The sequence below is a fragment of the Yersinia aleksiciae genome (genome assembly GCF_001047675.1).
Lineage (GTDB): Bacteria > Pseudomonadota > Gammaproteobacteria > Enterobacterales > Enterobacteriaceae > Yersinia > Yersinia aleksiciae.
This window is the reverse complement of record NZ_CP011975.1, coordinates 3,511,775-3,742,460: the sequence shown is the minus strand read 5'-3', so window position 1 is coordinate 3,742,460 and position 230,686 is coordinate 3,511,775. Positions and strand designations below refer to the sequence as shown.

Sequence of the window (230,686 nt, the reverse complement as noted above, 5' to 3'; positions counted from 1 at the left end):
CTGGTTTTTACCCCTAAATCGTTAAAGATTATGCACAAAATCGTTTTTTTCTCAGGACGTTTATTACATCACACTTGTAACTTTCTCGCCACGTTGTAGACTTTACATCGCTAAGGTTGCTCTAAAATGCCAAATCATACTGGCAGCGTGATTAACGGGAGCGTTAAAACCTTGACGAAGAATTTTAACCAAGGGCTTGGCTTTTTAAAGCTCATTGCCTATTTGGATGATAACGAGGCGTAAAATGAAAAAGACAGCTATCGCATTAGCAGTGGCACTGGCTGGTTTCGCTACAGTAGCGCAAGCCGCACCGAAAGATAACACCTGGTACACCGGTGGTAAACTGGGCTGGTCCCAGTTCCAAGATACTGGTTCCATCATTCAAAATGACGGTCCAACTCATAAAGACCAAATTGGTGCTGGTGCATTCTTGGGTTACCAAGCAAACCAGTACCTGGGCTTTGAAATGGGATACGACTGGCTTGGCCGTATGCCTTACAAAGGCGACACCAACAACGGCGCATTCAAAGCGCAAGGCGTTCAGTTAGCCGCTAAACTGAGCTACCCTGTTGCTCAGGATCTGGACGTTTACACTCGTCTGGGTGGTATGGTTTGGCGTGCAGACGCTGACGGTTCTATCGATGGCACTCGTTACAGTGCTCACGATACCGGTGTTTCTCCGTTAGTTGCTCTGGGTGCTGAATACGCTTGGACCAAAAACTGGGCAACCCGTATGGAATACCAGTGGGTTAACAACATCGGTGACCGTGCGACCGTTGGTGCTCGTCCAGACAACGGCTTGCTGAGCGTAGGTGTTTCTTACCGTTTCGGTCAAGAAGATGCAGTAGCACCAATTGCTCCAGCGCCAGCGCCAGCTCCAGTTGTTGACACTAAGCGTTTCACACTGAAATCTGACGTGCTGTTCGCTTTCAACAAGTCAACTCTGAAACCAGAAGGCCAGCAAGCTCTGGACCAACTGTACTCTCAGCTGAGCTCTATCGATCCTAAAGACGGTTCTGTAGTGGTTCTGGGCTTTGCTGACCGTATCGGTCAACCAGCACCTAACTTAGCTCTGTCTCAGCGTCGTGCTGACAGCGTGCGTGATTACCTGGTTTCTAAAGGTATCCCTGCTGACAAAATCACCGCTCGCGGTGAAGGCCAAGCTAACCCAGTTACAGGCAACACCTGTGACAACGTGAAACCACGTGCTGCTCTGATCGAGTGCCTGGCACCAGATCGTCGCGTAGAGATCGAAGTTAAAGGCTACAAAGAAGTTGTAACTCAGCCACAGGCTTAAGTTTACTTCTTTCATAAAAAACCCCGCATTGCGGGGTTTTTTTTATCATGGGGTTAGGCACCTTGAGTGTGACATGATGTTCTCTTATGGTATTTCCGTCATCATCCGAGATTATTTACGCCAAACAGGCTAACTTTCTTTACCCAGAATATCCTGCAAGTCCTGCTTCAAAGAGGACATCTGATTGGCATATTTCTCTTTGCGCTCAGCATCTTCAATCAACTGAACTACCGTTTCCGAAAGCGTATTACCGCGACGTCGGGCAAGACCGGCCAAACGTTGCCAGACCAAAAATTCCAAATCGATTGATTTTTTGCGGGTATGTTGATGCTCTGCGTTAAAATGCCGCTTACGTCTAGCGCGGATAGTCTGCTTCATCCGAGTCGCCAGTTGTGGGTTCATATGTGCATCAATCCACTCCAACACCTTCACTGGTTCACTTTCCAGTTTAATCAGTTGCTCTACGGCATCCGTAGCTGCACTGTTTTCGATATGTCGGGTAATGGTTTCACCTTCACGGTGTTTTTTTACCAAATACGCCCATTTCCAACCACTTTCCAAATTTTCCAGTTGTTGATATTTCATCGTGAGCTCTTTAGTGACCGCGTAACTTAAATCAAGCATAACAGCTTTACACAGAATTTCACCCTACTAAAAGCGCATGAATAGATTGTTTTTTGTACGGAATACTGCCGATGTCTTACTCCTTGTCACCAACTGCCACTCTACGTATATGCAGCCTGCTTTATTCTTGTATAATCGCCCTTTCCCTTTTTGACGATTGCATCTATTACTTTGACCAATAACCGACTTGAATGGCAGTCACTGCTGCCGAACACAACGCCATATGAAGCGTTATTCGCTACTGCCTCCCAATTGGAGCCTGTTCCTTTTGCCGTCATTCAGCCCCGGTTAGAAAATGGCATGACGCTATTCTGTCATCCACAATCTCAACCGCGTTTCATGCTGATCAAAGCCCAAGAGAGCACTGAGTATCTGGCATTACTTGCACAGGCGATTAAAGAGCTGCAACCTGAGGCTTCAGCCCTGTTTGGTGGCGATTATCTGATACAGGGCCACCAAGTTACCTGGCAGCCAGCACAGCGTGGTGACGAGCTGTTTGCGGCACAATCACGCTGCCTCTATCAGGAGTGGGTCGAGCCAGAGCAACTGTTTGGCTGTGTTAGATGGCATAAAGATCAAATTAGTCTGCAACCTGGCTTGATTCATCAGGCTAACGGCGGTGTATTGATCCTGTCAGTTCGGGCATTACAGGCTCAACCACTAATGTGGCTGCGCCTGAAACAGATGATTGCCCAACAGCGCTTCGATTGGCTGTCCCCTGATGAAACCCGCCCATTACCGGTACATATTCCTTCCATGCCGTTGGATCTGCGCCTAATTCTGGTTGGCGACCGTCTGGGTCTGGGCGATTTCCATGATATGGAACCTGAACTGGGTGATTTGGCTATTTACGGTGAGTTCGAAGTAGAACTGCCGCTGGTCGATATTGATGGCATGACCTTATGGTGCGGCTATATTAATGCGCTATTGCAGCAAAAACAGCTGCCCGCCTTATCTGCCGACGCCTGGCCCGTGCTTTTCCGCCAAGCTGTGCGCTACAGCGGTGACCAAGGCAGCCTGCCACTGTGTCCGCAATGGCTAACCCACCAGCTCGCTGAAGCTGCGCTGTATGCCGAAGGGAGCACTATTACTGCTAACGCACTGGAAGTTGCGCTGAATGCTCGCGATTGGCGACATAGCTACCTTGCCGAGCGGATGCAGGATGAGATAGAGCTAGGCCAAATTCTGGTGGATACCGAAGGACAAGTTGTCGGCCAGATCAACGGCCTATCGGTGTTAGAATACCCAGGCCATCCTTATGCCTTCGGTGAACCGGCGCGTATCAGCTGTGTTGTTCACTTAGGTGATGGCGAGTTTGTTGATGTTGAACGAAAAGCTGAACTGGGTGGCAATATTCATGCTAAAGGCATGATGATCATGCAGGCATTCTTGCATTCAGAACTGGATCTCGATCAGCCGCTACCTTTCTCCGCTTCCATTGTTTTTGAGCAATCTTACGGTGAAGTGGATGGCGACAGTGCATCACTCGCTGAACTTTGTGCGCTGATCAGTGCACTTTCGCAGCAGCCAATCAACCAACAAATTGCCGTGACAGGTTCTGTTGACCAATTTGGTAATGTGCAGCCTATTGGCGGCGTGAATGAAAAGATCGAAGGTTTCTTCGAAGCCTGCCAGCGCCGTGGGCTAACGGGCACTCAGGGGGTCATTTTACCCTCCACCAACGTCCGTCATTTATGCCTTAATCAGGCGGTGATTGAAGCTGTGCAAAATGGTCAATTCCATCTGTGGGCAGTTGATACGGTAGCTGAAGCATTACCGATATTAACGGGCGTGGTTTATGCCGATGAGCAACAACCGAGTCTGTTGGGTATAATTCAAGAGCGAATCTCGCAGGTAAATCCGCTGGACAGACGTCGTTGGCCGTGGCCGTTACGTTGGCTGAACTGGTTCAACCAGGGCTGATCGGACTTGCTCAGCGTACAGCTGTACGCTATTCTGCGCACTTCACTAAAATAAGGCTTACTGAGAACATGGTAGATAAACGCGAATCCTATACAAAAGAAGACCTTGAAGCATCAGGCCGTGGCGAACTGTTTGGCGCTGGCGGGCCACCATTGCCAGCAGGCAATATGTTAATGATGGACCGTGTCGTCAAAATGACAGAAGACGGCGGCACCTATGGCAAAGGTTATGTGGAAGCGGAACTGGATATCAATCCGGACCTATGGTTCTTCGGTTGCCACTTTATCGGTGACCCAGTAATGCCTGGTTGCCTGGGCCTTGATGCCATGTGGCAGCTGGTTGGTTTCTATCTTGGCTGGTTAGGCGGCGAAGGGAAAGGTCGTGCTCTGGGTGTGGGTGAAGTTAAATTCACCGGCCAGGTGCTGCCTGATGCCAAAAAAGTGACGTATCGCATTAATTTTAAACGTATTATTATGCGTAAATTAATCATGGGCGTTGCGGATGGTGAAGTATTAGTTGATGGCAAAGTGATTTATACCGCCACCGACTTGAAAGTGGGTTTGTTTAAAGATACCAACGCTTTCTAGTATTTTACTCGCAGTCCGAGTGTGGGGGACCGTAAAATCCCCCGCACGGTTATGATGATGACTCACTATTTTGATGCCCAAAGGCATTTTTTTTACCTCAGTGACTACAATAAATGTAGTTACTGAATGGCCTCTTGATTTTCAGCTCATGGCCAGCCCAATCCACCCTAGCCAAGTGAGCGTGGTATGCAAAGAACCCGTTTTGAAGACATGCCCTGTCCAGTGGCCCGCTCTCTTGAGCGAGTAGGTGAGTGGTGGAGCATATTAATCATTCGTGATGCCTTTCAAGGACTAACGCGATTTGATGAATTTCAGCAAAGTTTACAGCTCTCACCGACCATCCTCACTCGACGCTTAAAATATCTGGTGGAGAGCGGCATCTTTGAGAAGCGGCTCTATAACCCTCGCCCTGCTCGCTATGAGTATTTACTGACCGAGCGTGGCAACGATTTTTTTCCCGTCATTGCGGCCCTGTTTCACTGGGGTAATCAGCATTTTGCGCCAGAAGGCCCCGCAGTGGTCCTTGTGGATCGCCGCACTGGCACACCTGTAGAGCCCATATTACTCAACAAACACACCGGGCAACCTATCCGTACGCAAGATGTCACTCTTACGGCAGGCTCCGTCAGGAGCGATATAATTAATCAACGGTTGGCACTTATGCATGGTAAGCAGACTAGTGATACCAGGCAGCTCCCCCACTCAATTGAGCTTCAAAAGGAAAAATGATGAATACGCGCCGTGTAGTAATTACAGGAATGGGTGTGGTTTCCCCATTAGGCTGTGGTATCGAAACTGTTTGGCAACGTCTGCTGGCTGGGCAATCGGGCATTCGAGTGCTGCCTGATGAGATTGTCGGCGATTTGCCGGCCAAAATTGGTGGACAAGTCCCCACTCTCGCGGCTGACCCTGAAGCAGGTTTCGATCCTGATAAAGCTGTCGCACCCAAAGATCAAAAGAAAATGGATCGCTTCATTGAGTTTGCCATGGCCGCTGCGGATGAAGCTATTGCCCATGCGAATTGGCAAGCAGATGACGCAGAGAAACAGGACCGTACCGCCACTGTCATTGGCTCAGGTATTGGCGGCTTTCCAGCCATCGCCCATGCCGTGCGCACAACCGACAGTCGTGGACCAAAGCGGCTATCCCCTTTCACTGTACCTTCATTTTTGGTGAATCTGGCCGCAGGTCACGTCTCGATTAAGCATCACTTCAAAGGTCCGATTGGCGCACCTGTCACTGCCTGTGCTGCAGGTGTGCAAGCTATCGGTGATGCTGTACGGATGATTCGCAATGATGAAGCTGATGTTGCTCTGTGTGGTGGCGCGGAAGCCGCGATTGATAAAGTCAGTCTGGCTGGCTTTGCCGCAGCACGCGCATTATCAACCGGCTCAAATGATGCCCCTGAAAAAGCCTCCCGTCCTTTTGATAGTGCACGCGATGGTTTTGTGATGGGCGAAGGGGCTGGTTTGTTGGTTATCGAGGAGTTGGAGCATGCATTGGCTCGTGGTGCGCAACCTTTGGCTGAGATTGTCGGCTATGGTACCAGTGCCGATGCTTACCACATGACTTCTGGCGCTGAAGATGGTGACGGCGCTTACCGAGCGATGAAGATTGCTTTGCGTCAGGCAGGGATCTTACCCGCGCAGGTTCAGCATCTGAATGCGCACGCAACCTCAACACCGGTAGGCGATCTTGGCGAAATCAACGCCATTAAGCACCTGTTTGGTGAGGGCGATACGCTAGCGGTAACATCCACCAAATCGGCTACAGGCCATTTGCTGGGGGCCGCTGGCGGGCTAGAAACCATTTTCACCGTGCTGGCATTACGTGATCAAATCGTGCCTGCGACCCTGAACCTGGAAAATCTGGACCCTGCAGCCAAAGGACTGAATATCGTGGCGGGTAAAGCGCTGCCACATGAGATGACCTATGCGCTTTCAAATGGTTTTGGTTTTGGCGGAGTTAACGCCAGTATCTTACTGAAACGCTGGGTGGGATAACCGAGTTACGAAGCAGCCAACAACGCTGCATCGTCAAATACGAAGGGTAATTAACAACCTCCGCAATATGCGCATAAAGCGGAGGTTATTCCTTAGTCTGACAGAGAGCCGCTTAAGCGGTCACAGCCCTGTCCTCCATGGCTTGTCGCCAACCTCCTAACCAATGTGATCTAGCGTCTAAAGCTTGATAGGGACAAATTTCCCTCGAACGCCCTGAAATACCTGCCTGATACCCACGTGACAACGCCCTTTCCAGGCGATCTCTTTTCTGTCTCTTCATGCCTCGTTTCCCTCATCTTTCGGTCTGGTGGAAAGAAAACAGTGACCACTTTATGTGCAATCACAGTTAAGTGATAGTCCTTAAGAAACAGAAAAGCAATGCGCAAAATTCACGCCAATGTCACATTTGTGAGCTATGCACGCAGAATACGCTAAGTGCTTGATTTAGGGTGGCTGGAGGTAATGGATTGATATTTAATGAAAATCCTCTTTCATGGCAATTTTATTATTATCAATGAAAGAGGATTAGATTATGTTAGAACAAAATATTACTTAACTCGCTGCAACTGAGCGGCAATCGCCCCAGCTTCTTGCTGCCAGCCCGCAGCCAAGGTGCGGACCAGGGCATCATAACCATCTTCGCTCTGTTTCAGCTCCAAATCGAATGGCTGCTTAATCAGTTGCCCCTGATGTTTCAGTATCCAGACGCCACGGATAATGGCTCGGCCATCATAGCGCCCGTGGAAGCCAGTGACGGTCACATTGAGGACATCCTGATCACTATCCAGCGGCTGGGAGGAAACCAACCAACCCGGCAACGCATTACTCAGATTGGTGACCAAGGTTTGCTGCAACTGCTGATCCAGCGGACTGGCCCAGAGGTTGTTGGTCGCAATCACATATTGCACATCGTTGGTTTGATAGACCACTCCCGTCGCAGCGAGATAATCAGCGACCCCAACATGTTCAATCCACAGTTGCCTTGATGCCACGCTACTACTGGCTGTAGCAGGTGCACTCATTGCCGGTAACTGATAGTAAGTTTTGCTGGGTTCGCTGCTGCAAGCGCTGAGTAACAGCGCGGCGATAACTGCCATCCATTTCATCATTTTTTGGCCTTCTTAGGCTGAGGATCCTGACTTCCTGCCGCTTCAAATACCAGCGCGTTGCTCTTCTCGTTCAACGTCCGTAATACTGGCTGCAATTCACGTAACACCTGATCTAACCGCTGCATATCGCCAACCATTTTATTGTAGGCTGGTGAACCTGGTTGGAAACCTTTCATGCTGCGATTCAACTCGTTCAAGGTTTTTTGCAGATCTTTTGGCAGATCCTTCATCGCTGGACTGGCCGTAATTGCTGTCAGCGACTCTAGCGTTTTCTGCGTCTCACGCATGGTTTTCTGACTCTCAACCAGCGTTTTCGTGACTTCATTCACCATAGGGTCCAGCGGCAGATTGTTGATCTTATCCAGCGTTTGCATCACTTTTTGCTGCATTTGTGCTAAACCGCCACTGACCGTAGGCAGCAATGGATAACCCGCCACTTCCAGCGGCCCTTTCCAGGGTTTGGCGTCCGGGTAGAAGTCCAGATCAATAAACAGTGCGCCGGTCAATAAGTTGCCTGACTTCAATGATGCCCGCAGACCGCGCTCTTTGGCGGTTTTCAGTATCTGTTCAAAGTTAGCATCTGGGCCTAAATCATTGCGGAAACGACCTGGCTCAATGCGAATAAGCACCGGAATGCGGAAATCATTATCCACACGCTGCTTCATCCCATCAGCGAAGAACGGGACATCCGCCACAGTACCCACACGGATACCTCGGAACTCTACTGGTGCGCCCGATTGTAAACCACGGACTGAATCGGAGAAGAACAACAAGAAGTCTTCATGCTCCGTGTACAGTGAGTTTTGGATGCTGCTGCGGTTATCAAACAACTTGAACTCAGGCTTATCTGCCGTAATAGGCTTGCCCAGCTCTACACCATCAGGCACATCGAAGCTCACGCCGCCGCTGAACAAGGTTGCCAGCGATGCCATTTCGACTCGCATCCCCTGTGAGGAGAGATCTACAGCTACGCCACTATCTTTCCAGAAGCGGACATTGGTGGTGACTAGGCTGTCATAAGGCGCGCCAATAAATAACTGATAACGCATCAAGCGTGATTTAGTGTCGAAAGTACTGGTTTCTACCGAGCCAACTCGATAACCACGGAACAGCACGGGATCGCCAGCATTCAACTGCCCGGCTTGTTCGCTGTCCAGTGTGATGCGCAGACCTTTGGCATCAGGTGAGGCCAGCGGCGGGGAGTCAAGTAATGTGAATGGGTTTAATGACTTACCTTTGCTGCCGGGTTGCAGCTCAATGTAGGCACCGGAAAGCAGCGTTCCGAGGCCAGACACACCCTCACGGCCAATCTGCGGCTTGACCACCCAAAACACGGTATCGCCGTGCAACAAGGTGTTCATACCTGAATTCAACCGCGCCTGCACAATAACATGGTTGAGATCTTCACTTAGCGTGACCTGCTCAACGATGCCGACGTCCACACTGCGGCTCTTTATTTTTGTTTTACCCGCTTCGATACCCTCAGCATTCAGTGTGGTCATGACCACCTGTGGCCCCTGATGGCTAAAATGATAAAACAGTATCCATGCGCCAATCAGCGCAGTGACAATCGGGATGATCCACACAGGGGACCACCGCTTGATTTTTTCAATTTCCGCCACATTCTGGCTGGGATTATTGTCCGTCACCTTGCGGCTCCTTTTGGGTTGTGTCACTTATCCGATCCCAGGTCAAACGCGGATCGAACGTTAATGCAGCAAACATGGTTAGGACCACTACCATTGCGAACAGTAGCGCCCCAATCGCCGGGTAGATACTCATCAGTTGTCCGATACGGACTAATGACGAGAGTACTGCAATAACAAAGACGTCGATCATTGACCAGCGGCCAACAAACTCAACGATTTCATAAATAAAATGCATCCGTTCGGTATCCGTCTTGCCCTTACCTTTCGCATCCCAGCACAACCAACCGATCGCCAACATTTTTAATGATGGCACCATAATACTGGCAATAAAAATCACTAACGCCACAGGATACGAACCTTCACTCCACAGAAAAATCACCCCGGACATGATGGTGGAACCCATCTGGTTCCCCAAACTTTCAGTGATCATGATCGGCAGCAGATTGGCAGGGATATAGAGCAGGATCGAAGTGATGAGCAGTGCCATGGTCCACTGCAAACTGTTGCGACGGCGGACGTAACCGTGCGTATGGCAACGGGGGCATTGCACCTGAGATTGCGGCAAAATGGCCGTACAACAGGAGCAGGAGCGAAGCCCTTGGCGCAAACCGGTACGGCCCGCAATCAATGGATGGGGTAACGCAGGTGCTGGCGCAATATCCTGCCACATCCAATGGCGGTCAATGCATTGGAAAGCGCGCACTTGTAACAAGCAGAATAGGCAATAGGGAATAAAACTGCTGCCGATGCCGATTTCGCCATAGGCCATCAGTTTGACAAAACTCACCAGTACACCGGCGAGGAAAATCTCCACCATGCACCAGGTTTTAAATTGGAATAGCGCTTTTGCTATCAATGCCTTCCAGCGACTGGGCATGCGAACTCGCAAGCAAAGCAGAATAATCGCCACCATACAGAAAGCAGGGATCAACTGCACCAGCACCATAAATAGCGTTGCCATGCTGGCATAGTTATCCGCCAACATCACTTTGGGTATTTGGATCAGAGTGATTTCGCTGGTAATCCCCGCGACGCGCATTTTAACGAAGGGGAACATGTTTGCCAGCAACAGCATAAATAATGCGCTGATGGCATAGCCAACCGGGCGTTTACGTGGCTCATCCCACCGCGCGGTCAGTGTAGTCTTACAGCGCGGACATACCGCTTTGGTGCCATAAGGCAGGGAGGGTAAGGCCACTGACATGTCGCACTGCCGGCACAGGATCACATTCCCTGACTGCCCGGAGTGCTCGCCGTGCTCAGGCTGAATAATAGAACACAATATCTCATTCCTTACGGCTATATATGCCCTTCATCGTTGAAGGGCATAGCTGAACACCGATCTATCAAAAGGCGTAATATAACAATAGACACAATATCATTATAAAGTGGGCTATTGCGTTACCTGATAGAACAGTGATTATGCGTTTTTAGCCATTTTTCTGAGCTTCCAGCTCTTCCCAACGACTAAACGCGACTTCTAACGCCTGTTCGGTATCGGCTAATGCTTTCAAGACCTGTTGGGTCTCTTCATGCGGACGGGAGAAGAAATCTGCATGACTGACCTGAGCCTGTAAGCCACTGATCTCATTTTCCAGTTTTTCTAGCTGCTGCGGTAACTGATCCAGCTCGCGCTGCAAATTATAGCTCAGCTTACCTGGGCGCTTGGCCGCCGGTGCATTGCTTTTTACCGGTGCAACAGCTTTGGTTTCTTCCACCTTACTGGCCACCTGACGGATAGGTTTTGCCTCAGCACGCTGCTGGTGAGCATCATAATAACCGCCCACAAAGCTGCTTATTTGACCATTCCCTTCAAAAATCCAGCATTCCGTCACTGAGTTATCAACGAATTGACGGTCATGGCTCACCAGTAACACTGTGCCCTGATAGCTATCAACCATCTCTTCCAACAGCTCCAGTGTTTCCACATCCAAGTCGTTGGTCGGTTCATCGAGGATCAGCAAGTTACTTGGCTTAAGGAATAATTTAGCCAATAACAGGCGGTTACGCTCACCACCAGACAGGGCTTTCACCGGTGTCATGGCGCGTTTCGGGTGGAACAGGAAGTCTTGTAGATAACCCAACACATGACGTGAACGGCCATTGACCATCACTTCTTGCTTACCTTCAGCCAGGTTATCCATCACCGTGCGCTCTGGATCAAGCTCTGCACGGTGCTGATCAAAATAGGCCACTTCCAGTTTGGTTCCACAATGCACTTTGCCGCTGTCCGCTTTAAGCTGACCGAGCATCAGTTTCAGCAAGGTGGTTTTACCGCAACCGTTCGGGCCGACCAGTGCAATTTTGTCGCCACGCTGTACTTGCGCGGTGAAATCTTTCACCAATACTTTGCCATCAACTTGATAATTGACGTTTTCCAGATCAAAGACGATTTTGCCTGAGCGCACCGTCTCTTCCACTTGCATCTTGGCGGTACCCATCACTTCACGGCGCGCTGAGCGCTCCATCCGCAATGCTTTCAAGGCGCGAACACGGCCCTCATTACGGGTGCGTCGCGCTTTGATACCTTGGCGAATCCACACCTCTTCTTGCGCCAGTTTGCGGTCAAACTCAGCATTTTGCAGCTCTTCAACCCGCAGTGCTTCTTCTTTGCTAGCAAGATACAGCTCATAGTTACCCGGCCATGACACCAATTTACCGCGATCAAGATCGACAATGCGCGTTGCCATTGCACGGATAAAGGAGCGGTCATGGGAGATAAATACGATGCTGCCCTGAAAATCTTTCAGGAAACCTTCCAGCCAGTTGATGGTTTCAATGTCTAAATGGTTGGTCGGTTCATCCAGCAGCAGCACTTTTGGTGAGCTCACCAGTGCGCGACCTAATGCTGCTTTACGCAACCAACCACCCGACAGTGAAGACAATTCAGCATCGGCCGAAAGCCCCAACTGGACCAGCACTTCCTGAATGCGGCTATCTAACTGCCACAAGCCCTGATGGTCAAGGATTTCCTGTAAGGCGGCTAAACGATTCAGATTCTTCTCGCTTGGGTCAAGCTCTACGTCATGCAGCGTGGCATGATAAGCCTTCAGGTGTTCTGCTTGCTCTTGCACACCTTCCGCCACAAAATCAAACACAGTACCCGCCACATTGCGCGGAGGATCTTGTTGCAGACGCGCCACAATCAAATCCTGCTCATAAATGATACGGCCATCATCCAACGGAACTTCTTTGCTCAGAATTTTCAATAAGGTGGATTTACCCGCGCCATTGCGGCCCACCAGACAAACGCGCTCGTTTGCCTCAATATGCAATTCAGTATTATCTAATAAAGGCGCATCGCTGAACGACAGCCAGGCACCGGACATGCTAATTAACGACATAGTTTTTACTTTTCCTCGCGGCGGTGAGTCACCAGCCAGCAGTTGTGAATTTGACGATTACGGGCAAAATCTTCGGATTGCGTCTGCGCGGTTATCTCTTTCGCTTCCAACCCCAAGGCTTCGATCCCGGCCAAATCCATCTGGAAACCGCGCTTATTGTTAGAGAACATGATTGTCCCCTGACGGCGCAGTAATCGTTTAAGTTCTTTCATCAGCACCAAATGATCGCGCTGAACATCAAAGGTGGTCTCCATACGCTTGGAGTTGGAGAACGTCGGTGGATCGATGAAGATCACATCGAATTGCTCATCGGTATTACTCAGCCAAGAGAGACAATCGGCTTGAATCAAACGGTGCTGCTGGCCGGTTAAGCCATTCGCCCGCAGATTCTTCTCGGCCCACTCCAGATAGGTACGCGACATATCTACCGTGGTGGTACTACGCGCGCCACCCAGACCCGCATGGACGCTTGCCGTGCCGGTATAGGCAAACAGGTTCAGGAAATCTTTGCCCTGACTCATTTTGCCCAGCATCTGGCGAGCGATGCGGTGATCAAGGAACAGACCCGTATCGAGGTAATCGGTCAGGTTAACCCATAGCTTGGCGTTATACTCACTTACCAGCAGGAACTCACCTTTTTGTGCCAATTTCTCGTATTGATTTTTGCCCTTCTGCCGTTCACGGGTTTTTAGCACCAGCTGATTTGATGGCAAATCCAACACAGCGAGCGTGGCATTAATCACATCAAACAGGCGCTGGCGAGCTTTTTGGGCATCAATGGTTTTCGGCGGCGCATACTCCTGCACCACAACTTTGCTGCCATAGCGATCGACAGCCACGTTGTAATCGGGCAAATCGGCATCATACAGACGGTAGCATTCGATACCTTGCTGTTTGGCCCACTTGTCCAGTTTTTTCACGTTCTTACGCAGGCGGTTGGCATAATCTTCCGCTACCTGTAAACCACCAGCACCCTGCGGGTTAGCCGCTAATTGGTAGTTTTTCTGCACGCAATCGAGCGGGCCATTTTTGGCTTTAAATTCGCGATCTGCGCGTAATTGCAAACAGCTCAGCAGTTCTGGCGAAGCACTGAACAGTGACAAGCGCCAACCACCGAATGCGGTTTTCATGATGCGACCGAGCATATTATGCAGCGCAATCAATGCCGGCTCGCTTTCCAGACGCTCACCGTAAGGCGGGTTACTGATAACCGTGCCCACAGGCCCTTCTGGCAATGGATTCACCAGCTTACTGACGTCGTTGGCATTAAAAGTAATCAGCTCTGATACCCCAGCACGGCGGGCGTTGGCCCGTGCCATCTCAATCACCCGACGATCAATATCGGAACCGAAGAAGCGGGAGGTCGTCTCTTGCAAACCGGTGCGCGCACGAACTTGCGCTTCGGTGGTCAATTCACGCCAGAGATCTTCGTTAAACGCGCTCCAGCCGGTGAACCCCCAATGTGACCGATGCAGACCCGGTGCACGATCAGAGGCCATCATCGCGGCTTCAATCAGCAACGTACCTGAACCACACATTGGGTCGACCATCGGTGTGCCCGGCTGCCAGCCAGAACGCTGAATAATTGCTGCGGCCAGATTCTCTTTCAGCGGAGCCTGACCGGTTAGATCACGATAGCCACGTTGATGCAGACCTTCACCACTGAGATCAAGTGCCACACTCGCCATATCACGTTGCAGGAAAACATTGACGCGGATATCCGGTTGTTGCTTGGCCACTGTCGGGCGCTGATCCAGCTTGCGGGTAAAGCTATCCACAATGGCATCTTTGACTTTGAGCGCACCGTACTGACTGTTGCGGATTTCGTCATTCACGCCGCTAAAGTGCACGGCAAAGGTCTTATCCACACCAAAAATTGACGGCCAATCAATCGCCTGCACGCCAAGGTACAGGTCTAAATCACTGTAAACTTTAAATTCGTTGAGCGGTAATAGGATGCGCGAAGCCAGTCGGCTCCACAGCAAGCTTTGGTACATGAGTCGATCGTCGCCCTGAAAATGTACCCCACCCTGTACTATTTTACAGTCGTGAGCGCCCAACGCTTCGAGTTCGCTTTTTAACAGTTCTTCCAGTCCACGCGCCGTGCTGGCAAACAGAGAGTTCATATCGCACTATCACCAAAAAGAAAATTGTTGCGCATTATAGCTAATCCCAGCAGCTTGTCATAAAGTTGCTCCTTCTAAATTTTATACTCGCACGGAGGCAATGGTGATTACCCTCTCTCGACTCTACGTTCATCCGGTGAAATCCATGCGCGGCTTGCAGCTTTCTCATGCACAAGTCAGCAGCAGTGGATTGGCCTTTGACCGCGTATTCATGATTACTGAGCCGGATGGCACTTTTATTACTGCGCGTCAGAATCCAAAGATGGTGATGTTTACACCGGCATTAATGTCGGACGGTTTATATCTCACTGCCCCCGATGGCGAGAGTGCCAGTATCCGCTTTAATGATTTTTTAGCCAATGCCGAACCAACCGAAGTTTGGGGAAATCATTTTACTGCGCTGATTGCCCCAGCCGATATCAATAACTGGCTCAGTGGTTATTTTCAACGCGAAGTGCAATTGCGCTGGCTGGGGACGGAATTAACCCGCCGGGTAAAACCCATGCCAGAAGTTCCACTCTCTTTTGCCGATGGCTTCCCTTATCTGCTGATTAACGAGGCATCTTTTAAAGAGTTGCAGCAACGCTGCCCTGGCAGTATTAAGCTAGAACAGTTTCGGCCGAATTTAGTGGTGACCGGTGCCAGTGCATTTGCCGAAGACAGTTGGAAAGTTATCCGTGTCGGCGATATTACCTTTGATTTGGTTAAGCCATGCAGCCGCTGCGTATTAACCACTGTTAGCGTTGAGCGTGGACGGAAACATCCAACTGGCGAACCATTGCGGACACTACAGACATTCCGAACAGCAGAAAATGGCGATATCGATTTTGGGCAGAATATGGTGGCCAGAAATAGCGGCATTATTCGGGTCGGTGATGAGGTCGAAATTCTGTCCACCAAACCACCACGGCCCTACACCGCAGGTACAGTGATTGAAAGCGTTAATGCGCCACAAGATCAATCCAAAGCGGTATCCATTGAATATAATGGCATCCGCTTTAATGGCAATAATCAGCAGGTATTACTGGAACAATTAGAACAGCAGAATATCCGTATTCCTTATTCATGCCGAGCTGGGATATGTGGCAGTTGCAGAATTACCTTAGTGAATGGTGAAGTTGCACCGTTAAAACAGAGTGCCATTGGCAATGACGGGACGATTCTTTGTTGCAGCTGTATACCTAAGGGCGATATTACGCTCAGTGGTAAATGAACCTCTTAATCTTAATATACCCAATAGATTTAAAATGCAGGAAGGCGGCGAATAAGAGACAGAGCTGTCGGGAGCTGATTTGAACGCTGCTTGCGGCGGCCTCACAGAGGCGAGGCCCATGGATGGGCCGAATAATGATAGCAGCCAACCGATCTGCAGTTTGAAAGATGAAGGGTATTAGACCGCCCGGTCAAGGTTGAAAGCTGGTGCGGTATAAATATCCTCAATTACCAGTGGCAACAAGCGGTCGTTCATTATCTTTATTGCATCGCCCAGCACTAGCTGACGCCCGGCTAATACCACTTGAGGCTGTGCTAATAAACATAAGCTGGCAGTGTCGCCTGACTCAACCACTAACAAACGGACATCCTCTCCGCTATCTAATACATTTACCGCGGCCAGCTCAGCATTTTGCGGCGTAAATGATTTAGCCTGTTGAGCAAAATACCAACTTTTAGGCATTAACGGTTTTAAGTAACGAAATGCAACCAGTGCATTTAACACCAATTCTGAACGTTGTTCATGGCTCAGCTTAATTTGGCGACATTGATCTTCAAATTCAAAATAGAGCGCAGCATCGTCAACACAGAATGCAGATTCATCAAAGGCATCTGGGGTGAGCATTTTAGACGGGAAACGCGAGCGAAATATCATACCATTGGCTAAATCCAACATGAGTCGGTCGTGTTCGGTATCAAAATACCAACGCCATTTATCGTCTGGTTTAATCCGCATATTTTTTCTTCCCGCCATGCTGCTAACATCATTGACTCAATAACTGAGTGTTCATCCATCGAGGGGGATTAAATTCATATAGGGCTTTCGCTGTATATTTAATCTACCGGAGTAAAATATAGACGAGCCAGAGGAATAAATAAACCCCCCCGGCATGTAATGAAGATAAATAATTAGATATGAGTAACGATATTCTTAATCAAACCGGGTCCACGGAAGATAAATCCGGAATAAATTTGAATCAATGACGCACCCGCTGCCATTTTTTCTCGGGCCGCCGTGACCGAATCAATTCCGCCGACACCAATAATTGGCAGTCGCCCTTGAAGCTCTTGCGATAAACGACGGATGACTTCAGTGCTGCGTAATTGTAATGGGCGTCCACTTAAACCACCAGCTTGTTCGCAATAATCTAATCCTTGAATTAGAGAGCGATCGAGTGTTGTATTAGTGGCAATAACACCATCTATATTATGACGAACTAAACTGTCGGCTATTTGGATCAATTCTTCTTCCGTAAGATCCGGGGCGATCTTTACTGCAACCGGAACGTACTTATTATGTCGTGCATGTAATTCTGTTTGCTTATTTTTAATTGCTGCTAACAAGTCATCTAATGCTTCCCCATACTGTAAGGATCGTAATCCTGGAGTATTAGGTGAGGAGATATTAATCGCAATATATCCTGCATATGGATATATTTTATCCATGCAAATCAAGTAATCGTCTTTACCTTGTTCTACTGGCGTATCTTTATTCTTGCCGATATTAATGCCTAAAATACCGCCAAAATGTGATTTTTTGACGTTTTCAATTAAGTTATCAACCCCGTGATTATTAAATCCCATCCGGTTGATCAAACCTTCGGCTTCAACGATCCTGAATAATCTTGGTTTATCATTACCTGACTGTGGTCGTGGTGTCACCGTCCCTACTTCGATAAACCCAAATCCCATCGCGCCTAGTGCATCAATACACTCACCGTCTTTATCCAGACCCGCGGCCAAGCCTAATGGGTTTTTGAATGACAGCCCCATGCAGCTTACCGGTTTGGTTGGCACCGACTGGCGCACCAAAAACTCAAGCGGTGTACCGGTAACTCGTTTTAACTGGCGGAACGTAAATTCATGGGCACGTTCTGGATCAAGCTGAAAGAGTGCTTTTTTGACGATGGGATAGTACATGTGATCTCCTGAGCGACCGATGACAAATCGTTGGCGGGTATTAATTCTGTCGTTCTACAGCCAGTGGCGTTCAATTTATGTGGCGACACAAATTCACCGCAATTAGCTGACCGACTTCCAACATGTGGATAGATGCGGGAATGGTAAATTCATCTTTCGGGAAAGTAAACGTTTGCTAAGTAAAGCCGCGCAAAGAATAGCAAGCGTCGCTAGCTTGATAACAAAGTGTTAATTATTTGCAGGTAAGAAGAGATAAAGAGACAAAATGGGCATTACTGCCCTCTCGATGACAACGATAATGTGACTGATCAGTGATTCATTATGATCAGTCACTTATTTACCCTACGTCTTTTATATAGTCTGGGACATACCGTCAGTGCTATGCAGCCAGCGCTTTGGTTATCTTCTCGAACAAATCACCGGATAAGTTTTCCAGCGTTTTCAATTGCTCCAGCGCCTGTCGCATCAGAGTCTGACGCCCTGCGTCATAGCGTTTCAGACGGATCAGGGGCTCAATCAATCGCGCAGCAACTTGCGGGTTACGGGTATTCAAATCACTGAGAATTTCCACCAGGAATTGATAGCCGCTACCATCGCTGGCATGGAATGCTGCTGGATTACCAGAAGCAAAACTGCCAACTAACGAGCGAGTACGATTTGGATTGCTCAAACTAAATGCCGGATGCTTAAGCAAAGCACGCACCTGAGTCAGAACATCTTCTGCCGGACTGGTCGCTTGCAACGCAAACCACTTATCCATGACCAGACCATCATGGTTCCAGCGCACATCAAAGGCGGCTAATAACTCATCACGGCAAGGTAACTGTGCTGCAACCGCTGCTGCCATTGCTGCCAGCGAGTCGGTCATATTATCGGCTTGGTGATATTGTGAAGAGACCAGCTTGTTAGCAAACTCTTTATCACCAAACGCCAGATAATTCAGGCAGGTATTGCGCAATGCCCGCTTGGCGATATCACCATGCTCAATGCGATAAACCGGCGTTAAATTCGCGACATAAACAGCTAACAGCTCATCGGACAGTGTTTGAGCCAAACAACCTGTAATCGCTTCATGGACTGCGCTGATAGCCTGCGGATCAATAGTGGTAAACAGTTCTGCAATTTCATTCTCTGATGGCAGCGTCAGGATCTGTGCGGCTAGCGCAGGATCAAGATTTTCATCAAGTAATATCGCACGGAAAGCATCAGCCACGTGAGCAGGTAGGCTCAACGGCTGTTTCTGCTGGTATTTGGCTACGTTAAGCTTGATATAAGTTGCCAACAGACTTTGCGCCGCATCCCAACGAGAGAACTCATTGCGCGCATGCTGCATCAGGAAAGTGAGCTGCTGATCGCTGTAGGTGTAATCCAATTTGACTGGTGCGGAGAATTCACGCAACAGCGATGGGATTGGTGTGTGTTCGACATTATCAAAGGTAAAGGTCTGCTCAGCTTCGGTCACATTCAGCACATGATGAACCGGCAAGCCATTTCTCTGCAACGCAATTACATTGCCTTTACTGTCATATAATTCGATATCCAGTGGGATATGTAATGGTAGCTTTTCAGGCTGATCAGCGGTTGGTAAGGTTTTCTGGCTAACGTGCAAATGATACTGCTGCTTTTCAGCATCATAATCATCACGCACTGTCAGTATTGGTGTGCCAGATTGGCTATACCAGCGGCGAAACAAAGAGAGATCAACATTAGATGCATCTTCCATTGCCTGAACGAAATCATCACAAGTTGCTGCGCTGCCATCATGGCGCTCAAAATAGAGCTGCATACCAGCCTGAAATTGCTGTTCCCCCAGTAAGGTGTGCATCATGCGGATCACTTCTGAACCTTTTTCATATACTGTTAGGGTATAGAAGTTGTTCATCTCGATGACTTTATCTGGGCGAATCGCATGGGCCATTGGGCTGGCATCTTCCGCGAACTGTGCCGCGCGCATGACTCGTACATTTTCAATGCGGTTAACTGAACGTGAGCCTAAATCAGAGCTGAACTCCTGATCACGGAATACGGTTAACCCTTCTTTCAAACTTAACTGGAACCAATCACGGCAAGTGACTCGGTTGCCGGTCCAGTTATGGAAATATTCATGACCAATAACCGCTTCAATATTCAGATAATCTTTATCTGTCGCGGTTTCTGCTTTTGCCAGAACATATTTTGAGTTGAATACATTCAACCCTTTATTCTCCATGGCCCCCATATTGAAGAAATCGACCGCAACGATCATATAGATGTCGAGGTCATATTCCAGACCAAAGCGGGTCTCATCCCATTTCATGGAGTTCTTCAGCGAGGTCATCGCCCAGTCAGCACGGTCTAAATTGCCCCGATCAACAAAAAGCTCTAGCGCCACTTCGCGGCCAGAACGGGTAATGAACTTATCGCGCAAGACATCAAAATCACCGGCAACCAATGCAAACAGATAACAAGGTTTCGGGAATGGGTCTTCCCATTTTACCCAATGACGCCCCTCTTCCAGGTCCCCTTGCCCTACGCGGTTACCGTTGGAAAGCAAATAAGGGTAACGCGATTTGTCAGCGACAATACGAGTAGTAAAACGGGCCAGCACATCAGGGCGGTCTAAATAGTAGGTAATATGACGGAAACCTTCAGCCTCACACTGGGTACACAGCGCTTCACCAGAAAGATATAGTCCCTCAAGCGCACTGTTTGTCGCAGGGTGGATATCATTGACGATTGTCAGTGTGAAATGTGCGGGTAATTGCTCAATAACCAGCGCATTATCCTGTAGATGATAATGAGGCCATGCTTGCCCATCAACGCTGAGACTGATGAGCGTGAGATCTTCACCATTTAAGACCAACGGTGTCACTTCGGTTGCCTGACGTTTTACTTTACTGACCGCCGTTACCGTCGTTTTTTGCGCATCCAGTGCGAAGTCCAGATCGATATCGGTGATGGTGTAATCCGGCGCACGATAATCGTGACGGTATTTAGCTTGCGGCTGTTGTGTCATAGAAACCCTTTTGACGTCATCTGTGAATATGATTATCAGGTCTGTATTGATGGTTGATTGGGCTTAAGAACATGGCTGCCATTGACTTCGCCCCAGACCCAGATAGCGTTTCAATGTATCACAATTGTTAGAAAAACCTAGTTGAGAACCCGTGCTATTCGGGCATATTTGCCATTGATTGTGGGTTTTTCGAGTCAGTTCGCAAGTCAATGATAGGTTTGCAATTGGTGAACAGTCACGCCGCTGTTACCCGCCGATCATGACGTTTTTCTCCGCATGGGATATCAGAGTCGTGGACTTGGGTAGTATCAGTGAGTGGAGATGCCAAAGGCTAGGGTTGTCTGCCATTTCTAATTCAGAGCTAATGGCACGTTTAAACCTAGACCTCGGATTAGCATTTATGGTGTGATGAAGCTTCAATAACAGGATAATCTCGGTATACTCCCGTGACTTTATCGTTTATGCCGATTACGGAAATGCTGCTACGAGGATGCTGTATAGCGCCATGACTCAAGACGCCTCACCGATTTTGACCTCATTGCTTGATACCGATGCATATAAGCTTCATATGCAGCAAGCCGTGTTCCATCGCTATCGCTATATTACCGTTGCCGCTGAGTTTCGCTGCCGTGGTGATGAGCTGTTGGGCGAATATGCTGACGAAATCCGCCACCAGATAGCATTGATGAGCCAATTGGCGTTGACCGATGATGAGTATCTCTACCTCTCCGGTTTACCCTTTTTTCAAGCTGACTATCTGAATTGGCTACGCACCTTTCGCTTTAATCCTGAGCAAGTCACCGTATCAGACAACCAAGGTAAGTTAGAGATTCGGATTGTCGGTTTATGGTCTGAAACCATTTTATGGGAAGTGCCACTGCTCGCCGTGATCAGTGAAATCGTCCATCGCCGTCGCTCTGTGCATGTCTCTAGCGCTCAGGCTGTTCAGCAACTACGCAGTAAGCTGCAACAATTTAAGTCGCTCAGTGCTGATATAGATATTTCTCATTTTAAGTTAATGGATTTTGGCACTCGCCGCCGTTTCTCGCGCGACATACAACATGCCATCGTCAGCAGCTTAAAAGATGAATTTCCTTATCTGGTCGGGACCAGTAACTATGATTTAGCCCGCAAATTGGCATTAACGCCAGTAGGTACTCAGGCCCATGAATGGTTCCAGGCCCATCAGCAGATAAGCCCAGTTCTGGCCAACAGCCAACGCGTGGCGTTACAAGTCTGGTTGGATGAGTATCCCGATCAACTCGGGGTTGCATTGACCGACTGTATTACCATGGATGCTTTCTTACGCGATTTCGATAAAACATTCGCCAATCGCTATCAGGGATTGCGCCATGACTCGGGTGATCCGTTCGAATGGGGTGAAAAAGCGATCGCCCATTATGAAAAGTTAGGTATTGACCCAATGAGTAAAACATTGGTGTTTTCAGATAATCTGGATCTGAAAAAAGCGCTATCGTTGTACCGTCATTTCTACCAACGGGTTCAATTGGTGTTCGGTATTGGGACGCGTTTAACCTGCGATATTCCCGGAATTAAGCCGCTCAATATTGTTATCAAGCTAATTGAGTGCAACGGCAAACCCGTGGCTAAACTTTCTGATAGCCCGGGTAAAACCATTTGTCATGACCCCGCTTTTGTTGATGAATTACGTGAAGCCTTTGCCCTGCCTTTGGTCAAAAAAGCCAGTTAGGTTATACCCGTTTTTTGCCTTTATTGATTGATAGCTGAGTAGCAAATACTGCTCAGCTAATGGCCTTACTTGCACGTTTTCCCACCATCCCCTTCTCTCAATTAAAGTTAGCCTCGATTTGTCCCGCCTTTATTCAGAAATAAGCACAGAAATGTTGTACTAAACTGATGATTTCTACTTGTGTCCTGCACTGTCGCAAGTAACATAGCTACATCCCCATTTTCTTGGGTTGTTAACTATTTCTATATCAAAACTATTAAAGAGAGAAATCTATGAGCGTAGTGCCTGTAGTCGACGTACTGCAAGGCCGTGCTGCGGTTGACAGTGAAGTCACCGTACGCGGTTGGGTGCGTACCCGGAGAGATTCTAAAGCGGGTATCTCCTTCGTTGCCGTTTATGACGGTTCCTGCTTTGATCCGTTACAGGCCGTCGTGAATAATACTTTGCCTAATTATCAGGATGAAGTGCTGCATTTGACTACCGGCTGTTCGGTCGAAGTGACCGGGACTGTAGTTGCATCACCGGGTGAAGGCCAAAGTTTTGAGATCCAAGCCACGGCAATCAAAGTGGTGGGCTGGGTTGATGACCCCGATACCTACCCGATGGCAGCAAAACGTCACAGCATCGAATATTTACGTGAAGTTGCTCACTTGCGCCCACGAACTAACCTGATTGGCGCAGTTGCCCGTGTTCGCCATACCTTGGCACAAGCAATTCACCGTTTCTTCGATGAGAACGGCTATTTCTGGGTTTCTACGCCGCTGATCACCGCTTCAGATACTGAAGGTGCTGGTGAAATGTTCCGTGTATCCACCTTAGATCTGGAAAATCTGCCACGCACTGATACCGGTGCTGTCGATTTCAGCGAGGACTTCTTCGGTAAAGAAGCTTTCCTGACTGTATCAGGTCAGCTAAACGGTGAAACCTACGCCAGTGCGTTATCTAAAGTTTACACTTTCGGCCCAACTTTTCGTGCTGAAAACTCCAATACCAGCCGTCATTTGGCTGAATTCTGGATGGTAGAACCAGAAGTTGCCTTCGCATCGCTGGATGATGTCGCCGGTTTGGCGGAGAAAATGTTGAAATACGTTTTCCAAGCTGTACTGAACGAACGTGCCGATGATATGAAATTCTTCGCTGAGCGCGTAGATAAAGATGCATTAGATCGCTTGCAACGCTTCGTTACCTCTGACTTCGCACAAGTTAACTACACCGATGCTATCGAGATTTTGAAAGCATCAGGTCAGAAATTTGAGAATGATGTGTCTTGGGGCATCGATTTGTCTTCTGAACATGAGCGCTATTTGGCTGAGAAACACTTTAAAGCACCGGTAGTAGTCAAAAATTATCCAAAAGACATCAAAGCTTTCTATATGCGTATGAACGAAGATGGCAAAACTGTGGCGGCGATGGATGTATTGGCGCCTGGAATCGGTGAAATCATCGGGGGTTCACAACGTGAAGAGCGTTTAGATGTGTTGGATGCGCGTCTGGAAGAGATGGGCCTCAATAAAGAAGATTATTGGTGGTATCGTGATCTGCGTCGCTACGGCACTGTACCGCATTCAGGATTTGGTCTTGGATTTGAGCGTTTGATCTCCTATGTAACAGGGGTTCAAAACGTTCGGGATGTTATTCCATTCCCACGTACGCCGAGAAATGCCAGCTTCTAAGTTCGTCATTTCGAAAAAAAATGTTTAATTGTATAAATAAAAGCCAGCTCAGCTGGCTTTTGTCATTTTTTAAAGTTAGATCTGAGTCACAAAGTTCCCTCATATTTACATTTAGTAACACATGGTATCCCACTGAAACACATTCAGGTAATTGGTAGCATTTTCGGTGTGGATTATAACCCCTGTGAATGGAACACTGCGTTCAGACACAGACGACACCAAACTCTCAACAATAGTTCCAAAAAAATTATTGGCGGCAGTGGCAGGTGTCCGAATAAAACCAATGAGGGTAATAATAATGATGAAGCGCAATATTCTTGCAGTAGTAATCCCAGCATTGTTAGCAGCTGGCGCAGCTAATGCAGCAGAAATCTACAACAAAGACGGCAACAAACTTGACCTGTACGGTAAAGTTGACGCGCGTCACCAGTTCTCTGATGCCAAAAGTCAAGACGGTGACGAAACTTATGTTCGTTTTGGCTTCAAAGGTGAAACCCAAATTACTAGCCAACTGACCGGTTACGGCCAGTGGGAATACAACGTTCAGGCTAACAACGCTGAATCCCAAGGTTCTGAAGGCAACAAAACCCGTCTGGGCTTTGCTGGTCTGAAATTTGCTGAATTCGGTTCATTCGACTACGGCCGTAACTACGGCGTAATCTATGACGTCAACGCATGGACCGACATGCTGCCAGTGTTCGGTGGCGACTCCATCTCTAACTCTGATAACTTTATGACTGGCCGTTCTACTGGTCTGGCAACTTACCGTAACACCAACTTCTTCGGTCTGGTTGATGGCCTGAACTTTGCTCTGCAATACCAAGGCAAAAACGAACGTTCTGGTGATACTGCCGGTATTAAAGAGTCTAACGGTGACGGCTTCGGTATCTCTTCTACTTATGATATCGGTTACGGCGTAAGCTTCGGTGCTGGTTTCTCTTCTGCAAACCGTACCACTGCTCAGAAAGATGCTCACCTGAATCCAGTGAATGGTCTGCATGTTGCTGAAGGCGACAAAGCTCAGGCTTGGAACGTTGGTGCCAAATACGATGCAAACAACGTATACTTGGCTGCAATGTATGCTGAAACTCAAAACATGACTCCATTTGGCACTGACGGTATTGCTAACAAGACTCGTGACATTGAAATCACTGCACAGTATCAGTTCGACTTCGGTCTGCGTCCATCACTGGGCTATGTTCAGTCCAAAGGCAAGGATCTGAACAACAACACTGATGACAACCATGATCTGTTGAAATATGTTTCTGTTGGTACCTACTACGCATTCAACAAAAACATGACCACCTATGTTGATTACAAAATCAACTTGTTGGACGAAGACGACTTCTCTCGTGCTAACGGTCTGATGACTGACGACGTTGTTGGTGTTGGCTTGGTTTACCAGTTCTAAGTCAAACTTAACTCGGCAGTTTATCTGCTGACGTAAGTTGAAAAAAAGACAGAGCTTCGGCTCTGTCTTTTTGTTTCTATCCTTAACCAATATAGGGATATTACGCTGTCAATGGCTCTATTCCGCCGATTTTTCACCCTGAATCCCCTCGCCTCACAACATTCATTTCTTTTTATCGCAAACGGTTGGCAAAGGCTGCAACTGGCGTTACCCTGATAGTTCTGTTTGCTTAACGCTAAGCCATGGAAGCCTCTGACATGTTTGAAAAAATCACTGCTGCACCTGCGGACCCTATTCTGGGCCTGACCGATATTTTCCGCGCGGATGACCGCCCTAATAAAATCAACTTGGGGATCGGTGTCTACAAAGACGAAACCGGTAAAACGCCGGTGCTCACCAGCGTGAAGAAAGCTGAGCAGTATTTGCTGGAAAATGAAGTTACCAAAAACTATCTGGATATTGGCGGCCTACCGGCTTTCGCCAGTTGCACTCAGGAACTGTTGTTCGGTACCCAGAGCGCCATTATCGCAGATAAACGTGCGCGTACAGCGCAAACCCCTGGTGGGACTGGCGGGTTACGTATCGCCGCTGATTTTATCGCCCATCAAACCAGCGCCAAACGTGTCTGGGTCAGTAATCCTAGCTGGCCAAACCATAAAAACATCTTCGCTGCCGCCGGGCTGGAAGTGGTTGAGTATGCCTATTATGATGCTGCGAACCATGCACTAGACTTCGATGGGCTATTAAATAGTCTGTCAGAAGCTCAGGCTGGCGACGTAGTGCTGTTCCATGGCTGCTGCCATAACCCAACCGGTATCGACCCAACTGAAGCCCAGTGGAGCCAACTGGCTGAACTGTCAGTGGCTAAAGGTTGGTTGCCACTGTTTGACTTCGCTTATCAGGGCTTTGCCAAAGGGCTGGAAGAAGATGCTCAGGGCCTGCGAATTTTCGCCGCGACACATCAAGAATTGATTGTTTGCAGCTCTTATTCGAAAAACTTCGGCCTGTACAACGAACGTGTTGGGGCTTGCACTGTCGTTGCGGCAAGCAGCGAAGTCGCTGATATCGCCTTCAGCCAGATTAAAGCGGTTATTCGTGCTAACTATTCTAACCCACCCGCTCATGGTGCCTCTGTGGTTGCCACTATTCTTGGCAACCCAGCACTGCGTGCAATTTGGGAACAAGAGCTGACCGATATGCGCCAGCGTATCCACCGTATGCGTCAGCTGTTTGTTAATACGTTGCAGGAAAAAGGCGCGAAACAAGATTTCAGCTTTATCATTAACCAGAACGGCATGTTCTCGTTCAGCGGCTTGACCAAAGAGCAAGTTCTACGTCTGCGTAATGAGTTCGCTGTTTACGCGGTTAACTCTGGCCGTGTGAACGTTGCCGGTATGACACCGGACAACATGGCTCCGTTGTGTGAAGCTATCGTCGCTGTGCTCTAATTAGTGCTCTGTGACTGAATGTAAAAAGGGTACCTTTGCGGGTACCCTTTTATTTTGCTCAATATGTCAGATCAAACAAATCTTAATGGAACATATATTTGGCAAATTCGTTCATTGGCATGGGTCGCCCATACATATAGCCTTGCAGATAATCAACATTGTGAGCCTGCAAATAGCGCATTTGCGTGTCGTTTTCGACGCCCTCAGCAATCGTTTGTAACCCCAATCGCGTCGCCAAATCAATAACGTTCCCCACAATGTGGCTCGATAGCGCATCAGAACCAATCATGCCGACAAAACTTTGGTCTATTTTCAAGAAATCGACTTTAAACTGCTGTAAGTAACTCAGACTTGAATGTCCGGTGCCAAAGTCGTCAATAGCAATAAAGACACCAAGAGCATGAAGCTCCGCGAATAATCTGTCGGTTATCTCATCTGCAACAATCAATTTGCGTTCGGTTAATTCCAAGGTGATATTAATTTTATTACCGCCAAAAGCCTGAATGAAATTACGGCAGTCATCCAACAAACTCAAATCACGGCAATGGTTGGCGCTAATATTAAAGCCAAAATGGAAACCTTCCGGTAATTGATTCACATAAGGCGCAAATTTTGCACTTACCTGCTGCATAAGAGAACGCGTCATTGGCACAATCAGTTCGCTGTCCTCGGCCATCGGAATAAAATGATTCGGTTGAATCATCCCCTGCCCAGGATGTTGCCAGCGCATTAATACTTCACAGCCAATCCAATACTTCTCTTTACCTGAAACAATGGGCTGCATGTAAGGAATAAACTCATTATTTTCTAATGCCTGTTTTAATACCTGTGTGGGTGATGCCGCTCTGCCTGATAACCAGAAAACAAGCGCGGCTGACCCGATACTCATTAAGATGAAGAATATAAGGCTGCCTTGAGTATATTGCCAAACGTAGGCCAAATATTGCTGATTAGAAAGTGTGGTGCTTAATGAATAAGCAAATTTATCTGACACCAAATATAGTAGTTCTCCCTCTTTCTGAGGGTGGCCTGCATGTACCATACCTGCGGCGTCCATCCACTTATCACCGACTCTCAGTTGTACTTGAATATCGCCACTCAGCAGGTTAAGAATACTACGCAGGTAATAGCCATCAACGGCAACCAAAATACTGTAATCACCTCGCTCCTGCCGGTACACCATTAGAGCGCGATCAGGCGTGACATCATTACCCGACATTAACTCGAGTTGCCCATCAACAAATACCCCTAGATCAAAGGGTGTAGAGAGTGGGCCGTATATTGAGGAGCAATAAATATTGGAGCCTTTAGCAAAAGTCACTGAACGAACATCTGGAACCATGACCACTTGATCCCGTAAGTTCTGCACAACTTGTAAGCAAGGTTTCCCCAATCCGGTTTCTACCTGGATCGCTGCATGTTGCAAGTTATTAAATATCTGATCGAAGCGCGCTCTACCCTGTAATAGTTTGCCCTCTGCATCCTGATGCATATTGGCTTTGGTTTGCCCATAAATCACAACAGCACCCAGCAGCAGAAAGAGTAAGAATACCATGCAAGAAAACCCCACCCGGGACAGGAACTTATTCAGTCTGAAACGACGAAATGGCATAGTGGATTCCATTGAAAGGCGCTCGTAATATTACGAACTTAAAACGGCAGTAAAACCGTGCCGCATCAATATCAATTACTGCTGGTGAGTGGTTTAGAGCTGTCAATTATGCCCCGTCAATATCGCAGAGATAGTGATCATCCAATGGATATCATCATTATGATAACAGTACAAATAAATAGCTGATTATTGCTTCACGAAACTCATTGGTCGCTCATTAAATATAACGCAAAAAGGCACCTGATAGTGCCTTCCTTGTGGTCCTCTGCTGTCTATAGCGCGACTAAAAGATTGTCATCACCAAATAGCAGGCTCTTCACGTATAAACGGATTACTCTGGCGTTCATGTCCTAGTGTCGACATCGGGCCATGACCGGGGATAAAAGTCATATCATCGCCTAAAGGCAACAATTTGGTCCGAATGGAGTTAATCAGTTGCTGGTGATCACCACGCGGGAAGTCACTGCGCCCAACCCCACCATTAAAGATAACATCACCCACTAATGCCAGGCGGCCTTGCTGATCAATGAAGACAATATGGCCCGGTGTATGGCCAGGACAATGCAAGACTGACAACTCTATTTCGCCGACGGTGACTTTATCACCCTCTTCCAGCCAACGAGTCGGGGTAAAAGCCTCACATTCATCTAACCCAAACATTCGGCTCTGGGCAGGTAACCCTTCTAACCAAAAAGTGTCTTCCTTCTCAGGGCCATAGATAGGGATATCAAAATGTGTAGCTAACTCAGCAGCGGCCCCTACATGATCCAGATGGCCGTGAGTCAGTAAAATTTGGCTCACGTTGACCCCTTGGCGTGCCACTTCAGCAATGATCTTGTCCGCATCACCGCCGGGATCAACCAATGCCGCCTGCCCCGTTGCTTCGCACCATATTAAGGTGCAGTTCTGGCTAAAGGCCGTCACTGGAATAATTTGATATTTCATAGAGCTCCACCCCCAATGCAGTCAAACAATGCATTGGCATAAAAATTCGCGTTACCAGGTTCTAGTCGGCCCAGTATCAATATGCACAAAGTTACTGCGAGGGTAATATCCTACACCACCCGCACGCATTTTTAATGCCGCTTTGCGGATATTGCTCAATTGAATACCTTCAATATGGAAATCCATCGCTTTCCCTTGTGTGTGGAAGCTGTGCTTAGCCACACCCCGGCTGCGTTCACGCAGTTCATTATTGGTATCAAGTGAGCGGTAACCGGAAATAAGCTGTACCGGTTTAGTTGTACCGAGAAGACCTTGTAGGCGATATAGCTGATCAAACAGGCGTGGATCGATGTTTTTTACTTTATTGGCCCGATAATCGCGAAATAGATGATTTAAGCGGGAAAGTTCGTCTTTATTATAGCTTCGACCATCAAAAAACTCTGCTTTTATGGACTCGCCTGTATTCAAATTATTCAGGGTCAAGATACGTGGGCGAGGAGTCGAAAGGGTAGCGAATGCTTGCCCTGGTAGCAGCGACATACCCAGCGCTACCCCGCCTAACGTTAGCCATTTACGGCGAAAATTATCGATTTTATCCATGATCTCTGTTAATACCCGGCAAGAATGTCAAAAGAAAGCACTAAATGTGCCGCTCCGAACCATAACCGCCTACGGAAAACCAGTCAACCCGCATTCGGCCCGCATTCACTGTGCGTTGATGTCCGGTTAAAGGGAGCCTTGGTTTAGGCCCCCCGACGACAACCCGATATTAAGACCATTAGTTATTGAGTTTTACTGCATTTATTGCAGCAAAAGTTCAGCCTGAGGTGAAATTTGTGCACCGGATCTCACCGTTTTATCATAATTGTAAATATCTGTTCTAAATTGCGGTTTGCCGTCATCAGCAACCCATGCAGTTAGGTAATACAATTGCACCGGAATACGCTGGCGAATGTTGACATAAGTGGTATCGCCCTGCTTCAGCGTTGACGAAACCCGCGCATCGTTCCAACCCGCATCCTGCAACAACATGTTGGCTAAATCAGATGCTTTATTCACTCGCACACAACCGGAACTCAGCGCACGGATATCCTTCTGGAACAGCCCATGGTTCGGCGTATCATGCAAATAGATAGCATCAGAGCTTGGCATATTGAATTTGAATCGCCCTAATGAATTACTGGCACCTGGGGCCTGACGCAAGCGGTAAGGGAAGTTATTGGCTGAAATCATGCTCCAGTCGATCATTGATGGGTCAACAACTTCGGCCTCATTGCTCCAACCAGATAACACGGTATAACCGTGACGCTGGAAGTAACCTGCATCATAGCGCGCTTTTGGCACGATATCTTGGCGCACCAGAGAGGTCGGTACGTTCCACGGCGGGTTGACGACCACATTATTCAGCGCGCTACTCATTAAGGGCGTTTTACGGCTCGGGCGGCCTACAATCACCCGGGATGAGAGCACTTCTGTACCATTTTTATAATAATTCAGCGAATAGTTTGGAATGTTAACCATGATGCCGTTATCAACCCGCCCCGGCAAAATACGCAAACGCTGAATATTCAATGCCAGCAAGGTAGCCCGTGTTTGTGGTGAGACATTTAGCCACTCGCGAGTACGTGCACCAATAACGCCATCATCACTCAATCCATGCCACAGCTGAAAACGTTTAACGGCCTCCACCAACTCTGGTGTATAGACATTGTCGGTGAGTGTGGCGGTACTCGTTAAAGGCGCAGGTGAAGAGGTAACAACGCCTCCCGTAACCGGAATATCGGCGACAGGTGCCGCTGACGGGCTGACCACCAAGCTGTGCGCTTGAGCACGACTTTTCTCTTCATCAACAGAGAGATCGTCATTGACTGCGGCAACCGCCGGATTATCAACGGGGATAACTTCCGGGGCTTTTACCGGCGTCGCAGCTACAGGGGACAACATGCCAGTTCGGTCGAGAATTTGACGCAGAGCTGGAATATCGTCACTGAGCTGTCCAGGACGCAAACTCGGGCCATTGGACAACTGTGGCCATGGTCGCCGATCTGCCAGCATCTGTTTCAACGCTTTGTGCATTTTGTCGTATTGAGGGTGCTGGGGAGCCAAAGACGCCAAATAAGCCGCGGTAGAACCCTCTTGCACCGCTTGCTTCCAGCGATTTAACACCGTGGTCGGTGGCATTGCCATCTTGTACGGCACGTTGCTGTACAACCAGACGCTGCCGTTGGCATTCACACCTGAGGTAAAGTGCAAATACCCCAGCATGGCATCAGATAAAATAACATCGCGGGCCATGCCGGTAATTTCGGGATCACTCAGCCATTTTACCCACTGCATAAATTGCGGTTGAATACCGGAGAGCGCCACTTCGGCTAGTTGTTGCTGAAAACGCTGGGTGGCAACTTTATCCTGCCACATCGGTTGCATTGCGTTTCCGGCATATAACAGTGCCAGATCAGTCGCATAAAAAGGTGTGACCGTTTTAGGCAGTATCGCCAATAATTGTGAACGGCTTTGTGCCACCGACATGTTTGATGTCGCAGGTATCGCCTGAGCACTCGTGGACAACACTGAAGATGAATCTGCCACGGTGATCGGTGCTGCCGCCGATGCGGTAAACGCTGGCATCAAGCTACACATCAAAGCGCAATATACCGCTAATGCGCCTTGCGGATTTCGTTTCCTTATCGACATTCTATGCCCCCGGTCTGCTGCCTATCTAAGTACGTCATAGTTTGTCGTTACCCTTCTTCCTTGACATCGCAGCGGCGTTAGCTGCAACGCCAATGACTTTGGGTAATACCCTTCTTCCTTGACATCACGGCGGCGTTAGCTGCGGTATTAACCACTTTCTCATACTTTTGGGCATCAATATGAGTATACAAACTGAAATACCCGTACGAGTTGCCAACGCTATAATTTTAACCATTACATTACGCTAACAGATTTTCTGCACTTATAAAATATAACCCGAAGATGTGGCGGAAATAAAAATAGCCGCTTTTACACGGCTATTAGTAGGATTAATTATTATTGCGCTTTACTTGAACAACTATTAACCACCATGCAGTTGTTCAACCGGCAATGTCGGTATTTCATTCGCAAAGCCTCGTAAACCAACCACATGTACATGCTCATGATTTTGGAAGACTTTTCGTACCAATTTATAGGTTGTCCCTTTTTCTGGACTGATATTCTCTGGTGCCGCAATAATTAATTGCATTTCCAATCGCTCACATAGCTCAAATAATGTCGCGATGGATTTCGCATCCAGACGCGCCGCTTCATCAAGGAATAGTAAACGACAAGGAGAAATATCTTTGCCACGTAAACGGCGCGACTCTTCTTCCCAGCTCTGCACCACCATCACCAGAATCGACATCCCGGTACCGATAGCTTCACCGGTTGATAATGCGCCACTCTCCGCGCGCAACCAGCCATCTGCGCCACGGTAAACCTCGACTTCCAGCTCCAGATAGTTGCGGTAATCCAGCAACTCCTCACCAATGGTTTGTGGCAGTCGTTGCCCCATATCCATTTGTGGGTTCAAGCGCTGATACAATTTTGCCAGCGCTTCCGAGAAGGTCAGACGGTTGCTGTTAAACAGATCCTGATGCTGCTCTTGCTGCTCGGACAACACATCGAGCAAGGTAGAGTGAGCTTCACGCACATTCACATTCAGCCGTACACTCTTCACCTGACCAAATGAGACCGCTTGCAAACCTTGGTTCAACATGCGAATACGGTTCTGTTCGCGCTGAATAGTTTTACGGATGATATTTGCCACACTTTTGGAACTGATGGCTAATTTCTGCTCACGTGCCGTCAGCTCTTCCGTCAAGCGGCCTAGCTCAATCTCCATTTGTTCAATGGCTTCAACGGGATCATCAGTACGGATGATATCTTGACGAATACGCTCACGCAGATGTTGATACACTGCAATATAGAACTGGATTTTACGTTCAGGCCGTTTCGGATCTTCTGACAGACGCAGCACGTCGCGCAGATGTTCATTATCAGCAACCGCCAGACGCAATGCCCCCAGTGCTTTATCCGACATCGAACGCAGTTCGTCACCATCCATATACGCCAGTTCACGACGATGTAAGCGGCGCTCAACGCCGTTATCTTTCACCATCCGCATCACCGCACACCAGCCCGCTTTGGCATTAACCACCTGCTCGCGAATCTGATGATAATCACGCTCCAACTTGCGCAGTTTCTTCTGCAAGCTGTCCATCTCGGCTTCACAGAAGGTAATCTGTTTTTCCAACTGATTACGTCGCGAACGGTTAGTGCTCAGTGCCGCATGTAACTCATCTCGACGTGTGCGGGCGCGAGCTTCTGCATCAGCATCGGCCTGAACACCAATATCCACCAGCTCCTGACTCAGCTCTTTCAGCATTTCGCGCTTGGCATCGTAAGAACTTTTTAGCGAGGCCAAAACTTGGTTGTACTGGGTAAACTGCGCCTGATATTGGCGTAACTGCTCACGAGCACGGGTACGTTCCGCTTCGGCCTGTTCTAAGCGCTGACGTAGCTTATCGTTAAGATCCGAGTTTTCCGTCAGCATACCGGCAGAGTCGGTATAGCTGAAGTGCGCACGGCGCTGCACCACTTCGGTCAGAGCGAACGCTTGCTGTTTTGCCTGGCGTTGGCTGCTTTGTGCCAAAGCATAGTTTTCCTGCAACTGTTCGTGCTGCTGCGGGTCACTTTGCAACACCGCCAACAGCGGTTCAAGTTTGGTCAGAGCAGCGCCGTGTTTCTGGATATGACGGGCGGCGTCTTGTGCTTCCGCCAGCTCTTCGGTGATCTCTTCGACCCTATCGGTCAAAGTATCATCGAGTAGCAGCGAAACCAATGGGATCAAACGGTTAAGGGCGGAAATCCCCTCTTTGGCTTGGGCAAACTGCTGGCGCTGCTGCTGGTTTTGATCTTCATGTGCATTGAGTGCGCGTTCGATTTCACCACGACGGGTATTCAGCAAGCGAATTTCAGCTTCCGGATCTGTATCAAATGCCACCGCCAGATGAGAACCGATAAAGCGGCTGAATGCCTGATGTAAACGCTGCGTTTTTTGTACATCAAATGACAAGGTGGCGTAGCGTTCAGCCAAAGTGTCGCGCTCTTGATACAGCGCTTCCAACCGATTTTCACGGGCCGCGCGGCCAAACAGCGGCACTTCTGGGTAGCGAGAGTAGCGCCACTGACGATCGGCGATTTTCACCACGACCGCTTTGTCATGCTCTTCGACGGCAAATACGCTGTCATCAAATGACTGGGGATCCCCTTCGATGAGATAGAGATCTTCCGGGCAGTCCTCCAGGCCAATCAGTTGATCGCGCACCAATGACAAATCCGGCACCACAATACCGTGACGTGACGGGCCATACAGCGCGGAGAAGTAAGGGGCATCGTCGAGAGTGACATCGTCATAAATCTCAGATAACAGCACACCACCAAAACGCTCGGCCAGCGCAATCATACGCGCATCTTCAGCGCCACTCGGCTGGCTCAGTCGCTCGATTTGAGCATCGATAGCGCGTTTAGTTGCTGCCACTTCATCACGCTCAACCGTGGTTTCACGCTCACGCTCCAACAACTGTTGCATGTGCTCAGTGACTTGACGACTGTCTTCCAGCGCCTCACCACTCTGCTCGCTGAGTTGACTCAGGGCATCTTGTGCCGCCAGCCAAATCGGCGCGCGCGCGGTCAACTCCTGAATTTTTAGCTTCAGTTGCTCCAGTTCCTGACGCATTTCCATGCGCCGTTCGCCCGCATCACTAACACTAAGAGAGAGCTCTTCAACCTGAGATTCCAACTCGCGCTGCAACTCTTCCAGCTCTTCCGGTTGATAAGCTTGACCTTGACGTTTGCAGAACTCCTGCAATAAGCGCTCGGCGTCTTGCTGGGCGCGTAAACGCTGCTCCAGTTCGGACAAGCGCATGCGCAATGGCTGCACTCGCTCTGCCAAATGCTGCTGAGATGGCCAGTCACGGAGTAATTCACGAGCGGTCTGCCAAGCTTCGCTGCGGCTGACCTGACCGGCAATGTTCACCACCAGTTGATACGCCTGCTCAAATTGGCTGTGCGCAGCATCGGCAACGCTCAATTTTTGCTCAATCCGCAATAGGGATTCGGTCGCTTCCTGCTCTTTAGCCTGGAAGGTTTCCAGCCACTCCTCGGCATTATCCGCTGTTAATTCAGGCAATTGACACAGTGCACGCGCGCGTTCCAGCGCTTGTAGCGCTTGCTGGTATTGGATGGCACGGGTCTGCTGCACGTCCAGCGCTTGCTGGTAATCGGCCAACTGACTTTTCAGCTCATCCACTTCCAGCTCGGCGGCTTCAGCGCGGGCTTCGTTATCAGCCTGCTGCTCGCCAGCCTCGCCAACGACCTCACTTTGCTCTTCCAACCGGTAGGTTAGCTCTTCCAAATCGCCCTGATAACGTTCGATTTTTTCCTGCTGACGCATCGCGGTCTGCACCAAACTCAGGTGGTCACTGGCTGCCTGATAGTCCGTCTCGAGATCTGATTCAGCACCACTTTGCTCCGCCAATTCGCGGGACATCTCCACATGGCGATACTGCTCAGTCACCAGCTGTTTGCGGCTAGCGAGCAGGTCACGGCGCAGGACCAGCGCACCATCAAGGTGAATGCGCCGCTCATTAGCATGGCGCATATAGTCGGCAGCAACGTAGGAGGTCGCCTCTGAGATCAGATGCTTAAACAGGTCGCGGTCAGACTGAGTCACGCGAATCGCTTCCAGCGTCATACGGTTCTCACGCAGCGCCGCTTCCATATCTTGGAAGGCTTTACGCACCCCGCTGTTTTCTGGCAATAAGTAATCGCGCAGTGAGCGGGTGATGGCGCTGGAGATACCGCCGTACAAGGAGGCTTCAATCAAACGATAGAATTTGCTGCGATCAGCAGAAGAGCGCAAGCGCTTCGGAATCACACCCAAATCGAACATCAAGGAGTGGTAATCAGTGATGGAGTTAAATTGCTTAAACTGCACCCCCTCCATCTCTTCGACGCGCTCTTTCAGCTCTTGCAGTGACAGCACCCGTGCCTGACGCTCGCCCACCACTTCAGTGAGGATCTGCGTCGGCTGGATGGCAGTCGGCAGCCCCTGAATGGTGAAAGGCTTGATATCAACCTTGCGGTCGCGCCCTGCCACTTGTTGCAAGCGCACACCCACCACTATCCGTTGATGGCGGGAGTTGACGACGTCCAAGGTGGAATAACAGACCCCGGCGCGCAATTTGCCGTGCAAGCCTTTATCGCGGGAACCACTGGTGGCACCGGCTTCGGTGGTGTTACGAAAGTGCAGCAACGTCAGATCAGGAATCAATGCTGTAACGAAAGCGGCCATGGCAGTAGATTTACCTGCCCCATTACCGCCGGATAAGGTGGTAACCAGTTCGTCGAGATCGAATGTTCGGGCAAAGAAACCGTTCCAGTTAACCAAGGTCAGTGAGCGAAATTTACCGCGTTCAATCATTCCTGTTCATCCTCTGCACTGTCCGTTGTATTGCCCATGGTGATATCAGTTTCATCGCTTTCATCATGGAGTGACAGACTATTTTCCACCGCCATAGCCTCGCCATCACGGATCATACGTAACTGAGCTTCACGTGGGTCATCACCGCTACGCACATCTGCGCCAAAGCGGAATACCGCCTCAGTGATACGAAACTTGCTGCTGTCATTGCCCATAAAGTAGATCATACCCAACCGACGCAGCCGGTTAAGTGACGTTCGTACTTTTTCCTGCAACTTCTGCTTATCCAAATCCGAACCGGTTGAGCGCTGGTTAACAAACTTCAGCAATTTGCTCTCATCAGCCAGACTCAGCAATTCTTCATATAACTCCTGCTGCGCGAAGATCCCCTCATGGGCCAAACGTTCTGGACTGAGATACAGATAACAGAGGATCTTGCCCACCATCATATCCAGCTCAGATAACACCGAGCGCGGGATGAGCGTGGTAGAACGAGGGCGCAGATAGAAGAAACCTTCTGGCGCGCGGATTAACTCCACGTTATAGCGGGTATAGAACTCTTCCAATTGCTCCTGAAAGTCCATCAGGAAAGCATGGTTATCCAGTTCATCGATGCCAACATGACGACCGGAACGCAGCTGGCTGTCCAGCGCGGGGAACAGGGAATTGGCTAATGCCTGAGCCAGTTTAACTGGCATAACGACTTCAATATTTGTTGATGACATGTGCCTGCACCTTGGCTCCGTAATCATTGATTGCCAGCCATTCGGCAGGTAACCCTGAGAAATCGGCTTCGGCCACACCAAGGCGAACTGCCTGGTCGACCAGGATACGAGCCACGTCGAAATGACGAGCACGCGGATATTGCGCGAGGTAGTCGCGCATCACTTCCCCCAAATTAAGCGGCATTTTCTGCTGCTGATATACCAGCAACGCCTGCTCAATCATGGCGGTTAACTGCTCACGGATCTCATTGAACTCTTCAAATTCCAGATCCGGCGGCAGCTCCCCTGTCACCTCTTCGCTACGTAACGTCAGCTCTTCATCGCGCATATCCAGCAAGCGATCCGCGTTGGCGTAGGTGAGGGCCCAAGGGCTATCAAAATAGTTCTGTACCGATTGGCGCAGTCGCTGGGCGAAGACCCGATTTTTATCCATATCAATCGCAGTACGGATAAACTTATGCACGTGGCGGTCATAACCGATCCACAGATCAATCGCCTGCTGACCCCAACTGATAATACGGTCAAGTTTACTTTGCAGATCAAAGACTAACTTATCGACCAAATCCAGCCCGGCATTACCGATGGTCGCTTCCTGAATACGCAATAAATTCGCCTGAAGCTTATCACCTGCCGCTTCCAGCGTATCTTGCAGCTCACGGAGTGTACCTGAGGTTTCTGACAGCAACATTTCGCAGCTGGCAATGGCTGCACGCCAATCCTGATTTAACAGCGCAGCGATATCTTCTTTCACGCTATGCTGTTGTTCGTCCATCAAGCGCTGCGTCATATCAATGCTGTCGAAAATTTCAGCCACAGAATATTTTAGCGGCGCAAAGACATTGCGATGCCAGTGGAATTCATCGCCGCCCTCTTCTGCCGCTTCAGCTGCCCGCTGTAGCTCTTGTGCCACAATCGACAACTGCATTGACAGGCGCAGGGTGGAGAATTCGCGCTGACGAATATAATAATCGGTGATACCAATGCCCAATGGCGTCAGACGGTAAATAGCATTTCCGTCAGCCATTTCACTGGTAAATCGGTTCAATAACCGCTGGCGCACCATGTCATTGATGGCGTTATTAGCCCGCACCGCCACGGTTTCGGAGGTCTGCTCAAAACCTTTGCTGACGTGACGAAATGCATCGATCAACTCCCCTTCGCTCATTTCGCCGTCCAGCCGCTCACCGTTTAAAGTGGCGATAGCCATCAGAAAGGCCAGACGCTCCGTTGGCAGAGTAATCGAAAAATCATTTTTTCGCGCCCAGGCGACCAGCTCAGGTACTGTCTGGGAAAATTCACTCATAATGGGTCCTTCAGATTCGGCTTAAACGCCATGACATGCACGTAGCGCCCCAAGCTGATAAAGGGCTCCTGCCGGCAATAGCGCTGTTCCAACGCCAATAATTCAGCAAACTCATCGACTTGTTGCTGTTTATTTTTCATGTAATCGTGAAACACCCGTACTCCCGTCTTGCCGCTAATGGATAAACCCATTTGCTCAAGCCAACCATATACCGTTGGCGGATCTAATGGGTATTGCGGTGACAGCGAGCGCTGCCGACGCCTTTTTAAACCCGGGATCGCCAACTGAAAGTTACCTAAAACCGCATTGCGCATCACCAACCCATTGGCATTGAAAAACATCAATGAGAGTGCGCCGCCTGGGTTTAGCGCATTAAAAAGTATTTGCAGAACTTCTTGTGGCTCTGCAATCCATTCTAAAACCGCATGGAACAATATCAGATCAACCGGCTGTTCTAAATGTTGGGTGATGTCCTGTGCTGCACTTTGTACAAATTGCATGTTGTGGCTCACACCTTTTTCCTGAGCCGCTGCTTTTGCGCGCTGGATCATCTCAGCAGACAGGTCACATAATAGAACTTGATGGCCTAATGCTGCCAGTTGGCAAGCCATATGCCCTTCGCCACCTCCGGCATCTAAAATCCGTAGCGGTCGTTGCGGCAACTGCGCTAACAACTCGGTAATATCTTGCCAAACTACCGCCTGACGAATCATTCCCTTCGTCGTACCGTAGATATTGCGGGAGAACTTTTCGGCAATATCATCGAAATTACGATCCTGCATGGACAACTGCTCCGCCAATGACTTTGGGTATATCTATAACTATTGATTTATCGGCGTTGATAGAGACGAGTAAATCGATAGTCACAGTAAAAAGAATGCCTTCCAACCTGCTATTTTGGCACAGCCTGACTTAGAATAAATCTTCTTGGCCAGTTATCCTTACCAAATGCCGCTTTTTCAGCCAAAAGGTCCCCATTTTTATGCTTTTTACCTTAAAAAAATTTGTTGGCGGCTTATTAATGCCACTGCCTTTTCTACTTATGGTTATGGGACTGGCATTAATCTTATTGTGGTTTACTCGCTGGCAGAAAAGTGGCAAAACACTTTTTACATTGAGTTGGCTGGTATTATTGCTTATTAGCCTACAACCTGTCGCCGATCGCCTGCTATTGCCACTGGAAAAACAATACGCCACTTATCAGGGAAACGACCCGATAGATTACATTGTTGTCCTTGGTGGCGGCTACACGTTTAATCCGAATTGGCCGCCAAGTGCAAATTTATTCGCGAATAGTTTGGCAAGAGTCACTGAGGGCGTCAGGCTTTATCGCGCCCACCCTCATGCGAAAATGGTGTTTACTGGCGGCAGCACGCCCAACAATCAAAGCAGCGCGAAAACCGCAGCACAGGTAGCAGAAAGTTTAGGTGTTCCGGCGGCAGATATTGTGGTGCTAGAGCAACCGAAAGATACTGTCGAGGAGGCGGCGGCGGTGGCTACCTTAGTGGGGGATAAACCGTTTTTACTGGTGACCTCAGCCAGCCATCTGCCACGTGCGATTAACTTCTTTACCGCCATCGGGTTGCACCCTATTCCTGCACCGGCTAATCAGCTGGCCATTACCACGCCATTGCACAGTTGGGAACGCAGCATTCCGGCGGCAGTCTATTTGGGTCATACCGAGCGCGCTTGGTATGAGACTCTGGGGCTGATGTGGCAAAAATTAAGCGGACACAAGAGTGATGAAAATAGCAGTGACGCTAAAGCGGATTGATCAAGCGCGCTAATTTAACCAAGGCATAAGTTGTCGCGCGGCGTTATCAAACAAAGCGCGATCCAAACTGCCGGTATGAATAAAGCGCGAGACGAGTTCCCAAAGCGTATAGAGCCAACGGCGGGCAACGAAGGATTCCGAGACGGGTGCTTTATTGAGGTAGCGATAAAGAAGTTGGCTCGGCATACCCTCTTCGCTAAGACGGAATAAGTCATACTCACGCGGCGCCCACAGCATCGGGCCGGGATTAAGCATCGCCAGTAGCTGGTCGCTGCGCGCATCTTTTAGCATACTGCGCAGAGTGAGATTGCCGTGAACCAGCACCGAACTATCGTCAAAGTCGGCAAAAAGTGACTTTAATGAGGCTCTGGCACGATAAAGTACCGCGCGGTCCTCCAAAGTCATTAGCGGCGAATTCATATTCGACAAACTGGCCCACAGCACTTCAACTCGCTGCTCATACCAACTGTACCAATCATTTTCCTGCGTGCTATCTACATTGCCGACACAGCCGTGACTATCAATCCGATGCCACGCCAACACGCCTTCAACGATTTGATCCATCAGGGCATTCCAGCGATCGCCCGTCCGCGTCGGTGCCTCTACTGAAACGCCACGTAAACGTTCCATCAGCAGAATTTCTTTATAGGGAGATTGATGGGTCATGACTAAGCCATACACCGTCGGCAAACGGATATCACCCTCCCGCGCCAACATTGATAACTTATAGGCCTCTTGCTGGGCAATCCCCTGACAAACATAGCTTTTCGCCAATAATGGGATAGCCTGCCCCTGCTGATTATACATTGCATACAGGTGGGCATAGGGCTGCTCGCTAATGCGTTCAAGGCGGGTAACTGACTCCCCAAGCACGACACTTAATTCAGCTTTCAGCTGTTCCATAAGGCTCTATCCAATTATCTGGCAAAATTGATTATTCATAATGGGATGGCAGGCAGGAGATTTCCAGAATGCAGATCAAATAATATCCACAATAAAAATAAAACCCATTAAAAGAGCAGAGGTTAATAACACAGTGCCAGCGGCGGTGAGAATAAGCAGACCGTAAATACGCCGTAAATCCATCCCTAGAGGCTCGAGCCGCGCCATCCCTAGCGCGGACGCTTTACTCTTCCGCCTGTCCTCACCATTCCAGATCGAGGCAAGGGGTTTGTCAGCAAGCTTTCGTCATTGCTACTGATTAACCATGATCGCCCGAACTCTGTCTAAATCTTCTTGAGTATCAACCCCAACCGTCGGTACGGCTTTGGCGACTGCCACGTGGATTTTCTCGCCATACCACAGCACACGAAGTTGCTCTAACAGTTCGATTTGCTCGAGTTTGCTTGGTGCCCAGTTCACATAACGGCGGATAAAACCGGCACGATAGGCGTAGATACCAATATGGCGTAAGAAACAGTCGCCAATGGTCTCTTTTGATTGAGCAAAACGTTCTCTTTCCCACGGAATAGCGGCACGAGAGAAATAGAGCGCGTAGCCCTGAGCATCCATTACCACTTTGACGGCATTAGGGTTAAATGCCTCTTCGCTGCTTTCAATTGGCACCGCCAGTGTTGCCATACCAGCACTGCATGCCGCCAAATTATCAGCAACTTGGCGAATAATGATCGGGGGTATCAGGGGTTCATCCCCCTGCACATTGACGATAATGTCATCATCCGCAAAGCCATAATGTTCAATGACTTCCGCTAACCGCTCGGTACCCGATTGATGATCAGCACGGGTCAGGCACACTTCCCCTCCTGCTGCTTCGACGGCTTTCACCACTTCCGGATGGTCTGTTGCCACAATCACCCGAGAAGCGCCAGAGGCCAGCGCGCGTTCCATCACATGAACGACCATCGGTTTGCCAGCAATCACCGCCAATGGCTTACCAGGTAAGCGAGTTGAAGCATAACGGGCAGGAATTATAGCAATGAAACTCATGCGTGCTTCTCATCAATTGACAGTGGGCGGGCTTCGTTCTCCAGCAATACCGGAATACCATCGCGCACCGGGTAAGCCAGATTGTCAGCTTTACAGACCAGCTCAAGATTTTCTTTATTGAAGTACAACTTGCCGTTACAGACCGGACAGGCAACGATTTCGAGTAAACGATGATCCATACATCCCCCAAAGTGGAGTTTAGCCAGCAGGAAAGTGGTCGAGGATACCATATCCGCGGATGCAGGTTAACTGCGTCGGCACCGCCATTCATATCAATGATTAATAACAAGCAGTTATGTTAATTGGTATCAATATAAGTAAATACCCCCTCTAATTCGAGGTGATAAATGTTGGGTTTGTTATTGATATGTTGAATGACGAGGAGTAGAATTTGTGACCCATATCACACAATCATGTATATCGAGTAAGAAATGAAAGTATTCCATAAAATCATTGCGCTGTTTGCTAACTTCAGCAACTAAACCGCAAAAATACAAATAGAAGCACCTGCAAAATCGCCCGGCAATCACTTTGTTGGTTGAATAGAGGCAAGAACTACTCAAAGTCATTGGCGTCGCAACTAACAACGCGGTGGCGTAAGGTAAGAAGAGTAGAAACGGCTACCCTTGGGTAGCCGTTAACTTAAAAAGCAATCACATCTGCTGCTGACGGCCCATGAATACTACGATAAGTAGAGAATTCAACATCCTGCCCTTCACTCAGTGATTTATTTTTGGTGTTGGCAATGGCTGTCTTGCTGACATACACATCCAAACTGCCGTCGTGTGGTGAAATAAAGCCGTAGCCTTCAGATTGATTGAACCATTTCACGCGACCCATTTTTAACGTCATAATAAATTTCCTTTTACTGGGCATCCTAACAACTCATTTTTATTTATTGTTTAGATGCAGTTGCCCATCCTAAAGTTTTCTGATTAAACCTCTATGAGCTTGATTGTATGAAAAACCCGCATTAAGTTCGGGCTTTAGAATTTTGCTATCCAGATAAATAATAAGCACATCGACATTATCATTTTCCTAGATAATCCAAACATTATTTTTCCGAATGACAGAGCAACAATATTTGTTAACATCACCCGCGCTGTTTTATCTGCCATAAGGCACTCAACGCTATTGGGAATAATAGTAGGGCTGTTCAGCAACATTACTTATGGGAGTGACTATCGGAGATACTAGAAGATTCGCCTTTGAAGCGGTATCGAAAGATAACGTCTTGGGAGGAACTACTTTGCTTTACTCTCACACAGATTTACACATAAATAGGTCTGTATCACAGGCCAGCAGGCATTAACTCATAAAACGCCACACTGCGCAACTATTTTATCTGGGGGCACACATTAAATAGCAGCATGAATGAGATGTTACGCATAGAAAATCAATATTCTCCGCTGCTTACCAGCCAATTTATCGATATCAACCTAAAATGAAAACTGAACATACCTGCGCCGCAGACACCATTATCTGGCAAGTTACGGCCCCGATTGGCAAGAAGGAGCGACCTGATTATGAGCCACACGCCATTTATCCATCCCGATGAGATCCGCGCTAGATTCTCCCGCGCCATGTCAGATATGTATCAGGCCGAAGTCCCGCTTTATGGCACCTTATTACAGTTGGTTGCCGACACCAATAAACAGACAATAGATCAGCAACCTGCGCTGGCGCGTCATTTATGTCAAACAGGAGAAATTGAGCGGCTTAGCATGGAGCGACACGGCGCTATTCGCGTGGGAACCGCTGCCGAGCTTGCGATGCTGCGGCGCCTTTTTGCGGTGATGGGCATGAAAGCTGTCGGCTATTATGACCTGGCCCCTGCGGGTGTGCCGGTGCACTCGACGGCCTTCCGCGCAGTGCATGAAGCCTCGCTACAAGCCTGTCCGTTCAGAATTTTCACCTCATTACTCCGCTTGGAGTTGATTGAACAACCTGAGTTGCGGCAACAGGCTGCTGATATTTTGGCAAAAAGATCAATTTTCACCTCGCGAGCTATCGAGCTGATTGTTCAGTCAGAAACCGCTGGCGGGTTGACCCATAACGAGGCTGATGATTTTATCACTCAGTCACTAGAGACATTCCGTTGGCATAATCAGGCAACGGTCAGTGCTGAAGTCTATCAACAGCTACATGATCAGCATCGGCTGATTGCTGATGTGGTGGCTTTCAAGGGGCCGCATATTAACCATTTGACCCCACGCACGTTGAACATTGATGCCGTACAATTGGCGATGCCTCAACATAACATTACCCCTAAAGCTGTGATTGAAGGGCCACCACCACGTCACTGCCCGATACTGCTACGGCAAACCAGTTTTAAAGCGCTCGAGGAGAAAGTTGCCTTTGTATCCACCGATGGGCAAGTCATTCAGGGGCATCACACCGCTCGTTTCGGAGAAATAGAGCAGCGCGGGGCCGCATTGACCGCCAAGGGCCGCAGCTTATATGACCGTTTGCTTCAAGCAGCACAGGATCAATTACAGGTTCCCGCAAATGAAAAAAATGCCGCTCAGTACATGGCTATTCTCAGCGAGCAATTTAGTCAGTTTCCTGATAATTATCAGGCGATGCGCGCAGAGAAGCTCGCTTTCTTTCGTTATTTCCCCACAGAGAAAAGCCGTAACGTCCCGACAGAATCAATACAGTCATTGACGCTAGATGAGTTGATTGACGCGGAGCTCATCAAATATGAACCTTTGGTCTATGAGGATTTCCTGCCAGTCAGTGCTGCCGGTATTTTCCAGTCTAATTTAGGGGATAAGGGGCAGAGTCATTTTACCGAGCGCTCCAGCCAGCAAGATTTTCAGCGCGATCTGGGTATAGCGGTCATGGATGAATTACAACTGTACGAAGAGACTCAGCAGCGCTCGCTTAGGGCATGTGCAGCAGCCCTGAAACTCACGCAGCTGAATATATAACGTTGGGTTATTTTGAATGTTGAGATAATGCCTGTATTTTCAGCAACAATGATTCGGCCTGACTGGGTGGCAACTGCGCATCTACTGGCAAGTACCACCAATTAGGCTGAGCGAAAGCCCGACATTTGACCGCATCTTTTTCGGTCATCAGTAAAATTTGCGGGCCAGTGGTCAGTAGGCTAAGTTGCGCCAATGAATAATCCTGATGGTCGGCAAAGGCATATTCAGTTTTAGGCTCAATCCCCAACATACTCAATGTGGCGAAAAAACGCGGTGGATGACCAATTCCAGCCATAGCAACGACATGCTGTAGCTGCCGTGCTGGTTGACACTCACCCGTCATCAGGTTGACCGCCTCCTGTGCGACCAGTTGCATTGGGATCTCTCCCGCTGCGGCGACACCACCATTAGTGATTATCGCGTCCACTGAGTGTAATCGCCCTGCCCGTTCGCGCATTGGGCCTGCGGGTAACCACCAGCCGTTGCCAAAACGGCGCACGCCATCAATGACTACCAGCTCAAAATCACGCTGTAATGCATAATGCTGTAAACCATCATCGGTGATGATGAAATCCAGAGTATGAGATTGCAGTAGCGCCTTGATTGCGTCAGCACGTTTTGGCGAAACCGCCACTGGTGCACCCGTGCGTTGAAAAATTAACACCGGTTCATCACCCGCCTGTACCGTGGTGGTTTCATTAGTGAGCAGTAATGGATATATGGCGGACTTGCCACCGTAACCCCGGGAGACAACACCAACACGGTAGCCCCGCTGTTGTAATTGCTCCACCAGCCAGATGACGACAGGTGTCTTGCCATTACCCCCCGCAGTCAGGTTGCCCACAATGATAACCGGAACTGGTGAGCGCCATGACGCTCGTAGCCCCAAGCGGTAACTGGCCCGGATAAACCAGGTGATTGCGCCGTATAACCATGATAGTGGCAACAGCAGCAAATACAGCCAAGACTGTCCAGACCAGATACGCTCTATCATTGGCCAAACTGCATACGGTTAAGTTGGGCATAAGCGCCTTGCTTCGCCAACAATTCTGCATGCACACCACGTTCTACGATACGCCCATCTTCAATGACCAATATTTCATCCGCTTTTTCAATCGTGGATAAGCGATGAGCAATGATCAGTGACGTGCGGTTTTTCTGTAGTTCATCCAAGGCGGCTTGGATCGCCCGCTCAGACTCAGTATCCAGTGCCGAAGTCGCTTCATCCAGAATCAATATTGGACAATCGCGCAATAACGCACGGGCAATGGCAATACGCTGACGCTGACCACCGGAAAGCATCACGCCGTTTTCACCAATAACGGTATCGAGGCCATGCTCCATTTTATTGATAAAGTCCATGGCATACGCCATGCGAGCGGCCTCTTCGATTTCAGCACGGCTGTACTGATCATCACGGGCGTAAGCGATATTATTCGCCACTGTGTCATTGAACAGATGAACGTTTTGCGACACTAACGCGACTTGGTTACGCAAAGCACCGAGCCGGTAATCGCGCAGATCGTGCCCATCCAACAAGATACTGCCGTCACTGACATCATAAAAGCGGGTGAGCAAATTGGCGATGGTTGACTTGCCTGAGCCTGAACGCCCGACCAATGCCACAGTTTTACCCGCTTCAATATGCATACTAATATCATTCAGTGCCGGAATGTCTTTGCCTGGATAGTAGAAAGTCACATGCTGGAATTCGATTTCGCCTTTTGCCCGTTCAACTTCCAGTTTACCCTCGTCTTTTTCCTGCTCCATATCCAGAATGGTGAATAGCGTTTGGCAAGCCGCCATACCGCGCTGGAACTGCGCATTGACATTGGTAAGGGATTTCAATGGGCGCATCAGAGCAATCATTGCAGAGAATACGACAGTGATAGTACCGGCAGTCAGTGTTTCCATCACGCTTGGGAAACTTGCGGCATACAGCACAAACGCCAGGGCAAATGAGGCAATCAGCTGAATGATCGGATCAGAAATGGAAGAGGCAGAAACCAATTTCATTCCCTGCTGACGCATACGGTTGCTGACGGTATCGAAACGTTCGGTTTCAACTTTCTGTCCACCAAAGATCAACACTTCTTTGTGCCCTTTCAGCATTTGCTCAGCACTGGTGGTCACTTCACCCATGGTACTTTGCATGTTTTTACTAATATTACGAAAACGCTTAGAAACCAATCGGATAGAGATCGAAACAATCGGCGCAATGACGATTAAAATAACTGATAACTGCCAGCTATAATAAAACATCATAATAAACAAACCGATGATAGAAGCCCCTTCCCGTACCACTGTCACCAGTGCGCTGGAAGATGATGCCGCTACCTGCTCGGAGTCATAAGTAATACGCGATAACAGCGTACCGGTCGATTGTTGGTCAAAAAAGGATACCGGCATCCCCATCATATGGCTGAACAACCGGCGGCGAATATGCATCACCACTTTGCCCGAGACCCATGAAATACAATAGCTAGAAATAAAACCGGTTACCCCACGGACAACCATCAAACCGATAACGGCCAGCGGCATCCATTTTAAAATTGAGCTATCCGCATGACCGAATCCATCGTCCAGCAATGGTTTCAGCAACGACAGCATAAATGTATCACTGGCGGCATTAAGGATTAATGCTATCGCCGCAACAACAAGACCGGTCTTATAAGGAGTGATCGTTGGCCAAAGGCGACGAAACGTCTGCCAAGTGGATAGATCTTTATCATTCATCATGCAAATACCAGCACCAGAAGAAATAGCGGCCTATTCTACTCATTATGGCCTCCAACACCAAACCGCTGGTGATACCAACGTGGTGTTAATTGTTCGCGATAACCTTTAGCTTGCCAATTATCACTGTGAAAATAAATACTTATCTGTCCTGAAACTGATGTATCTCGCCAAAGAATGTTATTTTTTTGATAGCGCTTAATCACTTTTTTCGTTGGTAGGCGCCATTGGTTATAGCGCGCGGCAGAAGCAAATGCCAATTCGGGTTTCACTGCCCGCAGAAAAGGCGCTGTCGAAGATGTATTACTACCGTGGTGAGGGACTTGCAGTACTGTTGAGGCCAATCTAGCACGGGAATGTCTAACTAATTGCAGCTCCCCCTGAGTTTCAAGGTCACCGGTTAATAACAAGCTGTATTTACCATCATCAATCCTAATAACACATGAATCATCATTTTGAGCATGAGTCACCTGTGTTTTAGGCCACAAAACCTCAAAATCTAAACCTTGCCACTGCCAATCAACCCCTTGTTTACAGGGCAAACTGTTTACAGTACCGGCTACAGGAAATGGCGCGCGAAGACTCGCCTGTGGAAACATAGCCTGAATCTCTGCAAGCCCTCCAGTATGATCCTGATGGTCGTGGCTTAGAATAATCTGCTCAACAGTAATGCCGCGCCATCGCAAATAAGGAAGAATCACTGTGGCAGCCATACTGCCCGTGCTCCAGCGATTACCGGTATCAAAGATAATCGCTTTCCCCTCGCGCTCAATGACCACTGCCAGACCATGTCCAATATCCAGCATATCAACGCGCCAGAGATATTCATCACGCCTATGACTGAATAAAGCCAAATTGACACAAAGTACCATGACTCCAATCGGATAGCTCCGCCACCATTGGAAACGCCAGATGAGTATGGCTAACCAGCCACTATAGCCCAGCGCAACTGATGTGGTCCCCGTATGCAACCAACCCGCTCTCAGTTGATTGAGCGGCAAGAGAACGACGGTAAGTGACATATCGGCCATAACCCAAAATACGCCAGCCATGGTTGGCAGCAGCATGAATGCCAGTGCCAGCAACACGCAAGGTACCGTAAGCAAAGAAATTAGTGGCACTGACCATAAATTTGCAGGTATCGAAAATAAGCTGACACCATGAAACAAACTAATTTGCAGTGGCATCAACAATAGCATCATGCCAAATTGCAAATGAAACCACCGGATAACCACCCCAGCCCACCCCACTCGAAAGCGCGCGGAAATGGGCACCCAGTGATACCAACATATCAAGCTGAATACCGCCAGACAGGAGAGCCAGAAACTGTCTGAGAGTACGGCCAGTGGCTCACTCAGTAAGATGAGCGTCAGCCCCCATAACCATACTTGCCATGTGCTGCACGAGATACCAAACAGCCGGAGCAGCAACCACAGGGTTAATGCTATAGCAGCCCTGACTGCCGGTGGATTTGCACCCGCTAACCAAACATATATCATCGCCGCTAGCCAACCCATTAGCAGCGGAAACAGTGACCCAATACATCTGACAGGTAATAAGAGTTGTATCACACGCGCCAGTATTCCTCCGAATAAAGCCGCCAGAGCAATATGCAGCCCTGAAATCGCCATCAGGTGTGCGGTCCCAGTATCACGTAATAGCGCCCACTGTGATGTATCCAGCTGTTTCCTTTCACCAAAAGCCAGCGCCAGCAATATCTGCCGTTGATCATAGGGCGCTAGTTGCTGTTCAATGATGCTAATGGCTTGCTGGCGCAGATTGCAACGTCCATCAAGTAACTCAGCCTTAATGACTCGCCCTTGCAATGGACGGCGGTTTGCTATCGCCCAGCGTTGGCTGTCAAAGCCACCTTCATTTAATAAGCTGTGCACAGCCCGCATTCGCAAGTTCAACGACCACCGTTGCCCAGCGCAGTGATGCCCAAACGTATCTGGCCACGGGACAGTTACTGCTATAGGAGGAAATACTCGCTGCCCATTCACTTGTTGAATACCCAATAGGGCTTTATTCTCTTCGACCCATGCCAGACGCGAACTATTTACTGTTGCGACTATTTGCTGCTCGCTCTGGGTTAATGCTTCAATTTGTGCCAACACTTTATTTCCATGCCAGCTCCCCCAGACAAAACTGATCACAACTAATGCCAAACAGTGACAATAGATATTACGGATTAACCCGAGTAGCCCGGCTAACACCAACAACGCGCCAATAATATTGGCCCCAGGCAACTGGGGTAGAAATATTAGGGGTAATAATCCAACAACAATAGCTGCTGCCACCTGGTCGATTGATAAAGTGATAAGAGACCGTCCATTGTCAACTATCGAATAGCCTCATGCCATCCGTCCATTTCACAGGGAATAGGTAGATTTTCTATGCAGAAAAGCAATGCTGCCAGTACAAAATGTGGGAGTTCAGAGTCAGTTCGCTAACAGTTTTATCCTGTTGCAAAAACAACGAAGGAAATGCGGGATGTATCTAAAGAATGAAAGATAGATGTATGGGGAAACGTTTGGAAGACGGGTAAAAGCAGTTGAGGCATCAAAAGATAGAAAAGAAAAACGGTGCCGTTAGAGGCACCGTTTCTTATCAGCGTGTATACCCTTACAACTTGAAGTCACAGCTTGTTAGCGACGACTCCATGTTCTTTAGGCACACATAATAACGCGGTAAGTCGTAAACAACTTAACCGTAGATATTAGCGCGATCACGCAATTCTTTACCTGGCTTAAAGTGTGGAACGTACTTACCTTCCAACTCAACTTTAGCACCAGTCTTTGGATTACGGCCAACACGCGGAGCACGGTAGTGAAGAGAAAAACTGCCAAATCCTCGGATCTCAATGCGCTCACCTTCAGCTAGTGTTCCAGCCATATGTTCAAGCATTTCTTTCACTGCATCCTCAACGGCCTTAGCCGGTACATGAGATTGCTGGCCAGCAAGTCTTTCAATAAGTTCAGACTTGGTCATATTACCTCCAAGCTTTGCAGCTAAACTACCGTATAGGGGCGGAGAAACCGCCCCCCGTTATTACTCGCCTTTTGCAGCTTTGAACGCTTCTGCCATTGCGCTAGAGAAGTTGCCTTCTTCTGGCTTGTTGTTAACTGTAGCAATAGCATCTTTCTCATCAGCTTCGTCTTTAGCACGAACAGACAGGCTGATTACGCGGTTTTTGCGGTCAACGCCAGTATATTTGGCTTCAACTTCATCACCTACGTTCAGAACCAACGTTGCATCTTCAACGCGGTCGCGAGTTGCTTCGGAAGCACGCAAATAACCTTCTACGCCGCCAGCCAATTCAACTGTAGCACCTTTAGCGTCAACTGCAGTTACTTTACCAGTAACAATAGCACCTTTCTTGTTAACAGACAGGTAGTTATTGAACGGGTCTTCTGCCAGTTGTTTCACGCCCAGGGAGATACGCTCGCGTTCTGCGTCAACTTGCAGAACAACAGCTGCGATTTCGTCGCCTTTCTTGTATTCACGAACTGCTTCTTCGCCTGCAACGTTCCAGGAGATGTCAGACAGGTGAACCAGGCCGTCGATGCCGCCGTCCAGGCCGATGAAGATACCGAAGTCAGTGATAGACTTGATTTTACCTTCAACACGGTCGTTTTTGTTGTGGGTTTCTGCAAACAGCTGCCATGGGTTAGATTTGCACTGTTTCAGGCCCAGAGAAATACGACGACGTTCTTCATCGATGTCCAGAACCATAACTTCCACTACGTCGCCAACGTTAACAACTTTAGACGGGTGAATGTTTTTGTTGGTCCAATCCATTTCTGAAACGTGTACCAGACCTTCAACGCCTTCTTCGATTTCTACGAAGCAGCCGTAATCAGTCAGGTTAGTTACACGACCAGTCAGCTTAGTGCTTTCTGGGTAACGTTTAGCGATAGCAACCCATGGATCTTCGCCCAGCTGTTTCAAGCCAAGGGATACACGAGTACGTTCGCGGTCGAATTTCAGAACTTTAACAGTGATTTCGTCGCCCACATTGACGATTTCGCTTGGGTGTTTAACACGTTTCCAAGCCATGTCAGTAATGTGCAGCAAGCCATCAACGCCACCTAGATCAACGAATGCGCCGTAGTCAGTCAGGTTCTTAACGATACCCTTGACTTCCATGCCTTCTTGCAGGTTTTCCAGCAATTGATCGCGCTCAGCGCTGTTCTCGGATTCGATAACTGCACGACGAGAAACAACGACGTTGTTGCGTTTCTGATCCAGCTTGATGACTTTGAACTCAAGCTCTTTGCCTTCCAGATGCAGAGTATCGCGAACTGGACGCACATCAACCAGTGAACCAGGCAGGAACGCACGGATACCGTTCAGTTCGACTGTAAAGCCGCCCTTCACTTTGCCGTTGATCACACCAGTAACGGTTGCAGCTTCTTCGTAAGCCTTTTCCAGCATCAGCCATGCTTCGTGACGCTTAGCTTTCTCACGGGACAGCAGAGTTTCACCGAAGCCGTCTTCAACAGCGTCCAGTGCAACGTCAACTTCGTCGCCGACTTGAATTTCCAGTTCACCTTGCGCGTTCTTGAACTGTTCTGCTGGAATTGCTGACTCAGATTTCAGACCGGCGTCAACCAGTACGATATCTTTATCGATAGAAACAACAACACCACGGACGATAGAGCCCGGACGTGTTTCAATTGTTTTCAGGGATTCTTCAAAGAGTTGAGCAAAAGATTCTGTCATGTTTATAATCTTCAGGATTCTTAAGTTTAACGTCCATCTAGCATCCCGCCGGATGGGGTTGTTTCACATGCCTCGCCACATATCCTTGCAGTAAGGTTAAAGTGCTCATCAAAAATAATTTTAATTAAAAAATAAATCGTTGAGAGCTCAGAACTGACCGCATTGACGTTATTTTTTTAACGGCAATGCTAGAATTCGTTGGGCATAAGCCAGCGCCTGTTCGATCACCTGCTCGATTGACATACTGGTTGAATCCAGTACCAACGCATCCGCCGCAGGGACTAAAGGTGCAATAGACCGATTACGATCGCGATCATCTCGCTCCTGTATCTCGGCTAAAAGACGTTCAAAGTTAACATTAAACCCCTTTTCCTGCAACTGTAGCATACGTCGGTGCGCACGTTCTTGCGAACTTGCATCAAGAAATATTTTTACCGGCGCATCAGGAAAGACCACGGTACCCATATCTCGGCCATCGGCAATCAGACCAGGCGCTTCACGAAATGCCCGTTGGCGGCGCAATAATGCCTCACGGACGCGTGGAAAAGCAGCCGCTTGAGAAGCGGTATTACCCACAGTTTCGGTGCGGATCTCGTTACTGACATCCTCACCTTCCAAAATCACTTTTAACTGCCCATTCTGTGAGACAAAACGAACATCGAGATGTGCGGCAAGTGGAACCAATGCCTCTTCGGTGCTGATATCGACCTGATGGTGCAGTGCCGCTAAAGCTAAAACTCGGTAGATCGCACCAGAATCCAGCAAACGCCAGTCCAACGATTCAGCCAATGCTTTGCAAAGCGTACCTTTACCTGCACCACTGGGTCCATCAACGGTTATCACCGGGGCTGTCGCCGTCATTTCTCTCTCCTTTCGGTAGGCAAAACCTCTTGTCTACCCAATCGGGCAAACACAGGAGCAACATTATACGCCGCATCGATGTGAACTGTTACCCCACCGAGGTTCAGTTGCTGAAAATAAGACCATGGCAGTGGCAGGAGTGTAGAAGAGATGGGAAAGATAACCAGAAAAAATATTTATTATTTATAAATTCGCAGAAGAGATAAGTCATGGCAGGTAATAAAACTGTCTGTTTCCGCTTAAAGAATGGGTACCTGTGGTACCCATTTTATGCGAATAGTTCACGCAAACAGCCATCATAAGTCAATGATCATAAAAATAATGATCGCGAAAGTAACGATCAGGCTAGCTGACTCAGTCGGGCTAACTGCTCGAAGTAGTCGGGGAAAGTCTTCGCCGTACATTTAGGGTCAAGGATGGTTATTGGGATATCAGATAGCGCCACCAGCGAGAAACACATCGCCATACGGTGGTCATTATAGGTCCCGATCTCTGCGGTGATGAGCTGCGCAGGGGGGACGACGCGAATATAGTCTTCGCCCTCTTCAACCTGCGCCCCCACTTTTCTCAGCTCAGTTGCCATAGCCGATAAGCGGTCTGTCTCTTTTACTCGCCAGTTATAGATATTGCGAATGACAGTCGGACCGTCAGCAAATAGTGCCGTGGTCGCGATAGTCATTGCCGCATCAGGAATGTGGTTCATATCCATATCAATGCCGCGTAATTCACCGCGACTGCACTCAATGTAGTCGTCGCCCCAAGTGACTTTTGCGCCCATTTTTTCCAGCACATCGGCAAACTTGGTGTCGCCCTGCACACTTTTCTTGCCGATACCAGTGACACGCACAGTGCCGCCTTTAATCGCCGCTGCGGCTAAGAAATAGGAGGCCGAAGAGGCATCGCCTTCCACCAAATACGTCCCTGGAGTGCGATAAGTCTGGCCACCTTTGATATGGAAGATCTGGTAGTTTTCATGTTTGACATCAACACCAAAGGCTTTCATCAGGTGCAGGGTGATGTCGATATAAGGCTTAGAAACCAGCTCACCTTGAATCTGAATCTCAGTGTCCTGTTCAGCCAGCGGGGCCGCCATCAGTAATGCCGTCAGGAATTGGCTAGACACACTGCCATCAACTGTCAGCTTGCCACCGCGGAAGCCGCCACGTAAGCGCAATGGTGGGTAGTTCTCTTGCTCCAGATAATCAATCTGCGCGCCGCCCTGACGCAATGCATCCACCAGATGACCAATTGGCCGCTCTTTCATGCGCGGTTCGCCGGTTAACACAATATCGCTATTGCCCAAGCACAGTGCGGCTGCCAAAGGTCGCATTGCGGTTCCTGCATTGCCCAAAAACAGTTCCAATGGCTGAGCTGCCGCCAACTTGCCGCCAACACCATCAACTTCACAGCGTGTACGATCAGCAGAGAGACGGACATTCACCCCCAACGCCTGTAGGGCATTGAGCATGTGGCGAATGTCGTCACTGTCTAACAGGTTACTCAGTTGGGTAGTCCCTTCGGCCAGCGCGGCCAGAAGAAGTGCACGGTTAGAAACACTTTTAGAACCGGGTAAGTTAACGGTGCCATTAATCAGGGCTATGGGTTGTAACGTCAGGGATTCCAGCATGGGAAAAGTACTCTCCAGTCTTTAATGAGCAACAGCCCCGCATCGGACGGGGCTGTCGTTATGGCAGATTAAATTGTTATAAATTAAGTCGTTATTAGCTAATGTATGATATATCAGCTCAGGTTGATATTGACCCTGAACAATCAACCATGGCGGCGTTCAAAGTCAGCCATAAAATCTGTTAATGCTTTAACGCCTTCGATTGGCATCGCGTTATAGATTGAAGCTCGCATCCCGCCAGCAACACGGTGGCCTTTCAAGGCTTGTAAGCCTTGTGCTTCGGCTTCACTCAAGAACACTTTGTCCAATGACGCATCCGCCATTTGGAACGGCACATTCATCCAGGAGCGGTTAGCTTTCGCCACTTGATTGCGGTAGAAACCGGTGCTGTCGATAGCGCTATAGAGTAATTCAGCTTTGGCCTGATTACGTTTTTCCATTGCGCCTAAACCGCCCTGCTCTTTCAGCCACTTAAAGACCAGACCGGAGAGATACCAGGCGAAGGTTGGCGGGGTATTGAACATCGAGTCGTTTTCAGCCAGCACTTTATAATCCAGGATCGACGGCAATTCAGTACGCGCTTTACCTAACAAATCGTCGCGGACAATAACCACTGTCAGGCCCGCTGGACCAATATTTTTCTGTGCACCCGCGTATATCACCCCATAGCGGCTGACATCGATCGGGCGAGAGAGAATGGATGAGGAGTAGTCGGCAACGACCACTTTATTACCGAAGTCAGGCTCTTCGTTGATCGCCAAGCCATCAATGGTTTCATTCGGGCAGTAATGCACATAGGCAGCATTATCACTCAGCTTCCACTGTTTCATCGGCTGAATGCCTGTCAGGCCATTATCGTGGGTCGTTACATCAATAACATTGGGGGTGCAGTATTTTTGTGCTTCTTTAACTGCACTGTGCGCCCAGTAACCGCCGTCGATATAATCAGCGTTTTTGCTGTCGCCGAGCAAGTTCAATGGCACTGCAGCGAACTGCGCCCGCGCGCCACCGTGGCAGAATAACACTTTATAATTAGCTGGGATTTGCATCAGATCACGCAGATCTTTTTCTGCTTCTTCAGCTACCTGCATAAATTCTTTGCTGCGGTGACTGATCTCCATCACCGACGTCCCAAGACCGTGCCAGTTACGTAACTCTTGTTCCGCACGACGTAAAACTTCAACCGGTAGCATCGCTGGACCAGCGCTAAAATTATGAACCTGTGTCATTTCCCCTCACCACACTCAACTGAGATTGCCATCGTTATAACCCATCACTCGGTTTTATCATTCGAGTCCGCCTGCTGCAATGGTTATTCGCCTGAGAAGGAGAAACTGTTGACGCTTTCATGATACGGAGGCCGGAGCCTCCGTCGTAGATTGACGCAATTAATAGGCGTGGAATAGCTTTTGAATCTCTTGCGGTTTTTGCGTTTGAGTTAATGCCAATTGCAGCAACACACGGGCTTTTTGTGGATTCAGAGAGCCAGAGGCGACAAAACCATATTTGGTATCATCAACTTCTGCATCTTCGGTGGTCGAACCCGTCGGCACACGGGATGAGCGCACAACAGCAACACCATTATGGGCCGCCGTTGCCAGTGTATCGAACACACTGTGGTAAAGATTACCGTTGCCAACACCGGCACTGACAATGCCTTGGTAGCCATCAGCAATCAGTGCTTTGGCCGGAACATCAGACGCATTGGCGTAGTTATAAATAATGCCCACTTTCGGTAATGTCTCCAGCTTGCTGATATCGAAAGCCGGTTGTCTTGGCGCAGGTTGATGCAGATAATTCACCTTGCCATCATAGACGTAACCCAGCGATCCGGTATTCGGTGACTGGAAGGTTTGTACCGAGGTGGTATTGGTTTTCATCACATCACGGCCTGCGAGTACCTGGTCATTCATTGCGACCAGAACACCGCGTTTAGCTGAATTGGCGTCACTGGCAACAACGACGGCATTGTACAGATTCAGCGGGCCATCTGCGCCCAGTGCGGTGGCTGGCCGCATCGCCCCAACCATGACCACGGGTTTATCACATTTTACTGTCAAATCAAGGAAGTATGCGGTTTCTTCCAGTGTATCGGTGCCATGGGTAATCACGAATCCATCTGTTTTGGCGCAATCGGCATTAATTTTTTTCGCCAACTTTAGCCAGACTTCGTCATTCATATCCTGAGAACCGATATTCACCACTTGCTCGCCCTGAATATTGGCGAGTTTTTTCATTTCAGGAACCGCGTTCACCAAGGCGTCGACCCCCAGTTTTCCCGCGGTATAGTTAGATTTGGTGGCTGAATCACCGCCACCCGCGATAGTTCCCCCGGTTGCCAATAACGTGATATTGGGTAAAGCAAAGGCCGAACCGCTGATCCCTGCTAAAATTCCGGCTAATACCGTTAGCTTTATAGATTCCACAATTATTACTCCATTATTTATAAGCTAGCGAATTATCCGGAATATCCATACTAAAACTGTGACAATAGCTGTACTTTAGGAATACGTGGAGCTATTAACTAAAACCCCGTATGATCGCGCGTTTTTAGTACCGCCAAAAAGTGACGACAATGACCCAAACCTTTATTCCCGGCAAAGATGCCGCGCTGGAAGACTCCATCTCCCGTTTCCAGCAAAAGCTGAGTGACCTCGGCTTTAATATCGAAGAAGCCTCTTGGCTCAACCCGGTTCCTCACGTTTGGTCGGTACATATCCGCGACCGCGACTGCCCGCTGTGCTTTACCAATGGCAAAGGTGCCAGTAAGAAAGCGGCACTGGCTTCGGCTTTAGGTGAGTATTTCGAGCGTTTATCCACCAACTATTTCTTCGCGGATTTCTATCTGGGCAAAGCCATTGCTGAGGGCGATTTCGTTCATTATCCGAATGAAAAATGGTTCCCGATCCCTGAAGATGATCTGCTGCCGGAAGGTATTCTGGATGAGCGTCTGCTGGCGTTTTACGATCCAGAACAGGAGTTGGTCGCCAGTGATCTGGTGGATTTGCAGTCAGGTAATGCCAAGCGCGGTATCTGCTCGCTGCCATTCACCCGTCAATCAGATTTAGAAACCGTCTATATACCGATGAATATCATCGGTAATCTGTATGTTTCAAACGGCATGTCTGCGGGCAATACCGCGAATGAAGCCCGCGTACAGGCGCTGTCGGAAGTCTTTGAGCGTTATGTAAAAAACCGTATTATTGCGGAGTCCATCAGCTTGCCAGAGATCCCGCCAGAGGTGCTAAATCGTTATCCAGGCGTGGTTGAAGCTATCGCCAAACTGGAAGAGGAAGGTTTCCCGATCCTCTCTTACGATGCTTCTTTAGGCGGCACATACCCCGTTATCTGTGTGGTGCTGTTTAACCCATCAAACGGCACTTGTTTTGCTTCGTTCGGCGCGCACCCAGACTTTGGTGTCGCACTGGAACGTACCGTGACTGAGTTACTGCAAGGCCGTAGCCTGAAAGATCTGGATGTCTTCACGGCACCGACCTTTGATGACGAAGAAGTGGCTGAGCATACCAATCTAGAAACTCACTTTATCGATTCAAGCGGCTTAATCAGCTGGGATATGTTTAAAGAAGATGCCGACTATCCGTTTGTCGACTGGAGCTTTAAAGGCACCACAGAAGAAGAGTTCGCCACCTTGATGGCTATATTTAATCAAGAAGATGCTGAAGTATATATTGCTGACTACGAGCATTTAGGTGTTTACGCCTGCCGCATTCTGGTACCAGGGATGTCTGATATCTACCCTGCCGAAGACCTGCTGATGGCGAACAACACCATGGGTGTGCATCTGCGTGACACCTTACTGGCCCTGCCAGACAGTGATTGGCAACCAGCACAGTATCTGGAACTCATCCAGCAACTTGATGATGAAGGACTGGACGATTTCGCCCGTGTGCGCGAACTGCTGGGCATCGCCACCGGTAAAGATAACGGCTGGTATACCCTGCGTGTGGGTGAACTGAAATCTATGCTGGCATTAGCTGGCGGCGATCTGGAGCAAGGACTGATTTGGCTGGAATGGACGCAAGACTTTAACTCTTCGGTCTTTACCGCAAAACAGGCGAACTATTACCGTTGCCTGCAAACCTTGTTGCTGCTGACTCAAGAGCCAGATCGTGAACCGATGCAGTACCACAGCGCATTTGTGAAGATGTATGGTCAGGAAGCGGTAGAGGCTGCTTCAGCTGCATTAGCCGGTGAAGAGCGCTTCAACGGCCTGTTCAGTGTTGATGAAGATCTGAAAGCGTTACCGGCACATCAGGCGTTACTTGGCGCCTATGCCAAGTTACAAGCCGCCAAACGTCGCTACTGGGCTAAAGACGAGTAAAGCCGTCACCTCTCCCGCTGATCAATTAGCCGCCAGCGGGAGAGGCACTCTCGATATTCTCACCTCTATTGCTGCAATTATTCCTAGCTAAAATAAATACCCATCATTACTGACCCCTGTAATTGTTTTTGTCATAAAAAAACGTTATTTTCTGACGCCGTTTATGCAGAAAAACAGCACTATTAAACAAACATTATTTGCCAGTGAGATAAAGTAGACAGAGAGGTGAATAAATAGTTAATTTTTCATGATCGAAAATAATAAAAATAACTACAAATAGCGCTTTTGGTTAACCTTCTCAACGGCTTCAAAACAGTCTAATCAAAATTATTTGTAAATCTTAAAATATTTTTTCACATTAAAAATCATAATGTTATCCTCATTACACGTACAATTTGTAATGATTTATCCCTAACTAAACTCGCGCAATATGATCCATATCAATTTTCACGCTATACTGCTTTGCTAGTATCTCGTTGTGCTTTATTAACCCTAAAAAGAGAGTTAGTGTGAAAGCTGACAACCCCTTCGATGCATTATTACCTGCGGCAATGGCTAAAGTAGCTGAAGATGCCGGTGTCTATAAAGCCACCAAGCATCCGCTAAAAACATTTTATTTAGCGATTACTGCTGGTGTATTTATTTCAATTGCGTTTGTTTTCTATATTACAGCAACCACCGGTACCGCAGGCGTGCCTTTCGGCTTTGCCAAATTGGTTGGTGGTATTTGTTTCTCCTTGGGGCTAATGTTAGTTGTAGTGTGTGGCGGTGATCTTTTCACCTCTACCGTATTGACGACTGTCGCCAAAGCCAGTGGCCGTATTACCTGGCGTCAACTGGGTTGTAACTGGGTTAATGTCTATATTGGGAACCTGTGCGGGGCTTTATTCTTCGTCGCGCTTATCTGGTTCGCCGGCCAATATACGGTGGCAAATGGTCAATGGGGGCTGAATGTCCTGCAAACAGCTGACCACAAATTACACCATACTTTTATTGAAGCAGTCTGTTTGGGTATTTTGGCTAACTTGATGGTTTGCCTGGCGGTTTGGATGAGCTACTCCGGCCGTACCATAATGGACAAAATGTTCGCGATGATCTTACCGGTGGGCATGTTCGTTGCCAGCGGCTTTGAGCATAGCATCGCCAATATGTTTATGATTCCTATGGGTATCGTGATTAAAAACTTCGCGACGCCTGAGTTTTGGCAATCCATAGGAGCAGCACCAGAGCAATTTGCTAACCTAACTGTAAGTCACTTTGTTATTGATAACCTGATTCCAGTCACCATCGGCAACATCATTGGCGGCGGGTTATTGGTGGGTTTGACTTACTGGGTAATTTATCTGCGCGGTGACCAGCAACACTAAGTGTGGCCGCACACGGTTTTCGAAGAAATTCACATTAAAAGGTAGATGCATTATGACCGAACTTAATGAAAAATTGGCCAAAGCATGGCAAGGCTTTACCCAGGGTGACTGGCAGAACGAAGTAAACGTTCGTGACTTCATCCAGAAGAACTACACCCCTTATGAAGGCGACGAATCCTTCCTTGCCGGCTCTACCGAAGCGACCGACAAGCTGTGGGCGCAAGTCATGGAAGGCATCAAACTGGAAAACCGCACTCATGCGCCAGTTGATTTCGATACCGACGTTGTTGCGACCATCACTTCCCATGATGCTGGCTATATCAACAAAGATCTGGAAACCATCGTTGGTTTGCAGACTGAAAAACCATTAAAACGTGCACTGATCCCATTCGGCGGCATCAAAATGGTAGAAGGCTCTTGCAAAGTTTACGGTCGTGAACTTGACCCGCAACTGAAAAAAGTCTTCACCGATTACCGTAAAACGCACAACCAAGGTGTGTTTGACGTTTACACCAAAGACATCCTGAATTGCCGTAAATCAGGTGTGCTGACTGGTTTGCCAGATGCTTATGGCCGTGGCCGTATCATCGGTGACTACCGTCGTGTAGCCGTTTACGGTATCGACTACCTGATGAAAGATAAACTGGCTCAGTTCAACTCATTGCAGGATGATCTGGAAAACGGTAAAGACCTGGAAATGACTATCCAGCTGCGCGAAGAGATTGCTGAACAGCATCGTGCTCTGGCTCAGATCAAAGAAATGGCAGCCAAATATGGTTGCGATATCTCTGGTCCAGCAACCAATGCCCGTGAAGCAGTACAGTGGACTTACTTCGGCTACCTGGCTGCGGTTAAATCGCAAAACGGTGCGGCAATGTCCTTCGGTCGTGTTTCTACTTTCCTTGACGTTTATATCGAACGTGACATGAAAGCTGGCAAACTGACTGAAATCGAAGCGCAAGAACTGATTGACCATTTGGTTATGAAACTGCGTATGGTTCGCTTCCTGCGTACCCCTGAATATGATGAGCTGTTCTCTGGTGACCCAATCTGGGCAACTGAATCACTGGCAGGTATGGGCGTTGATGGCCGTACTCTGGTGACCAAAACCAGCTTCCGCTTCTTGAACACCCTGTACACCATGGGGCCGTCTCCAGAGCCGAACATGACCATTCTGTGGTCTGAAAAGCTGCCACTGAACTTCAAAAAATACGCAGCTAAAGTGTCTATCGATACTTCATCTGTACAGTATGAAAACGATGATCTGATGCGCCCTGACTTCAACAACGATGACTATGCTATCGCTTGTTGTGTGAGCCCAATGATTGTCGGTAAGCAAATGCAGTTCTTCGGTGCCCGTGCTAACTTGGCGAAAACCATGTTGTACGCAATCAACGGCGGCGTTGACGAAAAAATGAAGATCCAGGTTGGCCCGAAAGAAGCGCCAATGATGGATGAAGTGCTGGACTATGACAAAGTCATGGAACGCATGGATCACTTCATGGACTGGCTGGCTAAACAATACGTGACTTCGCTGAACATCATTCACTATATGCACGACAAATACAGCTATGAAGCTGCATTGATGGCGCTGCATGACCGTGATGTTTATCGCACTATGGCGTGTGGTATTGCAGGTCTGTCTGTTGCGGCTGACTCCCTGTCTGCTATCAAATATGCCAAAGTAAGCACCATTCGTGATGCTGATGGCCTGGCTATCGACTTCAATATCGAAGGCGAATATCCACAGTTTGGTAACAACGACTCACGTGTTGATGACATCGCTTGTGACTTGGTCGAACGCTTCATGAAGAAAATTCAGAAGCTGCGGACTTACCGTGGTGCGGTTGCAACTCAATCCGTGCTGACCATTACCTCTAACGTGGTTTATGGTAAGAAAACCGGTAACACTCCAGATGGTCGCCGTGCTGGTGCTCCATTCGGTCCAGGTGCTAACCCAATGCATGGCCGTGATCAGAAAGGTGCTGTTGCATCCCTGACCTCTGTTGCCAAACTGCCGTTTGCTTACGCTAAAGATGGTATTTCTTACACCTTCTCTATCGTGCCAAACGCACTGGGTAAAGACGACGAAGTCCGTAAGGCTAACTTGGCGGGTCTGATGGATGGTTACTTCCATCACGAAGCGTCCATCGAAGGTGGTCAACACCTGAACGTGAACGTCATGAACCGTGAAATGCTGTTAGATGCGATGGAAAACCCGGAAAAATATCCGCAGTTGACTATCCGTGTATCAGGTTACGCTGTTCGTTTTAACTCGCTGACTAAAGAACAGCAGCAAGATGTGATTACACGTACGTTCACTCAGTCAATATAAGTTCTATACCCGCAATAGTTTGAGTTGCAGAAAGCCAACACACATGCAATTTGAAATATGACGGGGATAACTAAAATAGATTAGACTAAAAGGCTCCACCTTAGTGGGGCCTTTATTTATCCAGTATTGGAGTAACCTGCAATGTCCGTACTTGGCCGCATTCACTCATTCGAATCCTGTGGCACCGTTGACGGCCCTGGGATCCGATTTATCGTATTCTTCCAAGGCTGCTTGATGCGTTGCCTGTATTGCCATAACCGTGATACTTGGGACACCCACGGCGGTAAAGAAGTTACCGTTGAAGAATTGGTCAAAGAGGCCGTGACCTATCGTCACTTTATGAATGCTTCTGGCGGTGGCGTGACTGCCTCCGGCGGCGAAGCCATCTTACAGGCTGAATTTGTGCGCGATTGGTTCCGCGCCTGCCACGAAGAGGGTATTCACACCTGTTTGGACACCAACGGTTTTGTGCGCCGTTATGATCCCGTCATTGATGAGTTACTTGATGCCACTGATCTCGTGATGCTGGATCTGAAGCAGATGGATGACAGCGTGCATCAGAATCTGGTCGGTGTCTCCAATCATCGTACTCTGGAGTTTGCCCGTTATCTGGCAAAACGTAACCAGAAAACCTGGATCCGCTATGTGGTGGTACCGGGCTGGTCAGATGATGATAAATCAGCGCATATGTTGGGTGAGTTTACCCAGAACATGACCAATATCGAGAAGATAGAGTTGCTGCCTTACCATGAGTTAGGTAAGCATAAATGGATTGCTATGGGCGAAGAATACAAATTAGATGGGGTCAAACCCCCTACTGCGGAGATTATGGACCGCGTGAAAGGTATTCTGGAAAGTTATGGTCACAAAGTGATCTACTGATCATCGCTAACCAATAAAGGCTCAATCAATGCCGCCATGTTGGCTATCCAACTGGCGGCATTTTTATGGTGATTAGACCGCCGCGTAAGGTGTTTGCTGCTGATCGGGTTTGCGCAGTAGCATCATCAGATACACCAATGCCACGCCGGCAATCATGATAAATAATAAATTGTCTGAATAACGCTGCATCAGTAATGACGTCATGGTCGGGCCGGTCAAACTGCCAATAGTGTAACTCATCAGCAATGCCTGATTCATCGCCACCAACTCATCGGCACTGGCTTTTTCGCACGCCCATGCCATCGCCACTGGATAAAGGGTGAAACCAGCGCAGCCCAAAATAAAGAGTGCGGGAGCCAAGGCATAATTACCCAGAATCGCCACGCTGCCGAGAATTACCACGAACACCTGAATGCGCAGCACCAGTAAGCGACCATAGCGATCGGCCATTTTGCCAATCGGCCACTGACCGATAATCCCTGAACTGACCAATAATGCCATCCACCATCCCACACTGGCATCACTCATCCCTTGATGGGATAAATACAACGGCAGCAACCCATAGAGCGAGCCTAAGAGTACACCTGAGATAATGCAGCCATTAATACCCAGACGCGCACTACGGCGCTTGAGCATCGACCAAACCGCAACATGTGAGAACTCACTGCCCTGCTGATACGAGAAGTGGGCAAACAGCAGCGGCAACATCGCGGTAATCACCAATGCACTGACCCAAGGGATAACATTCAGCAGTTGCGTCGATACCACGCCTAACAGCAGTTGCCCGGTGACGGTCCCCAGATAGTAAACCATCATGTAAGCCGCCAGCAGTTGCCCACGGTTGATTAATGTTCCACTGCGCAGTAACGCACTCTCGACGATGACCCAAATGAGCGCGCAGGCCACGCCAGCAAAGAAACGCCAGCCCAGCCAGCTCCAAAAGTCGACCGAAAGCATTAACCCGCAGGTCGCCAGAGCAAATAAAATACAGGAGTAGTGATAGCTACGGTTAAAACCGAGCCGTTGGATCAATCGCCCGGCAATCAACGTCCCGACCAAATTCCCGGTAAAATAGGATGAGCTCACCATCCCCACTTGCCAGGTCGGCAACTGTTGATGGGATAACCATAAGGGAACCAATGTATTTAAAACCGCGATAGAAATCGTAAACAACAAAAGCCCACAGAGCAGAAGCAGCACCGGGCGAGAATATGCGGACATAATAAGAGAGAAACCGTCGGAACGATGAAAGTGAGCGCATCATGCCACTGGCGATAAAAAAGTCAATTCCCTCTCAGGCGGGGATAGCACGATATGTTGGTTCATTTTTATCGGCAATGAGCTGAAGGTACTCGGTTGGTATGCCTAAAAAGAAAAAGCGCCCGTAGGCGCTTGATAAACAACTGATTAAAAATATCAGATGTTTTATTAACCGATGAACTCCAGTCCACCCATATATGGGAGTAATACTTCAGGCACCTGGATGCGACCATCAGCTTGCTGATAGTTCTCCAGCACCGCAACGAGTGTACGGCCAACTGCCAAACCAGAACCATTCAGGGTATGAACCAAACGGGTCTTTCTATCGGTTTTATTGCGGCAGCGCGCCTGCATACGGCGGGCCTGGAAATCCCACATATTTGAGCATGAAGAGATTTCGCGATAAGTATCCTGCGCTGGCAGCCACACTTCCAAATCGTAAGTCTTGCTGGAGCCAAAGCCCATATCGCCAGTACACAGCAGCACTTTACGGTATGGCAGTTCCAGTAATTGCAGCACTTTCTCTGCATGACCGGTCAACTCTTCCAGTGCCGCCATTGAATCTTCAGGACGAGTTATCTGCACCATCTCAACTTTGTCGAACTGATGCATACGGATCAAACCACGGGTATCACGACCATAAGAGCCCGCCTCTGAACGGAAGCACGGAGTATGGGCGGTCATTTTCAATGGCAGAGACTCTTCTTCCAGAATCTCATCGCGTACCAAGTTAGTTAGCGGGACTTCAGCTGTAGGGATCAGCGCATAGTTGCTGCTATCTGACTCCTCTTCCAATGGTTTGGTGTGGAACAAGTCCTCGCCAAACTTAGGTAACTGGCCAGTACCGTACAAAGTGGCATGGTTAACCAGATAAGGAACGTAAGCTTCTTGGTAGCCGTGCTTCTCGGTATGCAGATCCAGCATAAACTGGGATAATGCGCGGTGCATGCGAGCAACTTGCCCTTTCATCACCACAAAACGCGCACCAGTCAGTTTTACTGCCGCAGCGAAATCAAGGCCACCGGCCATTTCGCCCAAGGAGACGTGATCTCTCACCTCAAAGTCATACTTGCGTGGTTCGCCCCAACGGCTCACTTCGAGGTTATCATTTTCATCTTTGCCCACTGGCACAGAATCATCCGGCAGGTTAGGAATAGACAGTGCCAGATCGCGGATTTCGTTTTGCAACTTATCCAGTTCGACCTTGGCTGCATCCAGTTTTTCACCCAGCACATTGACTTCCAAACGCAATGGTTCGATATCTTCGCCACGGGCCTTGGCCGCGCCAATCAATTTCGATCGGGCATTACGTTCTGCTTGCAGACTTTCTGTTTCAACCTGTAATACTTTGCGGCGCTCTTCTTGTTGGCGCAACATCTCAACATCAAGTTTAAAACCTCTGCGAGCCAGTTTTTCGGCGACTGCGTCTAGCTCATTGCGCAGCATATTGGGATCAAGCATGCTAGTCCTGTGCTTTTAGTTATGGATATACCCGCATATATTTACTTTGGGTATACGTGGTTAGTGAAGACGAATTTAACGCTGTAAGCGGCGTAAACAGCCACTTACCAAGTGGTTATAGCGCTAACCTTACCGCAACGGCAAGGCTAGCGGTAGCGTTTTATCGGGCTATTTTGATCCTGCTCAGCCAGCCATGCCAGCTTTTCACCTATTTTCCCTTCCAGACCTCTGGATGATGGAGAATAGTAGCGTGTCGTGGCCATTTCTGGCGGGAAATAGTTCTCACCCGCGGCATAAGCATGTTGCTCATCATGGGCATATCGGTATTCAGCCCCCAACCCCATCTCTTTCATCAGTTTGGTCGGCGCATTGCGCAGATGCTCTGGCACATCAAAATCAGGTTTATCGCGAGCATCCTGCATCGCTGCTTTAAACGCGGTATAAACAGCATTACTTTTCGGCGCACAGGCCAGATAAACAATCGCCTGAGCAATCGCCCGCTCACCTTCTGCTGGCCCGACTCGGGTAAAACAATCCCAAGCTGAGATTGCCACCTGCATAGCCCGTGGGTCTGCGTTACCCACATCTTCTGACGCAATCGCCAGCAGACGCCGGGCAACGTAGAGCGGATCACCGCCAGCGGTGATAATGCGCGCATACCAGTACAGCGCCGCATCGGGGGCTGAGCCACGAATAGATTTATGCACTGCCGAAATCAGATCGTAATAACGGTCGCCTTTATTATCAAAGCGGGCGCTTCGTTCACCAGAGACCTCTTTTAGCAAATCAGGGGTGAGCACACGTACCCCTTTGGCATCTATTTCTGCCATATCTGCCATCATTTCAAGGCTATTCAAGGCACGACGCGCATCACCACCCACTAACTCAGACATCATGCGGCGGGTTTCATCTGGCAGTTTGATATTCTGCCCACCATAGCCACGCTGGGAATCAGACATCGCTTGGTCAATCACTTTTTCGATATCTGCGGCAGTTAACGCCTTCAGTAAGTAGACCCTAGCGCGGGAGAGCAATGCTGAATTCAGTTCAAACGAGGGATTCTCCGTGGTGGCACCGATAAAGGTGATCGTACCATCTTCAATATGCGGTAAAAATGCATCCTGCTGACTTTTATTGAAGCGGTGGACTTCATCAACAAACAATATCGTGCGCCGCCCAGCATCACGGTTTTGCCGTGCTCGCTCGATAGCTTCGCGGATCTCTTTAATACCGGAGGTCACCGCAGAGATACGTTCGACATCCGCCTGACCGTAGCGGCCAATAATTTCTGCTAACGTGGTTTTTCCCGTCCCCGGCGGCCCCCAGAGGATCATGGAGTGTAATTGCCCCGCGACGATTGCCCGCGGTAGCGGTTTACCCGGAGCCAGCAGATGCTGCTGACCAATATATTGATCCAACGTCAAAGGCCGCATCCGCGCGGCCAGTGGCTGGAACTCATTTTGGGAAAAATCGAGGGACATATTACTCACTCAGACCTCACTGGCGCTGGTCGTCCAGCGTCACACCTTTTGGTAGGGTAAATTTAAACTTGTTGGCATCCGCTGAGCTATTTTGTTGCCCTTTCAGCGTATAAGCGCTGCGCTGCCCGTCTTGCTCAACCGCCGCAAAGCTTTTAATGGTGCCGGTTGGCGTCACCGTTATCGTAAATTGCTTCAGATTGCCGCTGGTATTTTTTGGCGTCAACTCAAAATCATCGCCTTTTTGCTTCACATTGTACTGCTTCCAGTCATCTGGGTTATTGCGAGTAATCAGCATGAAAGGTGTATTGCCGGTGGCATTTTTCAGCCAGGTCGCCGTGGCTTGCTCAACAAAGGGGTTGTAGAACCACAATGTCTCACCATCGGAAATCAGCACGCTCTCATCCGGCGAAGTCATATGCCAGTTAAACAGATTGGGCCGTTTTACCCATAGCTCACCCTCGCCTTCCTGCACCGCAGCCCCTTCAGAACTAGTGACTTTCTGCGAGAAATTAGCATGGAAACTGTTCACCTTGCTCAGGCGACCTTGCAAATCAGTGCTGGCATCCGCCAAGACTGACGTTGAAATTAAGCCAGATAACAGACAGCAAGCAACAAGCAGTTTTTTCATTATTCTAAATACCTTATAAAATTCTTTGAGAAATACGGGGTTACGCTTCTTGGCATAAGGGCCGCAAAGCGGCCCTATCTAGGTTAACTGCCTCAGAACAAAAGATTACTCATGAGGTGGTGGAGCCAAAACTTCACGGTTGCCATTATGACCCGGCGTACTCACAATTTGCTGGGCTTCCATCTGCTCAATGATACGTGCAGCACGATTATAACCGATTCGGAATTGGCGCTGAACACCAGAGATCGACGCACGGCGCTTCTCCAACACAAAGCTCACCGCCTGATCGAACAGTGGATCTAACTCTTCGTCACTGTCCAAGCCAAGGCTACCACCCTCGCCCTCGTCACCACCACTGATAATACTCTCAATATATTGAGGGCGACCACGAGCTTTCCAGTCATTAACAACGGCATGTACTTCCTGATCACGGACAAAGGCGCCGTGCACACGCACTGGAATCGATGAGTTAGGTGCCATATACAGCATATCACCCATACCCAGCAGTGATTCAGCCCCGCCCTGATCAAGAATGGTACGGGAGTCAATTTTGCTGGAGACCGTAAAGGCGATACGCGTAGGAATGTTAGCTTTAATTAAGCCAGTTATCACATCCACTGACGGACGCTGTGTCGCCAGAACCAGATGAATACCGGCAGCACGTGCTTTCTGTGCTAAACGGGCAATCAGCTCTTCAACTTTTTTGCCCACGGTCATCATTAGGTCAGCAAATTCATCCACCATCACCACGATATAAGGCAGTTTCACCAACATTGGCGGGGAGATGTCCATGCTGTCGGATGGCTTCCAGAATGGATCGGGAATTGGCCGCCCCATTTCTTCAGCTTGCGCCACGCGCTCGTTATAACCGGCCAGATTACGCACACCCAATGCAGACATTAGTTTATAGCGCCGTTCCATCTCACCGACACACCAACGTAATGCATTCGCGGCATCCTTCATATCGGTAACCACGCCGGTTAACAGATGCGGAATACCTTCATAGACCGATAATTCCAGCATTTTCGGGTCAATCATGATAAAGCGCACCTCATCTGGCGTGGCTTTATACAAGATGCTGAGGATCATCGCATTCACCCCAACCGATTTACCCGAGCCGGTTGTACCTGCGACCAGCAAGTGGGGCATTTTAGCTAAATCAGCCACCACCGGCTGCCCGGCGATATCTTTACCCAACACAATAGCTAATGGTGATGGGTTATCGCGGAATTTGGCACAATCGAGCACTTCTCGCAGATAGACTGTCTGACGGTGTTTATTTGGCAGCTCAAGCCCGACATAAGGTTTACCGGGAATCACTTCCACAACACGCACGGCAATAGCAGAGAGTGAGCGGGCCAAATCACGGGAAAGATTGGAAATGCGCGAAGCTTTGACGCCCGGTGCCAGATCCAGCTCAAAACGGGTAATAACCGGCCCCGGAGAGATACCGACCACTTCAGCTTTCACCCGATAATCACCAAGGCGTGCTTCAACCAAACGCGCTGTTTGCTCCAAAGCAAACATGTCGACTGGCTCCTCTTCCGCTGGCGGCGAGGAAAGCAGATCCAGTGTCGGCAATGGTGTGGTTGGTTTAACCAACGGCTGGTCATTACGCATCAGGAATGGATGAATCAGACTGTCCATCGCCGGGATAGGTTGTACGGGTTGTGCTGGTTGCACCGGTGTAGTGGGCTGAACAGTGGACTGCGGCGCTGACTGAGCATAAGACGGCGCCACAATCGGCTGAGTGTATGCAGACTGCGTACTTGCCGACGAAGTATAAGCAGGTGGTATCGACGGCGCTGATTGTTCTGAATGTGTTTGCTGCACGGTTGGCTGCTGATGTGGTGACAGCTGTTCAGGATAATCTGGCGCAAAAGTCTCTTCTTCGGTTGCTATTTCAGCATACGGAGAAAGTGTGAACAGGGGTTCACGTGGGGTCTCATCCACTAAATCTGCGACCGGCGAGAATGTGTAGGCGCGGCTGGTATCAACCGGCTGCACTCTCTCAACCCTATTTTCTTTATCCAACACACTGTTTTCACTATAAAGACTATCTTTACGATGAACAGCATCTTCGTGCTGAGTCGCACCATAACGGTGCTGCTGTTGCGCAGCAAACTCCTGTCGTAATGCGGCCTCTTGTAAAGCCTGTTCATCTTCAGGTTCTGGCGCGGAGAAGATATTTGCGCCCGCGTCAGTTGGTTGCCCATAACGCGCAGACTGTTGGTCAACAAAAGCTTTACGCAAAATAGCCTGCTGCAATGCCGCCTCATCTTCAGACTCGACCTCTGAACCAAATGAAGCTGGGTTTTGAGAACTTTGTGTTTCGTCCTCGCGCTGCTCACGTTGTTCCTGCTCAGCTATTCGCTGAGAAGGCAGTTTGATACCGAAGGATGCAAGCTCACGCCGTGTCGGAATGCGAACAGGATTCGGCCTTGGTAATTCTGGACCAATCCCCTGCTTAATCTGGGAACTACTATCGCTGGTCGCCGTAAACGCAGGCATAAATGTCGCTGCACTTGCTGCAACAATTCCGGCGGTAGATGTTGGTCCAACTGTTGATGCAGCGTTGGCGGCCATGCCTGCTGCGGTCAATCCATCAAGACCTGAACCCAGCCCAGGGTTCATATGAGGTGTGCTTTCCACCTGATCGCTATGCCGCTGTGCCGTTGAAAAATCAAATGGCGAATGGCTAGCAGGTACTGCTGGTGTATCCCATGACCCCATCTGAGGCTCAGGACGCTCAGCCGGGTACACAACGCGAGTCTGCACTGGAGCTGGTGTTTCTTCTGGAGTTTCAAAAGAATAGAGCGGCGGGGTCGCGTCCACATTAGGGGCCGTACTATCCTTGACAAAATTGGTGTGAGTATGGCTATGGTCAACAGCACCATGACTCGTCACAGAATCAGCGCTACTCTCAGTAGAAGTTCCTGATAACGGTGATTGTTCATCATTATCCGTTGCTCGCAGCGTACTTAATAATGGATCATATTTATTGCTAGTTTCAGTCAGCGGTAATGGCGTATCAGTCACAGATGGCGCGGAGAAGAGTACATCGTCATCGTCTGCATAGGCAGAGCTCGCCACCAGCCCCGTTGCTGCTGCAACGCCTGCTATTGCTGCCTTGCTCGCCACAGTTTCTTTTTCTTGCTCGGCAATATCTGCATCATCGACATGATAATCGTCATCTTCATCGTCATAACGCTCTTCACGACGAGAGCGATTAGTCATAAATGTCAGTGAACCTAAGACCACACCACCAATTTTCTCTGCAATGACCAACCATGACCAACCGGTAAAGAGCGTCAAACCAACCGCCCAGATGCAGAGCAATGTTAGTGTTGCACCTACACCGTTGAACCACGGCAACATAGCATTACTGAATAAGCTCCCAATCACCCCGCCAGAAGCGAAGTAATAAAGATCGTCAACGTTGAGAGCTGCCAAGCCGCATGAGGTTAAAATCAGGGCTAATGTGCCAATCAAGCGTAATGACAATGCAAAGTAATCAACATGTTCGCTGGCATCGCGCTGACGGAATGCCGCCCAGCACAGCATCACCATAATGGCAGGGATTGCGTATGCTAAAACACCGAAAGTGAAGAATAGCGTGTCTGCCATCCAGGCACCAATACCCCCACCAAGATTGTGGATAGGTTCATGCCAAGCAGTTTGGGACCAACTTGGGTCCGAAGGATTGAAACTCAGCAGCGCCGCCATCAGGTAGGCTGCCAGAATAGTTACCACAATCAAAATAGCCTCAAGCACACGTCGACCGCTGCTGAGTTTTTTCAGAGTAACTTCTTTGTCTTCTGTATATTCCTGGCTCAAGAAAGGCTCTCCAGGTTCCTGTTAACTGGTATGAGAAACAACGCCGAGAACCCTCCCGGCGTTGAAACTGTATGAATAAACAGGAGTGTAACCAAATTACTCAGGTTTTGCACCTGCCTGTTTACCGCGTTTTAATGACGAGTCGGTTACTCTGCTTCACTTCTTCCATGACCACATAGGTACGGGTGTCGTTGACGCCCGGTAGGCGAAGCAAGGTCTCACCGAGTAATGTACGGTAAGCAGACATATCAGGTACTCGGGTTTTCAACAAATAGTCGAAATCGCCTGATACCAGGTGACACTCTTGAATTTCCTCAAGATTTTTGACAGCAGCATTAAATTGCTCAAATACATCCGGAGCGCCACGATTCAGAGTAATCTCAACGATAACCAGCAGTGATGCATCCAAATACTGTGGATTAAGCAGTGCGGTGTAGCCATGAATGAAGCCCTGACGCTCTAAGCGGCGAACCCGTTCCAAACATGGTGTTGGTGACAATCCTACTCGTTTTGAAAGCTCAACGTTAGAGATGCGCCCATCCTTTTGTAATTCATTCAGGATGTTACGATCAATACGATCAAGCTCTTTCCCCGGGCGCTTTTTATTATCTATCATCTTATAGTCTCTCTTAATTTCCTTGAGTCTGAGACATGCCCTAAGTGTAACTAAATTTAGAGCCTGCTACAGACAACGACCCGCAGCCTGTTTTATGCAAATATATCAACACGTTGTTATCTCACACCCTGTCTGTCCAACTGTATGCGAGGTACTCGATGATTATTAGCGTTGAGGAAGAGATAGCGCATCACGAACAACCGCAGAAACATCCCCCCTGCAGTTGTTCGAGAACTTACTCCACATGCCATCCAGCATTAATCGAAAACATTCCAGGGTTTTCGCTTGGCATCACTGATGCCAAATCTGAAATTATGGCGCGCAGATAATTTCTTCTTCCTATGATGTTTTCGCAAATGCGCAGCCGATTGTCAAAGTAAAAGAAGTTAAATCAGTACAACGTGCCAGAATTAAAATCTCAGCGCCCTTCTCTTAGCTATTTTTTCATCGTTTATTTGCTATAAAATGGTGCAAACTGTCCTCCAGAATTTATGGTTTTTTTTGTTCTATCGGCTTGCAAGCCACATTCTTTATGGGGTCAAAGCTTTTTGGGGGTATTCACCTCATAATGCAGAAATGATTTTTGGTCCAATTTGTCGCCAACCTTATTTTTCTTATCGATTAACTGTCGATTATCAATGCATTTAGTTTATTAAATAGGCATGACCTATCAAACAAATCGCTAACAACATTTTTGTCTGCTTTTTTTAATGCACGATTTTCCCTACAATCGATAACATTGTCCGCCATTGTGGGAAAGAGGTATTCATGAGCACGGCTAAACATAGCAAATTGATTATTTTGGGTTCTGGCCCTGCGGGTTATACCGCGGCAGTTTATGCTGCACGCGCCAACCTGAAACCTGTATTGATTACCGGAATGGAAAAAGGCGGTCAGTTGACCACCACGACCGACGTCGAAAACTGGCCAGGTGACCCTGAGGGTCTGACTGGCCCAGCGCTGATGGAACGGATGCATGAGCATGCAGAAAAATTCCAGACAGAAATTCTGTTCGACCATATCAACCGTGTTGATTTGCAAAACCGCCCATTCCGCTTGTTTGGTGATGGCGCAGAGTACACCTGTGATGCGTTGATTATCGCAACGGGGGCATCTGCCCGCTATCTGGGGATGGCGTCAGAAGAGGCATTCAAGGGTAAAGGGGTTTCTGCCTGTGCAACCTGCGACGGTTTCTTCTACCGTAATCAAAAAGTCGCGGTTGTGGGTGGCGGCAATACCGCCGTTGAAGAAGCACTCTATCTGGCTAATATCGCCGCTGAAGTGCATTTGATTCACCGCCGCGACAGCTTCCGGTCAGAAAAAATACTGATCGACCGCCTGATGGAAAAAGTGAAGAACGGCAACATCGTACTGCACACCGATCGTACCTTGGATGAAGTGCTGGGCGATGATATGGGTGTGACTGGTGTTCGCCTGAAATCAACCCATAGCGACGAGACCGAAGAGCTGGCGGTCGCGGGTGTCTTCATTGCGATCGGCCATAGCCCTAACACCGCTATCTTTGGTGATCAACTGGCACTGGAAAATGGCTACATCAAAGTTCAGTCCGGTACTCAGGGCAATGCGACACAAACCTCAATTCCAGGCGTGTTCGCTGCGGGTGATGTTATGGACCACATCTACCGTCAGGCCATCACCTCGGCCGGTACTGGTTGTATGGCTGCACTGGATGCAGAGCGTTATCTTGATGGGTTGATGAACGATAAATAACACCCACTGATTTTACTGAATACATACGGGCAGCTGACAATACGTGAGCCGCCCGTTTTTATTTCTGTTTGCTCTGTATTTTTTGTCGATTGAACATACCAATGAAAAACAGCAAATTATAGAAATCCACTAATGCGGTGACTATCACAAGCATTATGGTTTCACCTCATAGCATCACGAGGTAAGATTGCCCCTCGCCAGTTTGCCGCCTCTAGATGGTGACAAACCTTTTGATCTTGTTATACCCAAAGTAATCGGCGTTGTAGATAGGCCAAGCTTAAACAACCATTTTGTTTATATGGTTTAACGTTGCTGATCTTCCTGCATATCTGAGTACCATGGGTATATTTGCGCAGACAAATTGCCTGATGAATAAAACACGACAGTATGAGTTGATTCGTTGGCTGAAAAAACAGAGCGCTCCGGCGCAACGTTGGCTCCGCCTGTCCATGTTACTTGGCCTCCTCAGCGGGTTACTGATTATCGCTCAGGCATGGTTGCTCGCCACCTTGCTGCAATCTCTGATTATCGACAAGCTCCCCCGCTCTGCATTAACCGCCAATTTTGGGTTACTGGCAGCGACTTTTGCTTTGCGTGCCGTGATCAGTTGGCTACGTGAGCGGGTAGGATTTATCTGCGGAATGAAAGTCCGCCAGCAGATTCGCAAAGTCGTGTTAGACAGATTGGAACAACTGGGCCCTGCGTGGGTAAAAGGCAAGCCTGCCGGAAGTTGGGCGACCATTATTCTAGAACAAATTGAGGATATGCAGGATTACTATTCCCGCTATCTACCGCAAATGTATCTGGCGGTATTTATTCCGGTGCTGATTCTAATTGCCGTCTTCCCAATCAACTGGGCAGCAGGCTTGATCTTATTTGTCACCGCGCCGCTGATTCCGTTATTCATGGCATTAGTTGGGATGGGGGCTGCTGACGCCAATCGGCGTAACTTTGTTGCGTTGGCCCGTTTAAGCGGCAATTTCCTCGATCGTTTGCGTGGGCTCGACACCCTACGATTATTTAACCGCGCTAAAGCAGAAACAGACCAAATTCGCGACTCCTCGGAAGACTTCCGCAGCCGCACCATGGAAGTACTGCGGATGGCCTTCCTCTCCTCAGCAGTATTGGAGTTTTTCGCGGCCATATCTATTGCCGTGGTGGCGGTTTACTTTGGTTTTTCCTATTTAGGCGAACTGAATTTTGGCAGCTACGGTTTAGGCGTAACACTGTTTGCTGGTTTTCTGGTCTTAATTTTGGCACCTGAATTTTTCCAACCACTGAGGGATTTAGGGACGTTCTACCATGCCAAAGCACAGGCCGTAGGTGCAGCTGAATCACTGGTTACATTCTTAAGCAGTGAAAGTGAGTCTATCGGTCAGGGTGATAAAGTACTGAGTGGTTCAGATGCCCTCACCCTTGAAGCAGATGAACTGGAAATTCTGGCCCCCAATGGTACCCGCTTAGCTGGGCCGCTAACGTTCTTCCTGCCCGCAGGTAAACGTGTTGCCATCGTTGGCCTGAGCGGTGCAGGCAAGAGTTCATTACTCAATCTGCTACTGGGTTTTTTACCTTATCGCGGCTCGTTAAAAGTCAACGGCATTGAATTACATGAGTTAGCACCGCAAGTCTGGCGAAGCCAGTTAAGCTGGGTTGGGCAAAATCCACATTTGCCGGAGCAGACACTGGTTGCCAATATTCTGCTGGGCCAACCCGATGCTGACGAAAGCCAATTACAGCAAGCGGTTGAGCGTGCATATATCAACGAATTTCTCCCAGATTTACCGCAAGGACTGAATACAGAAGTCGGCGACCACTCGGCCCGTCTCTCTGTTGGGCAAGCCCAGCGTGTGGCTGTCGCTCGCGCATTACTCAACCCATGCCGTTTGCTGCTGCTGGATGAACCGACAGCCAGTCTTGACGCCCACAGTGAACAGTTGGTGATGAAAGCCTTGGAGGAAGCCTCTCGCAGGCAGACAACCTTGCTGGTCACTCATCAGTTGGAAGATACATTGGGGTATGACCAAATCTGGGTAATGGATAATGGCCTTTTGATTCAACAAGGTGATTACTCTAGCTTGAGTCAGGTTACCGGTTCATTTGCCAATCTGCTGTCCCACCGCAGTGAGGAGCTTTAATCATGCGCGTACTTCTCCCCTTTCTGGCGCTATATCGCCGCCATTGGTTCCTGATCTCTCTGGGTATTGTGCTGGCAATTGTTACTCTGTTGGCCAGTATCGGTTTGCTCACATTATCAGGCTGGTTCCTGGCAGGCACCGCCATCGCTGGCCCTGCTGGACTCTACACATTTAACTATTTGCTGCCAGCAGCTGGTGTCCGTGGTGCGGCGATTACCCGCACCGCTGGCCGCTATGCTGAACGCGTTGTCAGCCATGACGCCACATTCCGTGTGCTGGCACATCTGCGGGTATTCGCTTTTCAGAAAATCCTGCCTCTCTCACCTGCCGGTATCGCCCGTTTTCGCCAAAGTGAGCTGCTCAACCGTCTGGTCGCAGATGTCGATACGCTTGATCATCTCTATCTGCGAGTGATCTCACCGCTGGTAGCCGCCATCGTCATTATCGCTGTAGTGACTTTTGGCCTAAGTTATCTGGATGTCACTTTAGCGCTGACTCTCGGTGCGATTCTGCTTGGATTGTTACTGCTGGTCCCGTTGATTTTCTACCGTGCGGGTCAACCTATTGGTCGTGATCTAACCAATCTGCGTGGTCTGTACCGTTCACAACTGACCTCTTGGTTACAAGGGCAGGCGGAATTATTAGTATTTGGTGCGTTGGGTCGTTTCCGCGCGTCACTGGAGGATATTGAGCAACGCTGGATGAGCCGCCAGAAGCAACAAGCCTCGTTGGCGGGTTTGGCGCAAGCACTCATGATTTTGGCCTCCGGTTTGACTGTGACCGTTATTTTATGGCTTGCCGCGGGCGGTATTGGCGAGGATAGCCAACCCGGCGCATTGCTGGCGCTGTTTGTCTTCACCTCTTTGGCCGCGTTTGAAGCCCTGCTGCCGGTAGCAGGTGCCTTCCAACATTTAGGGCAAGTTATCGCATCAGCAACGCGAGTCGCTCAGTTGATGGAACAAAAGCCTGAAGTGACATTCCCAGCGAGTGGCCCGTCAGTAACCTCACAGGTGGAGCTGAAAGTGACAGGGTTGAGTTTTACCTACCCACAGCAGCCTTTGCCCGTTTTACAGAATATATCGCTGTCACTGGCCGCAGGAGAGCATATTGCGCTATTGGGTCGCACTGGCTGTGGTAAATCCACGCTTTTACAATTATTAACCCGTGCCTGGGATGCCAATCAGGGCACTATCACGCTGAATAGCATCCCATTAGCCCAATATGACGAAACCACGTTGCGTCAAATGATGGCTGTGGTCAGCCAGCGGGTACATATTTTCAGCAGTACCTTACGTGAAAACCTGTTACTTGCCTGCCCTTCAGCGTCAGATGAACAGTTGAAAATGGTTCTAGAACAAGTGGGGTTAGCTAACTTACTGGATAACGACGAAGGACTGAATGCGTGGATGGGTGATGGTGGGCGGCCATTGTCCGGTGGTGAACAGCGACGTTTGGGGATTGCCCGCGCTTTGTTACATCCAGCCCCACTGTTGCTGCTTGATGAGCCAACAGAAGGGCTAGACGCGGAAACTGAGCAGCAAATTCTGGCGCTGCTACGCCGACATTGTCGCCAGAAAAGCCTGATTATCGTCACTCATCGCTTATATGGGTTGGAATATATGGACCGTATCTGCGTAATGGATGGTGGGATGATAGTCGAAGAAGGCAACCACCAAAGCTTATTGCAAAATAAGGGCCGCTATTACCAATTCCATCAACGTCATTGAGGCCGTGATATTGAAACAACGGTGTGCTTTTACCGTCTCCAAATTGACCGTGCGCAGGCAGGTAATCAGCTAGTTTTCAGCTAATATTATTAAAAGCTGCTGAAACCAAAGCAGTATTATTTATGATTGCCCAAATGGGTTTGTTAGCGTCACCAAGGAGATTTATGCGCCTCACACAGCTCTCTTCTCAATCATTTGCCTTTCCGTCACCTGAGCTGGCTCTGCGCGAACCAAACGGATTGCTGGCGCTGGGGGGCGATTTATCTGCGCCTCGCTTACTGGCCGCTTACCAGCGAGGGATTTTCCCTTGGTTCAGCCCTGGGGAGATGATTTTATGGTGGTCACCTGACCCTCGGGCGGTATTGTTCCCGGAAGATTTGCATATCAGTCGAAGTATGCGGCGTTTTCTGCGCCGTTGCCCTTATCGATTTACACTCAACCATGCTTTTGAGGATGTTGTCCGTGCCTGTGCTTCTCAACGTGATGAGGGGACGTGGATTGGTGATGATGTGCAGCAAGCTTATTGCGAGCTGCATACTTTGGGACACGCGCACTCAGTGGAGGTTTGGTTGGAAAATGAGCTAGTTGGTGGTTTGTATGGAATTGCAGTCGGTGCATTATTTTGCGGCGAATCCATGTTTAGCCGTGCTGACAATGCATCAAAAAGCGCATTAATGGTTTTTTGTCATCATTTTACCCGTCAGGGTGGAGAACTGATTGACTGTCAGGTCCTCAACGCTCACACTGCGTCGCTGGGTGCGATTGAGATCCCACGCAACTTTTTTTTGCAGCAGTTGAGTCAACTCCAGTTTAGTCCACTACCGGCTGAATGCTGGTTACCGCAATCGTTGAGTTTTTCATCCACGATGCAGTAAAGCTCAACCGTTGAAAAGAACCCCACATTAGGCTTTATCCCCCTCTTGCCGGCAGACTAATTTTGCTGAAATGGTGCGATGACCGCCAACACTTCTTTACATAATGTGGGTTTTTCGGCATTATCTTGCCGGTTAAAAACTAAGGTAGTTACACCTAGAGGATTCGATGGCCAAAGAAGACAATATTGAAATGCAGGGCACCGTTCTTGATACGCTGCCGAACACCATGTTCCGCGTTGAATTGGAAAACGGGCACGTGGTAACCGCTCATATCTCCGGTAAAATGCGTAAAAACTATATCCGCATCCTGACGGGTGACAAAGTCACTGTAGAGCTGACCCCGTACGACCTGAGCAAAGGCCGCATTGTCTTCCGTAGCCGTTAATCGGCTAATCTGTCGCAAGTCGACGACTCGCGAGCTCTGAGGATGTAGTCCCCCCTCCGGCGCCCTTCCCATTTATGGCAAGGGCGTTTTGCGTTTTCTTTTATTTCCCTGTTCATCCGGCTTATCAGCCATGAAAACACGAAATACCCAAAAACAAAAAGGGCGATAAGCTGTTAACTTATTGCCCTTTTTTATTTATTAACGCATTAACACACTGAGTTAGTGAACTGCACCTTCAGTTTTACGCTTTTGCGCACTCTGAAACTCATAAGCCAGTTGTTGTTTTTCTTTATCTAGCCCAACAGTGACTGAGCCACCATCAACCAGAGAACCAAACAACAGCTCGTTGGCCAGCGGTTTCTTCAGATTTTCCTGAATCACTCGCGCCATCGGCCGTGCACCCATCGCTTTGTCGTAACCTTTATCCGATAGCCAATGACGTGCTTCTTCACTGACTTCCAGTGACACGCCTTTGGCATCTAATTGCGCCTGCAACTCAACGATGAATTTGTCCACCACCTGCTGGATCACCGTCGGCGACAAGTGATTGAACCAAATGATATTATCCAACCGGTTACGGAATTCCGGTGTAAACACTTTTTTGATCTCTTCTAAGGCGTCGGTGCTGTTGTCCTGCTGTTTAAAGCCAATGGAGGTACGCTGCGTTTCGCGAACACCGGCATTGGTGGTCATCACCAGAATGACGTTGCGGAAATCAGCTTTGCGGCCATTGTTATCCGTCAGTGTGCCGTTATCCATTACCTGCAATAGCAGGTTAAACACATCTGGATGGGCTTTTTCAATTTCATCCAGCAGCAAAACTGCATGAGGATGCTTGATAACCGCATCGGTCAACAGGCCACCTTGATCGTAGCCAACATAGCCCGGAGGCGCACCAATCAGGCGGCTGACAGTATGACGCTCCATATACTCGGACATATCAAAGCGCAGCAGCTCGATATCCAGCGCCTTAGCCAATTGCACTGTCACTTCGGTCTTACCCACGCCAGTTGGGCCTGCAAACAGGAATGACCCGACAGGTTTGTGTTCATGCCCCAAACCTGCACGACTCATTTTGATGGCTTCGGACAGTGCATCGATAGCCTTATCTTGGCCAAATACCAGCATATTCAGCCGGTCGCTCAGATTTTTCAGCACATCGCGATCACTGGCAGAGACTGTTTTCTCCGGAATACGGGCGATGCGAGCAACCACCGATTCGATGTCCGACACATTGACGGTTTTCTTACGTTTATTAACCGGCATCAAACGACTACGAGCACCCGCTTCATCAATCACATCAATGGCTTTATCCGGCAAGTGACGGTCATTGATATATTTAACCGATAACTCGACCGCTGCGCGTATCGCTTTCGCGGTATAACGCACGTCATGATGCGCTTCATATTTCGGTTTCAAGCCGTTGATAATCTGAACAGTCTCTTCTGGCGTCGGTTCAGTGATATCGATTTTCTGGAAACGTCGCGCCAAGGCACGATCTTTTTCAAAAATATTGCTGAACTCCTGATAGGTGGTAGAGCCAATCACCCGAATTTTGCCACTAGAGAGCAACGGTTTAATCAGGTTAGCGGCATCGACCTGCCCACCAGAGGCAGCTCCGGCCCCGATGATGGTATGAATTTCATCGATAAACAGAATGCTGTCTTTATCGTTTTCCAGCTGTTTCAGCAGCGCTTTGAAGCGTTTTTCAAAGTCACCACGGTATTTGGTTCCAGCCAACAGCGAGCCAATATCCAGCGAGTACAAGGTGCATTCAGACATCACTTCTGGTACATCGCCCTGCACGATACGCCAAGCCAGACCTTCGGCGATGGCGGTTTTACCGACACCTGACTCCCCCACCAGCAGCGGGTTGTTTTTGCGGCGACGGCACAATACCTGAATGGCGCGTTCCAGCTCTTTATCGCGGCCAATAAGTGGGTCTATGCCGCCAACGCGGGCCAGTTGATTCAGATTGGTGGTGAAGTTCTCCATACGGTCTTCCCCTCCTGCCTGCTCTTCATTCACCGGATTTTCTGCATTCGGTGCCTGACCCGGCTCGTCCTTACGGGCGCCGTGGGAAATAAAGTTCACGACATCCAGACGGCTGACATCATGCTTACGCAGCAAATAAGCCGCCTGAGACTCTTGTTCACTAAAGATGGCCACCAGCACGTTGGCACCAGAGACTTCATTGCGCCCTGATGACTGAACGTGGAAGACCGCGCGTTGTAACACCCGCTGGAAACTGAGCGTAGGCTGAGTGTCACGCTCTTCTTCAGTGACAGGTAATGTAGGTGTGGTTTGTTCGATAAACGCTTCCAGCTCCTGGCGTAACGCCACCAGATCAACCGTACACGCCTCCAGCGCTTCCCGCGCAGCTGGATTGCTTAGCAATGCCAGCAATAGGTGCTCCACGGTCATAAACTCGTGTCTGTGCTCACGCGCTCTGGCGAAAGCCATATTGAGACTGAGTTCAAGTTCTTGATTGAGCATAGGCACCTCCCAATAATTGCCTTAATCAGGCTTTTTCCAGCGTACAAAGCAATGGATGCTCGTTCTCCCTGGCGTATTGATTTACATGTGCGACTTTTGTCTCTGCCACTTCAGCAGTAAAAACACCACAAATCGCCTTTCCTTGATAATGCACATTGAGCATCAATTGTGTTGCACGTTCAATATCATAAGAAAAGAACTTTTGCAGAACGTCAATCACAAATTCCATCGGTGTGTAATCGTCGTTGTTAAGTATAACTTTATACATTGACGGCGGTTTGAGCGCCTCTTTCTGTTTATCTTTGACTAAATGTTCAAAATTCAGCCAGTCGTTATTCTTACCCATTGCCTGCCCATCGTTTCACTGAACCACACAGGAGCAATACCTCACTCCGGTTATAAGACCATTTGATGCAGATATCTATTATTATTTTAACATCACTTATGCCATAACGCCGCCAGAGAAAAAAGTCGATTCTTTCGCCTTAAAAGCGGTTAAATTGTAACCAAACAAACACAATAGCGTTAGCTGCATCAAACTTTGAAGAACTGTTCCTGCCAGACAAAAGCCCTCCCCTTGACGTTGGGACCATTTCCACTAGAGTGTATTTTCGTGAGCTGCTGTAGTTTTAACCAATATTGGGAGTTGTAACCCAAATATGGGTTAATCAAAAATTACAGTTTTAACCACTTTGCGCTCACTTTAACCAGCGATTACCTCATCTCAAACTAGAATAGCCTTGCGAGGGACGTAGAAGTATGGAGACGGGTACTGTTAAATGGTTCAATAACGCCAAAGGTTTTGGCTTCATTTGCCCTGAGGGCGGTGGCGAAGATATATTCGCTCACTATTCAACTATCCAGATGGATGGTTACCGAACGTTAAAAGCCGGTCAGATGGTTAACTTTGATGTCCACCAAGGGCCAAAAGGGAACCACGCCAGTCTGATAGTGCCACTCGGGTTAGATGTGGTCTTGCAAGAAGACATACCACAGGAACTTGCTGCATTGGCCTGACACCACGCACTCATTCGCTTAAATATCATGGTAATACCTCATCTCAAACACGCGGGTGATCAAGGTATTTCCTGAGCGGTCTGTTGCTACCAGCATCGAATACGTTTCAAAATGCCAGCCAATCATGACTGGCATTTTTATTGCTCTATTATGCTACCAGAGCCGCTAGGGTCAACCTCCAATTCAGACTTAAAACCGCGACGCTAAAGCCACTTCGGCGACACAATGTTCACCCGCCAATCATTCGCGCGCTAACGCATCAATCGGGTTGAGTCTGGCAGCACTGCGGGCTGGTAGATAGCCAAATACCACCCCAATCACGGTTGAGCACAAGAACGCGCTGAACAACGCCGCTGGTGGGAAAGCAATCTGCCAGTTAGGTAAAAACATCTCCACAATCAGACCAATGGCGAAGGATAGCGTGATACCCAACGCCCCTCCGACCAGGCAAACCAGAATCGCCTCAATTAAGAATTGCTGCATGACATCACTGGATCTCGCGCCCACCGCCATACGGATGCCAATTTCGCGGGTTCGCTCCGTCACTGAAACCAGCATAATATTCATCACGCCAATCCCCCCTACCACCAGTGAGATCACCGCCACCAAGGTCAGGAATAATTGCATTGTACGGGTGGTTTTTTCCGCTGTTTGCAGCAAGCTATCCATGTTGTAGGTGAATATATCTTTCTTGCCGTGACGCATGGTCAGCAAGCGAACCAACTGCTGCTCGGCTTCTTTGCTGCTGTAACCCTCTTTAATCCGAATGGTGATCGAATCAAAGTAGGAACGCCCCATCAGCCGATTCGCCATGGTGCTGTACGGTACCCATATTCGCAGCGCTTTGCTGCTACCGAACATGGATTGCTTCTCTTCCACCACGCCCACCACGGTAGCGGGCATATTGCCGACCAAGATCACTTGCCCGACCACATCTTTGATATGCGGAAATAGCCTGCGCTGGGTATTGCGGTCAATCACGACCACTTGCGACTGGCGTTCAACCTGTTCACGGGTGATCGGCGTCCCCTGTTCAAGCTTCATGCCGAACACGCGGAAATACTGCTCACTGACCCCCGAGACACTGGCCGCAACATCCACATTGCCGTATCGCAGCCGCATACTGCCAGAAATGGTGGGCGACACGGCGCTGACATAGGATTGCTCTTTTAGCGCCACCATATCGTCATAGACCAACGCCTGCCGAGTACTGGGGTCATCGTCGCCAAAATCTTTACCAGGATAGACATCAATGGTATTGGTGCCAATCGCGCGGATATCCGCCAGTACCATCTGCTTGGCTGCATCCCCCACTACCAATATGGAGACCACCGAGGCGATCCCAATAATGATCCCGAGCATGGTCAATGCGGTGCGCATTTTATTGGCCGACATCGCGCGCCAGGCCATGAGTAGCGCCTCACGGAAACGACCTGTCAGTTGCTGCCACGAAGGTGCGGGCGCTGTCAGACTCATGACCTCTGAAGCCGCGACAGTGGGCACTGTTTTCGAGCCAGAGTCCGCCATAATGCGGCCATCTTTGATTTCGATGATCCGCTCTGCCTGAGCCGCAACAGTTGGGTCATGGGTGACAATAATCACCGTGTGCCCCTGCTGCTGTAGCTGCTTTAGGATAGCCATCACCTCAACGCTGGAATGGCTATCCAGCGCTCCGGTCGGTTCATCGGCCAGAATGACCTGTCCACCGTTCATCAAGGCGCGGGCAATACTGACACGTTGCTGCTGCCCGCCAGAGAGCTGATTGGGCTGGTAGTTAACACGCTCCTCCAGCCCCAATCGGGTTAACAACATATTCGCCCGCTCACGCCGTTCATGCTTACCTAAACCGGCATAGACTGCGGGAACCTCAACGTTATGGGCCGCGCTGAGATGAGGTAGCAGATGATAACGCTGGAAAATAAAGCCAAAATGCTCGCGGCGCAGTGCCGCCAGTGCGTCATTATCCAATGTGGCGACGTCTTGACCTGCGACACGGTAGACGCCCGCACTTGGCTTATCCAGGCAGCCCAGAATGTTCATCAGCGTCGACTTACCCGAGCCAGAGGCACCGATAATCGCTACCAACTCACCGGCATTGATGGTCAGTGAGACATCCTGCAATACGTCAACGGTTTCTCCGCCGGACTGATAACTACGACGAATGCCTTTTAATTCAAGCAATGCCGTCATTATGCCTCCTCCGCGCCACCACGACTGACGATGACCTCCTCACCGACCTTCAAACCTGAAACCACCTGCGCATCGACGTTATTGCGAATGCCGATCGTCACTTCACGTTTCTCTTCTTTGCCGCCATTTAGCACTGCGACTTGATAGCGATTGGTGCCCAGTTCCTCGCCTAATGCCGATAAGGGAATCACCACCGCCTGCTGAACATTTGCCAACTGGATTGAAACCTGCGCAGTCATTTGCAAACGTAATAGACGATCAGGATTCGGCACCTCAAAACGCGCAGAGTAGAAAATGGCATCATTCACTTTTTCCGGTGTGGGCTGAATGTCTTTTAGCACACCATCAAAACGCTTTCCGGGATCACCCAGTACCGTAAACGAGGCTTTCATCCCCGGTTTAAGGTGGATCACGTCCGCCTCAGAGACCTGCGCATTAACCAGCATGGTGCTCATATCGGCCAACGTCAGAATATTGGGTGCCTGTTGCGCCGCAATCACCGTCTGACCTTGCAAAGTAGTGATTTGCACCACATCGCCAGCCATCGGGGCAGAGATCTTGGTGTAATCCAGATTAATGTTCGCCGTATCGAGACTGGCTTTAGTTTTATTGATTTGCGCGTTAATGGTTTCAACTTGCGCTTTTTTCACTGCCAGCGTGGTGCTCGCCTGATCCAGATCCTGACGTGATACCGCCTGTAACTTTGCCAGATCCTGCTGACGACGCAGCGTCACCGCTGCCAGTTGCATTTCAGCCTTCGCCTGCGCCAACTGGGCATTCAAATCCTGTAGTGTCGCCTCCACTTCTTTGATTTGGTTCTGCGCCTGTTGCGGGTCGATCATCGCCAGTAACTGGCCTTGCTCAACCTGATCACCAATCTGCACATACAGTTTTTCCAACTGACCACTGACCTGTGCACCCACATCAACTTTGCGCACGGCATCGAGTTTGCCAGTGGCCAGGACATTCTGTTGCAGGTCACGGTTGGCAACTTTCACCGTCTGATATTGAACCGGTGCGGGAGCCATCAGGTGTCTGGTGATGAAAAAGCCACCAATAATCAATGCGGCAAGTACGATGAGCCATCGGCGCTGACTTCTACTGAACTGCATCAAATCAAGTACCTTCCTTTATTTTATCTTCTTTAAATTGCCGAAATTACCATCGGGAATTCTCATTTAACTAAACGAAATCTTAATACCACCGTGCTATCGGTGAATCCTAAGATGCATTGACACACTGTTTAGTTCCCTTTTGTTCCAATAGCGCGAAAATTCAGTGAGAAAATGGTTTTAATCATGCAAAGCACCGAAAACATCAAATCAAATCCTAATAATCTTAACTGTTGGGGATTAATTGCGTTGCTATTCAAAGGTAACCAGGCATTGGGTGGTTCATGGCATAAATTGCAGTTTCGGCTTAAATTTATCGCCAGAACCATAATTCATCCCAAACTGACCCTAAACCTGTTAGCTATACTGGTGAAGCAGCCCTTTCTAAATAGAATGTTACGCGACCAGCCTGATTTACCTTGTAAATTACAGCGTCCTTATTTGGCTAATACATTCAATAACCGTCAAAAGCTGGCGGCACTGCAGGACCATTTTCAGTTAATAAATCAATGTATGCCAGCATCATTGCTGCACAACTATTTACACCATTCGCCTTATAAATTGACTGAGTTAGCAGGCAAGAATGAGAAAAAGTATTTTCTTTATTTGGCCGCGATTCCAAAATTCAATAAGGAGGGCGAAATTACGCTGATGCTGACCAATGAGCAACAACAAACGTTGGCGGTGCTGACTTTCAGCCTATTTTATTATCAGCAGCAACAAACACTGTTTATTGGCGGCTTACAAGGAGCGGATAATGAAACCCCCCATAGCGAAATTCACCTTAGTACCAAAGCATGTCATGGGCTATTTCCTAAACGTCTGGTATTAGAAGCCGCCTGCTCCTTGGCAAAACTGATGGGGATAACACAAATTATTGCCGTCGGGAATGGCACACACATTTACCAAAACTGGCGTTATCGAGCGAAGAAAAAAGATAAATTACATGCGGATTACGATAGTTTCTGGCACTCACTGGGGGGAGAAAAGTGCGAAAAAGGTTATTTCAGCTTACCCGTACAGATTGCACGTAAGTCGATTGAAGATATTGCTAGCAAAAAACGCGCGGAATATCGCCGTCGCTATCAACTTCTGGAGCAACTCGAAGATGGGTTAGCCGCACATTTTATAATCGAGTGACTCTAGCCTCCTACTGCTAATCAGCCCGACCTCGCGCCAACCAAACGACACGAGAAAACATCTTTTTCAGTAATGGGGGAATAGATTCGCCCCCCCACTCTCTGGCCTGATTGGTGACTTCAATGGCCAGATCCGGTTTGGAGGTGCGATGGATGGCCTTTTCAATCACCCTGCGCGGCTGCATCTTGGCATTCATCGGAATACCCGATACTCGGTGATAAACCGCATCAAACCCCGCGCGATATAAAAAGTGCTCCATATCCGGAGCGGGTAAGATGGTCAGACGATCCCGTTCGTGGTCACGCCCAGTGTCCGCCATATTACGTACGGTGTCGGCATACTTTTTACCCGCATCATCACCATCTGTCAGAACATGCCACTGGATACCCATGCGGTTGGCATACTTCAGCAGGGGTCGTAAGCCACTCTGAGCAAACTCAATCACCTTGACACCTTCCGCTTCAAAGTGATGACCACACTGGCGAGCCAGCTCATTGAGCAACCAGATCTCAGTTTCACCTTCTACCAATAGCCAGCAGCGGGCAAATAAAGCCGAGGGGCGGTTGAAGCGAATATGAAACGCGATGCGACGGCTATCTTCCGCGCTCATGCCGCGCGGGCCAATGCGGTAAGTCGCCACTCTAGAGGATTCACGCACCAGCCGACAAATACTCTCTATCGGCACCAAAGAGACTAACTCACCGGAGTTTGTGGTGGTGATACGTTGCAATGGTAACTGGCTGAGCAGACCCCACGCGACCGACAGCATAATGGGGTGCAAGCGGGTTTCTGGGTCTTCGACCAGCAGCAATGGCCGCGCATGAGGATCCAGGCTGAGTGAGCCTTTGGCTTGCAGTAACGTTGAGAACATCCCTAAGAGTATCAACCGCATACTGCGACTATTAGGTTCAGCCACCATGCGATTGATGCTGTCGAGGGCCTGCCAGGCTTCTCGCTCTGGTTGTGGGCTATAGCGGTGATTACGCAAAGTAACAGATTGCGTTCCTTGCTCGGCAAAATAGTGTTCCAGCAGTTGGCGCATCGCCACCAACCCTTGGCGCAGTTCAGTATTGGTCAGTTTTTGCGGATTACGCACTAACTCGCGGCTTAATTGATCCAACTGCTGATTCAGTGCCACTTTATCTGGCTGATGACTGTTTTCGTCGGCGGTACTGCGGAGTCGACGCATAAAGCGCGCATCCCGTAAGCGCAATACCGGATGGATACGAATAACGCCTCGTGCCAGCTTTTCAATATCATGCAAAGCCAGAGGCTGCCCTTCTAAATCGAGGAATGTACGCCAAGTGCAGACGGTCCCATCGTCAGCCAACTCCCCCTCAACCCGATAATAAATACGATGTAAACCATCGTCATGATTTATCCAAAGTGGGGCTAATTGGCGATAACGAGGCGCACGCCAATGGCCAATATCTTTTTCACAAAAAGTGAAAATAACCTGCAAATGGCGCTCTTTAGCGCTCTCATCCCCTGCCGGATAATAAAAATCTTGCACGGTGAAATGGTAAAGTTGCGGTTCGGGGGATAAAAGTAATGTAAGGGCATCTAATAGGCTGGATTTACCCCAGGCGTTCTCACCGACCAGCACAGTATTATCATCAAGGTTCAATGAAATACGATTGATACCGCGAAAACCGACTATATCTACGCGTTCAAGATACATGCTGCGCCTCCGATGCGAATTTATTCATACTGATACTACTAGATAACACTGTTAACTCGGCAAGCATAGCGGATTATCTTGCCGACAGATGCAAAAAAACCTTACGCGTCAAGTGCCGCGCTACAATGCATGCTGCTTTACTCTGCGGGTAATTTTAGATAGCTTATTGCGCCACAGCCCATTATTCATCAGCTCATAATACCCAAAGTCATTAACGTTACAGTCAGGCAGCAAACGAATGAATCCCAATGAGCTTACCTAGGTAAGTGATTCGGGTGAGTGAATGCAGCTAACAGCGCAATAACGTCAATGAAGAAGGGTATAGGACGGTACAACTCGTGTATTCCGGATTACTGATCATTCTTTTGCCATTAATTATTGGTTATCTGATCCCACTTAGCCGCAAGTCATTAATTCAATTGATCAACCGCTTATTAAGCTGGATGGTCTACGTGATTTTATTCTTTATGGGGATCAGTCTGGCATTTCTGGAAAACCTCAGCGCTAACTTGCTGCTTATTTTCCAGTACACCGCAGTCTTTTTTCTCTGTATTTTTTGTGCCAATTTACTCGGGCTATTTTTACTCGAACGCAAATTGCCGTGGAAAAATACTCACCGTCAGGAAGCATTGCCCTCACGGCTACATATGGCACTGGAATCCCTGAAATTATGTGGCGTAGTCATTATCGGTTTCCTGCTGGGTTTAAGCCAATGGGCGTGGTTGCAATTTGCAGCCAAAGGTAGCGAGCTAGCACTGATTTTCCTGCTATTTTTAGTGGGTATTCAATTACGTAACAGTGGCATGACACTGCGCCAGATCGTGCTAAATCGCCGTGGAACTATCGTGGCATTTGTCGTCGGTATCAGTGCCTTGCTCGGTGGCTTGCTCGCCGCGCTGCTGATGGGTTTGCCGATTAAGACGGGGCTGGCGATGGCTTCTGGCTTTGGCTGGTATTCGCTGTCAGGTATTTTGCTGACTGATGCATTTGGCCCCGTGATTGGTAGCGCCGCGTTCTTCAATGATCTGGCGCGAGAATTAGTGGCCATCATGCTGATCCCAACACTGGTACGCAGCAGTCGCTCCACCGCACTGGGCTTGTGCGGTGCAACCTCAATGGACTTTACGCTGCCGGTATTGCAGCGCAGTGGCGGGCTGGAAATGGTCCCTGCCGCGATCGTCCACGGCTTCTTACTGAGTCTGCTGGCCCCAATATTGATCGCCTTCTTTTCGTCATAAGCCTCTTCTGCGCAGTGGATTATCCGATTCACTGCGCATGACTCCTGCCTAAAACTGAATAAGTTCTCATTCGCAGCAAAAGTTGCGCCAAATCAAAACAAGTTAAAGTTGCATTAGAAAAGCCTTTTTAAACCCGCTTTGCCCCTCTATGCTTTTAAACATGCATTATAAATGCACTTTTAAAAGGAAAAATAATTATGTTCTGTGTGCAATGTGAACAAACCATCCGAACACCTGCGGGTAACGGCTGCTCCTACGCGCAGGGGATGTGCGGAAAAACCGCTGAGACCTCTGATTTACAAGACTTATTAGTTGCCGTCCTGCAAGGGCTTTCCGCTTGGGCATTGACAGCACGCGAAGTTGGCATCGTTGATCATCAGATTGACAGCTTTGCACCCAGAGCCTTCTTCTCGACCCTCACCAATGTGAATTTCGATTCAGACAGAATTATCGGTTACGCCAAAGAAGCCATCTTGCTACGCCAATCACTGGCTATCCGTTGCCGCTTGCTCGACAGCACTATCACCGTTGATCACCCATTAGCTGAGCTGCAACTGTTGTCAGATGACATCCCGACCCTGCAACAGCAATCGCAACAATTCGCCCTGAACAGCGACAAAGCGGAGATCGGTGACGATATCCATGGTCTGCGGATGCTCTGTTTGTATGGCCTGAAAGGGGCGGCAGCCTATATGGAACACGCCCATGTGCTGGGTCAGCACGATGAGCAGATTTACGCTGAATATCATGCCTATATGGCGTGGTTAGGTACACAGCCACGCGACGTCGACACCCTGCTGAATAACGCCATGGGCATTGGCAAGATGAACTTCAACGTTATGGCGATTTTGGACGCTGGCGAAACCCAAGCTTACGGCGACCCACAACCCACAGCCGTTAACGTGCGTCCGGTGGCGGGTAAAGCCATTTTGATCTCCGGCCATGATCTCAAAGACTTACAAATGCTGCTGGAGCAGACCGAGGGAACCGGGGTTAACATTTATACCCACGGTGAAATGCTGCCCGCTCACGGCTACCCAGAGTTAAAACGCTACTCACATCTGGTGGGTAACTACGGCAGTGGCTGGCAGAATCAGCAGACAGAATTCGCCAAATTCCCTGGCCCGATTCTGATGACGTCCAACTGTATCATTGACCCCAATGTGGGCAATTACGGCGACCGTATCTGGACCCGCAGCATTGTTGGCTGGCCGGGTGTGAACCATCTGGAAGGCGACGATTTCGCGCAGGTCATCGATCAGGCATTGGGTATGGCGGGCTTCCCGTACAATGAGCTGGAGCATCTGATTACCGTCGGTTTTGGCCGTCAAACCCTGCTGAACGCGGCGGATACCGTGATTGATCTGGTCGCCACTAAAAAACTGCGCCATGTCTTTTTGGTCGGGGGCTGTGATGGTAGCCGCACAGAACGCAGCTATTTCACCGATTTTGCCCGCAGTGTGCCGCAAGATTGCATCATTATGACCCTGGCCTGCGGTAAATATCGCTTCAATAAGCTGGATTTCGGCACGCTGGAGGGATTACCGCGCCTGCTGGATGTCGGTCAATGTAATGATGCTTACTCAGCCATCATGCTAGCGGTAAAATTATCAGAAAAATTGGGCTGTACCGTCAATGACCTGCCGCTCAGTCTGGTGCTGTCATGGTTCGAACAAAAAGCCATTGTTATCCTCCTGACCTTGCTGTCACTGGGTGTCAAAAATATCTATACCGGCCCGACCGCGCCTGGCTTCCTGACGGACAACCTGATGGGGATTCTGTACGAGAAATTTGGTATGCGGCCTATTACCACCGTAGAACAGGATATGAACGAGATTTTGGGCAGTTAAAACCTGAGGCAAGTAAGCCCTAAATAATGAAGCAATAACAGCTTGCCCAGCCAGTGCGGTTTAACGCCATTGGCTGGGCATGATGAGTGGTTTTTGCTCGAGAATGACCTGATTCGCTGTGAGGCCCCAATGACCGATTTGACCCCAAGCACCCCTGTTATCTCAAGTGCTGATTTTATCCCAAGTGACTGCCCAACCGCCCTCTGCCCTAACCGCATGCAAATCCACTCCATCGTGCAAGAGACGCCCGACGTCTGGAGTCTGCGGTTGATTAACCACGATTTTTACCCTTATCTGCCGGGGCAATATGCTCTGGTTAGTATTCGTAACAGTGATGAAACCCTGCGCGCGTATACACTTTCCTCCACACCCGGACTCAGCCCCTTTATCCAACTCACGGTGCGTTGTTTAGCCGATGGTGAGGGTTCCAACTGGCTGACTCAGCAGGTGAGCGTGGGCGATTATCTGTGGCTTTCTGCGGCTCAAGGGGAGTTTACCTGCGCCCATGCTGATGATGACCACTACCTGATGTTGGCTGCCGGTTGCGGTGTCACCCCAGTGATGTCGATGTGTCGTGACCTGCTGGCACGACGTGCGCACGCGGATATTCGGGTAATTTTTAATGTACGCTCACCGGCCGATGTGATCTTTGCCGATGAGTGGCAAGGCTTATTGCAGCGCTATCCGCAGCAATTACAGCTCAGCTTGGTGGCGGAATCCGCAGCAACGGCGGGTTTTATCACCGGCAGGATCACGACTCAAATCATGCAGCAGGTTGCGCCAGATATCAGCCGCCGCCGCGTGATGACCTGCGGCCCTGCCCCCTATATGGATTGGGTTGAGCAATATTGCCGTGAGCAATCCGTTCCAGCCGAACATTTCCAAAAAGAGCAGTTCCGCACTGCCGATGACGCTATCGATACCAGCAATGAATTGATAATGACCATTAGCCATCCGCTGCGCAGTGTGAAAGTCCCGGTCGGCACATCACTGCTGTTTGCACTGGAACAACATAAAGTTCCGGTGATGGCGGCCTGCCGCGCAGGGGTCTGTGGTTCGTGTAAGACACGCATTCTGCACGGTGAATACACCACCACCAGCACTATGACGCTAACCCCCGACGAGATTGCCCAAGGCTATGTGCTGGCTTGCAGTTGCCAGCTACAGGGCGATCTCCAACTGGCGTAACCGCCCTGCTTGCTGCTCCATTAATACTATTTGCTCCATTAATACTATCCGCGCTATTAGTGCTATCCGCGCTATTAATGGGGCAATTCACACCGTTAATGGGGCAATAATTGTTAAACGCGCCATACTTTGACCTCATAGAATAATGACTCGCCATTAATCCTTGAGGGAACAACTATGAAGCAAACCGTGGCAACACTGGTCGCAAAAACGTTGGAACAAGCAGGTGTTAAGCGAATTTGGGGCGTTACAGGGGATTCACTCAACGGTCTGAGTGATAGCCTGCACCGCATGGGTACCATCGAGTGGATGGGGACGCGCCACGAAGAGGTGGCGGCTTTCGCCGCAGGTGCCGAAGCGCAACTGACCGGGCAACTGGCGGTCTGCGCTGGCTCCTGCGGCCCCGGTAACCTCCATCTGATCAACGGCTTATTTGATTGTCATCGCAACCATGTTCCGGTGCTGGCGATTGCCGCGCACATCCCCTCCAGCGAAATTGGCAGTGGTTATTTTCAGGAGACCCACCCGCAAGAGCTGTTCCGCGAATGCAGTCACTATTGTGAATTGGTTTCCAACCCAGAACAGTTGCCTCGGGTGCTGGAGATCGCCATGCGCCAGGCCATTCTTAACCGTGGCGTGTCAGTGATTGTGTTACCGGGCGATGTGGCGCTACAGCCCGCGCCGGAAGATGCGGCTGTGGTGTGGAAAACACCGAAACTGCCGCTGGTTCAGCCGCCAATGAGTGAGTTGGCGATTTTGGCGCAAACACTGAATAAGGCAAAAAATATCACCCTGATGTGTGGTAGCGGTTGTGCTGATGCTCACGATGAAGTGGTAAAACTGGCGGAAATGCTGCAAGCCCCGGTGGTACATGCGCTGCGTGGCAAAGAACATATTGAGTGGGATAATCCTTACAGCGTAGGTATGACTGGGCTTATTGGGTTTTCCTCCGGTTATCACGCCATGATGAATGCCGATACTCTGCTGTTGCTCGGCACCCAATTCCCCTATCGCGCCTTTTATCCTACCAATGCAAACATCATCCAGATTGATATCAACCCCGGCAGCATTGGTGCTCACTGCCCAGTGAATATGGCACTGGTGGGTGATATCCAAACCACGTTGCGTGCGCTGTTACCGCAGTTAGCAGCCAAAAGTGATAACAAATTTTTAGAAAAAGCACTGGAGCACTATCGTACCACCCGCAAGGAACTGGACGGGCTGGCGACCGCCAATGATAACCAGCCCATCCATCCGCAATATCTGGCGCAGCAAATCAGCCGCCACGCCACGGATGATGCCATTTTCACCTGCGATGTAGGCACCCCAACGGTGTGGGCGGCCCGCTATCTTGCAATGAACGGTAAGCGGCGTTTGCTAGGTTCGTTCAACCACGGTTCGATGGCCAATGCCATGCCACAAGCCATTGGCGCGCAAGCCACCGCCCCCGAACGGCAAGTGGTTGCCCTGTGCGGTGATGGCGGTTTCACTATGCTCATGGGCGATTTCCTCACGCTGGCGCAACTTAAATTGCCGGTGAAAATTGTGGTGTTCAACAACAGTGTGCTGGGATTTGTGGCGATGGAGATGAAAGCGGGCGGCTATCTGACTGACGGCACTGACTTGCATAATCCAGACTTTGCCGCCATTGCCAATGCAGCGGGCATTAAGGGCATTCGGGTGGAGAAAGCCTCTGAGCTGGATGCCGCACTGGAGAGTGCATTTGCCCATCCGGGGCCGGTATTGGTGGATGTGGTCACCGCTAAGCAGGAGCTATCGATGCCACCACAAATCAAATTTGAGCAGGCCAAAGGATTCAGCCTGTATATGCTCAGGGCGATTATCAATGGCCGTGGTGATGAAGTCGTCGAGCTGGCAAAAACCAATTGGTTACGTTGATATGATTGGTTACGTCAAGACTATCCTCGCCAATGTAACGCAATAATTAGCACTAAAAGCGGTGACTCAACCGCTTTCAGTGCTTTCCCGCCCTTTGCCCGATTCACTACAGCAATAACCCCCAAGTATTATGTGGCATAAACGACACTTTCTACTCATCACTCTGCTAAATAGCCCATAGAGGCGTAGAGTCATTTATTGACCCGCTGCCATCATAAGCAGGGTATAAACAGCACATTGACTCCATTGATGGGGGGTATTGCTATGCCAAAGAAAGCTAAGTCAGGATTTTCCGCTACGGCTGAATTAACCTGTTTGCTCCGCGCTAAGTCATACGGTGAGAAGAGACCCCATCTTAAAAGTGATGATTATGTCGCCGTTATTCTGAGTCAGACCTTCCATTCACTCTTCTCTATGGTGCAGAAGACCTTTCTGCTAGGCGATGATGTATTCAATCTCGCCACCCCCGCCGGTATTTACCCCTACATCGTCGCCCGTACCTTATATATCGATGATATTTTCAAAAAAACGGCGGGGCGCTTTAGCAAAATATTTATTCTGGGGGCCGGATATGACTCAAGGGCGATCCGTTTTTATCACGCGCTGCAACATAGCCATATTTTTGAAATTGATCATCCCACCATGCAGCAGCATAAAATAGAAAAACTGAACGAAGTCCACATCTCGCCACCGTCCAATCTGACATTTTTACCCATTGATTTTAATCAGCAAAATTTGACTGATACCCTCGCCACCCTTCCCTTGCAACCCGGCGAAAAGTGCCTGTTTTTGTTGGAAGGTTTGCTGATGTATCTGGACCCCGCGCAGGTAAAAACGCTATTGAGCTCAATCAGTCACTACAGCAGCGATGGCAGCCAGATTATTTTCGATTTTGTTTATGATCACCTGTTGGTGGATGACGGTGGATTAACAGACAACTCGCCATTCAACGGCGAATATGGCGTAAAAGAGAGTGTTGAGGGGGTGCGCAGTATTGGCGAAGCCTGGACCTTTGGCATTGCAGCCAATGACATCGAAGCCCTGCTACAGCAGTACGGTTTTACCTTATTAGATAAAGCCGATGCCCACGAACTGGAGAAGCGCTTCTTTACCGATAAACAAGGCAAATGCCTGGAGAGAATGAATACAGCCTCGTGTTTGGTCTACGCCAATCGAGAAAAGTCCTAATAAATCAGCGAATAATCACAATTTCATTAATTATCAATCGTCCCGACAGATATTATTCGCAATATCAATAAATAATCCCTGCCACTCCTTTCTTGTTTTATCAATCTGGCTATGATGAAACCTATGCCCTTATTCTGACCGCGAGAAAATTATGCTGATCGATTTACGCAGTGACACAGTCACGCAACCTAACGCCGCGATGCGCCATGCCATGGCTAATGCCGAAGTCGGCGATGATGTGTATGGCGATGACCCGACGGTAAATGCGTTGGAAGCAGAAGCTGCCAGACTGTCGGGTAAAGAAGCCGCCCTGTTCTTGCCGACAGGTACACAGGCCAATTTGGTCGCGCTATTGACCCACTGCCAACGGGGTGAAGAGTATATTGTCGGTCAGAAAGCGCACAACTACCTGTACGAAGCCGGTGGTGCAGCCGTACTTGGCAGTATTCAGCCACAACCCATTGACGCCAATGATGACGGCACCCTACCGCTGGATAAAGTGTTAGCCGCCATCAAACCTGACGATATTCATTTTGCCCAAACTCGGCTGTTAAGTTTGGAAAATACCCATAGCGGCAAAGTATTACCTCTGAGCTATTTGCAGCAAGCTTGGGCCTTGACCCGCGAGAAAAAACTGGCGCTCCATATTGATGGCGCACGTATTTTTAATGCTGCCGTCGCGCTGAATGTCCCCTTGAGCGACATTAGCCAATATTGCGATACCCTGACTATTTGCCTCTCCAAAGGGTTGGGCACGCCCGTGGGTTCACTGCTGTGTGGCAGTGCGGAATACATTCATCGCGCCCGCCGCTGGCGTAAAATGACCGGCGGCGGTATGCGTCAAGCCGGTATTCTGGCGGCAGCGGGGTTATACGCCTTAGAGCACAATGTCGCCCGCTTAAAAGATGACCACGACAATGCTGCATGGCTCGAGCAGCAACTGCGCTCACTGGATGTCGAGATTGTGGCACCGGGTGCACAAACTAACGTGCTGTATATTAAGCAATCAGCCGAGTCAGCCGCTAAATTCGGCCCTTGGATGCGCGAACGTGGCGTATTAATCAGCGCTGGCCCCCTCACCCGAATGATTACCCATATCAATGTTAGCCGCCAAGATCTGGAAAAAGTGGTGGCACTGTGGCGTGAATTTTTGGCCGAGCAGCGCGCATGACGCCGCAACGGATATTGGTGCTGGGGGCCAGCGGTTATATCGGCCAGCACCTGATCCCTCGACTCAGCCAACAGGGGCACCAGGTCACTGCCGCCGCCCGCCGTGTCGAGTGGCTGAAAGAGCAGCCGTGGCCTGGCGTCAACTGCCGCTTTGTCGATCTCTATCAACCCGCCACTCTCAATGCTGCCTTGCAAGATATTGATGTCGTTTATTATCTGGTGCATGGCATGGGCGATGGGCAGGATTTGATTGAGCAGGAGCGACTAGCAGCCAATAATATGAAGGCCGCACTACAGGCGCAGTCCGGCTCAGTGAAACAGATCATCTATCTGGGCGCATTACAACCGGGGAACAACAGCTCACCCCATCTGATTGCTCGCAAACTGACCGGTGATTTGCTGCGCCAAAGTGGCATTCCAGTGACGGAACTGCGCGCCAGCATCATCGTCGGCCCCGGTTCTGCCGCCTTTGAAGTGATGCGCGACATGGTTTATAACCTACCGATCCTAACGCCACCGCGCTGGGTGCGCTCGAAATCGTCCCCGGTCGCACTGGATAACCTGCTGGTTTACTTAACAGAATTACTCAATCATCCGGCGCAAGAGAATCGCATTTTTGATGTCGCGGGGCCGGAATACATCAGCTATCAAACCCTGTTCGAGCGTTTTATTGCTATCAGTGGCAAACGGCGCTGGCTGATCCCGATCCCACTGCCAACCCGATTTATCTCGGTCTATTTCATCAGCATGATCACCTCAGTGCCGACTCCGATTGCCAGTGCATTAATTGAGGGGCTGAACCACGATTTGCCCGCCGATGGCGAGGCATTACAGGCGCTAATTCCACAGCAACTGGTGAATTTTGACGATGCCGTCAGAGAGACGCTACGTCGCGAAGATGAAGTGGTGGACTCCGCTGACTGGGGCTATGACCCCGAAGCTCGCGCCCGTTGGCGACCCGGTTACGGATTCTATCCCAAGCAGGCTGGTTGCCAGCTCTACACCACTGCCTCCAGTGAAGCACTGTGGCATGTGGTGCAACAAATCGGCGGCAAAGAGGGCTATTTCTACGGCAACCCGCTGTGGAAAACCCGCGCCTGGATGGATGATATTGCGGGCGGCGGTGTAGTCTATGGCCGTCCCGACCGCGAAACGCTGGAGTTGGGCGACCTGATTGATGGCTGGAAAGTCATTACTGTCAAACCGTTACGCCAGTTAGCGATGATGTTCGGCATGAAAGCCCCCGGTTTGGGCCGCCTGACATTTACCATCAAGGATTTAGGCGGGCGGCGCAGTTTTGATGTGCGGGCATGGTGGCATCCAGCCGGTTTTAGTGGTTTGCTTTACTGGTTTGTAATGATGCCAGCCCATCTGTTTATCTTCCGTGGCATGGCAAAACGTATTGCGACACTGGCGGAGCAATATGATCGCGAACGTCATACATCAACGAAAAGCGAATCAGGTGACCCGCTAACACCTTAAATTCAGCAGAATAACGCATGCCCCAGCGTGCCCACAAAGTCGATTGAAGGGGAGATGTTCCGTTGGGGTCGTAGTCGCATAAGCGACCGAAGCGCCACGAGGCACTGTCGCCCCTTCCCGCACCGGCCTTGATGTTGGGTTTGCCATAAACCTCCGGCATAACTAATGCCCCTTTTTCTTCTCATTCGCAGTCAACAACGCTGCAAATTCAAGGAAAAAGGGGATAGTCGGTGCTTTCTGATTGCATAGCGCATCATTTCACGGAAGAATGGCATCTTATTTGCTGAGCGAATGATTCCAAGCGCTAGCATTCTGATTTTTGGTGGGAACCGAATTCGCTATGAAGGTATTGGTCACCGGTGCAACCTGTGGTTTAGGCCGAAATGCCGTTGAATATCTCCGTCGTCAGAACATCAAAGTCATCGCCGCGGGCAACAATCCGGCGATGGGTGCATTACTGACAAAAATGGGCGCTGAATTTATTCATGCGGATCTGACGAATCTGGTTTCCTCGCAGGCAAAAGCCATGCTGGCTGATGTCGATACCCTGTGGCACTGCTCCAGTTTTACCTCGCCATGGGGCACCGAGCAGGCTTTTGAGTTAGCGAACGTGCGCGCCACACGCCGCTTGGGCGAATGGGCTGCCGCCTATGGCGTGGAGAATTTCATTCATATCTCCTCGCCTGCTATCTATTTCGATTATCATCATCACCGTAACATTCAGGAAGATTTTCGCCCGGCCCGTTTCGCCAATGAATTTGCCCGCAGTAAAGCGGCCGGTGAACAGGTTATCCAGCAATTGGCGCTCTCCAACCCGCAAACGCATTTTACCATCCTGCGCCCGCAAGGCTTATTCGGCCCGCACGACAAAGTGATGTTGCCACGCCTACTCCAGATGATTAAACACTATGGCACCCTGCTGCTGCCCCGTGGCGGCAATGCACTGGTGGACATGACTTATCTGGAAAATGCCGTCCATGCTATGTGGCTGGCGACCCAGAGCCAAAATACCCTGTCAGGCCGCGCCTATAACATTACCAACCAGCAACCCCGCCCCTTGCGCACCATCGTGCAACATCTGCTCGACGAGCTGGATATGCCGTGCCGTATTCGCTCAGTGCCGTATCCAATGATGGATATCATGGCCAGAGCCATGGAGAAGCTGGGGAACAAAGCGGAAAAGGAGCCGGTGCTGACACATTATGGTGTCGCTAAACTCAACTTTGATCTGACGCTGGATACCCACCGTGCTGAACAAGAGCTGGGCTATCGTCCTCTAGTGTCACTGGATGAAGGCATTAATCGCACCGCCCGCTGGCTAAAAGATCATGGCAAACTGCGCGGTTTATAGTCATCCGTGGAGCATAGAACTGCTGAATAAAGTGATTTCCGGCCAGTATAAGACAGTCTGGAAAATTGGTCTTATACTCATATAAAGTTAATAACTACCATCACTTTCATAACAGATTCTTTCACCTAAGGTCATCATATGAAAAAGAAAAATATTGCTCTGATTCTTCCTCTCGCCATTCTGCTCAGCGCCTGTACCAACACCGTCGATCCGGCGTTTAAGGATATCAGCAGCCGCACAGCACCTTGTGTTGCGGGTGGCCCGGATCAGGTGGCGCAACAATTCTATGATCTGCGGGTTCAGCAAATTGGCAATCACACTGGCTTGCCTGATGATAATCTCTCGGCCCAATTCCGCCCTTATCTGAGTCAGGCGCTTTACGACATGATTCAGACCGCCAGAAAACAGGCGGGTACCCGTAACGCAACTCAGGTCAATAAGACCCAAACCATTAACGGCGATATCTTTACTAGTCTGCGCGAAGGCACGACCAGCGCAGATGTTGCCAGCGCCTCAACCATTCCCAATACCGACGCCCGAAACATTCCGCTGCGTGTTAATTTGACTCATCAGAGCGCGGGCGGCAAATCAGTGACCTGGCAAGATGAAGTCCTGATGATCCGCGAAGGAACCTGCTGGGTGGTCGATGATATCCGTTTTATGGGCGTCTCTGCCCCCGCCAGCAGCTTGCGTCAGTTACTGGGTGATCACTGATCCCACAGGCTTCACTTCCGGCGGATAGCCAACCTCTCCGCCGGATAAGCGGGTTTGCCAACAGCCCCGTTAAACATTAACTTCAACAAGGAAGAAGTTGCCATGTACCCCGTTCATTCACTCATCAAGCTCCTCGCCATTAGTGGATTTTTTGTCGCCATCAGCGCCCAAGCAGCCCCCGAATGTGGGCAAACCGCCCAACTCATCAATGCGCGCTTAAGCTATATGAAAGATGTCGCGGGCTATAAAGCGGCCAATCATTTGCCGGTGGAAGATTTAACCCAAGAAGAGAAAGTGCTCGATAAATCCCTCGCGGAAGCGGCGTCATTAGGTCTCGACGCGGCGTCAATCAAGCCCTTTATGGTGGCACAAATCAATGCGGCAAAAGCGATTCAATACCGCTATCGCGCTGAGTGGTTATCACAGCCAGAAACCCATTGGCAGCCAAAATCACTGGAGACTGTGCGCACTGATATTGGCGAGCTAAGTAGCAAGACCCTCAAACAGATAGCGGAAGAGTTGAAAACCTGCGAAAAAACAGCCGTGGCCAATAAAGATGTATTCACCAAAACAATACGCCAGCATAATCTGCAAGCCGCTGATGTGGATGCCATCTTCTCAACTTTCACACAGATAAAATTGAAGTAACAACTAGATTATTCTCGCCATCAATGTGTACCGGTTTTCTTCCAGAAAATCGGTATGCTTTGATTTACAAGTAAATTCCCTTTTTGATTATTTTTTAATCTGCCGCTGCGGATGCTCTGTCAGATTTATGCATCGCACGACAAATTCCCTCTGAGCACAGTCAAATCCAAATGTTATGCTGTTTTTCCTACTGAACTCTGGTTATTAATAAATTTTAACGCACAAAGATTGCATAAGTATGCCGCGGAAGTTACCATTCACCGCATCATTGGCTATTCAGATTTGGCGCATGAGTATTCAACTTAGCGGAATTAACTGTTACTACGGCGTACATCAAGCGCTGTTCGACATTACATTAGACTGTCCGGCAGGTGAAACCTTAGTATTACTAGGGCCAAGCGGTGCCGGTAAAAGCTCACTACTGCGCGTGCTCAACCTGCTGGAGATGCCACGTTCCGGCACCTTGCAGATCGCCGGTAATCACTTCGACTTTACCCAAGCTCCGGGTGCAAAAGCGATTCGCGAATTGCGCCAGAATGTGGGTATGGTCTTCCAGCAATACAATCTTTGGCCGCATCTGTCAGTGGTACAGAATCTGATTGAAGCCCCTTGCCGTGTGCTGGGTCTGTCAAAAGATGAAGCCATGGCGCGGGCACAGAAATTACTGACGCGACTGCGTTTGACTGATTTCGCTGATCGCTTCCCGCTGCACCTCTCCGGTGGTCAGCAACAGCGCGTGGCCATTGCCCGGGCGCTGATGATGGAGCCTCAGGTTTTGCTGTTTGACGAACCCACTGCGGCACTCGACCCAGAAATTACTGCACAAATCGTCAGCATCATCCGTGAATTGGCCGGAACCGGCATCACTCAAGTGATCGTCACCCATGAAGTTGAAGTGGCCCGCAAAACCGCCAGCCGTGTGGTTTACATGGAAAACGGCCACGTGGTGGAACAAGGCGATGCCAGCCACTTTACTCAACCAACAACCGAAGCTTTTGCCAGCTATCTGTCACATTGATATCTATTTGGGAATTTGCGATGAAAAAATTAATAGTTGCTGCACTCCTCGCCAGTATCAGTTTGTCTGCCTCTGCCGCTGAAACTATCCGTTTTGCTGCTGAAGCCACTTACCCGCCATTCGAATTTATTGATGCCAATAATAAAATGCAGGGCTTTGATATCGATCTGGCGAATGCGCTGTGTAAAGAGATGCAGGCCGACTGTACTTTTACCAATCAGGCGTTTGACAGCTTGATCCCAAGCCTGAAATTCAAACGTTTTGATGCGGTTATCTCAGGTATGGACATCACCCCTGAGCGCCAAAAACAAGTTGCTTTCACTAAGCCTTATTATGATAACTCCGCACTGTTTATCGCCGAGAAAGGCAAAGTGGCTGATTTAGCTGCCCTGAAAGGCAAGCGCGTGGGTATGCAAAATGGTTCCACTCATCAAAAATACCTGATGGAAAAGCACCCTGAAATCACTGCCGTCCCTTATGACAGCTATCAGAATGCCATTCTTGATCTGAAAAATGGCCGTCTGGACGCGGTATTTGGTGATACTGCGGTGGTGAATGAGTGGCTGAAGCAGAATAACCAACTGGCAGCGGTCGGTGACAAGGTGACTGATGCTGACTATTTCGGTACCGGTCTAGGTATCGCGGTTCGTCAAACCAACACCGAATTACTGGGTAAGTTAGATGCTGCGCTGGCGAAAGTTAAAGCCGATGGCACCTATCAGACAATCTATAAAAAATGGTTCCAGCAGTAATTTAAGCCCCCATGAATGAATTTCAACCTTTAGCAAGCGCCGCCGGTATGACCGTCGGCCTTGCCGTTTGTGCACTGGCCCTCGGTCTGGTTCTGGCGATGCTGTTTGCCGTCTGTGAATCGTCGCGCTTGAAAGTTGTCAGTTATCTGACGACTGGCTGGGTCACCATTTTACGCGGACTACCCGAGATTCTGGTGGTCCTGTTTATCTATTTTGGCTCCTCTCAGCTGCTGATGATGCTGTCGGACGGATTTACCCTGAATCTCTATCTGTTTGAGCTGCCAATTAAGCTCAATATTGATGATTTCGAGGTTAGCCCGTTCCTGTGTGGCGTGATCGCCCTCGCCCTACTCTATTCGGCTTACGCTTCGCAAACCTTACGTGGCGCGCTAAAAGCCGTGCCGATTGGGCAGTGGGAATCGGGGCAAGCATTGGGTTTGAGCCAGGCGGCCATCTTCTTCCGCCTGATTATGCCGCAGATGTGGCGTCATGCCTTACCCGGCTTGGGTAACCAATGGCTGGTGCTGCTGAAGGATACCGCCTTGGTGTCGTTGATCAGTGTGAATGACCTGATGCTGCAAACCAAAAGTATTGCCACCCGCACTCAGGAGCCTTTCACTTGGTATGTGATTGCTGCGGCAATCTATCTGGTAGTGACCCTGCTGAGTCAGTATGTGCTCAAATGGATTGAACTCCGTACCACGCGTTTTGAACGGAGCCCATCCTGATGTTGGAATACCTACCTGAGATTCTCAAAGGGCTGCATACCAGCCTGACGTTGACCATCGCGTCCTTATTAGTGGCATTAGTGTTATCACTGCTGTTTACCATTGTATTAACGCTGAAAACACCGATTATCACGCCGCTGGTCAAAATCTATATCACGCTGTTCACTGGCACCCCGCTGCTGGTACAGATATTTTTGATCTATTACGGCCCAGGGCAGTTCCCGGCTATTCGTGAATATCCGTGGTTATGGAGCTTGCTATCACAGCCATGGTTGTGCGCAATGATTGCATTGGCATTGAACAGTGCAGCCTATACCACTCAACTGTTCTACGGTGCGGTTCGAGCGATTCCATCCGGTCAGTGGCAATCCTGCGAAGCGCTGGGGATGTCCAAAGCCCAGTCGTTACGCATTCTGTTGCCGTTTGCCTTTAAACGCGCACTCTCATCCTATTCCAACGAAGTGGTGTTGGTGTTCAAAAGCACCTCATTGGCCTACACCATTACCTTGATGGAAGTGATGGGTTACAGCCAACTGATGTATGGCCGTACTTATGATGTGATGGTGTTTGGTGCTGCTGGGATTGTGTATCTGTGCGTGAATGGCTTGCTGACGTTGCTGATGCGGTTGGTGGAGCGCAGAGCGTTGGCGTTTGAGCGGCGGAATTAAGGGGGATAAATCCCCTATCCCGGTGATCGAAGCAGGTTTTGGGTGCTAGATATCGGATCAGATTTCGGTTGATATTCGGTCTCGTGATCGGTTCGGTTGACATCAGATCGGCGTTCACTTGGCCTCCAGCGCCTCAGCCGCCAATGGGGTTACAAGCGCGTAACCCCATTGGAACCCCTGCGCTAGCGCACGTATCGCTTGCCCACTTCGTGGGTACCCTCGGCTCATCATTTCGCTGGCGGGACGGCTTTATTATTGCCTCTTCGAGGCTACCCTTCGGGCCAATACAAGCGTTGTTCAAAACGGCTTCGCAGTGTTGTCGCGCCCCTTCTCTTAAAAAATAAAAAAAACTAAATTTTTAATCACATTACTTGCATATAAATTCATAAACTGGCAATGTAAACCTCATCAGTTATCCAAATAAGTCGCGATAACAAATCACTAGTAATAATAAAATCAATAACTAACAACACATTTTATTTAAAAAATTCTGACAGGAGTTTAAGCATGAAAAAGTTACTATTGGCAACAATCTTAAGTGGTATGGTCTTCAGTGCTACTGCAGCGGATACCATCCGTTTTGCCGCCTCAGCCACCTACCCGCCATTTGAATCCATTGGTGCCAATAACGAAATCGTCGGCTTTGATATGGATCTGGCAAAAGCATTGTGTAAGCAAATGGAAGCTAACTGCACATTCACCAATCAAGCCTTTGATAGCCTGATCCCAGCGCTTAAATTCAAACGTTATGACGCCGTTATCTCCGGCATGGACATCACGCCAGAACGTAGCAAGCAAGTAGCTTTCACCCAGCCTTACTATGCCAACTCAGCCATTGTGATTGCCCCAAAAGGTAAGTTCAGCTCTTTTGCTGATCTGAAAGGCAAGAAAATTGGGATGGAAAACGGGACAACGCATCAGAAATATTTGCAGGATAAGCACCCAGAAATCCAGACCGTCGCTTATGACAGCTACCAGAATGCCATTATTGACCTGAAAAATGGCCGTATTGATGGGGTGTTTGGCGATACTGCGGTGGTGAATGAGTGGCTGAAAACCAACCCAAATTTGGCGTCTGTGGGTGAGCATGTGACTGATCCGCAATACTTCGGTACGGGCCTGGGGATTGCCGTACGTCCGGATAACACCGCGTTGCTGGAAAAATTGAATAAAGCTATTGAAGCAGTGAAAGCCGACGGCACATATAAAACCATCAATGATAAGTGGTTCCCGCAGTAATATTTTTCGTCTTTGGAGTTGCAGGTAAGCGGCAAATGAACTCATCCCGATGAGTTTACATCAGTAAGTGATTCGGGTGAGTGAATGCAGCCAACAACCCTGCAGCTTCAAGTCCCAAAGGGATACCCAAAGGGATACCCAAAGAGATATCCAAAGAGATACCCAAAGAGATATCCAAAGAGATATCCAAAGAGATACCCAAAGAGATACCCAAAGTCATTGGAGTTGCAGGTAGGCGGCAAATGAACTCATCCCGATGAGCTTACATTAGTAAGTGATTCGGGTGAGCGAATGCAGCCAACAACCCTGCAGCTTCAAGGACGAAGGGTAAGCAGGGTCAACACCTCATAATGGGCAGTATGCGGAAACATATCAAACAGCTGCACCCGCTCAATACGGTAGTCAGCTAACCTGCTAATATCTTTCGCCATTGTTTCTGCATTACAGCTTGAATAGAGAATGAATTCAGGCGCCATCTGAGTAAGATAATCACAGAGTTCGGCACCAATTCCGCGCCGTGGCGGGTTAACCAAGACCAATTGGGGCACCTGTGCTTCTGCGGTGGCGAAACGGGTGGAGTCCAACGCGGCAAAACTGACATTTTTTAGCCCTAGCTGATCCGCTGACTGGCGCGCACAGGTAATGGCTTCGGCGCTAATTTCAATCCCGGTGAGCTGAGTCTCAGACCCCGCACAATGCAAACCAAAGCCGCCAACACCGCAGAACAGATCCCACATACTACTGATGCCTAAATCGCGCACCCATTGCCGTGCCGTGGCATAGAGTGAGGCGGCAACCTGTGGATTGGTCTGGAAAAAGCTTTGAGGGCGGATAAACAGTGGCACCTGATTAAACTGCTCAGGCAGCGCCTGCTGCTCGGTGAGCGGGATCTCTTGCTCCCCCTCCAAAATCGCCATATGCACCGGCTGAATATTGGCCGAGATAACCGCCAGTTGAGGCAATTGTTGTTGTAACCACGGTAACGCCGCCTGCAATTGCGCTAGCTTGGTTTCAGAGCGTAGGACAAAACGCAGCATCAGCTCGCCGCTATACGTACTTTCAGTCAGTAACAGGAATTTAAGCTCACCGCGCTTGCGGGCAACGTTATAGGGTGTCAGCCCCGCACGAGCGATAAAGGTTTTGAGCACCGCCAAAACGGGTGCAAAACTGGCGGGATAGAGTGGGCAATCACATAAATCAACGGCGGTGCCGTCACGATGCAACATCCCCAATAACGGGCGCTCGACACTGCCGCTGACCACCATTTTCGCTTTATTGCGAAAAGCGCTCTCACGGCCGAAAATCGGCGTTAGCCATTGAGCCACAGTATGACCCGCCAACAGATCTTCCAAATGGTGTTGTTTGTCAGCCAGTTGCTGCGGATAAGGTTTATCCAGCCACTGGCAGGAACGGCAGCGATCCGCCGTATACTGAGCGCAATGCATTAATAATTGACCGTTATAATCTGAGACGTTAAATAATTCGCAGCCGAAGCTGTTGGTGGGAACGAATTGTAGCACTGTGTTACGTTAAACACTCATTTTGCGTGCTGGAAATAGCGATGCCAGGGGAAAAATAGCAAGCCGATAATCACCACATCAGGAATTTTTTGTAGCAGTAGACTATGCAGAATTTCCGCGCCACTATCGCCCTCGACGCGAAAAACATCCAGTACCAGCCAATCGAGTGACACTATCAGCAGGTAGGCCATGACGAGTAACTGGCAAAGCAGATAACACCAACGCGCCCAGTTCTGCCGATGGCATACCGCAACACCACAGACAATTTCCAGGAGCAGTAATAGGATACTGGCGACTAAAATCAGGCCGGAATCCCAGCTTTGCAGGTTTTCACCCAGAAATTCACCCGTACCACTCCACCCCAATTCAGCCACCAATAAGAGCACGCCGAGAAATTGGGTCGCAATGATAGCCGTGCCAGCAATTAAAACCGGTACGGGCGTGGTAGCTGAAGATGAAAATGATAATCGCATATTGCCCTGTCTGTATCCCTGTTCAGTTTTCTACAACCTGATGTTATCCCTCACAATAACGCCGCTCGAAAGCGGCGTCAAAGTAAGAGAAAGACTAACAGTTTTAAGCACAATCAGCCATTTTTTAACAGTCAGCTGCGAGCAGCTTTACGTAACTCACGCAATCGCTGTTTTTCTGAACGGGACATAAACCACCAGGCAATTAAGCCAATGATACCTACCACCAGCAGAATCAAGGTCGCCAGTGCATTTATTTCCGGATTAACCCCCATTCTCACGCTGGAGAACACCAGCATCGGTAAGGTGGTCGCACCCGGCCCGGCAACAAAACTGGCAATCACCAAGTCGTCCAGCGATAGGGTAAAGGCCAGCAACCAACCAGAAATTAGTGCCGGGGCAATCATGGGTACTGTGATGACAAAGAACACTTTCAGTGGTGTGGCACCCAGATCCATGGCCGCTTCTTCGATAGAGCGGTCCAACTCACGTAAGCGCGAACTTATCACGACCGTCACATAGGCGGTACAGAAGGTGACATGGGCGAGCCAGATGGTGAACATGCCACGCTCTGCGGGCCAGCCGATGGCGTGTCCCATGGCGACAAACAGCAACAGCAGGGATAAACCGGTAATCACATCGGGCATGACCAGTGGCGCGGTCAGCATAAAGGCGAAACCGGTCGAGCCGCGAAAGCGCCCAAAGCGCACCATCACGACAGCGGCAATCGTCCCCAACACTACGGCCATGGTGGCGGAGGCGGCCGCGATAGTCAGGCTCAATCCAACAGCAGATATCATCGCCGAATCGTTAAACAGTTCGATATACCAGCGGATAGACCAACCTGCCCAAACAGTGACCAGCTTTGAGCTGTTAAATGAGTAAATCACCAGCATCAACATCGGCGCATACAGGAAGGTATAACCGATAATCAGGATCACCCGTCGCCAAACCGACCGCACTTCCGGTAGGTTGTTCATAGCGAGCCTCCTGGTTCTTTATGCTGGTGCTTGTGGAACCAGAGTATTGGCACAATCAGCAACACTAGCATCACCGTCGCTACCGCTGAAGCCACTGGCCAGTCGCGGTTATTGAAGAATTCTTGCCACAAAATACGGCCAATCATGATGCTGTCCGGCCCGCCGAGCAGTTCAGGGATAACAAATTCCCCCACTGCCGGAATGAACACCAACATGGAACCAGCCACAATCCCGCCTTTGGTGAGCGGCATGATGACGCTGACGAAGGTTTTAAAGGGCTTAGCACCGAGATCTGACGCCGCTTCCACCAGTGAGTAATCCAGCCGAGTCAGTGCGGTGTAGATAGGTAGCACCATGAAAGGTAGGTAGGAATAAACCACGCCAATATATACCGCCAGATTGGTGTGCAGAATAATCAGCGGCTGATCGATAATCCCAGTCCACATTAGGAAGTTATTCAAAATGCCATTGTTCTTCAGGATACCCATCCAGGCATAAACCCGAATCAGGAATGAGGTCCATGACGGCAAGATAACCAGCAGCAATAAGATATTGCGCGTGGATGATTTACTGTGGGCAATAGCCCAAGCCAATGGATAGCCGATAATCAGACAGCAAAACGTGGATACCGCAGCCACTTGCAGTGATTGCAAATAGGCATCGATATAGAGTGGATCATCAAGCAGTTGCAGGTAATTGCCAAGATTTAGCGAGATATCCAGCTTGCCGTCCAACCAAGTCATCAGATCGGTGTAGGGCGGTACCGCTCGAGCCATCTCAGCCAAACTGATTTTGAACACAATCAGGAATGGCAGCATAAACAGCAAAAATAGCCACAGATAGGGCATGGCAATGACCAGTTTGCGGCCATGTGCCATCTGGAAACGTTGTATCAGCGCCTTAATTGGCCCGACCGCAGGGGTCGGTGGCTCTGCGGCGCCATGAGTGGATTCTGGTATCACAATATTTAGCTCCCCAAGGCTATATGTTTTCTAAGAGCGTTAGGTTTTCTAAGAGCATTAGTTTTCTAAGAGCGTTAGCTTTTTTAAAAACATTAGCTGCTCAAAACCACGCAGCTGTCAGCATCCCAGCACAGTTGCACTTCATCGCCCCAAGTGGGCATCCCTTTGCGGTAGCGATGGCCATTTTGTAACTGTGCACTCAGCATCTGACCACTGTGGAGTTTTACGTGATAAATGGAGAGATCGCCCAGATAGGCAATGTGTACCACTTCGCCTACGGCAAAGTTGCAGCCATCTTCCGGCACCTGTTCGCACAGCATCACTTTTTCTGGCCGTAGAGCAACAAATACGGGTACGCCGTCAACCACCGAGGCATCGGAATCCACTTTTAATGGATGGCGCAAGCCGGGGCTATCGATGACCAGCGCATCGTCCAGACGCTCTTTTAATACGCCCTCAAACACATTCACTGATCCGATAAATTCAGCGCTGAATCTGCTGTTTGGGTGCTCATAAATCTCCTCAGGCTCGCCAATCTGCACAAATTTGCCACGGTTCATAATGGCAATGCGCCCCGCCATGGTCATGGCCTCTTCTTGATCGTGAGTCACCATCACACAGGTGGCCCCGACTCGCTCCAGAATATCCACCACTTCCAGTTGCATGCGGTCGCGCAACTTTTTATCCAGCGCGCCCATTGGCTCATCCAGCAACAGCAGTTTTGGCCGTTTCGCCAGGCTACGCGCCAATGCAACACGTTGGCGCTGACCGCCCGATAACTGGTGTGGTTTGCGTTTGGCAAACTCTTGCATATGTACCAGCGTCAACATCTCAGCAACCCGACTTTTGATTTCAGCCGACGGCAGCTTGTCTTGCTTCAAACCAAACGCAATGTTCTGCTCAACAGTCATATGCGGGAACAGGGCATAGGACTGAAACATCATGTTGATCGGACGCTGATAAGGCGGCACATGGGACAAATCCTGCCCATCAAGCACTATCTGCCCCTGAGTCGGCTGTTCAAAACCGGCCAGCATACGCAGCAGGGTGGATTTACCACAGCCTGAAGCCCCCAACAGCGCAAAGATCTCACCTTTGTAGATGGTCAAATTGACATCATCTACTGCGGCCTGACCATCAAATGATTTAGTTAAGTTGCGAATCTCCAGCAAGGGCGTAAACACCTTCTGGGATTTGGGCTGCGGGCGGGGAATTACATCATTCACTCAGCGTGCTCTCCGTAAAAGCAGAACAGGCCGCATTCTAGCTGCGGCACAATAAAAAACAGGAACAGAGAGATAACCCCCCTGTCCCTACCATGGTCTATTTTACTTGCCCATTAACGGGTTATTTACCACTTTTCACTTTTGTCCAAGCCCGCGTGATCACACGATCAATTTTCGGATCTTGTACTTTCAGTGTGAACATTTTAGCGCGCACCTCTGCCGGTGGATAAATACCCGGGTTATCGCGGACCTCGGCATTCACCAACGGGGTCGCCGCTTTGTTGGCATTAGCATAGAACACGTGGTTGCTGATATTCGCAATCACATCAGGCCGCATCAGGTAATTAAGGAACTGATAGGCTTCATCCTGATTTTTAGCATCAGATGGCATGGCAAACACATCAAAGAAAGCCAGTGCTCCCTCTTTTGGAATGCTGTAAGCCACATTCACCCCATTCTTCGCTTCTTTAGCACGATTAGAGGCCTGCATGATGTCACCAGCCCAACCAACCGCCACGCAGATGTCACCGTTTGCCAGATCATTAATATATTGTGATGAGTGGAAATAACGGATATTCGGCCGTAATTTCAATAACAATTCCGTTGCTGGCCCCGTGTAATCAGTCGCCTGAATACTGTTTGGATCTTTGCCCAGGTAATTCAGCACAGTGGCAAAAATCTCACTTGGCGCATCCAAGAAAGAGACGCCGCAACTTTTCAGCTTCTCAAGGTTTTCAGGCTTCAGCACCAGATCCCAACTGTTTACCGGTGCATCTTTTCCTAACGCGGCTTTCACTTTTTCGACGTTATAGCCGATACCGGTCGTCGCCCACAGATAAGGGATCGCGAATTTATTATCTGGGTCGTGTTTGCTGACGAGCGCCAGTAATTCAGGATCAAGATTTTTGTAATTAGGTAATTTACTTTTATCTAACGGCTTAAATACACCAGCAGATAATTGGCGTTCAAGGAAACTGGCTGACGGCACCACTAAATCAAACCCAGTGCTCCCTGCCATCAACTTACCTTCCAACACCTCGTTGGAGTCAAACACATCATAGACAACCTTAATGCCGGTTTCTTTTTGGAAATTAGCCAGCGTATCCGGCGCGATATAATCGGACCAGTTGTAAACGTGCAGTGTTTTTTCCTCAGCAGATACTGAGACGGACGCGGCCATTAATAGGCCAGCAGCAACACCCGATAACCACTTTTTACGTTGGGTGAACATCCGTTAACTCCTCCAAATAGGGGGTGAAATAGCGCGCTAAATTTGTATCCGAGCGGATACAACACCGTTACCCTGCCAAGTGCTATTGCCACAAACTCCGAATGCATGACTATGCACACTGAGTGATTATTAACCTAACAAGAATAATCACTGGTTTTGTGAGGAAATATTATGCCCCTTGCAGAAACAGCAGCATAACCGCAGTTCGCAATCTGCACCAGACTCTAGGGTAAAAAACGCCTTTTATCGATTTTTTATGCACACTTTATCTATGTAATGCGCCACTAATGGTATAAACGGCGATAAATATCTGGCAAAAGAGGGTAAAAAGCAGAAGATCTTATGGTTTGCAGGGGTAATAGCCGTGTGCCGCCAGAATCAGCGGCACATTGAATGACGGGATATTAGTGGATAACCGGATAAGCAGTGGCAGTTTGCGGTGATTCGTCGTCTTCACTCGTACCAATAAAGAGTAAATCATTGGCGCGCGCTTCCAGAATAATCATCGAAATCTGCTCTTCACACTGCTGCATAAAGTAGCCAAATTGGGCCAATGTCACCCCGACTTCTATTGTCAGTGATTGGCAGACAATCAGTTTTGGCAGATTATCATCCTGAATATCAATAAAGGCTTTCACTGTCAGTGAACTGGCATTGATTTGGCTGAGATCTGCCACTAATGGGATCAGTGCCGTCGGTCTGACTTCAGCCAACGCCGAGAACAGGATGACGTTATCCACCAAATCGATTTTGGAATCAAACACACCCTCAAAATTTTGCATATGCGGCAAATGTAGCGCCTGGCAGGAATCGCATTCAAAAAATGAGATACCGAGTTGATCCAGCCAACGCCGTAATAAGGTTAAATCCGGGACGATGAGTGAATCCATAACCACCTACCTCACGATTCTCATAATACGAAAAGTGGCATAGCTTACGGAATATTGGCCAACAGCGCCATGATCAATCCCGACTAATTTAATGCCCATATTAAGACTCAGTATTTATCCTACTCAGATTTATTCTCTTTTTCGGATTCTGCTTTATCTAGCTCTTTCTTGGTTTGTGGCCTGGATATTCTATCGGCACTGCCTAATAGTGGACCAAATCCACTGGCGACCCGCCAAACAATACATGCTGCCGCAGGGATCATCAGGCCAATTCCGACAAAAATCATAATAATCGCAACAGCCGGTGTGCCCATCGTACCCGGCAATGACAAAAAGTCATTAATACTGAGATAGGCAACAACCAGTAACAGCATCCCCAACACTTCTGAAATAATCACAATGCGGGGCATATCTCCTAACGAGCGCATCTTTACCTCCGATAGGCTCTGTACCCGCCGAATTTGAAACCACAACAGTGTTAGCTGCAACACCAAATTCATTAGGTCTATATAAGCTTTTACCTAGTGTATTGAATCCCCACAATTTGTAACAGTACCGAGAAGCAAATAGGTAGGATTTATCATATCAACAGGCAAATCCTGCTTTTTTTTCATGTCGCCAAAGGGCATAGTAGACCCCAGTGAGAGTAAGTAATGCGCTAGTAGTCATTTAACAGTCGAATATATCAGTAATTATTGGCGAAGTGATTACCTCAGATTAATCAAGGAGTTCTAAATGTTTGCTGTGATTTTCGGGCGTCCTGGATGTCCTTACTGTGTTCGTGCTAAAGAACTGGCAGAAAAACTGGAAACTGAACGTGACGATTTTAAGTTCCGTTACATCGATATTCATGCGGAAGGTATCACCAAAGCTGATCTGGAAAAAACAGTCGGCAAACCGGTAGAAACCGTGCCACAGATCTTTATTGATGAAAAGCATATTGGCGGTTGTACTGATTTTGAAGCCTACGCTAAAGAAAATCTGAGCCTGTTCCAGTAATTAGCTGGCAAAGAGCCGATGAGTGCTCGTTCAATCTCAATGGGTTGATTCGAAAAAGGGTGTCTAACACCCTTTTTTATTTGAGCTCAGATAAAATCAGCAGTAAAAATAGTGCCATAAAGTCACATCTCGCCCCAGTTAATAGCACATAAATCCATCTTTAATGAGCAATTAAGCATTTCCCTCTGGCTACACCAAACTTCCCGCTTACTACTGGCTGTCTCGCAACAGACCGATTAGAATAAGCCCCGCTATCGCTTATCTTTATGTCCTGTCTGGCGATAAGTTTTTAGAATTTAATGAATTGTGTCGCTCTGCCTCTAAACCAAGAGCGTGTGCATCGTGAATCATCTGGGCTAATAGAAAGTCATACCTGTGAATATAAACGTCGCAAATTTGTTAAACGGCAACTATATCTTGCTGTTATTCGTGGTTTTAGCGCTGGGATTATGCCTGGGTAAACTGCGACTGGGACCTATCCAATTAGGCAACGCTATTGGTGTGTTAGTGGTATCACTGTTGCTGGGGCAACAGCACTTTACCATCAACACAGAAGCGCTGAATCTGGGCTTTATGCTCTTTATTTTTTGTGTCGGCGTTGAAGCTGGCCCAAACTTCTTTTCAATTTTCTTCCGCGATGGCAAAAACTACCTGATGCTCGCCTTAGTCATGGTAGGCAGCGCAATGATTCTGGCGCTGGGGCTGGGTAAGTTATTTGGCTGGGATATTGGCCTAACCGCCGGGATGCTCGCCGGATCAATGACTTCCACCCCCGTGTTGGTGGGTGCAGGCGATACATTACGCAATACCATTGCCAATAATCCAGCACTACAACACGCCCAAGACAACCTGAGTCTCGGTTATGCCCTGACCTATCTTATCGGGTTAGTCAGTCTGATCTTGGGTGCGCGTTACCTGCCAAAACTTCAACATCAGGATTTGCCCACCAGTGCTCAGCAAATTGCCCGCGAGCGTGGCTTAGATACCGATAGCCAGCGGAAAGTCTATTTACCGGTCATTCGCGCCTATCGTGTAGGCCCAGAATTAGTGGCGTGGGCAGATGGTAAAAATCTACGTGAATTAGGCATTTACCGGCAAACCGGTTGCTATATCGAGCGTATCCGCCGCAATGGTATTTTGGCGAATCCAGACGGTGATGCGGTGCTGCAAGTGGGCGATGAGATCTCATTAGTGGGCTATCCCGATGCCCATTCTCGCCTTGACCCGAGTTTTCGTAACGGTAAAGAAGTGTTCGACCGCGATCTGCTGGATATGCGTATCGTCACCGAAGAGATTGTGGTCAAAAACAGCAATGCTGTCGGTAAGCGGCTCAGCCACTTAAAACTGACCGACCACGGTTGCTTCCTTAACCGTGTGATCCGCAGCCAGATCGAAATGCCGATTGACGACAATGTAGTATTGAATAAAGGCGATGTGCTGCAAGTTAGCGGCGATGCCCGGCGCGTCAAAAGCGTGGCAGAAAAAATCGGCTTTATCTCCATCCACAGTCAGGTCACCGACCTGCTGGCTTTCTGCGCCTTCTTTATTTTAGGGCTGATGATTGGCCTGATTACCTTCCAGTTCAGTAACTTTAGTTTCGGAATTGGTAACGCCGCTGGCCTGTTAATGGCGGGGATCATGCTCGGATTTCTTCGTGCCAACCACCCTACTTTTGGCTATATCCCGCAAGGCGCGTTGAATATGGTGAAAGAGTTTGGATTGATGGTATTTATGGCTGGCGTCGGATTAAGTGCAGGTGGTGGTATCAATAGCAGTCTGGGCGCGGTCGGCGGCCAAATGTTAATTTCCGGTTTGATTGTCAGTCTGGTTCCTGTCGTCATCTGCTTCCTCTTTGGCGCTTATGTATTGCGCATGAACCGCGCCCTACTTTTCGGGGCCATTATGGGAGCACGTACCTGCGCACCTGCCATGGATATCATCAGCGACACCGCGCGCAGTAACATCCCTGCGCTAGGCTATGCGGGGACTTATGCCATTGCGAACGTATTATTGACATTGGCGGGCTCGTTGATCGTCATTGTCTGGCCAGGAATATTAGGTTAACGCACCAAAAGAGGTATTTAAGATAAAGCTAAACATTCTTTTAACCTTTTTTCATTTCGCCAGAACTTTCTTACTGGACTGGGGTCTGAATTAGTGCCACTGCTTTTCTTTGATGTCCCCATATTGAGGAGCCCGATAGTCCCGCCTTCTTAGGTTCAAGACTAGTCGGGTTTTTTCTTGCCTGAAATTTGAGCTCTGCCAATTACTGCCCTCACATCCCCCCTTAAGGCTTTCTTAAGGCAAAATTATTACAGTAAAAACACTCCCTACTTCTGCTCAGGTTATTTCGTGAAGACCAGCAAACATGCGCTTCAATCTGAAGTCGCCACACCGAGACTAAATAACGTCTCAACGACACCAACAATTAAGACAAACTCCCTTTACTCATTGCCGCTAACATTCTATTTTTGGCAGGTTTTTGGCCTGGTGATCAGTGGATTGTTGTTTCTCTGGTTATCACGCAACGAGCAGTTGGATTGGCTTATCAGTAATTATTGGTTTGATCCCGTTGGGCAGAATTTTCCGCTGGAACATAATTACTGGCTGGATTTACTGAACCATCGGTTATTGAAAATAGCCATTATCAGCGCTGCCGTGGTCACCTTGTTATGGGGCATCTATCGCCGCAATGGGCGAATAGTGATCAGCATGTTGCTGTTTGGTATTGGCCCGTTGGTGATCGGTATTCTAAAAGCCACCAGCGCACACTCCTGCCCTTGGGATCTGGTGGAATATGGCGGGAAATCCCTCAGTTATGTGCTGATGGGGACTGCACCTGTCGGAGTCGGTCCCGGTCACTGCTTTCCTGGCGGTCATGCATCTAGTGGTTTTGCTGTCATGGCACTGTTTTTCTTGTTTTACCCAGAACGGCCACGGTTGGCGACCCTGTGTTGGTTCGTCGGTGTCACTCTTGGCATGTTGATGGGATTTGGTCAAATTATGCGCGGAGCACATTTTCTGACGCACAATTTGTGGGCCGGTTGGTGGGTCTGGCTTAGCCAGTTGACTCTGTTTTGGATGATTAGCGGCTATTACAACCGCAATAAAGGTACAGAATGATGGAACAAATGAATTACTTTTTCTTTTCCATGATAAATGCGACTCCCGCATCATCGCCATGGATGATTTTTTTTGCGACCTTTATCGCGCGCGACTTGATCATGATTATTCCTGTGTTATTGGTAGGTTTGTGGCTTTGGGGGCCGAAAAACACCATGAATTTACAGCGCACACTGGTCACCAAGGCCGCCATTGCTCTCGCTTTTTCCATGCTTTCGGCCGCCTGTATCGGCATGCTTTTCCCTCATGACCGGCCTTTTGTGGTGGGTTTTGGCTATAACTTTTTGAGCCATGCACCAGATAGCTCTTTCCCAAGTGACCATGGCACCGCTATTTTTACTGTCGCCTTAGCCTTTGTTTTCTGGCACAAAGTTTGGTCCGCGATCACCATGATGCTCGTTGCCATCGCCATTGCTTGGTCTCGGGTCTATCTGGGTGTTCACTGGCCTTTAGATATGGTAGGTGCCTTCTTGCTGGGGATTATCGGTTGCCTGTTCGCTCAGTTGGTGTGGAATCTGTTCGGAGATGCTATCTCGGGTGGCATGAAGCGCCTTTATCACATGAGCTTTGCCTTACCGATCAGTCGAGGGTGGGTCAGAAGCTAAACACGCCACGTTATTGATCTCACATTGCCGATTGAGCCAAAAGATCGGCATTATTCTCTCCCTTTCTCCAAAGCTAAATAAAACACTTTTAAATCAATAAATAACAAATAAATCAGTCTACCACCCTCACTATGGATGTTATTAAAATAACAAACAATGTGGGATTTAGTGAATAATATCTTTGTTTTATCCAATAAATGTTATTATTATAACAATAGAGCCAACTTATAGATAAACAACAGGATAATAATCATGACAATCAATTATGCCAATTACATCGATCATACCCTATTGGCAATGGATGCCACCGAAGCACAAATTATTAAGCTGTGTCAAGAAGCCAAACAACACCATTTCTATGCCGTCTGTGTGAACTCAGGTTATGTTCCATTAGCGGCCCAACAGCTCTCTGGCAGCCCGGTTAAAGTGTGTTCAGTTATTGGCTTCCCATTGGGTGCAGGTCTGACTGAAGCAAAAGCATTTGAAGCTCAAGCAGCTATCAATGCCGGCGCACAAGAGATTGATATGGTTATTAATGTTGGCTGGCTGAAAAGCAACAAAATTGCTGAAGTCAAAGCTGACATCAAGGCCGTGCGCGATAATTGCGCCTCTACACCGTTGAAGGTAATATTAGAAACTTGCCTGCTCAGCGATGCACAAATCGTCCAAGTTTGTGAAATGTGTCGTGAGTTAGACGTTGCTTTTGTGAAAACTTCAACAGGTTTCAGCACCGGTGGCGCTAAAGAGGAACATGTAAAATTGATGCGTGCCACGGTAGGCCCGGTGATGGGTGTTAAGGCATCCGGGGCCGTTCGTGACCGAGCCACTGCAGAAAAAATGATTCTGGCAGGAGCGACTCGAATTGGTACGAGCTCTGGGGTCGCTATTGTTTCAGGTCAGCAAGCGGCCGCGTCAAGCTACTAAGACATTTTAAGCCCGGTTAATAGCGGGCTTGAGGTTGCTGACAAACCTCATTGATAGTGCGGTGACTGGCGGGGCGACTGCACCGATGGACGCTTCGACGGCTTACGCCGTGACGACCCATTCGGCACATTTCCCCGCTAATCAACTTTGTCAACGGTCTGAAGCTCGGTTAATTCCGGGCTTATTTATTGCCCGCTACTGTTTTGCAGTACTGGGTGTTGAGCCTTGTTTGCCAGGAATCGCTTATGGAAACCCGCCGTGCAGAACGAATCAATAAACTTACTCAGGTCCTAAAGCGTTCCGATAAAATCCATCTAAAAGAGGCCGCTAACCTGTTACGGGTTTCAGAAATGACCATTCGGCGGGATCTGAGCGCCGAACCGACAGCGGTTATTTTGCTGGGCGGTTATGTGGTGATGGACCCCAAAAGCAACAATCCCAATAGCTATTTTGTCTCTGATCAGCAAGCTAAACAGGTGGAGGAGAAGCGCCGCATCGGTCAGTTGGCAGCACGTCTTGTCGCGGAAAATGATACGGTCTTTTTTGACTGTGGCACCACTATTCCCTCAATCATTGACGAGATTGATGAAGAGCTAACATTTACCGCAATTTGTTACTCCCTTAACACCTTTCTCTCCTTGCAAGACAAGCCCAATTGCAAAGTCATTCTGTGTGGCGGTGAGTTTAAGCCCAATAACTATATTTTCACCCCTATCAGTCAACACAATGAACTGGATAATGCCTGCCCAAATAAGGCTTTTATCTCAGCAGCAGGTGTTTCGCTTGAATATGGCGCAACCTGTTTCACCTTCGATGAGATCTTGTTGAAGCATCGTGCCATTGCCAAATCTCAGCATAAAATTCTGGTCGCCGACCACAGTAAATTTGGCAAGGTAAAACCGGCCAGTATCGGTGCGCTGACACTCTTTGATACGGTCGTCACCGACCGTCAGCCGGATGCCGAATTCAGTCAGTTCTTTTTAGCGCAGGGTATCAAGACCTACTGTTAGGCTTGAATTATATAGTAAAAGTATTATTTTTATCCGCATCGGGTGGATTGCTCTACCCGTGTATTATCAGGCAAAAAATCTGGCTATATTTAAGCCATATCAACCCATACTTTATAACCACACTTTACCTATGGTTAAACATTATTCCTAATATGCATTTTTAAAACGTAATTCCATTACCTAATTAATACCAAGAATGACGAATCTTAACGTAAATTAATTTAACAATTGGCACTCTTTTAACGCGCTTAATTAATAGAATGATGTAAGTTTATTGCTTAATAAATTACTGGCGGGGTATATTTATATGACAAATAAAGTGCATCTTACCAAAAAACCTACACGAACTTATTCTTGGTTACGATAATTCCCATCACTGGATTCTTATTTACCTGACTATATTTTCATCAAATACACAAAACACCAAAATACGACAAAAAACCATATTATCAATGAGTTAAATTAATTAGGCTCTTTTGGAGTAATGATATTCATCAATAAATTAGCGAAAAATCTGAATTCCGCTAGATCCATCAGTATGGTTAAAATATATTTCACGCCAAGAAATGAGTAACAAAGAATAATCTGTTTGTTTATTGACCACAAAGAGAAATGCACTTTTAATTATCTTTAGTGATTAATCATATACATTTCCATAACAATCAGTTGTAAATTTGCAACAAATGATGAAAAACAAGTTTATTAAGCATTTGAGAGCATGATCACGGTAGTTTTCACTACAAATAGCTATCTTGCCGCCAGCAAAAACTACCGCACCGACGGAAGCGACAATAATATCCGATAGCGTTAATTAACGCGCTTATGAACGGTTGAATTTTGTACTTTTCATTCTTGATATAAAGCACCACTACGGCACTAAAGTAATAACCAGGGCACCCGTTTTAACCGAATCGTTTTGACTGAATTTTTCACCTGATAATGTCACTCAATAATGCATTACAGGTAACTAACTTTCGGCTCTTAATTTTAAATTAACGTGTTCACTATGGAGATTTTTCATGGACACTACTCAAGCAGGCACCCTTGCCTCCACGGGAAAAGTTTCAACATCCACTTGGCGTAAAAGCGATACCATGTGGATGCTGGGTCTATACGGTACCGCAATTGGTGCAGGTGTATTATTCCTGCCAATCAACGCCGGTATCGGCGGCTTGTTGCCGCTGATTGTGATGGCCATCATTGCTTTCCCGATGACCTTCTTTGCTCACCGTGGTCTGTGCCGCTTTGTGCTTTCAGGTAAAAATCCGGGTGAAGACATTACTGAAGTGGTTGAAGAGCACTTCGGCATCGGTGCCGGTAAGCTGATTACCCTCCTTTACTTCTTCGCTATCTACCCTATTTTGTTGGTTTACAGCGTCGCGATTACCAACACTGTTGATAGCTTCATTACCCACCAGATGCATCTGCCATCACCACCGCGCGCCATCCTGTCACTGATTCTGATCATTGGCCTGATGACTATCGTGCGTTTTGGTGAGCACGCCATTGTCAAAGCAATGAGCATCTTGGTATTCCCGTTTGTTGCGGCATTGATGTTGTTAGCGGTGTACCTGATCCCGAACTGGTCAGGTGCCATCTTTGAACACGTATCAATGGACGGCAACGGTACCGGTAGCGGTCTGTGGATGACCATGTGGTTAGTGATCCCGGTCATGGTGTTCTCGTTCAACCACTCCCCAATCATCTCTGCGTTTGCGGTCTCAAAACGTGAAGAGTACGGCGTAGATGCTGAGAAAAAATGTTCTCGCATTTTAGCGTTTGCTCACATCATGATGGTTGTCACGGTTATGTTCTTCGTCTTCAGCTGCGTTCTGAGCCTGTCACCGGCGGATCTGGCAGAAGCGAAAAGCCAAAACATCTCTATTTTGTCTTATCTGGCCAACCACTTTAATACCCCAATCATTGCCTACATGGCACCGGTTATTGCCTTTATTGCTATCACCAAATCGTTCCTGGGCCACTATCTGGGCGCACGTGAAGGCTTTAACGGCATGATGATTAAGTCTCTGCGTAGCAAAGGCAAAACCATCAATCATAACAAACTGAACCGCATTACTGCGCTGTTCATGCTGGTCACAACTTGGATCGTCGCCACCTTGAACCCAAGCATTCTGGGCATGATTGAGACTCTGGGTGGTCCAATTATCGCCATGCTGCTGTTCCTGATGCCAATGTATGCCATCCACAAAGTGCCAGCGATGCGCAAATATAGCGGTCATATCAGTAACGTATTCGTGGTTATCATGGGCCTGATTGCTATCTCTGCAATCTTGTTCAGCCTGTTCGGCAAATAATGCTGAGGCTGGCCATCTTCCACGGCCAGCCTATCTAACGCAGTAATCGTTTCAAAAGCCGGTGCGTCCGCGCCGGCTTCTTATTCCACGGCTTTGTAAGCGAATTAATAATTAGAACCTTTAAGAGGCTAATATATGGTCAGCGTTTTTGACATTTTCAAGATTGGTATTGGTCCTTCCAGCTCCCATACCGTCGGCCCGATGAAGGCTGGCAAGCTGTTTACCGATGATTTAATCGAACTGGGGCATCTTTCTGCCGTCACGCGCATTACTGTTGATGTTTACGGCTCACTCTCTCTGACCGGTAAAGGTCACCATACAGATATCGCCATTATTATGGGTTTAGCGGGTAATCTGCCCGATACCGTTGATATTGATGCCATCGCTGGTTTTATCCGCGATGTTGAACTGCGTGAGCGCCTACTGCTGGCCAATGGTAGCCACGAAGTTGATTTCCCCGTTCAAGGCGGGATGAACTTCCATGAAACCAATTTACCACTGCATGAAAATGGTATGTCCATCACGGCATATGCCGGTGATGAAATGCTTTTCAGTAAAACCTATTACTCCATCGGCGGTGGATTTATTGTCGATGAAGCCCATTTTGGTCAGCAAGATAGCCACGCGGTTTCGGTACCCTACCCGTTCAATTCGGCCCGTGACTTGCAAAAACATTGTAAAGATACCGGTTTATCACTCTCCGGCTTAGTGATGCAAAATGAGCTCGCGGTGCACAGTAAAGCCGAAATAAGCGCGCACTTTGCCGCTATTTGGGAGGTCATGCGCGCTGGTATTGAGCGTGGGATCAACACTGAAGGTTTATTGCCTGGCCCGATGAGAGTGCCACGTCGTGCCGCCGCATTACGCCGTATGCTGGTCACCACCGACAAACATAATGCCGACCCGATGATGGTTGTCGATTGGATCAATATGTATGCGCTGGCCGTCAACGAAGAGAATGCGGCCGGTGGACGGGTTGTCACTGCACCGACCAACGGCGCATGTGGCATCATTCCTGCGGTATTGGCTTACTACGATAAGTTTATTCGCCCTGTAAATGAGAACTCCTATAGCCGCTATTTTCTGGTGTCAGGTGTGATTGGTGCACTGTATAAAATGAACGCCTCCATTTCTGGCGCTGAAGTGGGTTGTCAGGGGGAGGTGGGGGTTGCCTGCTCAATGGCCGCCGCCGGTCTGGCTGAATTGATGGGCGGCAGCCCTGCTCAGGTCTGTATCGCCGCTGAAATCGCCATGGAGCATAATCTGGGGCTGACCTGTGATCCGGTTGCCGGGCAAGTTCAAGTGCCTTGCATTGAGCGCAACGCGATCTCCGCGGTACAAGCCGTCAATTCTGCCCGTATGGCGCTGCGCCGGACCAGCGAGCCGAGTGTTTGTCTGGATAAAGTCATCGAAACAATGTACGAAACCGGCAAGGATATGAACTCGAAATACCGCGAAACCTCCCGTGGTGGGCTAGCAATCAAGGTTGTGGCCTGTAACTGATTGAGTGCCGCATCGAGAAAGTAAAATGGCGACTTTTCAGTCGCCATTTGTATTATTAATGCGTAATCAATAAATTAGCCCAACACCCCGCCAAACCACTGGCTGAATTTCATCATCACAAAGTCCCACATGCGGCTAAAGAATCCGCCCTCTTTGACTTCGTTTAGCACCACCAGCGGGCGCTGTTCAATAGTTTTGCCATTAAGCTGAAAATCGATGGTGCCGACCACCTGATGCTTCGCCAGTGGCGCGCGCAGTTCAGTCTGATCCAGCTTATAACTGGCTTTGAGGTTCTTCATCTGCCCTTTCGGGATAGTGATAGCGGCATCCTCCGCAACCCCAAGCTCTGCTTGCCCGGTATCACCAAACCAGACTTTCTGCGTCACGAAAGCCTTAGTCGCTTTAATGGGCACCACGGTTTCATAGAAACGGAACCCCCAAGTCAGCAGTTTTTCGCTTTCACTGAATCGCACCCGATCGCTGGGCGCACCCAGCACCACAGAGATCAACCGCATCGGCCCGTCGGTAGCAGAAGCCACCAGGTTATGCCCCGCACCGGTGGTAAAACCGGTTTTCATGCCATCGACGTTGAGATTGGTATTCCATAACAGACGGTTACGGTTAATCTGCCGAATCTTATTAAACGTGAACTCCTTCTCTTTATGCAGCGCATATTCTTCTGGCACGTCGCGGATCAATGCCTGCCCTAACACCGCCATATCACGGGCGGTACTGTACTGCCCCGGTGCATCAAGGCCATGCACGGTCATAAAGTTCGTATTCGTCAGGCCCAATGCTTTGGCGTAATTATTCATTAAACCAACAAAACTGTCCTGACTGCCCGCCACATAATCCGCCAGCGCGATACTGGCGTCGTTGCCGGACTGAATCACAATGCCTTTATTCAAATCGGACAATTTCACCTGATCGCCCGGTTTTAAAAACATCAGCGAAGAGCCACGCAGCGCCGGATTACCGGTAGCCCAAGCATCTTTTCCCACTGTCACTAAATCATCGGGATGCACTTTACCGGCTTTAATCGCCTGTCCAATCACATAGCTGGACATAATTTTTGTCAAACTGGCCGGATCAAGGCGCTGGTCACTGTTCGCTTCAGCCAGCACTTTTCCACTGTTGTAATCCATCAATACATAGGCTTTGGCGTCGATCGGAGGAACCGCCGGATCATCAGCCGCGTGTGCTGCGGGCAGTGCCAAGAGCAATAAACCGGCACTGAATGTCAATTTTTTTATCTTGAAAGGGAGGATAAATTTCATCATGGGGTCGCCAGAGTATCCTTGCAAATAATTGGAGATAAGTGGTGTTTCTGAAATGTGTCACTGTCCAATTAGCGAAAAAATAACGTCTTTCTACTGATACTGAATCATGAGTTTAGTCATACTTCACTACCTTTTCTAAATTTATCCCATTGCCGTGTCAATTGGGCATAGTTTTACGTTTTGTTTTGTAAAGACCCCGGCTTTACTGCTTTTTGATGGCTATACGGCTAAACATCTCCCTATCTGAACGTCCTGACACCTAAGCACCTAAACGTCTAAAAATCAATAAATATATTCCAAAAAGGAATATGGGCGGGTTATTTGTTCTTTTTAGTGCCTAAGCCGCTGGCGCTATGATTCAGTCAATAGGTTGCTAACCGAACTCACTCAGTTAACTCACTTTTTATTGCAGCACCTTTTTATTGGAGAAAGAAATGGCTATCCCACGCTCGGTGCTTGATCTGATCGGCCACACCCCACTTCTGGAGCTGACCCGCTTTGATACCGGCCCGTGCCAGTTGTTTGTGAAGTTGGAAAATCAGAACCCCGGTGGCTCGATTAAAGATCGCGTCGCACTCTCCATGATTGAGCAGGCGGAAAAAGAGGGTTTGTTGCAGCCCGGCGGCACCATTATTGAGGCAACCGCGGGCAATACTGGCCTCGGGCTGGCACTGGTTGCCGCGCTAAAGGGCTACAAGCTGGTTTTGGTGGTACCGGATAAAATGAGTCAGGAGAAGATTTTCCACCTGCGGGCCTTGGGCGCACAAGTGTTACTGACCCGTTCAGATGTGGGTAAAGGCCATCCGGCTTATTATCAGGATTATGCCCTGCGACTGGCGCAGGAGACCCCCGGTGCTTTCTATATCGACCAATTCAATAATCCGGCCAACCCCGCTGCACACCGAACATCCACTGGCCCAGAGCTGTGGCAGCAGATGGGCGAACAGATTGATGCCATCGTCGTGGGCGTCGGCTCCAGTGGCACACTCAGTGGCCTAAGCCAATATTTCGCCGATGTTTCACCGGCGACGGAATTTGTTTTGGCTGACCCCGCGGGATCTATTTTGGCCGACTATGTCGACAGCTCGCAGATTGGCGATGCGGGAAGCTGGTTGGTCGAGGGCATTGGGGAGGATTTTATCCCGCCGCTGAGCAACTTTTCTCAGGTGAAAAAATCCTATCGAATTGATGATGCTGAAGCCTTCAGCACCGCCCGTACCCTATTGCGGGAAGAGGGGGTGCTGGCAGGCTCCTCCACCGGCACCTTGCTGGCAGCGGCATTGCGCTATTGCCGCGAGCAAACCACCCCCAAACGGGTGGTCACTTTTGTCTGTGACAGCGGTAATAAATATCTGTCCAAAATGTTCAACGATTACTGGTTGCTGGAGCAGGGTTTACTGAGCAAGCCGCAGCATGGCGATTTACGGGATTTCATCACCTATAGCCATCAGGATGGCGCGACCATTTCTGTCTCGCCACAAGATACGCTGGCGGTCGCCCATGCCCGGATGCGCTTGTATGACATCTCGCAGTTGCCGGTGTTAGAGGGTGAAAAAGTGGTGGGGTTAATCGACGAGTGGGATCTGTTGAATGCAGTGCAAGCCGATGCCAGCCATTTCAAATTACCCGCCAGTACCGCGATGACTCGTCAGGTCAACACGTTACAAAAAGAGGCGGATTACCGCTCTCTGTTGGCCACTTTTAATGATGGTCATGTCGCGGTGGTACTGGATGGCGAGCGCTTCCTCGGCCTGATTACCCGTACCGATGTTTTGAATACCTGGCGTCAAAAGCTGGCTTAATCTTCTCTTACTAAGGATTTTTATCATGGCAAAGTTCGATACCCTAACCGTCCACGCGGGTTACACCCCCGACAGCACCGGCGCAGTGATGCCCGCCATTTACGCAACGTCCACTTTTGCGCAACCAGCCCCCGGCGAACATACCGGTTATGAATACTCCCGCAGTGGTAACCCGACTCGTAGCGCGCTAGAGCAGGCCATTGCCGAGCTGGAAGGCGGCATTCGTGGTTATGCTTTCGCTTCTGGCTTGGCGGCCTGCTCAACAGTGCTTGAACTGCTGGATCAAGGCAGCCACATCATTGCGGTTGATGATCTTTATGGCGGTACCTATCGCCTGTTGGAGAAGGTTCGCAGCCGCACCGCCGGTTTGCGGGTGACTTATGTCTCCCCTGCCGATACCGTCGCACTGGAGCAAGCGATTCAGCCCGATACCAAAATGATCTGGGTGGAGACGCCAACCAATCCGCTGTTAAAACTGGCGGATCTGGCTGCTATTGCGGCTATTGCCAAAAAGCACCGACTCATCAGTGTGGCCGATAACACCTTTGCCTCACCTTATATTCAACGCCCGCTGGATCTGGGTTTTGATATTGTGGTGCATTCAGCAACCAAATACCTTAACGGTCACTCTGATGTGGTCGCCGGCGTCGCGGCAGTGGGTAACAATCCAGAACTGGCGGAGCAATTGGGCTTTTTGCATAACGCAGTCGGCGGAATTCTGGATCCCTTCAGCAGCTTCCTGACACTACGGGGCTTACGCACCTTGGCGCTGCGGATGGCGCGACATAACCACAGTGCACAGCGTATCGCCGAATGGCTTGAACAGCAGCCGCAAGTGGAGAATGTCTACTATCCGGGGCTGAAAAGTCACCCACAACACGGGCTGGCAGCTAAACAGATGGCCGGTTTTGGTGGCATGATTTCGGTGCGGCTGAAGGGGGATGACACCTACGCCCGTGCGGTGATTAAGCGCTCACACCTGTTTACTCTGGCCGAAAGTCTCGGTGGCGTCGAAAGCTTGATCAGCCAGCCATACAGCATGACCCATGCCTCAATCCCGCTGGAAACCCGCTTAAAACACGGCATCACACCGCAATTGCTGCGCTTGTCCGTGGGCATTGAGGATACCGAAGATTTGATTGCGGATTTAGCACAGGCGCTAAACGGCGAGCTTTAAAGAGATAAATGCGTTAGGCGTGGATATCACGCCTAACGTCACAGCAATAGAAACAAAGACTAAACCGCTCTTTGCCAGACATGGCCTTCTCTCCCTGACTTAATCATGACCGTGATAACAAACAGGGTAGGATCGTCTTCATGCCGCTTCAGTAACGATCTCGTTCACATCCCCGGCAGCGATACCTTGCAAGTTAAACTTCCAATCGCCAGCCGCAGTTTGGTGCGGAGCTTCGGTAAGCCGGCGGTGCTGGCTGGCAAAAACAGAGAGAGAAAAGAGAGCGTGTGGGTCATACGGATAAGCGAAAAAAAAGGCAGAAAACGTTACCGCCGGTGCGCCAATGACCTGACCCACTTATCACCCAGGCTTTGTACACCTTGTACCAAAATCACCAGAATGATTAATGTCGCGACCATCACTTCATTATTAAAGCGTTGATAACCATAACGAATGGCCAAATCACCCAAGCCGCCACCACCAATAACACCCGCCATGGAGGAGAACCCTACCAGCATCACAACCGTTAAGGTCACTCCAGCCAATAAGGCAGGGAGTGCTTCCGGTAATAACACTTTTTGAATCACATGCCTGGCCGAACCGCCCATCGATAAAATGGCTTCGATCCGCCCTTTGTCGACTTCATCCAAGGCCGCTTCCACCACTCGGGCAAAGAATGGGATGGCCCCCAAGGTGATGGGGACAATCGCCGCCGTGCTGCCCAAGGTGGTGCCGATAATCCAGCGCGTAATCGGAATTAGTGCAATCAACAGCACCACAAAGGGCATCGAGCGCCCCAGATTCACAATGGCACCAATAAGCGTATTCAGTCGAGGGGCGGGTAAGACGCCATTCGGGCGCGAAACAAATAACAAAACCCCTAATGGCAGGCCAATCAAAACAGTGAAAAAGGTGGCGATCACCACCATGTAAATGGTTTCGCCGGTGGCATTCGTCACCAATGCCAGCAGATCCTGCCAACTCATGCCGCTGTTCATATCAGTTCAGCCCTCACGCCACGCTCATTGAGAAATTGTAATATTTCAGCCAAATTTAGCCCGCCGTCTGGGTGGCTGAAATTAACCTGTAAGCGCCCAACCCGTTGACCACCAATGGATTCTACGCCACCACCCAGCAGGGTGACACCCACCGCATGTTGCTGCGCCAACTCACTGAGCACCGGTGAAGCTGATAAAGTATCAAAGAAGGTCAGCTCCGCAACAGGCGTGCCGGATAGCGAGGTCGGGCCGCAGGTCGGTAACAATGACCGACCCAAACGCGATTGAGGGGACGCCAGTAAATCCGCGATGACCCCGGTCTCCACCACCCGTCCGCGCTCAAGCAAGGCGGCGTTATCACAGATAGATTTCACCACATCCAGCTCATGGGTAATCAGCACGATGGTTAACCCCAACTGGCGGTTAATATCGCGCAGCAGCGCTAATATTGAGGCGGTGGTTTCGGGGTCCAGCGCACTGGTGGCCTCATCCGATAACAGGTAGGCCGGTTTGGCCGCCAGCGCCCTGGCAATGCCGACGCGCTGTTTTTGCCCCCCCGATAGCTGCGAGGGGAAAGCATAAGCTTTGTCACTCAATCCAACTAAGTCCAATAATTCGGCGACCCGTTGCTGGCGTTGCGGCTTGGGCATACCAATAATTTCCAAGCCAACTGCAATGTTGTCCCAAACATTACGTGAATGGAGTAGATGGAAATTCTGAAAAATCATGCCGATATTCTGCCGTTGCAGACGTAATTCTCGGTCAGAAAGGGTGGTTAACTCACGACCATCTACCTGAATACGGCCCGAAGTGGGCCGTTCCAGTAGGTTCAAACAGCGGATTAAGGTGCTTTTACCCGCACCACTGCGGCCAATAATACCGAACACCGAGCCGGTAGGGATCGCTAGCGAGACCTCCGTCAGGGCCACCATCGGCAGCCCTCCTTGCGGATAGGTTTTACTCAGGCGTTCGATGCTGATCATGATTTATTGCCTGCCACCGGGATGACTGAACCGGCGTATTTTTCAGTGATAAATTTCGCCACTTCCGGTGACTGCAAATCTTTCGCCAACTGTAAGATGCGTGGGTCATTTGCCAGCGATGGCGTGGTGACCAGAATATTGGCATACGGGTTACCGGCAGCTTTCTCCAGACCCAGTGCGTCTTTTGCTGGGTTCAGTCCGGCTTCCAGTGCATAGTTGCCATTAATGACCGCCAAATCAACATCATCCAGTGACCGTGGGATCTGCGGTGATTCGATTTCCAAAATTTTCAGGTGCTTGGGATTACTGGCGATATCTTTCGGGGTGGCCTGATTTTTAGCCGGATCAGTAAAGCCCAGTTTTAAGGTAATCAGCCCCTGATCTTGCAATAAATAGAGCGCACGGCTGAGGTTGGTGACGTTATTGGGTACTGCTACGCTGCCTTTATCCGGCACATCAGCAAAGGTTTTATGTTTGTGGGAGTAGACCCCCAACGGCTCAATATGCACGGTCGCGGCGACGGCAAACTTCTGCCCTAACGCCTGCTCTTGGGAACGCAAATAGGGCACATGCTGGAAGTAGTTGGCATCAACATCACCATGGGCCAACAACTCATTGGAGTTCACGCCATTGGGGATCTCAATGACTTTCAGATTCAGTGATGGGTCCAGTTTTTGTACAAATTGCAGGATTTCTGCATGAGGAACCGGATCTGCCGCGACGCGCAGTGCCTCGGCCGCTTGTGCCGATAGAGTGAAAGTCGATGCCAGCGCCGTCAGTAGTGCCGCACGGACCAAGCCAGAAACGCGTGTTTTTGTCATCATTGTTTTTTTCATTATCATCATCCCAAAATTATTTTTTTATAATTTAATATCAATAAGTTGCACTGGTAGTTTCTGATGGTGCGATCACGCCAGGGTAGTGTTTTTTAGCGACATCTGGGTGAGACCGCAGCCGCCCTTTGAGATAATTAAGCCCCACATCCCTAAACAGTGGATTCTGCGGATCACTGGCTGGCCCGCGAGCTTCAGCCGCCAGAGTTGCTGGTAATTGGTACAGTGGCACCACGGCATCCAGACGCGCGCCGAGGAAGAAGGCAATAGAGAGGCGATCAGCACCGGCTGGCGGTGTTTCGACCCGATGTACGGTAGCGCGCAGATAACCGTTACTGGCCAGCTCTAATAGCTCACCGATATTGACCACAAAGGTACCTTGCTGTGGAACGGCATCAATCCAGCGCCCCTCCTCCACTTCAACCTGCAAACCGCGTTGTTGATCTTGCAGTAAGAAACTGAGGAAACCGGAGTCTTTATGGGCACCTACGCCCTGCCCGCTTTGGGTGGTTTCACGCCCCGGATAGCGGATCAGTTTGATATGTTCGTTGGGCTTATCGCCATACAGTTCATCAAACGCATTTTCATCCAGATCTAATGACAGTGCGAAAGCCCGCAGCAAGCGCAGCGCCATGCCGGTCATTTCCCGCTGCCATTGCAGTAACGCGGGTTTTAGTTCAGGTAAGTTGGCGGGCCACTGGTTGGGGCCTTGCAGTTGAGCCCAACTTGGCGTGCCCGATGTTTGTGGCAATGGGGTTCTTTCGGCACCAATATCAAATTGTTCGCGCCAATCTGGCTGACCACGGGTGAGCTCAGCGGCAGCACGGTTATAGCCGCGAAAATGGGGGGAGTGCACCATGGCAACCGCCAGTTTCTCTTCATCGGGCAGCGCGAAGAATTCACGTGATAGGATTTGGATTTGTTGTAATAACGCGGGGTCAATACCATGTCCGGTGAGATAGAAGAAGCCAATATCTCGTGCCGCATGGCGTAAGGCGACTAAGAATGCCTGACGCTCAGTTTCACTGCCATTCAGCAATGAAAGGTCTAATAGAGGCAGTGTGTTTGTCGCTGCCCCATTCGCGGCTGATGGGTTAACGGATAGTGGATTGCTTAAGTTTTGGTGGCTCATTTTTCACTCCAGAATGTTCAATTGGCTGTTTTTTTTGCTCAGAACCAATGAAAACTGGACAACCATATAAACGAAGAATCAGCATAATCAGCTCCTGAGCTGTGGGGTGAAAGCAGACAGACGACAACACTCTTTCTTTGGCCCTAAGGCGTTTAGCAGCAAACCGCATTCATCACATTTTGTGTTCAATGTAAGACGCTGTTTTAAGAGCGTTCTCGACTAGATACTTAACAATCTATATCTAAACGATATAAACAATTAACACCGAAATTCAGCAGCGCACCAATATCAATCCGTTCTATGTTATTTCTTTCATTACTGATGAGGCGGAGTCATTGCTCTGTCTTAATGCCCAGAGACTCTGGTATCCGAAGCTATTGATAAAGCGCCAGTGGCGGAGAGAACAGGTAGATCGTAAAGACGCCGTCAATCCTTCCCTGGAGGCTCGAGCCGCGCCCTCCCTGGCGCGGACGCTTTACTCTTCCGTCTATCCTCACCGTTCTCGATCGAGTCGTCGGGGTTTGCCAGTAGCCTGAGATACGTTGGTGTCCATAATAAGTGCCGCTAACACCCCTGCAACGCCAAGGACGAAGGTCATACCCAAAGTCATTGCCGTTGCAGGTAGGCAGCAAATGAGAGCATCCCGATGAGCTTACATTAGTCAGTGATTCGGGTGCGCGAGTGCCGCTAACACCCCTGCAACGCCAAGGACGAAGGGTATTTTCTTTCATGTTTGGGTAGAAAGTATTAGCTTAGCTATGAATACCCCTTATTCCGGTTGGGAGTTTCTGATGTCCAGCACATGCACGATTAAGTTTTACTTCAACCTTTCTGTCTGCCTGGAGGAGACTTAATGGACTTAGCCCTGTTTGATCTCGACGAAACCTTGATCAGCGATGACAGTTCTGGCCTATGGCTGCGCTGGTTAGTTGATAAGGGACTTGCGCCCGTCGCGCTGGCAGAACAAGAGCAGTATTTAATGAAGCAGTATTATCAAGGGGAGTTGTCGATGTCCTGCTACATGGAGTCTACCCTCTCCCCCTTGGTCGGGCGGCATACTACGGAAGTTGCCGGTTGGGTTGAGCGTTTTATTGAGCGTGATATTCTGCCGCGCATCTACCCGCAAGCACGGAAAATGCTGGCCTGGCACCGTAATCGCGGTGATTACATCGTGATTATTTCAGCCACCGGCGAGCATTTGGTGACGCCTATCGCACAGCATTTCTCCGCCAATGCCGCCTTATCCATCGGGGTTACGGTAGAAGATGACCGTTATACCGGCAAAACCTATGGCACCCTGACTTATCGCGAAGGTAAAGTCGAACGGCTAAAACAGTGGCTCTCGGCATCGCCGCAGTTAGATTTTGAACATACCTATGGTTACAGTGATTCGATCAATGACAAACCACTGTTGGAGTATGTTGACCGCGCCACAGTGATCAATCCCGGCACTGAATTGGTGGATTTAGCGATTTTGCATGACTGGGATATCCATCATTGGCAACACGAAAGATAGACAATATTTCAAATAAATAGAGGGACTTACATGTTAACTGTCTGGGGTCGGAATAACTCGACCAATGTCAAGAAAGTGCTTTGGTGTTTGGAAGAATTGACTCTTGGTTATGAGCGAATTGATGTCGGCGGTCAATTTGGCAAGTTGAATGAGCCACTTTATCGCGCCATGAACCCCAATGGCTTGATTCCTTGCCTGCAAGATGAGGATTTCATTCTGTGGGAATCGAATACTATCGTGCGATATTTAGCAGCTCAATACGGTGAGAACACACTGTATCTGGCTGATGCCCGGCTGCGGGCAAGCGCTGAGAAATGGATGGATTGGGTCACTTCCAGTGTCGCGGAGCCATTTAAAGTGGTGTTTATCGGGTTGGTACGTACCCCAGAGGAACAGCAGGATAAAGAGAAAATCGCTCAGGGCATTGAACGACTGAATACATTAATGGCGGTTGCCGATAGCGCCCTTGCTGAGCACGCTTATCTTTCCGGAGATAAGTTTGGTATAGGCGATATCCCGCTCGGCTGTCTGGCCTATGCCTGGTTTAATTTGTCGATAACCCGTCCAGCTTTACCAAATCTGGAGCGTTGGTATCACAGCCTGACGCAACGTGCGACATTCCAAAAAGTGATTGATATCGGCATCAGTTGATTGAACAGGGGTGTTAGCCAGCGAACGCATCCCGATGAGCTGACTCAAGTCGGGGTCTGAAGCCCAATCGTACGGAAATGTACGCTAAGTATGTTTTTTTGAGCTGGTCGGAGAGAGTTTTCTGAAAACAAGAGATGAAAATCCTCTGAGCAAAATTGCTAATATTTAAACATGCAGATGCACCGAACTATTGCAAATTAACAGTACCTCTATATATATCCAATAGATTTCAGGTGCAGGAAATGGTAAGAGAATCAACTTTTATTTTCATTACAGAGACAATCCATTCACGAAGGTTCGTGTGATATTTTGTGGCCTCGTTATAGCTCCACCGACAACGATGCTGTGAGCACCATAGCGCAATGCACGGGCCGCCTGTTCCGGCGTATTTATCCCCCCTTCAGCCAATACAGGTAAAGTAACAGCATGACATAATGTTTTCAGATGTGCACAATCATCATCAATGAGATGCTTTCCTTTACTTTCTGGGGTGTGACCATACATCGCGGTAGTGATGCCGTCATAACCTAGGTCTTGTGCCAGAAGAGCTTCCTCAAGAGTAGCCACTGCCGCCAAGAGTAATATGTTGGGGTAACAGGTACGGATTTCCTGAAGCACTTCCTCCTGTCGTTCACCGCCAGGTCGAGGACGAAAGCAGGTTTCGATGGAGATAAAATCTGGTTCTGCAACCATTAATCCGTGAATATCCGCAATAGTTGGCGTCAGGCACACCGTCGAGTCGTTATAATGGCGATTCAGCACACCAATTACAGGTAAATCAACTTGTGCTTTGATTGCTGTGATGTCTTGCGCACCGTTGGAAACTATCCCACCCGCTCCGCCAAGGTATGCTGCCATCGCCATTTTCGCCATCACCGAAGCGCCATGGAGAGGTTCATCGGGTAATGCCTGACAGGAAACGATCAGCTTGCCATTCAATGAATTTAATAGACTCATTATATCTCCTGTTTAGGTACAACCAATTGGTCCAGAGGGACGGGGACGCGTTTGTCTTCTTTAGTTTGCAGCCAACCGTCTATATCCAGTAGCCACCAGTCCTTAATGAGGAGGTCGTAAAAACGCCGCAGGCCATCATCATAAAACTCATGTAATGGTAACTGCCAGCGAGCACGCTCCAGCACATCAGGAAAATTAAGTCGATAATAATCCTGATGGATACCTTTACATTCACACTGTGATATTTCCCGCACGCTGCCGGTAAATTGCGCACCATCCAGCCCTAAAGGCGACGTTTCTTGCATGTCATAGCGAAACAGTGACCCGCTGACTTCAGCACGCTGGCGAATATTCTCGGAATGTCTGGCAGTCCTCATCGAATACCACACCAGCCGCAAAGGATCGAACAACGGGACATAATTGATAGTAGAAGCCCAGGGAGTGCAGTCAGAGTTCTGGCTCGCCAGGGTGAAAAAGCGTGCGCTATTGAGTAAATAAAGACTGCGTTGTGTCAGGCTCATGTTAGCTACCTGGGTTGATGACAAAAGGTGCATCGTTCAGCAAACTTGAATCGAGGATGTCCCACCACAGATCTTGTTCGATGCGGATCTTTTCCCATTCAGGGTCCTTGCTGAGTTTTGACACTGCTCTGCGATATTGCCCCCAGGCTGCTTCATCGACGAATGCAACGTAATGTTCCAGACAATGAACGTTATCGCCGATAGTACGGACATACCAACGGCGTTCTCCCGCCATTTCCAGTGAACGGTAGAACCATTCGTCACGTTTTTCCACCCAATGCCAAAATGCGGCCATATCCAGATGAGCTTTATGTGTCGGTTTCAATAAATACATCAGATGCAGCATAAGATTTTCCTTTAGTTTAGCAGTATCCAGTCGGTGGTTAGATGTATACCGTACTGTTGTTGGTAATGCTGATAAAAAAGGCGGTTATAGTCTTCACACTCACTCATTGACAGAGGGGGGGCATTTTCAAACAGCAATAGTGCTACCAGTGGCTCTATTTTTGCACCACGTTGCGCCTTAGCTCTGAGAGCAGAAATAGAAAACCGACATTCACTAATACCACTTTTCGCTGCGTAATCTAAAGAGTGGTAATAACTCAGAACGAAATAACGGTAGTCTTTATCTTCTGTCTGATAATCTGAACCGTAATAGCGGGCATGAAGACTGTAACCCAAACGGTAGAAGATGGTTATACCTACTATTTGATTATCGTGCCTGGCGATGGCAGCGACAGCTGTGCTGATAATCGAAGATTTTTTTTGTCCATCAAATATACGCCTCATCCAGTCAGCCCCTTGATGGCTCCCGTATTTTTTTCGATTGTTGGCAATCAATTCTGCTGCTTGATTTAGTAGGGGCTCAACCAGATCACACCATTCAACTGTGTTACCTGCGCGAGAAAAAGCAGCCATTTCTGCACGGATTTTAGCCCGAGCACGACATCGTAGTTGCCGTAATTGAGAATCAAGTCCACCTGCGGGTACAGTTAGAGAGGCTTCTGCTGAATGCATCAATACGCGGGCATGAGGATATAATTGAGCAACTTCCAAAGCCTGGCGAAGTGGCATATAAGGGATAACTGTTGCGTAATATCCCCGACGCTTAGCCAATTGGGCCAGACTTTTAGCAATGGCAGGCAATGCTTCAGCACGTCGAGGTCCTCGAACGCAAGGGATTTCATTGTGTGTGGAACGGCGAGCACCACCCCACAAGAATGGCTGCTGCCAGGGACCTTCTAAACCGGGAAAGTAGTCTGGTAGATAGAACAACCCGGGTTGTTCTTCGCCATCCCAAAGTGCGCAGCCACCTAACAACCCAGCGCTGCCGTACAAAGTAAAAACTTCCCTTTCACCCAGAGCGTAATCCAGAGCAGCTAACCAGCCGTGGCTATTAAAAAAATCATGGTCAGTGACCAGTGAATCCCATTGATGCAGGTCAACATGTTCAATGCTGGGAGATAAAGTTGGGCCAGCGGGGTAACCACAGTTGTTTAACATGTTTTGCTCTTAATACATTCGATAATCGCTGCGTGCGGACATTGAACATAGAGGGAAAGGTCTGCCAGTTGAGTGTTGGTCAGTATATTTAATGATTTCCAGCTCACAGTCTGAAACCCCGCCTGATATAACGTACTTTCCAATGTCTGACGTGACCAATAGTTGGCCTGTATATTGACATTGTAAGGTGGCTGACAGATATGAAGCTGAACTGGACTGCCGTCAGCACGGGGCTGATTTTCAATCAGACGCAGGCCAAATGGGCGATAATATTCTGGATCTGAATTGAAATCCGGGTGAATAGGTAATGTGAGTAATCGCCCCTCTGGTTTTAACACCCTAGCCATGCTTTGACTCATTTCTAGTAAGTCTTCGCGGTGAGTTGCATAGGGCATAACATAAATAGCAAGGACTATATCAAAATACTCATTATATATTTCATCAATATTTGAAATGTAATTAATTCCAATCTGTTCTTTTTCCTCACGTCGGCGGGCATAATTAATCATGCCTTCAGAAATATCATAGCCAACAATACATTTAGCTCCCTGTTCATTTAACCAACCTGTAATTATGCCTGGCCCACAGCCAAAATCCAAAATACGCAAACCTGAAACATCACCAATTAATTTTTCTAGTGTTGGAAGCTCTAATTCCTTACGGTAAGGCCAGGAAAGCATATTCTCATAGAGTTTTGTATATTCATCAAAGGTTGCGGGATCAAATTTAGATATATTAGTTTGGTTCCCATTTATCGAAGAAGTGTCTGAAATTTGAGTAGGACGCATAACGAATGCCCGCTTATTATTAATAATATAATTAACAGATTTGTTTTTACTGTTCGCCTCTATTTTTACGTAAAGCAGAGGCGGACAGTAAAATAACAAACTGTCACCATTTTCCACGAAAAAAATAAGATAGAAACCAAATTACTTCTCAGGGTAAGCAAAAAATAATATTAGACGTCATATAATAATTTAGTAGATGAGGTGATTATTTTCAATACATCAGTCAAAAAAATGTAAGTCGCTTTGACCAGAACCCAGAACGGCAACTGGGTCAGACTCAGGTGGATAATTGGCCTTTATGACGGCCTAGTTATCAAGGCAACAAAACGCCGAACTGGTTAAAAAACACACTTAGTGTACGTTTTCGTACGGTTGGGCTTCAGACCCCAAGTCAGTGATTCGGGTAAGCGAGCGCAGCTAACACCCCTGTGGTTTCAAGGACAAAAAATAATCCCCAAAGTCATTGGAGCCACAGGTAGGCAGCCAGCGAACGCATCCCGATGAGCTGACTCAAGTCAGTGATTCGGGTAAGCGAGCGCAGTTAACCCCCTGTGGTTCCAAGGACAAAAAATAATCCTCAAAGTCATTGGAGCCACAGGTAGGCAGCCAGCGAACGCATCCCGATGAGCTGACTCAAGTCAGTGATTCGGGTAAGCGAGCGCAGCTAACACCCCTGTGGTTTCAAGGACAAAAAAAATCCTCAAAGTCATTGGAGCCACAGGTAGGCAGCCAGCGAACGCATCCCGTTGAGCTGACTCAAGTCAGTGATTCGGGTAAGCGATCGCAGCTAACACCCCTGTGGTTCCAAGGACAAAAAAATAATCCTCAACGTCATTGGAGCCACAGGTAGGCAGCCAGCGAACGCATCCCGTTGAGCTGACTCAAGTCAGTGATTCGGGTAAGCGAGCGCAGCTAACACCCCTGTGGTTTCAAGGACAAAAAAAATCCTCAAAGTCATTGGAGCCACAGGTAGGCAGCCAGCGAACGCATCCCGATGAGCTGACTCAAGTCAGTGATTCGGGTAAGCGAGCGCAGTTAACACCCCTGTGGTTCCAAGGACAAAAAAAATCCTCAAAGTCATTGGAGCCACAGGTAGGCAGCCAGCGAACGCATCCCGTTGAGCTGACTCAAGTCAGTGATTCGGGTAAGCGAGCGCAGCTAACACCCCTGTGGTTTCAAGGACGAAGAGGAATTAGAAATCGTAGCTGGCCCCTACCATATACCGACGACCATCCAACACCTTATCATTCACTTCAATATCAACACGCTTATCCAGCACGTTATAGACCCCTCCCATTAGGCGGAACTCTTTCGTAAGCTGATAGTTAGCCCCCAAATCGACAAAGGTATAGGATGGTGTGCTGCCGCCGATACTGGTGCGATTGAGGTACTCAGAGGTTTTACCTCGGTAGTTGGCGCGCACCCAAGTTGCTAGCTCTTCACTTGCCTGCCAGTTCAGAGTGCCATTCAGCATGTGTTTAGGCATCTGATTCAGCGGTTGACCGGAGAACTGACCACTCTTCTGCTCAGATTGGGTAAAGGTGTAGTTGGAGGTCAGTGACCAGGCTTTGTTGATCTCCCAACCGAAAGTGGCTTCCACACCACGGGTAATGGCTTTATCGACGTTGGTGCGGTCACTGATAAATTTATAGCTAGTGCCATTGATCATACATTGGCCGGACGCATTACCGGTGGTGTCAGTGCATCGGCGCACTTCGGTAATTTTGTCTTTAAAGTCAGTATTAAACAACGTCACACCCGCGTTCATACCCTCTTGATCATCCCAGAGAATGCCAATTTCCTGGCTGAGACTTCTTTCCGGTTTCAGGTTGGCATTACCGATAATGATGGCGGGATCACCACGGCCACCACCGGTGATTTGCCCCCAGTTTTCGGTGGCCTGACGTAGGTCAGGTGAACGATAACCTCCCGATACCCCGCCCTTTAATGTCCATTGCTCTGCCAAATGCCAAACGCCGTATAACCGTGGCGTCCAGTGGGTGCCATAGTTCTCATCTTGATCCATGCGCACGCCGCCGGTCAGGGCGAAATCGTTGGTCATCTGCCACTCATCTTCAGCAAACAGTGCCCAACTCCAGCGGGTTAATTTGGTTAAATCTTTGGCTGAGGCTAATTGGTTACCGGTGTCATGTAGCTCTTCATAGCGATATTGACCGCCCAGAATAAGGGTGTGATTATCCAGCAAAAATGAGGTCTGGGTATTAAAGATATTATCGACAATTTTCATTTCCCGTGATGGATTACGGGTTTCATCGCGCTGAACATAACTGGTTGAATTACCAAAATCATAATAGCCGTGATGGGTAATCGCATAATTATTGCGGTCATATTGCACATCACTGCTTTTACCGCTTAATACCACTGAGCGTCCTGCCGTTGAATTACGGTCTTGCACATAGTGGCCAATATCAAAATCAAATTCATTTTTATCATCGGGTGTCAGGGTAAATGTCGCTGCACCATTTCTTAGGCGTTGCTCATTATAACCATCGACGATTTTATCTTCGCTACGATGAGAAAGCAGGCCGCTGACTTTTAATCCCAGTAAGCCATCAATTAATGGGCCGGAGGCGTAGGCATTAGTCTGGAATATATCACCGGATTTAGAATCTTCCTGCAAAGTGGCATCAGCGCGCACTGTCCCGTGCCACTCTTTACCCACCTTGCGGGTAATCACGTTAATCACGCCGCCCATGGCATCTGAGCCATACAGTGAGGACATCGGACCACGAACCACCTCGATACGCTCAATGGCAGCCAGTGGTGGCAACCAGCCCTGCTCGATACCTGAACCATCACTGTTTGGCCGTGTACCACGGGTATCCACACGTTTACCGTCCACCAGAATCAAGGTGTATTTCGCCGACATCCCACGAATGCTGATATCACTGTGGCTGCCGCCACCAGTCACCACTACGCCGGGAACATCTTTCAGCGCATCGGTAATATCGGTATAGGCTTTATTTTCGATTTGCTCGCGGGTCACCACAGAAATAGACGCCGCAGAGTCTTGAATACGCTGTTGGAAGCCTGATGCGGTGACAACCATGGTGTCGATAGGGGTATTACTTTGTTTAGAAAGATTAGTTTCAGAGATATTTGCTTCAGCAGCATGTGCCTGAGATGAAAGAATGACAGCGATAACTAATGCCGCAGATTTTGTTTTCCTAAAAGTCTGATTTACCTTATCCATTACACGTTCTCCATGAGGTATAAATTTACTCAGAGCCTTTCCGTCAGGTTCTTTTTGCATATAACGATGCCGCCTGTCGGGCAGGTGAAAGTTATTTGTTATCAATTTCGGCAATAGCTCACTACAGCAGAAATAGTGCTTCCCGCTATTTCTGCTTAATGCTTGATTATTATTATGTAAAACCTGTTACTGGCGGAATATACCCAAAGTTATTGGGGTTCCGTTATTAAACCATCAATTAATACTTGCGGAGTGCCTTGCGAGCAGCGTTCAATACGCCCTTTCACCCCGTACACTTTGGCCAGACTCTGCGGGGTAATCACCGCTTCCGGCAATCCATCCGCAATCAGCGCGCCATTTTGTAACATCAGAACATGGTCGCCATGGCGCAAGGCAATATTGATGTCATGCACCACAACCACGGTAATAATATTGCGTTTGCGCGTCTCCTTGCTGACCAAATCCATCACATGGAACTGATAATTCAGATCCAGCGCACTCAGTGGTTCATCGAGCAATAACAGTGACGGTTGGCGGATCAGTGATTGCGCTAAACCCACCAACTGCTTCTGGCCGCCGGAGAGTTGATCCAGATAACTGAGCGCCAGATGGGCAATCCCCAGTTGCTCAAGCAGCGCCATCACTTCGGCTTCACTGCTGGCATTGCTGCGACCACCCGAGGCCCGTTGCGCCACAATAATGGATTCCAGCACGTGGAGATGCACGCCAGCGGGCAATGATTGCGGTAAATAGACCACTTTTTCCGCCCGCTGAGCAAAGGGCATCTGCATTAGATCCTTGCCATCAAGCCACAGCTGCCCTGCTGCGCGGTTCAAGCCCGCCAGTGAGCGCAACAGTGTTGATTTCCCGCTACCGTTTGGCCCGAGCAGTACCGTGATTTTGCCTCGTGGCAACAGCGGCACCGTCAAATCCTGAATCACTGGCCGCTTGGGGTAGCCCGCATTAAAGCGCTCAATACGTAAGCCCGAAGTCATACATTTCCCCTATGGCGCAAAATAATACTCAGGAAGAAAGGTACGCCCACCAGCGAGGTGACAATCCCGACCGGAATAATGACGCCCGGCACCAGGTTTTTCGAGGCAATCGAGGCCATGGAGAGCACCAACGCGCCAATCAGGGCGCTGGCGGGCAGGTAGAAGCGGTGGTCTTCACCAAACATCATGCGCGCAATGTGTGGTGCCACCAGCCCGATAAAGCCAATCGGCCCGACAAAAGCCACCGCCAGTGCCGATAACATGCTGATACGTAACAATGTTCCCAGCCGTAAACGGCGAACATCAATACCAAAACTGATCGCCCGATCTTCACCTAAACGCAATGCCGTCAGCTTCCACGAACTCATCATCGACAGGGGCAACATCAGGGCAAACACCGCCAGCATGACACCCAGTTTGGTCCATGATGCCCGCGCCAAACTGCCCATCGTCCAGAACACCAAACCTTGCAGCGTATCTTCGCTGGCGATGAACTGCATCATCGACACCAACGCATTAAAGGTGAAGACCAGTGCGATACCGAATAGCACCACGCCCGAGGTCGCGACGCGCGTCCAGCGGGTAATGCCGTCCAGCATCAATGCGGCAAACACCGCAAAAATAAAGGCGTTAACCGAGATAAACCACTGATCCGGCACCCCCGGAATACCAATGCCCGAGACAATCGCCAGTGCCGCACCAAATGCGGCTGCCGATGAGACACCCAGAGTAAAGGGGCTGGCCAGCGGGTTATTCAGGATAGTCTGCATCTCTGCCCCGGCGAGCCCGAGCGACAAGCCGATCACCACGGCCATCAATGCATAAGGTAAACGGATATCCCAAACAATAACGCGCGTACCGGCATCGGCGCTGGCGGGATCAATTAATGTCTGCCAGAGCGACGACAGGGCTAAACCCGAAGGCCCCATGGTGAAATCCAGTAGCAAACAGCCAAGGATGGCGAGCACTAGCCCCGCCATGATTAATAGACGGTGACGCACAATATTCTTATAGCGCCCCATCACATTAACATCAGCTTCGCTGGATGTTTTTGTCATGGGTTCAGTGGTTATACTCATTCTTCCGTTACCTGTTACGAGCCATTATTGCTGCTTAAAACTCATGTTTTCGTTGCTAGCACCCAACGTCCAATAAGTATCCGTTTGGCTCGGCAGAGGGAGAAACGACGAATTCAATATGGCGCTAACAATAAAGCAAACGATAATAATTATCAATAAGGTTGATATAATTGATTGGGTATAATTTTGTGTAACCCTATATTTTATAATGTAATTTACGCGGCGCTGCCCAATAGGCCAGAATTTGGTAGGAAGAGTGGCGGTGTATCAGCGAAATTTTTTGCCTATTTAGGGCCTGATAGAGTGACATATCGCTTAAATAACAAGCAGATTGCTGCTATAGAAAAGGGCGATACAAATATCGCCCTTCCATAACTACGACACTATGTTGACCACAAGGTCATGTTAGTCAGAGATCAGCACCGTTTTTTTCGGCTCCAGATGGTCTTCGCTGTCATCACGCCATTTCGGGAATTCCATCTCTTTATATTTGATAACCTTAGTGCCACGGGTCAGTTTGTAGCCGAACCAAATCACCAGGAACAATGGAATACCGATATAGGTTGCGGTCACGCCATACCAGTCAATACGGTCTTGCAGGAATGCCTGGTAGTTCTGCCCCAAGGTAATGATCAAACAGAGCACAAAGGCAAAAATCGGCCCCAGCGGGAAGAAACCAGACTGATACGGCAAGTCGTTCAAATCGCGGCCCTGCATCATATAGCCACGGCGGAAACGATAGTGGCTGATAGCAATGCCCAACCAAGCGATAAAGCCAGTCATACCTGAGGTATTCAGCAACCACAGATACACGGTTTGGTTACCAAACATCGAGCTAAGGAAGCATAAACCCGCGACCACTGTAGTGGCATACAAAGCATTACGCGGCACGCCGCCCTTAGAGAGTTTGGCAAAAATCCGTGGCGCTTTGCCTTCGGAGGCCAGCGTAAACAGCATCCGGGTTGAGGCATACATGCCAGAGTTACCAGCAGAGAGTACTGCCGTCAGGATAACCGCATTCATCACTGCCGCCGCTGACAACAGGCCTGCATTTTGGAACACCAAGGTGAATGGGCTGACACTGATATCTTTAACGTCATTACGTAACAGACTTGGGTCGGTATACGGAATAATCAGGCTGATAATCAAGATGGCGAAGATATAGAACAGCAGAATACGCCAGAATACTTTACGCACAGCACGAGGAATGTTTTTGCCCGGATCTTTTGATTCACCAGCGGCAATGCCAATCAGTTCCGTCCCCTGGAAGGAGAAGCCGACAATCATCGCCACCCCAATCATGGCGGAGAATCCACCTGCAAACGGCGCATCACCAATGGTCCAGTTGTGCCAACCTGCACTTTCGCCCCCTTTCATGATGCCGCTAATCATCATCACACCAATAATGATGAAGACAACAACCGTGACCACTTTAATCAGGGAGAACCAATACTCCGCCTCACCAAAACCTTTGACTGAGATGTAGTTCAGCAAGAACATCAGGGCGAGGAATAGCGCACTCCAGATCCAACCTGGCGCGTCGGGGAACCAGTAATTCATCACCAATTGTGCGGCGACCAAGTCCACGGCGATAGTCACCGCCCAGTTGTACCAGTAGTTCCAGCCGAGGGCGAAGCCGAAGCCCTCCTCAACATATTTAGAGCCGTAAGTTGAAAATGAGCCTGATACGGGCATGAAAGCCGCCAGTTCACCGAGGCTGGTCATCAGGAAGTAAACCATCAGACCAATCAACGCATAGGAGAGCAGTGCGCCCCCTGGGCCTGCTTGTGATACGGTTGCCCCAGAGGCAACAAATAAACCGGTACCAATAGATCCGCCGATAGCAATCATGGCTAAATGCCGTGATTTCAGCTCTCGTCGCAAACGCTGCGCGCCCTGCGGCACTGGGGTTTTAGTATTTTGCTGAGTCATTATTACCCTAATCCACCCTTAAAAAATAAGGCGGGATTGTAACAAATCCCACCGACTCGGATAGTAACAATGCACTGATATAAGATACCTTCATGATCCCAGCGCAATTATTAGCAAAAGCTCAAGTGCCAGTAAAAACACTTTGCCGCAGGCTGTTTTTGCCGCAATAAGCCACAGCGTTGGTGTAAAACACTAAAAATCTGCAGCCCTACGCGAGTGATTCGCTTTCGGCTGACCCACGTCATTCAGTTCTCTTCCTGGCAATAACTCAGGAAACGCTGCAAGGCGTTAGAGATGTGTTTTTGCCGATGGTGAATCAAATATAAGGTACGAACCAGTGCGGGTAGCGGGATATTCAGCTCAATTAATTCGCCACTGGCAAGTTGATCGGCGATCACCCTTCGCGATAGGCAACTGATGCCCATGCCATAGCGCACTGCCCGCTTAATAGCCTCCGAATTGCCCAACTCCATCACCAGTTTAAAGTGCGGCAATTTCGCTAACAGCAGATGATCCAACACTTCACGCGTGCCTGAGCCGCGCTCACGCAAGATCCAGTCGGCACTCGCCAGCTCATCCAGAGTCAACATTTTGTGGCATAGGGGATTATCCGGCGCGGCAAAGACCACCAGCTCATCTTGCAGCCAAGCCTGTGTCATCAACTCCGGCATATGACACGGCCCCTCAATCAGCCCCAGATCACAGCGAAAATCAGCCACTGCCTCAATCACATCCTGACTGTTACCGATATTCAGCTCCAGAGGTGTGCCGGGGAAGTCACGGCGATATTTAGCAATCATGCCCGGTAACATATAATTGCCAATGGTACTGCTGGCGGCGATACGTAATGCCGCCAAACCTTGCAAAAAAAGCTGTTCTATTTCCATTGTTTGGTCAAGTAATGCCAAGGCTTTAGGGTAAAGCAACCGCCCATGTTCATTGGTGACCAAACGCTTACCAACCCGATCAAACAGTTGCACCCCTAATTGCCCTTCCAAATCCGCCAACGCCGCGCTGACTGCCGATTGTGAAAGCGCGAGCACAACCGAGGCTTGGGTCGTAGAGCCGCTTTTCAGCACCTCGGTAAAGACTTCAAGTTGACGTAAGGTTATGTGCATAACGGTCTCTGTAGTAAAAAATGGAGGACGCTATCATCACTTTGCTCGTCAGTTACTGGATGAACCGAGCTAACTTATTAGTTGTAAATACCATCACTGACGAGAAAGCATATAGCCTCAATTACCGTATAAGACTAACACCTTTGAGCAAAATCGGGAGGTTATCGGCGGAGGAAATTAAGCGACGAAAGGGCTATTCATTATCATCTGATTGAAAGAATACATAATAAACAAGTGCGACAACAGAACTGATAACTATGTTTAAAATCAACCAGATAATCAATAGATAACTGAAAGTATGGAAGAGTGGGATACCGCGATCAGCTTTGAACGGATTAAAATGCGGCAGAGGGGTAATATGAAAAGGGTTCAAGTTATATAACTTGAAAAAATAAGCGAGCAAATAGGGAGGGATCAACAAATAAGTAAGTGAAGCAATTATCATAACCGCCCACAACGATTTTTCATGTCTACCTTTTTTCATATTAAAAGAAGCCTGTACCAGATTCTGTGTAATTACCATTGATGCCAGCGAGTATACCCTGCAAGAGAACCACCTTTACTACGCTGAAGCTTGAGTATATACAAACACAATTTAAAAGGATTTTTCATATGAGAATAGCTATAGGCTCAGGAGCGCTATTAATACTTGCAGGATGCACAAGCAACCCCCAACATTTAGCGCTATCACACCGAGAAGAAGCCGTCATTCAGTCAACTCACACCATTATAGATCAGACAAAAACGGTTTTTCCGCTTAATGATTACCCGCAAAATGTGGATAAATGGATACCTCCTACAGCACCTAATTATCACAGCCCATTTATCAACTCAGCTCAACAGAAGATCTATTTTAACGCACTAATGCGCCATTACTTTGGGCAGAATAGCGATGATAAATCGCCTTGGAACCCGCGTTACATTAATCCATTGTTGGGGGATGGCGGCGCAGTAAAAGACAGTATATCTAGACAGGTTAATCGGTACACCCATCCAGAAACCCGCTATTATGGCGAGAATTTCATGCTGTTGGACGCCACGTGGAAAGAAAAGATGCGCGCTCTGGCTTCAGTGTCAGTCGCCCATAACTATATGCCTTCATCACGAGGGATAACCCTAGAAGAAACCGCTGTCAGGTTACTGCCTACCGCCTACCCCGCGTTTAACGACCCGAGTCAGGCTGGAGAAGGATATCCTTTTGATACATTACAGAGTTCAGCTGTTCACCCTGGCACCCCTATTTATATTGCTGATACCACTGAGGATAGATCATGGAGTTACATTATTACTCCTACGGTGATGGGCTGGGTAGATAGCTCAAACATCGCCAAAGTTGATGGCGTATTTATCCAAAAATGGACAGCAATGGCCGAAAAAAATCTTGGCGCGGTGATTAATGATAATGCCAACTTTGTCGATAATGGCGGGGTATTTAGATTTACTGCGCGGACGGGAACATTGCTCCCGTTAAAAACAGTCAATGGTAAAAAGGTCGCCGCCATACCCATCAGTAATAATAAGGGAAAGGCCGTGATTCATTATGCATCATTAGCAGATAATACGATGCACCAGGTCCCTATTCCTCCTACGCCGGAGAATATCGCTCATTTAATGAAAAACATGCAGGGTAAGAACTATGGATGGGGGAATATTTACGGCTTCAATGACTGCTCAGCCGAAATAAGAAATCTGCTGCTGCCTTTCGGTATTTTCCTGCCCAGAAACTCACTGGCACAATCCCTTAGTGGGGAGAGAGTCGATCTGAGCGATTTATCTACCGAGGAGAGAATCGAGTATCTGACGCAGCAGGGTAAACCATTCACCACCCTGATTTATATCGGCGGGCATGTGATGCTCTATATTGGCAATACAAACTGGGCGGGCCACACCGTGCCGATGACCTATCAAAACCTGTGGGGGTTAAGACCCACCAATGCATCAAGCCGCAGCATCATCGGGAAGTCAATTTTCTTCCCTTTACTGCCTCAATATCCAGAGGCCCCTGAGCTTAGATCTCTTGCCGGGAAAGCTGAATTTATCCTCACATGGCTTAACTGATATAGAGCATCAATGGTGTCTTAAAGGGCACCATTGATTGATATCGTCGGGTTGCTGGCTGTATTGGCCCCTCCACTGCAATACTCTGGATTTGGTGCAATCCATATTATTTGTATATACAGAAAATGCCAGAAAACTAATAATATAACTAATTATTATCCAGAAATTCAATGATGGCCTCATTACACATGGCATCCATTGTTTATTCCGATTGTTTAAGCTAATTAATACTCTTATTAACTCATTGTGCTGCTTATTTTATAGACTTATCCTTCTCCATGATGTAATAAGCTATCGTATATTCACTGTTTGGATATCATTAATTATCTTATGTATCAGTATATTACCAATAGCTATCCACATCTGAAATCTATGGATGAATTTCAATTAGCGAGGTATTACTTATGAATAACACGATTAAGTATTTGCTGCTTTTTTTAGCGACTTCAACCATTTCTACCTATGCCAGTGCATGTGAACTCGCAGGCGGAACTGCGGAGGAGTGTGAGGCGGGGTGTATGATGGCAGAAGATTTTGATGCTTGTGTTTTTGGCTCTACTCAGAACCCAAATAATCCCACTGACCCGAATGTAACGATGCAAACTAATCAGCCAACATCCCACTAAATTTATTTTCAGGCATACCTATTTGGGGTATGCCTGCTTCACTGATAGCAGAAGTGCCACTGACTTTGACCCACCTTTTTCCCTAAAAATCACATACCAGTTATATCGATTGATTATAAATATATAATGAATTTATCTATTATCGCCAAAGTCGTTAAACTATCCGCAATCTTTACAGGTAATAGGATATAAAACATGGCGACTTCTCATACGAAAGAACTCCCTCGACCACAGCAGTTTACCCTGCCCCGCTATATTCCGGGCTTGGTGTTAAGCGGTGTGATTACTGGGTTGGCGCTTACCGTGGGTGATATGCCGTGGTTTATCAATATGGGGCTAGGTGCCCTGACGTTGGCGATTATATTCGGTATCGTCGTCGGCAATACACTCTACCCGTGGGTGCAACCGGTTTGCGCTGACGGTGTGATGCTCGCTAAACAACACTTGCTGCGATTGGGGATCATTTTGTACGGCTTCCGTTTGACCTTCCAGCAAGTGGCGGATGTCGGTGCAACCGGGATGCTCATTGACTTGTTAACCCTCAGCTCCACCTTTATCTTGGCGTGCTGGCTGGGTAAACGTGTTTTCGGATTGGATCAGCAGACCGTGATGTTGATTGGTGCTGGTAGCAGCATTTGTGGTGCCGCCGCCATTATGGCGACCGAGCCAGTATTGAAAGCGGATGCCAGCAAGGTGGCGGTCGCCGTTGCCACTGTGGTGATTTTCGGTACGCTGGCGATTTTTGTCTATCCGTGGCTGTATCAGCTAAATCTGCATTACCAATGGCTGCCGTTTAGCCAGGAAACCTTTGGTATCTTTGCTGGCTCAACAATTCATGAAGTGGCACAGGTGGTGGCCGCCGGACATACCATTGGTCCTGATGCTGAAAATGCGGCGGTTATCACCAAAATGATCCGGGTGATGATGTTAGCGCCGTTCTTGCTGTTACTTTCCGCCTATCTTGGCCGTAGCAGCCAGAAAACCAGCGGAGCACAACGGGAGAAAAGTGCCATCACCATCCCTTGGTTTGCAGTGATATTTATTCTGATGGCCGGTTTTAACTCCCTCAATCTGCTGCCAGCAGCATGGGTCAGCCATCTGATTACACTGGATACTATTTTGTTGGCAATGGCGATGGCAGCATTGGGGCTAACCACCCATATTGGCTCCATTCGTCAGGCGGGGGTTAAACCGCTATTACTGGCACTGCTGCTGTTTGTCTGGCTGCTGGTTGGCGGGACAGGCATCAACTTACTGGTTCAGCATATTGCCGCATAAAATAGTATTACCAAGGTTCGCCGACAAACCTCGACGACGCGATCTCAAGAGGTGAGGACAGGTAGAGGAGTAAAGCGTCCGCGCCAAGGATGGCACGGCTCAAGCCTCCAGGGATGCTTATTTTTACAAAGGGAATACGGCGTCTTTACGATCTGCCTGTTCTCTCCGCCACCGCCACTTTGTCAGTAATATCCCCTTTTCTTTTATCCACCTTTTCCACCATTCAATCATTCCGCTATCAATGCCATAATGGTGCGGTTACCAAAGGAGAGTGGAATGAAATTTGTCGGAGCACACGTTAGTGCCGCAGGGGGAGTCGATCAGGCGGTCATTCGGGCGCATGAACTTGAGGCCACTGCCTTCGCCCTGTTTACCAAAAATCAGCGCCAATGGCGCGCAGCCCCGCTCGCGGAAGAGGTGATTGAGAAGTTTAAGCAGGCCTGTGAGCAATATGGCTACACTTCGGCTCAAATTTTGCCTCACGACAGCTATCTGATTAACCTTGGCCATCCGGTCACTGAGGCGCTGGAGAAATCACGCGAAGCCTTTATTGACGAAATGGCCCGCTGCCAACAACTGGGGTTGTCATTACTGAATTTCCACCCCGGCAGCCATTTATTGCAAATTGATGAAGATAAGTGTCTGGCGCGCATTGCCGAATCAATCAATATCGCACTGGATGCCAGTGAAGGCGTCACGGCGGTGATCGAGAATACCGCCGGACAAGGCAGTAATCTGGGCTTTAAGTTTGAACATCTGGCCGCCATCATTGACGGCGTAGAAGATAAAAGCCGTGTTGGCGTCTGTATTGATACCTGCCATGCTTTCGCCGCGGGTTATGATTTGCGTACCGAAACCGATTGCGAGCACACCTTCAAGCAGCTCGGTGATATCGTCGGCTTCCAGTATCTGCGCGGTATGCATCTTAATGATGCGAAAAGCGAATTTAACAGCCGTGTCGACCGCCATCACAGCCTCGGTGAAGGTAATATCGGCAAAACCGTGTTCAGCTATATTATGCGCGATCCGCGTTTCGATAATATTCCGCTGATTCTGGAGACGGTAAATATGGATATCTGGGCCGAAGAGATAGCCTGGTTGAAGTCGCAAGCTGAAGTTTAGCTGAATGGCGTTTAGCCGAATAAGATTGAGTGAGTATGTTTGAGGCAATATGAAAAAACCGGCACTTGAGGCCGGTTTTTTTATGTGTACGCAGACTGCACTAACTGAAAAGCGTTACGCGACTTTCGCGACCACTTCATCAGGACGTTTCAGCATGGCGTATGCACCACCCGCCAACACAGTACCGGCGATAATTGCCACCAGATATAACAGCACTGGATGGATAGCCCCTGGGATCAGCAGCACGAACAAGCCACCGTGTGGTGCCATCAGTTGTGCGCCGAATGCCATAGAGAGTGCGCCCGTCAGTGCGCCACCGGCGATACAGCACGGCAAGACACGCATTGGGTCACGGGCAGCAAAGGGAATCGCCCCTTCAGAGATAAAGCACAAGCCCAGAACCAACGCCGCTTTGCCCCCTTCTTGCTCGCCTTTGTCGAACTTATGACGTGCCAACAGTGTTGCCAGACCCATTGCCAGCGGTGGAACCATCCCCGCCGCCATGATGGCTGCCATAGGGGCATAAACTGAAGAGCTCAGCAGTGCCACACCAAAGGCGTAGGCCGCTTTATTCACTGGCCCGCCCATGTCGGTACACATCATCGCACCGAGGATAGCCCCCAGCAGTACCGCATTCGCTGTACCCATGGATTGCAGCCAATCAGTCAGGCCAGTCATGATTTTTGCTACCGGCGTACCGACCACATAAATCATCACCAAACCAACAATCAAGCTCGCCACTAGCGGGATAATCAATATCGGCTTGAGCGCCTCCATACTTTGCGGCAAGTGCAGCTTGGTGCTGATGGCTTTCGCGACGTAACCGGCGAGGAAACCGGCAATGATACCGCCAAGGAAGCCCGCACCGGTGCTCACCGCTAACATACCGCCAATCAAACCCGGAGTCAGACCAGGGCGGTCAGCAATGGAGAAGGCAATAAAACCGGCCAAAACCGGTACCATCAGGGCAAAGGCCGAACCGCCACCGATTTGCATCAAGGCCGCAGCCAGAGTGCCTTTCACTTCAAAGGCTTTGATACCGAACACGAAGGAGAGCGCGATACACAAGCCCCCCGCTACCACCATCGGCAGCATGTAAGAGACACCGGTCAACAGGTGACGGTACGGGCCGCCAGTTTCTGTTTTTTTGGTGCCGGTGCTGCTGCCGGTTTTTGGCTGATAAACCTCAGCTTCCACCAGCGCCTTATCCAGTTCTTGCACGGTTTTCTTCAGCGCCAGACCAGTGGTCGTGCGGTACATCGGTTTACCCGCAAACTTATCGAGATCCACTTCGATGTCAGCCGCCACGATCACCAGATCAGCCGCCGCCACCTCTTCAGGTGTAATGGCATTGCCTGCGCCAACGGAGCCACGGGTTTCAACCTTCACCCACCAGCCACGTTTTTTCGCTTCACTTTCAATGGCTTCAGCCGCCATAAAGGTGTGCGCCACGCCCGTTGGGCACGCCGTAATTGCCACGATACGTTTCGGGCCGCTGGTGGCAGCAACAGGAGCAGATGCCGCAACCGCCGCCTGATAGGGTTTGGCCTGCGCAATGGCTTGGGCCAAGAAAGCCTCCGGATCGCGGACCGCTTTTTCTACATCACCGATATAAAGCTTTTTGCCGTTCAGCGCGCCGTCAGCTGGAACTGATTGCCCAGCGACAATCACCAGCTCCGCATCAGTTGCGTTCTCAACCCAGCTCAGTCCTGCTTTTGCCGCCGCAGCACCCAACATCAGTGTCGCGAGATGGCCTCTGGCCTGCCCGAGCGAACTGTCTATTATTAGTAGCGTTTTCATTTCGCCTCCGGAGATTAATTAAAGGGTTTCAGGTCGACTTTTGCCATCATGGCGGCTAACTGCGGGCGATCCGTAATACCCACATTGCTCTGACTGACGGCCAAAGCAGCGACTGCTGTCGCCAGACGCAGCGTGTGTTCGCTGGACTCGCGCATTAATAATCCGTAGATCAAGCCACCCACCATGGAGTCACCGGCACCGACGGTGCTGACCACTTCACAAGCAGGCGGTTTTGCCAGCCAGGCACCGGAGGCGTTGACCCACAATGCCCCTTCCGCGCCGAGAGAGATAACCACATGGGCAATCCCCTCATCACGCAAGGCGTGCGCGGCTTCCACCACATCACCCAGCTCAGGTAATGGGCGACCGGCCCAAATTTCCAGCTCACGGCGGTTCGGTTTCACCAACCATGGCGAGGCTTTCAGCCCAGCAACCAGTGCTTCACGGCTGCTGTCGAAGATGATGCATGGGCACTGGGAACGCAGACGTTTCATCCAGTCAGTGAAGTCATCTGGATTGACGCCCGCGGGCAGGCTGCCACTGACCGCGACCATGTCGAATTGCCCCAACCAGCTCAATGAGTCAGTCACGAAACGATCCCAATCAGGTTTGGTCACTTCAAAACCGGAGAAGTTAAAGTCGGTCACTTCGCCATCTTTTTCGGTCAGTTTGACGTTAATGCGGGTACGGCCCGGCACCACCTGAAAACGGTTGGCGATACCCAGTTCGCTGAATAACAGCTGGAAGCCATCTTGGTTATCTTTACCCAAGAAACCGCCGACGGTGACATCAATCCCCAAGTCTTTCAGTACCTTGGCAACATTGATCCCTTTACCGGCGGCATGTAGACCAGCGGTTTTCACCAAATTGACTTCACCACGTTCGATTTCAGGGCAGAAGCCCACCAGATCGTAAGCAGGATTCAGCGTAATAGTTGCGACTCTTCTGCTCATGCTGCCCCCTCGCCCAAACCGGCGGCGATAGCTTCACCAATAGCATCCAGTGCTGCCTGTGCATCTTCACCGCTGGCGGTAAAGCGTAGGCGATTACCTTTTTTAACCCCTAAAGCCACAACTTTCATCAGACTACGTCCATTAGCGGGTTTACCGGTGCCGTCCAAGTTGGTCACGGTGATTTCACTGGTAAACTGTTTGATTGTATTGACTAAAATCGTCCCTGGTCGCGCATGTAATCCGTGTTCGTTACGAATAACAAATTCAGCGCTTAATACTTCGCTTTGCTCAATATACTCACTGGTCAGCAGTGCCAGCAGTGCGGCGGCATCGGCGTTCAGCAAGAGATCAGCTTTTTTCGCCAGCAGCAGGTCACTGAGATAGTTCAGCACCGACAGCGGTTGGTCATCAGCCACAGAGAGAGTCAGCAGCAGAGCCACTTTTTCGCCATGGTGCTCAAAGGCCGTCGCTGGACGACTCACCGTGGCGGCGCTGACCAAATTGCCCTCGGTGCTGTCGCTCAGCCAGATACCCTGCCCCAAATTCAGTGGTTCGCGGGTAATCACATCACTCACAAAGCGGGCATCAACTGCGCCGATTTGCTGTAAACGACCTGCGTTCAGCGCTTGCAGCGTGATCAGGTTGTCCGCCGCCACATCAAGGGCGATCAGTGAGGTGTCGAAATGGAATTCAGCGGCTTTTTTCTCGCCCATCAGCAAGCTGCGTAACTCTTCAGCCGAGGTGGTTTTTGCCAGTTGCGCAGCCACTGCATCATCACTTAATACGTGCGTTAACTGGCGCAGTAAGGCCAAGTGCTCATCAGAACGGGCGGCAATGCCGATAACGATATAGGCGGTTTGATCTTCGCCCCACGCGATGCCCTGCGGGAATTGAAACACCTGTACGCCGGTGTTCAGCACTAAGTCGCGGGTATCAGTGGTACCATGTGGGATGGCGATGCCATTGCCGAGATAGGTAGATGTTTGCTGCTCGCGGGCCAGCATGCCATCAACATAAGCGGCAGCAACGCAGCCGGCTTGAGTCAGCGCAGCTGCCACCTGAGTGATAGCCTCTTTTTTGCTGTCTGCTTGTGCAGCCAAATGGATATCTTTCGTCGATAACTGGAACATATATCTCCTCTCTTGCTGAAGTTGAATCGTTTCAGCTTTAATGAGAAACAGGAGCGTTACCCTTTATCATCTGGTGACGAGATAACGCTGAAACGTTTCAAGGAGTGTGTTTCCAGCTAAGAATATATGCAAGTTTTCTGCTTTTATTCTTGATGGATTTTTGACATTCCGCACATTTTTGCTGTGAGCCGGTTTATGTCAGCCGTAAAAGAGCCAAACTAGCTGATGATTGCTGACACTTATTTTAAAGGAGAGAATTCGATGTCTGTTGTAGTAGGCGTGGGCGTTATTATCGTCAATCAACAAGGTGATGTGCTGTTGGGTAAGCGTTGCAGTCAGCATGCCCCATACTGGTCGATCCCCGGTGGTCATATGGAGGCAGGCGAGTCATTTGAGCAGGCGGCTAAACGCGAGATTTTCGAAGAAACGGGCTTAGATATCAATGAGCTGAATGTCATTGCGCTGTGTAATAATATCGCTACTTGGCGCGATGAGGGCAAACATACGGTTTCAGTTTGCTTGCTGGCGCAGCATCCCGGAGGGCAGCCTGAGCTGAAAGAGCCTGATAAGTGTCAGCAATGGTTATGGTGCAACCCACATGAGTTACCTGAGCCGCATTTTGAAGCCAGTCGCCACGCCATCGATTTATGGCTAAATCAACAGTTTTACCGGACTTACGACTAAAAAATAGCGCTATATAATTAATTATATAACCAGCAATTTCAGCTGGTTATTTGCCCTGTATCGCAAAAAATCGTTCATTCCTCGCATTTATATTCAGCAAATCTGAACTAAAATAGCTAAATACCTCGTTGGGGTTAGCCATCAGTAGAAAATCGCCCTACAATAGACCCACTTATATTATGGGATAGATGTCTCGCTATTGGATAAGTTTTTGTTGGCAGATTATCTGGCATTTTAGTTATTCGTGCATTTGATCCGTCTGTTTTACCAATAATTATTAGATAATTTACAGTGGGTGCAATTATGAGCAAAAAACAGACTGGCTTCGTGAAACGACGCCGGTGGGGATGGTTATGGATACTGCTGATCGGCATCATCATTGGTGCGGCGTTATTGGCAGGTACCGCCACCGTCTTCCATAAAACCAGCGACACCGCGTTCTGCGTCTCCTGCCACACCATGCAACAGCCGTTGGCTGAATATCAGGGTAGCGTCCACTTCCAAAATACCAAAGGCATCCGTGCTGAATGTGCTGACTGCCATGTTCCCCACGAACCACTGGACTATTTGTGGACCAAAATCCGCGCGGTGAAAGATATCTACGGTGAAATGGCTGGCACTATAAATACACCAGAGAAATATGAAGCCCATAAACTTGCCATGGCCCAGTCGGTCTGGAAAACGCTGAAAGAGAATGATTCAGCTACCTGCCGCTCGTGCCACAGTTTTGATGCCATGGATATCACCGGGCAAAGTGCTGAAGCCCGCATTCAGCATCCAGTGGCAATTAAAAAGGGTGAAACCTGCATCGACTGCCATAAAGGTGTCGCCCACATCTTGCCGGATATGAGTGAAATGACCCAAGCAGGCGCTGCTGAATTGGCAACCGCCGCCGCGCAAACGCCCGCCAGTGCCACCACGCTCTATACCATCGCCACTGAGCCGTTCTTTATGAACGCCGGTGATAGCCATAATGCCGGTAACCTGATGCCATCGACGCAAGTTGAGGTGCTGAAACAGCAAGGTGACCAGGTGTTGGTGGATGTTAAAGGCTGGCAGCAAGATGGGGTAGCAGAAGTGTTCTATGCCGCCCAAGGCAAGCGCATCCTGAGTGTGTTACTGGGTGATGACGCGCAAAAAGCACTGAAAACCCTCAGCACCCAAACTGACCCGGAAACCCAATTGGTGTGGCATCAGGTCGCCCTTCAGGTGTGGTTACCGAAGAAACAGCTCGTTGATGATCAACAGAAAATCTGGCGCTATGCCGCCGATATGATGTCAGCTAACTGTACCGGTTGCCACGGCTTGACGGCACTGGACCGCTTCAATGCGAACCAATGGATTGGGGTAATCAAAGGCATGGCACCACGCACCTCCCTGACACAGGAGCAGTTGCGCGTGATGACCCAGTACGTACAAAAACATGCCAGTGATATGCCGGCCAAGCTGTAAATAAGAGGCGAAAATGACTAAATACGAAACACAACCCTTACAAATGAGCCGCCGTCGCTTCTTACTGGGCAGCAGTGCCTTGGCTGTCCTACCCCTGGTTGGCGGCCTGTGGCCTAAATCCGCCTTGGCGGAAGCCATCAGTCAGGCTTTACCGCAGTTTCTGGCGCTGCGTCAGGCACAGAAAGGGATTCTGACTGGCGCGCATTGGGGTGCATTTGAAGCCATCGTTGAGAACGGCCGCATGGTCGGTGTTCAGCCGGTCAAAGATGACCCTTGGCCGAATGATCTGATCACCATGGCCCCCTATCAGGTGCATGCCGATAACCGCATCAAATATCCGATGGTGCGTAAAAGCTGGCTGGAAGGCGGCCCCGGCAGCCATACCGAACTCCGTGGTCGTGATGAGTGGGTGCGGGTCAGTTGGGATAAAGCCACCGAATTAGTGTGTAATGAGATTGTGCGAGTACAGAAAGATCACGGCCCGCAGGCGCTGTACGCCGGTTCTTATGGCTGGAAAAGTGTCGGCATGCTGCACAATAGCCGCACCTTGCTGCAACGCTTAATGAATCTGAGTGGCGGCTTCCTTGGCTATGCTGGCGACTACTCCACCGGTGCCGCACAGGTGATTATGACCCACGTAATGGGGTCAATGGAGGTTTACGAACAGCAAACCGCGTGGCCGAATGTGGTTGATAACAGTGAACTGGTGATTCTGTGGGGCTGTAACCCGATGATCACTCTGAAAAATAGCTGGAATATCCCCGACCATGTGGGCCAAACCGGCTTTGAAGCGCTGAAGAAAAAAGGCACCAAAGTCATCAGTATTGACCCGGTGCATAATGACAGCGCCAAATTTACCAATGCGCAATGGATCGCCCCGCGCCCCTATACCGACAGCGCCATGCTGATTGGTATTGCTCACACCTTACTGACTGAGAAGCTGCATAATCCCGACTTTATCAAGACCTACACCATCGGTTTTGACAAATTCCAGGCGTATCTGTTGGGGGAAACTGACGGCCAGCCGAAGAGCGCAGAATGGGCGGCAGATATCAGTGGCGTGGATGCTGATGTGCTGCGTCAACTGGCGCGGGATATGGCGAAACAACGCACCATGATCATGGGCGGCTGGGGGATTCAACGCCAGCACCATGGTGAGCAACAGCATTGGCTGCTGGTGACCGTCGCCGCGATGCTTGGCCAAATTGGCCTGCCAGGCGGTGGTTTTGGTTTCAGCTATCACTACTCCTCTGGCGGCAGCCCGACTGCTAAAGGCGGTATTCTGCCGGGGATCTCGGCCGGTAACGCGCCGAAGAATTCACCGTCGCCAATTCCGGTGGCCCGTATTGCCGAGTGTTTGGCGAATCCAGGGAAAACCATTGATTTCAATGGCACCAAAGTGACCTATCCGGATGTCAAAATGGTCTACGTAGCTGGCGGCAATACCTTCCATCAGCATCAGGACACCAATAATTTAGTGAAAGCCTGGCAGCATCCGGAAACTATCGTAGTGAATGAGCCCTACTGGACGGCAACCGCGAAATACGCGGATATCGTGCTACCAGCCACCACCAGTTATGAACGTAACGATCTGGAGATGGGGGGTGACTATTCGCAACTTTATGTCTTCCCAATGCACCAGTGCGTGCCGCCACAGCATGAGTCTCGCAGTGATTTTGATATCTTCGCCGCGATGGCTACCCGTTTGGGGGTGATTGATGCCTTTACCGAGGGCAAAGATGAAACCCAGTGGTTGAAATCGATGTATGACGACATGAAATCGCAGGCCCGCACGGCGCGAGTGGCGCTGCCGCCGTTTGATATGTTCTGGGAGTCAAATAACTATATTCGCTTCCCGATCCCTGAAGCGAATAAGCAGTGGGTCAGGTTTGCTGACTATCGTGAGAATCCGCTACTCAATCCGCTTGGTACGCCGTCCGGTAAGATTGAGATCTACTCCGATACTATCGCTAAAATGGATTATGCCGATTGTCAGGGGATCCCGACCTGGATGCCACCACACGAGTGGTATCGCGGCGTAGAGGCGAAGAGATATCCACTGTCACTGAATACCGCACATCCTATCAATCGGCTGCATTCGCAGTTAGATAATACGCCGCTACGTGAAAAATACGCGGTGGCCGATCGCGAGGCGATATTGATCAGCCCACAAGATGCCAGCGCCCGTCAGATTGTGAATGGTGATTTGGTGCGAGCATTTAATGATCGTGGGCAGATATTGGTCGGTGCCGTGGTATCAGAGGATGTACGTCCAGGCGTAGTGCGGATCAGTGAGGGTGCATGGTTTGACCCTGCCGAGCCGTCAGTGCCGGGTTCTATCTGTAAAAATGGCAATATCAACTGCCTGACTTTCGATATCGGCTCTTCCAGTCTGGCGCAGGGTAACTGTGGGCAGATGGCGCAGCTTGAGATTGAGAAGTACACCGGGCCGGTGCTGAAAAATACCGCTCATAGTGTGCCCGCAGGGGCATAGTGGTTAGGTGAATCAAGGGTTGACCGCTCCTACGGGGACTCCGGCGGCTTACGCCGCTTACAACCCAAAGGGTACGTTTCCTCTTGGTTCAGCTTTATCCGTCATTTTTGAGGGCAATAGCGATATCGCCCTCTTATTCATTAAGGCGCAGTATCTGCTTCCAACTTAATCAAATAGACCAGCGCTTGTTCGCGGGTATCAAAACACATCTCGCGCTGAGCTTGCAGGCTGGCACAGACCGCTGGCCGAGCTGGAGAGTGAAAAATACCGCAACGCATCTGATCATCTAAATGCAGGCAACGGGTATTGGCGGGTTTGCCAAACGGCATACCGGGGATTGGGCTGGAAATAGAAGGAGCAATACAGCAGGCACCGCAATCTGAGCGACAGTCCATCAGCAGGCTCCTGTAGGCTGGTGGCAGAAGAGCGGACAATAGCAATCGCCCCACAGAACTGCCAGCACTATCCTTGAACAACCACTTAATAGCCGATCTAGCCTAGGGTTCCTCTATTACACCCCGCCCTTTCCCGCTGTTTTTTCAACCGAAGCGACTCGATTCTGTACGATATATAGACAGGATTCACACTCAGGAACCAGACTAATCACTAGCTAATTAATCAGCAGAAGTATATTCAGCTGTTTACAGTTTCAATCACATCTTGTACCATTGAGCTAGTACAAAAGAACTATTAACCCTAATTAGCGCTATTCCTAAAGTCATTAGAGTTGCAGGTAGGCAGCAAGCCAATCTCCTGCAACTTCAAGTACGAAGGGAATTTGGAGTTGTAAGTCGATGGAATTATCCCAACCTTTGTCACGACCTTCCGTCCTTGGCGGCGCGATGATTGTCGCCGGAACCGCAGTGGGTGCGGGGATGTTCTCAATCCCAATCGTGACAGCGGGAGTCTGGTTCAGCGGCTCAGTGATGCTGCTGATTTATACTTGGGCCTGTATGCTGATTTCTGGCCTGATGATTCTGGAAGCCAATCTGAATTATCCCACAGGGGCCAGCTTTCACACCATGGTGCAGGACCTGCTCGGTAAGGTTTGGAGCTCAATCAATGGGTTGTCGATCACCTTTGTGCTCTACATTCTGACCTACGCTTATATCTCTGCGGGGGGCTCTATTATCTCCCACACCCTGCAAAACGTGGCAGGGGTCGGCCAGACTACTGCGGGCCTTATATTTGCGGTATTAGTGGCATTTATCGTTTGGTTATCCACCCGTGCCGTGGATCGCCTGAGTACGATCTTGATCGGCGGCATGGTTATCACCTTTGTTATGTCAGTCGGTGATATGTTTGGCCATGTGGACAGCGCTGTTTTGTTCAATCAAACCGACAGTAGCGCCCGTTATTTGCCTTATGCTCTGGCAGCACTGCCCTACTTGCTGACCTCTTTTGGCTACCACGGTAATGTGCCGGGGCTGGTGAAGTACTACCAAAAAGACAGCAAAGCCGTGGTGCAGAGCCTGCTGTTCGGCACACTGATCGCGTTGGTGATTTATGTGCTGTGGCAGTACGCCATTCAGGGCAATATTGCTCGGGATGCCTTCAAACAAGTGATTGCCGACGGCGGCAATATCGGCAGCTTGCTGAAACAGATGGATAGCGTTTCTACCAGTCAAACCACCAGCCAGTTACTCAACGCCTTCTCTTATATGGCACTGGCTAGCTCATTCTTGGGAGTCTCCCTTGGTTTGTTCGACTACATTGCCGATTTCTTTAAATTTTCTGATGATCGCAACGGCCGTACCAAATCAGCGTTAGTCACTTTTGTACCACCCACCATCGGTGCTCTGTTGTTCCCAAATGGCTTTTTATACGCGATTGGCTTCGCCGGTTTAGCTGCCACCATTTGGGCGGTTATCGTACCAGCACTGATGGCACGCACCAGCCGTCGACGCTTCCCACAAGCCGTTTACCGAGCACCGGGCGGGCGCGTGATGATTGGCTTTATTATCCTGTTTGGCGTGGTGAATGCAGTGGCGCATATTGCCGCGCTATTGGGTATTTTGCCGGTGTATGCGTGAGGGTAATTTTATGACGAAAATCTTACTCTTTTTTGCGCTAGCTGCTTGCCTGAATCACGCCGCACGAGTAACTTGTCGCAACTTATCTTCAATCCTGATTGGCGGTTATTTTTATGGCAAGAGCTAACGAAATCAAACGTGGTATGGCAGTCAACCTCAACGGCAAATTACTGCTGGTGAAAGATATTGATGTGCAAAGCCCAAGCGCCCGTGGCGCGAGTACGCTGTATAAAATGCGTTTTTCTGACGTGCGTACTGGCTTAAAAGTCGAAGAGCGTTTTAAGGGTGATGAGATCCTCGATACCATCACTCTGACCCGCCGCTCAGTGAATTTCTCTTACATTGATGGCGACGAATACGTCTTTATGGATGATGAAGATTACACGCCATACAACTTCAAAAAAGAGCAGATTGAAGATGAGCTGCTGTTTATTCCTGAAGGCGGTATGCCGGGTATGCAGGTGTTAACCATGGACGGCCAATTGCTGGCGTTAGAGTTGCCACAAACCGTTGATATGGAAATTGTTGAGACCGCGCCGAGCATCAAAGGTGCATCAGCCAGTGCCCGTAACAAACCGGCAGTGATGAGCACCGGCCTATCTATTCAGGTGCCTGAATATATCAGCCCAGGTGAGAAAATCCGCATTCATATTGCGGAACGTCGCTATATGGGGCGTGCAGACTGATACCCATCATCTGGGTAAATTTTGGTTTATATATGTTAAGAGCCGGAAAACCGGCCCTTAATTTTTTAATATCCAAACCATACCCTATAGATTTCAAGGTGCGGGCAGGCGGCAAGCGAAATAATCCCGATGAGCTTACATCAGTCAGTGATTCGGTTGTTGAACGCAGCCAACACACCTGCAACTTGAAAGATGACGGATATATTATTTCAGCTCAGGGAAGAATGCTCTCTTAAGCGCCAACTCCACGCCCCGCACTTCAGCCAACCCTTTTAAGCGACCAATCGCCGAGTAACCTGGATTGGTTTTCTTGTGTAAATCATCCAGCATCTGATGACCATGGTCGGGTCGCATCGGGATCGGACGCATATCTCCCGCCGCTTGACGACGTTGCTCTTCGGTTAAAATCGCTTTAACCACGGAGTACATGTCGACATCACCTTGCAAATGACCGCCTTCATGGAAGGTTTTTGGATTCCCTTCGCGGCATGTTGAGCGCAAATGGGTAAAGTGAATGCGATCGCCAAAGGTTTCGATCATTTTCACCAAATCATTATCGGCACGCACGCCATAAGAACCGGTACACATAGTAAAACCGTTATGAATGCTATCGACGGTCTCTTTCAGCCACTGCATATCTTCAATGGTGGAAACAATACGCGGCAGGCCAAGAATTGGACGCGGTGGATCATCTGGGTGTACCGCCATGCGCAAGCCAACTTGTTCAGCAACCGGAATAATCGCTCGCAAGAAATAAGCCATGTTCTCACGCAGTTGCGCTTTATCGATGCCATCATACTCAGCCAGACGCGCGCGGAATTGATCCAGCGTATAGCCCTCTTCAGCACCTGGCAGCCCGGCAATAATATTGCCGGTCAGTTTGGCGATATCCGCCTCAGACATGGCATCGAAATAATCTGCCGCTTGCGCCTGCTCTTCAGCCGTGTAGTCATTGGCGGCGCCTGGACGTTTCAGGATATGCAGTTCGAAGGTGGCGAAAGCTATCTGATCAAAACGCAATGCTTTGGAGCCGTCCGGCAATTGATATTCCAGATCCGTTCGTGTCCAGTCCAGCACCGGCATAAAGTTGTAGCACACGGTATCAATACCGCAGGCAGCAAGGTTACGCAGCGTTTGTTGGTATTTTTCAATATGTTGCTGATAATTACCGCTGTGAGTTTTGATCTCTTCATGAATCGGCACACTCTCTACCACCGACCATACCAAACCTTTCGCCGCTAATTCAGCTTGGCGTTGTTTGATTTCACTCACCGGCCAAACTTCGCCATTCGGGATATGATGCAATGCAGTCACTACTCCGGTTGCGCCAGCCTGACGGATATCATCTAACGACACCGGATCATTCGGGCCATACCAACGCCATGTTTGTTCCATTTATTTTTCCCTTCTGCGTATGCGTAAACTGTTCAGGTGCTAAAAATGTTGTTATACCGATTTCCAGAGGTATCACTCAGCTTTATCCTTACTCTTTACAAGCCGAGTGTCAAAAAGCAAAACCTCATTGGTTGATCCAACTCACGAATATAATCAATATTGGACTTACCAATTTTATTTTCTGTCATATGGCTTTACACTGCAAGCCGATATTCATGGCAACAAACAAAAGAAAATGGTCGGTATGGTGTGGTTTTTTTTCTACAGATAGCCAACTAAAACTGGTCTAACAACTTTTTATTTGCCACCTTTTATGTCAGCCCTTGTAATCATCTGGGGTGAATGATTTTGGAGCCACGTATGAACACCATTGCCAACAGCACACTCCCCGCCAGCGTCCAGCGGCCCACTTATGATAGAACGGCGCTGAAAAGCCGTATTGTTCACATCGGTTTTGGCGCATTTCATCGCGCCCATCAGGCACTTCTCACTGATCGGGTACTGAATAAGCAAGGGGGTGACTGGGGCATTTGTGAAGTCAGCCTGTTTGGTGGCGACGTACTGATTCAAAATTTGCGCCAACAAGATCATCTCTTCTCGGTTCTGGAAAAAGGCGCGCAAGGGAATCAGGCCATTATTGTCGGTTCTGTCTGTGAGTCGGTGCATGCCCGATTGGACGGTATCATGCAGGTGTTGGAAAAATTAGCTGAACCCCAAGTGGCTATCGTTTCGCTGACCATTACCGAAAAAGGTTACTGCATCGAACCGGGCACCGGCCAACTGGATCTGCAAAATGCGTTTGTCCGCGCAGATCTTGAGATACCTGATGCCCCGACGTCCGCGCCTGGTATTTTGGTTGAGGCACTACGCCTGCGACGCTTACGTGGTCTGTCGCCATTTACCGTGCTCTCTTGCGATAACATTCCAGAAAACGGTCACGTGGTAAAAAATGCGGTGCTGGGTCTGGCGACGGCGCGTGACCCCGAGCTGGCACAGTGGATCAGCCAGAACGTCACCTTCCCTAACACCATGGTCGACCGTATTGTTCCCGCGGCCACGGCTGAAACATTACAGGAAATCGCCGACACCTTGAGCGTAGCTGACCCTTGCGGTATTGCCTGTGAGCCATTCATTCAATGGGTGGTTGAGGACAAATTTGTGGCGGGCCGCCCTGATTGGCAAGTGGCTGGTGTGCAGTTGGTCGATGATGTTTTGCCCTTTGAAGAGATGAAACTGCGTATGCTGAATGGCAGCCATTCCTATCTCTCATATCTGGGTTATCTGGCAGGTTATCAGCATATTAATGATTGCATGGCGGACGATAACTATCGCTTAACCGCGCATCGCTTGATGATGGATGAACAAGCCCCGACTTTGCGAGTCACTGGCGTTGACCTTAATGCCTATGCAGACCAATTGATCGAGCGCTACTGCAATCCGGCGTTAAAGCACCGTACCTGGCAGATTGCTATGGATGGTAGCCAGAAATTGCCGCAACGGATGCTGGATTCCGTACGTTGGCATTTACAGCATGGCGGAAGCTATCGTTGCCTGGCGTTGGGTATTGCCGGTTGGATGCGTTATGTCAGTGGCGTGGATGATAACGGTCAGGCTATTGATATCCGTGACCCAATGGCTGATAGCTTTAAAAAATGTGTCGCCACCAGCGAAGATGGGGTTGCTCGCGTACAAAACTTACTGTCGCTGAAATCGCTGTTTGGTGAGTCCTTGCCACAGCAGCCCGAATTTGTTCAGGCGGTCACTGAGGCTTATCTCAGCTTGCAACAATTTGGCGCGAAAGAGAGTGTAAAACGGTTGGCACAGCAGGCTTAATTTGACGAAAGTGTATTGGCTGAAATCGGTTTATTCAGCCAATACCTTTTATTGGTCAGTTACCTTTTATTCTTCAAGCTGATACGGTGCAGACTCAAACAGATAACCATCAAAGTCCGGATGGTCTGCATCAGAAAGCGCCAACAACTTCAGTTTTACATTTTCTAAATGTTGCCACATGGCTTGCTTGGCCGCTTTACTGTCGCGACGCAACACTGCTTGCAGGATTTTTTGATGGTCTTCCAGCCACTGCCAACGGTAGCTGAAATCAAGGGTATGACTGTGAGCGCCCTGCCACATTGCGCTGTTTTTGCGCGCTTGCCATGCCTCTGCCACCATATTAGCGAGCACGCTATTTTGTGTCGATTGGGCTAACAGACAATGAAACAGCTCATCAGCACTCTCATCTACCGCCCCGGCGGCCAAAGCGGTTTTTTCCTGCTCGATGGCCTGACGCATTTTGATGATATCGGCCTTGGTGGCCTGCATGGCGGCAAATGCTGCCACTTCACTTTCCAACAATTGGCGGGCTTGCAGCAGTTCGAACGGGCCGTAACCACTGTCGGCTGACTCACCCTCTGCAAGCAGATCTGGCACATTAACCACGTAAACACCAGAGCCTTTGCGCACCTCGACCAACTTCTCCAGCTCCAGCATGATTAGCGCTTCACGCACCACACTGCGGCTGACACTAAAATTTTCAGCGATATCACGCTCAGGCGGTAAACGATCGCCCAAATTGTATTTTCCGCTGACAATCGCCTCTCGCAGCTGACTGCCCACTTCCTGATATAACCGCATAACCTTATTTCCTGCATCACGCCGTTAGCATAAATATGCTAAATTGGCCTGACCAAAAGGGTGTCTGAATGATGAACAGTATATCATGCGGTCAAACAGCATCATGAGGTTTATCACGGTTTATCGAAGTGATAAACCGTGCCTTATATGCGACCAGGAATATTATTACCTAAAATGTTAAAGGTAAGTCACCGTCATGATTCCCAGACTACGCTGCGGGTTTAACCATTCCATACGGGAAGAAGCCAAGTTACCGGGTAGCTGAGAGAGCAAAGGCATATTACGTGAAAGAGTTTGTCGATGAGTCAGTGTTTCACCATCCCGATAACAGCTTGTCGTAATGGTTTGGCCTACTACTGCAGTATTACAAGGGCTATCTACAATGGCTCCATAAAATGTGATGGTGCCTGATACTGACAGGTTAGATTGCGCACTACTTGCAGGAAAAGAGATTATCCATGAAAACACTATTGCTAAGATAATTAGTACCCGACAATTGCTCATATTCACCTCGACTCTCATATCTGTCATTTTAAAGATAGAGGATTTCAAGCAGAGCAATGGAAATGTTAGAGCATTATTTATTGCCCTACTCGGTCTATAACTCACTAAAATACCTCGAAGAAGTGAATTATATTTCTTATCGGTGTATAACGATTAGGCAGGACTCCTACCTTTCCTAGGAAATATTCTCCATTTGCGCTTTTTTCGTTCAATAATAAGTTTACTCGGTGTTACATCCTTTGCTCATCGCAACCTTGAAAACCACCTTCACCTTGATATCTTATTGAAAATAAATTTAATATCAGAGGCACCCATATGACAAAAACAAACCTGATCACCGGCTTTTTGGGCTGCGGCAAAACCACCACGATTCGCCATTTGCTGTCACAAAAGCCAGAACATGAAAAATGGGCGGTGCTGGTAAATGAATTTGGTGAAATTGGTATTGATGGTGCGCTACTCGCAGACAGCGGCGCGGTATTGAAAGAAATACCGGGTGGATGCATGTGTTGCGTTAATGGATTACCAATGCAGGTGGGCTTGAATATGCTGCTACAACAAGCCAAACCGGACCGATTGTTAATCGAGCCTACCGGATTGGGCCATCCAAAACAGATATTGTCACTATTAACCTCCGATACCTATCTGCCATGGATTGATTTACGCGCAACCCTTTGCCTATTAGATGCCCGCCAACTGAACGAGCCTCGTTACACAGAGAATGAGAATTTCCGTGACCAATTGGCGGCGGCAGATATTATCGTGGCGAACAAGCAAGATACCTATAATGCAACGGATTATGCCGCACTACAGCAATGGCATGACCAACAACCCGTATCACGCCCACTCTATTATGCTGAACAGGGGAAAATTGATATTACCCTGCTCGATATACCGCACAGTAATAACGATGAATTACCCGATGGTGCACATCATCACAGCGTACAACGACAAAAAGGACTAGCCGCACTAAGCTTAAAAGCTACTGAGCCATGGCGTCGGGCGTTAAATCAGGGTCAAGGTTATCTGAGTTGCGGCTGGATATTTAATGCAGATACGGTGTTTGATACAGTTCCACTTCTGGAGTGGGTGCGATTAAATCCGGTGGAACGTGTCAAAGGGGTTATGCGTATTGCCGAGGGGACATTGGTGATTAATCGCCAAGGCGCTGACTTGCAAATAGAAACCCGCCAAATACCTCCGTTAGATAGCCGAATTGAACTGATCAGCGCATCTGAAGCAGATTGGAACAAATTACAGCATGAATTACTGAATATTCGGTTAGACAAAGGGGTATAATGCGCCCCAATTTTTCTTGGTTACACAATTCATACATTGACAATTTATAGGCCGCCGCATGACCCGTCGTAATTTACCGACAATATTACTGCTCAACCTGCTCGGGATTGCTCTATTTTTATCTTGGTATATCCCTGTGAACCACGGTGTTTGGTTTAAAATAGACTCGGCAATCTTCTTCTATTTTAATCAGCACCTACTCTCCAGCCCTTCATTCCTGCATTTGGTGGCGATCACCAATAATCGCGCGTTCGATGTCATCTCGCTAATGTGTATGGGGGTGCTCTACCTTTACTTCTATATGAAGGAAACACCTGCTGGCCGCCGCCGTTTGATCGTCACAGGGTTTGTTATGCTGTTAACCGCCGTTGTCCTTAATCAATTAGGTCATCTGTTACCGGTTTCACATCCCAGCCCGACCCTGACTTTTGAGAATATCAATCGCGTCAGTGAGTTAACAGGTATCCCGACCAAAGATGCCTCAAGTGATAGCTTCCCGGGCGACCATGGCATGATGTTGATGATTTTTGCCTGCTTTATGTTGCGCTATTTTTCCCGTGGGGCATTTGCCACTGCCTTACTTATTGTGGTTATCTTCTCGCTACCTCGAGTGATGATTGGTGCACATTGGTTCACTGATATTGCTGTCGGCTCGCTTTCGGTGGTACTGGTTGGGATGAGTTGGGTATTATTAACGCCACTTAGCGATAAAATAATTGATGCTATCAACCGCCGCCTACCTGGGGCAACAGACCTATAGCCTGCATCACAGTATATGAGGCAAAACAGTCTATTTTTGCCTCGCCCTTCATTCAATGTTCCCACTCATTTATTATCACCAAAGGGTTACAAATTCATCTATTCCTCTTTAATATAAAACCTTACATTATGTTACATTAACATTTAGTAAAATAATGGTTATAAAAGCTCTCGCCTTTTATTAATCATTACGGTAATCTCAAAAACGTTTGTGCTCGGATATCAGTATTTTCACCGCTGTCCTGATTAATATTGTGCGTTCCTGCACATTTATTCGGTTAAGTGATTGTCTCATCAGACCACAACCAATAATCTCGATTCGTTTGGCATTTTTGGTAGCGACATCCGTCGTAAGGACAGCAAGGGAAAACAACAACAATGGTCAAGTCTCAACCTATTATGAGATATATTCTGCGGGTAATTCCTGCGGTTGCAGCAGCGGTAATGTTATCAGCGTGTAGTTCACCACAGACTTCGAACTTACATAATTCGCAAACTGAGATGCGTGCAGTTAATGACAAAGATGGGCTTTTACTGCAAGCCTCTCAGGATGAATTCGAAGCGATGGTGCGCAACGTTGACGTCAAGTCGAAGATTTTAGAACAGTATGCAGGGTGGAAAGGGGTTCGTTATCGTTTAGGCGGTAGCTCCAAGCGCGGGATTGATTGTTCCGCATTCGTTCAAACGACTTTCCGTGAACAATTTGGTATGGATTTGCCGCGCTCGACCTCTGAGCAGCAGGATCTCGGTAAAAAAATCCAGCGTACTAAATTGCGCCCCGGTGATTTGGTGCTGTTCCGTGCAGGATCGACTGGCCGCCATGTAGGTATCTATCTAGGTAACGATAAATTTGTTCATGCATCGACCAGTGTCGGGGTGACCATATCGAGCCTAAATGAAGATTATTGGAATAAGCGTTATCGCGATGGGCGCCGAGTGCTAAGTAGCGGTTCGCGCAGCTAGCAAATTTTTATTCCTGTTGTCCGAGATACCAAACGAAATACTAAAACGCTGCCAATGGCAGCGTTTTTTATTGCCGGATACCGAACATTCCCACCTCTACCCCCCTTTCCGATCTGTTTGTAGGAAATCTCTTTTTTTGCTGAAAACAGCGAAACTCAAGAATTATCTGTGTAATATGCTCACCTCTTAACCAAGAACTTTCTGGCACTAAGGCATATCTACCAACGATTATCCTTTATAAGAATATGTAAATTGTATTAATAAGCTGAAAATTTGTTTTACTGGAGTATATTTCAAAATATATCAGTGAATATCGAGTTCACTATTTCACTTATTTGATGCATTTAATGAGCATCTTTTCTTTATATTGGATTAGATTGAAATTCAATTTGATAAGCTAATTAATGTCGATAACGCTCATTGGCAAACTGGTAGCGCGGCGCTACTAACTTACTTATACTCATATCACTTTATCGGACATGCTGAGGGGCGGCGTAACATGGGTTCAAGCAGTGCTTTCTCACGCAATATTCTATCCAGACGCCATCTTGTAAAAAAAAGTGTCATCCTCGCACTCTGTTTCTTTATTTGTTTTGTTATTATTACGTTGTCATTACTTTATCGCAGCAGCGAACGTAAACTAACAACACAAAGTGATCATATTATCACCTACTCGTCTCAGTTCCTGAATGAACTGACAACAACCATGTCTCAGCTTATACCACTGAGCACGAAGAGTTGCGAGCAAGCTAGCTCCGCCCTTCACTATCGTGCTGCATTTACCAATGGCGTCAGGTCATTCTTATTGGCGAGAGATGATATTGCTTATTGCTCTTCTGCGACAGGTAAAATGAGTGTGCCCGTCAGCGTGTTATATCCCAAAATTAATGTCTCCCAGCCGCTAGATTTTAAAATTCAGCAAGGCACGCCCATGATGCCAAATAAACCGGCAATTGGTGTCTGGCTGCGAGAAGCGGGTCGTGGTAATACCGGTGTATTGGCTACACTAGAATTAACCTTACATCCCTACTTGCTAATGAATTATTCTGATAATCAAGTCAATGGCTTAGCCATTATTATCGATGAATTAGCGATAACCACTTTTGATGCTAAAGTCGTACCGGTCAGCCAATTACCCTCAAGGGCGGCTCATGAGGTGCAATTACCCGGTTACCCGATTAAAGTCTTGATTTACCATACCAGTCTGACTGCGGATGATATTCGTATGTCCATATTGGGTGGGTTATTACTTGCGGGTCTAGTGGGGATCCTAGCTTATTATATTTTAATTGCCAGCCAAAGTGCTGAAGCTGAAATTTTGCGCGGAATTCGGCGTGGTGAATTCTTCGTTGAATATCAGCCAGTATTCCGCTCACATGACCGCACAATGTCGGGTCTGGAAGCACTTATCCGCTGGCAGCACCCTATTGAGGGGCGAATCTCACCGGATCTCTTTATTCCCTATGCTGAAGCTCAGCACCTGATACAACCACTGACTCGGCACTTATTTGAGTTAATTATCAAGGATTGCGAGTTAATGGCGGACCACATTCCGGCCGGTACTAAGCTTGCTTTTAATATTTCCCCAGTCCATCTGACGGATGACGAGTTCCGCAAAGATGTTTCTCACATGTTGCAGCAATTAAATACTGATATCTTTGCGCCGATATTCGAGATCACCGAACGGGGTATGGTTGAAGAAGAGTTAGCCATTAAACAATTTGCGTGGTTGCGTTCGCAAGGCGTACAAATCGCCGTCGATGATTTTGGCACTGGTCATAGCGCCCTCATCTATTTAGAACGTTTTACGTTAGATTATATTAAAATTGATCGTGGGTTTGTCAGCACTATCGGCGTTAATACTATGACGGCACCCGTATTAGATGCGGTATTAATGTTGGCTAAGAAACTGAATATTGAAACCGTCGCCGAAGGGGTTGAAACTGAACAGCAACTCCACTATTTGGCGCAGCACAATGTCAACTACCTACAAGGTTATTTGCTCAGCAAGCCGTTGTCTGTAGAGGATTTAATGACATTTTGCCATAAACAAAATAGCGAGCAAAAACCAATCTCATAATCATGAGCACAGCAGTCACTGGTACGCCAGTCAAACACCATCGAGCCCAGTCCGATAAGCGAACTCAGGCCAGTGATTGGGCAAATAATCATGGCTCACATCGCTGAAGTTTAAACTCCGATGGATATTATTGGCTTAATGTTTGCTTTACGCCCCTGCAAACTGGTAATTTCATTTAAGATTATTATTATCTGAATGAAATGCAGGAGATCACCACTAATATGTTGTTACGCCTATTTGCTGCCTTGGCGCTTTCGGCCCTGAGTTTTGGCCTACAGGCTGAAACTATTAAAGAAGGTGCTTCTTTTGCCATACTGGGCGAACCTAAGTATTCATCAGATTTTAGCCATTTCGATTACGTCAATCCGGCGGCCCCCAAAGGCGGCGATATTACGTTAGCCACTATTGGCACCTTTGATAACTTCAACCGCTATGCCTTACGCGGCAACGCAGCGATCCGCACTGAAAGGCTATATGACTCGCTATTTAGCACTTCAGACGATGAGATTGGTAGCTACTATCCGTTAATTGCCGAGTCAGCGCGTTTTGCCCCAGACTTCCATTGGATTGAAGTTGATATCAATCCCCGCGCCCGTTTTCATGATGACACCCCTATTACCGCGCAAGATGTCGCGTTCACCTTCAATAAATTCATGACCGAAGGCGTACCGCAATTTCGTATCGTCTATAAAGGTGTGCAGGTCAAAGCCATTTCCCGCCTGACGGTGCGTTTTGAATTCCCCGAACCCAATAAAGATAAAATGCTGGGCCTGTTTGGTTTGCCCGTAATGCCCGCCCATTTCTGGAAAGACCATAAGCTGAGTGATCCGCTGAGTAAACCGCCCATCAGTAGCGGCCCTTATCGAATTGGCAAATATAAGATGGGCCAGTTTGTTACTTATGAGCGGGTGCGAAATTACTGGGCTGCTAACTTACCCGTCAATCGGGGTCAGTATAATTTTGATTCTATCCGTTATGACTACTATTTAGACGATAAAGTGGCGCTGGAGGCATTTAAAGCCGGTGCTTTTGATTTCCGCGAAGAGACCTCGCCGAAAAGCTGGGCGACCCAATATGTGAGTGGCAACTTTGCGAAAAACTATATTATTAAGCAGGATATTGTCGATAGCTCCGCGCAAAATACCCGCTGGCTGGCATTTAATGTCCAGCGCCCTATTTTTAGCGATCGACGGGTTCGCCAGGCGCTGACACTGGCTTTTGATTTTGACTGGATGAATAAAGCTTTTTATTTCAATAGCTATCAACGTACCAATAGCTTCTTCCAGAACACCGATTATGCCGCGAAAGGTTATCCGGATAGCGCTGAATTGGCTTGGCTGGCCCCGCTTAAAGGCAAAATACCGCCAGAAGTGTTCACTCAAATCTATCAGCCGCCGCACACCGATGGCAGCGGTGACGCGCGGGATAATTTGTTAAAAGCGCGTGAATTACTGATTGAAGCGGGCTGGGAAGTCAAAAATCAGCAGTTGGTTAACAGCAAAACCGGTAAACCCTTTGAGTTTGAATTGCTGCTGCTGAGTGGCAGTAACTTCCAATATGTTCAGCCGTTCAAACATAATTTGCAGCGTTTGGGCATTACTATGACCATCCGCGAGGTTGACAGCTCTCAGTTTGTTAACCGCCTGCGCAGTCGGGATTACGACATGATCCCCACCGTTTACGGGGCCATGCCCTACCCCAGCCCCAATCTGCAAATATTCTGGGGCTCGGCTTATGTCGACTCCACCTATAACGCCCCTGGCATTAAAGATCCGGCCATTGATGAATTGATTGCCCAGATTATCAAACATCAAGATCAGCCAGAGGCACTGCTGTCACTGGGCCGCGCCCTTGACCGGGTACTGACCTGGAACCAGTTGATGATCCCAATGTGGTACTCCAACCATAGCCGCTTTGCCTATTGGGATAAGTTCTCAATGCCAGCGGAACGCCCCACCTATTCGCTAGGATTTGATAGCTGGTGGTTTGATGTCAACAAGGCAGCTCGCCTGCCAACAGAACGCCAATAGGGGGCTGTTGTGGGCGCATATTTATTACGGCGGCTATTGCTGATTATTCCCACCTTGTGGGCGATTATTACTATCAACTTTTTTATCGTGCAAATTGCACCCGGTGGACCCGTTGATCAGGCCATCGCCAATATTGAACTGGGTCATACCAGCGGCTATAGCACAGGCGCGGGTGATGGTGGATTGGGTGGCGCAAAAGTCGGGTTGAATGCGGCACAAGTGGGCGACAGTCACTATCGCGGCTCACGCGGGTTAGACCCGGAAGTGATTGCCGAAATCAAGCAGCGCTTTGGTTTTGATAAGCCGCTGCACGAACGCTATTTCGATATGCTGTGGAGCTACGTGCGCTTTGATTTTGGCGACAGCCTGTTCCGTGGCGAATCAGTAATGTCATTGATTAAGCATAGTTTGCCGGTCTCTATTTCACTCGGGCTATGGAGCACACTGATAATTTATCTGGTATCCATTCCCCTAGGGATTAGAAAAGCGGTGCGCAACGGCAGCGCCTTTGATAACTGGAGTAGCGCCTTAATTATTGTCGGTTACGCTATCCCTTCATTTTTATTCGCTATTTTACTGGTGGTGCTGTTCTCCGGCGGCAGCTATTTCGATCTGTTCCCGTTACGCGGGCTGACCTCCAGTAACTGGGACACGTTGCCCTGGTACGGCAAGATCACCGACTATCTTTGGCATATCACCTTACCCGTATTGGCTACCGTGATTGGCGGCTTCGCCACATTGACCATGCTGACAAAAAACTCCTTCCTTGATGAGATTCGTAAGCAATATGTGGTGACAGCTCGGGCCAAAGGGCTGCCAGAAGAGAAGATCCTGTACCGCCATGTGTTCCGCAATGCCATGTTGCTGGTGATCGCCGGTTTCCCAGCCACCTTTATCAGTATGTTTTTCACCGGCTCACTGTTGATTGAAGTGATGTTTTCACTGAATGGTTTAGGGCTGCTGGGTTATGAAGCCACTTTGCAGCGAGATTATCCAGTGATGTTTGGCACCCTTTATATTTTCACTCTGATTGGTTTGCTGCTGAATATCATTAGCGATATCACCTATACCCTGGTTGACCCACGGATTGATTTTGAGGGTCGCCACTAATGATAAAATTAAGTGCAATTAATCAGGCCCGCTGGGCGCGTTTTCGCCAGAATCGTCGTGGCTACTGGTCACTGTGGATCTTCCTGACGCTATTTATTATCAGCTTGTTTGCCGAGTTGATAGCCAATGACAAGCCGCTGTTGGTGAACTATCAGGGCAAGATCTACCTGCCCTTTATGGTCAATTACAGCGAATCTACCTTTGGCGGGATTTTAACCACGGCCGCTGACTACCAAGACCCCTATGTGCTTAACCGCATTAAAAATAATGGTTGGGCTATTTGGGCACCAATCCGTTTTAGCAATAACACCATTAATTTTGCCACCGATGTCCCCTTCCCTTCACCCCCCAGTCGCACCAATTTATTAGGCACTGATAGTACCGGCGGTGATGTATTGACCAAAGTAATCTATGGATTCCGTATTTCGCTGTTATTTGGCCTGACGCTGACCCTACTCTCCAGCGTGATTGGCATCTGTGCCGGGGCGATACAAGGCTATTACGGCGGCAGAGTTGACTTATGGGGCCAGCGGTTTATTGAGGTCTGGTCGGGTATGCCAACACTGTTTTTAGTCATTTTACTCTCCAGCATCGTGCAGCCCAATTTCTGGTGGCTGTTAGCCATCACGGTGTTATTTGGCTGGATGGGACTGGTAGGCGTGGTGCGGGCAGAGTTCCTGCGCACCCGTAATTATGACTATATCCGTGCGGCACGGGCCATGGGGGTACCTGACCGGACAATTATGTCGCGTCATATGTTGCCCAATGCGATGGTGGCAACACTGACCTTCCTGCCCTTCATTTTGTGCGGCTCGATAACCACCCTCACCTCACTGGACTTCCTCGGTTTTGGTTTACCCATGGGGTCACCATCCTTAGGTGGGCTGTTATTGGAGGGCAAAAATAATCTTCAAGCGCCCTGGCTTGGTATCACGGCATTCCTGGTCTTGGCGGTGCTGTTATCCCTGTTGATCTTTATCGGCGAAGCTGTACGTGACGCCTTTGACCCAAGTAAGGTGTACTGATATGGCGACCTCCCCGCTCCTGGATATTCAAAATCTCAGCGTGGCATTTCGCCAGGCGGGCGTTGACCGTGAAGTGGTCAGCGAGGTGTCATTGCAAGTCAATAGCGGTGAAACACTGGCGCTGGTAGGGGAATCTGGCTCAGGCAAGAGCGTCACGGCGTTGTCGATATTGCGCTTACTGCCTTCGCCACCGGTGGTCTACTCTGGCGGCGATATTCTGTTTGCAGGCCAATCACTGCTCCATGCCGATGAACCGATACTGCGTGGCATTCGCGGCAATCAGATCTCCATGATTTTTCAAGAGCCGATGGTGTCACTCAACCCGCTGCACACCATCGAGAAGCAGTTGGCCGAAGTGTTGTCACTGCATCGCGGTATGCGCCAAGAGGCGGCCAGAGCGGAGATCATTCAGTGCCTCGACCGTGTGGGCATTCGTAATGCTAAAGGCCGACTGGCTGATTTCCCCCATCAACTTTCAGGCGGGGAACGCCAGCGCGTCATGATTGCGATGGCGGTCTTGACCCAACCCAAATTGCTGATTGCCGATGAGCCAACCACCGCGCTGGATGTCTCGGTACAGGCCCAGATTTTGAGTTTGCTGAAAGAGTTGAAGCAAGAATTGGGCATGAGTTTGCTGTTTATCACTCATAACCTGAATATTGTCCGCCGACTTGCGGACAATGTGGCCGTGATGCGGGAAGGACGTATCCTAGAGCAGAATAGCCGTCAGGCGCTGTTCAGTGCACCACAGCACCCCTACACTCGCCAGTTATTGGATGCCGAGCCACAGGGCGATCCTTTGCCCCTGACGGCAGGACTCGCGCCGCTGCTTGAGGTCAAAAGACTGCAAGTGGCATTCCCCATTAAGCGTGGCTTATTACGCCGGACGGTGGATCACCACTATGCACTGAAAGATCTCAGTTTTGAGCTAAGACCCGGTGAAAGTCTGGGATTGGTCGGGGAATCGGGATCAGGGAAAAGCACCACCGGGCTGGCATTGCTGCGTTTGCTGCCAGCAAAAGGTGAGATTTGGTTTAACGGCCAACCGCTGCACCGTTTTACCCCAAAACAGATGTTGCCCTACCGCAGCCGCATTCAGGTGGTATTCCAAGACCCTTACTCGGCGCTCAACCCGCGCCTGAATGTTCAGCAGATCATCGCTGAAGGGTTAGAAGTTCATCAGAGACTCAGCGCCGCACACCGTGAACAACGGGTGATTAAAGCGATGGAAGAGGTGGGACTGGATCCGGTGAGTCGCTATCGTTACCCGACTGAATTTTCCGGTGGGCAGCGCCAGCGTATTGCCATCGCGCGGGCATTAATCCTGCAACCTCAATTGCTGATCCTTGATGAGCCCACCTCGTCACTGGATAAATCAGTACAGGCGCAAATTCTGGCCTTACTCAAATCCCTCCAGCAGCGTTACCAGCTCAGCTACCTGTTTATCAGCCATGACTTACAAGTCGTTCGCTCATTATGCCATCAGGTGATTGTGTTAAAGCAGGGGGAAGTGATAGAGCAAGGTGACTGTCAGGCGATATTTGCTGCGCCAAAACAACAATATACACAGCAGTTGCTGAAATTTGCTGACTAGCGGCGTCGGCATAGAAAGCGCCAGCATGTCGGGCCGACGATATCATTGATGAATAAATAAGGCCGACGAATAGCGCCGATGAACGCTTAATGGCGTATCAGAAGGGATAAAGTGCCGTCATGGTTTCGGCGATGGCGACACCGACATCTTTCAGGCGACACATAGCCGCACTCTCATCCTGCCGATGAACGAAGAGGCAAGGCTCACCTTCCCATTCAACAATCGCGGAGTCCACTTGTATCTCTTGAAGCGAGAGGTGGAGTCGCTGCATGATAATCTGCGCATGCTTGCCATCGTGACTGAGTAGTTTCAGCCCCATAAGGTCATTTTGGGTATCGTCTATCGCCGTCAGTGGGATCGGCTCAACATTGACCCCGATAAACCCAGTTAACCAACGGTAACTTTGCGGCAGACGATGTACTACCGAAAGTTGGATATTATTCACGTGTTTTTCCTAGTCAAAATAAAATTCAAAAATTACAAAGGCACCACAATGACTCACACTCACTAAAGTTATAGCCGCTAAATTGTCATTGTGCCTGATTCAAACTCCATCAAAACACAACATTGATAACAATTTAGAAACTTAAAACTAACAATGTTATTTTTGTGCTGTTTTTACGCTTTTTCAGCCCTTGCAGCTAAGGCTAAAATTGCCAGTTTGAGATTTAGATCCCACTTTTCGTTATATTTATACCTTTATGGCGCTCATCTCAACCATTTTTATTGCAATCTAGTTACCTAAGCGCTGCCAACATTTTACATTCGATGAACAATTAAAGGTAAAACTGGCGTAACAAAACCATCCTAATTAATTGATAAACATATAAAATAATGATTATTAGCTGCCATTTGATTGACAGAAATATCTGATAAAAACTTTTCGATAACTATTTGTCGCTTTTTTATATTATCACTCAAATAAATTAACAATATGAGTCTAAACATAACTATGCAACGAATAATGATACGCATGCTTACTATATTGATTAAGCGCAAATAACTGAGGATTATTCACCCCAATTAGGGCGATATTGAACAAAATAAATGCGTAGACAACGGAGATAATTGGCGGGATTGGATCGATAAGCTGGGTGTAAGTTGTGGATGTCAATGTTAGGTGTACATGATGGCAGTAAAGGGGAACGCCCTGCGGCGTCAACCCTTCACATTTTACTGGCTACGCTTTTTTCACCGTATCTTTGTGCGGGCGACTGGCATAGAGATACAACAACATGGCGACAATGATGCAAAATGCCATGGAGCTGACCATCGGCCAGGCACTACGGGAGGGAGCCATCGACAGTAGCGTTCCCACCACAGCACCGATACCAAAGCGTAAAGTCCCTGCCAGAGAAGAAGCCGTCCCCGCCATATGCGGGAAATCATCCAGAATAACCGCCATAGCATTCGAGGTGATCATCGCGATACAGCCGACATAAGCCGCCACCCCCAGTACCAATGCCCAGAATCCCAGCCCCGTGGCGCAAACCACCAGCAGCCAGATGCCCATCACGAATTGAACCAGCATGCCAAAGCGGAACATTTTCAGTGCGCCAAAACGGCGAACATTGCGGCTATTAATCAGCGTCATCAAGAACAAAAAGACGATATTCAGGGCAAAGTAATAGCCAAAGTTCTGTGGTGAAACACCGTTTAGATCAATATAAACGAAGGGACCAGCACTGAGGAACGAGAACATCCCAGCAAACGAGAAGCCGCTGGCCAGCATATAGCACAGCACCCGCTTATGGCGGAATAGCGTGGCGAAATTACCAATAGTCGTGCGCAGATGAAACCTTTGCCGCTTCTCTTTGGGCAGGGTCTCTTTGATATACAGCGCGACTAAGATTGCACCAATCAATGCGGCACCCGCCATGGTCCAGAAGATGGCATGCCAGCTAAACCACACCAGCAGTGCACCACCGATAATCGGCGCCAGCAGCGGCGCAATAGTCATCACCAAGACCACGAAAGACATCATTCGGGAGAAATCATCTTTGGTGAACATGTCGCGCATCAATGCATTAATCACCACACTAGCGGCGGCGGCAGATAAGCCATGCAGGAAACGCAAGTTAATCAGTTGCTCAATCGATTGCGCCATGGCACAGGCCATTCCCGCCAGCGCAAAGATTAGCGTACCCCAGAAGATAACCGGTTTGCGCCCTATGCTGTCGGCCATTGGCCCATAGAACATCTGCCCGATAGCAAACCCCAGCACATACGCACTCAGCGTCATCTGCACCGCGCCACTCTCGACGCCAAACTCCTGCGCAATAATAGGCATGCTCGGCAGATACATATCGATCGCCAGCGGCATCAGCATCGACAGCAAGCCCAGGATAAAGATTAAGCCAAAGTGGGATGTCCGGTTCTGCGCTTCATTTTGGTTACTGGCATGCACGTTCAACAACTCCTTCAATAACTTACGGCAGGTGATATCGACTGCGGACCGCGTGGGAGTAGCCCACCCACGCGACAACAGAAAACCCATTACAGAGGGGGAACGCCTACACTGGCAATCTCTTCAGCCGTGAGCGGACGGTATTCACCGGGAGCCAAATCGTCATCAAGTTTCATCGCGCCAATGCGTTCACGGTGCAGCTCTAATACTCGATTGCCAACAGCCCCAAACATGCGTTTTACCTGATGATAGCGCCCCTCGCTGAGGGTCAAGCGCACTAACTGCGGCTCGATAATGTCGAGTTGAGCGGGCTTGGTCAGGGAGGTTTCATTATGCAGCTGAACGCCGTCAGCAAATCGCTGCGCTGTATCTTCCGCGACCGGATGTTCCAGCGTCACCAAATAGGTTTTTTCGCAATGATGGCGTGGAGAGGTGATCCGGTGCGACCACTGACCATCATCGGTCATCAGCACTAATCCGGTGGTATCAATATCCAACCGCCCAGCAGCATGCAGCTTGTAAGCCACTGGCTCATCAAGGAAATAGAGCACGGTAGGATGATCCGGGTCTTCTGTCGAACACACATAACCCTGCGGCTTGTTCAGCATAAAGTAACGTGGGCCAAGGGTTTGCTGTAGTGGGTTGCCATCGAATCTCACGTCGTTCTCTGGTGTCAGCTTAATTGCACCACTTTTGACCACTTCGCCATCAATAGTTACCCGTTTGGCCCGCAGCTCGCGCGCTACCAACGCCCGGCTGACACCTAATTGCTGAGATAAAAACTTGTCCAATCGCATTGAATCTACTTTGCCTGTTGTATTGTCGTGCCGACGGGCACGATACCCGCAATCACACCTGCCAACGACGACAGAGTGCTAATAATACGGTATGAAAGAATGAAGCAGTAAAGTTGTATAGGGGAAAATCATTCGCTGCCTAACCGACTTGATTCATCAGTATAGCGGCGGTTGTCATATCATCCTAGGAACAGTTACTCAAAAAAACGTTATTGAGAAAGGATCCCCTGCTTATGCAGTGCACATCCTGTGCTTCTCGTTGATCACAGCCCGTGGCTCTCGCGTCGGCCACATCAGACAGGCATAATAATAGAAAGTTTTTCGTTATGAGGAGAGATAAATGTCACTCATACAATGCAGGAAATTGTTGCAAATGGTGAATGGGTTAAGCGCGATAAATCCCCCCACAGGGCAGGCGCTTTAATGGCTTTTACGCTACGCCCCTATCAGCAAGAAGCGGTAGACGCCACCCTCGCCCACTTTCGTCGTCACAGCGAACCGGCAGTGATTGTCTTGCCTACCGGCGCGGGTAAAAGCCTGGTTATCGCCGAATTGGCGAAACTGGCCCGTGGTCGCGTGCTGGTTTTGGCGCATGTCAAAGAGCTGGTGGCACAGAATCACGCCAAATACTGTGCCTACGATTTAGAGGCCGATATCTTCGCCGCCGAGCTACAGCAGCGCCAAAGTGAAGGGAAAGTGGTATTTGGCAGTGTGCAGTCTGTGGCACGCAATCTCCCACTGTTTGATAGCGCCTTTTCGCTGCTGATTATCGATGAGTGCCATCGTATCAGTGACGAAGATGACAGTCAGTATCAGCAAATCATCCAGCATTTACGCGCCACTAACCCACGGCTACGGCTGTTGGGACTGACGGCGACCCCCTATCGGTTGGGCAAAGGCTGGATCTATCAATTCCACTATCACGGCATTACCCGTGGTGATGAAAAAGCGCTTTTCCGCGATTGTATCTATGAGTTGCCGCTGCGTTACATGATTAAGCACGGCTTTTTAGTGCCACCGGAGCGGCTGGATATGCCGGTCGTGCAATATGATTTCAGCCGCCTGACCAGCAACAGCGACGGCATGTTCCGTGAAGCGGATCTCGATCGGGAGCTTAAACAGCAACAACGCATCACCCCGCATATCGTTAGCCAAATAATGGAGTACGCCACCCAACGGCGCGGGGTGATGATTTTTGCCGCCACCGTCGAGCACGCCAAAGAAGTGTACGGATTGTTGCCCAAAGGTGAGGCCGCGTTAGTGAGTGCTGGCACTCCCCCCGCCGAGCGGGATGCACTCATCAGCGCATTTAAGCAGCAACAACTGCGCTATCTGGTGAATGTGGCGGTGCTGACCACCGGCTTTGATGCACCTCATGTGGATCTGATTGCCATTCTGCGCCCCACCGAATCGGTCAGTCTATATCAGCAGATCGTGGGCCGAGGCTTGCGGCTCTCACCGGGTAAGGAGGATTGCTTGATACTGGATTATGCCGGTAATCCCCACGACCTGTTCACGCCCGAAGTGGGTACGAGCAAACCCCATAGTGGCAGTCAGCCAGTGCAGGTCTTTTGCCCAGATTGCGGCTTCGCCAATATCTTCTGGGGGAAATGTACTGAGTCCGGCGAGATTATTGAGCACTATGGTCGCCGCTGTCAGGGCTGGTTTGAGGATGATCAAGGCGCGCGGGCGCAATGTGACTACCGTTTCCGCTTCAAATCCTGCCCCCATTGTGGCGCAGAGAATGATATCGCCGCACGCCGCTGTCACCAGTGTCAGGAAGTGCTGGTTGACCCTGATGACATGCTGAAAGCCGCGCTGAAACTGAAAGATGCGCTGGTGCTACGTTGTGGCGGCATGAGTCTGGAAGCCGGCCATGACGTTAAAGGCGAGTGGCTGAAAATCACCTATTACGACGAAGACGGCACCCATACCAGCGAGCGCTTTCGCTTAACCACTGCTGCACAGCGGATGGCATTTGAGCAAATTTTCCTGCGCCCCCATCAGCGCGCGCCGGGTATTACCCTCAAATGGCAAACGGCAGCGGATATCATCGCGCAACAAGCGCTGTTACGTTATCCGGATTTTGTCGTTGCCCGTCGGCGTGGACAATGGTGGCAAATCAGGGAAAAGGTATTTGATTATCAGGGCCGTTTTCGCCGAGCTGATTCCCTTGCTTAAGCCGCATTTAGCCTGAGATTTTCGCAGTTTTATTTGCTGTCTGGCTGATATTTCGCTAGAATGTCGCCCGCTTTGCTCTGGGTTTACCCAATCAAAGCCGAGTATCGAACCTGTTGCTGGGTCGCCTGTAGCAGGGTAAATTTCTTAAGAGAAAACAAAATGACCACTATCAAAGTAGAAGTACGTAACGACCAGGGTAAGGGTGCGAGCCGCCGCCTGCGTGCAGCAAATAAATTCCCGGCAATCGTTTACGGTGGCACAGAAGCAGCTATTTCTATTGCTCTTGACCATGACACCACCAAGAACCTTGAACTGAAACCGGGCTTTTATGATTCCGTACTGACTCTGGTTATCGACGGTAAAGAAACCAAAGTTAAAGTACAGGCTGTTCAGCGTCACGCTTTCAAGCCAAAACTGACTCATATCGACTTCGTTCGCGTTTAATCGCGTCGCTTTCGATATTCGGGACGCCGAAATAAAAAACGCCGCTTATGCGGCGTTTTTTATTGGCTGAATAACGTCACAGTACAATTTGTGGCTACTTACCTGAATTGCGCTGCAACTGGTCACGCAAGTTCGGTGGTGTGCCTTTAATGGTCAGTGTATCCGTCGCCGCATCCCAGAAAATACGCTCACCCAGCAGCAATGCATCAAAATTGATACTCAACCCACCGCCACTGCCCGCAAACTTGGTCAACTGACGCAACGTGCCACGATCCGCTGGGAAGCTCTCTTCCAAGGCATAACCCTGCTCAGCCGTAAATTGCTGGAAATCTTTTTCGCCGAACTTCGGCAGCTCTTGAGCCAACTCCTGCAAAGCAATCTCTTCGCCAGACTGCAATTGCTCATTGCAATAGCTATACACCTGCTGACGGTATGCCTGACGCTCATTTTTGCCTAACGCAGCATCCGCGCAATAGTCGTCGACCGCTTGTAATAAACCACGGTTTTGCGCTTTGGTATCCAGCCCTTCGGCTGCTGACAGAAAATCCATGAAGAAATCAGATACTTTTCGCCCGATCCGCCCTTTCAGGAAGGTCAGGTAACGGGTCGATTCTGGACTATTCTCCCACTCGGTCAAATCAATACGGGCGACAATATCAGCACGATTGATATCGAGATAGTGGGTCGTGCTCAGATCAAGCTGCTCATTCACTCGCATGCTATTACAGCTGCTTAGCACCGAGATCAGCAAATACTCTGTTGCCAAATAACGGTATTGGCAAAACAGCACCACACCACCTTCAGCAAACGGATACTTGGCTAACTCGTCACGTAAACGTCCGGTCGCCGCACGACTAAAACTGAGGAAGTCTTCATCACCCTTACGGCATCGTTTCAGTGCATCTGCCAGCTCACTTTGCTCATTAAACACACCGTAAGCTTTGTTTTTAGCGCTGTAAACACGATGCAGCTCAGCCATCATCTCTTCAACGACAGCATTGGCAGGTAACAGGGAATCGCGTAACACCACATCAAGCGTTTGTTCATCACGCTTAATAAGCTGATGTAAGGCAATCTGGTCGATATCCAGACTCATGATAAATACTCCTTTTGGCTAGGGGCGTATTCAATCACTGATACCTGAGAGCTGCAACCCAAAAGCGATGACGCCCCTCAATTAATGGCTAATGATTCTTAATGCTATAAAATAGCGGAAAAGCGCGTCTCTATACGGTAAGATGTGGGACTTTGTCAGGTGTTGAGTACAATTTTTATGGCACAATCATCCCGTTATAGTGACGAACACGTTGAACAACTACTGTCTGAATTGGTCTGCGTACTGGAAAAACATCGTACCCCGACTGACCTTTCATTGATGGTGTTGGGAAATATGGTAACAAATCTGATCAATACCAGCATTGCCCCTGCGCAACGCAAAGTATTGGCACGTTCTTTCGCTGAGGCTCTTCAGGCTTCGGTACGTGAAGATAAAGCTCATTAATTTATCGGCCAAGACTGCAATCTCAATATGGTGACAAATCGTCAGCGCTATCGTGAAAAAGTCTCCCAGATGATCAGCTGGGGGCACTGGTTCGCCCTGTTTAATATTCTGTTCAGCCTGGTGCTGGGTAGTCGCTATTTGTTTGTCTCCGATTGGCCCTCGTCGCTGATTGGCCGTATCTATGCCCTCGTTAGCTGGCTTGGGCACTTTAGCTTTATCGTTTTTGCCGCCTACCTGCTAGTGATATTCCCCCTTACCTTTGTGGTGATGTCACAACGGCTACTCCGTTTTCTTTCCGCCGCCTTTGCTACTGCGGGTTTGACCCTGCTATTGGTGGATACCGAGGTCTTTACCCGCTTCCATTTACACCTTAATTCGGTAGTGTGGGAGTTAGTGATTAACCCGGACCAAACAGAGCTAGCGCGCGATTGGCAACTGATGTTTATTTCAGTGCCGGTCATTTTTCTGGTCGAGATGCTTTTTGGCACTTGGGCCTGGCAAAAACTGCGCAGCCTTAACCGGCAGCGCTTTGTTAAACCACTGGTGGTGGTATTTATTTCCGCCTTCTTTGCCTCGCATCTGATGTATATCTGGGCTGATGCCAACTTCTACCGCCCAATCAGTATGCAGCGAGCGAACCTGCCACTCTCCTACCCGATGACTGCCCGTAAATTCCTTGAGAAACACGGTCTGCTCGATCAGCAAGAGTATCAGCGCCGCCTGATGGAACAAGGCACGCCAGACGCGCTGGCGGTTGAATACCCGCTAAGCCCGATTACTTTCAGCGATAAAGGCAGCGGTTATAACCTGCTATTGATTGTGGTTGACGGTATTCGCGTCAGTAGCCTGCAAAAAGATATGCCTGCACTGGCAGAGTTTGGCCGTTCAAACATCCAATTTGATCGCCACTACAGCTCGGGTAACCGTCAGGATACCGGCTTGTTTGGCCTATTTTATGGCATATCGCCAACCTACTTAGACGGCATTCTCTCTGCCCGTGAGCCATCTGCATTTATGACAGCATTGAGTGCGCAGGGTTATCAATTCGGCCTGTTCTCATCCGATGGCTTTGAATCGCCGCTCTATCGTCAGGCACTGTTAGCCGATTTCACGTTGCCTGCGCCAGTGGGGCAAACAGACAGCGAAACCACTGCACAATGGCAACAATGGCTATCTACACCAAAAAGCAACGCGCCTTGGTTCTCATACATAAATCTGAACGGATCAACAGAAGCGCAAGATCCCGTTACCGGGAAGAAAGCGGCACTGCCGACTAATTTTATCCAGAATTATCAAGCTGGCGCGAGAGATGTGGATCAGCAGATTGCTACGATTCTGGATACCCTGAAGCAGAGTGGGCAGCTCGATAAAACCGTGGTGATTATTACTGCGGCCCATGGTGTCGAATTTAATGACAGCGGCAATAATACTTGGGGTGCGGGTAGTCGCTTTAATCGTCAACAGCTGCAAGTACCTTTAGTGGTTCACTGGCCGGGAACACCTGCACAGACCGTGAATAAACTGACCAATCATGAAGACGTCATGACGACACTGATGCAGCGGTTGTTACATGTCAAAACGGCATCAGAAGACTACTCGCAAGGAGAAGATTTATTCGCCGCACAACGTAATAATAACTGGGTGGCGACGGGCGACAATGGCACGCTGGTGATTACGACGCCAACACATACGGTTGTATTGAATAATAACGGTGAATATCGTACTTATGATGAGCAAGGTAATGAAATCAAAGATGAAAAACCACAGCTCCCACTGTTATTGCAAGTGCTGACTGATATAAAACGTTTTATTGCGAACTAGTTCTAAAAATAGAACACTCGACGCTCAAAAAACAGACGGTTGTTTTGCCAAGCCTTGCATTAGCAACGGTAAAATGTAGTATAAAAGCCGCAGCATCGGCATGTAGCGCAGCTTGGTAGCGCACCGTCATGGGGTGTCGGGGGTCGAAGGTTCAAATCCTTTCATGCCGACCAAATATCCTCAAGAAAACCAATCCGTTAGGGTTGGTTTTTTTGTTTGTGGAATTTGGTTGGTGTGGCTGTGGTGTGAAACCCAAGGGAAAAACTCCGGCAATATTTGGCTGCTAAGGCTCAATACGTCTATTCAGTGCTGCGTCTCTATATCGATGCTCTGCCCATGGCGAAATAGCTCAGGGTAACGGCCATCATCTGGCAACCGGTAACTCCGCCCAGCGAGTCGTATACGCAGGTGATAACATCTCTCGCTTCATCTGCCACGCCTTTTGGATACCCTGCCCAGCAAACCACACCTTCCCCTTCCCCGATCGATTGATATCATCCAGAACAGCCATCAGTGCTGAGCTGTTAATCTTGGGCTGGTTATCATCAAACAACCCCAATTGAGCGATGCCCTGACTATAAAAGTCCCCCAGCATCACCCCGCCCTTTTGATAGCGGTAGCCCTCTTTCCATATCACATCAAGACAATTTAATGCCGCCGCGATAATGTCCCGCGAGTCTTGGGTCGGGATGTGAAGTTTGGTGCTCACAATATTGCCGTAGTAAGGCTCATTGGGCGCAAAAGGGCTGGTTTTGATGAAAGCGGATATGTGTCGGCAGTATTGATGCTCGCCACGGAGCTTTTCAGCCGCGCGCGCGGCATACTCGCAGATAGCCTCGCGCATGTCCTGATAACGGGTGACCCGCTCACCAAAGGAGCGGCTGCAAACAATCTGTTGCTTGGTTGGGGCGAACTCTTCCGGCTCGAGGCACTGCTCGCCGTTAAGTTCCCGGACGGTGCGTTCTAACACCACATTGAAGTTTTTACGCACAAACGGCGAAGGGGCTTCTGCCAGCTGTAATGCCGTGGTGATGCCAAGCAGATTCAGCTGTTTGCCCATGCGGCGACCAATGCCCCAGATATCCTGCACTGGGGTTATTGCGAGCAATTTTCGCTGTCTGATCGGATCCGATAAATCCAGCACACCGCCAGTTTTACTCCACAGCTTCGCCGCATGGTTCGCCAGCTTTGCCAGTGTTTTCGTTTGGGCAATACCGACCCCCACCGTCAGTCCGGTCCACTGCAATACCCGCTGGCGAACATCACGGCCAAACTGATCCAAACTCATGCAATGATTGACCCCAGACAGGTGCAAGAAGGCTTCATCGATGGAATATATTTCCATCGTCGGTGACATGGCTTCCAGCACGGTCATCACGCGATTGGACATGTCAGCGTAGAGCTCATAATTACTGCTGAAGGTCATCACACCCTGCTGCTGGATCAGATTGCGCATTTTGAAGTAGGGCTCGCCCATTTTAATGCCGAGCAATTTGGCTTCGCGGCTCCGGGCGATTACACAGCCATCGTTATTTGAAAGGACAACTATCGGCTTCCCCTGTAAGTCCGGCCGGAATACAGACTCACAGGATGCGTAAAAGAGTTGACGTCAGCGAGGGCAAACATGCGCAGCCTCATTAATGACATAGCGCACCACACCGAATGTTTCTAGCTCGTCCCCGCCATCACTCAAAATGATGGGTGCGTAGTCTGGGTTCATTGCTTCAAGCTGAACGACAGGTTGTAAGCACAGTTTTTTCACCGTGAACTCACCGCCGACAGCCGCAATAATAATGTCGCCATGTTGTGGCGTGACGCTGCGATCGACCACCAGCAGTGAGCCATCATAGATCCCCGCCCCCGTCATCGAATGGCCTGATACGCGCACAAAGTAAGTCGCCGCTGGGTGAGCGATGCACAACTCATTCAGATCCAGTGGCCGCTCGATGTAATCCGCCGCTGGGCTGGGGAAACCCGCAGGAATTCTCTCGTTAAACAACGGAATTGGGACGATCTCACGCAGCGGAGAGAGCGGGTAAAAAATCATCATCCACACCCATAATTATCTGTATATACATACAGTATAATTTATGAGAACACGCCTGTGAAGCCAGAAAATAAGAATTTCTTGTAAGCCACTGGATCTTCATAAAAGATAATTAATTAAGGATTGCCCATAAATTCAAGGGATTAGTTTAGCGGTCATGTATTCAGCGCAGTGATGACTATTCTTTCTCAGTAACTCTACAAAAAACATCGCTTTTTAAAAGAATCAGCACGTAATTGAATTCATCATATGGCACTCCATTATTTTTTAAGAGGATACTATATGACAAGTATTAGCCACACCATAACAAAGGCTATAGATGAAATTACCTTTCAGACGTTAACAGAAACAAAAGATGGGGATTTATTAACTACGAAGATCAAGGATCGTACTTATATTGTATCGACTACCCCTGAGGGAACTATTTCTGTTAAGCACCAAGAGTCTACTCAGTGGCAGATGTTTGATGATCCCCTTGGTCGCATGTTTAGATTTATGAGGGGCGAATCTCGAGCATCATTACTTCAACAGGCTATAGTTCAAAATATAGAGAAAAACCCTCAGTTGGTTCTTACGACCGAATTATTAGAATGTATTAATGAAAATAAGTTAGGTAACTCAAAGAAGTTAAATAAGTTAGAGAGGTTAAAGAAGTTAGAGAAGTTAGATAAGTCAGGTATGTTGGACAAGTTAGACAATTTATCACTATCAGACAAGATACTTATCAGCGATCCCAAATTTCAAAAGAATTTTGTTGAACTACACAACACACTACAAGCAAACCAAGCCAAACAGGCTCCAAAAGGCCCTTCCGATACTGCTTTCCTTCCCCCTAATATAGGGAAATTCATAAATATACGAGCGAGGATAAAAACTTCACTCGATCCGCAACTTAACGCCAATAAAATAACCCTCAGTGAGAACAATACCATCCATGCAGGCTCACACCCCAAAGATGAACAACAGGTTGCAACTCTTCTGAAAATGCTTATGGGCGATGCGCCGAATAAGAAAGAACCGACATCTTGCCTTGTCGTGCTGAATAATGACGATGACCTAATAAAGCGCAAGCTGATACCCTATTTCAAGCCGGATGAGCCGAAAACGAAGACGAAGATAGATTTATCCAAATACAATATAAAGACTGAGGTGACTCGCGAGAAATCTTCGAAAGATGGCATTGAGCGTTATCAGTTAACCATTATCAACACAAAGACAAAGAAGGAGGTTAAAATCCCAGTGATACGAGTCCCAAACTGGGTAGACCATAGCGTAATAGATAATAAACAGTTAGAAAATTTAGTCAAAATAATAGAAAAATACGCAAAATCAGAAGGCGTGCCATTTGTTCACTGTAATGCAGGTGCTGGTCGTACCGCGGTGCTCATTGCCATCCGCCATATGCTTCTCAACCCTACTGATGGAAAGAGCGTAGAGAGTATCGTCACCACGATGCGCGAACAACGAAATGAGCATATGGTTCAAACCCCAAGGCAATTGCTGATGGTGGCATTACTGGCTAAGAAGCAGGGTCGCCCATTGCTGAAACGAGATGAACGACTACCGGGTCCGCAGCTCGATAAACCCATTGATAAGAAAGTTACTGATGATCCCATCTATGAGAACGTTTTTGATCGGTCCATCTATGCGAACGCTCTTATTTCTCACAAAATCCTCCCCCCTCCATTGCCACCAAAGAAACAAAAGACAACCATGCCAAGTAGTCCTGGCAGCACGACTGAGACTGAGAAAAATAAGCCACTCAACTCGGAGCTAAAAAATAAAATTCAAGAAAGAGTAAAAAATAAGAACTTGTCATCCTGGTCCTAACCATTGATGAATAAATTTAATAACAACCATTCACGTTAATTTTAATCACTGCGCCAATAAGGGCGTCTTAATAAGGAACCCTAATGGATATCTTTGAACAAATTTGTCATGAACTGAATATTGAAGGCTTTAACTTCGATAGGGACAATATCTTGCAGTGTGAATTGAAGCTTAGTGTAGAGGAGCCTGCCCTGCTATTATCCTTATACCGTAATTATAGCGAGATGAGTTTATGTCTCTCTGTCACTACCCGAAATGAACTTCCAGAACATGTTTCAGCCGATTTCCTGACCCTATTTGCCGAAAGTGCCATTCAGCCCTTCTGCGGTGGTATTGGTATTGGCGTATTACCGGGCAACGGGCGCGCACTTTCAGCCTATAAATGCATTATGTTAGCCGGCTATATGCAGGGGGATATTCAGAGTGTCCTTGCTGACGTAGTAGAGAAGGCGGAATTCTGGGATGAGCAATTAATGCAGACGTGAGTATTACGATATCGGATTATTCACCTCACTATTCTATTGATTGAAGATCTTATGCCCTTTAGAAAAAAGGGGATTTTTATCGCCTTGTTTATATCAATCAACATTGTGTATGCCAAGGATTACCGTGCGGGAGAGAGATTATCCTCTCCCGAATTTAAAGAAAAATTTGATAATACTAATAAGTCGCAAGATAAAAAATCATATGGAGTTTTAACTCATGGCGACTATTATTTATAGCGACATGATTTCTCACAAAATCAATCTTTAACTATATTGATATGAAAGTCAGATACGACTTGATTGCGGCCCGTATTGCGGTGAGAATTATCCAGGCTTCAAAGAAAGGTATCTGCATTTGAAAATATTACTGATTGTTATCGCAGTTTTAGCGGTTGTTAGCCTGTTGGCTTGGTTAGTTATTCGCTCGGCAGCGAAAGATGCTGGGGATGATTACTAGTCGGGTTCCTCACTGATATCAACTCTGTACCTATAAACCGGTCATCGCATACCGGCTTATAACGCGCCTCTAACTCAAACCACATCCCTCTATCACTTCAGTTACTGACGCCGCGGCTGCTCGGCTCTAATGAATACCATCTCTTGCTTGCACAACAGCGCCACCGCCAGACGAGCCTTCATTCGGTGCGCGGTAAAAAAGCGTTTTACCTCGCGGCGATCTTTACCCGTTTGTAACATCTGAAGCCCCATCTGGGCTAACTCTTTTTGGCTACTCTTTCTCATGTGCCCTTCCCTTTACTCTCATCAACTTATTGTCCACAATAATAATTCACTCTCAAAACGGCTTACTTGTGTCACTTTCTCAGCAGAGTTAATACGATTTTTGCTATCAAACCGCCGACAAAACCGACGATAGCCAAAAAAGCGAGGCCAAGGCCAGCGCCGAATTCTAACGGCATTTCACCGCTTTCGGGATCACCGGAAAAGACTAACCCTGGCCATTCAGCACTTATTAGCGCGATACTCACCCCGACAACAAGTATGACACCGCATAGGATCCAGTAGAACTTAGGCATATTCAAAATCCCAAAGAAAGGTATGTGCACCCCGATGTTATATTCAATGAGTTTGATGTGCAAACACGTCACCGCAACAGAGGAAGATCCCTATTTAACCAGCAGATCAACGAGATGAGAGGGATTAATTGTTAGTACCGATGTAAAAATTAGCGCACAGGACATAACCTAATATGCCGTCTAATAGCTGCTATCGGTCTAGATGACATGCAGTTTCACGTCGATGGGAGCCCATCCGCACGGAAATACTGAAACAGCATCGATTTATGTATTGATGTGCAAAACAATATTCACATTACTCCGACTGCTTCCCTCTGATTCTTTTCTTGCGATCAATAAGCCTCCCATCGCCATCATAATAGCGACTCGGCCAGATCTCGGCGGGATGGATCTCCAGAGCATCTGCAATCAACCACTCCCCTTTTGGCCAAGGGCGCTTCAGTGCATTAGTCAAAGTAGCAGATGACAGCCCCGCAGCTCTGGAAACACCAGACAAGCTCTTACCCCGCTTCTTCAAGGCAGACAGAATATCTGCGGCGTGCCAATCTTCTTTCTGAATTTGTCGGTTAGATTTCATAGACACTCCTTATCAAGTCATCCTGTGGGAATTCAAGTATTACTTGAATATAGGTTAAAAAACAACCTTAATTAAAGATTTTCTTTTATAAAGAAAGAAATCCTTTAAGTTGAAACTGTAATAAAAAGAGATAATCAGTCACCAAGGGAATGATAGTCAGGTGGTTGTGTGATAGGTAAACGATTAAGATTAGCAAGGGTAAATGCACTGCTGACTCAAGCAGAATTAGGGCATCGTGCGGGTATTGATGAAGAATCCGCCAGTTCTCGCGTTAGTCAGTATGAAAGGGAGATTAACGAACCAAATTTTAAACTTGTGCACCAATTTGCAGAAGTGCTAGATGTTCCCGAAGCCTATTTCTACGCGGTTGATGACGATTTAGCCGCGCTAATCCTGCAATATCACCGCTATAAGAAAAGCCATCCCAATTCAGTGATCATGATAATTCCGCAGTAAAGCAAGGATTTGTGAAGCGATCACGCCGACTCAATATCTATACAAAAACCAATCTATTAAAGGCATTTTTGTCTGTGAGATCTGGCAACAGTAAATAAGGTAAACACCTTAGAAAGAAACCGTCATTTTCATTGCATACTTATCTAAGCAATTAAACGACCATAATGCCCCGCACCTGACTCCTGAATTAATGTCCTATCGGGTTGTTTCACGCATAAAAAGAGGCTAGCTAATTGCTTTGGTCAACCATCACCGAAACCCAACAAGGGAGACATCATGACCATCACATTTAGACTTACCCTCGCGGCCACACTGTTTGCTGCGACATTACCAGCCTTCGCTAAAACACCAGAGAACTTCGTCTATACCAGCTCCGGCGGCCTCGAAGCAGCATCCGCTATTTTGGAGCGTAGCGATATATGTGGTGCGCAGATCGTCTACAATTGGCGTTCGCTCGAACCCGAAAAGGGCAAATACGACTTCTCGCAGATTGAGAAGGATCTAGCGCGCCTCACCACAATGAATAAAGAACTTTTCATCCAGATTCAGGATCGGTTTTTCGAGCAGGAAGCGCGGTACGTTCCTGATTATCTTATGAATGATGTGATCTATAACGGGGGTATATCGCCGCAATTCGACAATCCGGGCGAGGGAAAACCTATCGGTCACGGCTGGGTGGCACAGCAGTGGAATCCTGCCGTGCGCCAACGTTATCAAGCTCTATTGGCTGCACTTGCAAAGCGTTTTGATGGTCGAGTCTACGGTGTAAACCTCCCCGAAACCGCCATTGACTTGGATAAGAAGAAGCTGCCTAAAGGGTTTTCCTGCGAGAAATATTTCACCAGCGAAATGGAAAATCTTGCCTTTGCGCGAAAGGTTTTCCCAAAATCACACCTAGTGCAATATGTGAATTTCTGGCCGTGCGAATGGAACAATGACCACAATTATATGGGGCGGTTATTCAAATTTGCCAGCGCTCATAATATCGGCCTCGGCGGTCCAGATATCGTTCCCAACCGCAAGGAGCAAATGAAGAACTCCTATCAGTACTTTAACAAATATAAGAATAAGCTACCGCTTGTCGCCATGGCGGTGCAAGAACCGACGTTGACCTACACCAACCAAAATACCGGCAAGCCATTTAGCAAAGCTGAGTTTGTCGAGTTCGCTGAAAACTATCTCGGTGCCGACATTATTTTCTGGAGTACAAAGTCGCCTTGGTTGGTGAATGAGGTGAATAAATAGTTATCATTAGCTGACGATTTAACTGCACTAATCCTGCAATATCACCACGATAAAAAAGTAGCCCAAACTTAGTGAACATAATAATTCCGCAGTAAAATGGCGATAACTTATGAAGCAGTAGATTAGCCCAAGAATTATTGTTTCATGGGCGTTCAGAGAGAGTGTCCTTTGTTTTCCAAACAATGGGAATAAGATGGAGCCGATTTTGCCAAACGGCACGACCGTAGTTGTTGATTGCGCAGATAAAAAAATTGTCGATGGTACTAAAAACCGGAGGGACTACACGATGAACTGTCAATTCAGCATTGAGAACTATCTCGACAGTCAGTTTTTCCAGCAATCGTAAGTATTGGTTGAAGTCGTCGGATGGGAGTATTAGAAATTCTGTGTCATTCCGCTAAAGTATTTAAAAAGAGGAATGACACATGACTCAACCTTTCGATTTAAAGCGCTTCACCGTTGCTGGAAATAACCTTCTTATACCAGTCAAAACTTAATTTACGTGAACGCGCCATAGTGCCGGTGCCGTCATCGTTTTTATCCACATAGATAAAACCATAACGTTTGCTGTATTCACCGGTGGTGAATGACACACAATCAATGCAGCCCCATGGGGTGTATCCCATTAAATCAACGCCATCTTCAAATACCGCTTTCTTCATCTGTTCAATATGCGCTTTCAGATAAGCTATGCGGTAATCGTCATGGACCATACCGTCGTCGGCCACTTTATCGATCGCACCAAAACCATTTTCAACAATAAATAACGGCTTTTGATAGCGTTCATACAATACACTCAGTGAATAACGCAAACCAACCGGATCAATCTGCCATCCCCAGTCAGATGCTTTGACGTGTGGGTTAGGGACGCTGCCTTCAAAGCCAGAAAGTGAGTTACCACTGCCCGGATTAACCGCAGAGACGGCGTTACTCATGTAATAGCTCAGCCCCATGTAGTCTGCACAACCCTCACGCAGAGCCTCAAGATCGCCCTCTTCCATATGGATAGTGAATCCACGGCGTTCCCACTCATTCAGGATATATGACGGGTAGTAACCGCGCATATGGACGTCACCGAATAGATAACGCTCACGCATAGCTTCGACGGAGTACATCATGTCATCTGGATGGCAGGAGAAAGGATACAGCGGCACCATCGCGACCATACAGCCAATTTTAAACTCCGGATTGATGGCATGACCGAGTTTTACCACTTTGGCACTGGCAACAAACTGGTGATGCAGCACTTGGTACATGGTTTCTTCTGGGTTTTCTTGCTCAGTGAATATCACGCCCGAGCAGCAATAACCGAACAGTGGATATTTCCAGTTGCGTTGGTTATTGATCTCGTTGAAGGTCATCCAATATTTAACTTTGCCCTTATAGCGCTCCATGACCACTTCGCTGAATTTCACGAAGAAGTCGACCACTTGGCGATTTTTCCAGCCACCGTACTCTTTAACCAAATGCCACGGCATCTCGAAGTGAGATAAAGTGATCACCGGTTCGATGCCGTATTTCAGTAATTCATCAAACATGTCGTCGTAGAATTGCAGACCCGCTTCATTCGGTTGCTGCTCATCACCGTTCGGGAAGATGCGCGTCCAGGCAATGGAGGTGCGGAAACACTTAAAGCCCATCTCAGCAAATAACGCGATGTCTTCTTTGTAATGACCATAAAAATCAACGGCTTCATGGTTTGGATAGCGATAACCCTCCTGCACGCCATCGGTCATCACCCGATCAACCCCGTGCGACCCGCCGGAAAGCACATCGGCGATACTCACGCCTTTGCCGCCTTTATCCCAGCCGCCTTCAACCTGATGTGCGGCGACTGCGCCGCCCCATAAGAAATCTTTCGGTAATTGTTTGTGACTCATAACTTTCTCCCTTAGTGCTACAGGCAACCATACGCCCTGAAAATGGTAATCAACGGCGGGTCATTACCCGCCTGAGGATGAAATCGATTTTAGCCCTGATTCATCTGCGCCTGAGCCATCGGCATTTCAGGTGCTTTGGTGCTTTGCTCCGTGCTCTCTGGCTCATCAGTAAAACCAACTAACCAGGTGAAAACGGCACCTAAGACGAATGCCACTGTGATAGACAGCAGGAATCCGAGGAACTGTGTCATATGCCCTTCTTTAAAGAAGACCGGCAGTACCGCAATACCCGGTAAGCAGTAACTCCACGACACGGCATTAAATGAACCGGCAATCGCCCCGCCGATCCCACCCGCGGCACAACTGCACAAGAACGGTTTTTTCAACCGTAACGCTACGCCGTAAATTGCCGGTTCGGTAATCCCGAACAATGCCGTGATACCTGCCGACAGTGAAATACCTTTCATTTCGCGGTTACGGGTTTTTAAGTAAACGCCAAACATGGTGCCCGCCATGGCAAAGACCGCGGAGGCTTGCAGGCCGGTAAAGGTGTCATAACCCAGTGTCGCGTAGTTGCCGACCGTGACTGGCGTAATCCCCCAATGAACACCCAAGGTGACCAATGGCTGCCAGAAGGCCCCGACCATAAAGCCTGCAATGGCTGGGCTAAGGTTGTAAAGCGTATTGTAAACACCACCAATGGCCCCCCCAATCAGGTTACCGATCGGGCCGAAAACCAGCAGTGTTAGTGGCACCATAATGGCGATACAGAACATCGGGGTGAACAGGTTACGCACCACCATCGGTAAGATGCGTTCGAAGAATCGCTGCACATAAGACATTGCCCAGACCATCAAAATGATCGGGATAACCGAGGCGGTATAACTCAGGTATTGCACGGGAATGCCGAAGAAATCCAAGGTCGGAGATGACAACGGAATACCGGCAATGGTGTTCAGAATATGGGCGACCTGTGGATTATTCACAGCTTCATGCATCAGTTGCTGAACAGTTGGGTCCGCTGAATTCACCGTAGTGATTTTATTGGCCGTCAGCATATTCATATAATCGGGGCTGATCAGCGCACAGGCAGTAATAACGGCGGTAAAGGGATTAACATTGAATTTTTTCGCGGCGGTAAAGGCCACCATCACCGGCAAGAATGTAAAACCGGTCCACGAAACAAAATTCAGAATACGGTAGGTTCCGCTCGCCGCATCCATCCAGCCGATCGCGGCAAGAAAGGAGATAATCCCCTGCAAGATACCGCAGGCAGCCAACGGATAAAGAAAGGGGGCGAAGATACTGGAGATGATATCCATCAGGCGGCTAACAATACCCACCTTGGGCGCAGCAACTGGGGCGCTTTCATCGATATTAATCAAATCGGTAACGTGCCTATAGGCATCGCCGACGTGATTACCGATCACCACCTGCATTTGCCCACCGGCTTCAATCACGGTAATGACACCCTTAACGCGATTTAACCGTTCTTTGTCGACAATTTTATTATCTTTCAATATAAAACGTAAACGTGTCGCACAATGTGTGACAGTAATCACATTATTATCACCGCCAATATATTTAATAATTTCCTGTGCGGTCAATGCGTAATCAATTGCCATTATTAATCTCCTGTCGCGAGTACTGAGTATAAGATAAGCAGAACGTTATTGACTTATTATTAGTATTTTTATTTGACGCAGAATGGAGTTTAGCAAAAAGAAAAACGAAGTCACGATATAACAAAAATCGCGTTTTGGAATATGTTACATGTAAAAAACACCCTGTTTTAGGGTGTTTTCTTATGAGTTATTTGCGGGAGTTTCTTGCCAATGGTTTCAATAATATATAACACCGGAATCTGGGTGGTAATATTATAGTGTCCTTCAAGGATAATAGGTGGCATATGGTAGGAGATATTAAGGTCAGCCATTTTAGCCAAGGTCGAGTTTTCACTGTTGGTCAGGCTGATTATTTTACATTTATGCAGGCTAAACTGGTTAGCAATGCGGATGATCTCTTCTGTTTCACCGGACACCGAGAGGATGATAGCAATGGCGTCCTGATACATATCACTGTTGATAGGATAATAAGGGTCATCAATATACGTGCTGAACTTACCGATATTAGAGAAGAAACGTGCACTATATTTCCCTAATGCACCTGAGGTGCCGATGCCAACAAATATAACTCTATTCGATGCAACTATTTGTGCCGCTGCCGTATCAAGTAATTCATCAAATTCACTATTATTAATGCTTTTAAAATAGCTAATTATTTCACTGATACCAAAACTGACTGGGGGTTTTTCATCGTGTTCTAAATAGAGTTTAAAACGAACTCGAAATTCAGAGTAACCATCACAATTCATTTTCTTGCAGAAACGCAAAACCGTGGTGGTAGAGACGCCAGCAGCATCAGCCAGTTCTCTGATGGTCATATACATCACTTTGTCGGTATTTTTTATGATGTAGTTATAAACGATCAATTCCAGTTCGTTTAGCGCCGATATTTCTTTATATGTAAACATACTGATACCTGAAACGATGCCATGACCTTAGATACGTGAATTTAGCATGAAACGGGGGGAGTAACGAGAGGGCTATTGCTATGGGGTAGCGAATTTATGGCCGCAAATCAGCGGCCATTCATTTTAACGTTTAGATGTTATCGGCTCAGGCAGCCGATCGAGCCACATATGTACCTTATCATAGAAAACCACCCATTTAGGATCATCGACTTCAACCTCTCCCTGATTAGGGAAATCATCTGGATCTTGCGGCCCTGCCATATAAGCAATGATTTGTGTTTTCTTTGAATCTGAAAATTGAACAAGCATAGTTACTCCTTAGAAGTCATAGCCACGGCAGTTAATATAATATTGGCCAGTTGCAGTGTTATTCATGGCAAAATAAAATTTTTGCGCTTCAATTACGGGCATAGTTCCAGAAATTGATCCTGACGATGTTTGACCGCTTACCGACGCTGTTACACCGATCTGACCAATGCCATTAGATGATGAATAAAGGTTAAGCCCAACACCACTTCCGGAGACCGTTTGACCCACTACTAATAACATATCAACACTATTTGTATTTAGTGGGATGGCACTAGCCAAGTTTATTGATGTTTGGACTGTTGTGCCTGATGTTGTTGTATAAATGTTTGTTGTGACGATAGTGATATGTCGATCAAATTGATAGCCGATTTTAAATTGAGATGAAGAAGTCCCCCAAACTGATATAAGCGCTGATGCCGTGTAGCCCGCCGGCATGTTAACACCACCATAAATTTCTGACGCAGCCACTAATGTAGCATTAACCGCAAGTAATGCTGATACTTGAGTAGCCGGGTTATAAATCGCATATAACGCCACGTAACCACTAGCAGGGGCAGCACCTACATCCATGCCACCCGCGCCAGTGCTGGATAAATTTATCGTTTTATTGAAATTAGCCAGTTTATATTGCCGCCCACCTAATGCAGCCTGCACTATCAACTCATCAGCGGTAAATATCGCAGTAGCTGATGCAGTTGCAATACTCATTCGTGCATTCCGTGAGGTGCCAACAATACCTGTCAACTGCGGTAAGTGTGCGGCATCACTCAAACCTAAATTATCCTGCGCCGCAGCAATAGCTGTTGGGCCAGCGGCCTTTATCTCAGATAAGTTATTATCTGACTGCAAGAAGAGTTTTTTCAGTGCCGCCAATATCTGAGTATCATCGTTGGGGTCTAATGTTAAGCCGCCGTCTTGAACAACATTAATTAACTCCCGCTGCAATGTATTAAACCATTCTGCAGGTAATATCGTTGGGGGAACGCCTCCGGCGACGTTACCGTCGGTAAATTCGCCATTAATGTCGGCGCGTGTATTAGGAATATCTCCAATTTTTTGCATAGTAAAACCTCACTGATTAAAGCGATATAAATGTCCCCTCAGTACTTGGGGAATGGATAGGGTTAATTAATTGATATAGCCGAACTTCAGAATGCCATGAGAGGGATTTAATACCGCCATACGGCACTCCAGTTGTTTATTGCCCCATGAACGCAGCGGGTCGCGACAATAGCTCAAGCCACACTGGGCCTCATGAATCGTGGTTTCCGGTGCGGTAATCAACCAGCTAAATGGCCAATCTTCGCCGTTGAGTGCATCACGGCAAACTGCCATACCGGCGCAGGCTTGCCGATATTGAGTAACGGTAATGGCATAGCCCAACGCCATTGCCACGCGGATAAAATAGGCCGCTGACTGCCCGCCGATACCAAACAATTTCGACACCACGGCCCGTTGGCGCTGGATCATGCTGTCAACTTCGCCGATAGCGCACAGATCCGGCAACCCTACAGTGGCCTCCCACTCCGGCAGCATGGCGGTCGCCGTTGCCGGGAATGCAGCCGTCAGAAGATCCTGAGCCTCCTCATCACTGCGCTGATAGGCATTGGCCAGCGCTCGCAGCACCTCGGTCTGTATCCCATCGGGTTGCCGTGGCCAAACTAAACCCATCGGCATTAATGCCTGTAATGCCCCGGTATATTCACTGACAGAATAGCGGCTCATAAGTAGCTCACTGTACCCCTGACGGGGAGTTTGCCGGTTTGTAGCTCAATATTAGTCGCCGGAGATTGCATAATGAAACCGCTGGTTCCGGCCACTTCGCCGATAGCCAGTAGCAGCGATGACCAGAGGATTTTGCCGCCGGGTTCACCTTCAGTGAAGAAGACTTCGTCAATCGCCGCATTGATGGCGGCGGTAGTTTCACTGTCAGCAGAAGGGATGCCACTAATAATAAAATCAATGGGTTGTGCGATAGGCGCACACACATACACCAAGGCAATAATCGGTTGTTCCCGATAAATACTGTCCGCTACCCTCCCCTGATCCCCCGTGGCTTTTACCGCTCCCCACGTTTCCAGCGATGAAATACCGTCGCTGCCCTGTGGGAAGCCATCGTGGTCATTATCATCACACATGATGTACACCCCGACACTGCCAGCCCCCATCAAGCGCCGCTTAACCCAGCATCGGGTGACACCCGGCACGGCCAGTGCCCAAGATTGATAATCGGTGTCATTGCCCCCTTGCGGAACATTTTGGTAGGCCAATAACATACGGGAGCGAAATGCATCTTCGGATTCAATATCTGCACCGCCACTGATATGGGTCAGCGCCGTCGCCGTGGCCTGCACCCCCTCGATGGCGATATCCAGTGTCAATACTGCCCCTACCGCGCTGTTACCACGGTTACCACCACCAGTCGCATCATCCAGCGGGCTGGGTAAAACAGCAGTAATTTCGCCAAATACGTTGCCATCAGCGGCGATTTTGACCTCATTATCCAACCGGTACTGATAGCCGTCCGCTCGATTGAGTAACCGACCTGCCGGAATGATTCGACCAGCAATGCCACTGAAACGAATTTGCGCACCACGGGCTGGTGTCGCAGCTTTACGATAAACATCTTTGAGCGCCGCCCAGGCAGCAAGATATTCATCTGTTGCATGGTAAGGCGTGGCCTGTAGGGCAATGTAATCCAGATAGCCGTAATGCAGATGTGCCATCCCGGCGTCCGCATCGCTAATCACGCCGATATTAGAAAAACGCAGTAAATTGCCGCCAGTCTTCAGCTCCGATTGGATATATGACTGATTCCGTTGCCGTAACTCGCTTAATGTGGGTCGATTAAATGGCATGAATTACTCCTCCCATACCCATGAAAATTTAACTGATGATTGGGTTTTATCCGGTTGGTGGTAAGCAACCATCAGCCGCAGTGTGTTGGGGTAGACGATCTCGGCATGGGTGCTGATTGCCGCCACCACACCATCTTCCGTCAGCCAGGCCAGCGCCTCCGCAGCATAATCCTCGGCTTTGATGGCAATTTGCGAGGTGAGTTTTTGTCGCCGCAGCAACCAAAGCCGCGAACCTATGGGTGATGCTGCCCCAGTGTCACCCCACCAGCCTCGGCGGTCATCGCCGTCGATGGCATCATCCATCCGCGCCAAACGATCAGTGAATAAACTCAGCAAGATGGCAGTATGCAAATCATCACCATCCAGTAAACCGCCGTTTCCTGTACGCCAGTCCCCCAGCGACTGATCGACATCCCAAATGGTTGTAATATCTGTTGTCATCGCACCACCTTAGCGGGCGTTTCACTGGTGAGAGTGGCACTGCCCGACTGTACGTTTTTGAGTTGATGATTGTGGCTGTTATAGGCGTCACGTAAGGTTTTCAGCGTGGTGGCATTGCTGCCCGCGTTATCGACGATATCGCCGCTAACTTCCAGTAACGGGGTGTTCAGCCGCACTTTTACCGAGGCATTTACCGTCACCACCGTAGCGTTATTAATCGTCACTGGCTGATTGTGGGCCTCAATGATCACCCCGTTTTCGGTCAGTTTGATAAACTGCCCCCACTGGGAATAGATCACGGTTTCCCCCGCTTTTAGCCCAGTGTGGCGATAAGCAGCATGGTTAGAAGCGATGATCATGCCGCTGGATCGATCTCCGCCCAGAAAACCAATTACCACATCACTGCCCACGGGCAAGCCAGAAGAGAAGCCAAACTCCGCGAGCCGTGGTGTGTCACTGTGTACCTCCAGCGGCGTCTGGTATTGCACGGTTTGCACCCCGTCGCTGTCATCAGAAGCACTCACCCGCCCGATCCCCAGTAGCATTTTGATCTGTCGATACAGCGTCGAGATCTGTCCGCTGACATCATTCATGGTTAACCCCCTGTTTCACTTGTTTTTATCGGGCTGAATAGCAAAGGCCGCTGGCGGCATTAATGTCATGTTCGCCACCGTTCCCTTAGCATCTTTGACATACACCACTTCGGCGAGCAGCCATAATTCATCTTTCAGTCCAAAGATAGGAATAGTAATAGGAATCAGTGTGTTGACTTGCCACAGTTGCTGATTTCGATCACGCCAGTTATCGACCTGCACTTTAAGCACTTTGGAGCGGCCATTTTTGCGATTTATCGCCCAATCAAGGCTATCTTTCACCAAATTGGCAGAGTTCATTGTGCTTTCGACGATGATGATCTGGTTCCGATGGCGGTTGGGGAACTGCTCAGCCAGCTGGGTGTCCTGCGTTCTCACCAGCGCCGACGTATTGTTGCCACCGGATGCGGATCGCCGGGCAATAGCATTGCTGGAAAGGGAGACGCCGGTGTAATCCACAAAGCGCTGATTGATATCGGTATGCAGGCTGGCACTGAGAATATTGACGCCCTGCGCCACTCCGCTGGCCGCTTTGCGCGTGCCGACGCGGGTCAGGTATAAATTGCCATCCGGCTGGTCGTAGTAGAGCAACGCCGCCCAGCGGGCAATCCGCTCAATCACCGCTTGCGCCGTATCCCCCCAATTCAGGGTAAACTGCGGCACGATAGTCATCTCGCTAATATCGGAGGTCACGTCGATGCCATAAGGCGCGGCCAGTTTTTGCGCAATCTGCAATACGGTGGATTGGCTGATCACACTGTTAGGCCACTCGGCGGAGCAATCCACCAAATCCTGACATTTGCTGCGCCCCTTAGCGCTAACCTCATGAGTGTTGAGCGTGATCGCGTTATCCCAGCTGTCGATATAGCCATTGAGTACCGCATCCTTACCCAGCGTCACCACGCAGGGATCGCCGGGATTGACCCACTGTTGCCCTTCACTGGCGGGATAACGGTCCATCAGTGACAACTCAAAGCTGCTGGGTAACTTTTCAATGCTCCGCGTAACCTGAATTTTGCTCCAACCGGTGATCGCTCTGCCACCCACTTCCAGTGTGAGGTCATCGCTTATCAATTCATTATTCATAAGTTCAATGCCCTAAACCGAACGGGCATAAATGCCGGATGAATCGGATTCGCCATTTTCACCAACCCATCGCCGCGTAATGCATCCTGATAGAGTCGGTTTGCCAGCATCAGCGCTGGCAGTGAGCGATTAAAATTGACCTCTTCGACGCGCGATAAATTCGCCCCCGCCTGTTGCAGCAAGGTCATAATCGACTCCCGCATCTGCATCAGTGCCGAGTAGGTTTCATCATTGCCGCGATCGGCCGCCGCCAGTACGGTGTCATCAATGACCGCACAGACGCGACCCAATACCGCAACCGCATCGTCATAACTTTCCGGCTGATATTGTGCAGCAGCAGCAACCATACCCCCAGCACAGAGGGTCATCATCAAATGATGGCTGGCATCAATAACCGCCATATCACTGCTATTGGCGCGAAATCTATCGTCGCGGATTGCCGTCAGGCTTTCCATCAGTCGAATAACATCTAAGGTGCTGATTCCGCTGGCTAATAGCGTATTGACCAGTGCCAGCACTTTATCTGCATAGCCATCAATGCTGTTCGCACTGAGTAGCGCCGCGACGGCAGAATCGATCACGGACTGCCCTTCAACCAGCAAAGCCAGCCGCTGTGCGATCAACCGCGGTAAATTTTCGGTATCACTTTGCTGGCTTACGACGGCGGTGGCCCCTGAGCTGCTGCCGCCGAGAGTGCCATGATTAAAACGACCATAGCGGTTGCGGCCCAAGGTGGAGCGCAGTGCATTGCCCAGATTACTGGCTTCATTGGCGGTGTTGGTGACCATCCGTCCCCAAAATGCCGCTGTGTTTTTCAGGGTTTTTATCGCCTGAGTGGTGGAGCGCATTTCACCTTTCACTGTTGAGATAAAACCGGCAACCGCCTTGGCGCTGAGGCCCAACCAGGAGGATTGAATGGATGACCCCATTTCTGCCGCGCCGGTGATAGCAAAAGCACGTAAGCCGGACTCAACAACGGTTAGCGTGAAAGCGAATACACGCCCATTGGCGCTGTTTTCATCGATTTTCAGCGCACTATCAGTGACGCTGACCGTCATTTCGCCGAGTGTCGGGTGAACCAGTGTTCCGGCGCCGGGCATTTCACAGGCGGCGATCAATGAATCACGCTGAGTCATCACGTCGGGTGCGGTGTATATCTGGCTGTTTTGCACCAGAAACCCTGTTAACAAGAGGGTTCTGGCGCTGCGCCCCATATCTTCGATATAGCTGGTGTCGCGATAAGGGTAGCTGTGGACGACCTGACGGCGGCCAAAGTTGCTGGCGCTTTTATCAATGACAAAAGGAACACCACGAAATGAGGCTTGATGCAGATGCTCCGACCATTGCCAATGGTCGTTACCCTCGCCTAATAGCGCTGATAATGTATTGCCGATAAGTGACATTGGGTTCTCCTGTGCAGGATGCTCACAATAGATAGAAAGTAAAAAACCGCCGAAGCGGGTTGGAGGTATTAATGGGTTATGACGAAGTTTTGATGGTATCAATGATCAAATTACAGCGGCATATCCATGGCATATGAGATCCTGCTGCCACCCTGCCCTGGAATAACCGCGTTTTCCCCCGTCCGGCCATCAATGAGCATCAGTTCGATCTGCACCCGATTATTTTGCATGGCAGTAGCAATTACATCGGCAATGGCACTCAGGTTAAATCCGCCCGTTGATTCGGCGTAAATGGGCGAAGCATTTACCGAATTACTGGTGATATCAACACTCGCGGGTGAAATAACCGATGACGGCAATAGAGAATAAGGGTCAGGTGAATTCAGATCTTTGACCCGATTATTACGCCAAGCATCGCTGGCATCAGGATTAAAAACATATTGTTCTGGACTTGAATCTGTTGATGCTGAGGCCGTACTTGTCGGTGCATAATAAGCATCATATTTACGCTGATACCCATCGGTCATAAGACCGAAATCGAGCATGACTTTTTCATACAAATTAAGTTGCTGATAAAAATCGTTACTATTATACCCCTGTCTTAATTTCTGTGACTCATAGCCACTGGTCATCCCTAAAGTATGCATGATTGAAAAATTATCAGGGCCATACGTCATTAGGTCGGTCATACCACCAATAGTATTTGCTAAGATATTGTCAAAAGTAAGAGCATCACTAAGCGTATCTGCAACTCTCTGTTTTATGCCATCCACAGCGGCACCAAACTCAGTGGTTCTTAGCCTTAGCTCTTCAAGTTTGGTAATCAATTCAGGATCGACAGTTAATCTATACCGGCTTGGAGCACTTAATAAATCTTTCAGCTCAACTCCCTCTCGTAATAGTGAGATACCTTCAGTATTCCCGCCGAGTATGTTGATTACTGCATTTTGTTCCTGCGCATCCATTTCATTTTTAAAAACTGGAGCCAAGTTCTCCATGGTTTTGGGGACATTGACCGTATTATTTTCATTTTTAACAATATCAACATTATATTTCTGAAGTAGATCCGCCGCCTCTTTGTCCCTATCCCACAAGATATTATTAAATGTTTGATAGAGTTGTTCCGTCGATTGAATAGCACTAATTCTGTCAGCGCCACGAATTCGCATAGCTCCGCTGAGCTGGCTGAATTGCTCAACAGGCGCACTAACATTTTGTGCCGCCACATTTATTTCATGAGCTTCATCAGCCTCCCCATTTAACCATCCCATTCCTAGACTAGCCGCAGTAATAGCAATATTCCCTTTACCAACTAGTCTATAGGCTTTGAAGGTCTGCGATGGTGCTGAACGTAATATAGGAGTTAGTTTTGAATAGGTACTCTTGTATTTCGGTATTTCTGTTCCTACAACCTCTCCCTGTGGAGGGATCCCATCAGCATTGTTTTTATCAGCCATTTTTGCCAGCCTTAATTTTATTAATCCGCTCGGCCTGCTGGCACCACCATATTAACTTACTGTAGGTCAGGGACCAGGCATCGCCCGGCCCCCAGCTATAGTAGTAAGTGACGTCAGCGATTATTTCGCACCATCGTCCCCCGTTGGGGAGTAGGCTAAAAAACCCATCATGTAGACCTCGCAGACTTTATAGTCGGTGAAAGCCATCTTTTTAATCGCCTCACGCGGCACACCAGACACCAAAGCAATCAGCAATCCCATACCACTGAGCGAACCGGATTTGGTTTGCTCATCGTAGAATTGCTGCACTTGTAACAGTGTCGGCTCACTGAGTTCGACCACCTCATAGGTGGTCTTGGTGGCCTCGTGCGAGATGGGTTTAACTAGCGAAATGGTCTTATTGCGCTCCAATTCAGCCATCTTAATTCTCCGTCACCGAACCGCCTTCCCAACTCACATCCACCGTGCCTTCGGTGCTGTCGACCACCAAAGTACTGACCGACCACATGCCACTGCCGATGATGGTTTTGCCATTCGCCAGCTCACAAACGATATTGACGTTAGTCTGGTCGTTAAAATCACTGATGGAGACGCCACCGCTGTCGCGGATGGTGCAAGAGATTGAAGGGGCAACCACGGTTTCTTTATAGCCATGCACCCCGTCCATGCCCATAACAGTTTCGCGTTTAACCTTGGATGGGCTGTATTTGAACTGGCCAGCCACCATAATAGTGATGCCATCGACAGTGACATAGGCTGTACCTGCCAGACGGTTTGAAGAGTCGCTCATAATTTATTTCCTTTTTATTCTTAAAGAGTCGGCTATTAAATAAGCCGACAACTCAATAGTTGAGGGTTAACTCACTGATGGTTAACTGATCGATAGCGAGTTGATCGATGGTTAGCTGATCGATAGTTAGTTGATCGATAGTTAGCTAGCCGCTTGCAGACGGAATTGATTGAGGACCGCGAAGATGCGCAGCTGATTAATCAGCACACCAGTCCACAGCACATCGATCCGATTGGGGTTGCTGGCACTTTTCTCCACAATCAGCCCGCGGGCGAAGCCTTTGGCATCCTGAACATAGCCGTTAAATTCCAAGGTCTGATACTGGGCAATCAGCTCAGCACGGATAACGTTCGGGGTGATGATTGCCGAGCCAGGGGCAAAGCGGGTGCCATCAGCCGCCAGCTTCATGCGGGCAAATTTGGATGTCACCTGCGTGCGCAGATAGCGGGTGACAAACATCAGCAGGAACAGCGTCTCAATTTGCAGGTAGCTATCATCCTCAGCACCATATTTGTTGGTCTGATAAGTGGTGATGATATTTTCCACCTGCACCCCGCCATCATCCGCCACCGTCACGGTAGAAATACCGCTGTGCAGCAGGTTATTGCGCTCCGTTAGGGTAAAGCGGCTGGACAATGGCGGTGCCAGTACGCCACTGATTGCCAGCGTTTGCAGTGGGCGGCCCGGATCGTTACGCAAACTCTGCGCAATCGCCCCCACATAAGCAGCCGACCAAATATAGGCTGGGGTCGGTGAGTTATGAATGCCCAGCAGCGAAGCATGCTGATCGTTACGCAGCTCGCCTGCCACCGTCAGTTGACCATAGGTGCCAGATTGAGCAGCAAAGCTGTGGCCGTACAGTTGCTGGCTGTAGCTCCAGCGCCCAGTGCTATCAGATAAAAAGGCTTTGATGGCATCCAGCGAAGCGGTGTCGGTATATGGGTTGATGATGAAATCGAAGGTGCGATCCTGCAAATTCGCCAAACCCGCAGCCAGATCTGGTGCGCCCGCCCCGCCAGCCATCGGCGTAATCGTCAGCACCAGACTCTCCGGGGTAGTTTCACCGCCAGCACTGCCCAGATAATTCAGGCGCATATCGATGTTATTACCGTGCGCCCCCTTATTTTTCGCGGCCAATACCACGACCGCGCCTTCAGAAACGCTGTCGCCAGTATGCACCACGGAGATAGGTAGCTCAGTTTTCGCCTCAATAGCGGCGGCCAGTGCTGTAGCAATCGTGTTCACATCGTCTGTCGCAACCACGGTGGTCTGCACTCGGATACCGCCGATATAGAGCGAAATCACCCCCGTCGCCGATGCCGGGCTGCTTACCGTGATTTTGCCGATGGCCGCAACCATCGAATCAGCATCACTCAGCGGTAACAGATAGACCTCACCCGCTGTGTCATTAGCCAGATAAGCGGCCATTTGCCCATGTAGCATTGAGCCTGCACCCGCTAAGTTTGCAGCAGTGGCCGCCGATGAAAGCAGCACCGGGATAGTGGCGGGCAAAGTACTTTCCGGTAATGTTTGCCCAATAATCAATGTTCGCTGGGTGGTGCTCGCGGTATTGGCTTGGGAATTATCAAATTCCGCAAAGAACAATGGCGTGCGCAGATTGCTAGGAATATTGGTGAAAGGAATGGTCATAGTTTTGTACTCTCCGTTGTTAACACTTCAAATGCAGATTGCGCTGATTTAGCAACAAACTGCACCACATCACCGTCCTGTATGCGACGGTGCCAAAATGCGTTATCTGGAACCTCTGAGCCAGATTCAGGCAACAAGGTGCCTTTGACCGGATCGCGCACTGCGCGGCCAGCTGTAGGTTTCACAAACATAGAATTACTCCGGGAAGGTGATGGCAATCAGGGGATCGGTGGTGCCATCCGGCATATCAATAGTGATGTCAATGCCCTGTAATGGGTGACTTTCCAGCGGGAAGAAATCTTCCGGCCCTTGGTAATACTCGAGATCCAACTCCACTTTGACTTCAGCAAAATAGTGCTCACTGCTGGTGTCGATCCCCATGGTGGTGCGCACCTTGGCAAATTGCTGAATCTGGCGAGTCAGTTCATAGCTGTTAATCACCGCCCGCTGAATTTGTTCACACAATCGCTCAAGTGCCGATGCGGCTTCAGTGATACGGTTATCCGCCTCACTCAGCTGAATATGACCGCTGATGCGCAGTGTCGTGGTGGTTTTAAACTGTGGTGCATTGCGGCCAATGGACTCTTTTACTTCAATGGGCGTTTGCAACAAAATGGCCGGATAAGGGGTTATCGGCCATATGTCAGTTGAATAGATGCGGTCTTCAGCATCTGTTTTGCCCAATAATGCCGCAGCGGCCAGTTGTCTGATTTGAGCTGCATTCATAATTTCACCCAATAAAAAATGGGCGATCTGACGGTAATTAACGCCATGATTACTCTCCTGACAAATGAATTCCCTCTGTAGGAATATCTGTTACGGACTTATTACGCAGGAAACTTCGTAATATCTCCGTTCTTCGTTGCTCTTCTTTAATTATCGCGTCTTTTTCACGTAAATTGACGTAATAGGTTTTAATGGTAAAAACAATGCTAATTATTGTTCCGAGAATAAATATGTAATCCTGTAGACTCAGCGCCGAGAATAAGGCAAGTGTGCCGGTCCACCAATACGGCAACTGACTTGGTTCATTCATTAATTATCCCCTATCGATATACTGGCGCATATTACCAACAGAAACAGGAAAGCCCCGACAATGAACTGCACCTTAGTCAGTTGGGTGTCCAACTTTTGGGGTGCAGTTCACAATGCGGGGCTTTCCTGTTGTTTAATCAGTCTGTAACGAACCAGTGATATCAGACTAAACCACTTTTTGCGGACCGCGCTAGTTTTTTTATAATTATTTTTTCAATGCTAAAAACAGAGTGCGCTAATAGCAAAAAATCCCACCAAAGTGAGCTTCCTAATTATTGTTTTTGCGTAATCAATAAGGCAGTAATGTCAGACTAATACACTTTTTGCGGACCGCGTTAATGTTTTTTCATAAATATGTAAGTTTTCGATTAATGGGTCCATGGCTAATTTCACATTCAACATCGCCAGGCAGCCATCAATAAACCCCTCGGCCATTTGCATTTTGATCCTAATTAATTTTTCATCTCTTTTCTGCTGACGTGCAATTGCTCGCTTGGATTGATTAAGGACGTAGTAGCGGATAATCAACTCATATTCATCTGGTCGATGCTGTTTAAGCCGGGCAACACAACCATCCACCACTAAGCCATCATCATCACAACAGGATGCTTTGCTTTTTGAGGTGTCAGGTAATAGCCCTTTGAAGCCCGCAGCAATAGAGGAATAATCTAGCCCTGAGCTACACCTCGCCCAGACACCCCAACGCGCCAATACCAATTGAATATCTCTCATGCTCTGGTTCTTCACGCTGTGGTTTCCAGTTTGCGTACCGCTGATTGAACTCATAAATAACTTCTCCACAAAGGCGGGGTCAGGCGATGACACCTCAGCCTATCGATTGCTCAACAACGGAAACCACCGATAAGTCAGGCCGCCGTCTTCTTGTGATAACCAGAGCAACTCAGGACGCGAATGCCGCTAACAGAGTGAGCAGTGCCTGTTGCAGGTGCGATTCCATGCGTTTCCCTTATATGTTTTGATTGATTATTACCGCAAGTGATTTTATAGTCAATACCGCAGGTGATTGGATATTATTGCTAACGGTAATAAAATTAAGCCATGAAAAAGAAGCCATTGACGCCAGAACAGTTAGACGACGCTAAGCGGCTGAAAGAGCTGTTTAACGCCAAGAAAAAAGCACTGGGTATATCCCAGGAATCTGTTGCGCATGAGTTGGGTGTGGGACAGAGTGCTGTAAACCAATTTCTCAACGGCATTAATCCGCTCAACGTGACCAATGCCGCCGCTTTTGCCAAAGTGCTAAATGAGCCTATCAGCAGCTTTAGCCCCTCATTGGCAAAGGAGTTGGCGAAAATGGCCGAGAGCCTGTCAATCTCGACTCGCTCAGGGCTGAATGACAAACCGGTGGGTTCGGTCGCCAACAGCTATCCATTAATCAGTTGGATCAGTGCAGGCAACTGGTATGAAGCCATCGAGCCATACTCCTTGCGGGATATTGAAATCTGGCCGGAGTCGACTAAAAATGCGCACGACAGTGCATTTTGGCTGAGTGTTAAAGGCGACTCCATGACATCTCCTTCGGGCATTAGCTTCCCGGAAGGGATGATTATTCTGGTTGACCCAGAGAAAGAGCCAATGCCCGGTAATTTTGTTATCGCTAAGCTGACTGACGATAACGAAGCGACATTTAAGAAGTTAATTGTCGATGCTGGCGTTAAGTATTTGAAACCACTGAATCCCGCCTACCGCCTGATTGAGTTAACCGGTAACTGCAAAATACTTGGCGTGGTAGTCGATGCGCGCTGGTTACAAATAGATTAGCCCCATACAACAGTTATCTTGATAGCCGAACGGCTAGAAAAAATCTAAATCACCTGCATAAACAATCAGATAACATTTCACACAAAAAATAACCGCAAGTTATTATCAATAAAATCACCTGCGGTTATTTTAATGTCGAAAAATTATCCTCTTAAATGATTTTTATCCCTGCAATGACGATATTCACGTTGTTTTACACTGAAAAGCACTGTATATTAACACAGTATATTATTCATTCAGGAAAAATCCATGCGTGTTGAATTGATTTATGACAAACGGAATGTCGCTGGCCTTACTAATGCTGGTGAAATGATTAAGGCTGAACTGACCAAGCGTGTGCATCGTGTGTTTCCAGGTGCTGACGTTAAGGTCAAAGCGATGCAGGCTAACGGCATCAATACCGATGCCAATAAACAAGAAAAATCAGTACTCAATCGCTTGGTTGAAGAGATGTTTGATGAAGCAGACGAATGGCTCGTTAATGAGTTTTGATATGAAATAATCCGGGTTAATCCGCCCGGATAGATTATTTTTCACACAAACTCGCACTAATAAGAAGCAATTAATCTTTTTAATATTCTTTTAAACTTTAATTTAAAAAATTAAGTCTTTATCAATGTTAGTTTTCATTATCAACACTTAATTGAATTAAAGGTCAGCTTAGCAATGAAAAATAATACATTGGTAAAGAAAAGCGCATGCGCGTTAGCACTGCTTATGGTAAGTCATGCTGCCTCTGCCAGCTATCATTCGGGCATCACAGATAATGTCACTATGAGTGCTTCGCTAGGGTCACTCAATGCCGAGTCACAAGAATTTGTTTATCAACCTGAAAACAGCGGACATAAAGTTAGTCAATTAGATTGGAAAGCAAAAAATACCCCAACTATCAAGATGGATATCTCATGGGATCTATTATCGCGGCTAACATTAACTGCCCGTGGTTGGAGTACATTATCATCTGGTCATGGGACAATGGATGATTATGATTGGTTAAATCAAAGTCAAAACCAGTGGACCAATTGGTCTCATCATGAAAAAACTAATTTAAATTATGCCAACGAAATTGATCTTAATGCCAAATTTTGGCTTTTGCATGGGAATAATTATCGTGTTGGGGTAATGTCAGGCTACCAACAGAGTAATAATAGTTGGACGGCTTATGGTGGAAACTATAGTTATAATAATAGCTCTCACATAACTACACTCTCTAATAATATCGCTGCTATCGGTTATAAGCAAAAATTTGATATGGCCTACCTTGGATTGGCTGGTAGCTATCGTTATCAAGATTTTGAATTTAACACTTTAGTAAAGTACAGCCCTTGGGTTAATGCATATGGCAGTGATGAGCACTATCAACGTAATCTATCATTCAAAGATACCAGCAAGAATACCCGCTATTATGCAGTTACCATTGGTGCTGGCTATTACGTGACCCAGAATACTAAATTGTTTATTGAAGCGGCCTGGAATCGCTACACCGAAGGTAAAGGAAAGGTGCAAATATTTGACCATACCACTGGTGCATCAGCAACCGTTGCTAATGGCACGGGTATCGCTCACCAAAGCCAAACGATTTTCATGGGTTTGCAGTATAAATTTTAATCACCACAATGAATCCTAGTTGCCCATTTCCAGCATCAATGCGTGTGTACAGAGCCGCTATGCCCGTATTGATGCTGAATTTACACTTTAAATATCACTATTTTTTTCAACATTTTTTTATTCTTATCATTAAATTTTAAGCTGCGTAATTAGCAAGGTTATGTTTTTATTGGATATCGATATCAACAAAATCCCTCACACATGTCACTGTTACATAAAGAAGCATTAACAATGACGCACTAATTGCCGTTTATTACTGTGACTCAGTTCAAGTTTTCTCCTGCCAAGCCGTTACTTGAATCATGCCTTCCCATTTATTTAGGACGCTCTATGCTTGATTCTATTCGTTCACGTATCTTGGCTGCCTGCATCATCATCGTGGCAGGCTCTCTCGCCATTAACACTTATTTTAACTACTCAGTTGCCAACAAATATAACAGCAGCGCAATCGATAACACGCTGACCGCGGTGACGGCGAGTCATGGTGTTGGGATCGCAGACTGGGTGGCGACTAAAACACAAATGATTGTGTCACTGAAAGACAGCGCGCTGACTGCAGATCCGACGGCAGCACTGCGTCAGGTTGCCGCCGCAGGCAACTTCATTAACGTTTATATTGGTTACGCCAATAAGACAGCCACTTTTTCTAATCCCGATGGTATTCCCGCAGGTTACGATCCCACTGGCCGCCCATGGTATTTACAAGCGGTTAAAGCAGGTAAACCCGTGGTCACACCGCCCTATGTGGATGCGGGAACCAACCAATTAGTGGTGACTTTTGCATTACCTATTATTCAAGATGGGAGTATTAAAGGGGTATTAGCCGCGGATGTGACCATGGATAGCGTAATTGCAAACGTGAAATCCATACATCCAACTGATGATAGCTTCGGCATGTTAATTGATGCTGATGGCACAATCATCGCGCATCCCGATGCACAGCTAACCCTTAAACCACTGAGTGAAATCGCACCGACATTGGATCTTAAGACCCTGTTAGCGGCGACTGATCCTCTCGTTGCCGACATGGGTGGCCAGAGTAAATTGCTACTCGCGCAGGCCGTTCCTGGCACTCAATGGTTTACTGTGGTCGCTCTGGATAAAGCCCACGCCACCGCCGGTATGCGCTCATTGCTGACAACCTCACTGGTGACGCTGATCGTCATTATTCTAATCGCCGTGGTGATTATTGGTTTGATTACCCAGCGCGCCTTAGTTCCCCTGAACCATGTGCATAAAGCGATGGATGCCATCAGTTCTGGCTCGGAAGATTTGACCCGACGTTTGCCAGTCGAAGGCCGCGATGAAGTGGCGAAAATCGCCCAGTCATTTAACCGATTTGCCGACAAACTCAGTGCTGTGATGGCGCAAATCCGTGATACCAGCGAGTCGGTACGGATTGCGGCGAATGAAATTGCTGCGGGGAATCAGGATCTATCGGGCCGAACAGAGTCCGCCGCCGCCAGTTTGCAACAAACCTCGGCCGCATTAGAGCAAATTTCAGCCACCGTGGCTCAGTCAGCCAGCGCCGCAAGGCAAGCAAACACCGCCGTGCTCTCTGCTGCGAATGATGCTTCCCGCGGCGGGGATGTGATAGCCAAAGTGATCACCACCATGGAGTCGATTGAGGCCGCATCGGGTAAAATCGGCGATATCACCAGTGTCATTGATGGTATCGCTTTCCAGACCAATATTCTGGCACTGAATGCGGCGGTAGAGGCGGCGCGAGCGGGTGAACAAGGACGCGGTTTTGCAGTGGTCGCGGGTGAAGTGCGCACTCTGGCACAACGCAGTGCACAGGCAGCAAAAGAGATCAAAACCCTGATTGAGTCCACCGTCAGCAGCGTGTCATCAGGCTCTGGTCAAGTCCGTCAGGCCAGTAACACCATGACCGAGATCGTCAGCAGCGTGTCTGATGTCACCAGCATTATGTCGGAAATCACCAACGCGGCAGATGAACAGATGCGTGGCATCCATGAGATCAATAGTGCAGTCGCACAATTGGATACCATGGTGCAGCAAAATGCGGCACTGGTGCAGGAGTCAACGGCAGCATCTGCGGCATTACAGGCTCAGGCGGCAGATTTGACCGGGGCAGTGAATCAATTCAGGATCTAGTCTTCAAATTATCGTGCTTTGATTTCAGCGGGTGATCTCACCCGCTGAAACGCCCCTACCCCAGCAAGATCCGCGCACCAATTTTAATTGGCGCGAAATTATCGTTCGTCACCCCCGCTTCAGATAATGCCAGTTTGAGTTGCTGTGGTGGCTCATCCAATGATTCATCAGCCAACTCGAACACCCCCCAATGAATCGGCACTGTTATCGGTTGCTGCAATTGTTGGAACAGCTGCACCGATTGCTGCGGATCCATATGTTGCGCCTGCATAAACCAGCGCGGGGCATAAGCGCCAATCGGCAACGCCGCGTAATTGAATGGCCCTAACCTTTCACCAATGGTCAGCAGTTGTGGGCAATACCCCGTATCTCCGGTGAAATAGAAGTTAATCTCCCCGCGTTTGACCACCCAGCCCGACCACAGGCTCTGGTTGCGATCCCAAGGGGTGCGCATACTCCAATGACGAGCGGGTACGCAATGAAACTCAAATTCGGCGGCAAGCTGTGTCTCCCACCAATCCAGTTCGTGAACATGACGAGCACCCTGTTGCAGCAGCCAATTTTTTAATCCCAAAGGGGCCAGAAAGGTGATGTCAGGGAAGCGACGCAATAGCTGGGTGATGGTCGTCACATCCAAATGATCGTAGTGGTTGTGAGAAATCACCACTACATCTATCGGCGGCAGTGCCTTTACCCGCGCGGGGACCGGTGTTTTGCGGGCTGGCCCGTAAAAATTCAGCGGCGAAGCGCGACTGGAGAGCACCGGGTCAAACAGCACGGTTTTCCCGCTGACACGTAGCAAAAGCGAAGCATGACCCAGCCACCATAAGGCATCTTGCTGGCCACTGAAATCCGCCTCTTGCCACCAGTCGCTGACAAATTGTGCATATCCCTGCTGAGGCGGTCTGGGCAGTGATTGACGTTTTCGCTCTTCACGCCAGCGTTTCAAATCTTGCGGATGATGAATGACCGGCTCCAGATTCTGGAATCCAAACTCAGTGTGGTGTGGCTTACTGGCATCATAATACGGGTTTTTCTTCGCCATTTTGCATCCTTCACTGCTAGCCACGGTAGCAGCCAACATTCATTCATGGGCTATGCCCGTAATAATTCATTCGAGCTCAATATTGATACTCTAACATGCAGAGCAGTAGACCTAATGCTAGTGATGATATTTCACTCTGCTGATTAAAATCTTGCCACACTTGTCACGGTCATGATTGTCGTAAAAAGGCATTATCACTTATTCGCATTCTCACGGATATTCCGTTTTTACCCAACATTCCCAATCACCACTAAATTGATTCATATCAATTTTTACTGTAATTCGCGCCATTTCAGGTCGCAAAACCCTTTTTCGTGATCAATCGCTCATTTTTAAAAACGCCATGCCTATATAAAGAAAACGATTATCCATTATTAATGAAACATTGTTTTAATTTGAGGTGGCAGTAAAAATGAGTAAACAGATTTCAACAAGGCATACGTTGGCGTACGGGAGTGCCAACTTATTGGGCAGTGGGGCGTTGGCCATCAGCGGTGCCTGGCTGATGTATTTCTACACCACCTTTTGCGGGCTGTCGGTCGTAGAAGCAGCCACGATATTCTCCATTGCCAGTATTCTTGATGCCATCAGTAACCCGATAATGGGTTATATCACCGATAACTTCTACAATACCCGTCTGGGCCGCATGTTTGGTCGCCGCCGCTTCTTTATCTTGCTGGGTATCCCGCTGGTATTGGTCTATCCAATGCTCTGGATGAGTGGCTTCGGGTTCTGGTATTACCTGCTGACCTACGCGCTGTTTGAACTGATTTATACCTCCATCATGGTGCCTTACGAAACACTGGCGACCGAGATGACCACTGATTTTGCCAAACGCTCTAAGTTAACCGGTTCTAAGGCCATTTTCGGCAAAGTCGCTAACTTTTTGGCCGCCTTTATTCCCGGCCAGTTTATTGCTATTTACGGCAAAGACTCCGCGACCCCCTTCCTTTATACCGGTATCGCCTATGGCCTGATTATGTGCTGCGCCATGATTTGGCTGTATAGCTCATCTTGGGAACGCCCAGCCAGCGAAGTGGTTCGGGAAACCACCAGCAGCTTGGGTCAGGCACTGAAAAAACTCTGTGTGGATATGGCATCAACCTTCCATCTGCGCATTTTCCGCAAACACTTGGGGATGTATCTGTTCGGTTTCGGTGCTGAATGGTTATTCGCTTCCGCATTTACCTACTTTATTATTTTTGGTCTGGGCCAGGATGCCGCACTGGTTTCTCATCTCAATAGCTTCAGCTCAATCATGCAGCTAATTTCTACCGCTATCTTTATTGGTATCTGCGTCAAAATGGGCTTTGCTCGTCCGTTCCGCATCGCCTTGCAAGTGGTGATTGTCAGTGTGATTGCCTATGCTGCGCTCTATTTTACCGGCTGGTCGCAAGCGACAACCGTGATTGTATTGTTCTGCATCACCGCAGTTTTCGGCTTAAGCACTGGCGGTATTTATTACATTCCATGGACGGTTTATACCTTCCTGGCCGATGTCGACGAAGTATTAACTGGCCGTCGCCGCGAAGGGATCTATGCCGGTGCCATGACCTTTGCTGGCAAAATGACCCGTTCGGTGATTGTCTTCGCTATGGGGTGGACGCTAAGCCGCTTTGGCTTCGTTTCTGGGCAATCAAGCCAACCTGAAATTGCGGTACAGGCCATCGTTGGCGTGTTTGCCATCGGCGTGATCTCACTGGCGTTAGTGGCTATTTACTACACCACCCAGATGAAGCTAGACCGCAAAAATCATAAAATTCTGCTGGAGGAGATTGAACGTATCAAGGGGGGTGGTGCCATGGAGGATATCCCGGCCCATGCTCGAGCCGTCGCGGAAGAGCTAACCGGCTGGAAATATGAGCAGTGCTGGGGTAATAACAATCTGGGCATGAAGGAATCCACAACAGTGATCCCTAAACCCGTGACTGAAAGTTAATCATTACTCGTTAATCGTCATCACCTGCCGCATCGGTCCTCCCCGATGCGGTTTTTTTTTGGGTCTAAATACCCTGATTGGTCAGTTTCCACAGGTTTTCTCCGTGATTGGGAGTGCGCCCTTCCCGGTAATGTAAATTATTCATTTGCCCAAAAATTTCAGCATGTTTTATTCAGATATCAGATTACTATAAGCCCACGACCACTTATTTTGCTTTTTGAACATGGATAAAAGAGTGCTGAAACATTTCTCCTGCTCGCTGCTGGCCGCTGCCCTATTCACCATCCCCTTGCACAGCCAAGCTAAGACCGAGCTTTTGACCTCACAAGTTGTTGATCAACATGCCGAACATATTTTCTATAACAGTGGTGCCATGGGGATGGCACTGGTGGTTATCGATAATAATCAAGTGGTCAACCGCAGTTTTGGTGAAACCAAACCCGGTAACAACCTCCGCCCACGGCCTGACTCATTAATTCGCATTGCATCAATTACCAAGCTGATGACCAGTGAAGTGATGGTTAAACTGGCCGATGATGGCACGGTTAAACTGACTGATCCGTTGCGAAAGTATGCGCCTAAGGGAGCCAAGGTCCCCTCTTATAATACAAAGCAGCCGATAACCTTGCTGAATCTGGCAAGCCATACCAGTGGGCTGCCACGCGAGCAGCCCGGTGGCCCGCAAAAAAGACCGGTGTTTACCTGGCCGACTAAAGATAATCGCTGGCAGTGGCTAAAACAGGCCAATGTGACCGTACCACCAGGGGTTAGAGCCGCTTATTCCAATTTGGCCTACGACTTACTGGCCGATGCGTTATCACGAGCCTCAGGGAAGCCTTATACCAGCCTGCTACGTGATAAAATCACCGCCCCGCTGGGCATGAAAAATACCACCCTCACCCCGACGGCAGAGCAATGTAACCGCTTGATGGTCGGCGTGGGTAGCAGCCGTTGTGAAAATACTACTGCGGCCGCTGGCAGTGGCGGGATCTACTCAACGCCAGAGGATATGCAGCGCTGGATGCAGCAATTCTTATCTTCCGATAACAGTGCGCGCAAAAGCTCAGCCAAACGTGAGCAGACGCTCTATTTCCAGCGCCGTGACCTTACCTCACTGAAGGGCATGGATGTTGCGGGTCAAGCCGATGCGTTGGGTCTGGGCTGGGTTTATATGGCACCGAATGCAGATCTGCCGGGTATCATGCAAAAAACCGGTGGCGGCGGTGGGTTTATTACCTATATGGCAATGATTCCAGAGAAAAACATTGGCGTATTTGTGGTGGTGACTCGCACTCAGCTGACGAAATTTAGCAATATGAGTGACGGCGTTAATCAGCTAGTCGCTCAGTTGGCGAAGAATGGTTGACTCGATGGGCGGTAGTGGTAACACGGCCGCAGCATAGACAAACTGAAAAGCAAAAGCCCCGTTATCTTATTCAGATAACGGGGCTTTTTATTGGTGCCGGCACCAAGAGTCGAACTCGGGACCTACTGATTACAAGTCAGTTGCTCTACCAACTGAGCTATGCCGGCGTAATTTGGCGGAAGGATAGAGATTCGAACTCTAGGACCTGTTACAGTCGACGGTTTTCAAGACCGTTGCCTTAAACCACTCGGCCATCCTTCCAATGAGCGGGATTATGATCTATAGCGTGATGATATGTCTAGTGTTTCATTTAAAAAAATTTGAAATTTGATTCGTTTGGTTAAACTTCATGCCGAAAATGGTCAAAAAAAGCCAATTTGTTCAAAAAGTGGACGCGTCGTGATCCCGTCACGATAGCCCTTTGCCAGCACCAGAAACAAAAAAACGCGGCCAAATGACCGCGTTTTGTCTCAGAACCTATCCGATAATCAGAATTAGAACTGGTAAACCAAACCAACAGCTACGATATCATCAGTGTTGATACCGGCGTTTTTGGTGAAGTTGTTTTCATCCAGCAGGTTGATTTTGTAATCAACGTAGGTGGACATGTTTTTGTTGAAGAAGTAAGTTGCACCAACATCAACGTATTTAACCAGATCCTGGTCACCGTAACCATTGCCTAAGTCTTTACCTTTGGATTGCAGGTAAGCGACAGATGGGCGCAGACCGAAATCAAATTGATACTGAGCCACTAACTCAATGTTTTGCGCTTTGTTAGCAAAACCGAAAACAGCATCTGGACCAGATTTGCTGAAGTCACCGAAGCGAGTCAAGTTGTAAGTCTGAGCATAGGTAGCAGCCAGATATACATTATTGGCGTCATATTTCAGACCACCAGTGTAAGCATCAGCACGATCACCATTACCATAAATACCTGGGGTAATGTTCTGGTCAGTAGTACGTTTAGAGCTAGACATCGCCGCAGATGCACTCACGCCCCAGCCCAGGTCATAAGACAGGGACATACCATAACCGTCGCCATTCTGGCCTTTTACATCACGGCCATTGTTGCTTTCGGTAGGGCTACCATTTTTGCCCTGATATTGCAGCGCAAAGTTCAGGCCATCAACCAGACCAAAGAAGTTGGTGTTACGGTAAGTCGCCAAACCGTTAGCACGTTGCGACATAAAGTTGTCCGCGCCGTAGGTATCACCACCGAACTCTGGCAGTACGTCAGTCCATGAAGTGACGTCGTACAGCACACCGTAATTACGGCCGTAATCCAGAGAACCGTAATCAGCAAATCTCAGACCAGCAAAGCCAACACGCGTAAAGTTGCCTTGGTCTTGATCTTCAGCTTTATTCAGGTTTGCCTGATATTCCCACTGGCCGTAACCGGTCAATTGGTCACTAATCTGTGTTTCGCCTTTCAGGCCGAAACGCATATAGGACTGGTCGCCATCTTTGCTCTTGTCGTCAGAGAAATAATGCAGACCATCAACTTTGCCGTACAGATCCAGTTTGTTACCGTCTTTACTGTAAATTTCAGCCGCGCCTGCGCTACCTGCAACTAATAAAGCGGGAACAAGCAGGGAAAGAACTCGAAGTTTCATCGTTATTATCCTCTATTATTAGATCTAACTATGCCACTGCTCTTACGAGCATATTATCCCAACGGGGTTATTCTATTGTGGTAATAATATCTGGATAGATCCATACAGAAAATGCTACCAAGTTGGAGATAATGTTTCATATTGCCCAAAAAGTATTTCTAAATGTAAATATGCGCGAACTTTCACAAAAATAAGCAACACGTAAAATATAGCACCAATTGTCAAAAACAAATAATATGTTGATATAAAACATGATGATACATAAAAACTTGCGTAGCACAAATTGATAAGTAATATACTAAACCTTGGAGCTATAATAGCTCCGCTATCATCATTATTTTTTATATTACTTTCATTGTGGCTCTTGCAGCCAGATAATTCGTTAGTTGACGGCCGGTCTTTTGACCGGCTTTTTTATTGCCTGCGATATATATAGCAAAGTATATTTATAGTGATGCCTATATTAACAAATTGAAACAATATCCTGATAATATAGTTTCGTGATTATATTTCAGCACGAATAGCTCAATCGCCAAGAACAATAATTAAGCTGTTCGTTCAACTATTGCCCAGCTATATATTTGTATTGCTTTATATTTATTGACTAATAATTAGCCCACTACCATCAATGATAGAGGGTCATAATGGTAGAGTGTTAGCTGATGGTATTAGCGCTCCCGCAGTGATTCCTTCACTTTATTAAGGGGTTTTATCAGATAATCCAAAACTGTTTTTTGGCCAGTTTTAATTTCTACACTCGCGACCATGCCCGGTAATATTGGAAATGATTTACCGGCTTTATTTGTCAGTTCAGCCCTATCAGTGCGAACGTAGATACGGTAGTAAAACTGGTCGCGCTTAACCTCATCTTGCAGCGTGTCCGGCGATACCGTCTCCACCACCCCCGCCATCGAGGCTCTCTATCAGTTGCGCGCGGCTCGATGGCGTGACCTTCCCCGTCCCGACAGTGACTTCATTAATAATGCGACCCAGACTGGCGACATCTTGTTGCACCAGAGTTATTGCACCGCTGATATGCAGCGCCTGTAGCATCTCCTGCTCCGTGGCATGGGGATGTCCCAGCATCAAGTTTTGCCGTAGAGAACCAAAGGGTACCAAGAGGGTTTCACCCGCCACGGCAGCCCCCATTGCGGCTGGGAAAGTGGCATGCACTGGGGGATTGACGCCGTCATCAAACACCAACTCGCTGTAATCGCCCTCACCATCGGTGGTGAAAAAACGCTGATAGCGCACGGTGGTACCCTCTTTCATGTGCACAATCAGGTCACTGCCCTGACGTTAATAACTTTCCATCATACCGGGGGGGACCCCGATAAGTCGGACGCAGGAGGGTAAATAAACACCTCGTAAAAGAGGGTTTAAGCTTGTTTCTGGTGTGGTTAACAGCAACAAAGGAATCAGCGCAATGGCGAGCTTAAATTTTTTATATTTTTTTTAATGTGATCTCGGACAATAAGTTTGCGAATCACGACTTAGATATAAGTCTAGATTTCAAAAACTGTACAATAAAATTTTTCATTTAACTTACAATCATTAAAATGGCAAATGATAAGTGACAGATAAAGACTTCAAAAACCAGCTAATTACAAGCCACCATAATACTGATAAATAATAATATTAATCGTTTAAGCGAAAATCGTGACACTGTACATCAACCAAAGCTCCCCCTATACGCTCAAACAAAACACATCAGTAAAGTTAATTATTTAGCATTACAAATTTGCAACATTTGCCGTCGCCATACTTTAGCTTTATGAATGTTTTAACCAGAATTGTCATTTGCTCAATGTTTAAGCAAAAGTGAATTTAAAAGAACAAACTTATCAATTAGGCCACCATTTATTCTGCTAATCAGATAAATCCCTTCGACCCGCATTTCTCTTTGTGATAGAAACGTCTGTCTATATTGATCATTCATATTAATCACAGACTCTAATACCTCATGAGCACCGAAATACGCCAACAACAAACCTTACGTCAACAATCAAATCAGCCGGGTGTTGCACAGCAAGTCTCGACCCGACTGGCTTTCTTTATCGCTGGATTGGGCATGGCCGCTTGGGCACCACTGGTGCCATTTGCCAAAGAACGTATTGATCTTAATGATGCTTCGTTGGGTTTACTGCTGTTGTGCATTGGTATCGGCTCAATGATGGCCATGCCTCTGACTGGCGTGCTCACGGCAAGATGGGGGTGCCGAGCCGTGATTTTACTGGCGGGCGCGATATTATGCCTCGATCTCCCGTTGCTGGTATTGATGAATACGCCGGTGACCATGGCCCTTGCCCTGTTAATCTTCGGTGCCGCGATGGGCATAATAGATGTCGCAATGAACATTCAGGCGGTCATTGTTGAAAAAGCCAGTGGCCGGGCCATGATGTCGGGCTTCCATGGGCTGTTCAGTGTCGGCGGGATTGTTGGTGCGGGTGGCGTGAGTGCATTACTGTGGCTGGGGCTCACACCACTGACGGCGATTATGGCGACGGTGGTATTAATGATAATCCTACTGCTGACCGCCAATAAAAACCTGTTACAGGGTAGCGGTGAGCCTCATGATGGCCCGCTCTTTGTTTGGCCGCGCGGTTGGGTCATGTTCATCGGTTTTTTATGTTTTGTGATGTTTCTCGCCGAAGGCTCAATGCTTGACTGGAGTGCGGTCTTCCTGACCACACTGCGAGGCATGGAGCCCTCACAAGCGGGGATGGGCTATGCCGTATTTGCTATCGCCATGACGCTGGGCCGCTTAAATGGTGATCGGATTGTCAACGCCTTGGGCCGATACAAGGTATTATTCGGTGGCAGCCTGTGCGCCGCGATTGGCATTATGACGGCAATAAGTGTTGATAGCTCAATTGCCGCTATTATTGGTTTTATGCTGGTGGGGCTGGGTGCATCAAATGTGGTGCCCATTTTGTTCACCGCTGCCGGTAACCAAACCGTGATGCCAGCCAATCTGGCCGTGGCCTCTATTACCACCATCGGTTACGCCGGTATTCTGGCTGGCCCTGCGGCAATTGGTTTTGTCGCACAACTCAGTAATTTATCAGTCGCTTTTGGCTGCGTGGCGCTGCTGTTACTGGCAGTCACCGCCAGCGCCAGAGCCGTCACGCGCTAACCCAGGAATATGCAGCCTCTTTATGCAAAATAACTCGTTATCTACCAGTTCAGCTAAGATCACCCGCTGCTTCTGGCTGTTTATCGTATTGCTGCTCATTACCATCGGGCTGTATGGCTACAACTATACCAATGCTTATCTGACAGAAAAAAAGCACGCGCTAACCTATATCGCCAGCGGTTTGCAGCAGCGTATTGATGATTATCGTTATCATACTTACCAACTCTATGATTTAGCGAATAACCCGGACGTCGCTGATAAGGTCATCCTCTCAGCGCAAGAAATCCGCCTGCGCCCTGATATTTACTCTATTGAGAAGCCACGCAGGAAAACGGATGCGGTCATTTTTGGCAATCACGAACCAGCAACCTTGGCGATGGCCTTGCAGATGTCTGACTATCTTGATAGCCATTGGGGGTCACAGAATGATACCTACTCAATGTATTATCTTAACGGGCAGGATAATAGCCTGACGCTTATCACCACTCAGGCTCTGAAAGAGGTCACCTCGCGCTTTAAAGAGAGCTACCTGACTGTCGCCGCTGAATCCCGACGGGCAGAAATGCTCCAACAGGCTAACACCTTAGATGAGCGCGAGAGTTTCTCGCCACTGCGCAAATTACGTTTCCAAAATGCCTACTATTTCACCCTGAGAACCACCTTTAACCACCCAGGGCATCTGGCAACCGTTATCGCTTTTGATTTGCCGATTAATGACTTAATCCCGCCGAATATGGCGCGCTCAAACTTCCTGCTGCAAAAAGATAAGACGCCAATTAATGAGGGCATGGCACCTGAAGATGTCGCCGCCGCCAGTGTGACACTCAATGGCTACTGGGTTGAGTTCTCCGCCCCTTTGGCTAACGCCACACTGAGAATCGTTTATCGTGTCCCGATTAACCTGTTAGCGATTGATTTGCTGAAGAATAACTTCTGGCTGATTTTGACCAATATATTGCTACTGGTGTCGGCAGTATTAGCCATCTATTTCGTGCGCCGCCAATATGTTCATCCAAGCGCGGATATGGTCGAAAAGTTAGAGGCGCAGAAATCACTGAGTCAGGAAATTATTACCAACCTACCCCAAGGGTTGCTGGTCTATAACTTCAGTAATAACACCGTCGTCGCCAGCAACCAGATTGCCGACAATCTGATGCCACACCTTAATATGCAAAAAATTGCACATATGGCAGAGCAGCACCATGGGGTGATTCAGGGCACCGTGAATAATGAAGTTTACGAAATTCGGATGTTCCGCAGCCAGATTTCACCGGAAACCTATCTATTCCTACTCCATGATCAAGATAAAGAAGTGTTGGTGAATAAGAAGCTGCAACAGGCGAGGCGTGAATACGACAAGAGTCTGCAAGCACGTAAACTGATGTTGCACAATCTGGGGATTGAGCTGAATCAACCCGTCAATATCCTCAATCAGATTGCCCATGAGTTACAGAACACCACTGATTTACAGCAACAACAAGCGCTGACGACCAAATTGATCGCACAATCAGATGCAATTATTGAATTGATTGAGAACATCACCCTACTCACGCGCCTGGAAACACAAGATTGGCAGCCTGAGCAGCGCAGTTTCTCGCTGTCGGCATTAATTGATGCACTGCTGTTGGAGATTCTGCCTGCCATTAATCAGAAAGGTTTAACGCTCTTTAATCACTATCGTGCCGATATTGATCAAAATTACATGGGTGATGAAAATGTATTACGTAAAATACTGTCGCTGCTGCTGCATTATTCCATCATCACCACTGATTACGGCAAAATCACACTCAATGTAGACCACGAACCGGACCATCCAGAACAGCTGATTATTCAGATAACGGATACCGGTGTTGGTATATCTGATGAAGAGATCAGTAATCTTAATTATCCTTTCCTCAGCCAAACATTGGTCGATAGATACAATCATGGTTCGGGGTTAACCTTCTTTTTATGTAACCAATTATGTAGGAAATTAAGCGGCCAATTAGAGATTCGCAGCAAAATCGATATAGGTACTCGTTATACCATCCGCCTAACTATGGCTATCGAGAATGGGCAACAAGAAGAGCAAGAGAAATTATTAGATGGGGTGACGGCATTATTAGATATAACCTCGGAAGAAGTACGTTCAATCATCACCACCTTATTGGGTTCATTCGGTGCAAACTGCATTATTGCCGATGATCGCCTGCCGGGGCGGGATTACGACGTCACGTTAACTGATAATCCACAACAGTATGATAATTTTACCTTATTACTGACTTCAGATGAGGTGGGATTACAGCAGTTGCAGGATAATTATATCCGGGTAAATTATAATTTAGGCAGCGCCGTTATTGATGCAATACTATTATTAATTGAACAACGGATCTTATCAGATGAATCACCGGAAGAGTCTGAATTTATTGCTGAAGATGATATAAGTACCTATGAACAACAACTAAAAACCAGCGACTATTATTCCTTATTCGTTGAGACAGTACCGATAGATCTGAAGAAACTGTATACTGAACTTCAGCAACGTGATTTCATATCGCTTTCGCAGACTGCACATCGATTGAAAGGCGTATTTGCTATGTTGAACTTGGTACTCGGCAAGCAGCTATGTGAAACATTAGAACAGCATATCGCAGATGGCGATCGGTTGAAGATCGAAAATAGCATCAGTCAAATTGATTCTTTCGTCACCAGACTGTTGCAGCAAGGTAACCCATAACCATGAACAACCTTAATGTAATTATTGCTGATGACCATCCAATTGTTTTGTTTGGCATCCGAAAATCACTTGAACAAATTGAATGGGTAAACGTTGTTGGGGAATTTGAAGATTCAACATCGCTTATTAACAATTTGTCTAAACTAGATGCCAACGTGTTAATTACTGATCTCTCTATGCCTGGAGACAAGTATGGTGATGGCATCACGCTGATAAAATATATAAAACGTCATTACCCAGACTTAGCCATAATTGTTCTAACGATGAATAATAACCCGGCTATTCTCAGTTCTGTTTTGGACCTGGATATTGACGGGATCGTATTAAAGCAAGGCGCACCAGCTGACCTGCCTAAAGCATTGGCAGCATTACAAAAAGGGAAAAAATTCACCCCTGAAAGTGTGGCTAAATTGCTAGAAAAAATCAGTGCCAATGGTTACGGTGATAAGCGCTTGTCACCGAAAGAGAGCGAAGTTTTACGGTTATTTGCTGAAGGTTTCTTGGTGACCGAGATCGCCAGAAAACTGAATCGCAGCATTAAAACTATCAGTAGCCAGAAGAAATCGGCGATGCTGAAACTGGGCGTAGATAATGATATCGCCCTGTTAAACTATCTTTCTTCCGTCACTATCAGCCAAGTCAATAAAGAAGAAGAATAGCTGTTTCCAAACCCGGTATTGCTCAGCAGCACCGGGTTTAATAATATCTCCCCTCGCCTACCTATTCAGATGATTAATTAATCTTCTTTATTACTGTATTTATCACCCAAATCCCTTGCCGCTACACCAACAACGGCTCGCTAACACCGCGGTAGCGTCAAGGACGCAGGGTTAGCGTGAGCGTCGCACTTTATCACTGTAATAACGCAGCATCTGCCGCAATGTATCCAATGTTACCGGCTTAGATAAACAGTTATCCATGCCCGCTTCAATACAGCGCTGCTTGCTTTCAGCCAGTGCATTCGCGGTTACGCCAATGACTGGGAAGTGATGATTCAACTGCCGT

At 48.7% G+C, this 230,686-nt stretch carries 188 protein-coding genes, 3 tRNA genes and 3 pseudogenes (1 of these 194 only partly in view); 86 read left to right on the top strand and 108 right to left on the bottom strand.

Annotation, left to right across the window (positions count from 1 at the left end; translation table 11 throughout):
- Window positions 1-244: 244 nt before the first annotated feature.
- Entirely contained in the window at window positions 245-1,297 is a 1,053-nt protein-coding gene (gene ompA / locus ACZ76_RS16710; protein WP_048619919.1) for a porin OmpA, read from the top strand.
- Between the two features lie 129 nt (window positions 1,298-1,426).
- Here the strand turns inward: ompA and matP are convergent, their stop codons facing one another.
- Entirely contained in the window at window positions 1,427-1,882 is a 456-nt protein-coding gene (matP, locus tag ACZ76_RS16705) for a macrodomain Ter protein MatP (protein ID WP_048619918.1), read from the bottom strand.
- Window positions 1,883-2,092: 210 nt separating this feature from the next.
- Between matP and ACZ76_RS16700 the strand changes: the two genes are divergently transcribed.
- The 4 genes from ACZ76_RS16700 (at window position 2,093) to fabF (ending at window position 6,434) form a co-directional block, all read left to right on the top strand.
- Window positions 2,093-3,844, top strand: coding sequence for an AAA family ATPase (locus tag ACZ76_RS16700; RefSeq protein ID WP_048619917.1), 1,752 nt, complete (start codon window positions 2,093-2,095; stop codon window positions 3,842-3,844).
- A gap of 68 nt (window positions 3,845-3,912) precedes the next feature.
- Window positions 3,913-4,431, top strand: a complete 519-nt coding sequence (gene fabA / locus ACZ76_RS16695) for a bifunctional 3-hydroxydecanoyl-ACP dehydratase/trans-2-decenoyl-ACP isomerase (protein WP_005160035.1) — start codon at window positions 3,913-3,915, stop codon at window positions 4,429-4,431.
- Window positions 4,432-4,617: 186 nt separating this feature from the next.
- Complete coding sequence (locus ACZ76_RS16690) at window positions 4,618-5,160, top strand: winged helix-turn-helix transcriptional regulator (protein WP_048619916.1); 543 nt, start codon at window positions 4,618-4,620, stop codon at window positions 5,158-5,160.
- Window positions 5,160-6,434, top strand: a complete 1,275-nt coding sequence (gene fabF, locus ACZ76_RS16685) for a beta-ketoacyl-ACP synthase II (RefSeq protein ID WP_048619915.1) — start codon at window positions 5,160-5,162, stop codon at window positions 6,432-6,434. The genes ACZ76_RS16690 and fabF overlap by 1 nt, the downstream gene beginning before the upstream one ends.
- Before the next feature lie 112 nt (window positions 6,435-6,546).
- Here fabF and rmf read toward each other — a convergent pair whose 3' ends face one another.
- The 6 genes from rmf to rlmKL all read right to left on the bottom strand — a co-directional run bounded on the left by rmf (window position 6,547) and on the right by rlmKL (window position 14,662).
- On the bottom strand, window positions 6,547-6,714 hold the full coding sequence (gene rmf, locus ACZ76_RS18625) for a ribosome modulation factor (RefSeq protein WP_005170911.1): 168 nt from the start codon (window positions 6,712-6,714) through the stop codon (window positions 6,547-6,549).
- A 268-nt stretch (window positions 6,715-6,982) separates the two neighbouring features.
- A complete protein-coding gene (gene pqiC / locus ACZ76_RS16680; protein ID WP_048619914.1) occupies window positions 6,983-7,543 on the bottom strand; it encodes a membrane integrity-associated transporter subunit PqiC in 561 nt (186 codons plus the stop codon).
- Entirely contained in the window at window positions 7,540-9,192 is a 1,653-nt protein-coding gene (gene pqiB, locus ACZ76_RS16675) for an intermembrane transport protein PqiB (protein WP_048619913.1), read from the bottom strand. Before pqiB ends, pqiC begins: the two co-directional genes overlap by 4 nt.
- Complete coding sequence (gene pqiA / locus ACZ76_RS16670; protein ID WP_048619912.1) at window positions 9,179-10,396, bottom strand: membrane integrity-associated transporter subunit PqiA; 1,218 nt, start codon at window positions 10,394-10,396, stop codon at window positions 9,179-9,181. Before pqiA ends, pqiB begins: the two co-directional genes overlap by 14 nt.
- Before the next feature lie 226 nt (window positions 10,397-10,622).
- On the bottom strand, window positions 10,623-12,536 hold the full coding sequence (locus ACZ76_RS16665; RefSeq protein WP_048619911.1) for an ABC transporter ATP-binding protein: 1,914 nt from the start codon (window positions 12,534-12,536) through the stop codon (window positions 10,623-10,625).
- Between the two features lie 5 nt (window positions 12,537-12,541).
- The gene (gene rlmKL / locus ACZ76_RS16660; protein ID WP_048619910.1) at window positions 12,542-14,662 is read right to left on the bottom strand and encodes a bifunctional 23S rRNA (guanine(2069)-N(7))-methyltransferase RlmK/23S rRNA (guanine(2445)-N(2))-methyltransferase RlmL; all 2,121 of its coding nucleotides are present in this window, start codon (window positions 14,660-14,662) and stop codon (window positions 12,542-12,544) included.
- Window positions 14,663-14,762: 100 nt separating this feature from the next.
- On the opposite strand from rlmKL, the gene ACZ76_RS16655 reads away from it, so the two are divergent.
- Window positions 14,763-15,875 (top strand): YcbX family protein, encoded by a 1,113-nt coding sequence (locus tag ACZ76_RS16655; protein ID WP_074007603.1) that lies wholly within the window; start codon window positions 14,763-14,765, stop codon window positions 15,873-15,875.
- 177 nt (window positions 15,876-16,052) lie between these two features.
- Here ACZ76_RS16655 and ACZ76_RS16650 read toward each other — a convergent pair whose 3' ends face one another.
- The 3 genes from ACZ76_RS16650 to pepN form a co-directional block, all read right to left on the bottom strand.
- On the bottom strand, window positions 16,053-16,610 hold the full coding sequence (locus ACZ76_RS16650; RefSeq protein WP_048619909.1) for a cell division protein ZapC: 558 nt from the start codon (window positions 16,608-16,610) through the stop codon (window positions 16,053-16,055).
- A gap of 173 nt (window positions 16,611-16,783) precedes the next feature.
- The gene (gene pyrD, locus ACZ76_RS16645; RefSeq protein ID WP_048619908.1) at window positions 16,784-17,794 is read right to left on the bottom strand and encodes a quinone-dependent dihydroorotate dehydrogenase; all 1,011 of its coding nucleotides are present in this window, start codon (window positions 17,792-17,794) and stop codon (window positions 16,784-16,786) included.
- Between the two features lie 379 nt (window positions 17,795-18,173).
- Entirely contained in the window at window positions 18,174-20,789 is a 2,616-nt protein-coding gene (gene pepN / locus ACZ76_RS16640; RefSeq protein ID WP_048619907.1) for an aminopeptidase N, read from the bottom strand.
- A 505-nt stretch (window positions 20,790-21,294) separates the two neighbouring features.
- Between pepN and pncB the strand changes: the two genes are divergently transcribed.
- The 4 genes from pncB to ACZ76_RS16620 all read left to right on the top strand — a co-directional run bounded on the left by pncB (window position 21,295) and on the right by ACZ76_RS16620 (window position 27,032).
- Entirely contained in the window at window positions 21,295-22,500 is a 1,206-nt protein-coding gene (pncB, locus tag ACZ76_RS16635) for a nicotinate phosphoribosyltransferase (protein WP_048620341.1), read from the top strand.
- A gap of 272 nt (window positions 22,501-22,772) precedes the next feature.
- Complete coding sequence (gene asnS, locus ACZ76_RS16630) at window positions 22,773-24,173, top strand: asparagine--tRNA ligase (protein WP_004873772.1); 1,401 nt, start codon at window positions 22,773-22,775, stop codon at window positions 24,171-24,173.
- 301 nt (window positions 24,174-24,474) lie between these two features.
- Window positions 24,475-25,584 carry a porin OmpF gene (gene ompF / locus ACZ76_RS16625; RefSeq protein WP_162489046.1) on the top strand — a complete coding sequence of 370 codons (1,110 nt, stop codon included), beginning with the start codon at window positions 24,475-24,477 and terminating at the stop codon, window positions 25,582-25,584.
- A gap of 257 nt (window positions 25,585-25,841) precedes the next feature.
- Window positions 25,842-27,032, top strand: a complete 1,191-nt coding sequence (locus ACZ76_RS16620) for an amino acid aminotransferase (RefSeq protein ID WP_048619905.1) — start codon at window positions 25,842-25,844, stop codon at window positions 27,030-27,032.
- Between the two features lie 82 nt (window positions 27,033-27,114).
- On the opposite strand, the gene ACZ76_RS16615 is transcribed toward ACZ76_RS16620, so the two are convergent.
- The 8 genes from ACZ76_RS16615 to cmoM all read right to left on the bottom strand — a co-directional run bounded on the left by ACZ76_RS16615 (window position 27,115) and on the right by cmoM (window position 39,903).
- Entirely contained in the window at window positions 27,115-28,644 is a 1,530-nt protein-coding gene (locus ACZ76_RS16615; RefSeq protein ID WP_048619904.1) for an EAL domain-containing protein, read from the bottom strand.
- Window positions 28,645-28,941: 297 nt separating this feature from the next.
- A complete protein-coding gene (locus ACZ76_RS16610) occupies window positions 28,942-29,589 on the bottom strand; it encodes an MBL fold metallo-hydrolase (protein ID WP_048619903.1) in 648 nt (215 codons plus the stop codon).
- A gap of 51 nt (window positions 29,590-29,640) precedes the next feature.
- Window positions 29,641-30,189: a YcbK family protein gene (locus tag ACZ76_RS16605; RefSeq protein ID WP_048619902.1), complete on the bottom strand. Its 549-nt coding sequence runs from the start codon at window positions 30,187-30,189 to the stop codon at window positions 29,641-29,643.
- Between the two features lie 201 nt (window positions 30,190-30,390).
- Window positions 30,391-32,283: a L,D-transpeptidase gene (gene ldtD, locus ACZ76_RS16600; RefSeq protein WP_048619901.1), complete on the bottom strand. Its 1,893-nt coding sequence runs from the start codon at window positions 32,281-32,283 to the stop codon at window positions 30,391-30,393.
- A 361-nt stretch (window positions 32,284-32,644) separates the two neighbouring features.
- Entirely contained in the window at window positions 32,645-37,093 is a 4,449-nt protein-coding gene (gene mukB, locus ACZ76_RS16595; RefSeq protein WP_048619900.1) for a chromosome partition protein MukB, read from the bottom strand.
- Complete coding sequence (gene mukE, locus ACZ76_RS16590) at window positions 37,090-37,818, bottom strand: chromosome partition protein MukE (RefSeq protein WP_048619899.1); 729 nt, start codon at window positions 37,816-37,818, stop codon at window positions 37,090-37,092. The genes mukB and mukE overlap by 4 nt, the downstream gene beginning before the upstream one ends.
- Complete coding sequence (gene mukF / locus ACZ76_RS16585) at window positions 37,799-39,121, bottom strand: chromosome partition protein MukF (RefSeq protein ID WP_048619898.1); 1,323 nt, start codon at window positions 39,119-39,121, stop codon at window positions 37,799-37,801. Before mukF ends, mukE begins: the two co-directional genes overlap by 20 nt.
- On the bottom strand, window positions 39,118-39,903 hold the full coding sequence (gene cmoM / locus ACZ76_RS16580) for a tRNA uridine 5-oxyacetic acid(34) methyltransferase CmoM (RefSeq protein WP_048619897.1): 786 nt from the start codon (window positions 39,901-39,903) through the stop codon (window positions 39,118-39,120). Before cmoM ends, mukF begins: the two co-directional genes overlap by 4 nt.
- 200 nt (window positions 39,904-40,103) lie before the next feature.
- Between cmoM and elyC the strand changes: the two genes are divergently transcribed.
- On the top strand, window positions 40,104-40,895 hold the full coding sequence (elyC, locus tag ACZ76_RS16575; RefSeq protein WP_048619896.1) for an envelope biogenesis factor ElyC: 792 nt from the start codon (window positions 40,104-40,106) through the stop codon (window positions 40,893-40,895).
- A gap of 9 nt (window positions 40,896-40,904) precedes the next feature.
- Here the strand turns inward: elyC and ACZ76_RS16570 are convergent, their stop codons facing one another.
- The 4 genes from ACZ76_RS16570 to ACZ76_RS16555 all read right to left on the bottom strand — a co-directional run bounded on the left by ACZ76_RS16570 (window position 40,905) and on the right by ACZ76_RS16555 (window position 43,694).
- Window positions 40,905-41,798: a YcbJ family phosphotransferase gene (locus ACZ76_RS16570; RefSeq protein WP_048619895.1), complete on the bottom strand. Its 894-nt coding sequence runs from the start codon at window positions 41,796-41,798 to the stop codon at window positions 40,905-40,907.
- Window positions 41,799-42,089: 291 nt separating this feature from the next.
- Window positions 42,090-42,842, bottom strand: coding sequence for a 3-deoxy-manno-octulosonate cytidylyltransferase (kdsB, locus tag ACZ76_RS16565; RefSeq protein ID WP_048619894.1), 753 nt, complete (start codon window positions 42,840-42,842; stop codon window positions 42,090-42,092).
- Complete coding sequence (locus ACZ76_RS16560) at window positions 42,839-43,021, bottom strand: Trm112 family protein (protein WP_004700032.1); 183 nt, start codon at window positions 43,019-43,021, stop codon at window positions 42,839-42,841. The genes kdsB and ACZ76_RS16560 overlap by 4 nt, the downstream gene beginning before the upstream one ends.
- Window positions 43,022-43,484: 463 nt before the next feature.
- A complete protein-coding gene (locus ACZ76_RS16555; RefSeq protein ID WP_005159937.1) occupies window positions 43,485-43,694 on the bottom strand; it encodes a cold-shock protein in 210 nt (69 codons plus the stop codon).
- A 674-nt stretch (window positions 43,695-44,368) separates the two neighbouring features.
- On the opposite strand from ACZ76_RS16555, the gene hglS reads away from it, so the two are divergent.
- Window positions 44,369-45,775, top strand: a complete 1,407-nt coding sequence (gene hglS / locus ACZ76_RS16550) for a 2-oxoadipate dioxygenase/decarboxylase HglS (RefSeq protein WP_048619893.1) — start codon at window positions 44,369-44,371, stop codon at window positions 45,773-45,775.
- A 7-nt stretch (window positions 45,776-45,782) separates the two neighbouring features.
- Here hglS and lpxK read toward each other — a convergent pair whose 3' ends face one another.
- The 9 genes from lpxK to ansB all read right to left on the bottom strand — a co-directional run bounded on the left by lpxK (window position 45,783) and on the right by ansB (window position 58,150).
- Entirely contained in the window at window positions 45,783-46,769 is a 987-nt protein-coding gene (lpxK, locus tag ACZ76_RS16545) for a tetraacyldisaccharide 4'-kinase (protein WP_048619892.1), read from the bottom strand.
- Window positions 46,766-48,514 (bottom strand): lipid A ABC transporter ATP-binding protein/permease MsbA, encoded by a 1,749-nt coding sequence (msbA, locus tag ACZ76_RS16540; protein WP_048619891.1) that lies wholly within the window; start codon window positions 48,512-48,514, stop codon window positions 46,766-46,768. The genes lpxK and msbA overlap by 4 nt, the downstream gene beginning before the upstream one ends.
- A 35-nt stretch (window positions 48,515-48,549) precedes the next feature.
- On the bottom strand, window positions 48,550-50,832 hold the full coding sequence (locus ACZ76_RS16535; RefSeq protein WP_048619890.1) for a ComEC family protein: 2,283 nt from the start codon (window positions 50,830-50,832) through the stop codon (window positions 48,550-48,552).
- 385 nt (window positions 50,833-51,217) lie between these two features.
- Window positions 51,218-51,502 (bottom strand): integration host factor subunit beta, encoded by a 285-nt coding sequence (ihfB, locus tag ACZ76_RS16530; RefSeq protein ID WP_005184672.1) that lies wholly within the window; start codon window positions 51,500-51,502, stop codon window positions 51,218-51,220.
- Between the two features lie 60 nt (window positions 51,503-51,562).
- The gene (rpsA, locus tag ACZ76_RS16525; protein ID WP_004391091.1) at window positions 51,563-53,236 is read right to left on the bottom strand and encodes a 30S ribosomal protein S1; all 1,674 of its coding nucleotides are present in this window, start codon (window positions 53,234-53,236) and stop codon (window positions 51,563-51,565) included.
- 168 nt (window positions 53,237-53,404) lie between these two features.
- On the bottom strand, window positions 53,405-54,097 hold the full coding sequence (cmk, locus tag ACZ76_RS16520) for a (d)CMP kinase (RefSeq protein ID WP_004873750.1): 693 nt from the start codon (window positions 54,095-54,097) through the stop codon (window positions 53,405-53,407).
- A gap of 340 nt (window positions 54,098-54,437) precedes the next feature.
- Entirely contained in the window at window positions 54,438-55,724 is a 1,287-nt protein-coding gene (aroA, locus tag ACZ76_RS16515) for a 3-phosphoshikimate 1-carboxyvinyltransferase (protein ID WP_048619889.1), read from the bottom strand.
- A 143-nt stretch (window positions 55,725-55,867) separates the two neighbouring features.
- Window positions 55,868-56,953, bottom strand: coding sequence for a 3-phosphoserine/phosphohydroxythreonine transaminase (gene serC, locus ACZ76_RS16510; protein WP_048619888.1), 1,086 nt, complete (start codon window positions 56,951-56,953; stop codon window positions 55,868-55,870).
- A 159-nt stretch (window positions 56,954-57,112) separates the two neighbouring features.
- Window positions 57,113-58,150 carry an L-asparaginase 2 gene (gene ansB / locus ACZ76_RS16505; protein WP_048619887.1) on the bottom strand — a complete coding sequence of 346 codons (1,038 nt, stop codon included), beginning with the start codon at window positions 58,148-58,150 and terminating at the stop codon, window positions 57,113-57,115.
- 149 nt (window positions 58,151-58,299) lie between these two features.
- On the opposite strand from ansB, the gene ycaO reads away from it, so the two are divergent.
- The 4 genes from ycaO (at window position 58,300) to pflA (ending at window position 64,650) form a co-directional block, all read left to right on the top strand.
- Entirely contained in the window at window positions 58,300-60,066 is a 1,767-nt protein-coding gene (gene ycaO, locus ACZ76_RS16500) for a 30S ribosomal protein S12 methylthiotransferase accessory factor YcaO (protein WP_048619886.1), read from the top strand.
- 509 nt (window positions 60,067-60,575) lie between these two features.
- Window positions 60,576-61,433, top strand: coding sequence for a formate transporter FocA (gene focA / locus ACZ76_RS16495; RefSeq protein WP_005275097.1), 858 nt, complete (start codon window positions 60,576-60,578; stop codon window positions 61,431-61,433).
- Between the two features lie 52 nt (window positions 61,434-61,485).
- The gene (gene pflB / locus ACZ76_RS16490; RefSeq protein ID WP_004873744.1) at window positions 61,486-63,768 is read left to right on the top strand and encodes a formate C-acetyltransferase; all 2,283 of its coding nucleotides are present in this window, start codon (window positions 61,486-61,488) and stop codon (window positions 63,766-63,768) included.
- 141 nt (window positions 63,769-63,909) lie between these two features.
- Window positions 63,910-64,650 carry a pyruvate formate lyase 1-activating protein gene (gene pflA, locus ACZ76_RS16485; protein ID WP_005171041.1) on the top strand — a complete coding sequence of 247 codons (741 nt, stop codon included), beginning with the start codon at window positions 63,910-63,912 and terminating at the stop codon, window positions 64,648-64,650.
- A 72-nt stretch (window positions 64,651-64,722) separates the two neighbouring features.
- Here pflA and ACZ76_RS16480 read toward each other — a convergent pair whose 3' ends face one another.
- From ACZ76_RS16480 to lrp, 6 genes are all read right to left on the bottom strand, one after another.
- Complete coding sequence (locus tag ACZ76_RS16480; protein WP_048619885.1) at window positions 64,723-65,871, bottom strand: MFS transporter; 1,149 nt, start codon at window positions 65,869-65,871, stop codon at window positions 64,723-64,725.
- A gap of 207 nt (window positions 65,872-66,078) precedes the next feature.
- Complete coding sequence (serS, locus tag ACZ76_RS16475) at window positions 66,079-67,371, bottom strand: serine--tRNA ligase (protein WP_048619884.1); 1,293 nt, start codon at window positions 67,369-67,371, stop codon at window positions 66,079-66,081.
- Window positions 67,372-67,517: 146 nt separating this feature from the next.
- Window positions 67,518-68,861, bottom strand: coding sequence for a replication-associated recombination protein A (locus ACZ76_RS16470; protein ID WP_048619883.1), 1,344 nt, complete (start codon window positions 68,859-68,861; stop codon window positions 67,518-67,520).
- A 7-nt stretch (window positions 68,862-68,868) separates the two neighbouring features.
- Window positions 68,869-69,480, bottom strand: coding sequence for an outer membrane lipoprotein chaperone LolA (gene lolA, locus ACZ76_RS16465; protein ID WP_048619882.1), 612 nt, complete (start codon window positions 69,478-69,480; stop codon window positions 68,869-68,871).
- 105 nt (window positions 69,481-69,585) lie between these two features.
- Window positions 69,586-73,317, bottom strand: coding sequence for a DNA translocase FtsK (locus tag ACZ76_RS16460; RefSeq protein ID WP_048619881.1), 3,732 nt, complete (start codon window positions 73,315-73,317; stop codon window positions 69,586-69,588).
- A gap of 121 nt (window positions 73,318-73,438) precedes the next feature.
- A complete protein-coding gene (gene lrp / locus ACZ76_RS16455) occupies window positions 73,439-73,933 on the bottom strand; it encodes a leucine-responsive transcriptional regulator Lrp (RefSeq protein WP_002211340.1) in 495 nt (164 codons plus the stop codon).
- A 768-nt stretch (window positions 73,934-74,701) separates the two neighbouring features.
- On the opposite strand from lrp, the gene trxB reads away from it, so the two are divergent.
- The 5 genes from trxB (at window position 74,702) to infA (ending at window position 80,786) form a co-directional block, all read left to right on the top strand.
- A complete protein-coding gene (trxB, locus tag ACZ76_RS16450; RefSeq protein WP_048619880.1) occupies window positions 74,702-75,664 on the top strand; it encodes a thioredoxin-disulfide reductase in 963 nt (320 codons plus the stop codon).
- A gap of 368 nt (window positions 75,665-76,032) precedes the next feature.
- Entirely contained in the window at window positions 76,033-77,799 is a 1,767-nt protein-coding gene (gene cydD / locus ACZ76_RS16445) for a heme ABC transporter permease/ATP-binding protein CydD (protein ID WP_048620340.1), read from the top strand.
- Window positions 77,800-77,801: 2 nt separating this feature from the next.
- Window positions 77,802-79,526: a heme ABC transporter ATP-binding protein/permease CydC gene (cydC, locus tag ACZ76_RS16440; RefSeq protein ID WP_048619879.1), complete on the top strand. Its 1,725-nt coding sequence runs from the start codon at window positions 77,802-77,804 to the stop codon at window positions 79,524-79,526.
- A gap of 164 nt (window positions 79,527-79,690) precedes the next feature.
- The gene (gene aat, locus ACZ76_RS16435) at window positions 79,691-80,401 is read left to right on the top strand and encodes a leucyl/phenylalanyl-tRNA--protein transferase (RefSeq protein ID WP_048619878.1); all 711 of its coding nucleotides are present in this window, start codon (window positions 79,691-79,693) and stop codon (window positions 80,399-80,401) included.
- 166 nt (window positions 80,402-80,567) lie between these two features.
- Window positions 80,568-80,786 (top strand): translation initiation factor IF-1, encoded by a 219-nt coding sequence (gene infA / locus ACZ76_RS16430; protein ID WP_002211347.1) that lies wholly within the window; start codon window positions 80,568-80,570, stop codon window positions 80,784-80,786.
- A 219-nt stretch (window positions 80,787-81,005) separates the two neighbouring features.
- On the opposite strand, the gene clpA is transcribed toward infA, so the two are convergent.
- Together clpA and clpS are read right to left on the bottom strand one after the other, a co-directional pair.
- Window positions 81,006-83,282, bottom strand: a complete 2,277-nt coding sequence (clpA, locus tag ACZ76_RS16425) for an ATP-dependent Clp protease ATP-binding subunit ClpA (RefSeq protein ID WP_048619877.1) — start codon at window positions 83,280-83,282, stop codon at window positions 81,006-81,008.
- A 25-nt stretch (window positions 83,283-83,307) separates the two neighbouring features.
- Entirely contained in the window at window positions 83,308-83,628 is a 321-nt protein-coding gene (gene clpS / locus ACZ76_RS16420) for an ATP-dependent Clp protease adapter ClpS (RefSeq protein WP_004873731.1), read from the bottom strand.
- A 413-nt stretch (window positions 83,629-84,041) separates the two neighbouring features.
- On the opposite strand from clpS, the gene cspD reads away from it, so the two are divergent.
- Window positions 84,042-84,299 (top strand): cold shock-like protein CspD, encoded by a 258-nt coding sequence (gene cspD / locus ACZ76_RS16415; protein WP_005275069.1) that lies wholly within the window; start codon window positions 84,042-84,044, stop codon window positions 84,297-84,299.
- A gap of 240 nt (window positions 84,300-84,539) precedes the next feature.
- On the opposite strand, the gene macB is transcribed toward cspD, so the two are convergent.
- Both macB and macA read right to left on the bottom strand, forming a co-directional pair.
- Window positions 84,540-86,489: a macrolide ABC transporter ATP-binding protein/permease MacB gene (gene macB, locus ACZ76_RS16410; protein ID WP_048619876.1), complete on the bottom strand. Its 1,950-nt coding sequence runs from the start codon at window positions 86,487-86,489 to the stop codon at window positions 84,540-84,542.
- Window positions 86,489-87,601 (bottom strand): macrolide transporter subunit MacA, encoded by a 1,113-nt coding sequence (macA, locus tag ACZ76_RS16405; protein ID WP_048619875.1) that lies wholly within the window; start codon window positions 87,599-87,601, stop codon window positions 86,489-86,491. Before macA ends, macB begins: the two co-directional genes overlap by 1 nt.
- Window positions 87,602-87,787: 186 nt before the next feature.
- Between macA and ACZ76_RS16400 the strand changes: the two genes are divergently transcribed.
- Window positions 87,788-88,741, top strand: coding sequence for a VirK/YbjX family protein (locus ACZ76_RS16400; protein ID WP_048619874.1), 954 nt, complete (start codon window positions 87,788-87,790; stop codon window positions 88,739-88,741).
- A gap of 16 nt (window positions 88,742-88,757) precedes the next feature.
- Here ACZ76_RS16400 and ACZ76_RS16395 read toward each other — a convergent pair whose 3' ends face one another.
- Window positions 88,758-90,422 (bottom strand): ATP-dependent endonuclease, encoded by a 1,665-nt coding sequence (locus ACZ76_RS16395; protein WP_048619873.1) that lies wholly within the window; start codon window positions 90,420-90,422, stop codon window positions 88,758-88,760.
- Between the two features lie 338 nt (window positions 90,423-90,760).
- Between ACZ76_RS16395 and ACZ76_RS16390 the strand changes: the two genes are divergently transcribed.
- The 15 genes from ACZ76_RS16390 (at window position 90,761) to ACZ76_RS16320 (ending at window position 107,555) form a co-directional block, all read left to right on the top strand.
- Window positions 90,761-91,660: a LysO family transporter gene (locus ACZ76_RS16390; RefSeq protein WP_048619872.1), complete on the top strand. Its 900-nt coding sequence runs from the start codon at window positions 90,761-90,763 to the stop codon at window positions 91,658-91,660.
- Window positions 91,661-91,857: 197 nt separating this feature from the next.
- Window positions 91,858-93,510, top strand: coding sequence for a hydroxylamine reductase (gene hcp, locus ACZ76_RS16385; protein WP_048619871.1), 1,653 nt, complete (start codon window positions 91,858-91,860; stop codon window positions 93,508-93,510).
- A gap of 216 nt (window positions 93,511-93,726) precedes the next feature.
- The gene (gene hcr / locus ACZ76_RS16380) at window positions 93,727-94,698 is read left to right on the top strand and encodes an NADH oxidoreductase (protein WP_048620339.1); all 972 of its coding nucleotides are present in this window, start codon (window positions 93,727-93,729) and stop codon (window positions 94,696-94,698) included.
- Between the two features lie 177 nt (window positions 94,699-94,875).
- Complete coding sequence (gene poxB / locus ACZ76_RS16375; protein ID WP_048619870.1) at window positions 94,876-96,597, top strand: ubiquinone-dependent pyruvate dehydrogenase; 1,722 nt, start codon at window positions 94,876-94,878, stop codon at window positions 96,595-96,597.
- 264 nt (window positions 96,598-96,861) lie between these two features.
- Window positions 96,862-97,785, top strand: a complete 924-nt coding sequence (locus ACZ76_RS16370) for a class I SAM-dependent methyltransferase (protein ID WP_048619869.1) — start codon at window positions 96,862-96,864, stop codon at window positions 97,783-97,785.
- Window positions 97,786-97,936: 151 nt separating this feature from the next.
- A complete protein-coding gene (gene ltaE, locus ACZ76_RS16365; RefSeq protein WP_048619868.1) occupies window positions 97,937-98,956 on the top strand; it encodes a low-specificity L-threonine aldolase in 1,020 nt (339 codons plus the stop codon).
- Window positions 98,953-100,437: a DUF2867 domain-containing protein gene (locus ACZ76_RS16360; protein WP_048619867.1), complete on the top strand. Its 1,485-nt coding sequence runs from the start codon at window positions 98,953-98,955 to the stop codon at window positions 100,435-100,437. Before ltaE ends, ACZ76_RS16360 begins: the two co-directional genes overlap by 4 nt.
- 340 nt (window positions 100,438-100,777) lie before the next feature.
- On the top strand, window positions 100,778-101,788 hold the full coding sequence (locus ACZ76_RS16355) for an NAD-dependent epimerase/dehydratase family protein (protein ID WP_048619866.1): 1,011 nt from the start codon (window positions 100,778-100,780) through the stop codon (window positions 101,786-101,788).
- Between the two features lie 138 nt (window positions 101,789-101,926).
- Complete coding sequence (locus tag ACZ76_RS16350; protein ID WP_048619865.1) at window positions 101,927-102,502, top strand: lipoprotein; 576 nt, start codon at window positions 101,927-101,929, stop codon at window positions 102,500-102,502.
- 102 nt (window positions 102,503-102,604) lie between these two features.
- On the top strand, window positions 102,605-103,150 hold the full coding sequence (locus ACZ76_RS16345) for a chorismate mutase (protein WP_048619864.1): 546 nt from the start codon (window positions 102,605-102,607) through the stop codon (window positions 103,148-103,150).
- A 289-nt stretch (window positions 103,151-103,439) separates the two neighbouring features.
- Window positions 103,440-104,168 carry an arginine ABC transporter ATP-binding protein ArtP gene (gene artP, locus ACZ76_RS16340; protein WP_004873715.1) on the top strand — a complete coding sequence of 243 codons (729 nt, stop codon included), beginning with the start codon at window positions 103,440-103,442 and terminating at the stop codon, window positions 104,166-104,168.
- 20 nt (window positions 104,169-104,188) lie between these two features.
- The gene (gene artJ / locus ACZ76_RS16335) at window positions 104,189-104,920 is read left to right on the top strand and encodes an arginine ABC transporter substrate-binding protein (protein WP_048619863.1); all 732 of its coding nucleotides are present in this window, start codon (window positions 104,189-104,191) and stop codon (window positions 104,918-104,920) included.
- Window positions 104,921-104,931: 11 nt separating this feature from the next.
- On the top strand, window positions 104,932-105,648 hold the full coding sequence (artQ, locus tag ACZ76_RS16330) for an arginine ABC transporter permease ArtQ (protein ID WP_048619862.1): 717 nt from the start codon (window positions 104,932-104,934) through the stop codon (window positions 105,646-105,648).
- Window positions 105,648-106,316 carry an arginine ABC transporter permease ArtM gene (artM, locus tag ACZ76_RS16325; protein ID WP_032899150.1) on the top strand — a complete coding sequence of 223 codons (669 nt, stop codon included), beginning with the start codon at window positions 105,648-105,650 and terminating at the stop codon, window positions 106,314-106,316. Before artQ ends, artM begins: the two co-directional genes overlap by 1 nt.
- A gap of 507 nt (window positions 106,317-106,823) precedes the next feature.
- A complete protein-coding gene (locus tag ACZ76_RS16320; RefSeq protein ID WP_048619861.1) occupies window positions 106,824-107,555 on the top strand; it encodes an arginine ABC transporter substrate-binding protein in 732 nt (243 codons plus the stop codon).
- Window positions 107,556-107,610: 55 nt separating this feature from the next.
- On the opposite strand, the gene ACZ76_RS19360 is transcribed toward ACZ76_RS16320, so the two are convergent.
- The 9 genes from ACZ76_RS19360 to ACZ76_RS16280 form a co-directional block, all read right to left on the bottom strand.
- Window positions 107,611-107,775 carry a hypothetical protein gene (locus tag ACZ76_RS19360; protein ID WP_156312867.1) on the bottom strand — a complete coding sequence of 55 codons (165 nt, stop codon included), beginning with the start codon at window positions 107,773-107,775 and terminating at the stop codon, window positions 107,611-107,613.
- A 94-nt stretch (window positions 107,776-107,869) separates the two neighbouring features.
- On the bottom strand, window positions 107,870-109,000 hold the full coding sequence (gene rlmC / locus ACZ76_RS16315; protein ID WP_048620338.1) for a 23S rRNA (uracil(747)-C(5))-methyltransferase RlmC: 1,131 nt from the start codon (window positions 108,998-109,000) through the stop codon (window positions 107,870-107,872).
- A 92-nt stretch (window positions 109,001-109,092) separates the two neighbouring features.
- Window positions 109,093-109,548: a YbjO family protein gene (locus ACZ76_RS16310; RefSeq protein ID WP_048619860.1), complete on the bottom strand. Its 456-nt coding sequence runs from the start codon at window positions 109,546-109,548 to the stop codon at window positions 109,093-109,095.
- A gap of 131 nt (window positions 109,549-109,679) precedes the next feature.
- The gene (gene potI / locus ACZ76_RS16305; RefSeq protein WP_048619859.1) at window positions 109,680-110,525 is read right to left on the bottom strand and encodes a putrescine ABC transporter permease PotI; all 846 of its coding nucleotides are present in this window, start codon (window positions 110,523-110,525) and stop codon (window positions 109,680-109,682) included.
- Window positions 110,522-111,487 carry a putrescine ABC transporter permease PotH gene (gene potH / locus ACZ76_RS16300; protein WP_048619858.1) on the bottom strand — a complete coding sequence of 322 codons (966 nt, stop codon included), beginning with the start codon at window positions 111,485-111,487 and terminating at the stop codon, window positions 110,522-110,524. Before potH ends, potI begins: the two co-directional genes overlap by 4 nt.
- 92 nt (window positions 111,488-111,579) lie before the next feature.
- A complete protein-coding gene (gene potG / locus ACZ76_RS16295) occupies window positions 111,580-112,713 on the bottom strand; it encodes a putrescine ABC transporter ATP-binding subunit PotG (RefSeq protein ID WP_048619857.1) in 1,134 nt (377 codons plus the stop codon).
- 121 nt (window positions 112,714-112,834) lie between these two features.
- A complete protein-coding gene (gene potF, locus ACZ76_RS16290; RefSeq protein WP_048619856.1) occupies window positions 112,835-113,944 on the bottom strand; it encodes a spermidine/putrescine ABC transporter substrate-binding protein PotF in 1,110 nt (369 codons plus the stop codon).
- A gap of 404 nt (window positions 113,945-114,348) precedes the next feature.
- The gene (locus tag ACZ76_RS16285; RefSeq protein ID WP_048619855.1) at window positions 114,349-114,834 is read right to left on the bottom strand and encodes a type III secretion system chaperone family protein; all 486 of its coding nucleotides are present in this window, start codon (window positions 114,832-114,834) and stop codon (window positions 114,349-114,351) included.
- A gap of 119 nt (window positions 114,835-114,953) precedes the next feature.
- On the bottom strand, window positions 114,954-115,262 hold the full coding sequence (locus ACZ76_RS16280) for a YbjC family protein (protein ID WP_048619854.1): 309 nt from the start codon (window positions 115,260-115,262) through the stop codon (window positions 114,954-114,956).
- A gap of 307 nt (window positions 115,263-115,569) precedes the next feature.
- On the opposite strand from ACZ76_RS16280, the gene ACZ76_RS16275 reads away from it, so the two are divergent.
- The 8 genes from ACZ76_RS16275 (at window position 115,570) to ACZ76_RS16240 (ending at window position 125,313) form a co-directional block, all read left to right on the top strand.
- Window positions 115,570-115,833 carry a GrxA family glutaredoxin gene (locus ACZ76_RS16275; protein WP_004873700.1) on the top strand — a complete coding sequence of 88 codons (264 nt, stop codon included), beginning with the start codon at window positions 115,570-115,572 and terminating at the stop codon, window positions 115,831-115,833.
- A gap of 375 nt (window positions 115,834-116,208) precedes the next feature.
- Entirely contained in the window at window positions 116,209-117,897 is a 1,689-nt protein-coding gene (locus ACZ76_RS16270; RefSeq protein WP_032898269.1) for an aspartate:alanine antiporter, read from the top strand.
- 387 nt (window positions 117,898-118,284) lie between these two features.
- On the top strand, window positions 118,285-118,956 hold the full coding sequence (locus tag ACZ76_RS16265; RefSeq protein WP_048620337.1) for a phosphatase PAP2 family protein: 672 nt from the start codon (window positions 118,285-118,287) through the stop codon (window positions 118,954-118,956).
- A complete protein-coding gene (gene ybjG, locus ACZ76_RS16260; protein WP_162489045.1) occupies window positions 118,956-119,561 on the top strand; it encodes an undecaprenyl-diphosphate phosphatase in 606 nt (201 codons plus the stop codon). The genes ACZ76_RS16265 and ybjG overlap by 1 nt, the downstream gene beginning before the upstream one ends.
- 252 nt (window positions 119,562-119,813) lie before the next feature.
- A complete protein-coding gene (gene deoC, locus ACZ76_RS16255; RefSeq protein ID WP_048619852.1) occupies window positions 119,814-120,485 on the top strand; it encodes a deoxyribose-phosphate aldolase in 672 nt (223 codons plus the stop codon).
- Between the two features lie 245 nt (window positions 120,486-120,730).
- Entirely contained in the window at window positions 120,731-121,495 is a 765-nt protein-coding gene (gene deoR / locus ACZ76_RS16250; protein WP_048619851.1) for a DNA-binding transcriptional repressor DeoR, read from the top strand.
- Between the two features lie 1,019 nt (window positions 121,496-122,514).
- Complete coding sequence (locus ACZ76_RS16245; protein WP_048619850.1) at window positions 122,515-123,810, top strand: HAAAP family serine/threonine permease; 1,296 nt, start codon at window positions 122,515-122,517, stop codon at window positions 123,808-123,810.
- Window positions 123,811-123,945: 135 nt separating this feature from the next.
- Window positions 123,946-125,313 carry an L-serine ammonia-lyase gene (locus tag ACZ76_RS16240; protein ID WP_048619849.1) on the top strand — a complete coding sequence of 456 codons (1,368 nt, stop codon included), beginning with the start codon at window positions 123,946-123,948 and terminating at the stop codon, window positions 125,311-125,313.
- 74 nt (window positions 125,314-125,387) lie between these two features.
- Here the strand turns inward: ACZ76_RS16240 and ACZ76_RS16235 are convergent, their stop codons facing one another.
- Window positions 125,388-126,593, bottom strand: coding sequence for a serine hydrolase (locus ACZ76_RS16235; RefSeq protein ID WP_048619848.1), 1,206 nt, complete (start codon window positions 126,591-126,593; stop codon window positions 125,388-125,390).
- Between the two features lie 434 nt (window positions 126,594-127,027).
- Between ACZ76_RS16235 and ACZ76_RS16230 the strand changes: the two genes are divergently transcribed.
- Both ACZ76_RS16230 and ACZ76_RS16225 read left to right on the top strand, forming a co-directional pair.
- Window positions 127,028-128,395 (top strand): pyridoxal-phosphate dependent enzyme, encoded by a 1,368-nt coding sequence (locus tag ACZ76_RS16230; protein WP_048619847.1) that lies wholly within the window; start codon window positions 127,028-127,030, stop codon window positions 128,393-128,395.
- Between the two features lie 25 nt (window positions 128,396-128,420).
- A complete protein-coding gene (locus tag ACZ76_RS16225) occupies window positions 128,421-129,572 on the top strand; it encodes a trans-sulfuration enzyme family protein (protein WP_048619846.1) in 1,152 nt (383 codons plus the stop codon).
- Window positions 129,573-129,895: 323 nt separating this feature from the next.
- Here ACZ76_RS16225 and ACZ76_RS16215 read toward each other — a convergent pair whose 3' ends face one another.
- The 4 genes from ACZ76_RS16215 to ACZ76_RS16200 are packed head-to-tail and all read right to left on the bottom strand — an operon-like array spanning window position 129,896 to window position 133,515.
- Window positions 129,896-130,567 (bottom strand): methionine ABC transporter permease, encoded by a 672-nt coding sequence (locus ACZ76_RS16215; RefSeq protein ID WP_048619845.1) that lies wholly within the window; start codon window positions 130,565-130,567, stop codon window positions 129,896-129,898.
- Window positions 130,564-131,550, bottom strand: coding sequence for a methionine ABC transporter ATP-binding protein (locus tag ACZ76_RS16210; RefSeq protein ID WP_048619844.1), 987 nt, complete (start codon window positions 131,548-131,550; stop codon window positions 130,564-130,566). The genes ACZ76_RS16215 and ACZ76_RS16210 overlap by 4 nt, the downstream gene beginning before the upstream one ends.
- Complete coding sequence (locus ACZ76_RS16205; protein WP_048620336.1) at window positions 131,547-132,371, bottom strand: MetQ/NlpA family ABC transporter substrate-binding protein; 825 nt, start codon at window positions 132,369-132,371, stop codon at window positions 131,547-131,549. The genes ACZ76_RS16210 and ACZ76_RS16205 overlap by 4 nt, the downstream gene beginning before the upstream one ends.
- Window positions 132,372-132,423: 52 nt before the next feature.
- Window positions 132,424-133,515, bottom strand: a complete 1,092-nt coding sequence (locus ACZ76_RS16200) for an isopenicillin N synthase family dioxygenase (RefSeq protein ID WP_048619843.1) — start codon at window positions 133,513-133,515, stop codon at window positions 132,424-132,426.
- Between the two features lie 853 nt (window positions 133,516-134,368).
- Between ACZ76_RS16200 and ACZ76_RS16195 the strand changes: the two genes are divergently transcribed.
- Both ACZ76_RS16195 and ACZ76_RS16190 read left to right on the top strand, forming a co-directional pair.
- Complete coding sequence (locus tag ACZ76_RS16195) at window positions 134,369-135,031, top strand: HAD family hydrolase (protein ID WP_048619842.1); 663 nt, start codon at window positions 134,369-134,371, stop codon at window positions 135,029-135,031.
- Between the two features lie 30 nt (window positions 135,032-135,061).
- Entirely contained in the window at window positions 135,062-135,682 is a 621-nt protein-coding gene (locus ACZ76_RS16190) for a glutathione S-transferase (protein ID WP_048619841.1), read from the top strand.
- A gap of 270 nt (window positions 135,683-135,952) precedes the next feature.
- Here ACZ76_RS16190 and ACZ76_RS16185 read toward each other — a convergent pair whose 3' ends face one another.
- From ACZ76_RS16185 to yieE, 10 genes are all read right to left on the bottom strand, one after another.
- On the bottom strand, window positions 135,953-136,639 hold the full coding sequence (locus ACZ76_RS16185) for an N-acetylmannosamine-6-phosphate 2-epimerase (RefSeq protein ID WP_208757836.1): 687 nt from the start codon (window positions 136,637-136,639) through the stop codon (window positions 135,953-135,955).
- Window positions 136,639-137,160, bottom strand: a complete 522-nt coding sequence (locus tag ACZ76_RS16180) for a pyridoxamine 5'-phosphate oxidase family protein (RefSeq protein ID WP_048619839.1) — start codon at window positions 137,158-137,160, stop codon at window positions 136,639-136,641. The genes ACZ76_RS16185 and ACZ76_RS16180 overlap by 1 nt, the downstream gene beginning before the upstream one ends.
- 1 nt (window position 137,161) lies before the next feature.
- Window positions 137,162-137,506, bottom strand: coding sequence for a hypothetical protein (locus ACZ76_RS16175; RefSeq protein ID WP_048619838.1), 345 nt, complete (start codon window positions 137,504-137,506; stop codon window positions 137,162-137,164).
- Window positions 137,507-137,517: 11 nt separating this feature from the next.
- Window positions 137,518-138,663: a peptidogalycan biosysnthesis protein gene (locus tag ACZ76_RS16170; RefSeq protein ID WP_048619837.1), complete on the bottom strand. Its 1,146-nt coding sequence runs from the start codon at window positions 138,661-138,663 to the stop codon at window positions 137,518-137,520.
- Complete coding sequence (locus tag ACZ76_RS16165; protein WP_048620335.1) at window positions 138,657-139,451, bottom strand: class I SAM-dependent methyltransferase; 795 nt, start codon at window positions 139,449-139,451, stop codon at window positions 138,657-138,659. Before ACZ76_RS16165 ends, ACZ76_RS16170 begins: the two co-directional genes overlap by 7 nt.
- A gap of 1,192 nt (window positions 139,452-140,643) precedes the next feature.
- Entirely contained in the window at window positions 140,644-142,665 is a 2,022-nt protein-coding gene (locus tag ACZ76_RS16160; protein WP_048619836.1) for a ligand-gated channel protein, read from the bottom strand.
- 209 nt (window positions 142,666-142,874) lie between these two features.
- Window positions 142,875-143,660, bottom strand: a complete 786-nt coding sequence (locus tag ACZ76_RS16155; RefSeq protein ID WP_048619835.1) for an ABC transporter ATP-binding protein — start codon at window positions 143,658-143,660, stop codon at window positions 142,875-142,877.
- A complete protein-coding gene (locus ACZ76_RS16150; protein ID WP_048619834.1) occupies window positions 143,657-144,739 on the bottom strand; it encodes a FecCD family ABC transporter permease in 1,083 nt (360 codons plus the stop codon). The genes ACZ76_RS16155 and ACZ76_RS16150 overlap by 4 nt, the downstream gene beginning before the upstream one ends.
- 405 nt (window positions 144,740-145,144) lie before the next feature.
- Window positions 145,145-146,671, bottom strand: coding sequence for an amino acid permease (locus ACZ76_RS16145; RefSeq protein ID WP_048619833.1), 1,527 nt, complete (start codon window positions 146,669-146,671; stop codon window positions 145,145-145,147).
- Window positions 146,672-146,916: 245 nt separating this feature from the next.
- Window positions 146,917-147,789 carry a DNA-binding transcriptional regulator YeiE gene (yieE, locus tag ACZ76_RS16140; RefSeq protein WP_048619832.1) on the bottom strand — a complete coding sequence of 291 codons (873 nt, stop codon included), beginning with the start codon at window positions 147,787-147,789 and terminating at the stop codon, window positions 146,917-146,919.
- A gap of 612 nt (window positions 147,790-148,401) precedes the next feature.
- On the opposite strand from yieE, the gene ACZ76_RS16130 reads away from it, so the two are divergent.
- The 4 genes from ACZ76_RS16130 (at window position 148,402) to nfo (ending at window position 152,873) form a co-directional block, all read left to right on the top strand.
- The gene (locus ACZ76_RS16130) at window positions 148,402-149,847 is read left to right on the top strand and encodes an SH3 domain-containing C40 family peptidase (RefSeq protein WP_071840546.1); all 1,446 of its coding nucleotides are present in this window, start codon (window positions 148,402-148,404) and stop codon (window positions 149,845-149,847) included.
- Between the two features lie 404 nt (window positions 149,848-150,251).
- The gene (locus tag ACZ76_RS19265) at window positions 150,252-150,473 is read left to right on the top strand and encodes a hypothetical protein (protein WP_144413928.1); all 222 of its coding nucleotides are present in this window, start codon (window positions 150,252-150,254) and stop codon (window positions 150,471-150,473) included.
- Window positions 150,474-150,668: 195 nt separating this feature from the next.
- Window positions 150,669-151,751 (top strand): YeiH family protein, encoded by a 1,083-nt coding sequence (locus ACZ76_RS16125; RefSeq protein ID WP_048619831.1) that lies wholly within the window; start codon window positions 150,669-150,671, stop codon window positions 151,749-151,751.
- A gap of 276 nt (window positions 151,752-152,027) precedes the next feature.
- The gene (nfo, locus tag ACZ76_RS16120) at window positions 152,028-152,873 is read left to right on the top strand and encodes a deoxyribonuclease IV (RefSeq protein ID WP_048619830.1); all 846 of its coding nucleotides are present in this window, start codon (window positions 152,028-152,030) and stop codon (window positions 152,871-152,873) included.
- Between the two features lie 114 nt (window positions 152,874-152,987).
- Here the strand turns inward: nfo and fruA are convergent, their stop codons facing one another.
- Genes fruA through fruB form a run of 3 tightly spaced genes read right to left on the bottom strand, consistent with a single transcriptional unit; the run spans window position 152,988 to window position 156,756 of the window.
- A complete protein-coding gene (gene fruA / locus ACZ76_RS16115) occupies window positions 152,988-154,673 on the bottom strand; it encodes a PTS fructose transporter subunit IIBC (RefSeq protein WP_048619829.1) in 1,686 nt (561 codons plus the stop codon).
- Between the two features lie 14 nt (window positions 154,674-154,687).
- Window positions 154,688-155,626: a 1-phosphofructokinase gene (gene fruK, locus ACZ76_RS16110; RefSeq protein WP_048619828.1), complete on the bottom strand. Its 939-nt coding sequence runs from the start codon at window positions 155,624-155,626 to the stop codon at window positions 154,688-154,690.
- A complete protein-coding gene (fruB, locus tag ACZ76_RS16105) occupies window positions 155,623-156,756 on the bottom strand; it encodes a fused PTS fructose transporter subunit IIA/HPr protein (RefSeq protein WP_048619827.1) in 1,134 nt (377 codons plus the stop codon). The genes fruK and fruB overlap by 4 nt, the downstream gene beginning before the upstream one ends.
- Window positions 156,757-157,017: 261 nt before the next feature.
- Between fruB and ACZ76_RS16100 the strand changes: the two genes are divergently transcribed.
- The 3 genes from ACZ76_RS16100 to torA all read left to right on the top strand — a co-directional run bounded on the left by ACZ76_RS16100 (window position 157,018) and on the right by torA (window position 161,386).
- Window positions 157,018-157,440 (top strand): nucleotide triphosphate diphosphatase NUDT15, encoded by a 423-nt coding sequence (locus tag ACZ76_RS16100; RefSeq protein ID WP_048619826.1) that lies wholly within the window; start codon window positions 157,018-157,020, stop codon window positions 157,438-157,440.
- Between the two features lie 303 nt (window positions 157,441-157,743).
- A complete protein-coding gene (locus ACZ76_RS16095) occupies window positions 157,744-158,892 on the top strand; it encodes a NapC/NirT family cytochrome c (RefSeq protein ID WP_048619825.1) in 1,149 nt (382 codons plus the stop codon).
- A gap of 13 nt (window positions 158,893-158,905) precedes the next feature.
- Window positions 158,906-161,386 (top strand): trimethylamine-N-oxide reductase TorA, encoded by a 2,481-nt coding sequence (gene torA, locus ACZ76_RS16090; RefSeq protein WP_048619824.1) that lies wholly within the window; start codon window positions 158,906-158,908, stop codon window positions 161,384-161,386.
- Window positions 161,387-161,526: 140 nt separating this feature from the next.
- On the opposite strand, the gene ACZ76_RS16085 is transcribed toward torA, so the two are convergent.
- On the bottom strand, window positions 161,527-161,781 hold the full coding sequence (locus ACZ76_RS16085; RefSeq protein WP_048619823.1) for a YkgJ family cysteine cluster protein: 255 nt from the start codon (window positions 161,779-161,781) through the stop codon (window positions 161,527-161,529).
- A gap of 399 nt (window positions 161,782-162,180) precedes the next feature.
- On the opposite strand from ACZ76_RS16085, the gene mtr reads away from it, so the two are divergent.
- Together mtr and yeiP are read left to right on the top strand one after the other, a co-directional pair.
- A complete protein-coding gene (mtr, locus tag ACZ76_RS16080) occupies window positions 162,181-163,419 on the top strand; it encodes a tryptophan permease (RefSeq protein WP_048619822.1) in 1,239 nt (412 codons plus the stop codon).
- Between the two features lie 113 nt (window positions 163,420-163,532).
- Window positions 163,533-164,105 (top strand): elongation factor P-like protein YeiP, encoded by a 573-nt coding sequence (yeiP, locus tag ACZ76_RS16075; RefSeq protein WP_005274485.1) that lies wholly within the window; start codon window positions 163,533-163,535, stop codon window positions 164,103-164,105.
- A 204-nt stretch (window positions 164,106-164,309) separates the two neighbouring features.
- Here yeiP and uxuA read toward each other — a convergent pair whose 3' ends face one another.
- Window positions 164,310-165,500, bottom strand: a complete 1,191-nt coding sequence (uxuA, locus tag ACZ76_RS16070) for a mannonate dehydratase (protein WP_048619821.1) — start codon at window positions 165,498-165,500, stop codon at window positions 164,310-164,312.
- A 360-nt stretch (window positions 165,501-165,860) separates the two neighbouring features.
- Between uxuA and ACZ76_RS16065 the strand changes: the two genes are divergently transcribed.
- Window positions 165,861-167,333 carry a mannitol dehydrogenase family protein gene (locus ACZ76_RS16065; RefSeq protein WP_048619820.1) on the top strand — a complete coding sequence of 491 codons (1,473 nt, stop codon included), beginning with the start codon at window positions 165,861-165,863 and terminating at the stop codon, window positions 167,331-167,333.
- A gap of 66 nt (window positions 167,334-167,399) precedes the next feature.
- Here ACZ76_RS16065 and ACZ76_RS16060 read toward each other — a convergent pair whose 3' ends face one another.
- Together ACZ76_RS16060 and ACZ76_RS19720 are read right to left on the bottom strand one after the other, a co-directional pair.
- Window positions 167,400-168,134 carry a GntR family transcriptional regulator gene (locus ACZ76_RS16060; RefSeq protein WP_048619819.1) on the bottom strand — a complete coding sequence of 245 codons (735 nt, stop codon included), beginning with the start codon at window positions 168,132-168,134 and terminating at the stop codon, window positions 167,400-167,402.
- 177 nt (window positions 168,135-168,311) lie between these two features.
- Window positions 168,312-168,638 (bottom strand): type 1 fimbrial protein, encoded by a 327-nt coding sequence (locus ACZ76_RS19720; protein WP_050126265.1) that lies wholly within the window; start codon window positions 168,636-168,638, stop codon window positions 168,312-168,314.
- A 315-nt stretch (window positions 168,639-168,953) separates the two neighbouring features.
- On the opposite strand from ACZ76_RS19720, the gene ACZ76_RS16050 reads away from it, so the two are divergent.
- The 8 genes from ACZ76_RS16050 to yejF all read left to right on the top strand — a co-directional run bounded on the left by ACZ76_RS16050 (window position 168,954) and on the right by yejF (window position 179,498).
- Window positions 168,954-169,937, top strand: coding sequence for a CobW family GTP-binding protein (locus ACZ76_RS16050; RefSeq protein WP_048619818.1), 984 nt, complete (start codon window positions 168,954-168,956; stop codon window positions 169,935-169,937).
- Window positions 169,938-169,995: 58 nt separating this feature from the next.
- Window positions 169,996-170,697: a phosphatase PAP2 family protein gene (locus ACZ76_RS16045; RefSeq protein ID WP_048619817.1), complete on the top strand. Its 702-nt coding sequence runs from the start codon at window positions 169,996-169,998 to the stop codon at window positions 170,695-170,697.
- 377 nt (window positions 170,698-171,074) lie between these two features.
- Window positions 171,075-171,659, top strand: coding sequence for a bifunctional murein DD-endopeptidase/murein LD-carboxypeptidase (gene mepS / locus ACZ76_RS16040; protein ID WP_025378861.1), 585 nt, complete (start codon window positions 171,075-171,077; stop codon window positions 171,657-171,659).
- 499 nt (window positions 171,660-172,158) lie between these two features.
- A complete protein-coding gene (locus tag ACZ76_RS16035) occupies window positions 172,159-173,739 on the top strand; it encodes a cyclic di-GMP phosphodiesterase (RefSeq protein ID WP_048619816.1) in 1,581 nt (526 codons plus the stop codon).
- 221 nt (window positions 173,740-173,960) lie between these two features.
- Window positions 173,961-175,769 carry an extracellular solute-binding protein gene (locus ACZ76_RS16030; RefSeq protein ID WP_048619815.1) on the top strand — a complete coding sequence of 603 codons (1,809 nt, stop codon included), beginning with the start codon at window positions 173,961-173,963 and terminating at the stop codon, window positions 175,767-175,769.
- A gap of 9 nt (window positions 175,770-175,778) precedes the next feature.
- A complete protein-coding gene (locus ACZ76_RS16025) occupies window positions 175,779-176,879 on the top strand; it encodes a microcin C ABC transporter permease YejB (protein WP_048619814.1) in 1,101 nt (366 codons plus the stop codon).
- Complete coding sequence (locus tag ACZ76_RS16020; RefSeq protein WP_048619813.1) at window positions 176,879-177,904, top strand: ABC transporter permease; 1,026 nt, start codon at window positions 176,879-176,881, stop codon at window positions 177,902-177,904. The genes ACZ76_RS16025 and ACZ76_RS16020 overlap by 1 nt, the downstream gene beginning before the upstream one ends.
- 1 nt (window position 177,905) lies before the next feature.
- Complete coding sequence (gene yejF, locus ACZ76_RS16015; RefSeq protein WP_048619812.1) at window positions 177,906-179,498, top strand: microcin C ABC transporter ATP-binding protein YejF; 1,593 nt, start codon at window positions 177,906-177,908, stop codon at window positions 179,496-179,498.
- A 97-nt stretch (window positions 179,499-179,595) separates the two neighbouring features.
- On the opposite strand, the gene ACZ76_RS16010 is transcribed toward yejF, so the two are convergent.
- The 3 genes from ACZ76_RS16010 to rsuA form a co-directional block, all read right to left on the bottom strand.
- Window positions 179,596-179,943, bottom strand: a complete 348-nt coding sequence (locus ACZ76_RS16010; RefSeq protein ID WP_048619811.1) for a YejG family protein — start codon at window positions 179,941-179,943, stop codon at window positions 179,596-179,598.
- Between the two features lie 735 nt (window positions 179,944-180,678).
- Window positions 180,679-181,905: a Bcr/CflA family multidrug efflux MFS transporter gene (locus tag ACZ76_RS16005; RefSeq protein ID WP_048620332.1), complete on the bottom strand. Its 1,227-nt coding sequence runs from the start codon at window positions 181,903-181,905 to the stop codon at window positions 180,679-180,681.
- 89 nt (window positions 181,906-181,994) lie between these two features.
- Complete coding sequence (gene rsuA / locus ACZ76_RS16000) at window positions 181,995-182,702, bottom strand: 16S rRNA pseudouridine(516) synthase RsuA (protein WP_048619809.1); 708 nt, start codon at window positions 182,700-182,702, stop codon at window positions 181,995-181,997.
- A 423-nt stretch (window positions 182,703-183,125) separates the two neighbouring features.
- On the opposite strand from rsuA, the gene ACZ76_RS15995 reads away from it, so the two are divergent.
- Window positions 183,126-184,883, top strand: a complete 1,758-nt coding sequence (locus ACZ76_RS15995) for a DEAD/DEAH box helicase (RefSeq protein ID WP_048620331.1) — start codon at window positions 183,126-183,128, stop codon at window positions 184,881-184,883.
- 159 nt (window positions 184,884-185,042) lie between these two features.
- Window positions 185,043-185,327 carry a 50S ribosomal protein L25 gene (gene rplY, locus ACZ76_RS15990; RefSeq protein ID WP_005274435.1) on the top strand — a complete coding sequence of 95 codons (285 nt, stop codon included), beginning with the start codon at window positions 185,043-185,045 and terminating at the stop codon, window positions 185,325-185,327.
- A 94-nt stretch (window positions 185,328-185,421) separates the two neighbouring features.
- On the opposite strand, the gene yejK is transcribed toward rplY, so the two are convergent.
- Window positions 185,422-186,423, bottom strand: coding sequence for a nucleoid-associated protein YejK (yejK, locus tag ACZ76_RS15985; RefSeq protein ID WP_048619808.1), 1,002 nt, complete (start codon window positions 186,421-186,423; stop codon window positions 185,422-185,424).
- Window positions 186,424-186,600: 177 nt separating this feature from the next.
- Here yejK and ACZ76_RS15980 point away from each other — a divergent pair, with 177 nt between their 5' ends.
- The 3 genes from ACZ76_RS15980 to ACZ76_RS15970 all read left to right on the top strand — a co-directional run bounded on the left by ACZ76_RS15980 (window position 186,601) and on the right by ACZ76_RS15970 (window position 188,822).
- A complete protein-coding gene (locus ACZ76_RS15980; RefSeq protein WP_005274427.1) occupies window positions 186,601-186,828 on the top strand; it encodes a YejL family protein in 228 nt (75 codons plus the stop codon).
- Between the two features lie 27 nt (window positions 186,829-186,855).
- Window positions 186,856-188,649 (top strand): LPS biosynthesis-modulating metalloenzyme YejM, encoded by a 1,794-nt coding sequence (gene yejM / locus ACZ76_RS15975; RefSeq protein WP_048619807.1) that lies wholly within the window; start codon window positions 186,856-186,858, stop codon window positions 188,647-188,649.
- 96 nt (window positions 188,650-188,745) lie between these two features.
- A tRNA-Pro gene (locus ACZ76_RS15970) sits at window positions 188,746-188,822 on the top strand.
- Window positions 188,823-189,013: 191 nt separating this feature from the next.
- Here the strand turns inward: ACZ76_RS15970 and umuC are convergent.
- Window positions 189,014-190,275 (bottom strand): annotated as a pseudogene (gene umuC / locus ACZ76_RS15965) (translesion error-prone DNA polymerase V subunit UmuC).
- Window positions 190,259-190,696 carry a translesion error-prone DNA polymerase V autoproteolytic subunit gene (gene umuD, locus ACZ76_RS15960; RefSeq protein ID WP_048619806.1) on the bottom strand — a complete coding sequence of 146 codons (438 nt, stop codon included), beginning with the start codon at window positions 190,694-190,696 and terminating at the stop codon, window positions 190,259-190,261. Before umuD ends, umuC begins: the two are co-directional and overlap by 17 nt.
- Before the next feature lie 282 nt (window positions 190,697-190,978).
- Here umuD and ACZ76_RS15955 point away from each other — a divergent pair, with 282 nt between their 5' ends.
- Both ACZ76_RS15955 and ACZ76_RS15950 read left to right on the top strand, forming a co-directional pair.
- Window positions 190,979-192,526, top strand: a complete 1,548-nt coding sequence (locus tag ACZ76_RS15955; RefSeq protein ID WP_048619805.1) for a protein-tyrosine phosphatase family protein — start codon at window positions 190,979-190,981, stop codon at window positions 192,524-192,526.
- Window positions 192,527-192,609: 83 nt separating this feature from the next.
- Window positions 192,610-193,011, top strand: a complete 402-nt coding sequence (locus ACZ76_RS15950; protein WP_048619804.1) for a hypothetical protein — start codon at window positions 192,610-192,612, stop codon at window positions 193,009-193,011.
- 558 nt (window positions 193,012-193,569) lie between these two features.
- On the opposite strand, the gene ACZ76_RS15940 is transcribed toward ACZ76_RS15950, so the two are convergent.
- From ACZ76_RS15940 to ACZ76_RS15930, 3 genes are all read right to left on the bottom strand, one after another.
- Window positions 193,570-193,752 (bottom strand): hypothetical protein, encoded by a 183-nt coding sequence (locus ACZ76_RS15940; RefSeq protein ID WP_048619802.1) that lies wholly within the window; start codon window positions 193,750-193,752, stop codon window positions 193,570-193,572.
- A gap of 71 nt (window positions 193,753-193,823) precedes the next feature.
- Window positions 193,824-194,045: a hypothetical protein gene (locus ACZ76_RS15935; protein ID WP_144413926.1), complete on the bottom strand. Its 222-nt coding sequence runs from the start codon at window positions 194,043-194,045 to the stop codon at window positions 193,824-193,826.
- Window positions 194,046-194,340: 295 nt separating this feature from the next.
- A complete protein-coding gene (locus ACZ76_RS15930) occupies window positions 194,341-194,622 on the bottom strand; it encodes a helix-turn-helix domain-containing protein (protein ID WP_048619800.1) in 282 nt (93 codons plus the stop codon).
- Between the two features lie 168 nt (window positions 194,623-194,790).
- Here ACZ76_RS15930 and ACZ76_RS15925 point away from each other — a divergent pair, with 168 nt between their 5' ends.
- Both ACZ76_RS15925 and ACZ76_RS15920 read left to right on the top strand, forming a co-directional pair.
- Entirely contained in the window at window positions 194,791-195,078 is a 288-nt protein-coding gene (locus tag ACZ76_RS15925) for a helix-turn-helix domain-containing protein (RefSeq protein WP_048619799.1), read from the top strand.
- A gap of 276 nt (window positions 195,079-195,354) precedes the next feature.
- Window positions 195,355-196,323 carry a hypothetical protein gene (locus ACZ76_RS15920; protein WP_048619798.1) on the top strand — a complete coding sequence of 323 codons (969 nt, stop codon included), beginning with the start codon at window positions 195,355-195,357 and terminating at the stop codon, window positions 196,321-196,323.
- 443 nt (window positions 196,324-196,766) lie between these two features.
- Here the strand turns inward: ACZ76_RS15920 and ACZ76_RS15915 are convergent, their stop codons facing one another.
- The 19 genes and pseudogenes from ACZ76_RS15915 to ACZ76_RS15825 all read right to left on the bottom strand — a co-directional run bounded on the left by ACZ76_RS15915 (window position 196,767) and on the right by ACZ76_RS15825 (window position 213,090).
- Window positions 196,767-198,203 (bottom strand): 6-phospho-beta-glucosidase, encoded by a 1,437-nt coding sequence (locus tag ACZ76_RS15915; RefSeq protein WP_048619797.1) that lies wholly within the window; start codon window positions 198,201-198,203, stop codon window positions 196,767-196,769.
- Window positions 198,204-198,292: 89 nt separating this feature from the next.
- Window positions 198,293-199,828, bottom strand: a complete 1,536-nt coding sequence (locus ACZ76_RS15910) for a PTS transporter subunit EIIC (protein ID WP_048619796.1) — start codon at window positions 199,826-199,828, stop codon at window positions 198,293-198,295.
- 167 nt (window positions 199,829-199,995) lie between these two features.
- Window positions 199,996-200,736 carry a MurR/RpiR family transcriptional regulator gene (locus tag ACZ76_RS15905; protein ID WP_048619795.1) on the bottom strand — a complete coding sequence of 247 codons (741 nt, stop codon included), beginning with the start codon at window positions 200,734-200,736 and terminating at the stop codon, window positions 199,996-199,998.
- 123 nt (window positions 200,737-200,859) lie between these two features.
- Entirely contained in the window at window positions 200,860-201,045 is a 186-nt protein-coding gene (locus ACZ76_RS15900) for a hypothetical protein (RefSeq protein ID WP_048619794.1), read from the bottom strand.
- A gap of 747 nt (window positions 201,046-201,792) precedes the next feature.
- A pseudogene (locus tag ACZ76_RS18885) lies at window positions 201,793-202,107 on the bottom strand (gp53-like domain-containing protein); the annotation flags it as partial.
- A gap of 66 nt (window positions 202,108-202,173) precedes the next feature.
- Window positions 202,174-202,770 carry a YmfQ family protein gene (locus ACZ76_RS15890; protein WP_048619792.1) on the bottom strand — a complete coding sequence of 199 codons (597 nt, stop codon included), beginning with the start codon at window positions 202,768-202,770 and terminating at the stop codon, window positions 202,174-202,176.
- Entirely contained in the window at window positions 202,767-203,903 is a 1,137-nt protein-coding gene (locus ACZ76_RS15885; RefSeq protein WP_048619791.1) for a baseplate J/gp47 family protein, read from the bottom strand. The genes ACZ76_RS15890 and ACZ76_RS15885 overlap by 4 nt, the downstream gene beginning before the upstream one ends.
- 3 nt (window positions 203,904-203,906) lie before the next feature.
- Window positions 203,907-204,344, bottom strand: coding sequence for a phage GP46 family protein (locus ACZ76_RS15880; RefSeq protein ID WP_048619790.1), 438 nt, complete (start codon window positions 204,342-204,344; stop codon window positions 203,907-203,909).
- Window positions 204,341-204,937, bottom strand: coding sequence for a phage baseplate assembly protein domain-containing protein (locus ACZ76_RS15875; RefSeq protein WP_048619789.1), 597 nt, complete (start codon window positions 204,935-204,937; stop codon window positions 204,341-204,343). The genes ACZ76_RS15880 and ACZ76_RS15875 overlap by 4 nt, the downstream gene beginning before the upstream one ends.
- Window positions 204,938-204,952: 15 nt before the next feature.
- Window positions 204,953-206,008, bottom strand: a complete 1,056-nt coding sequence (locus ACZ76_RS15870; RefSeq protein ID WP_048620330.1) for a phage baseplate assembly protein — start codon at window positions 206,006-206,008, stop codon at window positions 204,953-204,955.
- A gap of 11 nt (window positions 206,009-206,019) precedes the next feature.
- Entirely contained in the window at window positions 206,020-207,426 is a 1,407-nt protein-coding gene (locus tag ACZ76_RS15865) for a DNA circularization protein (protein ID WP_048619788.1), read from the bottom strand.
- A 110-nt stretch (window positions 207,427-207,536) separates the two neighbouring features.
- Entirely contained in the window at window positions 207,537-208,883 is a 1,347-nt protein-coding gene (locus ACZ76_RS15860) for a hypothetical protein (protein ID WP_048619787.1), read from the bottom strand.
- A gap of 120 nt (window positions 208,884-209,003) precedes the next feature.
- Window positions 209,004-209,303: a phage tail assembly protein gene (locus ACZ76_RS15855; RefSeq protein ID WP_048619786.1), complete on the bottom strand. Its 300-nt coding sequence runs from the start codon at window positions 209,301-209,303 to the stop codon at window positions 209,004-209,006.
- A 1-nt stretch (window position 209,304) separates the two neighbouring features.
- On the bottom strand, window positions 209,305-209,673 hold the full coding sequence (locus ACZ76_RS15850; protein ID WP_048619785.1) for a phage tail tube protein: 369 nt from the start codon (window positions 209,671-209,673) through the stop codon (window positions 209,305-209,307).
- 141 nt (window positions 209,674-209,814) lie between these two features.
- Complete coding sequence (locus tag ACZ76_RS15845) at window positions 209,815-211,323, bottom strand: phage tail sheath subtilisin-like domain-containing protein (protein ID WP_048619784.1); 1,509 nt, start codon at window positions 211,321-211,323, stop codon at window positions 209,815-209,817.
- Window positions 211,320-211,514 (bottom strand): DUF2635 domain-containing protein, encoded by a 195-nt coding sequence (locus ACZ76_RS15840; RefSeq protein WP_048619783.1) that lies wholly within the window; start codon window positions 211,512-211,514, stop codon window positions 211,320-211,322. Before ACZ76_RS15840 ends, ACZ76_RS15845 begins: the two co-directional genes overlap by 4 nt.
- 4 nt (window positions 211,515-211,518) lie before the next feature.
- Window positions 211,519-212,049: a hypothetical protein gene (locus ACZ76_RS15835; protein ID WP_048619782.1), complete on the bottom strand. Its 531-nt coding sequence runs from the start codon at window positions 212,047-212,049 to the stop codon at window positions 211,519-211,521.
- A gap of 49 nt (window positions 212,050-212,098) precedes the next feature.
- Window positions 212,099-212,359 (bottom strand): hypothetical protein, encoded by a 261-nt coding sequence (locus ACZ76_RS15830; RefSeq protein WP_048619781.1) that lies wholly within the window; start codon window positions 212,357-212,359, stop codon window positions 212,099-212,101.
- A 305-nt stretch (window positions 212,360-212,664) separates the two neighbouring features.
- The gene (locus tag ACZ76_RS15825; RefSeq protein ID WP_258954515.1) at window positions 212,665-213,090 is read right to left on the bottom strand and encodes an antiterminator Q family protein; all 426 of its coding nucleotides are present in this window, start codon (window positions 213,088-213,090) and stop codon (window positions 212,665-212,667) included.
- A 327-nt stretch (window positions 213,091-213,417) separates the two neighbouring features.
- On the opposite strand from ACZ76_RS15825, the gene ACZ76_RS15820 reads away from it, so the two are divergent.
- The 4 genes from ACZ76_RS15820 to ACZ76_RS15805 all read left to right on the top strand — a co-directional run bounded on the left by ACZ76_RS15820 (window position 213,418) and on the right by ACZ76_RS15805 (window position 217,866).
- Window positions 213,418-214,140 (top strand): LexA family protein, encoded by a 723-nt coding sequence (locus ACZ76_RS15820; RefSeq protein WP_048619779.1) that lies wholly within the window; start codon window positions 213,418-213,420, stop codon window positions 214,138-214,140.
- A gap of 249 nt (window positions 214,141-214,389) precedes the next feature.
- Complete coding sequence (locus ACZ76_RS15815; RefSeq protein WP_048619778.1) at window positions 214,390-214,632, top strand: DinI-like family protein; 243 nt, start codon at window positions 214,390-214,392, stop codon at window positions 214,630-214,632.
- 174 nt (window positions 214,633-214,806) lie between these two features.
- The gene (locus ACZ76_RS15810) at window positions 214,807-215,748 is read left to right on the top strand and encodes an omptin family outer membrane protease (RefSeq protein ID WP_048619777.1); all 942 of its coding nucleotides are present in this window, start codon (window positions 214,807-214,809) and stop codon (window positions 215,746-215,748) included.
- Between the two features lie 330 nt (window positions 215,749-216,078).
- Window positions 216,079-217,866, top strand: a complete 1,788-nt coding sequence (locus ACZ76_RS15805) for a methyl-accepting chemotaxis protein (RefSeq protein WP_048619776.1) — start codon at window positions 216,079-216,081, stop codon at window positions 217,864-217,866.
- Between the two features lie 55 nt (window positions 217,867-217,921).
- Here ACZ76_RS15805 and ACZ76_RS15800 read toward each other — a convergent pair whose 3' ends face one another.
- The gene (locus ACZ76_RS15800; RefSeq protein WP_144413925.1) at window positions 217,922-218,950 is read right to left on the bottom strand and encodes an MBL fold metallo-hydrolase; all 1,029 of its coding nucleotides are present in this window, start codon (window positions 218,948-218,950) and stop codon (window positions 217,922-217,924) included.
- A gap of 373 nt (window positions 218,951-219,323) precedes the next feature.
- On the opposite strand from ACZ76_RS15800, the gene ACZ76_RS15795 reads away from it, so the two are divergent.
- Window positions 219,324-220,850, top strand: a complete 1,527-nt coding sequence (locus ACZ76_RS15795) for an MFS transporter (RefSeq protein ID WP_048619774.1) — start codon at window positions 219,324-219,326, stop codon at window positions 220,848-220,850.
- A gap of 223 nt (window positions 220,851-221,073) precedes the next feature.
- On the top strand, window positions 221,074-222,216 hold the full coding sequence (gene ampH / locus ACZ76_RS15790) for a D-alanyl-D-alanine-carboxypeptidase/endopeptidase AmpH (protein ID WP_048619773.1): 1,143 nt from the start codon (window positions 221,074-221,076) through the stop codon (window positions 222,214-222,216).
- A gap of 91 nt (window positions 222,217-222,307) precedes the next feature.
- Here the strand turns inward: ampH and ACZ76_RS15785 are convergent.
- The 5 genes and pseudogenes from ACZ76_RS15785 to ACZ76_RS15765 form a co-directional block, all read right to left on the bottom strand.
- Window positions 222,308-222,383 (bottom strand) — tRNA-Thr (locus ACZ76_RS15785).
- A gap of 6 nt (window positions 222,384-222,389) precedes the next feature.
- Window positions 222,390-222,477 (bottom strand) — tRNA-Ser (locus ACZ76_RS15780).
- A gap of 233 nt (window positions 222,478-222,710) precedes the next feature.
- Complete coding sequence (locus ACZ76_RS15775; RefSeq protein WP_048619772.1) at window positions 222,711-223,829, bottom strand: porin OmpC; 1,119 nt, start codon at window positions 223,827-223,829, stop codon at window positions 222,711-222,713.
- A gap of 668 nt (window positions 223,830-224,497) precedes the next feature.
- Window positions 224,498-224,740, bottom strand: a pseudogene (locus ACZ76_RS15770) (secretion protein HlyD); the annotation flags it as partial.
- Complete coding sequence (locus ACZ76_RS15765; RefSeq protein ID WP_048619770.1) at window positions 224,694-225,101, bottom strand: hypothetical protein; 408 nt, start codon at window positions 225,099-225,101, stop codon at window positions 224,694-224,696. The pseudogene ACZ76_RS15770 and the gene ACZ76_RS15765, both read right to left, overlap by 47 nt.
- A gap of 691 nt (window positions 225,102-225,792) precedes the next feature.
- Here ACZ76_RS15765 and ACZ76_RS15760 point away from each other — a divergent pair.
- The 3 genes from ACZ76_RS15760 to rcsB are packed head-to-tail and all read left to right on the top strand — an operon-like array spanning window position 225,793 to window position 230,340.
- Window positions 225,793-226,965, top strand: coding sequence for an MFS transporter (locus ACZ76_RS15760; RefSeq protein ID WP_048619769.1), 1,173 nt, complete (start codon window positions 225,793-225,795; stop codon window positions 226,963-226,965).
- Between the two features lie 22 nt (window positions 226,966-226,987).
- On the top strand, window positions 226,988-229,681 hold the full coding sequence (gene rcsD / locus ACZ76_RS15755) for a phosphotransferase RcsD (protein ID WP_048619768.1): 2,694 nt from the start codon (window positions 226,988-226,990) through the stop codon (window positions 229,679-229,681).
- Between the two features lie 2 nt (window positions 229,682-229,683).
- Window positions 229,684-230,340, top strand: coding sequence for a response regulator transcription factor RcsB (rcsB, locus tag ACZ76_RS15750; protein ID WP_004875319.1), 657 nt, complete (start codon window positions 229,684-229,686; stop codon window positions 230,338-230,340).
- A 171-nt stretch (window positions 230,341-230,511) separates the two neighbouring features.
- On the opposite strand, the gene rcsC is transcribed toward rcsB, so the two are convergent.
- Window positions 230,512-230,686 carry the final stretch of a two-component system sensor histidine kinase RcsC gene (rcsC, locus tag ACZ76_RS15745; protein ID WP_048619767.1) on the bottom strand. It continues 2,696 nt past the right edge of the window, so the window shows 175 of its 2,871 coding nt (coding positions 2,697-2,871); its start codon lies beyond the right edge, outside the window — the gene reads right to left on this strand; its stop codon occupies window positions 230,512-230,514.

Coding starts and splice junctions, on each gene's coding strand:
- rcsD (WP_048619768.1), top strand. CDS start 226,988: ATGCAAAATAACTCGTTATCTACCAGTTCAGCTAAGATCACCCGCTGC.
- ACZ76_RS16145 (WP_048619833.1), bottom strand. CDS start 146,671: ATGACTCAGCAAAATACTAAAACCCCAGTGCCGCAGGGCGCGCAGCGT.
- fabA (WP_005160035.1), top strand. CDS start 3,913: ATGGTAGATAAACGCGAATCCTATACAAAAGAAGACCTTGAAGCATCA.
- ACZ76_RS16175 (WP_048619838.1), bottom strand. CDS start 137,506: ATGCTGCATCTGATGTATTTATTGAAACCGACACATAAAGCTCATCTG.
- pqiC (WP_048619914.1), bottom strand. CDS start 7,543: ATGATGAAATGGATGGCAGTTATCGCCGCGCTGTTACTCAGCGCTTGC.
- asnS (WP_004873772.1), top strand. CDS start 22,773: ATGAGCGTAGTGCCTGTAGTCGACGTACTGCAAGGCCGTGCTGCGGTT.
- mepS (WP_025378861.1), top strand. CDS start 171,075: ATGGTCAAGTCTCAACCTATTATGAGATATATTCTGCGGGTAATTCCT.
- hcp (WP_048619871.1), top strand. CDS start 91,858: ATGTTCTGTGTGCAATGTGAACAAACCATCCGAACACCTGCGGGTAAC.
- ACZ76_RS16345 (WP_048619864.1), top strand. CDS start 102,605: ATGTACCCCGTTCATTCACTCATCAAGCTCCTCGCCATTAGTGGATTT.
- ACZ76_RS16150 (WP_048619834.1), bottom strand. CDS start 144,739: ATGAGTATAACCACTGAACCCATGACAAAAACATCCAGCGAAGCTGAT.
- ACZ76_RS16360 (WP_048619867.1), top strand. CDS start 98,953: ATGACGCCGCAACGGATATTGGTGCTGGGGGCCAGCGGTTATATCGGC.
- yejF (WP_048619812.1), top strand. CDS start 177,906: ATGGCGACCTCCCCGCTCCTGGATATTCAAAATCTCAGCGTGGCATTT.
- ACZ76_RS16100 (WP_048619826.1), top strand. CDS start 157,018: ATGTCTGTTGTAGTAGGCGTGGGCGTTATTATCGTCAATCAACAAGGT.
- ACZ76_RS16245 (WP_048619850.1), top strand. CDS start 122,515: ATGGACACTACTCAAGCAGGCACCCTTGCCTCCACGGGAAAAGTTTCA.
- cmk (WP_004873750.1), bottom strand. CDS start 54,097: ATGACGGCGACAGCCCCGGTGATAACCGTTGATGGACCCAGTGGTGCA.
- ACZ76_RS15920 (WP_048619798.1), top strand. CDS start 195,355: ATGACCATCACATTTAGACTTACCCTCGCGGCCACACTGTTTGCTGCG.
- lolA (WP_048619882.1), bottom strand. CDS start 69,480: ATGAAAAAACTGCTTGTTGCTTGCTGTCTGTTATCTGGCTTAATTTCA.
- fruA (WP_048619829.1), bottom strand. CDS start 154,673: ATGAAAACGCTACTAATAATAGACAGTTCGCTCGGGCAGGCCAGAGGC.
- ACZ76_RS15865 (WP_048619788.1), bottom strand. CDS start 207,426: ATGTCACTTATCGGCAATACATTATCAGCGCTATTAGGCGAGGGTAAC.
- ACZ76_RS16210 (WP_048619844.1), bottom strand. CDS start 131,550: ATGATCAGCATCGAACGCCTGAGTAAAACCTATCCGCAAGGAGGGCTG.
- macA (WP_048619875.1), bottom strand. CDS start 87,601: ATGCAGTTCAGTAGAAGTCAGCGCCGATGGCTCATCGTACTTGCCGCA.
- pyrD (WP_048619908.1), bottom strand. CDS start 17,794: ATGTACTATCCCATCGTCAAAAAAGCACTCTTTCAGCTTGATCCAGAA.
- pflB (WP_004873744.1), top strand. CDS start 61,486: ATGACCGAACTTAATGAAAAATTGGCCAAAGCATGGCAAGGCTTTACC.
- ACZ76_RS16160 (WP_048619836.1), bottom strand. CDS start 142,665: ATGGATAAGGTAAATCAGACTTTTAGGAAAACAAAATCTGCGGCATTA.
- rlmKL (WP_048619910.1), bottom strand. CDS start 14,662: ATGAACTCTCTGTTTGCCAGCACGGCGCGTGGACTGGAAGAACTGTTA.
- ACZ76_RS16650 (WP_048619909.1), bottom strand. CDS start 16,610: ATGCGGATTAAACCAGACGATAAATGGCGTTGGTATTTTGATACCGAA.
- ACZ76_RS15820 (WP_048619779.1), top strand. CDS start 213,418: ATGAAAAAGAAGCCATTGACGCCAGAACAGTTAGACGACGCTAAGCGG.
- ACZ76_RS16655 (WP_074007603.1), top strand. CDS start 14,763: ATGGTGATTACCCTCTCTCGACTCTACGTTCATCCGGTGAAATCCATG.
- serC (WP_048619888.1), bottom strand. CDS start 56,953: ATGACACAGGTTCATAATTTTAGCGCTGGTCCAGCGATGCTACCGGTT.
- ACZ76_RS15910 (WP_048619796.1), bottom strand. CDS start 199,828: ATGGCAATTGATTACGCATTGACCGCACAGGAAATTATTAAATATATT.
- infA (WP_002211347.1), top strand. CDS start 80,568: ATGGCCAAAGAAGACAATATTGAAATGCAGGGCACCGTTCTTGATACG.
- ACZ76_RS15840 (WP_048619783.1), bottom strand. CDS start 211,514: ATGTTTGTGAAACCTACAGCTGGCCGCGCAGTGCGCGATCCGGTCAAA.
- ACZ76_RS16555 (WP_005159937.1), bottom strand. CDS start 43,694: ATGACGTTAAAAATGGGTCGCGTGAAATGGTTCAATCAATCTGAAGGC.
- lpxK (WP_048619892.1), bottom strand. CDS start 46,769: ATGATAGAGCGTATCTGGTCTGGACAGTCTTGGCTGTATTTGCTGCTG.
- ACZ76_RS15805 (WP_048619776.1), top strand. CDS start 216,079: ATGCTTGATTCTATTCGTTCACGTATCTTGGCTGCCTGCATCATCATC.
- matP (WP_048619918.1), bottom strand. CDS start 1,882: ATGAAATATCAACAACTGGAAAATTTGGAAAGTGGTTGGAAATGGGCG.
- trxB (WP_048619880.1), top strand. CDS start 74,702: ATGAGCACGGCTAAACATAGCAAATTGATTATTTTGGGTTCTGGCCCT.
- ACZ76_RS16050 (WP_048619818.1), top strand. CDS start 168,954: ATGACAAAAACAAACCTGATCACCGGCTTTTTGGGCTGCGGCAAAACC.
- rcsB (WP_004875319.1), top strand. CDS start 229,684: ATGAACAACCTTAATGTAATTATTGCTGATGACCATCCAATTGTTTTG.
- yejK (WP_048619808.1), bottom strand. CDS start 186,423: ATGAGTCTGGATATCGACCAGATTGCCTTACATCAGCTTATTAAGCGT.
- serS (WP_048619884.1), bottom strand. CDS start 67,371: ATGCTTGATCCCAATATGCTGCGCAATGAGCTAGACGCAGTCGCCGAA.
- umuD (WP_048619806.1), bottom strand. CDS start 190,696: ATGATTTTTTACCCGCTCTCTCCGCTGCGTGAGATCGTCCCAATTCCG.
- rpsA (WP_004391091.1), bottom strand. CDS start 53,236: ATGACAGAATCTTTTGCTCAACTCTTTGAAGAATCCCTGAAAACAATT.
- ACZ76_RS15980 (WP_005274427.1), top strand. CDS start 186,601: ATGGCACAATCATCCCGTTATAGTGACGAACACGTTGAACAACTACTG.
- ACZ76_RS15885 (WP_048619791.1), bottom strand. CDS start 203,903: ATGCCATTTAATCGACCCACATTAAGCGAGTTACGGCAACGGAATCAG.
- ACZ76_RS15955 (WP_048619805.1), top strand. CDS start 190,979: ATGACAAGTATTAGCCACACCATAACAAAGGCTATAGATGAAATTACC.
- ACZ76_RS15830 (WP_048619781.1), bottom strand. CDS start 212,359: ATGAATGAACCAAGTCAGTTGCCGTATTGGTGGACCGGCACACTTGCC.
- yieE (WP_048619832.1), bottom strand. CDS start 147,789: ATGCACATAACCTTACGTCAACTTGAAGTCTTTACCGAGGTGCTGAAA.
- ACZ76_RS15855 (WP_048619786.1), bottom strand. CDS start 209,303: ATGGCTGAATTGGAGCGCAATAAGACCATTTCGCTAGTTAAACCCATC.
- ampH (WP_048619773.1), top strand. CDS start 221,074: ATGGATAAAAGAGTGCTGAAACATTTCTCCTGCTCGCTGCTGGCCGCT.
- ACZ76_RS15875 (WP_048619789.1), bottom strand. CDS start 204,937: ATGAATGATGTCAGCGGACAGATCTCGACGCTGTATCGACAGATCAAA.
- ACZ76_RS15935 (WP_144413926.1), bottom strand. CDS start 194,045: ATGCCTAAGTTCTACTGGATCCTATGCGGTGTCATACTTGTTGTCGGG.
- ACZ76_RS15800 (WP_144413925.1), bottom strand. CDS start 218,950: ATGTTGGCTGCTACCGTGGCTAGCAGTGAAGGATGCAAAATGGCGAAG.
- potI (WP_048619859.1), bottom strand. CDS start 110,525: ATGAACAACCTACCGGAAGTGCGGTCGGTTTGGCGACGGGTGATCCTG.
- rsuA (WP_048619809.1), bottom strand. CDS start 182,702: ATGCGATTGGACAAGTTTTTATCTCAGCAATTAGGTGTCAGCCGGGCG.
- ACZ76_RS15940 (WP_048619802.1), bottom strand. CDS start 193,752: ATGAGAAAGAGTAGCCAAAAAGAGTTAGCCCAGATGGGGCTTCAGATG.
- ACZ76_RS16125 (WP_048619831.1), top strand. CDS start 150,669: ATGGCGACTTCTCATACGAAAGAACTCCCTCGACCACAGCAGTTTACC.
- ACZ76_RS16190 (WP_048619841.1), top strand. CDS start 135,062: ATGTTAACTGTCTGGGGTCGGAATAACTCGACCAATGTCAAGAAAGTG.
- ACZ76_RS15860 (WP_048619787.1), bottom strand. CDS start 208,883: ATGGCTGATAAAAACAATGCTGATGGGATCCCTCCACAGGGAGAGGTT.
- ACZ76_RS16095 (WP_048619825.1), top strand. CDS start 157,744: ATGAGCAAAAAACAGACTGGCTTCGTGAAACGACGCCGGTGGGGATGG.
- ACZ76_RS16615 (WP_048619904.1), bottom strand. CDS start 28,644: ATGCCATTTCGTCGTTTCAGACTGAATAAGTTCCTGTCCCGGGTGGGG.
- ACZ76_RS16020 (WP_048619813.1), top strand. CDS start 176,879: ATGATAAAATTAAGTGCAATTAATCAGGCCCGCTGGGCGCGTTTTCGC.
- ACZ76_RS16180 (WP_048619839.1), bottom strand. CDS start 137,160: ATGAGCCTGACACAACGCAGTCTTTATTTACTCAATAGCGCACGCTTT.
- ACZ76_RS15880 (WP_048619790.1), bottom strand. CDS start 204,344: ATGACAACAGATATTACAACCATTTGGGATGTCGATCAGTCGCTGGGG.
- cmoM (WP_048619897.1), bottom strand. CDS start 39,903: ATGCAGGATCGTAATTTCGATGATATTGCCGAAAAGTTCTCCCGCAAT.
- elyC (WP_048619896.1), top strand. CDS start 40,104: ATGCTTTTTACCTTAAAAAAATTTGTTGGCGGCTTATTAATGCCACTG.
- pflA (WP_005171041.1), top strand. CDS start 63,910: ATGTCCGTACTTGGCCGCATTCACTCATTCGAATCCTGTGGCACCGTT.
- ACZ76_RS16205 (WP_048620336.1), bottom strand. CDS start 132,371: ATGACAAAAACACGCGTTTCTGGCTTGGTCCGTGCGGCACTACTGACG.
- mukB (WP_048619900.1), bottom strand. CDS start 37,093: ATGATTGAACGCGGTAAATTTCGCTCACTGACCTTGGTTAACTGGAAC.
- ACZ76_RS15825 (WP_258954515.1), bottom strand. CDS start 213,090: ATGAGAGATATTCAATTGGTATTGGCGCGTTGGGGTGTCTGGGCGAGG.
- ACZ76_RS15850 (WP_048619785.1), bottom strand. CDS start 209,673: ATGAGCGACTCTTCAAACCGTCTGGCAGGTACAGCCTATGTCACTGTC.
- pepN (WP_048619907.1), bottom strand. CDS start 20,789: ATGACACAACAGCCGCAAGCTAAATACCGTCACGATTATCGTGCGCCG.
- ACZ76_RS15765 (WP_048619770.1), bottom strand. CDS start 225,101: ATGAAAGAGGGTACCACCGTGCGCTATCAGCGTTTTTTCACCACCGAT.
- aroA (WP_048619889.1), bottom strand. CDS start 55,724: ATGCTGGAATCCCTGACGTTACAACCCATAGCCCTGATTAATGGCACC.
- ACZ76_RS19360 (WP_156312867.1), bottom strand. CDS start 107,775: ATGACTTTGGGTATCTCTTTGGGTATCTCTTTGGATATCTCTTTGGAT.
- nfo (WP_048619830.1), top strand. CDS start 152,028: ATGAAATTTGTCGGAGCACACGTTAGTGCCGCAGGGGGAGTCGATCAG.
- ACZ76_RS15775 (WP_048619772.1), bottom strand. CDS start 223,829: ATGAAACTTCGAGTTCTTTCCCTGCTTGTTCCCGCTTTATTAGTTGCA.
- yejM (WP_048619807.1), top strand. CDS start 186,856: ATGGTGACAAATCGTCAGCGCTATCGTGAAAAAGTCTCCCAGATGATC.
- ACZ76_RS16165 (WP_048620335.1), bottom strand. CDS start 139,451: ATGCGTCCTACTCAAATTTCAGACACTTCTTCGATAAATGGGAACCAA.
- lrp (WP_002211340.1), bottom strand. CDS start 73,933: ATGATAGATAATAAAAAGCGCCCGGGGAAAGAGCTTGATCGTATTGAT.
- ACZ76_RS16560 (WP_004700032.1), bottom strand. CDS start 43,021: ATGGATCATCGTTTACTCGAAATCGTTGCCTGTCCGGTCTGTAACGGC.
- ACZ76_RS16225 (WP_048619846.1), top strand. CDS start 128,421: ATGGCAAAGTTCGATACCCTAACCGTCCACGCGGGTTACACCCCCGAC.
- ACZ76_RS16215 (WP_048619845.1), bottom strand. CDS start 130,567: ATGAACAGCGGCATGAGTTGGCAGGATCTGCTGGCATTGGTGACGAAT.
- ACZ76_RS16395 (WP_048619873.1), bottom strand. CDS start 90,422: ATGTATCTTGAACGCGTAGATATAGTCGGTTTTCGCGGTATCAATCGT.
- kdsB (WP_048619894.1), bottom strand. CDS start 42,842: ATGAGTTTCATTGCTATAATTCCTGCCCGTTATGCTTCAACTCGCTTA.
- ACZ76_RS16665 (WP_048619911.1), bottom strand. CDS start 12,536: ATGTCGTTAATTAGCATGTCCGGTGCCTGGCTGTCGTTCAGCGATGCG.
- fruB (WP_048619827.1), bottom strand. CDS start 156,756: ATGTTCCAGTTATCGACGAAAGATATCCATTTGGCTGCACAAGCAGAC.
- ACZ76_RS16320 (WP_048619861.1), top strand. CDS start 106,824: ATGAAAAAGTTACTATTGGCAACAATCTTAAGTGGTATGGTCTTCAGT.
- pqiA (WP_048619912.1), bottom strand. CDS start 10,396: ATGTCAGTGGCCTTACCCTCCCTGCCTTATGGCACCAAAGCGGTATGT.
- ACZ76_RS16085 (WP_048619823.1), bottom strand. CDS start 161,781: ATGGACTGTCGCTCAGATTGCGGTGCCTGCTGTATTGCTCCTTCTATT.
- ACZ76_RS16480 (WP_048619885.1), bottom strand. CDS start 65,871: ATGTCCGCATATTCTCGCCCGGTGCTGCTTCTGCTCTGTGGGCTTTTG.
- ACZ76_RS16285 (WP_048619855.1), bottom strand. CDS start 114,834: ATGGATTCACTCATCGTCCCGGATTTAACCTTATTACGGCGTTGGCTG.
- cydC (WP_048619879.1), top strand. CDS start 77,802: ATGCGCGTACTTCTCCCCTTTCTGGCGCTATATCGCCGCCATTGGTTC.
- ycaO (WP_048619886.1), top strand. CDS start 58,300: ATGACCCAAACCTTTATTCCCGGCAAAGATGCCGCGCTGGAAGACTCC.
- fabF (WP_048619915.1), top strand. CDS start 5,160: ATGAATACGCGCCGTGTAGTAATTACAGGAATGGGTGTGGTTTCCCCA.
- ACZ76_RS15900 (WP_048619794.1), bottom strand. CDS start 201,045: ATGCTTGTTCAATTTTCAGATTCAAAGAAAACACAAATCATTGCTTAT.
- ACZ76_RS15995 (WP_048620331.1), top strand. CDS start 183,126: ATGGCTTTTACGCTACGCCCCTATCAGCAAGAAGCGGTAGACGCCACC.
- ACZ76_RS16035 (WP_048619816.1), top strand. CDS start 172,159: ATGGGTTCAAGCAGTGCTTTCTCACGCAATATTCTATCCAGACGCCAT.
- cspD (WP_005275069.1), top strand. CDS start 84,042: ATGGAGACGGGTACTGTTAAATGGTTCAATAACGCCAAAGGTTTTGGC.
- ACZ76_RS16235 (WP_048619848.1), bottom strand. CDS start 126,593: ATGATGAAATTTATCCTCCCTTTCAAGATAAAAAAATTGACATTCAGT.
- ybjG (WP_162489045.1), top strand. CDS start 118,956: ATGGAACAAATGAATTACTTTTTCTTTTCCATGATAAATGCGACTCCC.
- ACZ76_RS16230 (WP_048619847.1), top strand. CDS start 127,028: ATGGCTATCCCACGCTCGGTGCTTGATCTGATCGGCCACACCCCACTT.
- poxB (WP_048619870.1), top strand. CDS start 94,876: ATGAAGCAAACCGTGGCAACACTGGTCGCAAAAACGTTGGAACAAGCA.
- hglS (WP_048619893.1), top strand. CDS start 44,369: ATGAGCCACACGCCATTTATCCATCCCGATGAGATCCGCGCTAGATTC.
- uxuA (WP_048619821.1), bottom strand. CDS start 165,500: ATGGAACAAACATGGCGTTGGTATGGCCCGAATGATCCGGTGTCGTTA.
- pncB (WP_048620341.1), top strand. CDS start 21,295: ATGACTCAAGACGCCTCACCGATTTTGACCTCATTGCTTGATACCGAT.
- ACZ76_RS16060 (WP_048619819.1), bottom strand. CDS start 168,134: ATGCGGTTATATCAGGAAGTGGGCAGTCAGCTGCGAGAGGCGATTGTC.
- ACZ76_RS16355 (WP_048619866.1), top strand. CDS start 100,778: ATGAAGGTATTGGTCACCGGTGCAACCTGTGGTTTAGGCCGAAATGCC.
- ACZ76_RS16620 (WP_048619905.1), top strand. CDS start 25,842: ATGTTTGAAAAAATCACTGCTGCACCTGCGGACCCTATTCTGGGCCTG.
- ACZ76_RS16610 (WP_048619903.1), bottom strand. CDS start 29,589: ATGAAATATCAAATTATTCCAGTGACGGCCTTTAGCCAGAACTGCACC.
- deoC (WP_048619852.1), top strand. CDS start 119,814: ATGACAATCAATTATGCCAATTACATCGATCATACCCTATTGGCAATG.
- ACZ76_RS16280 (WP_048619854.1), bottom strand. CDS start 115,262: ATGCGCTCGTTAGGAGATATGCCCCGCATTGTGATTATTTCAGAAGTG.
- artP (WP_004873715.1), top strand. CDS start 103,440: ATGAGTATTCAACTTAGCGGAATTAACTGTTACTACGGCGTACATCAA.
- ompF (WP_162489046.1), top strand. CDS start 24,475: ATGAAGCGCAATATTCTTGCAGTAGTAATCCCAGCATTGTTAGCAGCT.
- ACZ76_RS16605 (WP_048619902.1), bottom strand. CDS start 30,189: ATGGATAAAATCGATAATTTTCGCCGTAAATGGCTAACGTTAGGCGGG.
- mtr (WP_048619822.1), top strand. CDS start 162,181: ATGGAATTATCCCAACCTTTGTCACGACCTTCCGTCCTTGGCGGCGCG.
- ltaE (WP_048619868.1), top strand. CDS start 97,937: ATGCTGATCGATTTACGCAGTGACACAGTCACGCAACCTAACGCCGCG.
- aat (WP_048619878.1), top strand. CDS start 79,691: ATGCGCCTCACACAGCTCTCTTCTCAATCATTTGCCTTTCCGTCACCT.
- msbA (WP_048619891.1), bottom strand. CDS start 48,514: ATGATGAATGATAAAGATCTATCCACTTGGCAGACGTTTCGTCGCCTT.
- ACZ76_RS15890 (WP_048619792.1), bottom strand. CDS start 202,770: ATGAGCCGCTATTCTGTCAGTGAATATACCGGGGCATTACAGGCATTA.
- rplY (WP_005274435.1), top strand. CDS start 185,043: ATGACCACTATCAAAGTAGAAGTACGTAACGACCAGGGTAAGGGTGCG.
- macB (WP_048619876.1), bottom strand. CDS start 86,489: ATGACGGCATTGCTTGAATTAAAAGGCATTCGTCGTAGTTATCAGTCC.
- ACZ76_RS15845 (WP_048619784.1), bottom strand. CDS start 211,323: ATGACCATTCCTTTCACCAATATTCCTAGCAATCTGCGCACGCCATTG.
- ACZ76_RS16275 (WP_004873700.1), top strand. CDS start 115,570: ATGTTTGCTGTGATTTTCGGGCGTCCTGGATGTCCTTACTGTGTTCGT.
- ACZ76_RS15930 (WP_048619800.1), bottom strand. CDS start 194,622: ATGAAATCTAACCGACAAATTCAGAAAGAAGATTGGCACGCCGCAGAT.
- ACZ76_RS16030 (WP_048619815.1), top strand. CDS start 173,961: ATGTTGTTACGCCTATTTGCTGCCTTGGCGCTTTCGGCCCTGAGTTTT.
- ACZ76_RS19720 (WP_050126265.1), bottom strand. CDS start 168,638: ATGAGCAATTGTCGGGTACTAATTATCTTAGCAATAGTGTTTTCATGG.
- ACZ76_RS16240 (WP_048619849.1), top strand. CDS start 123,946: ATGGTCAGCGTTTTTGACATTTTCAAGATTGGTATTGGTCCTTCCAGC.
- clpS (WP_004873731.1), bottom strand. CDS start 83,628: ATGGGTAAGAATAACGACTGGCTGAATTTTGAACATTTAGTCAAAGAT.
- ACZ76_RS16045 (WP_048619817.1), top strand. CDS start 169,996: ATGACCCGTCGTAATTTACCGACAATATTACTGCTCAACCTGCTCGGG.
- ldtD (WP_048619901.1), bottom strand. CDS start 32,283: ATGTCGATAAGGAAACGAAATCCGCAAGGCGCATTAGCGGTATATTGC.
- deoR (WP_048619851.1), top strand. CDS start 120,731: ATGGAAACCCGCCGTGCAGAACGAATCAATAAACTTACTCAGGTCCTA.
- ACZ76_RS16310 (WP_048619860.1), bottom strand. CDS start 109,548: ATGCGATTATCATTTTCATCTTCAGCTACCACGCCCGTACCGGTTTTA.
- ACZ76_RS15835 (WP_048619782.1), bottom strand. CDS start 212,049: ATGAATGCAGCTCAAATCAGACAACTGGCCGCTGCGGCATTATTGGGC.
- ACZ76_RS19265 (WP_144413928.1), top strand. CDS start 150,252: ATGAATAACACGATTAAGTATTTGCTGCTTTTTTTAGCGACTTCAACC.
- ACZ76_RS16195 (WP_048619842.1), top strand. CDS start 134,369: ATGGACTTAGCCCTGTTTGATCTCGACGAAACCTTGATCAGCGATGAC.
- ACZ76_RS16690 (WP_048619916.1), top strand. CDS start 4,618: ATGCAAAGAACCCGTTTTGAAGACATGCCCTGTCCAGTGGCCCGCTCT.
- artM (WP_032899150.1), top strand. CDS start 105,648: ATGTTGGAATACCTACCTGAGATTCTCAAAGGGCTGCATACCAGCCTG.
- ACZ76_RS16200 (WP_048619843.1), bottom strand. CDS start 133,515: ATGAGCCACCAAAACTTAAGCAATCCACTATCCGTTAACCCATCAGCC.
- ACZ76_RS15905 (WP_048619795.1), bottom strand. CDS start 200,736: ATGTTTACATATAAAGAAATATCGGCGCTAAACGAACTGGAATTGATC.
- ACZ76_RS16400 (WP_048619874.1), top strand. CDS start 87,788: ATGCAAAGCACCGAAAACATCAAATCAAATCCTAATAATCTTAACTGT.
- ACZ76_RS15795 (WP_048619774.1), top strand. CDS start 219,324: ATGAGTAAACAGATTTCAACAAGGCATACGTTGGCGTACGGGAGTGCC.
- potF (WP_048619856.1), bottom strand. CDS start 113,944: ATGTTCACCCAACGTAAAAAGTGGTTATCGGGTGTTGCTGCTGGCCTA.
- ompA (WP_048619919.1), top strand. CDS start 245: ATGAAAAAGACAGCTATCGCATTAGCAGTGGCACTGGCTGGTTTCGCT.
- ACZ76_RS16065 (WP_048619820.1), top strand. CDS start 165,861: ATGAACACCATTGCCAACAGCACACTCCCCGCCAGCGTCCAGCGGCCC.
- ACZ76_RS15915 (WP_048619797.1), bottom strand. CDS start 198,203: ATGAGTCACAAACAATTACCGAAAGATTTCTTATGGGGCGGCGCAGTC.
- ACZ76_RS16155 (WP_048619835.1), bottom strand. CDS start 143,660: ATGACTTCGGGCTTACGTATTGAGCGCTTTAATGCGGGCTACCCCAAG.
- cydD (WP_048620340.1), top strand. CDS start 76,033: ATGAATAAAACACGACAGTATGAGTTGATTCGTTGGCTGAAAAAACAG.
- ACZ76_RS15950 (WP_048619804.1), top strand. CDS start 192,610: ATGGATATCTTTGAACAAATTTGTCATGAACTGAATATTGAAGGCTTT.
- ACZ76_RS16570 (WP_048619895.1), bottom strand. CDS start 41,798: ATGGAACAGCTGAAAGCTGAATTAAGTGTCGTGCTTGGGGAGTCAGTT.
- clpA (WP_048619877.1), bottom strand. CDS start 83,282: ATGCTCAATCAAGAACTTGAACTCAGTCTCAATATGGCTTTCGCCAGA.
- ACZ76_RS15760 (WP_048619769.1), top strand. CDS start 225,793: ATGAGCACCGAAATACGCCAACAACAAACCTTACGTCAACAATCAAAT.
- yeiP (WP_005274485.1), top strand. CDS start 163,533: ATGGCAAGAGCTAACGAAATCAAACGTGGTATGGCAGTCAACCTCAAC.
- mukE (WP_048619899.1), bottom strand. CDS start 37,818: ATGTCATCAACAAATATTGAAGTCGTTATGCCAGTTAAACTGGCTCAG.
- ACZ76_RS16185 (WP_208757836.1), bottom strand. CDS start 136,639: ATGAGTCTATTAAATTCATTGAATGGCAAGCTGATCGTTTCCTGTCAG.
- ACZ76_RS15815 (WP_048619778.1), top strand. CDS start 214,390: ATGCGTGTTGAATTGATTTATGACAAACGGAATGTCGCTGGCCTTACT.
- mukF (WP_048619898.1), bottom strand. CDS start 39,121: ATGAGTGAATTTTCCCAGACAGTACCTGAGCTGGTCGCCTGGGCGCGA.
- ACZ76_RS16170 (WP_048619837.1), bottom strand. CDS start 138,663: ATGTTAAACAACTGTGGTTACCCCGCTGGCCCAACTTTATCTCCCAGC.
- torA (WP_048619824.1), top strand. CDS start 158,906: ATGACTAAATACGAAACACAACCCTTACAAATGAGCCGCCGTCGCTTC.
- ACZ76_RS16370 (WP_048619869.1), top strand. CDS start 96,862: ATGCCAAAGAAAGCTAAGTCAGGATTTTCCGCTACGGCTGAATTAACC.
- ACZ76_RS15810 (WP_048619777.1), top strand. CDS start 214,807: ATGAAAAATAATACATTGGTAAAGAAAAGCGCATGCGCGTTAGCACTG.
- ACZ76_RS16130 (WP_071840546.1), top strand. CDS start 148,402: ATGAGAATAGCTATAGGCTCAGGAGCGCTATTAATACTTGCAGGATGC.
- rmf (WP_005170911.1), bottom strand. CDS start 6,714: ATGAAGAGACAGAAAAGAGATCGCCTGGAAAGGGCGTTGTCACGTGGG.
- hcr (WP_048620339.1), top strand. CDS start 93,727: ATGCAAATCCACTCCATCGTGCAAGAGACGCCCGACGTCTGGAGTCTG.
- ihfB (WP_005184672.1), bottom strand. CDS start 51,502: ATGACCAAGTCTGAACTTATTGAAAGACTTGCTGGCCAGCAATCTCAT.
- fruK (WP_048619828.1), bottom strand. CDS start 155,626: ATGAGCAGAAGAGTCGCAACTATTACGCTGAATCCTGCTTACGATCTG.
- artJ (WP_048619863.1), top strand. CDS start 104,189: ATGAAAAAATTAATAGTTGCTGCACTCCTCGCCAGTATCAGTTTGTCT.
- artQ (WP_048619862.1), top strand. CDS start 104,932: ATGAATGAATTTCAACCTTTAGCAAGCGCCGCCGGTATGACCGTCGGC.
- ACZ76_RS16350 (WP_048619865.1), top strand. CDS start 101,927: ATGAAAAAGAAAAATATTGCTCTGATTCTTCCTCTCGCCATTCTGCTC.
- rlmC (WP_048620338.1), bottom strand. CDS start 109,000: ATGCATTGCGCTCAGTATACGGCGGATCGCTGCCGTTCCTGCCAGTGG.